Annotated in this window: 200 protein-coding genes, 1 tRNA gene and 1 riboswitch (1 of these 202 running past the window's edge); of the genes, 99 read left to right on the top strand and 102 right to left on the bottom strand. The window is 65.1% G+C overall.

Features of this window, described 5'->3' with window-relative positions; all coding sequences use genetic code 11:
* Positions 1–2 precede the first annotated feature (2 nt).
* Together pdxA and rsmA are read left to right on the top strand one after the other, a co-directional pair.
* A complete protein-coding gene (gene pdxA, locus WOC76_RS19755; RefSeq protein ID WP_341431545.1) occupies positions 3–944 on the top strand; it encodes a 4-hydroxythreonine-4-phosphate dehydrogenase PdxA in 942 nt (313 codons plus the stop codon).
* Positions 941–1,789, top strand: coding sequence for a 16S rRNA (adenine(1518)-N(6)/adenine(1519)-N(6))-dimethyltransferase RsmA (gene rsmA, locus WOC76_RS19750; RefSeq protein WP_341104299.1), 849 nt, complete (start codon positions 941–943; stop codon positions 1,787–1,789). The genes pdxA and rsmA overlap by 4 nt, the downstream gene beginning before the upstream one ends.
* On the opposite strand, the gene WOC76_RS19745 is transcribed toward rsmA, so the two are convergent.
* The 7 genes from WOC76_RS19745 to fabG all read right to left on the bottom strand — a co-directional run bounded on the left by WOC76_RS19745 (position 1,783) and on the right by fabG (position 8,922).
* On the bottom strand, positions 1,783–2,142 hold the full coding sequence (locus tag WOC76_RS19745) for a DUF488 domain-containing protein (RefSeq protein ID WP_341104301.1): 360 nt from the start codon (positions 2,140–2,142) through the stop codon (positions 1,783–1,785). The two genes, rsmA and WOC76_RS19745, sit on opposite strands and share 7 nt — an antisense overlap.
* 32 nt (positions 2,143–2,174) lie before the next feature.
* A complete protein-coding gene (gene gmk / locus WOC76_RS19740; RefSeq protein ID WP_341104304.1) occupies positions 2,175–2,816 on the bottom strand; it encodes a guanylate kinase in 642 nt (213 codons plus the stop codon).
* Between the two features lie 73 nt (positions 2,817–2,889).
* Entirely contained in the window at positions 2,890–3,777 is an 888-nt protein-coding gene (locus WOC76_RS19735; protein ID WP_341104306.1) for a YicC/YloC family endoribonuclease, read from the bottom strand.
* 25 nt (positions 3,778–3,802) lie between these two features.
* Positions 3,803–6,091: an endolytic transglycosylase MltG gene (gene mltG / locus WOC76_RS19730; protein WP_445928478.1), complete on the bottom strand. Its 2,289-nt coding sequence runs from the start codon at positions 6,089–6,091 to the stop codon at positions 3,803–3,805.
* Positions 6,092–6,284: 193 nt separating this feature from the next.
* The gene (gene fabF / locus WOC76_RS19725; protein WP_341104315.1) at positions 6,285–7,547 is read right to left on the bottom strand and encodes a beta-ketoacyl-ACP synthase II; all 1,263 of its coding nucleotides are present in this window, start codon (positions 7,545–7,547) and stop codon (positions 6,285–6,287) included.
* A gap of 114 nt (positions 7,548–7,661) precedes the next feature.
* Entirely contained in the window at positions 7,662–7,901 is a 240-nt protein-coding gene (locus WOC76_RS19720; RefSeq protein WP_281799750.1) for an acyl carrier protein, read from the bottom strand.
* A gap of 283 nt (positions 7,902–8,184) precedes the next feature.
* On the bottom strand, positions 8,185–8,922 hold the full coding sequence (gene fabG, locus WOC76_RS19715) for a 3-oxoacyl-[acyl-carrier-protein] reductase (RefSeq protein WP_341104322.1): 738 nt from the start codon (positions 8,920–8,922) through the stop codon (positions 8,185–8,187).
* A gap of 167 nt (positions 8,923–9,089) precedes the next feature.
* Between fabG and WOC76_RS19710 the strand changes: the two genes are divergently transcribed.
* Together WOC76_RS19710 and WOC76_RS19705 are read left to right on the top strand one after the other, a co-directional pair.
* Entirely contained in the window at positions 9,090–9,719 is a 630-nt protein-coding gene (locus WOC76_RS19710; RefSeq protein ID WP_341104324.1) for a UdgX family uracil-DNA binding protein, read from the top strand.
* A complete protein-coding gene (locus tag WOC76_RS19705; protein WP_341104325.1) occupies positions 9,703–10,818 on the top strand; it encodes an alpha/beta hydrolase domain-containing protein in 1,116 nt (371 codons plus the stop codon). The genes WOC76_RS19710 and WOC76_RS19705 overlap by 17 nt, the downstream gene beginning before the upstream one ends.
* Before the next feature lie 14 nt (positions 10,819–10,832).
* Here WOC76_RS19705 and WOC76_RS19700 read toward each other — a convergent pair whose 3' ends face one another.
* From WOC76_RS19700 to WOC76_RS19680, 5 genes are all read right to left on the bottom strand, one after another.
* Positions 10,833–11,330: a TspO/MBR family protein gene (locus WOC76_RS19700; RefSeq protein ID WP_341104327.1), complete on the bottom strand. Its 498-nt coding sequence runs from the start codon at positions 11,328–11,330 to the stop codon at positions 10,833–10,835.
* Positions 11,327–12,544: an alpha/beta hydrolase gene (locus WOC76_RS19695; RefSeq protein ID WP_341104329.1), complete on the bottom strand. Its 1,218-nt coding sequence runs from the start codon at positions 12,542–12,544 to the stop codon at positions 11,327–11,329. The genes WOC76_RS19700 and WOC76_RS19695 overlap by 4 nt, the downstream gene beginning before the upstream one ends.
* Positions 12,545–12,768: 224 nt before the next feature.
* Positions 12,769–14,166 carry a class II fumarate hydratase gene (gene fumC / locus WOC76_RS19690; protein ID WP_341104331.1) on the bottom strand — a complete coding sequence of 466 codons (1,398 nt, stop codon included), beginning with the start codon at positions 14,164–14,166 and terminating at the stop codon, positions 12,769–12,771.
* Positions 14,167–14,271: 105 nt separating this feature from the next.
* Positions 14,272–14,847, bottom strand: coding sequence for a sigma-70 family RNA polymerase sigma factor (locus tag WOC76_RS19685; protein WP_341104333.1), 576 nt, complete (start codon positions 14,845–14,847; stop codon positions 14,272–14,274).
* On the bottom strand, positions 14,844–15,251 hold the full coding sequence (locus WOC76_RS19680; RefSeq protein ID WP_341104335.1) for a NepR family anti-sigma factor: 408 nt from the start codon (positions 15,249–15,251) through the stop codon (positions 14,844–14,846). Before WOC76_RS19680 ends, WOC76_RS19685 begins: the two co-directional genes overlap by 4 nt.
* 165 nt (positions 15,252–15,416) lie before the next feature.
* On the opposite strand from WOC76_RS19680, the gene WOC76_RS19675 reads away from it, so the two are divergent.
* Positions 15,417–16,211, top strand: coding sequence for a response regulator (locus tag WOC76_RS19675; protein ID WP_341104336.1), 795 nt, complete (start codon positions 15,417–15,419; stop codon positions 16,209–16,211).
* Positions 16,212–16,352: 141 nt separating this feature from the next.
* On the top strand, positions 16,353–16,628 hold the full coding sequence (locus tag WOC76_RS19670; RefSeq protein WP_341104338.1) for a KGG domain-containing protein: 276 nt from the start codon (positions 16,353–16,355) through the stop codon (positions 16,626–16,628).
* A 20-nt stretch (positions 16,629–16,648) separates the two neighbouring features.
* Here WOC76_RS19670 and ptsN read toward each other — a convergent pair whose 3' ends face one another.
* The 5 genes from ptsN to leuD form a co-directional block, all read right to left on the bottom strand.
* Positions 16,649–17,113, bottom strand: a complete 465-nt coding sequence (gene ptsN, locus WOC76_RS19665; RefSeq protein WP_341104340.1) for a PTS IIA-like nitrogen regulatory protein PtsN — start codon at positions 17,111–17,113, stop codon at positions 16,649–16,651.
* A 150-nt stretch (positions 17,114–17,263) separates the two neighbouring features.
* Positions 17,264–17,833 carry a ribosome hibernation-promoting factor, HPF/YfiA family gene (gene hpf, locus WOC76_RS19660; RefSeq protein WP_341104341.1) on the bottom strand — a complete coding sequence of 190 codons (570 nt, stop codon included), beginning with the start codon at positions 17,831–17,833 and terminating at the stop codon, positions 17,264–17,266.
* 249 nt (positions 17,834–18,082) lie between these two features.
* Entirely contained in the window at positions 18,083–19,681 is a 1,599-nt protein-coding gene (gene rpoN / locus WOC76_RS19655) for an RNA polymerase factor sigma-54 (protein WP_341389442.1), read from the bottom strand.
* 176 nt (positions 19,682–19,857) lie between these two features.
* Positions 19,858–20,874: an LPS export ABC transporter ATP-binding protein gene (gene lptB / locus WOC76_RS19650; RefSeq protein ID WP_341104342.1), complete on the bottom strand. Its 1,017-nt coding sequence runs from the start codon at positions 20,872–20,874 to the stop codon at positions 19,858–19,860.
* Between the two features lie 135 nt (positions 20,875–21,009).
* The gene (gene leuD / locus WOC76_RS19645; protein WP_341104343.1) at positions 21,010–21,615 is read right to left on the bottom strand and encodes a 3-isopropylmalate dehydratase small subunit; all 606 of its coding nucleotides are present in this window, start codon (positions 21,613–21,615) and stop codon (positions 21,010–21,012) included.
* Between the two features lie 204 nt (positions 21,616–21,819).
* Between leuD and WOC76_RS19640 the strand changes: the two genes are divergently transcribed.
* From WOC76_RS19640 to WOC76_RS19630, 3 genes are all read left to right on the top strand, one after another.
* Positions 21,820–22,506 carry a Crp/Fnr family transcriptional regulator gene (locus WOC76_RS19640; RefSeq protein WP_341104344.1) on the top strand — a complete coding sequence of 229 codons (687 nt, stop codon included), beginning with the start codon at positions 21,820–21,822 and terminating at the stop codon, positions 22,504–22,506.
* Positions 22,507–22,563: 57 nt separating this feature from the next.
* Positions 22,564–24,501: an acetate--CoA ligase gene (acs, locus tag WOC76_RS19635; RefSeq protein WP_341104345.1), complete on the top strand. Its 1,938-nt coding sequence runs from the start codon at positions 22,564–22,566 to the stop codon at positions 24,499–24,501.
* 120 nt (positions 24,502–24,621) lie between these two features.
* Positions 24,622–25,242, top strand: coding sequence for an SOUL family heme-binding protein (locus tag WOC76_RS19630; RefSeq protein ID WP_341104347.1), 621 nt, complete (start codon positions 24,622–24,624; stop codon positions 25,240–25,242).
* Between the two features lie 75 nt (positions 25,243–25,317).
* Here WOC76_RS19630 and WOC76_RS19625 read toward each other — a convergent pair whose 3' ends face one another.
* The gene (locus WOC76_RS19625) at positions 25,318–25,887 is read right to left on the bottom strand and encodes a nucleoside deaminase (protein ID WP_341104349.1); all 570 of its coding nucleotides are present in this window, start codon (positions 25,885–25,887) and stop codon (positions 25,318–25,320) included.
* A gap of 208 nt (positions 25,888–26,095) precedes the next feature.
* Here WOC76_RS19625 and fabD point away from each other — a divergent pair, with 208 nt between their 5' ends.
* Positions 26,096–27,040 carry an ACP S-malonyltransferase gene (gene fabD / locus WOC76_RS19620; RefSeq protein WP_341104351.1) on the top strand — a complete coding sequence of 315 codons (945 nt, stop codon included), beginning with the start codon at positions 26,096–26,098 and terminating at the stop codon, positions 27,038–27,040.
* 12 nt (positions 27,041–27,052) lie between these two features.
* On the opposite strand, the gene WOC76_RS19615 is transcribed toward fabD, so the two are convergent.
* The 5 genes from WOC76_RS19615 to moaA all read right to left on the bottom strand — a co-directional run bounded on the left by WOC76_RS19615 (position 27,053) and on the right by moaA (position 31,999).
* A complete protein-coding gene (locus WOC76_RS19615; protein ID WP_341104352.1) occupies positions 27,053–27,601 on the bottom strand; it encodes an RBBP9/YdeN family alpha/beta hydrolase in 549 nt (182 codons plus the stop codon).
* Positions 27,601–29,286 carry a lysine--tRNA ligase gene (locus WOC76_RS19610; RefSeq protein ID WP_341104353.1) on the bottom strand — a complete coding sequence of 562 codons (1,686 nt, stop codon included), beginning with the start codon at positions 29,284–29,286 and terminating at the stop codon, positions 27,601–27,603. Before WOC76_RS19610 ends, WOC76_RS19615 begins: the two co-directional genes overlap by 1 nt.
* 187 nt (positions 29,287–29,473) lie before the next feature.
* Positions 29,474–29,788 (bottom strand): hypothetical protein, encoded by a 315-nt coding sequence (locus WOC76_RS19605; protein ID WP_341104355.1) that lies wholly within the window; start codon positions 29,786–29,788, stop codon positions 29,474–29,476.
* Positions 29,789–30,076: 288 nt separating this feature from the next.
* Positions 30,077–30,958: an NAD(P)-dependent oxidoreductase gene (locus WOC76_RS19600; RefSeq protein WP_341104357.1), complete on the bottom strand. Its 882-nt coding sequence runs from the start codon at positions 30,956–30,958 to the stop codon at positions 30,077–30,079.
* A gap of 3 nt (positions 30,959–30,961) precedes the next feature.
* A complete protein-coding gene (gene moaA, locus WOC76_RS19595) occupies positions 30,962–31,999 on the bottom strand; it encodes a GTP 3',8-cyclase MoaA (RefSeq protein WP_341104359.1) in 1,038 nt (345 codons plus the stop codon).
* 209 nt (positions 32,000–32,208) lie between these two features.
* On the opposite strand from moaA, the gene WOC76_RS19590 reads away from it, so the two are divergent.
* On the top strand, positions 32,209–32,583 hold the full coding sequence (locus WOC76_RS19590; protein ID WP_341104361.1) for a DUF971 domain-containing protein: 375 nt from the start codon (positions 32,209–32,211) through the stop codon (positions 32,581–32,583).
* A gap of 104 nt (positions 32,584–32,687) precedes the next feature.
* On the opposite strand, the gene WOC76_RS19585 is transcribed toward WOC76_RS19590, so the two are convergent.
* From WOC76_RS19585 to WOC76_RS19535, 11 genes are all read right to left on the bottom strand, one after another.
* Positions 32,688–33,569 (bottom strand): 3-hydroxybutyryl-CoA dehydrogenase, encoded by an 882-nt coding sequence (locus tag WOC76_RS19585; protein ID WP_341104363.1) that lies wholly within the window; start codon positions 33,567–33,569, stop codon positions 32,688–32,690.
* A gap of 181 nt (positions 33,570–33,750) precedes the next feature.
* Positions 33,751–34,695 (bottom strand): electron transfer flavoprotein subunit alpha/FixB family protein, encoded by a 945-nt coding sequence (locus WOC76_RS19580; protein ID WP_341104365.1) that lies wholly within the window; start codon positions 34,693–34,695, stop codon positions 33,751–33,753.
* Position 34,696: 1 nt separating this feature from the next.
* Complete coding sequence (locus WOC76_RS19575; RefSeq protein ID WP_341104367.1) at positions 34,697–35,443, bottom strand: electron transfer flavoprotein subunit beta/FixA family protein; 747 nt, start codon at positions 35,441–35,443, stop codon at positions 34,697–34,699.
* 126 nt (positions 35,444–35,569) lie between these two features.
* The gene (locus WOC76_RS19570) at positions 35,570–36,415 is read right to left on the bottom strand and encodes a rhomboid family intramembrane serine protease (protein WP_341431543.1); all 846 of its coding nucleotides are present in this window, start codon (positions 36,413–36,415) and stop codon (positions 35,570–35,572) included.
* 74 nt (positions 36,416–36,489) lie between these two features.
* Positions 36,490–37,917 (bottom strand): lipopolysaccharide biosynthesis protein, encoded by a 1,428-nt coding sequence (locus WOC76_RS19565; RefSeq protein WP_341104371.1) that lies wholly within the window; start codon positions 37,915–37,917, stop codon positions 36,490–36,492.
* 161 nt (positions 37,918–38,078) lie between these two features.
* Positions 38,079–41,072, bottom strand: a complete 2,994-nt coding sequence (gene ileS, locus WOC76_RS19560) for an isoleucine--tRNA ligase (RefSeq protein WP_341104373.1) — start codon at positions 41,070–41,072, stop codon at positions 38,079–38,081.
* A 228-nt stretch (positions 41,073–41,300) separates the two neighbouring features.
* On the bottom strand, positions 41,301–41,594 hold the full coding sequence (locus WOC76_RS19555; RefSeq protein ID WP_341104375.1) for a hypothetical protein: 294 nt from the start codon (positions 41,592–41,594) through the stop codon (positions 41,301–41,303).
* Between the two features lie 77 nt (positions 41,595–41,671).
* Positions 41,672–42,625: a bifunctional riboflavin kinase/FAD synthetase gene (locus WOC76_RS19550; RefSeq protein WP_341104377.1), complete on the bottom strand. Its 954-nt coding sequence runs from the start codon at positions 42,623–42,625 to the stop codon at positions 41,672–41,674.
* Between the two features lie 155 nt (positions 42,626–42,780).
* Positions 42,781–43,257 (bottom strand): MaoC family dehydratase, encoded by a 477-nt coding sequence (locus WOC76_RS19545; RefSeq protein ID WP_341104379.1) that lies wholly within the window; start codon positions 43,255–43,257, stop codon positions 42,781–42,783.
* A 57-nt stretch (positions 43,258–43,314) separates the two neighbouring features.
* Entirely contained in the window at positions 43,315–44,226 is a 912-nt protein-coding gene (locus WOC76_RS19540; RefSeq protein ID WP_341104381.1) for a TIGR01459 family HAD-type hydrolase, read from the bottom strand.
* Positions 44,223–44,939, bottom strand: a complete 717-nt coding sequence (locus WOC76_RS19535) for a carbonic anhydrase (protein WP_341104382.1) — start codon at positions 44,937–44,939, stop codon at positions 44,223–44,225. The genes WOC76_RS19540 and WOC76_RS19535 overlap by 4 nt, the downstream gene beginning before the upstream one ends.
* Positions 44,940–45,077: 138 nt before the next feature.
* On the opposite strand from WOC76_RS19535, the gene WOC76_RS19530 reads away from it, so the two are divergent.
* From WOC76_RS19530 to WOC76_RS19490, 9 genes are all read left to right on the top strand, one after another.
* Complete coding sequence (locus WOC76_RS19530) at positions 45,078–45,947, top strand: HpcH/HpaI aldolase/citrate lyase family protein (RefSeq protein WP_341108719.1); 870 nt, start codon at positions 45,078–45,080, stop codon at positions 45,945–45,947.
* An 87-nt stretch (positions 45,948–46,034) separates the two neighbouring features.
* On the top strand, positions 46,035–47,465 hold the full coding sequence (locus WOC76_RS19525) for a hypothetical protein (RefSeq protein WP_341104384.1): 1,431 nt from the start codon (positions 46,035–46,037) through the stop codon (positions 47,463–47,465).
* A 12-nt stretch (positions 47,466–47,477) separates the two neighbouring features.
* Positions 47,478–48,866: a heme biosynthesis protein HemY gene (locus WOC76_RS19520; protein WP_341104386.1), complete on the top strand. Its 1,389-nt coding sequence runs from the start codon at positions 47,478–47,480 to the stop codon at positions 48,864–48,866.
* A 22-nt stretch (positions 48,867–48,888) separates the two neighbouring features.
* Entirely contained in the window at positions 48,889–49,608 is a 720-nt protein-coding gene (locus tag WOC76_RS19515) for an ABC transporter ATP-binding protein (RefSeq protein ID WP_341104388.1), read from the top strand.
* Entirely contained in the window at positions 49,605–51,083 is a 1,479-nt protein-coding gene (locus WOC76_RS19510; RefSeq protein ID WP_341104390.1) for a DUF3526 domain-containing protein, read from the top strand. The genes WOC76_RS19515 and WOC76_RS19510 overlap by 4 nt, the downstream gene beginning before the upstream one ends.
* A complete protein-coding gene (locus WOC76_RS19505; RefSeq protein WP_341104392.1) occupies positions 51,080–52,531 on the top strand; it encodes a DUF3526 domain-containing protein in 1,452 nt (483 codons plus the stop codon). The genes WOC76_RS19510 and WOC76_RS19505 overlap by 4 nt, the downstream gene beginning before the upstream one ends.
* A 106-nt stretch (positions 52,532–52,637) precedes the next feature.
* Positions 52,638–54,311, top strand: coding sequence for an acyl-CoA dehydrogenase family protein (locus tag WOC76_RS19500; protein WP_341104394.1), 1,674 nt, complete (start codon positions 52,638–52,640; stop codon positions 54,309–54,311).
* A gap of 310 nt (positions 54,312–54,621) precedes the next feature.
* Positions 54,622–54,903, top strand: a complete 282-nt coding sequence (locus tag WOC76_RS19495; RefSeq protein WP_341104395.1) for a hypothetical protein — start codon at positions 54,622–54,624, stop codon at positions 54,901–54,903.
* A 110-nt stretch (positions 54,904–55,013) separates the two neighbouring features.
* Complete coding sequence (locus WOC76_RS19490; RefSeq protein ID WP_341104396.1) at positions 55,014–55,475, top strand: host attachment family protein; 462 nt, start codon at positions 55,014–55,016, stop codon at positions 55,473–55,475.
* Between the two features lie 73 nt (positions 55,476–55,548).
* Here the strand turns inward: WOC76_RS19490 and trmD are convergent, their stop codons facing one another.
* The 6 genes from trmD to WOC76_RS19460 all read right to left on the bottom strand — a co-directional run bounded on the left by trmD (position 55,549) and on the right by WOC76_RS19460 (position 60,603).
* Positions 55,549–56,238 (bottom strand): tRNA (guanosine(37)-N1)-methyltransferase TrmD, encoded by a 690-nt coding sequence (gene trmD, locus WOC76_RS19485; protein ID WP_341104398.1) that lies wholly within the window; start codon positions 56,236–56,238, stop codon positions 55,549–55,551.
* A gap of 40 nt (positions 56,239–56,278) precedes the next feature.
* Positions 56,279–56,824, bottom strand: coding sequence for a ribosome maturation factor RimM (gene rimM / locus WOC76_RS19480; RefSeq protein ID WP_341104400.1), 546 nt, complete (start codon positions 56,822–56,824; stop codon positions 56,279–56,281).
* Between the two features lie 201 nt (positions 56,825–57,025).
* Positions 57,026–57,373 carry a 30S ribosomal protein S16 gene (gene rpsP, locus WOC76_RS19475; RefSeq protein WP_341104402.1) on the bottom strand — a complete coding sequence of 116 codons (348 nt, stop codon included), beginning with the start codon at positions 57,371–57,373 and terminating at the stop codon, positions 57,026–57,028.
* Between the two features lie 25 nt (positions 57,374–57,398).
* On the bottom strand, positions 57,399–58,925 hold the full coding sequence (gene ffh, locus WOC76_RS19470; protein ID WP_341104404.1) for a signal recognition particle protein: 1,527 nt from the start codon (positions 58,923–58,925) through the stop codon (positions 57,399–57,401).
* 225 nt (positions 58,926–59,150) lie between these two features.
* Positions 59,151–60,191: an HpcH/HpaI aldolase/citrate lyase family protein gene (locus WOC76_RS19465; RefSeq protein WP_341104406.1), complete on the bottom strand. Its 1,041-nt coding sequence runs from the start codon at positions 60,189–60,191 to the stop codon at positions 59,151–59,153.
* 133 nt (positions 60,192–60,324) lie between these two features.
* Positions 60,325–60,603, bottom strand: coding sequence for a hypothetical protein (locus WOC76_RS19460; protein WP_341104407.1), 279 nt, complete (start codon positions 60,601–60,603; stop codon positions 60,325–60,327).
* A 185-nt stretch (positions 60,604–60,788) separates the two neighbouring features.
* On the opposite strand from WOC76_RS19460, the gene WOC76_RS19455 reads away from it, so the two are divergent.
* Positions 60,789–61,169 (top strand): DUF983 domain-containing protein, encoded by a 381-nt coding sequence (locus WOC76_RS19455; RefSeq protein WP_341104408.1) that lies wholly within the window; start codon positions 60,789–60,791, stop codon positions 61,167–61,169.
* 11 nt (positions 61,170–61,180) lie between these two features.
* On the opposite strand, the gene WOC76_RS19450 is transcribed toward WOC76_RS19455, so the two are convergent.
* Positions 61,181–61,660 carry an RT0821/Lpp0805 family surface protein gene (locus WOC76_RS19450; protein WP_341104409.1) on the bottom strand — a complete coding sequence of 160 codons (480 nt, stop codon included), beginning with the start codon at positions 61,658–61,660 and terminating at the stop codon, positions 61,181–61,183.
* 65 nt (positions 61,661–61,725) lie between these two features.
* On the opposite strand from WOC76_RS19450, the gene pdxH reads away from it, so the two are divergent.
* The 8 genes from pdxH (at position 61,726) to ispG (ending at position 68,649) form a co-directional block, all read left to right on the top strand.
* Positions 61,726–62,340, top strand: a complete 615-nt coding sequence (pdxH, locus tag WOC76_RS19445; protein ID WP_341104411.1) for a pyridoxamine 5'-phosphate oxidase — start codon at positions 61,726–61,728, stop codon at positions 62,338–62,340.
* Positions 62,337–62,924: a TIGR02301 family protein gene (locus tag WOC76_RS19440; RefSeq protein WP_341104413.1), complete on the top strand. Its 588-nt coding sequence runs from the start codon at positions 62,337–62,339 to the stop codon at positions 62,922–62,924. The genes pdxH and WOC76_RS19440 overlap by 4 nt, the downstream gene beginning before the upstream one ends.
* A gap of 78 nt (positions 62,925–63,002) precedes the next feature.
* A complete protein-coding gene (locus tag WOC76_RS19435; RefSeq protein ID WP_341104415.1) occupies positions 63,003–63,257 on the top strand; it encodes a hypothetical protein in 255 nt (84 codons plus the stop codon).
* 113 nt (positions 63,258–63,370) lie between these two features.
* Positions 63,371–64,468, top strand: coding sequence for a histidine phosphatase family protein (locus WOC76_RS19430; RefSeq protein WP_341104417.1), 1,098 nt, complete (start codon positions 63,371–63,373; stop codon positions 64,466–64,468).
* 58 nt (positions 64,469–64,526) lie between these two features.
* Positions 64,527–65,837: an Nramp family divalent metal transporter gene (locus WOC76_RS19425; protein WP_341104419.1), complete on the top strand. Its 1,311-nt coding sequence runs from the start codon at positions 64,527–64,529 to the stop codon at positions 65,835–65,837.
* 62 nt (positions 65,838–65,899) lie between these two features.
* Positions 65,900–66,190: a hypothetical protein gene (locus tag WOC76_RS19420; RefSeq protein WP_341104420.1), complete on the top strand. Its 291-nt coding sequence runs from the start codon at positions 65,900–65,902 to the stop codon at positions 66,188–66,190.
* Between the two features lie 112 nt (positions 66,191–66,302).
* Complete coding sequence (locus tag WOC76_RS19415) at positions 66,303–67,256, top strand: J domain-containing protein (protein WP_341104421.1); 954 nt, start codon at positions 66,303–66,305, stop codon at positions 67,254–67,256.
* Between the two features lie 97 nt (positions 67,257–67,353).
* Positions 67,354–68,649, top strand: a complete 1,296-nt coding sequence (gene ispG, locus WOC76_RS19410) for a flavodoxin-dependent (E)-4-hydroxy-3-methylbut-2-enyl-diphosphate synthase (protein ID WP_341104423.1) — start codon at positions 67,354–67,356, stop codon at positions 68,647–68,649.
* Positions 68,650–68,663: 14 nt separating this feature from the next.
* On the opposite strand, the gene WOC76_RS19405 is transcribed toward ispG, so the two are convergent.
* Both WOC76_RS19405 and ccrA read right to left on the bottom strand, forming a co-directional pair.
* Entirely contained in the window at positions 68,664–69,494 is an 831-nt protein-coding gene (locus tag WOC76_RS19405) for a uracil-DNA glycosylase (protein WP_341104425.1), read from the bottom strand.
* 96 nt (positions 69,495–69,590) lie between these two features.
* Positions 69,591–70,847, bottom strand: a complete 1,257-nt coding sequence (gene ccrA, locus WOC76_RS19400; protein ID WP_341104426.1) for a crotonyl-CoA carboxylase/reductase — start codon at positions 70,845–70,847, stop codon at positions 69,591–69,593.
* A 251-nt stretch (positions 70,848–71,098) separates the two neighbouring features.
* Here ccrA and WOC76_RS19395 point away from each other — a divergent pair, with 251 nt between their 5' ends.
* The 4 genes from WOC76_RS19395 to uppP all read left to right on the top strand — a co-directional run bounded on the left by WOC76_RS19395 (position 71,099) and on the right by uppP (position 76,643).
* Complete coding sequence (locus tag WOC76_RS19395) at positions 71,099–71,563, top strand: DUF2267 domain-containing protein (RefSeq protein WP_341104428.1); 465 nt, start codon at positions 71,099–71,101, stop codon at positions 71,561–71,563.
* Positions 71,564–71,681: 118 nt separating this feature from the next.
* Complete coding sequence (locus WOC76_RS19390) at positions 71,682–73,655, top strand: protein meaA (RefSeq protein WP_341104430.1); 1,974 nt, start codon at positions 71,682–71,684, stop codon at positions 73,653–73,655.
* A 248-nt stretch (positions 73,656–73,903) separates the two neighbouring features.
* Positions 73,904–75,613: an OFA family MFS transporter gene (locus WOC76_RS19385; protein WP_341104431.1), complete on the top strand. Its 1,710-nt coding sequence runs from the start codon at positions 73,904–73,906 to the stop codon at positions 75,611–75,613.
* 157 nt (positions 75,614–75,770) lie between these two features.
* Positions 75,771–76,643: an undecaprenyl-diphosphatase UppP gene (gene uppP, locus WOC76_RS19380; RefSeq protein ID WP_341104434.1), complete on the top strand. Its 873-nt coding sequence runs from the start codon at positions 75,771–75,773 to the stop codon at positions 76,641–76,643.
* Between the two features lie 116 nt (positions 76,644–76,759).
* Here the strand turns inward: uppP and WOC76_RS19375 are convergent, their stop codons facing one another.
* The 4 genes from WOC76_RS19375 to WOC76_RS19360 form a co-directional block, all read right to left on the bottom strand.
* Positions 76,760–77,932 carry a site-specific DNA-methyltransferase gene (locus WOC76_RS19375; protein WP_341104436.1) on the bottom strand — a complete coding sequence of 391 codons (1,173 nt, stop codon included), beginning with the start codon at positions 77,930–77,932 and terminating at the stop codon, positions 76,760–76,762.
* Positions 77,933–78,078: 146 nt separating this feature from the next.
* Positions 78,079–78,687 (bottom strand): ribonuclease HII, encoded by a 609-nt coding sequence (locus tag WOC76_RS19370; RefSeq protein WP_341104438.1) that lies wholly within the window; start codon positions 78,685–78,687, stop codon positions 78,079–78,081.
* Between the two features lie 117 nt (positions 78,688–78,804).
* Positions 78,805–79,929: a PA0069 family radical SAM protein gene (locus WOC76_RS19365; RefSeq protein WP_341104440.1), complete on the bottom strand. Its 1,125-nt coding sequence runs from the start codon at positions 79,927–79,929 to the stop codon at positions 78,805–78,807.
* Between the two features lie 334 nt (positions 79,930–80,263).
* Complete coding sequence (locus WOC76_RS19360) at positions 80,264–81,697, bottom strand: homospermidine synthase (protein WP_341104443.1); 1,434 nt, start codon at positions 81,695–81,697, stop codon at positions 80,264–80,266.
* Between the two features lie 165 nt (positions 81,698–81,862).
* Here WOC76_RS19360 and WOC76_RS19355 point away from each other — a divergent pair, with 165 nt between their 5' ends.
* A complete protein-coding gene (locus WOC76_RS19355) occupies positions 81,863–82,843 on the top strand; it encodes a CHAD domain-containing protein (protein WP_341104445.1) in 981 nt (326 codons plus the stop codon).
* A 13-nt stretch (positions 82,844–82,856) separates the two neighbouring features.
* Here WOC76_RS19355 and WOC76_RS19350 read toward each other — a convergent pair whose 3' ends face one another.
* Entirely contained in the window at positions 82,857–86,348 is a 3,492-nt protein-coding gene (locus tag WOC76_RS19350) for an acyl-[ACP]--phospholipid O-acyltransferase (protein ID WP_341389418.1), read from the bottom strand.
* Between the two features lie 300 nt (positions 86,349–86,648).
* Here WOC76_RS19350 and WOC76_RS19345 point away from each other — a divergent pair, with 300 nt between their 5' ends.
* The 3 genes from WOC76_RS19345 (at position 86,649) to WOC76_RS19335 (ending at position 88,483) form a co-directional block, all read left to right on the top strand.
* Complete coding sequence (locus WOC76_RS19345) at positions 86,649–87,269, top strand: TetR/AcrR family transcriptional regulator (RefSeq protein WP_341104446.1); 621 nt, start codon at positions 86,649–86,651, stop codon at positions 87,267–87,269.
* A 46-nt stretch (positions 87,270–87,315) separates the two neighbouring features.
* On the top strand, positions 87,316–88,056 hold the full coding sequence (locus tag WOC76_RS19340; RefSeq protein ID WP_341104448.1) for a sulfite exporter TauE/SafE family protein: 741 nt from the start codon (positions 87,316–87,318) through the stop codon (positions 88,054–88,056).
* Between the two features lie 94 nt (positions 88,057–88,150).
* Positions 88,151–88,483, top strand: a complete 333-nt coding sequence (locus tag WOC76_RS19335; protein ID WP_341104450.1) for a hypothetical protein — start codon at positions 88,151–88,153, stop codon at positions 88,481–88,483.
* On the opposite strand, the gene WOC76_RS19330 is transcribed toward WOC76_RS19335, so the two are convergent.
* From WOC76_RS19330 to glgB, 9 genes are all read right to left on the bottom strand, one after another.
* Positions 88,480–89,064, bottom strand: coding sequence for a DsbE family thiol:disulfide interchange protein (locus WOC76_RS19330; RefSeq protein ID WP_341104452.1), 585 nt, complete (start codon positions 89,062–89,064; stop codon positions 88,480–88,482). The two genes, WOC76_RS19335 and WOC76_RS19330, sit on opposite strands and share 4 nt — an antisense overlap.
* Entirely contained in the window at positions 89,061–89,228 is a 168-nt protein-coding gene (gene ccmD, locus WOC76_RS19325; RefSeq protein WP_341104453.1) for a heme exporter protein CcmD, read from the bottom strand. Before ccmD ends, WOC76_RS19330 begins: the two co-directional genes overlap by 4 nt.
* Complete coding sequence (locus WOC76_RS19320; RefSeq protein ID WP_341104454.1) at positions 89,225–89,995, bottom strand: heme ABC transporter permease; 771 nt, start codon at positions 89,993–89,995, stop codon at positions 89,225–89,227. Before WOC76_RS19320 ends, ccmD begins: the two co-directional genes overlap by 4 nt.
* A gap of 65 nt (positions 89,996–90,060) precedes the next feature.
* Positions 90,061–91,419: a S41 family peptidase gene (locus tag WOC76_RS19315; RefSeq protein ID WP_341104455.1), complete on the bottom strand. Its 1,359-nt coding sequence runs from the start codon at positions 91,417–91,419 to the stop codon at positions 90,061–90,063.
* A complete protein-coding gene (locus tag WOC76_RS19310; RefSeq protein WP_341389416.1) occupies positions 91,416–92,795 on the bottom strand; it encodes a murein hydrolase activator EnvC family protein in 1,380 nt (459 codons plus the stop codon). The genes WOC76_RS19315 and WOC76_RS19310 overlap by 4 nt, the downstream gene beginning before the upstream one ends.
* A gap of 33 nt (positions 92,796–92,828) precedes the next feature.
* The gene (gene glgX / locus WOC76_RS19305) at positions 92,829–96,956 is read right to left on the bottom strand and encodes a glycogen debranching protein GlgX (RefSeq protein ID WP_341104461.1); all 4,128 of its coding nucleotides are present in this window, start codon (positions 96,954–96,956) and stop codon (positions 92,829–92,831) included.
* 10 nt (positions 96,957–96,966) lie between these two features.
* Entirely contained in the window at positions 96,967–98,421 is a 1,455-nt protein-coding gene (glgA, locus tag WOC76_RS19300; RefSeq protein ID WP_341104462.1) for a glycogen synthase GlgA, read from the bottom strand.
* Positions 98,418–99,680, bottom strand: coding sequence for a glucose-1-phosphate adenylyltransferase (glgC, locus tag WOC76_RS19295; protein WP_341104463.1), 1,263 nt, complete (start codon positions 99,678–99,680; stop codon positions 98,418–98,420). Before glgC ends, glgA begins: the two co-directional genes overlap by 4 nt.
* 27 nt (positions 99,681–99,707) lie before the next feature.
* Positions 99,708–101,912, bottom strand: a complete 2,205-nt coding sequence (gene glgB / locus WOC76_RS19290; RefSeq protein ID WP_341104464.1) for a 1,4-alpha-glucan branching protein GlgB — start codon at positions 101,910–101,912, stop codon at positions 99,708–99,710.
* Between the two features lie 170 nt (positions 101,913–102,082).
* Positions 102,083–102,145, top strand: a riboswitch (Fluoride riboswitch).
* A gap of 82 nt (positions 102,146–102,227) precedes the next feature.
* Between glgB and WOC76_RS19285 the strand changes: the two genes are divergently transcribed.
* Complete coding sequence (locus WOC76_RS19285) at positions 102,228–103,817, top strand: MFS transporter (protein WP_341104467.1); 1,590 nt, start codon at positions 102,228–102,230, stop codon at positions 103,815–103,817.
* A gap of 12 nt (positions 103,818–103,829) precedes the next feature.
* Here the strand turns inward: WOC76_RS19285 and WOC76_RS19280 are convergent, their stop codons facing one another.
* The 10 genes from WOC76_RS19280 to WOC76_RS19235 all read right to left on the bottom strand — a co-directional run bounded on the left by WOC76_RS19280 (position 103,830) and on the right by WOC76_RS19235 (position 113,517).
* Positions 103,830–105,047: a cation:proton antiporter gene (locus tag WOC76_RS19280; RefSeq protein ID WP_341104468.1), complete on the bottom strand. Its 1,218-nt coding sequence runs from the start codon at positions 105,045–105,047 to the stop codon at positions 103,830–103,832.
* A gap of 103 nt (positions 105,048–105,150) precedes the next feature.
* Entirely contained in the window at positions 105,151–105,591 is a 441-nt protein-coding gene (locus WOC76_RS19275; RefSeq protein ID WP_341104469.1) for an FKBP-type peptidyl-prolyl cis-trans isomerase, read from the bottom strand.
* A gap of 19 nt (positions 105,592–105,610) precedes the next feature.
* A complete protein-coding gene (locus WOC76_RS19270; RefSeq protein WP_341104471.1) occupies positions 105,611–106,612 on the bottom strand; it encodes an adenosine kinase in 1,002 nt (333 codons plus the stop codon).
* A gap of 118 nt (positions 106,613–106,730) precedes the next feature.
* A complete protein-coding gene (locus tag WOC76_RS19265; protein WP_341104473.1) occupies positions 106,731–107,648 on the bottom strand; it encodes an outer membrane protein in 918 nt (305 codons plus the stop codon).
* Positions 107,649–107,817: 169 nt separating this feature from the next.
* On the bottom strand, positions 107,818–108,348 hold the full coding sequence (locus tag WOC76_RS19260) for a hypothetical protein (protein ID WP_341104475.1): 531 nt from the start codon (positions 108,346–108,348) through the stop codon (positions 107,818–107,820).
* A gap of 162 nt (positions 108,349–108,510) precedes the next feature.
* Complete coding sequence (locus WOC76_RS19255; protein ID WP_341104477.1) at positions 108,511–109,938, bottom strand: glycosyltransferase family 4 protein; 1,428 nt, start codon at positions 109,936–109,938, stop codon at positions 108,511–108,513.
* Entirely contained in the window at positions 109,935–110,918 is a 984-nt protein-coding gene (locus WOC76_RS19250; RefSeq protein ID WP_341431542.1) for an NAD-dependent epimerase/dehydratase family protein, read from the bottom strand. The genes WOC76_RS19255 and WOC76_RS19250 overlap by 4 nt, the downstream gene beginning before the upstream one ends.
* 20 nt (positions 110,919–110,938) lie before the next feature.
* Positions 110,939–111,919: a GDP-mannose 4,6-dehydratase gene (gmd, locus tag WOC76_RS19245; RefSeq protein WP_341389408.1), complete on the bottom strand. Its 981-nt coding sequence runs from the start codon at positions 111,917–111,919 to the stop codon at positions 110,939–110,941.
* A gap of 174 nt (positions 111,920–112,093) precedes the next feature.
* Entirely contained in the window at positions 112,094–112,453 is a 360-nt protein-coding gene (locus WOC76_RS19240) for a YidB family protein (RefSeq protein ID WP_341104480.1), read from the bottom strand.
* A gap of 110 nt (positions 112,454–112,563) precedes the next feature.
* Positions 112,564–113,517: an LOG family protein gene (locus WOC76_RS19235; protein ID WP_341431541.1), complete on the bottom strand. Its 954-nt coding sequence runs from the start codon at positions 113,515–113,517 to the stop codon at positions 112,564–112,566.
* Between the two features lie 93 nt (positions 113,518–113,610).
* Here WOC76_RS19235 and WOC76_RS19230 point away from each other — a divergent pair, with 93 nt between their 5' ends.
* From WOC76_RS19230 to WOC76_RS19175, 12 genes are all read left to right on the top strand, one after another.
* Positions 113,611–114,357: a YebC/PmpR family DNA-binding transcriptional regulator gene (locus WOC76_RS19230; RefSeq protein ID WP_341389403.1), complete on the top strand. Its 747-nt coding sequence runs from the start codon at positions 113,611–113,613 to the stop codon at positions 114,355–114,357.
* A 20-nt stretch (positions 114,358–114,377) separates the two neighbouring features.
* Positions 114,378–114,989, top strand: a complete 612-nt coding sequence (locus tag WOC76_RS19225) for a TetR/AcrR family transcriptional regulator (RefSeq protein ID WP_341104482.1) — start codon at positions 114,378–114,380, stop codon at positions 114,987–114,989.
* A 66-nt stretch (positions 114,990–115,055) separates the two neighbouring features.
* Entirely contained in the window at positions 115,056–115,673 is a 618-nt protein-coding gene (locus tag WOC76_RS19220; RefSeq protein WP_341104483.1) for a glutathione S-transferase family protein, read from the top strand.
* Between the two features lie 302 nt (positions 115,674–115,975).
* Positions 115,976–117,748, top strand: coding sequence for an acetolactate synthase 3 large subunit (locus tag WOC76_RS19215; protein ID WP_341104485.1), 1,773 nt, complete (start codon positions 115,976–115,978; stop codon positions 117,746–117,748).
* Between the two features lie 70 nt (positions 117,749–117,818).
* Positions 117,819–118,370 carry an acetolactate synthase small subunit gene (gene ilvN / locus WOC76_RS19210; protein ID WP_341104488.1) on the top strand — a complete coding sequence of 184 codons (552 nt, stop codon included), beginning with the start codon at positions 117,819–117,821 and terminating at the stop codon, positions 118,368–118,370.
* Positions 118,371–118,484: 114 nt separating this feature from the next.
* A complete protein-coding gene (gene ilvC, locus WOC76_RS19205) occupies positions 118,485–119,504 on the top strand; it encodes a ketol-acid reductoisomerase (RefSeq protein ID WP_341104490.1) in 1,020 nt (339 codons plus the stop codon).
* Between the two features lie 91 nt (positions 119,505–119,595).
* The gene (locus WOC76_RS19200; RefSeq protein WP_341389399.1) at positions 119,596–120,477 is read left to right on the top strand and encodes a nuclear transport factor 2 family protein; all 882 of its coding nucleotides are present in this window, start codon (positions 119,596–119,598) and stop codon (positions 120,475–120,477) included.
* A gap of 135 nt (positions 120,478–120,612) precedes the next feature.
* On the top strand, positions 120,613–121,494 hold the full coding sequence (locus tag WOC76_RS19195) for a nuclear transport factor 2 family protein (RefSeq protein WP_341104494.1): 882 nt from the start codon (positions 120,613–120,615) through the stop codon (positions 121,492–121,494).
* 9 nt (positions 121,495–121,503) lie between these two features.
* Positions 121,504–122,412: a PhzF family phenazine biosynthesis protein gene (locus tag WOC76_RS19190; RefSeq protein WP_341104497.1), complete on the top strand. Its 909-nt coding sequence runs from the start codon at positions 121,504–121,506 to the stop codon at positions 122,410–122,412.
* Positions 122,409–123,131, top strand: coding sequence for an NUDIX hydrolase (locus WOC76_RS19185; RefSeq protein ID WP_341104499.1), 723 nt, complete (start codon positions 122,409–122,411; stop codon positions 123,129–123,131). Before WOC76_RS19190 ends, WOC76_RS19185 begins: the two co-directional genes overlap by 4 nt.
* 32 nt (positions 123,132–123,163) lie before the next feature.
* The gene (aroB, locus tag WOC76_RS19180) at positions 123,164–124,978 is read left to right on the top strand and encodes a 3-dehydroquinate synthase (RefSeq protein WP_341104501.1); all 1,815 of its coding nucleotides are present in this window, start codon (positions 123,164–123,166) and stop codon (positions 124,976–124,978) included.
* A 6-nt stretch (positions 124,979–124,984) separates the two neighbouring features.
* Positions 124,985–126,283 (top strand): HlyC/CorC family transporter, encoded by a 1,299-nt coding sequence (locus WOC76_RS19175; protein ID WP_341389391.1) that lies wholly within the window; start codon positions 124,985–124,987, stop codon positions 126,281–126,283.
* Positions 126,284–126,287: 4 nt separating this feature from the next.
* Here the strand turns inward: WOC76_RS19175 and WOC76_RS19170 are convergent, their stop codons facing one another.
* The 3 genes from WOC76_RS19170 to WOC76_RS19160 form a co-directional block, all read right to left on the bottom strand.
* A complete protein-coding gene (locus WOC76_RS19170) occupies positions 126,288–127,655 on the bottom strand; it encodes an HWE histidine kinase domain-containing protein (RefSeq protein ID WP_341104502.1) in 1,368 nt (455 codons plus the stop codon).
* 158 nt (positions 127,656–127,813) lie between these two features.
* Positions 127,814–128,368, bottom strand: coding sequence for a sigma-70 family RNA polymerase sigma factor (locus WOC76_RS19165; RefSeq protein ID WP_341104503.1), 555 nt, complete (start codon positions 128,366–128,368; stop codon positions 127,814–127,816).
* Positions 128,365–128,604: a NepR family anti-sigma factor gene (locus tag WOC76_RS19160; RefSeq protein WP_341104504.1), complete on the bottom strand. Its 240-nt coding sequence runs from the start codon at positions 128,602–128,604 to the stop codon at positions 128,365–128,367. Before WOC76_RS19160 ends, WOC76_RS19165 begins: the two co-directional genes overlap by 4 nt.
* Before the next feature lie 184 nt (positions 128,605–128,788).
* Here WOC76_RS19160 and WOC76_RS19155 point away from each other — a divergent pair, with 184 nt between their 5' ends.
* The 3 genes from WOC76_RS19155 (at position 128,789) to WOC76_RS19145 (ending at position 131,100) form a co-directional block, all read left to right on the top strand.
* Entirely contained in the window at positions 128,789–129,577 is a 789-nt protein-coding gene (locus WOC76_RS19155) for a response regulator (RefSeq protein WP_341104506.1), read from the top strand.
* 99 nt (positions 129,578–129,676) lie between these two features.
* Positions 129,677–130,213, top strand: a complete 537-nt coding sequence (locus tag WOC76_RS19150; protein ID WP_341104507.1) for a Dps family protein — start codon at positions 129,677–129,679, stop codon at positions 130,211–130,213.
* Positions 130,214–130,314: 101 nt separating this feature from the next.
* Positions 130,315–131,100: a hypothetical protein gene (locus tag WOC76_RS19145; protein WP_341104509.1), complete on the top strand. Its 786-nt coding sequence runs from the start codon at positions 130,315–130,317 to the stop codon at positions 131,098–131,100.
* Between the two features lie 399 nt (positions 131,101–131,499).
* On the opposite strand, the gene WOC76_RS19140 is transcribed toward WOC76_RS19145, so the two are convergent.
* Positions 131,500–131,655: a DUF3309 family protein gene (locus tag WOC76_RS19140; protein ID WP_341104510.1), complete on the bottom strand. Its 156-nt coding sequence runs from the start codon at positions 131,653–131,655 to the stop codon at positions 131,500–131,502.
* An 82-nt stretch (positions 131,656–131,737) separates the two neighbouring features.
* Here WOC76_RS19140 and WOC76_RS19135 point away from each other — a divergent pair, with 82 nt between their 5' ends.
* The 4 genes from WOC76_RS19135 (at position 131,738) to WOC76_RS19120 (ending at position 134,333) form a co-directional block, all read left to right on the top strand.
* Positions 131,738–132,412 (top strand): hypothetical protein, encoded by a 675-nt coding sequence (locus WOC76_RS19135; protein WP_341431540.1) that lies wholly within the window; start codon positions 131,738–131,740, stop codon positions 132,410–132,412.
* 182 nt (positions 132,413–132,594) lie between these two features.
* Positions 132,595–132,726, top strand: a complete 132-nt coding sequence (locus WOC76_RS19130) for a hypothetical protein (protein ID WP_341104515.1) — start codon at positions 132,595–132,597, stop codon at positions 132,724–132,726.
* A gap of 45 nt (positions 132,727–132,771) precedes the next feature.
* A complete protein-coding gene (locus WOC76_RS19125; RefSeq protein ID WP_341104516.1) occupies positions 132,772–133,467 on the top strand; it encodes a hypothetical protein in 696 nt (231 codons plus the stop codon).
* A gap of 89 nt (positions 133,468–133,556) precedes the next feature.
* Entirely contained in the window at positions 133,557–134,333 is a 777-nt protein-coding gene (locus WOC76_RS19120) for a DUF4339 domain-containing protein (RefSeq protein WP_341104518.1), read from the top strand.
* 26 nt (positions 134,334–134,359) lie between these two features.
* Here WOC76_RS19120 and WOC76_RS19115 read toward each other — a convergent pair whose 3' ends face one another.
* A complete protein-coding gene (locus WOC76_RS19115; protein WP_341104520.1) occupies positions 134,360–134,902 on the bottom strand; it encodes an ester cyclase in 543 nt (180 codons plus the stop codon).
* Between the two features lie 199 nt (positions 134,903–135,101).
* Here WOC76_RS19115 and WOC76_RS19110 point away from each other — a divergent pair, with 199 nt between their 5' ends.
* Positions 135,102–136,349 carry a hypothetical protein gene (locus WOC76_RS19110; protein ID WP_341104521.1) on the top strand — a complete coding sequence of 416 codons (1,248 nt, stop codon included), beginning with the start codon at positions 135,102–135,104 and terminating at the stop codon, positions 136,347–136,349.
* A gap of 55 nt (positions 136,350–136,404) precedes the next feature.
* Here the strand turns inward: WOC76_RS19110 and WOC76_RS19105 are convergent, their stop codons facing one another.
* Both WOC76_RS19105 and WOC76_RS19100 read right to left on the bottom strand, forming a co-directional pair.
* A complete protein-coding gene (locus tag WOC76_RS19105; protein ID WP_341104523.1) occupies positions 136,405–137,079 on the bottom strand; it encodes a hypothetical protein in 675 nt (224 codons plus the stop codon).
* Between the two features lie 117 nt (positions 137,080–137,196).
* On the bottom strand, positions 137,197–137,499 hold the full coding sequence (locus WOC76_RS19100) for a hypothetical protein (protein ID WP_341104525.1): 303 nt from the start codon (positions 137,497–137,499) through the stop codon (positions 137,197–137,199).
* 186 nt (positions 137,500–137,685) lie between these two features.
* Here WOC76_RS19100 and WOC76_RS19095 point away from each other — a divergent pair, with 186 nt between their 5' ends.
* Positions 137,686–137,955 (top strand): hypothetical protein, encoded by a 270-nt coding sequence (locus WOC76_RS19095; RefSeq protein ID WP_341104527.1) that lies wholly within the window; start codon positions 137,686–137,688, stop codon positions 137,953–137,955.
* A gap of 8 nt (positions 137,956–137,963) precedes the next feature.
* Here WOC76_RS19095 and WOC76_RS19090 read toward each other — a convergent pair whose 3' ends face one another.
* The 3 genes from WOC76_RS19090 to WOC76_RS19080 all read right to left on the bottom strand — a co-directional run bounded on the left by WOC76_RS19090 (position 137,964) and on the right by WOC76_RS19080 (position 141,299).
* Positions 137,964–139,022 (bottom strand): alkene reductase, encoded by a 1,059-nt coding sequence (locus WOC76_RS19090; RefSeq protein ID WP_341104528.1) that lies wholly within the window; start codon positions 139,020–139,022, stop codon positions 137,964–137,966.
* A gap of 37 nt (positions 139,023–139,059) precedes the next feature.
* Positions 139,060–139,947, bottom strand: a complete 888-nt coding sequence (locus WOC76_RS19085; protein ID WP_341104530.1) for a radical SAM protein — start codon at positions 139,945–139,947, stop codon at positions 139,060–139,062.
* An 89-nt stretch (positions 139,948–140,036) separates the two neighbouring features.
* Positions 140,037–141,299 carry a DUF763 domain-containing protein gene (locus WOC76_RS19080; protein ID WP_341104532.1) on the bottom strand — a complete coding sequence of 421 codons (1,263 nt, stop codon included), beginning with the start codon at positions 141,297–141,299 and terminating at the stop codon, positions 140,037–140,039.
* 182 nt (positions 141,300–141,481) lie between these two features.
* On the opposite strand from WOC76_RS19080, the gene WOC76_RS19075 reads away from it, so the two are divergent.
* Together WOC76_RS19075 and WOC76_RS19070 are read left to right on the top strand one after the other, a co-directional pair.
* Positions 141,482–142,159 carry a methyltransferase family protein gene (locus WOC76_RS19075; RefSeq protein ID WP_341104534.1) on the top strand — a complete coding sequence of 226 codons (678 nt, stop codon included), beginning with the start codon at positions 141,482–141,484 and terminating at the stop codon, positions 142,157–142,159.
* Positions 142,160–142,306: 147 nt separating this feature from the next.
* A complete protein-coding gene (locus WOC76_RS19070) occupies positions 142,307–143,527 on the top strand; it encodes a 3-oxoacyl-[acyl-carrier-protein] synthase III C-terminal domain-containing protein (RefSeq protein WP_341104535.1) in 1,221 nt (406 codons plus the stop codon).
* Between the two features lie 19 nt (positions 143,528–143,546).
* On the opposite strand, the gene hglS is transcribed toward WOC76_RS19070, so the two are convergent.
* Together hglS and amaB are read right to left on the bottom strand one after the other, a co-directional pair.
* Entirely contained in the window at positions 143,547–144,923 is a 1,377-nt protein-coding gene (gene hglS / locus WOC76_RS19065) for a 2-oxoadipate dioxygenase/decarboxylase HglS (RefSeq protein WP_341104536.1), read from the bottom strand.
* Positions 144,920–146,470, bottom strand: a complete 1,551-nt coding sequence (gene amaB, locus WOC76_RS19060) for an L-piperidine-6-carboxylate dehydrogenase (protein WP_341104537.1) — start codon at positions 146,468–146,470, stop codon at positions 144,920–144,922. Before amaB ends, hglS begins: the two co-directional genes overlap by 4 nt.
* Positions 146,471–146,567: 97 nt before the next feature.
* Here amaB and rocD point away from each other — a divergent pair, with 97 nt between their 5' ends.
* Together rocD and WOC76_RS19050 are read left to right on the top strand one after the other, a co-directional pair.
* A complete protein-coding gene (gene rocD, locus WOC76_RS19055) occupies positions 146,568–147,809 on the top strand; it encodes an ornithine--oxo-acid transaminase (RefSeq protein WP_445928470.1) in 1,242 nt (413 codons plus the stop codon).
* Between the two features lie 316 nt (positions 147,810–148,125).
* Positions 148,126–149,628, top strand: coding sequence for a L,D-transpeptidase family protein (locus WOC76_RS19050; protein WP_341104540.1), 1,503 nt, complete (start codon positions 148,126–148,128; stop codon positions 149,626–149,628).
* Here WOC76_RS19050 and WOC76_RS19045 read toward each other — a convergent pair.
* Positions 149,625–150,266: an SGNH/GDSL hydrolase family protein gene (locus tag WOC76_RS19045; RefSeq protein ID WP_341104541.1), complete on the bottom strand. Its 642-nt coding sequence runs from the start codon at positions 150,264–150,266 to the stop codon at positions 149,625–149,627. The two genes, WOC76_RS19050 and WOC76_RS19045, sit on opposite strands and share 4 nt — an antisense overlap.
* Positions 150,267–150,374: 108 nt before the next feature.
* Between WOC76_RS19045 and WOC76_RS19040 the strand changes: the two genes are divergently transcribed.
* Positions 150,375–151,352 (top strand): hypothetical protein, encoded by a 978-nt coding sequence (locus WOC76_RS19040; RefSeq protein ID WP_341104542.1) that lies wholly within the window; start codon positions 150,375–150,377, stop codon positions 151,350–151,352.
* Positions 151,353–151,388: 36 nt separating this feature from the next.
* On the opposite strand, the gene WOC76_RS19035 is transcribed toward WOC76_RS19040, so the two are convergent.
* Positions 151,389–151,814 (bottom strand): hypothetical protein, encoded by a 426-nt coding sequence (locus WOC76_RS19035; RefSeq protein WP_341104543.1) that lies wholly within the window; start codon positions 151,812–151,814, stop codon positions 151,389–151,391.
* Positions 151,815–152,030: 216 nt separating this feature from the next.
* On the opposite strand from WOC76_RS19035, the gene WOC76_RS19030 reads away from it, so the two are divergent.
* Positions 152,031–152,357 carry a hypothetical protein gene (locus WOC76_RS19030; protein ID WP_341104544.1) on the top strand — a complete coding sequence of 109 codons (327 nt, stop codon included), beginning with the start codon at positions 152,031–152,033 and terminating at the stop codon, positions 152,355–152,357.
* Between the two features lie 43 nt (positions 152,358–152,400).
* Positions 152,401–152,772, top strand: a complete 372-nt coding sequence (locus tag WOC76_RS19025) for a hypothetical protein (RefSeq protein ID WP_341104546.1) — start codon at positions 152,401–152,403, stop codon at positions 152,770–152,772.
* 24 nt (positions 152,773–152,796) lie between these two features.
* Here WOC76_RS19025 and WOC76_RS19020 read toward each other — a convergent pair whose 3' ends face one another.
* The 6 genes from WOC76_RS19020 to WOC76_RS18995 all read right to left on the bottom strand — a co-directional run bounded on the left by WOC76_RS19020 (position 152,797) and on the right by WOC76_RS18995 (position 158,556).
* Entirely contained in the window at positions 152,797–153,831 is a 1,035-nt protein-coding gene (locus WOC76_RS19020) for a 2Fe-2S iron-sulfur cluster binding domain-containing protein (protein ID WP_341104548.1), read from the bottom strand.
* 61 nt (positions 153,832–153,892) lie between these two features.
* Positions 153,893–155,557, bottom strand: coding sequence for a hydroxylamine reductase (hcp, locus tag WOC76_RS19015; RefSeq protein WP_341104550.1), 1,665 nt, complete (start codon positions 155,555–155,557; stop codon positions 153,893–153,895).
* Positions 155,558–155,684: 127 nt separating this feature from the next.
* Positions 155,685–156,116 carry an Rrf2 family transcriptional regulator gene (locus WOC76_RS19010; RefSeq protein ID WP_341104552.1) on the bottom strand — a complete coding sequence of 144 codons (432 nt, stop codon included), beginning with the start codon at positions 156,114–156,116 and terminating at the stop codon, positions 155,685–155,687.
* A 114-nt stretch (positions 156,117–156,230) separates the two neighbouring features.
* A complete protein-coding gene (smbP, locus tag WOC76_RS19005; RefSeq protein WP_341104554.1) occupies positions 156,231–156,569 on the bottom strand; it encodes a small metal-binding protein SmbP in 339 nt (112 codons plus the stop codon).
* A gap of 203 nt (positions 156,570–156,772) precedes the next feature.
* Positions 156,773–158,341: a 2-isopropylmalate synthase gene (locus WOC76_RS19000; RefSeq protein WP_341104555.1), complete on the bottom strand. Its 1,569-nt coding sequence runs from the start codon at positions 158,339–158,341 to the stop codon at positions 156,773–156,775.
* Between the two features lie 92 nt (positions 158,342–158,433).
* Positions 158,434–158,556, bottom strand: coding sequence for a hypothetical protein (locus WOC76_RS18995; RefSeq protein ID WP_341104556.1), 123 nt, complete (start codon positions 158,554–158,556; stop codon positions 158,434–158,436).
* A 213-nt stretch (positions 158,557–158,769) separates the two neighbouring features.
* Here WOC76_RS18995 and WOC76_RS18990 point away from each other — a divergent pair, with 213 nt between their 5' ends.
* Entirely contained in the window at positions 158,770–159,291 is a 522-nt protein-coding gene (locus tag WOC76_RS18990; protein WP_341104557.1) for a GNAT family N-acetyltransferase, read from the top strand.
* An 11-nt stretch (positions 159,292–159,302) separates the two neighbouring features.
* Here WOC76_RS18990 and WOC76_RS18985 read toward each other — a convergent pair whose 3' ends face one another.
* Positions 159,303–160,508, bottom strand: coding sequence for a lytic murein transglycosylase (locus tag WOC76_RS18985; protein ID WP_341104558.1), 1,206 nt, complete (start codon positions 160,506–160,508; stop codon positions 159,303–159,305).
* A 123-nt stretch (positions 160,509–160,631) separates the two neighbouring features.
* Here WOC76_RS18985 and irrA point away from each other — a divergent pair, with 123 nt between their 5' ends.
* Both irrA and WOC76_RS18975 read left to right on the top strand, forming a co-directional pair.
* Entirely contained in the window at positions 160,632–161,105 is a 474-nt protein-coding gene (gene irrA, locus WOC76_RS18980; RefSeq protein ID WP_341104559.1) for an iron response transcriptional regulator IrrA, read from the top strand.
* Entirely contained in the window at positions 161,102–161,476 is a 375-nt protein-coding gene (locus WOC76_RS18975; RefSeq protein WP_341104561.1) for a hypothetical protein, read from the top strand. Before irrA ends, WOC76_RS18975 begins: the two co-directional genes overlap by 4 nt.
* 207 nt (positions 161,477–161,683) lie before the next feature.
* On the opposite strand, the gene galU is transcribed toward WOC76_RS18975, so the two are convergent.
* Positions 161,684–162,568: a UTP--glucose-1-phosphate uridylyltransferase GalU gene (gene galU / locus WOC76_RS18970; RefSeq protein WP_341104563.1), complete on the bottom strand. Its 885-nt coding sequence runs from the start codon at positions 162,566–162,568 to the stop codon at positions 161,684–161,686.
* A gap of 124 nt (positions 162,569–162,692) precedes the next feature.
* Here galU and galE point away from each other — a divergent pair, with 124 nt between their 5' ends.
* The gene (gene galE / locus WOC76_RS18965) at positions 162,693–163,679 is read left to right on the top strand and encodes a UDP-glucose 4-epimerase GalE (protein ID WP_341104565.1); all 987 of its coding nucleotides are present in this window, start codon (positions 162,693–162,695) and stop codon (positions 163,677–163,679) included.
* A 3-nt stretch (positions 163,680–163,682) separates the two neighbouring features.
* On the opposite strand, the gene WOC76_RS18960 is transcribed toward galE, so the two are convergent.
* Positions 163,683–163,967, bottom strand: a complete 285-nt coding sequence (locus WOC76_RS18960; protein ID WP_341104566.1) for a hypothetical protein — start codon at positions 163,965–163,967, stop codon at positions 163,683–163,685.
* Positions 163,968–164,062: 95 nt separating this feature from the next.
* Positions 164,063–165,556 carry a polyphosphate:AMP phosphotransferase gene (gene pap / locus WOC76_RS18955; protein WP_341431539.1) on the bottom strand — a complete coding sequence of 498 codons (1,494 nt, stop codon included), beginning with the start codon at positions 165,554–165,556 and terminating at the stop codon, positions 164,063–164,065.
* Positions 165,557–165,621: 65 nt separating this feature from the next.
* On the opposite strand from pap, the gene WOC76_RS18950 reads away from it, so the two are divergent.
* Positions 165,622–165,698: transfer RNA gene (locus tag WOC76_RS18950), tRNA-Arg, on the top strand.
* 342 nt (positions 165,699–166,040) lie between these two features.
* Here the strand turns inward: WOC76_RS18950 and WOC76_RS18945 are convergent.
* Positions 166,041–166,376 carry a hypothetical protein gene (locus WOC76_RS18945; RefSeq protein ID WP_341104571.1) on the bottom strand — a complete coding sequence of 112 codons (336 nt, stop codon included), beginning with the start codon at positions 166,374–166,376 and terminating at the stop codon, positions 166,041–166,043.
* Positions 166,377–166,928: 552 nt separating this feature from the next.
* Between WOC76_RS18945 and tviB the strand changes: the two genes are divergently transcribed.
* The 10 genes from tviB to WOC76_RS18895 all read left to right on the top strand — a co-directional run bounded on the left by tviB (position 166,929) and on the right by WOC76_RS18895 (position 179,358).
* The gene (tviB, locus tag WOC76_RS18940; protein WP_341104573.1) at positions 166,929–168,212 is read left to right on the top strand and encodes a Vi polysaccharide biosynthesis UDP-N-acetylglucosamine C-6 dehydrogenase TviB; all 1,284 of its coding nucleotides are present in this window, start codon (positions 166,929–166,931) and stop codon (positions 168,210–168,212) included.
* A 10-nt stretch (positions 168,213–168,222) separates the two neighbouring features.
* Positions 168,223–169,296, top strand: coding sequence for an NAD-dependent epimerase/dehydratase family protein (locus WOC76_RS18935; protein ID WP_341389373.1), 1,074 nt, complete (start codon positions 168,223–168,225; stop codon positions 169,294–169,296).
* Entirely contained in the window at positions 169,293–170,402 is a 1,110-nt protein-coding gene (locus WOC76_RS18930; RefSeq protein WP_341389371.1) for a DegT/DnrJ/EryC1/StrS family aminotransferase, read from the top strand. The genes WOC76_RS18935 and WOC76_RS18930 overlap by 4 nt, the downstream gene beginning before the upstream one ends.
* A 3-nt stretch (positions 170,403–170,405) precedes the next feature.
* A complete protein-coding gene (locus WOC76_RS18925) occupies positions 170,406–170,987 on the top strand; it encodes an acyltransferase (RefSeq protein WP_341104578.1) in 582 nt (193 codons plus the stop codon).
* Between the two features lie 203 nt (positions 170,988–171,190).
* Positions 171,191–172,087: a glycosyltransferase family 2 protein gene (locus WOC76_RS18920; RefSeq protein WP_341104579.1), complete on the top strand. Its 897-nt coding sequence runs from the start codon at positions 171,191–171,193 to the stop codon at positions 172,085–172,087.
* Positions 172,088–172,186: 99 nt separating this feature from the next.
* Positions 172,187–173,074 (top strand): FkbM family methyltransferase, encoded by an 888-nt coding sequence (locus tag WOC76_RS18915; protein ID WP_341104580.1) that lies wholly within the window; start codon positions 172,187–172,189, stop codon positions 173,072–173,074.
* Positions 173,075–173,238: 164 nt separating this feature from the next.
* Positions 173,239–174,477, top strand: coding sequence for a glycosyltransferase (locus WOC76_RS18910; protein WP_341431538.1), 1,239 nt, complete (start codon positions 173,239–173,241; stop codon positions 174,475–174,477).
* A 798-nt stretch (positions 174,478–175,275) separates the two neighbouring features.
* Complete coding sequence (gene asnB, locus WOC76_RS18905; RefSeq protein ID WP_341389369.1) at positions 175,276–177,213, top strand: asparagine synthase (glutamine-hydrolyzing); 1,938 nt, start codon at positions 175,276–175,278, stop codon at positions 177,211–177,213.
* A complete protein-coding gene (locus tag WOC76_RS18900) occupies positions 177,210–178,484 on the top strand; it encodes a glycosyltransferase (protein WP_341389367.1) in 1,275 nt (424 codons plus the stop codon). Before asnB (WOC76_RS18905) ends, WOC76_RS18900 begins: the two co-directional genes overlap by 4 nt.
* Positions 178,485–178,611: 127 nt before the next feature.
* The gene (locus WOC76_RS18895; protein ID WP_341104590.1) at positions 178,612–179,358 is read left to right on the top strand and encodes a class I SAM-dependent methyltransferase; all 747 of its coding nucleotides are present in this window, start codon (positions 178,612–178,614) and stop codon (positions 179,356–179,358) included.
* A 261-nt stretch (positions 179,359–179,619) separates the two neighbouring features.
* Here the strand turns inward: WOC76_RS18895 and WOC76_RS18890 are convergent, their stop codons facing one another.
* Positions 179,620–179,871, bottom strand: a complete 252-nt coding sequence (locus WOC76_RS18890) for a hypothetical protein (RefSeq protein WP_341431537.1) — start codon at positions 179,869–179,871, stop codon at positions 179,620–179,622.
* An 887-nt stretch (positions 179,872–180,758) separates the two neighbouring features.
* Between WOC76_RS18890 and WOC76_RS18885 the strand changes: the two genes are divergently transcribed.
* From WOC76_RS18885 to WOC76_RS18825, 13 genes are all read left to right on the top strand, one after another.
* A complete protein-coding gene (locus WOC76_RS18885; protein WP_341104592.1) occupies positions 180,759–181,874 on the top strand; it encodes a glycosyltransferase family 4 protein in 1,116 nt (371 codons plus the stop codon).
* Positions 181,875–181,889: 15 nt separating this feature from the next.
* Entirely contained in the window at positions 181,890–182,702 is an 813-nt protein-coding gene (locus WOC76_RS18880) for a hypothetical protein (protein ID WP_341104594.1), read from the top strand.
* 202 nt (positions 182,703–182,904) lie between these two features.
* On the top strand, positions 182,905–183,771 hold the full coding sequence (locus WOC76_RS18875; RefSeq protein ID WP_341104595.1) for a 2OG-Fe(II) oxygenase: 867 nt from the start codon (positions 182,905–182,907) through the stop codon (positions 183,769–183,771).
* A gap of 787 nt (positions 183,772–184,558) precedes the next feature.
* The gene (locus WOC76_RS18870) at positions 184,559–185,569 is read left to right on the top strand and encodes a GNAT family N-acetyltransferase (RefSeq protein ID WP_341104596.1); all 1,011 of its coding nucleotides are present in this window, start codon (positions 184,559–184,561) and stop codon (positions 185,567–185,569) included.
* Between the two features lie 32 nt (positions 185,570–185,601).
* Positions 185,602–187,323, top strand: a complete 1,722-nt coding sequence (locus tag WOC76_RS18865; protein ID WP_341431536.1) for a glucosamine inositolphosphorylceramide transferase family protein — start codon at positions 185,602–185,604, stop codon at positions 187,321–187,323.
* A 520-nt stretch (positions 187,324–187,843) separates the two neighbouring features.
* On the top strand, positions 187,844–188,707 hold the full coding sequence (locus tag WOC76_RS18860; RefSeq protein WP_341431535.1) for a class I SAM-dependent methyltransferase: 864 nt from the start codon (positions 187,844–187,846) through the stop codon (positions 188,705–188,707).
* Between the two features lies 1 nt (position 188,708).
* Entirely contained in the window at positions 188,709–189,815 is a 1,107-nt protein-coding gene (locus WOC76_RS18855; protein WP_341389357.1) for a glycosyltransferase family 4 protein, read from the top strand.
* 74 nt (positions 189,816–189,889) lie between these two features.
* Positions 189,890–191,851, top strand: coding sequence for an asparagine synthase (glutamine-hydrolyzing) (gene asnB, locus WOC76_RS18850; protein ID WP_341431534.1), 1,962 nt, complete (start codon positions 189,890–189,892; stop codon positions 191,849–191,851).
* A 63-nt stretch (positions 191,852–191,914) separates the two neighbouring features.
* Positions 191,915–192,928: an EpsG family protein gene (locus WOC76_RS18845; protein WP_341431533.1), complete on the top strand. Its 1,014-nt coding sequence runs from the start codon at positions 191,915–191,917 to the stop codon at positions 192,926–192,928.
* A 31-nt stretch (positions 192,929–192,959) separates the two neighbouring features.
* Positions 192,960–193,991, top strand: a complete 1,032-nt coding sequence (locus WOC76_RS18840; RefSeq protein WP_341104608.1) for a GNAT family N-acetyltransferase — start codon at positions 192,960–192,962, stop codon at positions 193,989–193,991.
* A gap of 38 nt (positions 193,992–194,029) precedes the next feature.
* Positions 194,030–194,980: a polysaccharide deacetylase family protein gene (locus WOC76_RS18835; protein ID WP_341104610.1), complete on the top strand. Its 951-nt coding sequence runs from the start codon at positions 194,030–194,032 to the stop codon at positions 194,978–194,980.
* A 256-nt stretch (positions 194,981–195,236) separates the two neighbouring features.
* Positions 195,237–196,370, top strand: coding sequence for a glycosyltransferase family 4 protein (locus tag WOC76_RS18830; RefSeq protein WP_341104611.1), 1,134 nt, complete (start codon positions 195,237–195,239; stop codon positions 196,368–196,370).
* Between the two features lie 122 nt (positions 196,371–196,492).
* Entirely contained in the window at positions 196,493–196,975 is a 483-nt protein-coding gene (locus WOC76_RS18825) for an NUDIX domain-containing protein (protein ID WP_445730666.1), read from the top strand.
* 256 nt (positions 196,976–197,231) lie between these two features.
* Here WOC76_RS18825 and WOC76_RS18820 read toward each other — a convergent pair whose 3' ends face one another.
* From WOC76_RS18820 to WOC76_RS18805, 4 genes are all read right to left on the bottom strand, one after another.
* Entirely contained in the window at positions 197,232–197,396 is a 165-nt protein-coding gene (locus tag WOC76_RS18820) for a hypothetical protein (protein WP_341104615.1), read from the bottom strand.
* 263 nt (positions 197,397–197,659) lie between these two features.
* The gene (locus WOC76_RS18815) at positions 197,660–198,973 is read right to left on the bottom strand and encodes a leucine-rich repeat-containing protein kinase family protein (protein ID WP_341104616.1); all 1,314 of its coding nucleotides are present in this window, start codon (positions 198,971–198,973) and stop codon (positions 197,660–197,662) included.
* Between the two features lie 116 nt (positions 198,974–199,089).
* Complete coding sequence (locus tag WOC76_RS18810) at positions 199,090–199,395, bottom strand: hypothetical protein (RefSeq protein ID WP_341104617.1); 306 nt, start codon at positions 199,393–199,395, stop codon at positions 199,090–199,092.
* 121 nt (positions 199,396–199,516) lie between these two features.
* A complete protein-coding gene (locus tag WOC76_RS18805) occupies positions 199,517–199,717 on the bottom strand; it encodes a DUF2905 domain-containing protein (protein WP_341104618.1) in 201 nt (66 codons plus the stop codon).
* Positions 199,718–200,289: 572 nt separating this feature from the next.
* Here WOC76_RS18805 and WOC76_RS18800 point away from each other — a divergent pair.
* Complete coding sequence (locus tag WOC76_RS18800; RefSeq protein WP_341108721.1) at positions 200,290–200,973, top strand: alpha/beta hydrolase; 684 nt, start codon at positions 200,290–200,292, stop codon at positions 200,971–200,973.
* Positions 200,974–200,982: 9 nt separating this feature from the next.
* Here the strand turns inward: WOC76_RS18800 and WOC76_RS18795 are convergent, their stop codons facing one another.
* On the bottom strand, positions 200,983–201,729 hold the full coding sequence (locus tag WOC76_RS18795) for a class I SAM-dependent methyltransferase (protein WP_341108722.1): 747 nt from the start codon (positions 201,727–201,729) through the stop codon (positions 200,983–200,985).
* 101 nt (positions 201,730–201,830) lie between these two features.
* On the opposite strand from WOC76_RS18795, the gene gloB reads away from it, so the two are divergent.
* The 3 genes from gloB to WOC76_RS18780 all read left to right on the top strand — a co-directional run bounded on the left by gloB (position 201,831) and on the right by WOC76_RS18780 (position 203,961).
* Positions 201,831–202,607, top strand: a complete 777-nt coding sequence (gloB, locus tag WOC76_RS18790) for a hydroxyacylglutathione hydrolase (protein ID WP_341104620.1) — start codon at positions 201,831–201,833, stop codon at positions 202,605–202,607.
* Positions 202,604–203,038, top strand: a complete 435-nt coding sequence (locus WOC76_RS18785) for a cupin domain-containing protein (RefSeq protein WP_341389345.1) — start codon at positions 202,604–202,606, stop codon at positions 203,036–203,038. The genes gloB and WOC76_RS18785 overlap by 4 nt, the downstream gene beginning before the upstream one ends.
* Before the next feature lie 104 nt (positions 203,039–203,142).
* Positions 203,143–203,961 carry a DUF5765 domain-containing protein gene (locus tag WOC76_RS18780; RefSeq protein WP_341104621.1) on the top strand — a complete coding sequence of 273 codons (819 nt, stop codon included), beginning with the start codon at positions 203,143–203,145 and terminating at the stop codon, positions 203,959–203,961.
* A gap of 21 nt (positions 203,962–203,982) precedes the next feature.
* Here the strand turns inward: WOC76_RS18780 and WOC76_RS18775 are convergent, their stop codons facing one another.
* Genes WOC76_RS18775 through WOC76_RS18765 form a run of 3 tightly spaced genes read right to left on the bottom strand, consistent with a single transcriptional unit; the run spans position 203,983 to position 206,487 of the window.
* Positions 203,983–204,981 carry a 5-oxoprolinase subunit C family protein gene (locus WOC76_RS18775; protein ID WP_341104623.1) on the bottom strand — a complete coding sequence of 333 codons (999 nt, stop codon included), beginning with the start codon at positions 204,979–204,981 and terminating at the stop codon, positions 203,983–203,985.
* The gene (locus WOC76_RS18770) at positions 204,978–205,709 is read right to left on the bottom strand and encodes a 5-oxoprolinase subunit B family protein (RefSeq protein ID WP_341104624.1); all 732 of its coding nucleotides are present in this window, start codon (positions 205,707–205,709) and stop codon (positions 204,978–204,980) included. The genes WOC76_RS18775 and WOC76_RS18770 overlap by 4 nt, the downstream gene beginning before the upstream one ends.
* A 1-nt stretch (position 205,710) precedes the next feature.
* Positions 205,711–206,487 carry a LamB/YcsF family protein gene (locus tag WOC76_RS18765; protein WP_341104625.1) on the bottom strand — a complete coding sequence of 259 codons (777 nt, stop codon included), beginning with the start codon at positions 206,485–206,487 and terminating at the stop codon, positions 205,711–205,713.
* 127 nt (positions 206,488–206,614) lie between these two features.
* Between WOC76_RS18765 and WOC76_RS18760 the strand changes: the two genes are divergently transcribed.
* Positions 206,615–207,022 carry a hypothetical protein gene (locus WOC76_RS18760; protein ID WP_341104626.1) on the top strand — a complete coding sequence of 136 codons (408 nt, stop codon included), beginning with the start codon at positions 206,615–206,617 and terminating at the stop codon, positions 207,020–207,022.
* A gap of 39 nt (positions 207,023–207,061) precedes the next feature.
* On the opposite strand, the gene leuB is transcribed toward WOC76_RS18760, so the two are convergent.
* Positions 207,062–208,131, bottom strand: the 3' portion of a protein-coding gene (gene leuB, locus WOC76_RS18755; protein ID WP_341104627.1) for a 3-isopropylmalate dehydrogenase. 40 nt of this gene lie beyond the right edge of the window; 1,070 of the gene's 1,110 nt are visible here — the last part of the coding sequence; the start codon falls outside the window, past its right edge — the gene reads right to left on this strand; the stop codon is at positions 207,062–207,064.

Genomic DNA, 208,131 nt, shown 5'->3' with positions numbered 1-208,131 from the left:
AGTTGACGCTCAAGGCTTTCGCCGAGCGGGAGGCTGAGCATCTGCCGCCCTTTTTCGTGATCGCGGATCCGGCGCATCTCGCCCGCGTCGCGCGGGCGCTCGGGATCGACGCGCCCATCGAGGAGACGCGCGCGGAAGAGGCGCCGGCCGTATTCGCCCGCGCGCTGCCGGTCGTCCCGGTCGGGCGCATGGTCCAGGGCGATTTCGGCGCGCCCCGGCCGCAGGATGCGGCGGCGACGGTCGCGTCGATCGAGCGCGCGGTCGAGAGCGTCGTGCGTGGCGCGGCGCGCGCGGTCGTGACCAATCCGATCGCCAAGGCGGTTCTCTATAAGGCGGGCTTTTCGCATCCGGGCCACACGGAATTTCTGGGCGAGCTGGCGGCCCGTCATTATGGCGTCGCCGCGCGCCCGGTGATGATGCTCTGGTCCGAGGAACTCGCCGTCGTCCCCATCACCATTCACATTCCGCTGGCCGAGGCGCCGCGACGCCTCACCCGCGCGCTGATCGTCGAGACGGGCGAAATCGTGGCGCATGATCTGCGCGCGCGCTTCGGCCTCGCGCATCCGCGTCTCGCCTTCTCCGGGCTCAATCCCCATGCGGGCGAGGAGGGCGCGCTCGGGCGCGAGGAGATCGAGACGATCGCGCCCGCGATCGACGACCTCCGCATGAAGGGAATCGACGCGGCCGGCCCCTATCCGGCCGACACCATGTTCCACAAGGCGGCGCGCGCGACATATGACGTGGCCCTCTGTCCGACCCATGATCAGGCCCTCATCCCGATCAAGACGCTCGCCTTCGATCGCGGCGTGAATGTCACGCTGGGCCTGCCTTTCGTGCGCACCTCGCCCGATCACGGCACGGCCTTCGACATCGCCGGCAAGGGCGTCGCCGACCCGAGAAGCCTCATCGAGGCGATCAAGCTCGCCGGACGGATGACCGCGTGACCGAAAGCCTGCCGCCCCTGCGCGAGGTCGTCGCGCGCCATGGACTCGACGCGAAGAAGACGCTCGGCCAGAATTTCCTTTTCGACCTCAACCTCACGGGCCGGATCGCCCGGGCGGCCGGGTCGTTCGACGAGACGGTCGTCGTCGAGATCGGCCCCGGCCCCGGCGGCCTCACCCGCGCGCTTCTGGCGCAGGGGGCGCGCGTCGTCGCCATCGAGCGCGACGCGCGCTGCCTGCCGGCGCTCGCCGACATCGCCGCCCATTACCCGGGGCGTCTCACCGTGATCGAGGGCGACGCGCTCGACATCGACCTCGCGGCGCTCGTGCGTGCGCAGGGAGCGGCGCGTAACGCCCGCATCTGCGCCAATCTTCCCTATAATGTCGCGACCGCCCTGCTCGCGCGCTGGATCGAGGCGGAGCCCTGGCCGTCGGTCTTCGACCGCTATGTGCTGATGTTTCAAAAAGAGGTGGCGCTGCGGATCGTCGCCACGCCGCAGAACCGCGCCGACTACGGCCGTCTCGCGGTGCTGTGCGGCTGGCGCACGAAGGCCCGCATTCTCTTCGACGTGTCGCCGGCGGCCTTCACGCCGCCGCCGAAAGTCACCTCCTCGGTCGTTGAGCTCATCCCGAACCCCGCGCCCCTGCCCTGCGACGCGAGGGCGCTGGCGCGGGTGACGCAGGCCGCCTTCGGCCAGCGCCGCAAGATGCTGCGGCAAAGCCTGAAGTCGCTTGGAGTCGACGCCGGGGCGCTGCTCGCGCGGGCCGGAATCGAGGAGACCAAGCGCGCCGAGGAAATCGACGTTTCGGGCTTCGTCGCGCTCGCCAACGCCTTTACGGCTCAGTGAGGCTTGCGCAGCGCCTCACGCAGCACGACGGCGTTGTTTTGCGCTTCGTCATGGGCGGCGTAAAGGAGCGTGACCCTGCCCTGCCGCAGGAGGCGGCGAATCGCCGCGATCTCCGCCTGCGCCGGCGGAGCCTCGAGCTCCTCGCGGTAGCGCGCGGCAAATTCCTCCCAGCGGTCGGGGCGATGGCCGAACCAGCGGCGTAACTCGTTGCTGGGGGCGACCTCTTTCGCCCAATGGTCGAGAGCGGCCTTTTCCTTGGTCAGCCCGCGCGGCCACAGCCGGTCGACGAGCACGCGCGCGCCGTCGTCTTTCTCGGGGGGCTCATAGACGCGTTTGAGGAGGAGTGCGTGCATGGCCTCCAGAATAGCGCGGATGGCGCCGCTTTCTACTCGCTCAGGAGCCTGTCGACGAAAGCCTCTATGCCGTGCGCCTGCCGCGGCCGGCGCTGGCGTTCGGCGCGCAATATGGCGATCAGATCGTCGAAGGAACGCTGGAGATCGTCGTTGACGATCACATAGTCGTAGTCCTTCCAGCGCTGGATTTCCTTGCGCGCATTCTCCAGCCGGCGCTCGATCACCTCGGTTGCGTCCTCGGCGCGGCGCTCCAGGCGGGCGCGCAGCTCCTTCATCGACGGCGGTAGGATGAAGACGGTGACGGCGTCGGCGCCCATCTTCTCGCGCACCTGCCGCGTGCCCTGATAATCGATGTCGAAGAGGCAGTCCCGGCCCTGGGCGAGCGTCGCCTCGACCGGCGCGCGCGGCGTTCCGTAGAAATTGCCGTGCACCTCCGCCCATTCCAGAAGTTCGCCGGCGTCGCGCATGACGACGAACTGGCGCTCGTTGATGAAGCGGTAATGAATGCCGTCCACCTCGCTCGACCGGCGGGCCCGCGTCGTCACGGAAATCGATAAGGTGAGGTCGAGGTCCCGATCCTGAAGCAGCATCCGCGTCAGCGTGGTCTTGCCGGCGCCGGAGGGCGAGGAAAGGATGAGAACGACGCCGCGGCGCAGCGGAGGTGTGTGATCCATGTCGGCGGGGGTCTCGGGATGCGGGTTACCGCCAATAAGAAATTAGGGCGTTTCTTTCAACCGTCGCACGGGTTCATTCGATGTTTTGCACCTGTTCACGCAGTTGCTCGACGTCGATCTTGAGATCCAGCCCGATGGCCGTCAGCGCCGGATCGTTGGATTTGGCGCAGAGCGTGTTGGTTTCCCGGGAAAGCTCCTGGGCGAGGAAATCGAGCCGGCGCCCGACGGGGCCACCGTCGCGCAGCAGTTTTTCCCCCGCCGCGACATGGGCGACGAGCCGGTCGAGCTCCTCGCGGATATCCGATTTCACGGCGAGCAGCACGGCCTCCTGATGGAGGCGGTTCGGGTCGAGCCCCTCGGCGCTTTCGAGCAGACGCGCCACCTGCTGCGCCAGACGATGGCGCACGGCCTCGGGATGGCGGCCCGGCAGGGCGTCCGCCTCGGCGGCGAGCGCGCCGATGCGCGTCAGCCGCGACCGGAGCACGGCGGCGAGCGCCTGCCCCTCGGCCTCGCGAGCGGCGAGCAGGGAGTCGAGCGCGGTCCCGAGCGCGGCGAGAACGCTGCTTTCGAGCGCCGCGCGCTCGGCCTCGTTGTCCTCGGGCTCCGAGATTTCGACGACGCCCCGGACGGCGAGCAGGCCGTCGAGTGACGCCGGCCCAAGGCTCGCATGCAGAGGCACGTCGTCGAGCGCCGCGAGCAGCTTGTCGAGGGCCGCGCGATTGATCCGCGCGACGCCCTGCGCCTCGAGCCGTTGGGCGGACAGGCTCGCGAAGACGGAGCCGCGCGTCAGGCGAGCCGAAAGCGCGGCGCGCGCCTTGATCTCCACGGCGTCGAAACCGGGCGGAACCCGGACCCGGAGATCGAGGCCCTTGGCGTTGACGCTTTTGAGCTCCCAGGCGTAGCTCCAGGCGCCGAGGCTGCCGCGCGCGCGGGCGAATCCAGTCATGCTTGCGACGGTCATCGGCGCGCTCCGGTTTGCTGCGGCGTCAGCGAATGCTGGCCGCCGAGGGAACAGTCTTGGCCGAGGTGAGGTCCCAGCTCTTGTCGCGCAGCGGATCGAGCGGGGTGCCCTCGGAGGCGTCGAAGGCGCGCGGGCGGGCGCGCTGCGGCGCGGGCGCGAGCGCCAGCGGGGCGGCCCCGTCGGCGACGCGCGCGGGGGCGGGGACGGGCGTCTCTTCCGGCGCCGTCCGATCGACCAGCGCGTCGGTCGGCGCGTCGTCCGAGCCGGTCGCGAGGCCGAGCCGGGCGGCGCGGGCCTTGAGTTCGGCGCGCCGCGCGGGCGAAACGGGATAAAGCGCAATGTCTCCCGGGCCGTCGGGCAGCGCCTTGCCGTCGGCGCTCTCGCGGGCCAGCATGTCCGGGCCAAGCGCGCCTTCTTCCTCGCCCTCGCCCTCGGGCGCCGCGCGCGCCGCGAGCAGGGTGGGATCGAAGCCGTTCGCAGGCCCCTTGGGCTGGGCCACGGGCTCGGTGAAATAGGGCCTTGCGACCCGCAGCCGCGCGGGCCGCGGCGTGGCGTCGGCGGTCGGATCCTCGTATCCGCCGAGGAAAAAGGCCGCGCCGGCGGGAGAGAATTTGCCGATCCGGTGGGTTGGCCCGTCATCCGCCGCCATCTCGCGCGAGGCGGGATAATCCTCGTGCCGGGCGCCGAGCGCGATCATCCGGCCGATCGGCGCCTGGGTGCGCTTGTCGGGCTTGTCGCTTTTGGGGGGGGCGGGCGGCGGGACGGCGGCCGGCGCGCTCTGGTCGATCCCCTCGCCGGCCTTCGCCTTCTGCTCCTGCTCGATGCGGCGCCAGTTCTGGACGTTGCGCGAATGCTGGTCGAGCGACTCGGCGAAGACATGGCCTCCCGTGCCGTCCGCGACGAAATAGAGGTCACGGGTGTTTGCCGGGTTGGCGACCGCCTCCAGCGCCGCCTTGCCCGGATTGGCGATCGGACCCGACGGCAGGCCGTCAATGGCGTAGGTGTTGTAGGGCGTCCATTTCTCGATTTCCGAGCGCATGATGCCGCGCCCGAGCGTCGCCTTGCCGCCGACGAGGCCGTAAACGATCGTCGGATCGGATTGCAGTCGCATGCCCTTGCGCAGGCGGTTCGTGAAGACGGCGGCGACGCGCGGCCGCTCCTCGGCCTTGCCGGTCTCCTTCTCGACGATGGAGGCGAGAATCACGAGCTCGTAGGGCGACCGCAGCGGGAGGTCCTTGGCGCGCTTCGCCCAGATCTGATCGACGAGCTTGCGCTGGTCCTCCTGCATCTTGACGATGAGCTTGCTGCGCGGGAAGCCGCGCGGAAACTTGTAGGTTTCGGGCAGCAGCGCGCCTTCCTTTGGCGCTTCGAGAATATCGCCGGCGAGGAGGTCGGAGTCGCGCAGCCGTTCGAGGATCTGCTCGCTCGTCAATCCTTCCGGAATGGTCAGCGTGTGCATGAGCTGGCGCCCGGCGACGAGGGCGTCGATCACGTCGCGCAGGCTCGCCTGCTTCTTGAAGACATATTCGCCGGGCTTCAGCTTGCCGCGCGCGCCCTCGACGAGCACGGCGAAATTCATCAGCGACGGACTGTCGATGACGCCCTCGCGCTGGAGCTGCGCCAGCATTTCCGGCACGTCGCTGCGCGGGGGCAGATAAACGATCTTGTCGGCGGCGAGCGGACCCGGCTCCTTGAGCTTGTGCAGCACGGCGATGACGCCGAAGACGCCGGCGACCAGCGCCACGAGCATGAAGCTCAGAAAGCCGCTCATCACCGAGAGCGTGCCGTCGCGGCGCTTCTTCTTTTTCCTGGGCGGGGCCGGGGGCGCTTCCGGCTGGAGGGTCTGCCGGGCGGCCTGAAGGGTGGCGCGGCGGCTGAAGATGGACCCGCCAGTTTTCTCGCCTTCCCGCTCCGAGGGCGCGGCCGGCTTTGAAAGGGCGGGCTGCGCCGGGGCGGGCTCGGCGCTTTTAGGCTCGAGCGGCTCGGGTGAGGCCGGGATGGGCTCGGCTGGACCGGTTTCGGCGGCGGAGTCGGCTGGCCCCGTTTCGGGCTTCGGCGCCTCCGCGGCCGCTTGCGACGCGGCCTTTTCGGAAGCAGCCGCTTCGACCGGCTTCGCCTCTGGGGTTTCCTCCGGCCCCGCTATTGGCGCGGGAGAGGCAGGCGGCGCTGCGCTTGGCGTTTCGGGGGCGCCCGCGCCGCCTGCGCCAGGTTCGGCCGGCGGGGCCGACCCGCTACTCGCTTCGCGGCCCTTGGCCTGGGCGGTGTCGTCCTCAGGGGTCGGCTTGTCGCCGGTCTCGTCGCTCATCATCGTCATCACGCCAACTGAAGCCGGACACGGAGCCGGGAACCCGCGGGACTCGATCCCGCGGGGGCAAAACCGCAGCCGTACACACTAGGGGTCATTGTGGCGAATTCAGGAGCGCAAGCCTTGCCCGCTCCGGACAAAGCGCCTCCGCCCGAATTATCCCCAGGAACCCAGGGATGGAGTCCGCAGAACGCGGAAAGTCCTAGCCGAGCTTGCGGAACAGCAGCGAGGCGTTGGTGCCGCCGAAGCCGAAGGAATTCGACAGCGCCACATTGATCTCGCGCTCCCGCGCCTTTTTGGGAACGAGGTCGATCGCGGTCTCGACGGAAGGATTGTCGAGATTGCGCGTCGGCGGGGCGGCGTTGTTGGTCATGGCGAGGATGGTGAACACCGCCTCCACCGCGCCCGCGCCCCCGAGAAGATGCCCCACCGCCGATTTGGTGGAGGACATGGAGAGTCTCGGTTCGACATTGCCGATCAGCCGCTCGACGGCCTTGAGTTCGATCTCGTCGCCGAGCGGCGTCGAGGTGCCGTGGGCGTTCACATAGTCGATGTCGGCGACGGAAATCTCCGAACGCTTCAGCGCCATCTTCATGCAGCGATAGGCGCCGTCGCCCTCGGGCGAGGGCGCCGTGATGTGGTGGGCGTCGCCCGACATGCCATAGCCGATGAGCTCGCAATAGATGCGCGCGCCGCGCGCCTTGGCGTGCTCATAGTCCTCGAGGACGACGCAGCCCGCGCCCTCGCCGAGCACGAAGCCGTCGCGGTCCTTGTCATAGGGGCGAGAGGCGTCGGCCGGCCGGTCGTTGAAGCCGGTCGAGAGAGCGCGGCAGGCGGCGAAGCCCGCGACGCCGATGCGGTTGACCGGCGATTCGGCGCCGCCCGCGACCATCACGTCGGCGTCGCCCATGGCGATGATGCGCGCGGCGTCGCCGATGGCGTGGGTGCCGGTGGCGCAGGCCGTCACCACCGCGTGGTTCGGGCCTTTCAGATTGTGCATGATCGAGACGTAGCCGGCCACGAGATTGATGATGCGGCCCGAGACGAAGAAGGGCGACACGCGGCGCGGGCCCTTCTCCTTCAGGGTGAGCGAGGTCTCGTAAATGCCGCCGAGGCCGCCGATGCCGGAGCCGATCAGGACGCCGGTTGCCTCCTGCTTCTCGGGCGTGTCGGCCGTCCAGCCCGCGTCGGCGAGCGCCTGCGTCGCGGCGGCCGCGCCATAGACGATGAAATCGTCGACCTTGCGCTGCTCCTTGGGGTCGAACCACTGGTCCGCGTTGAAGGAGCCGTTGGAGCCGTCGCCGCGCGGGATCATCGCCGCGATCTGGCAGGGAAGGTCGTCGACCTCGAATGTGTCGATGCGGCGGAATCCGTGCTCGCCGGCAACCAACCGCCGCCAATTCGTTTCGACGCCGCAGCCCAGAGGCGACACGACGCCAAGCCCGGTGACGACCACCCTGCGCATGGCTTGCTCTCTAATTCAGATGGGAAGGATAAAGGCCCGCCCGTGCGCCGGGCGGGGCGGAAGCAAAAAGCGCGCGGCGGTCGGCCGGCGCGCTTTCGCGTCGATGTTCCGAAATCAGGCGGCCTTGGCCTTCTCGAGGAACTTCACGGCGTCGCCGACCGTCACGATGGTCTCGGCCGCATCGTCCGGGATCTCGACGCCGAATTCTTCCTCGAAGGCCATGACCAGCTCGACCGTGTCGAGCGAGTCCGCGCCCAGATCGTCGATGAAATTCGCCTTGTCGACGACCTTCTCAGGCTCGACGCCGAGGTGTTCCACAACGATCTTCTTCACGCGCTCGGCGACATCGCTCATTGATTTCGTCCCTATTGCTATGGTGCTCGCACCGATGACGGCGCCGCAGGATTCGCCCGCTCGCCGTTTTCTCCCTAAGATTCATATGCGCCAGCCCATTCCCCAAGCGGCGCGGCCAGAATGGCGCTCGGGCCTGATGTCGGGGATGAGGGCGGCGCCGCCCCTCTCGCGGCGTCGGTCTGGTAACATACTTCAATCAGGTTGGCGAGAGGGCCGGAAGGGGCGCGCGCTGCGAAAAGACGCCGCGCGCCGCGCTTTATCCCAGGGCAAAAACGCCGCCGCGTCAGATCATCGCCATCCCGCCGTTCACATGCAGCGTCTGGCCCGTCACATAGCCCGCCTCGGCGCTCGCGAGATAGACCACGGCGGCGGCGACGTCGGCGCCCGTCCCCAGCCGGCCGGCGGGAACGGCGGCGAGAATGCGCTCCTTCTGCGCGTCGTTCAGCGCGTCGGTCATGGGGCTTTCGATGAAGCCGGGCGCCACGCAATTGACCGTGACGCCGCGCGAGGCGACCTCGGCGGCAAGCGATTTCGACATGCCGATCATGCCCGCCTTGGCGGCCGCGTAATTCCCCTGCCCCGGATTGCCGGTGACGCCGACGACGGACGTGATGCCGATGATGCGGCCGAATCGCTTCTTCATCATGCCGCGCAGCACGGCGCGCGACAGGCGGAAGGCGGAGGTGAGATTGACGTTGAGGACCGTCTCCCAATCCTCGTCCTTCAGGCGCATGAAGAGCCCGTCGCGGGTGATGCCGGCGTTGTTGACGAGAATATCGACGCCGCCCATCGCCGCCTCGGCCGCGGGCGCGAGCTTTTCCGTCTCCTCGCGGTCGGCGAGGTTGCAGGGCAGGACATGCGTCGTTCCGCCGATCTCGGCGGCGAGCGCCTCCAGCGCCTCGCGGCGCGTGCCGGAGAGCGCCACGGTCGCGCCCGCCGCGACGAGGGCGCGGGCGATGTCCTTGCCGATGCCGCCGCTCGCGCCGGTTACGAGCGCCGTTTTTCCTGTCAGATCGAACATGACTATTTCTCCCCTCGTCGCATGAGGCGGATGCGGCCGCCCCTTCCGGCCGCTCCCCCTTAGCGCGAAATTCGAAAAATGCGAGGCCGAAGTGCGGTGCAGGCTTTTGGGGCCGGGGCTGGTTTTTTCCAGACGAACGAAGCGGCCCCGGCCAACGTTTACTCCCCATGTCCGAGTTCATGACCCTTGCCGCGCTCGCCGGCGAGGAAGAGGTCTGCACCCGCTGCCCGCTCTACAGGAACGCCACCCAGGCCGTGCCGGGCGAAGGGCCGCGCGGCGCGCGGGTGATGGTTGTCGGCGAGCAGCCCGGCGATCTCGAGGATCGTTCGGGCCGGCCCTTCGTCGGTCCCGCCGGCCGGTTGCTCGACAAGGCGCTAACCAAGGTCCATCTCCCGCGCGAACAGTGCTTCGTCACCAATGCGGTCAAGCATTTCAAATTCGAGCCGCGCGGCAAGCGGCGCCTGCACAAGCGGCCCGACGCCGGCGAAATCGACGCCTGCCGCTGGTGGCTCGAACAGGAGCGCGCCCTGGTCGCGCCGGGGCTCGTCGTCGCCATGGGCGCCACGGCGATTCGCGGCGTTCTGGGCCGCGCCGAGCCGGTCTCGGAGCTGCGGGGCCGACTGCTCGACCTCGACCAGGGCGCGAAATTCATCGCCACCATCCACCCGTCATTCCTGCTGCGCCTGAAGGGGGAAGAGGATAAGCAAAGGGAATGGGCGCGCTTTCTGAGCGATCTCGAAATCGCGGCGGAATGGGCGCGGGCGGGGGACATGCCGGCGGATGCTCCAGGGTCTTAAGTTTTTTTGCGCCGCGATGCTCTTCGCCGTCCCGGCGCGGGCCGAGCTCGTCTCTCTTGCCGAGACGAGCGCCGCCGTGCGGGCGGCCGTCCGGATCGGCGGGCAGACCCACGAGTTCGACATCGCGCTCATGCGCCCGGCGCGGCCGGCTTCGCCCTCGGATCACAGCGGCGCGGCGCTCTTCCTCGAGACGGCGCCGGGCGACGATCTCGCCCCGCTGGCCCTCTCGCGCGGCATGGCGGTCGCCCGGCTCGATCTGTCGAGCCTGCCCCCGGCGGCGCGGGCGGCGGCCTTGCGCGATCTCGCGCCTCGGCTTCGGGGCCTCGTGGGCGCGCGGCGCCTCCTGGCCCATGGCCGGGGCGGCGCAGGGGCGGCGCTCGCGGAGGCGGGGGCGCTGTTCGACGGCCTGCTGCTGCAGGACGCGCCGGCGCCGGCGGCGACAGGGCCGCGCGTCATCGACACGTGGGGAAGCGACGCCTATTGGGGCGCGGGCGGGCGGCCCCTGCCCGGCCCGGCCGCGGAGACTCGCCGCAGCTTCTTCCTTGCGGGAATGGCGCAGACCCTCGCCGGTGAAAATTGCGCCGCGCCCCTCAACCAGCGATCGCCGGCGCCGGCGCTGCGGGCGCTGTTGGCGGCGCTCGACGACTGGACGAAAGGCGCGAAGCCCCCGCCGTCACGCGCGCCGACCGAAGCCGATCTCGTCGAGGCGGCCGCGCTCGTCTGGCCGAAAATACCGGGGACGCCGGCCCCGCCGGCCGTGGCCGGCCGCGTTCCCCGCATCGACCCCGACGGCAACGAGCTTTCGGGCCTGCGCCTGCCCGATCACGCGCTGCCCGTCGCGACCTTCGTCGGCTTCAATGCGCAAAAGGAAAAGACCGGCCCGGCCTGCGCGGCGGGCGCGTCGGCGTCCTTTCCGGCGACGAAGGCGGAGCGGGAGAAAAGCGGCGACCCCCGGCCCTCTCTCATCGAACGCTATGGCTCGCGCGCCTATTTCGTGGCGACCATGCGGGTCGTCGCCGACAGGCTCGTCAAGGAGCGGCTCCTCCTGAAGGAGGACGCCGACGCCTATGTCGCCGCCGCCAGACAGGCGCCTTTCTGAGGGCCGGCGTCCCCTCAGGGAATGAGCACGAAAATCCCGAGGTTGAGATAGGTCGCGAAGGCGACCCACAGCGCATAAGGGACGAGGCAGAGGGCGGCGGCGCGGTCGAGGCGCCAGAAGGCGGCGATCGTGGCGAGAATCAGCACTTCGAGCGGCAGGATCACGGCGAGGCCCAGAGCCGGACTATGCGCCGCGAAAAAGGCGAAGGACCAGGCGGCGTTGAGGGCGAGCTGCGCCGTAAAGAGCAGGATCGCCCGGCCCCGCCCCGCCGCCGCCGGATCGCTCCGCAGGATACGGTAGAAGGCCACGCCCATCAGAATGTAAAGCGTCGTCCAGGCCGGACCGAAAACCCAGTTCGGCGGGGTGAGCGGCGGCTTGGCGAGGCTCTGGTACCAGGGCGCGATATTGGGGAGGGTCGCCGCATTGCCGAGCAGGGCCGCGGCGAGAATGGGCCCGGCCGAGAGGGCCGCCGCGGCGAAAGGCCCGACGCCGGACTTGTCCGGGGCGTTCATCGCGCTGCGTGTCCGAGTCGTTCGCCGATCGATTCCAGCCGTTCATCCAAACTGTCCCGGCTGCTCGGGTCGGCAATGACGAGAGGCGCCGTGACCGCAGCGCCGACGGCTGATCCGGCGCCCGTCGCGACCTGGCCCAGTTTTTCGCCGACCCCGCCCCCGCCGTCGTTCAGGGCCTGACCCGCGGCGAGCCGCGCCCCGATCGACCGGACGACCTGAGGCGCCTCGGCGAATTTGGTATGTCCCAGACTGTCGCCGCCGCCCGAAGCGACGTCGGTCAGATCGATCACCTGCACCCGGTTGCTCCTGAACGTCTCGTCATAGGGCGCCGCCGTCGGATCGACGGCGCCGACGCGCGGCTTGTCGCCCCAGACCTGGCGGGAGGTCGCGAGCGCCTCGTCGTCGCGGGAGACGAAGATCGTGAAGATCGACGGCCGGGCGTCGATCGTGGCGATCTGGCGGCGGAAAACGTCGAAATCGACGTCCGGCGCGGCGAGCATGACGTTCTGGATCTTCGGCGAGAGCCCGCGGTCGCGAATCGCCATCTGGCGCAGGGCTTCGAGCGTCACCCAATTGCCCATGGAATGGGCGAGAATGGAAATCTCCCCGACATTGGGATTGTGCGAAAGGGTCTGCAACAGGGTCTCGAGCGCGTCGCGCGAATAGTTCGCGCTTTCATGGTCGTAGCCATAGTGCAGGAGCTTGCCGCGCGACGGCCAGGTGAAGAGCACCGGCGTCACATAGGCGGCGGAATCATGCGCGATCTGCGCGAAGCGATAGACCGCCTCGCCAAAGCGCGTGTTGTAGCCATGGACGAAAACCAGAACCTGGCGGCGCGGCGTCTGTTTGATATGCCTGTTGAATTCGGCGACCGCCTGCTCCTTGGTCATCACGGAGGCCTCGACGGTCGTGAATTCGCGCATGGGATCCGGCGGCTGGGTCGTGGGCCACTGCACCTCGCCGACCTTGCGGTTCCCCTCCGGCGGGATGGAGACGGTGATGTCGGCGAAGGAGAAGCCGGCGCCGCGCTCGCCCGAGAACATCTCGCCGGGCTCGGCCTCATTGGGCGCGCGCGTCGTCGCCACGAGCATCTGCACGAGGCTCGTCCCGGGCGGGGCCTGGCGCGAGGGGATCAGAAAGCCATGCGGCCGCTGAGCGCAGGCCGCGACCCCGAAGATAAGCGTGGCGAGGATAACGCCTCGGGTGACATGCATCGAATCGGGGCCTTGTCTTTGGAAAAAAGAGCCAGCGTCGACTCTGGCGCAAAAAATCTTCTAACCTATAACCGAAGTGTTTTCGAGCGATGCGGCGGCGCACATCCTGTCCGTTCGCATTCCCGCAGTATCGTGTCGCCGTGGGCAGACGGCGTTGGGAGCCCCACGAGCTTCCGACGAGGGTGGGAGAGGGGCCCCTCCCACCCTCTATTCTTTTTTGAAAGTCAGTCGTTCGGCGCGAGCATCTTCTCCGGGCGCACGATCGCGTCGAATTCGGCCTCCGTGACCTTGCCGGAGGCGAGCGCCTCCTCCTTGAGGCTCGTGCCGTTCTTGTGGGCGGCGCGGGCGATCTTGGACGCGGCGTCATAGCCGATCTTCGGCGCGAGCGCCGTCACGAGCATCAGCGACCGCTCGAGGAATCGCGTGATGTTGGCCTCGTCCGCCTCGATGCCGTCGATGCAGCGGACGATGAAGCTGTCTATTCCGGTCGTCATCAGGTCGATGGATTCGAGCAGGGCGAAGGCGATCACCGGCTTCATCACATTGAGTTCGAGATGGCCCTGCGAGGCGGCGAAGGTGATCGTCTGATGATTGCCGAAGACGCGCGCGCAGACCATGGTGATGGCCTCGACCTGCGTCGGATTCACCTTGCCGGGCATGATCGACGAGCCGGGCTCGTTTTCCGGCAGCCGTAGTTCGGCGAGGCCGGCGCGCGGGCCCGAGCCGAGCAGGCGAATGTCGCAGGCGATCTTGTAGAGGCCGGCGGCCAGCGCATTGATCGCGCCATGGGCGAAGACGATGGCGTCATGCGCGGCGAGCGCCTCGAACTTGTTGGGCGCCGTGACGAAAGGCAGGCCGGTCTGCCGGGCGATATTGGCCGCGACCTCCTCGGCGAAGCCCTTCGCGGTGTTGACGCCCGTGCCGACGGCGGTGCCGCCCTGCGCCAGAGCGAACAGGTCGGGCAGCGTCGTGCGAATGCGCGCCGCGCCATATTTCGCCTGCGCGGCGTAGCCGGAGAATTCCTGGCCGAGCGTCACGGGCGTCGCGTCCTGCAAATGGGTGCGGCCGATCTTGACGAGATTTGAAAACTGCGACGACTTGCGCTCCAGCGCCGCCTCGAGCCGCTCGATCGCCGGCAAAAGCTTTCCGGAGATCGCCAGCGCCCCGGCGACGTGAATGGCTGTCGGGAAACTGTCGTTGGAGGACTGGCCACAATTGACGTGGTCGTTGGGATGAACGGGCGATTTCGCACCGCGGCCCGCGCCGAGCTGCTCATTGGCGCGATTGGCGATCACCTCGTTGACGTTCATGTTGGACTGTGTGCCGGAGCCCGTCTGCCAGACGACGAGCGGAAAATGATCGTCGAACTTGCCGTCGATCACCTCCTGCGCCGCCGAAACGATGGCCTTTTCGACGTCCGGCGGGATCAGGCCCTTGGCGGCGTTCACCTTGGCGGCGGCGAGTTTCACCCGGGCGAGGGCGTGCACCACCTCGATCGGCATGCGCTGGCCGCCGATGGGGAAATTCTCGCGCGAACGCTGGGTCTGCGCGCCCCAATAGGCCCAGGACGGGACGGCGATGTCGCCAAAGGAATCGCGTTCGATGCGGCTTTCTTCTGTCATGGTCTCGCTCGAAAAAGGGGCGGACGCGCTTTTTGGCACGCGTTCGCGTGAGGACAAACAAGGGAGCGGATGGCGCGCTCCCTATGCTGCATTTCTCCGGTCCGTTCAATCTCGGCCGGCCGGCGTGAGTTCCCCGGCGCCGCGCGCCTGGCCGCTCTCTCGCGGGGCCCTCGGCAGGGCCATGATCTCGTTGAGCCGGTTTCGCGCGCGATTGACCCGGCTCTTCATCGTGCCGGGCGCGCAGCCGCAGATTTCCGCCGCCTCTTCATAGGACATGCCGGAGGCCGCGACGAGGATCAAGGCCTCGCGCTGATCGAGCGGAAGCTTTTGCAGCGCCTCGCGGAAATCGAGGAAATCCATATGGGCGTTCTGCGACTCGGGCGCGATCAGCCGCGCAGAGGCGATCGCCCCGTCCGGATCGGGCGCCTCGCGCCGCCGCTTGCGAAATTCGCTGTAATAGATGTTGCGAAGGATCGTGAAGAGCCAGGCGGTCAGATTGGTGCCCACGGCGAATGATCCGAGGCTCCCCCACGCCTTGACCAGCGTCTCCTGGACGAGGTCGTCGGCGCGGTCGGGATTGCCGCAGATGGAGACGGCGAAAGCACGCAGATTGGGGATCGCCGCAATGAGATCCCGTTTTAGGCTCTGACCGTCGCTGGGACCGGGCTCCTCTTCGTTCACTCTCTCTCCCCAGGCGCGCCACCGGACCGGCCTGAGGATACCATAGTTTGTTCGAGCTGGTTCAACAGATTCAGGAAGCGGTCGGGGACCGGCTGCGCCACGACGTCGTCGTAGAGATTCTGCAACTCCTTCCCGATCGCGTCGCCAAAATCGGGGCCGCGCATCTTGTGGTCGTTCCTTTCCGTCTTGCAAAGTTTCAGCGGCCCGACGCCGGCTGTCTTCTCCGCATTGGCGGGGCGCGGCGCGCCGACGCCGAGCCCCGCGGCCACCGCCGCCAGGCTCCGCGGGAGCGTTCCCGGAAAATGACGCGCGTCGGAGCGCAGCTGATCCCCATCGGGTTGCGCGCGCACAACGGCATTCTCCGGACTGTTTTTCACCATGGAGCCCCCAATCTGCAAAGTCATGATTTTCTGTGGCGGATCTGTTTCGCTGCGCGATATAGTGCGCCGCACGGAAGGGAAAACGCCGCGCTCATGGATTGGTTCCTTCATTCGTGCAGGTCGTTTTGACGCAGACGTCATGGTTTCGCTTCCTTTTCGTATGAATTTGAACGCCTTCGGAGGCGTGAGATGTCGGTTTCAAAAGAGATCTATGGCCATCTTCCCTATCTGAGGCGCTTCGCGCGCGCGCTGGTCGGGACCCGCGAGGGCGGCGACGCCCATGTCCTGGCGACGCTCGAAACAATTGTCGCAGACCCAAGAAAACTCGATCAAAATGACGATCTGAGAATTTCCCTCTATCGCCTGTTCCTGGCGACCTGGGCCGCCGGCGCCATCGCCCAGCCCGATCCGGCCGCCGGTTTGGCCGACGACGGCGCCCGCGGCCGTCTCGACGCCATTTCATTGAAGCCGCGCGTCGCCTTTCTCCTGCACGCCCTCGAAGGCTTCGATCTCGAACAGATCGGAGACACGCTCGGCGTCTCCGAAGGGGCGGCCGCAGACCTCATCGACGCCGCCAATGCCGAAATCGCCGATCAGATCGCGACGGACGTGCTCATCATAGAGGACGAGCCGCTGATCGCGCATGATCTGCGCAGCATTGTGGAGGAACTTGGGCACAGCGTGGCCGGCATGGCCCGCACCCATCGCGAGGCGGTGGTTGCAATTGAAAAAACAAAGCCGGGTCTGATTCTCGCCGACATCCAGCTCGCCGACGGCAGTTCGGGCCTCGACGCGGTGAATGATATTCTCGACGCCTTCTCGACTCCTGTCATCTTCGTCACCGCCTATCCGGAACGCTTCCTCACCGGCGCGCCGCCCGAACCCGCCTTTCTCGTCACCAAGCCCTTCAGCGTCGAAAGTCTCAAGGCTGTCATCAGCCAGGCGCTGTTTTTCAATCGCAGGTCGCAAAGAAAAATCGCCTGAAAGGGACGGTCAAGCTGTTGATAAGTCTAACTCCACATGGGATTTTCGTCCTTCACAAGCTTGGCTAAGTATATTCCACGATTGCGGAAACCTTGGCCGATTCGGCAAGTTATACGCGTGGCGCGGGGGCAGGAGGCGACCATGCAGGAAGTAGTGAAGAAGTCCAATCGAGGCTTTGCGTCGATGGATCCGGAGAAACAGCGCGCGATCGCGCGCAAGGGCGGTCAGAGCGTCCCGGACGAGAAGCGCAGTTTCTCGCAAAATCCCGAACTTGCGGCGCGCGCCGGACGCAAGGGCGGTCAGAGCGTCAATCCGGCGAAACGCAGCTTCTCGCGCGATCACACCCTCGCGTCGGAAGCGGGCCGTAAGGGCGGACACGCCTCCCACGGCGGCGGGCAGAAGCGGGCGACGGTTTAGGAAGACGCCCCCTTCGACGGTTACGCGGCGTGGGGCTTGGAACGCTGCGAAATGAGTGAGTAAAGCGCGTCATGGTCTCGCGTGGCGCGGATGGTTGCGACAAGGCCAGGGTCGCGAAGCATCCGCGCCGCGCAGGCGAGCGCTTTCAGATGATCCGCCCCGGAGGTCTCCGGGGCGATCAGCAAAAAGACCAGATCGACCGGGGCGCCATCCAGCGCCTCGAAATCCACCGGCCGCTCGAGCCGGGCGAAAATCCCGAAAATCGACTTGACCCTGGCGAGCTTGCCGTGCGGAATGGCAATGCCCTCGCCAATGCCTGTCGAGCCCAGGCGCTCGCGGTGCAGCAGGGCGTCGAAAATTTCCCGCGACGGCAGGCCCGAGAGCCTGGCCGCGCGGTCGCTCAGCTCCTGAAGCAGCTGCTTTTTCGAGCTCGCCTTCAAATTGGCGATCACCGCTTCCGGCGTGACAAGATCCGTGAGCCGCATGCGACGCCCTATCTTTCAAGCGTTGGAAAAACCTTCAAGCTGCGCGGCTGCGCCCATGAAGGAAATCGCAAGATACATGCCGGGCCGGTCCCGCAAGGCGACGTCCGGCGGAACTCCCCTTCCCGCGGGCGCCGCCCTGGGGAAAGGCGGCTACTCGCTGGCGGGCGTATCGATCCAACCGATATTGTTGTCGTTTCGCCGATAGACAATATTGAGTCGCCCCGTATTTGCGTGACGAAACACCAAAACTGGGGCGCCAGTGAGATCGAGGTGAAGCACGGCCGACGGCACCGAGAGACGGCGCAGCTTCGTGGTCGATTCCACGATAACGGCCGGGCTGAATTCGGCCGGCGCCTCGCTTTCCTCGTCAGGCGCCTCGAATACCTGATAGGGCACCACCTCGGGCTCCACCGGTCCGTGCCCGTCGTGGTGGCCCTTCAATCGCTCCTTGTAGCGCCGCAGGCGCTTCTCCAGCCGATCCGCCGCCTGGTCGAAGGTCGCATAGGGCTCCTGCGCCCGGCCGTCCGCCTGAAGCACGATGCCCGAGGTGAGATGCAGGCTGCAATCGGCGCGGTAGCCCGAACCTTCGGGCGTGATCGTGACATGGCCGCTGACGCCGCCGTCGAAATATTTCGACGCCGCCTGCTCCAGACGCTCCGTGATATGGGCGCGCAGCGCCTCGCCGATGTTGATGTTCTTGCCCGAAACTCTCAGGGACATATCGCTCCGCCTTTTTCGGAAAGCGGCCGGTCGTCGCGGCCGAGACAGACTATGCCTCTTTTGCGCTTACCCGCCGATTACGGATTTTCTTCAACCGGGGTCCGCCCCGCTTCACTTTTTCGTGAGCCTGCGTCTACGGTCTCCCCACAGAACCGCGCCGCGAATTTTCGCGCAGCGTTAGAAGGCTGCGCGAATGAAGTCAATGGGCGTTCGCCGCTTGTGGAAAGGCGGCGCGCGGCCGGGCTCTCGTCAGAAGGCTAGCCGCGCCTGCTCCCGCGCGAGCGCGAGCTTCGCCCGACGGCGATCGACCGAAGACGGAATCTTCAGGCTGTCTCTGTATTTGGCCACAGTCCGCCTCGCAATGTCGATGTCGGCCGCCTTGAGCCTCGCGACGATGGCGTCGTCGGAGAGCACGTCGTCGGCGGTCTCGCGGTCGATCATCTGCTTGATGCGGAAGCGCACCGATTCGGCCGAATGGGCCCCGGCCCCGCTGGCCGTGGCGATGGAGGCCGAGAAGAAATACTTGAGTTCGAAGACGCCGCGCGGCGTCATCATGTATTTGTTGGAGGTGACGCGGGAGACCGTCGATTCGTGCATGCCGATGGCGTCGGCGATGGTGCGCAGGTTGAGCGGGCGCAAATGCTCGACGCCGCTGGTCAGGAAGGCGTCCTGAAGCCTCACGATCTCCGACGCGACCTTCAGAATCGTCCGGCTGCGCTGCTCGAGGCTCTTGGCGAGCCAGTTGGCGTTTTGCAGGCAGGTGGAGATGAAGGTCCGGTCGCCCTCGCGCGTGGCGGCGCTCACCCTGGCGGCGTAGCTGTGGTTGACCAGAACTCGCGGCAGCGCGTCGGAATTGAGCTCCACACGCCAGGCGCCGTCGGCCGCGGAGTGGACGATGACGTCGGGAACGAGCGGCTGGACCGGCGCGTCGCCGAAGGCGCGGCCCGGCCTCGGATCGAGCCGGCGCAGCTCGGCCGCCATCTCCGCGACGTCTTCGGCGTCGACCCCGCACAGCCGCGCGAGTTGGGCGGCGTCGCGCCGCGCGACCAGCGGCAGATTGGCGACGAATATCTGCATCGCCGGATCGTAGCGGTCGCGCTCCTTGAGCTGGATCGCCAGACATTCGGCGAGATCGCGGGCGCCGACGCCCGAGGGCTCGAAGGTCTGAATCAGGGCCAGGACGGCTTCGGTCTCCGCCGGATCGGCGTCGAGGCGGGCCGCGATGTCGGAGAGGCTTTCGCGCAGATAGCCCGTCTCGTCGATGCCGTCGATGATCGCCTGGCCGATGAGCCGCCTGCGCGAATCGGCGCAACACAGAGAGAGTTGCGACGCGAGATGTTCGTGCAGGCTCGGCCGCGCGGCGACATAGGCTTCGAGATTGGGCGCTTCGCCGTCCTCGCCGCCGCCGGCCGCGCCGCTCCAGGAGGTCGCCGAGAGGCCCGCGCCCTCGGGCGCCTCGCGCGGCGCGAGCGGAGTCACGGCCGGCCCATCGGGCGAAAAGGCGTTGCTCATGTCTGCGCCGAGGTCCGCCGCCAGCGCGCCCGCATCCACGGCGAGCGTGTCCCGCGCCCAGTCGCCCTCACGAGGCTCGCCGGAAAAAACCTCGCCCGCCTCACCCTCGAAAGCGGCGGCATCCGCGCGGAAGTCCTCGCTCGCGCCCGGCTCGCTTGCGGCGCCGCCCGCGTCGTCGTCGCGCGCCTCGAGCAGCGGATTGCGCTCCATCTCGTCGTTCAGATAGGCGGAAAGCTCCAGATTGGAGAACTGAAGCAGCTTGATCGCCTGCAAGAGCTGCGGAGTCATGACCAGGGACTGACCCTGGCGCATCATCAGCTTGGTCGAAATCGTCATTTGCGCACGCTCGCACGCTTGCCGCCCAGCCTCTCGGCCTGTTTCTTGCTTATAGCATGCGGCGCTGGCGCGGGCAGGACCAAATAGGCGGCGCCCCAGGCGCAAATCGCCCAAGGGTTAAGCAACGCTCGCGAAAATGACGCCAAGACGCGCCAATGCGGCGGAACGTCTGGGTCCTACATGCGGAAATCTTCGCCGAGATAGATACGGCGCACGTCCGGATTGGCGACGATGGCCTCGGGCGGCCCCTCGGTCAGCACATGGCCGTTGTAGATGATATAGGCGCGGTCGGTGAGGCCCAGCGTCTCGCGCACGCTGTGGTCGGTGATCAGCACGCCGATGCCGCGCGCCTTCAGATGCCGCACGAGATCCTGAATGCCGCCGACGGCGATGGGGTCGATGCCCGCAAAGGGCTCGTCGAGCAGCATGAAGGAGGGATGCCCCGCGAGCGCGCGGGCGATTTCGCAGCGCCGCCGTTCGCCGCCCGAGAGCGCCACGGCCGGCGTATGGCGCATGCGGGTGAGGCGGAATTCCTCGAGCAGGCCCTCGAGCTCCTCGGCGCGCTTCTTCTCGTCCGGCTGGGTGATCTCCAGAACGGCCCTGATATTGTCCTCGACCGAAAGCCCCCTGAAAACCGAGGCTTCCTGCGGCAGATAGCCGATGCCGAGCCGCGCCCGGCGATACATGGGGAGCGGCGTCACGTCATAGCCGTCGAGCGAGATCACGCCCTTGTCCGGCTTGACGAGCCCGGTGATCATATAAAAGACGGTCGTCTTGCCGGCGCCATTGGGGCCGAGAAGGCCCACCGCTTCGCCGCGCCGCACATGCAGGCTCACATCCTCGACGACGCGCCGCGTCTTGTAGGATTTGGCCAGATTGTGCACGGACAGCATACCCTGCCCGTCGACGCCCGTTTCGTCGAGATAGGCGCCGGCCGAGAAGCCCGCTGCGTCGCCTTCCTGCCCGTGCCGCGGGGCCGCCTTTCTGGCCTGCGCCCAGACCGGCGCATCCTCGGGAGCGGCGCCTAAATTTTCAGCGCTGTCATCGCCGCGCCAGTCGGCCTCCGCGAGATCGTCCGCCTTGTGGGAGGGCGCCCCGGTCAGGAGCCGCGCCCGAACAGCGCCAAAAGCCCCGCCGAGAGACCGGGCGGCGGCGGCGCGCAGGCGCTTCGAAAGGGCTGCGAAACTGCTCAAGAGGGCGTCCGTCGCGAGTAGGAGAAAGTCGAGACCCTTATAAAAGCCCCCGCCGCCCGCTTTTCCGCCGGGCGGCGTCTAAACGGTTCCTAACGCACCGATGGTTCTCCGGCCAGAGCCCGCGCCGCCACACGCTCACGCCCAGGGGCGAGACTGCGCGGCGACCTTTTCGAAAGCCGCGATCTTGTCGGCCTTCTGCAGAGTCAGGCCGATGTCGTCGAGACCATTGAGCAGGCAGTGCTTGCGGAAGGGGTCGATGTCGAATTTGACGACGCCGCCGTCCGGACCGCGGATTTCCTGGGCCGCGAGATCGACCGTCAGCGTGGCGTTGGCGCCCCGGGCGGCGTCGTCCATGAGCTTGTCGAGCTCCGCCTGCGTCACCTTGATCGGCAGAATGCCGTTCTTGAAGCAATTGTTGTAAAAAATATCCGCGAAACTCGTGGAGACGATGCAGCGCAGGCCGAAATCGAGCAGCGCCCAGGGCGCGTGCTCGCGCGACGAGCCGCAGCCGAAATTGTCGCCGGCGATGAGAATGCTCGCTTTGCGATAGGCGGGCTGATTCAGCACGAAATCGGGATTCTCGGTTCCGTCCTCACGGTAGCGCATCTCCGAGAAGAGGCCCTTGCCGAGGCCCGTGCGCTGGATGGTCTTCAGATATTGCTTGGGGATGATCATGTCCGTGTCGACGTTCATGATCGGCAGCGGCGCGGCGACCCCCGTGAGCGTTGTGAATTTGTCCATTTCGTAAGGCCCTGGCGCGTTCGAGGATTTGACGCGCCCTTTAGCAAACTGCCCGGCAAAGGGCAAAGGGCAAAGGGGCGCAGACGCCGGCGACGGAGGCGGGAGCGTTCCCGCGTCGCGCCCGGCTTTCTTTCGGCGGGCGCATTCCATGCGTCGTGAAAGCACGCTAAGAAGGTGTTGTAACGGGCGAATTCCAGGCCATCCATGATTCCCCAGAACTTGCTCATCGAGGCGATCGGCTATATGGCCGCGGCGGCGAATGTCTTCGTCTTCGTCTCGAATACGATGATCCCGCTGCGCATCGCGGCCATCGCCGCGAACGCGCTCTTCGCCGCTTACTTCTATCTCAAGGGCTATCTGCCGCTTTTCGCGCTCAACGCCTGCATGGCGCCGATCAACGTGTTCCGCCTGCGGCAGATGCGCCGGCTCATTTCCGACGTGCGGCAGGCGACGAAGGCGGCGAGCGAGGGCGAATTCGATTACGAATGGCTTCGCCCCTATATGAAGCAGGTCAAGCTCTCCGAGGGCTTCACCCTTTATCACCTGGGCGATCTGTCCGAGGACGCCTTCATTCTGGTGCGGGGCGAGATTTTTCTGCTGGAGCCCGGCGTGACCCTCCAGGCCGGCGCCTTTTTTGGCGAGATGGGCCTCTTTACGGAAGAAAACCGCCGCACGGCCACGGCCGTCGCCGCAACCGACGTCGATCTGCTCTGTGTGCGCTATGACGAGCTTCTGGAGCTCTCGGCCCAGAATCCGCAATTCGGATTCTATCTGATGAAGCTGATGATGCGGCGAATGCAGCACAATGTGGAGATCGCGCGCTCGGGGGCCATGCAGGCGACGCAGGCGAGCAGGCCGTCGCCTGTCGCCGATGGCGCGCCCAACGCCTGAGAGCCGCGTCGGAACCGCAAGTCGGAAACTCAAGTCGGAAACGCCTGGAGCCAGCCAATGTCCGAAAAAATCCATCCCGTTCCCGACGCCTGGAAGAAGAGCGCGCGCATCGACGAGGTCGCCTATCGCGCGCTCTATGAGCGCTCGCTTTCCGACCCCGAAGGGTTCTGGGCGGAGCAGGCGCAGCGCATCGACTGGATCACGCCCTTCACGAAGGTGAAGCATACGAGCTTCGATCTCCATAATGTCGCGATCCGCTGGTTCGAGGACGGCACGACAAATGTCGCCATGAACTGCATCGACCGGCATTTGCCCCACCGCGCCCATCAGACGGCGATCATCTGGGAAGGCGACGATCCCGCGCTGTCGCGCCACATCACTTATTGCGAATTGCACGAAGAGGTCTGCCGCTTCGCCAATGTGCTCAGGAAGCACGGGGTCAAGAAGGGCGACCGCGTCACCATCTATCTGCCGATGATTCCGGAAGCGGCCTTCGCCATGCTCGCCTGCGCGCGCATCGGCGCCGTGCATTCCGTGGTCTTCGGCGGCTTCTCGCCCGAGGCGCTCGCCGGGCGCATCGCCGACGCCGAGTCGGAAGTCGTCGTCACCGCGGACGAGGGGATGCGCGGCGGGCGGCGGGTCCCGCTCAAGAGCAATGTCGACGCGGCGCTGGAAAAGGTCGAGGGCGTCAAATCGGTGATCGTCGTCAGCCGCACCGGCGCGGAGGTCGAGATGGTCGAGGGCCGCGATTTCCGCTACGAGCAGGAGGCGGCGACGGTTCACGCCGATTGCCCCTATGCCGAGATGGGTGCGGAAGACCCGCTGTTCATTCTCTACACCTCGGGCTCCACCGGAAAGCCCAAGGGCGTGGTGCATACGACGGGCGGCTATCTCGTCCATGTCGCGCTCACCCATGAGGCGGTCTTCGACTATCGCGAGGGCGAGGTCTATTGGTGCACGGCCGACGTCGGCTGGGTGACCGGCCACAGCTACATTCTCTATGGTCCGCTCGCCAATGGCGCGACCACGCTGATGTTCGAGGGCGTGCCCAATCATCCCGGCGTCTCCCGCTTCTGGGAGATCGTCGACAAGCACAGGGTCTCGATCTTCTACACCGCGCCCACGGCGATCCGCGCGCTGATGGCGCATGGCGAGGAGCCGGTGAAGAAGACGAGCCGGCAATCGCTGCGGCTGCTCGGTTCGGTCGGCGAGCCGATCAATCCCGAAGCCTGGGAATGGTATCACCGGGTCGTGGGCGAGGGGCGCTGCCCGATCGTCGACACCTGGTGGCAGACGGAGACGGGCGGCATTCTCATCGCCCCGCTGCCCGGCGCGACGGATCTGAAGCCCGGCTCGGCGACGCGGCCGCTCTTTGGCGTCTTTCCGGAGATCGTCGACGCTTCCGGCAAGGTTCTCGACGGCGCCTGCGAGGGCAATCTCGTCATCGCCGATTCCTGGCCCGGACAGGCGCGCACGATTCACGGCGATCACGAACGCTTTGCGCAGACTTATTTCTCCGCCTATCCCGGCAAATATTTCACCGGCGACGGCGCGCGGCGCGACCGTGACGGCTATTACTGGATCACGGGCCGCGTCGACGATGTGATCAACGTCTCGGGCCACCGTCTCGGAACGGCCGAGATCGAAAGCGCCCTCGTCGCCCATGAGAGGGTCTCGGAAGCCGCGGTCGTCGGCTATCCGCATGATCTCAAGGGTCAGGGCATCTACGCCTATGTGACGCTGATGGAGGGCGCGCACCCGACCGAGCATCTGCGCAAGGAACTCGTCAAATGGGTGCGCGCCGAAATCGGCCCGATTGCGGCGCCCGACGTGATCCAGTTCGCCTCGGGCCTGCCCAAGACGCGCTCCGGCAAGATCATGCGGCGCATCCTGCGCAAGATCGCGGAAGGGGAGTTCGGGGCGCTGGGCGACACCTCGACGCTGGCCGATCCGGGTGTGGTGGAGGAACTGGTCAGAAACAAGCCGCAAGGCTAGCCGCCGGAAATCCCCAGCAGCGAGCTGGCCGAAATCCGCCTCTCTTTGGCGCCCGCGCGCCTGTTCCGACGACGGGCGCCGCCTCACCTTTTCTTATCAGAGAGAGAGAGGAGTGAGTGAATGCGGCGCTTGTCCATGGTTCTCGTCGGGCTTCTCGCGACCGCCCCCGCAAGCGCGGATTCCGACGTGGAACATGCGCGTTACTCCGTGGTCGCCTCCGCCGGCGATTTCGAGATACGCGACTACGCGCCGCAGATCGTCGCGGAGACGACGGTCGCCGGCGAGCGCGACGCGGCCATCAAGGAAGGCTTCCGTCGCCTCGCCGGCTATATTTTCGGCGACAATGCCGGGGCCGGAAAAATCGCGATGACGGCGCCCGTGGAGCAGCAGCCCCAGGGCCAGAAGATCGCGATGACGGCCCCCGTCGCCCAGGCGCGCGCGGGCGACGCCTGGGTCGTGCGCTTCACCATGCCGGCCGAGCTGACGATGGCGAGCCTGCCGAAGCCCAACAACGCCGCCGTCAGGCTCGCGCAGGCGCCCGGCAAGCGCATCGCCGCCCTCCGTTTTTCAGGTCTCGCGGGGGACGACGATCTGGCCGCAAACGAGGCGAAGCTTGTCGAGGAGTTGAACATTCGCGGTCTCGGCGCGAAAGGGCCCGCCGTTTACGCCTTCTACGATCCGCCCTGGACCCTTCCCTGGAACCGGCGCAACGAGATCCTGGTCGAGGTCGACCACAAGTGACCCCCGACCATGGCGCGCCCGTCCTCGCGAAAAGCCGCAAAGAGCAGAAGCGGGGACGGGCGATGAGGCTCCTGATCAGCGAAAGAGCGCCAGCGCCTCTTTGGCGAGAACGCCGCCCGTGATTTCGATATGGGCGAAGGGCGCCGCGCCCGCGATCGCCCGGCTCGTCAGCATGATCTGGCCGATGCGCGTCTCCAGCTCCGCGATGGAGGCGGCGTAAACCAGCCGGGCGAAGCCGCACCAGAGAATCGCGCCCATGCACATCGGGCAGGGCTCGCCGGTCGTGTAGAGCGTCGCGCCCTGAAGATCGGCGGCCGGGCGATCGGCGATGAAACGGCGGATGGCCGTCATCTCGCCATGGGCGGTGGGGTCGTTTGTCTTGTCGCCGATGTTGCGGCCCCGGGCGACGACCTTTCCGCCAAGCACGATCACCGCGCCGAAGGGCAGATCGCCGTTCGCCGCCTCGTCGAGCGCAAGGCGCATGAAGGCGTCGTCCTGCGTCCGGACCGGCTGGAGGATCGCCTCGGCGTGTGCGGGCGCCGCCGCCGCCACCGCGCTTCCGACGCCGACGCAGGCGAAGCCGGCGAGCATCTCGCGCCTGTCCCAGACGCGGCCGCAGCCGCAGTCGCAGGGTTTCGATTCCATCTTCAGCCCCCAAAAGCACAAAGCCGGATGTCAGCGCATTCCGCCCCGTTACGGGAAGGCGCCCGCAAGGGGGGCAAGGGCGTCGCCGCGCCAGTTCGCGCTTCGCCCCTTCGCTCGTCCCCTGGCCGTCCGCCTGCGAGCTTGACACGGGACGCCGGCCAATGCCACTCGCGGGCGCAGCATAGGCATCATGAAAGGGCGGTCGCGCATGGCGAAGGCGTTCATTTTCCCCGGACAGGGCTCGCAGGCGGTGGGCATGGGCAAGGCGCTGGCCGAGGCCTTCGCCCCGGCGCGCGTGGTCTTTGAGGAGGTCGATGCGGCGCTGTCGCAGCCGCTTTCGAAACTGATGTTCGAGGGGCCGGAGGCCGAGCTCACCCTGACCGCCAATGCGCAGCCGGCGCTGATGGCGGTCTCGCTCGCCGCGATCCGCGTGCTCGAAGCCGAATGCGGGCTCGACCTGTCGAAAGACGCCGCCTTCGTCGCCGGCCACTCGCTGGGCGAATATTCGGCGCTCGCCGCCGCCGGCGCGCTCTCCATCTCCGAGACGGCGAAGCTGCTGCGCATTCGCGGCGACGCCATGCAAAAGGCCGTGCCGGTCGGCGAGGGCGCCATGGCGGCGCTGCTCGGCGCCGAGCTCGATCAGGCTCGCGAGATCGCCGGAGAGGCGGCCGCGGCGCTCTCCTCGGTCTGCCAGGTCGCCAATGACAATGGCGGCGGGCAGGTGGTGATTTCAGGGGCCAGAGCCCCCGTCGAAAAGGCCATGGAGATCGCAAAGGAAAAGGGCGTCAAGCGCGCCGTGCTGCTCCCCGTCTCCGCGCCCTTCCATTGCGCGCTGATGCAGCCCGCCGCCGACGCCATGACGCAGGCGCTTGCCGGGGCCACGATCTCGCCGCCCTGCGTGCCGGTCGTCGCCAATGTCACGGCGGCGCCGGTCTCGGACCCCGAGACGATCCGCAGGCTCCTCGTCGAACAGGTCACGGGCGCGGTGCGCTGGCGCGAATGCGTCGCCTATATCGCCGATCAGGGCGTGACGAAATTCGTCGAATGCGGCTCGGGCAAGGTGCTCGCGGGGCTTCTCAAGCGCATCGCGCCGGGCGCGACGGCGATCTCGGTTGGCGGTCCCGCCGATCTCGACGCCTATCGCGCCTTCTGACGCGGCCGCCGGTCAGAGACCGGCCATGAAATGAGCGAAGGCGAGCGAGCCTTCCGGCCAGGGGCCGTGGCCGCTCGCCTCATTGATATGCCCGGCCGGGCCGGCGTCGATGAAGCGCGCGCCGACGTCCGCGGCGAGCTTTCGCGCGAAGGACGCCTCGGCGTAAGGGTCGTTGCTGCTGCCCACCATCACGGACGGGAAAGGGAGCCGCGCGCGCGGCAGGGGAAGAAAGCCCGCATCCACCGCCGGCATCTCGCGGATCACCTCCTCCGAGGGCGGCGCCACGAGAAAGGCGCCCGCGATCTTGCTGCGCAATTGCTGCGCAGCATGAAGCGCGGCGACCACGCCCAGCGAGTGCGCGACGAGCACGGCGGGCTGCTCCGAGGCGAGAATGTCGCGGCGGATGGCCTCGACCCATTCGGCGCGGTCAGGATGCGCGAAGTCGCGCTGGACCACGCGGCGCGCCGTCGAGAGCTTCTTCTCCCAGCGGCTCTGCCAGTGATCCGGGCCGGAATCGAGATAGCCCGGAATGATGAGAATATTGGCCTCGGCGGCGCGCATCAGGCCGGAGCGCCCAGAAAGGCGCCCGCGAGCGCGTCGGCGATCAGCTTGCGCGTCTCGGCGACGCCATAGAGCGCGATGAAGGAGCCGAAGCGCGGACCCTTCTTCTCGCCGAGCAGCACCTCATAGAGCATGTTGAAGAAGTCGTTGGAGACGCCCGGACGCTCGGGCGTCGCGCCCTTGGCCGCGAAGTCCTGATAGCGGGGAACGGCGCGGGCGACGTCGTAAAGCCCCGCCTGTATCTCCTCGGCCGTGGCGCCTCGGGGGAGAGCGGCGAGCGTCGCGTCGATCTTTTCGAGCACCTCGCGCTCCACCTCGTCGGCGGCGCGATAGGACTTCGCCGGCTTCACGAAGTCGCGGAAGTAGGCGACCGCATAGCCCACGAGCCGGTCGAGATGCGGATGATTCTCGGGGGATGCGGAGGGGGCATAACGCTTGAGGAAGCCCCACAGCACGGACGGGTCCTCGGCGTTGGCGACCGCGGCGAGATTGAGCAGCATGGAGAAGGAGACGCTCGTCCCCTTGGCTTCGCCTGCATGTTCCAGCGTCTCGGGTGGCGGCGGATCGCCAGCGTGGATGTGCCAGACGGGATTGCCGAGGCGCTGGCGCCAGTCCTGGCGCGGATAGGCGTCGAGGAAATTCAGATAGTCGTCGACCGCCCGCGGGATCACGTCGAAGGAGAGACGCTTCGCGGCCGTGGGCTTTTGATACATGAACTGGGCGAGGCTCTCGGGACTGGCGTAGGTCAGCCATTCCTCGATCGTCAGGCCATTGCCCTTCGACTTCGAAATCTTCTGCCCCTTCTCGTCGAGAAAGAGTTCGTAATTGAACCCTTCCGGCGGCTTGCCGCCGAGCGCGCGCACGATCGCGCCCGAGAGCTTGACCGAGTCGATGAGGTCCTTGCCGGCCATTTCGTAATCGACGCCGAGCGCATACCAGCGCATCGCCCAGTCGGGCTTCCATTGCAGCTTGCAATGGCCGCCGGTGACGGGCGTCGTGAATTTTTCGCCCGTTTCTGGATCGGCCCAGTCGATCGTGCCGGCCTCCGCGTCCATGCCGGTGAGCGGCACCTGCATCACGATTCCCGTGCGCGGGTGAATGGGCAGGAAGGGCGAATAGGTCGCCGCGCGCTCCTCGCGAAAGCTCGGCAGCATGATCTTCATCACCGCGTCGTAGCGGGCGAGCATGTGCTTGAGCGCGGCGTCGAAGCGGCCGCCCTTGTAATAGTCGGTCGAGGAGGCGAAGTCGTATTCGAATCCGAAGGCGTCGAGAAAGGCGCGCAGCCGCGCATTGTTGTGCGCGCCGAAACTGTCATGCGTGCCGAAGGGGTCCGGCACCTGCGTGAGCGGCTTGCCGAGATGGGCGGCGACGAGCGCCTTGTTGGGAATGTTGTCGGGAACCTTGCGCAGCCCGTCCATATCGTCCGAGAAGGCGATGAGCTTCGTGGCGATCTTGCCTTCCGTCAGGACCTCGAAGGCGCGGCGCACCATGCTGGTGCGGGCGACCTCGCCGAAAGTGCCGATATGGGGCAGGCCCGATGGGCCATATCCGGTTTCGAACAGCACGGATGTCTGGCCCGTCGCCTCGATTCTCTTGACGAGCTTCTTCGCCTCTTCGAAGGGCCAGGCGGGAGAGACGCGGGCGGCGTCGAGAAGGTCGGGCGACAAAACGAGGGGAGCGGACATCTGCGCGGCGTCAACCATCTTGAAGAGTGGGGGAGCGCGGCACAGTAGGTAGCGGCGCGAGGGAGGTCAACGGCGACGGGAGCGAACCGCCCCGCGTGAGCGCGCCATAAAAAGAAGGCGGAGGGGCTCTTTCGAGCCGCCTTCGCCTTCAGTCGGCCTTCGACCTGGCTGTCGGGGGACGCAAGCGTCAGTTGGCGCAGGTCACGCTGCGCATGTAGCGGACTCGACCGCGCTCGTCTGTGCTTGGTTTCAGAACGAGCGTGCAATCTTCATCCTCTGCGCCATAGGCGCGTCCCACCCGGATCGCCGGTCCGCGCGCGAGCGGACGCAAGCCGTCGTCGTTGAGGCTGACCGCCGCCCTGACGGCGGCGGAAGATTGACTCTTGGCGGTCGGAACGGACGGCGCCGCCGCCACAGCGGCGCACAGACCAGCGGCGACCGTGAAGCCAAGGACAATCCGCGACAGGCGACTTGCAAACGGGCTTTCGCGCGTAACGGCCATAAGGGCCCCTCCCACTAGGGTAACAGAAGGTCTTGTCCCTCGAACGCGAACTCGAACGCTTTACGCGGCCTTGGGTGTTCCTCTTCTTGTTGGGAGGAAAACGCTCAGCTCATGAAATGGTTGCACGGGCGCCACAAAAAATTTTTATTTTTTCGGCCGCCGCCACATTTTGGCCTTTTCGCGCGGGTCGCAAAAAGGCGAATCTCTTGGTAAAACAATCGTAAACACGGAGGGCCGCACGCCCCGCGTCCTCTCCCGCGAAGCGGGGGAGGGTCAAAAGAGCGCGCTCTATTTGCGTTCCAGCCGCGCGATGAGGCTGGACGTGTCCCAGCGTTTGCCGCCCATGGCCTCGACCTCGGCGTAAAATTGATCGACGAGCGCGGCGACGGGGAGTTTTGCGCCCGTGCGGCGCGCCTCGGCGAGGCAGATGGCGAGATCCTTGCGCATCCATTCGACCGCGAAGCCATGGTCGAATTCGCCCGCGAGCATGGTCCTAGTGCGGTTCTCCATCTGCCAGGACTGCGCCGCGCCGTTTCGGATGAGATCGATCACGGCCAGCGCGTCGAGCCCCGCGCTCCTGGCGAAATGCAACGCCTCGGAGAGACTCTGGATGAGCCCGGCGATGGCGATCTGATTGACCATTTTGGTGAGCTGGCCGGCTCCGGGCGGCCCCATCAGCCGGCAGGCGCGGGCGTAAGCCCCCATCACCGGCTCCGCCCTCTCATAAACCTCGGGGTCGGCGCCGCACATGATGGTCAGCGCGCCGTTGACGGCGCCGGCCTGCCCGCCGGAGATCGGCGCGTCGATCGTGCCGAGATCCATCCGTTTTGCCTCAGTGTGAAGCTCGCGGGCGATTTCCGCGGAAGCGGTCGTATGGTCGATGAAGACCGCGCCGGGCGCCATGGCGGCGAAGGCGCCGTCGGGGCCGAGCGTGACGGCGCGCAGGTCGTCGTCATTGCCGACGCAGGAAAAGACGAAGTCGGCGCCCTCGGCGGCGGCCCCCGGCGTCGGGGCCCATTTGGCGCCCGCGTGGGACGCGGCGAATTTTTCGGCCTTGGCGGTGGTGCGGTTATAGACCGTGACCCTGTGGCCGGCGCGGGCGAGATGCCCCGCCATGGGATAGCCCATGACGCCGAGTCCAATGAAGGCGACGTTTCGTGAGGTGGTCATGGCTCAGCCGCCCGTCGTGCTCATGTGGCGCGAAACCGCCGGGGTCTGCGTCGCGCGGTCGATGATGAAGTCGTGGCCCTTCGGTTTGCGCCGGATCGCCGCCTCGATCGCCGCGTGAAGCAGCGCGTCGTCGTCGCTTTCGCGCAAGGGCGCGCGGAGATCGGCGGCGTCCTCCTGACCGAGACACATGAAGAGCGTGCCGGTGCAGGTGACCCGCACGCGGTTGCAGCTTTCGCAGAAATTATGGGTGAGCGGCGTGATGAAGCCGACGCGCCCGCCGGTCTCCTCCGCCCGCATGTAGCGGGCCGGGCCGCCGGTGCGATAGTCGATCTCGGTCAAGGTGAAGGCCTCCGAGAGCGTCGCGCGCACGGCCGTCATGGGGAGATATTGATCGACCCGCGCCGGCCCGTCGAGTTCGCCGAGCGGCATGACCTCGATGAAGGTCATGTCCATCCCCCGCTCATGGGCGAAGCGCACGAGCGGGACGAATTCATCCTCGTTGACGCCCTTGAGCGCCACGGCGTTGAGCTTGACCTTCAATCCGGCCGCTAGCGCCGCGTCGATCCCGGCCATCACGCGGGCGTGGTCGCCCGTGCGGGTCAGCGCGCGGAAGCGGTCGGGGTCGAGCGTGTCGAGCGAAACATTGATCCGCTTCACGCCGCAGTCGGCGAGTTCGGCGGCGAAGCGGGCGAGCTGCGAGCCATTGGTCGTCAGGGTGAGCTCCTCGAGCGCGCCGGAGTCGAGGTGCCGCGAGAGGGCCCGAAAGAGCTTCATCACATCGTGACGCACCAGCGGCTCCCCGCCGGTGATGCGCAGTTTCCTGGTCCCGCGCGTGACGAAGGCGGCGCAGAGCCGCTCGAGCTCCTCGAGCGTGAGCAGGTCCTTACGCGGCAGGAAGGTCATGTGCTCGGACATGCAATAAACGCAGCGAAAGTCGCAGCGGTCGGTGACCGAGACCCGCACATAGGAAACCGCCCGGCCAAAGGGGTCGACGAGCGGCGCGGGCGCCAAGGCGGCGGGCGTTTGCGAATAGGCGTTCATGAGTGGCGCTTCCAACGGGCGGGCTCTCTCGCGGAGCCTTTTCCCATATATTGCCACGACCCGCGATCGGGAAGCCCGAGCGTTTCCGTGCGGCGATCGGGAAACCCGATCGATAGAGGCGGCTGATGACGCCCGGAGAAAGCCGAAAACCGCTGGCGGCCTTCGCCATGTCCGACCTATAGACAAAACGAAACGATAAAGGAGCCCATGTGACCGCAGACCCCTGGCCCACCGAAATTCGCCTTCTCGACAACGGCCGCGCCCTGCGCACGGCCTTCGACGACGGCGCGAGCTTCACGATGAGCGCGGAGCTGCTGAGGGTGAGAAGCCCCAGCGCCGAGGTGCAGGGCCATTCGCCGAGGGATCAGAAGACGGTCGGCGGCAAGCGCAATGTGGCGATCATCGCCGTGGCCCCCGTCGGCAATTACGCGATCCGACTCGACTTCGACGACATGCATCGAACGGGCATCTACACCTGGCGCTATCTGCGCGAGCTCGGCGAGACCGCCGAGGCGAGCTTCGCCGCCTACATGGAGGAGCTTGCGGCCAAGGGACTCGACCGCGACCGGCCGGGTGAGGCGTAGTCCCCCGGCGGGCGCGCCAAGGCGGCGTCCGGCCCTCGCGCGAGCGTCTTTCTTGCAGACGCCCGATTGCGGGGGGAGAGGCAGGTAGGGGGCCGTCGCGTGCCCTACCGCGTCGGCGTCGGCGTGCCGCTGCGATAATCGTAGAAGCCGCGCTGCGTCTTTTTCCCGAGCCAGCCGGCCTCGACATATTTCACGAGCAGCGGGCAGGGGCGGTATTTCGTGTCGGCGAGCCCCTCGTGCAGCACCTGCATGACCGAGAGGCAGGTGTCGAGGCCGATGAAATCAGCGAGCTGCAACGGTCCCATCGGGTGATTGGCGCCGAGCCGCATCGCGGTGTCGATCGCCTCGACCGAGCCGACGCCCTCGTAAAGCGTATAGATCGCCTCATTGATCATCGGCAGCAGGATGCGGTTGACGATGAAGGCCGGGAAATCCTCGGAGACCGTCACCGTCTTGCCGAGCTTGGCGCAGAATGCCTTGGCTTCCTCGAAGGTCGCGTCGTCCGTGGCGATGCCTCGGATGAGCTCCACGAGCTGCATGCGCGGTACCGGATTCATGAAGTGAATGCCGATGAAGCGCTCGGGACGCCCCGTGATGGAGGCGAGCCGCGTGATCGAGATCGAGGAGGTGTTGGAGGCGATGATGCCGTCCGGCTTCACGACCAGCGCGACGTCGGAGAGGATCTTGCGCTTGACCTCTTCATTCTCGGTCGCCGCCTCGATCACGATGTCGCAGTCGCGGAAATCCTGAATGGCGGGCGCGGCCGAAATATGCGGCAAGGCGGCGTCGACGGCCTCGGGGGCGAGAAAGCCCCGCTCCACCGACTTCTTCATCTGGACGCCGATGTCCTTGATTCCAGTCTCGATCCGTTCGGGCGTCACGTCGTTCATGGCGACGTCCAGGCCTGCAAGCGCGCAGACATGCGCGATGCCCTTGCCCATCTGGCCCGCGCCGATGACGCCGACCTTGCGAATTTCGAAGCTCATAGTTCGAACACCCACGCGAGAGGACCGCCTGAAAGGGCGGGACGGCTGCGATGCAATGCGGCCAAGTTGCAGTGCAATATAACGCGGCGCGAGGCGGAATGAAAACTGGCAAGCTTGAAAAAGTCGGAACCTGCGCGTTCCGCCGCCCGGAAAAAGACCCGGACGGCGGAATCGAGCCATTCTACTTGCCGAGCTTGGCGAGCTCCGCGTCGAGCTCCGGCACGGCCTGGAAGAGATCGGCCACGAGGCCGTAGTCGGCGACCTGGAAGATCGGCGCCTCTTCGTCCTTGTTGATGGCGACGATGATCTTGGAGTCCTTCATGCCGGCGAGATGCTGGATCGCGCCGGAGATGCCGACCGCGACATAGAGCTCGGGGGCGACGGCCTTGCCGGTCTGGCCGACCTGGAGGTCGTTGGGCGCATAGCCGGCGTCGACGGCGGCGCGCGAGGCGCCGATGGCGGCGTTCAGGCGGTTCGCGACCGGATCGAGTACCTTGTGGAAATTCTCGGCGGAGCCGAGCGCGCGGCCGCCAGAGATGATGATGCGCGCCGAGGTGAGCTCCGGCCGCTCGGACTTGGCGAGCTCCTCGCTCTTGAAGGAGGAGACGCCCGGATTGGCGCCGCCGCCGATCGTCTCGACCGGCGCCGAGCCGCCTTCGGGCGCGGCGGCGAAGGCCGTGGTGCGCACGGTGATCACCTTCTTGGCGTCCTTGGCGCGCACCGTCTGAATGGCGTTGCCGGCGTAGATCGGGCGCTCGAACGTGTCGGGCGCGACGACCTTGACGATGTCGGAGACCTGCGCCACGTCGAGCAGCGCCGCGACGCGCGGCAGCACGTTCTTGGTCGCGCTGGTGGATGGCGCCAGGATCACGTCATAGGACGGCGCAAGGCCGAGGATCAGCGCCGCGACCGGCTCGGCGAGCACATGGTCGAGGGCGGCGTCGTCGGCGTAGAGCACTTTCTCGACGCCCGCGAGCTTCGCGGCCTGATCGGCGGCGGCCTTCAGGCCGGGGCCGACGACGAGAATGTGGATCGGGCCGCCGATCTGCTGGGCGGCGATCAGCGCCTTGGCGGTCGAGGGCGCGAGCGCGCCATTGGCGGTTTCGGCGAGAAGCAGAATGGCCATGTCAGAGAACTCCCGCTTCCTTGAGCTTCGAGACGAGTTCGGCGACCGAGCCGACCTTGACGCCCGCCGAGCGGGTCGCGGGCTCCGCGGTCTTCAGGACTTCGAGGCGCGGCGCGATGTCGACGCCGTAATCGGAGGGCGCCTTGACGGCGACCTCTTTCTTCTTCGCCTTGATGATGTTGGGCAGGCTCGCATAGCGCGGCTCGTTGAGGCGGAGATCCGTCGTCACGACGGCCGGGAGCTTCAGGCTCACCGTCTGCAGGCCGCCGTCGATCTCGCGCGTCACATCGACTGAGCCGTCCGAAAGATCGACCTTGGAGGCGAAGGTGCCCTGGCCCCAGCCGAGCAGGGCGGCGAGCATCTGGCCGGTCTGGTTCGAGTCGTCGTCGATCGCCTGCTTGCCGAGAATGATCAGGCCGGGCTGCTCCTCGGCCGCGATCTTGGCGAGAATCTTGGCGACGGCGAGCGGTTCGACCGTGTCGTCGGTCTTCACCAGAATGCCGCGGTCGGCGCCCATGGCGAGCGCGGTGCGCAGCGTCTCGTCCGCCTTGGCCGGGCCGATGGAGACGACGACGACTTCCGCCGCCTTGCCGGCCTCCTTGAGGCGCAGAGCCTCTTCGACGGCGATCTCGTCGAAGGGGTTCATCGACATCTTCACATTGGCGAGATCGACGCCCGAGCCGTCGGGCTTGACCCTGATTTTCACATTGTAGTCGACGACCCGTTTGACGGGCACGAGAATCTTCATCGCGCGACCTCTGAAGGTGACGGCGGACGTTTCAACGCGTCCGAGCCTTGAAAAACTGTGGCGGTCTGGTAACGGGCGTGCGCGCGCAAGTCAAACGGAGAGGCCGAGACCTTCCGCGCGTTGTTTTCAGCCGTCGAGACCCGTCTCCTCGGGCGGAGCCGTTTCCTGGCGCGGGGGCGCGGGCGGAAGACGATCCGGCCTGCGATCGAACAGCGGGTGGCTGCGACGCTTGAAGATCGGCGTCAGCACGAGCCCCGCGACGATGCCGCCGACATGGGCCATCCAGGCGACATGCGTTTCGCCGCCGCCCCAGCTGGCGTTGACGAGCTGGAGCACGGCCCAGGCGCCGATGAAGAGAAAGCCCGAGGCGTGGAAGGCGAAAAGCGGCGGCCTGAGGCCGAAGAGCGGCCGCGTGGCGGGGCGCGCGCGGTCGGCGAGGGTGATGAGCCAATAGGGGAACATCACGAATGTGAGGGGCGGGAAGAAGCCCGTGACCGTCGCGCGCGGATAGAGCAGCAGGAAGGCGGCGCAGACCCCGGAGATGGCGCTCGACGCGCCGACGAGCGGCGTGATCGATTGGGGCGTGGCGTAGATGTAGAAGACGCCCGCCACGACCCCGCAGGAGAGATAGAAGAGCAGGTAATGCAGCGAGCCCATGGCGTCTTCGACATTGTCGCCGAAGACGTAGAGGAACAGCATATTGCTCGCCAGGTGCAGGATCGACGAGTGGAAGAAGAGCGAGGTGACGAGCGTCGCCGCCGGCGGCGGCCCGACCACCCATTCGGCGAGATCGGCTTCGCCGAAGAGCACGCGCGGGATGATGGCGAAGCCGCGCATGATCGTCAGCGGATCGCCCAGCGCCTCGCTCTGGACGACGAGAAAGATCAGCACATTGACGGCGATCAGAACATGATTGACCACCGGCCGCTTCAGATGGCGCAGCGGCGCGTCGTCGTAAAGCGGCATGACCATCGCGTGAGACCTCTTTCGATTCGAACCCCGGCTCCTAACATAAGCGCGCCCGCGCTCATGTCACGGGGAGCCTGTCACGCTCTCGCGCGACGCGCGCGCAGCCAGGCGAGGGCGTGGCCCCGCAGCCCGGCGATGTCGAAGGTCAGAACCATCGCGCCATAGATGGCGCCCCCGGCGGCGATCTGGACGACCAGGGTGAGAAAGCCGGGCGCCATGCCGCGCAGGGGCGTCAGCGCGACGAGCATCACGCCCGTCCCGACGACGGCGGCGTAAAGGTCCCAGAAGGAGGGCCAGACCGGCTGCGCCCTGAGCGCGAAATAGATCGTCGCGGCCAGCGCCGCGACATAGCCCGCCGCCTGGGCGATGGCGAGATTGGAGGCGTCGCGGCCCCAGGGCAGGGCGAAGATCAGCAGACCCGACACGAGCGCCGCCGCGACCGCCGCGACGACCAGCGGCGCCGTCCGCTTGCTGATCTGGAAGACGGGGTTCACGCCGAAATTGATCATGCCCATGGCGAAGAGGCCCGGCAGCAGCAGGCCGAGATAATGGCCGAAGGGGCCGCGAAACTGCCCCGGCACGATGAGCGCCTCGACCGAGGGCATGACCAGCCACAGGCCCACGCAGGCCGGCAGCAGAAAGGCGAAGACGACGCCCATATTCTGCGCCACCTGCTCCTGCGCGCGGCGCTCCCCATGGGCCTCGTGGGCCGCCACGGCGATCTGGAACAGGAGAACGTCGAGCGCCGAGCCGAAGGCCATGACGGCGCGCATGCCGAGGTCATAGGCGAGGGCGAATTGCCCCGTCTCGGCGAAATCATAGACGCTCGCGACGATGGCGCGGGAGGCGAGCGGCATCACCTGATAGAGGAGATGCGCCGCGACGATGGGCGCGCTGTAGGCCATGAGCAGCTTGACCGTTTCGATCTGCGCGTCGCGGCAGCGCACGCCCGGATCGCGCAACGCCTCCCGCCCGAAGAACACCGTGCCGACGAGGCTCGCGACGCCGCCCGCAAGCGCCACGCCCGCCGAATGGAAGAGCCAGGCGCCGCCGCCGATGAGGAGAAAGGCCAGCACGTTCTTCACGAGAACCAGCCGGCCATAGGCGGCGTCCTCGAAGCGCGCGCGGGCGAGCGCGGTCGAATAGTCGAAGAGTCCGTTGGCCGTCGCGGTGAGAAGCGCGAGCAAAATGAGCTCGCTGTCGAAATCGAGCGTGGGGCCGACGAGCGAATAGAGGACCGTCGTCACGAAGAGAAGCAGAGTGACGGCGAGAAAGGACGTGCCGAGCGTCGAGCGGATGATCGGATCGCTCTCGCGCGTGCGCTGGGAGTAGAAACGCGTCGCGGAGAGCCGCAGCCAGTCGTAGAGCGCCGTTTGCACCACCACGGCGATGGAGAAGGCGAGGGCGAAGCGGCCATATTCCTCGGGGCCGAGAAATTTCGCGACCAGCAGGCCGATGATGAAATTGGTGATGGTGTTGGCGAGAAAGGCGAGGAGGACTCTCACGGGCGGCCGCGCCCCCTCGACAGCCCTCCCCCGCTTTGCGGGAGAGGGCGCAGGGCGTGGCCTTCATCGAGGACGCCGATCGCGCGCGTCCCCTCTCCCGCGCAGCGGGGGCGGGTCAGGGAGGGGGCCGCGGTGCTGTCGGCGCGCTTCATACGGGCCGCTCAGGCGCTCCAGCGCCCGAGCGCCTTCAGCTCCCGCAGCGCCTGCGCGTCGCGAGGCGTCACGTCGGGATAGTCCGGCTCCGCCGCGGCGGGATCGAAATATTTCCAGGAGCGGGCGCATTTGACCCCCGCGGCCCGTCTCGGAACCACGGCGACGCCCGCGACCTCGGGGAGGCGGAACGCGTCGGCCGGCCCGTCGCCCGTGACGATCTCCAGATCGGAGACGATGCAGATCTCGGCGAAATCGACGCCATCGAGATCCATGCGCAGCTTGCCGTCGGCGATGTAGACGACCGGCGCGGCCTCGAGCGAGGAGCCGATGCGCTTTTGCGCGCGTTCGATCTCAAGCGCCCCGGTCACGACCGAGCGAATGGCGCGCACGCCCTCCCATTTCTTCGCGAGCGCCTCGTCGCGCCAGTGGGAGGGAATGTCGGGGAAGCTCTCGACATGCACGGAGAGGGCGTCCGGATAGCGCGAGAGCCAGGCCTCCTCCGCGGTGAAGACGAGAATGGGCGCGAGCCATGTCGTCACGCAGCGGAAGATGTGTTCGATCGTCGCGAGCGCGGCCTTGCGCTTCACGCTCGACGGCGGCTCGCAATAGAGCGTGTCCTTGCGGATGTCGAAATAGAAGGCGGAGAGATCGCTCGTCATGAAGGGCGTGAGCAGCGCCACGACCCGCTTGTAGTCATGGGCCGCATAGGCCGAGCGGATCGAGGCGTCCATCTCGACGAGGCGATGCAGCATGAGACGTTCGAGTTCGCCCGCGTGCTCGAGCGCCGCTTCGTCGTCTGCCCCGTAATGGGCGAGCGCGCCGATCATCCAGCGCAGCGTATTGCGCAATTTGCGATAGAGATCGACAAAGGTCTTCAGGATTTCGGGACCGACGCGCAGATCGTCGGCGTAATCCGAGGCCGCGACCCACAGGCGCAGAATGTCGGCCCCCGAATCTGCGATCACTTTCTGCGGCGCGACGACATTGCCGAGCGACTTCGACATCTTGCGGCCCTTCTCGTCGAGCACGAAGCCATGGGTCAGCACGGCGTCATAGGGCGCGCGGCCGCGCGTGCCGCAGCTTTCGAGAAGGGAGGAGTGGAACCAGCCGCGATGCTGGTCCGAGCCTTCGAGATACATGACCTCGTCCTCGCCGCCGTCGCGCTTTCTGTGAATGCCGGCGAGCGCGGGGAAGTTTTTCGGATCGTCCAGCACGAAGGCGTGAGTCGAGCCTGAGTCGAACCAAACGTCGAGAACGTCGGCGACCTTTTCGTAATCCTCCGGATCGTGGTCGGGCGCGAGAAAACGCTCGGCGGCGCGGGCCTCGTACCAGGCGTCGGCGCCCTCGGCCTCGAACGCCGCGACGATGCGTTCGTTCACGCGCGGATCGACGAGGATCTCATGCGTGCCTTTCTTGACGAAAACGGCGATCGGCACGCCCCAGGCGCGCTGACGGGAGACGACCCAGTCGGGCCGGTTGGCGATCATGCCGCGAATGCGGTTCTCGCCGGCGGCCGGCGTCCATTGCGTGCGCGCAATCTCTTCGAGCGCGATGGCGCGCAGGGTGGGCGCATTCCCCTTCTCGCCGTCGGAGAGCGGGGCGCCGTCGAAGGGCTTGTCCATCGCGATGAACCATTGCGGCGTATTGCGGAAGATCACCGGCTTCTTGGAGCGCCACGAATGCGGATACTGATGCTTCAGCCGGCCGCGCGCGACGAGGTTTCCGGCCGTGACGAGCTCCGCCATCACAGCCTCGTTGGCGTCGCCCTTCTCGCCCTTTTCGGTGAGCACGCGCTTGCCGGAGAAGCCGGGCGCCTCCGGCGTATAGAAGCCGTCCTCGTCGACCGTATAAGGGATGCGCGTCTCGATTCCGCTCTCGGCGAGGCGACGGCCGTTCGCCATCCAGATGTCGAAATCCTCGCGGCCGTGTCCGGGCGCCGTATGCACGAAGCCCGTGCCCGTGTCGTCGGTCACGTGATCGCCGTCGAAGAGCGGCACGTCGAAGGCGTAGCCGAGATGCGCGAGCGGATGGGCGCAGACGAGGTCCGAAAGCTCCGCCGCCGCAACGTCGCGCAGGCGCTCGAAGCCCGCGACCTTCGCGGCCTTGAAAACGTCGCCCGCGAGCTTGTCGGCCAGGATGAATTTCGCGCCCGGAAAGGCCCAGTTAGCGTCGGGCGCGTCGGTCACGCGATAGAGGCCATAGGCGATCTTCGAGGAAAACGAGATCGCGCGATTGCCCGGCAACGTCCAGGGCGTCGTCGTCCAGATGACGACGCGCGCGTCGGACAGATCGGGGCGCGCGCCGCGCGGAATGGGGAAGGCGACCCAGACCGTGTCGCTGGTGTGGTCCTCATATTCGACTTCGGCCTCGGCGAGCGCGGTCTTTTCGACGACGCTCCACATGACGGGCTTGGAGCCGCGATAGAGCAGGCCGTTCTCGGCGAATTTCAAAATTTCGCGCGCGATGATCGCCTCGGCCGGAAAGGCCATGGTGGCGTAAGGACGGTCCCACTCGCCTGCGACGCCGAGGCGCTTGAACTCCTCGCGCTGGATCGAGAGCCAATGTTCGGCGTAGGCGCGGCACTCGCGGCGAAAGGCGATCATCTCCTCGGGGCGGGAGAAGTCGGGCTTCTTCTTGCCCTTGGCCCGGTAGTTCTCTTCCTCGATCTTCCATTCGATCGGCAGGCCGTGGCAGTCCCAGCCCGGCACATAGACGCAGTCCTTGCCGGTCATGCGCTGGCTGCGCGTGACGATGTCCTTGAGGATCTTGTTGAGCGCGTGGCCGATGTGGATGTTGCCGTTGGCGTAGGGCGGCCCGTCGTGCAGGGTGAATTTCGGCCGGCCCTGCGCCGCCTCCCGCATCTTCGCGTCGAGGCCGATCTCCGCCCAGCGTTTCAGAAGGTCGGGCTCGCGCTGGGGCAGGCCCGCGCGCATCGGGAACGCCGTCTCGGGCAGATAGAGGCTCTTGGAATAATCGGGCCCTTTGGGCGTTTCGTCGTTCATGGGTCGTAGAAGCCAGGGTCGGGCGGCGCCGGATGGGGCGGCAGGGTCCGCGTCACATAAAGGATTTGCTGAAGGAGCGCCAATCGCGCCCAAGACCCCGACCCCCCGCGAGACATGACGGTCTCAAGCGTGGGCCGGGCGGGTAATTCGTTTTTGCGGGGGCGGCATGGCTCTCTTTAGCAAGCGCCGTCCCGGCGGAAAAGCCTCGGAAGCCCGATGAATTCTTATCTACCTCAGCCGCCGGAAGGGACCGACGCCAAGCTTGTGCGCGACCCACGCCCCCGCGCCGAGCAGGACGACGGCGGGCGCAAGGATGAGAAAGAGGCCGGAGAGGAAGAACAGGCCGAGACCGATCAGAACCAGCAGGCCGAAACCGAGCAACAGGCTCTGGAACGGACCGAGGCGCACGAATTTCACCTCGCCGGAACCCGAAGAGATCCAGATGCGCGACGTCGCGAACTCGTCCTCCCGCTCTGCGCCGGGCGGGATGATCTCGATCTCGCCTTTGGGCTTCTCGCTCATGACGCGGACTCCTTTTCTGTCGCGAAAATAGGCGTTGGGAGGCCTTGCCGCAACGCCGCCCGCCGCCCTTGCGGGATCTAGCGGCTTGCGAGGATGGCGCGGGCGCGGGCGCTGTCGTCATCCATCTTCGCGATCAGCGTCTCGACGCTGTCGAATTTCTCCTCGCCTCTCAAAAAGGCGTGAAACGCCACCTCGACGTCCTTGCCGTAGAGGTCGCCCGAAAAATCGAATACGAAGACCTCGAGAAGCGGCGCGCCATTGTCGAAGGTGGGGCGGCGGCCGAAACTCGCCACGGCGTCGCGCCAGACGCCATCGATCTCGATCGTGACGGCGTAAACGCCGTGGCGCAGGCGGTTCGAGGGGTCGAGCGCGAGATTGGCGGTCGGGAAGCCCAGATGGCGCCCGCGCTTGTCGCCGTGCCGCACGACGCCGCGCACGAAATAGGGATGGCCCAGAAGCCGGCGCGCCGCCTCGACGTCGCCCTTCTCCAGCGCCTCGCGCGTCGCTGTCGAGGACACCGCCTCGAGGCTTCCGTCTTCGTCCTGCGTGATCCGGTCGACGATCTCGACCGCGAAGCCCAGCCGCTCGCCCTCGGCCCGCAGGAAGGCGGCGTCTCCCGCCCGGCCGGCGCCGAAGCGGAAGTCGTAGCCCGCGACCACGGCCGAAACGCCGAGCTTTTTCTTCAGGATTTCCTCGGTGAATTCGCGGGCGGGCCGCGCGGCGAATTTCGGATCGAAAGTCAGCACGATCATGCCGTCGAGCCCGAGCCGGCTCGCCTGCGCCGCCTTGGCGGCGGGCGGGGTCAGCCGAAAGATCACCGGCCGGCCGGCGAAGACATCGGCCGGATGCGGCTCGAAGGTCAGCAGCGCGCAGGGCCTGCCGAGCTTTTTCGCCAGCGCCTGGGCGCGCGCCGCGACGCCGCGATGGCCGCGATGCAGCCCGTCGAAATTCCCGATGGCGACGACGGCGCCCTCGAGCCCCTCGGGCGGGCTTTCGGGGTCGCGGGCGACAATGAAGGGCGATTTCGTCACGGGCTGATCCGATCGGGCGCGGGGCGTCAAACTGCCGCGCGGCGGCCCGAAGCGCAAGGGGAGCGAAAAATCGATGCGCCGCGCCGGCAAGCGTCGCTTTGTGCAGTGAGCCTTCGCCCGTCAGGCCGCTTCGGGACCTCCAACAAGGCCAAATTTCACGCCGTCGCCGGCTTCTCCGCCGGAGGCGCCGCGCGGGCGGCCTGTTCGCGCGAGGGGACCATCACCGTCGCCTCGCCGTCGAGGACGACCTTGCCGTCGACCAGGCATTCGCATTTGAGCTTGGCGCGGCGGCCCTTCTCGACGAGTTCGACCACCTCGACGACGACGGTGATCACGTCGCCGATCTTCACCGGCGCCCGGAAATTCAGCGTCTGCGACAGATAGACCGCGCCCGGCCCCGGCAGATACATGCCGATGACGGTCGAGATCAGCGAGGCGGTGTAGAGGCCGTGGACGATGCGCTCGCCAAAGCGCGTCTTGGAGGCGAAATGGTCCGAGAGATGGATCGGATTGCGGTCGCCCGAGAGATCGGCGAAGGCGATGACGTCATCGTCCATCACGGCCTTCATCAGCGTTTCGCGCATGCCGACGCTCAGATCTTCGAAATAATAGATTTTGAAGGGCGTCGACATTTTCTTTTCACCGGATCGTTTTGGAGTTGGAGGGGCGGGGGCGCCCGACGCCCCCTTTTACCAGAAAACCGCGCGGGCCAAAGCGACGGGGCGCGCGCCCGCGATTTCGACCAGCCGCTCGAGCGCGGCCGGGTCGATGTCGCCTCCCGCCGGGCGCAGCTCCTCGCCATGCACGCCGTCGGTGACGAAGACGCAATCGAGGCCGGCCCGGCCCGCCCCGGCGAGATCGGTCAGGGCGCCGTCGCCGATGGCGACGATGCGCCGGTCCGGAACCGGCCGGCCGGCGAGGCGCGCGAGCCTCTCGCGGGCGGCGGCGTAGATCGGCGGGTGCGGCTTGCCGAACATCAGCACCTTGCCGCCCATGGCGGCGTAGCGTTCGGCGATCGCCCCCGCGCAATAGACGATATCGTCGCCGATGGCGACCACAATGTCCGGGTTCGCGCAGATCATGACGAGATCGCGCGCCTTCAGCGCGGCGAGTCTTTCGTCGTAATCCTGCGGAATTTCGGCGCGCTCGTCGAAGAGCCCGGTGCAGACGACGTAATCCGCTTCCTCGGGCGAGGCCTTGCGCAGCGGCGCGCCGAGCCGGCGGCCCGCCTCATCGAAAAGCCCGTTGTCGCGCGGCGGCCCGAGGTGATAGCAGGCCTGCCCCTTGCGCGCGACCATTTCATTGAGCGTCAGTTCGCCCGCCGAGACGAGATCGTCGAAGGCGGCCTCGGGCAGGCCGAGCCCCAGAAGCTGCCGGCGCACTTCGGCGTCGGGCCGCGAGGCGTTGGTGACCAGCACGACCTTGCCGCCCTGGCCGCGAAAGCGGATGAGCGCGTCGGCGGCCTGCGGAAAATGTTTCTTGCCGTCGATGAGCACGCCCCAGACGTCGCAGAGGATCGCCTCATAGCGTCCGGCGAGTTCGTGGATCCCGGAAATTTCGGGAATCGTCGCCGCCCGCGCAGCGGCCGTCGTCTGCGTCAAGATCGCGTCTCCTCGAGGGCCGCGGCATGGGCCTCCTCCGCGACCGGGCGGAAGGCGCCCGAAGCCTCGTCGAGCGCCAGCAGGCGGCCGTCCATCACGCTGAAATAAGCGGCGTGGAGATGCAGATAGCCCCGCCGCTCGAGGATCTGCACCATGGGAAAGCTGCGCAGATTGAGGAGCGTCTGCTTGATCGACTCGAATTCGAGCGCCTGGAGATAGGCGGGATCCTGCGGGTCAGGCGGGCAGCCGAGCCGCTCGACGGCGGGCCCGAGCATCTTGATCCAGTCGCCGATGAAATCGCTATGGCTGAGGCGCGGCGCTTCGGGGTTGACGCTGATCTCGGCGAAGGCGCGCACGCCGCCGCACTGGCCGTGGCCGAGCACCACGATATGGTGCACCTCGAGCGCCATGATGGCGTATTCGAGCGCCGCGGAGGCGCCGTGGAAATGGTCGTCCGGCTCATAGGGCGGGACGAGCGCCGCCACATTGCGCAACACGAACAATTCGCCCGGCCCGGCGTCGAAGATCGCCTCGGGCGCCACGCGCGAATCGCAGCAGCCGATCACCATGGTCGTCGGCTTCTGGCCCTTGATGCCGAGAGTCCGGAACCGCGCCTGCTCGGCGCGGAAGCGGCCGGACAGAAACACCTCGTAGCCGTCCACGAGGTGGGGTGGGAGGCCCCCGCCGGGCGCGGGGCTGTCGTCGGGTTGCATCTTGGACGGTTCCGGAAAGGATGGCGGCGAACCCCCGCAAGCGCCACAAAGGCGGATGGCGGAGACGCTTCTTATTGTGTAGGAGGGCCGGCGCGGCAAGAGAAAGATGACCCCTTACACCTTCGAAGCGAGCAAATGATGATTTCGAAACTGAAGCGTAGCGTGCTGGCCATGCCGGGCTCCAACGCCCGCGCGCTGGAAAAGGGCAAGACCCTCAAGGCCGACGTTCTGATGTTCGAGCTCGAGGACGGTGTCGCCGAGGCCGCCAAGGAGACGGCGCGCGCGCAGGTCGCGCAGGCGGTGAAGGGCGGCGGCTATGGCGACCGTCAGATCGTCGTGCGCGTCAATGCGCGCGGCTCGGAGTGGTACAAGCCCGACATTGCGGCGATCGCGCCCGCCGGGCCGGACGCCATCGTGATCCCGAAAGTGAATTCGCGAGATGAAATTCTCAAGGCCGCCGCCGACATCGTCGCCGCGGGCGCGCCCTTCCACACCAGGCTCTGGGCGATGATCGAGACGCCGCGCGCGATCTTCGACATCGAAAAGATCGCGAGCGCCGCCGACGATCCGGCCTCGCGCCTCGAGGTGCTGGTGCTCGGCCCCAACGACATCGCCAAATCGACGCGCGCCCGCCTCACCCCCGGCCGCCCGGCGCTCCTGTCCTGGCTCTCGGCCGGCGTGCTGGCGGCGCGCGTGCACGACATCGAGATCATCGACGGCATCTACAACGATTTCAACGATGAAGCCGGCCTGCGCCGCGAGGCCGAGCAGGGCCGCGACATGGGCTTCGACGGCAAGATGCTGATCCACCCGAGCCAGATCGCGCCAGTGAACGAGATCTTCGCGCCCACCGCCGAGGAGGTCGACTTCGCCCGCCGGATCATCGCGGTCTTCGACGAACCCGAGAATGCGGAGAAAGGCGTGGTGCAGCTCGACGGCAAGATGGTCGAGCGCCTCCATCTCGACATTGCGCGCCGCACGCTGGCGCTGATGGAGGCCGCAGGCTAAAGCCAAAAGGTCCAAAGCCTGTTTCGCGGGCAGGCCGCCTCCTTTATACCTGCCCGGTCAGCGGAGAAGAGAGCGAGGACGGCGAGCATGGCGGCCCCTGGAACCGAGAAGACCGATCAAGCGTCCAAGGCGGAAAGCCCGAAGGCCGAGAGTCCGAAGGGCCCGGGCGCGCCGGCCGCCAAAGCCGGCGCCGCTCCCGAGGCTCCCGGCGCCAAGCCCGCGCCGCAAGGAAAGCCCGCGCCCCGCAAGGGGCGGCCTGTCCTGAAGCTCTCCGTCTCCGCGCTGGTCCTGGCGGCGCTCGCGGCTGGCGCCGGCTATGCGGCGCTGACCTTCCGGAACGTCGATCCGCGCATCGACGTCGCCGCCAGCTATGTGGACGAAGGGCTGCGCGAAGCGCACGGCCTCCTCGACAAGGGGCGCTCGCTCGTCGGCGGGCTAACCGGCGGGGCCGCGAAGCCGGACGCCGCTCCCAACGGCGCGCAGGCGCTTCTTGAAAAAGCGCCGCTCGAAGAGCAGCCATCGCCCGCCGCACCCGCGGAGCCGGAAAAATCCGCCGAGCTCCCGCCCCCTGCGCCGGAACCCCGCCAGCAACAGCCTGCGGCAGCGACGCCCGATGAGGCCAGGACGGCGGAGACAAAGCCCGTCGAGACGCCTTCCGCTGAGGTCAAGCCCGTCGAGACGCCGGCCCCGGCCGCCTCCACGGAGGCCAGGCCCCAGGAGCCCAAAGCTCTCGAGCCGGCCGAGCCGCCCGAGGCCAAATCGATCGACGCCAAATCGATCGACGCCAAGCCTGCGGCTGCGGCCGCGCCCGCCGCGAAGGAGGCCGACCTCGAGGGTTTTTCGGATCGTGACCTGATCTTTGCGCTCGTCGGCCAGATCGACGCCCTGAGCGACGAGGTGAAGGCTCTGAGGGAGCGGCTGGACGCGCCGAAAAACGAGACGCGCGCCGCCCCCGAGGCCGAGGCGCCCAAGCCCGCCTCCGTCTCCGCCGCCGCGCCCGACGCTTCCGGGGCGGCCGTGGTTCTGGCCTTCGCCGTGCAGCGCGAGCTCGAGGCCGGCCGGCCTTTCGCCGAGGAGATCGCCGCCTACGCCCGACTCGGAGCGGAGCCGTCGCCCGCGCCTGCGCTGACCGAATTCGCCGAGAAGGGCGCCCCGACGGGCGCTCAGCTCGGCCAAGCCTTCCAGCCCGTGGCCAAGAGCATCCGGGCGCATGAGAATCACGCCGGCCAGGAGAGCGGCGCGCTGACCGAGCATCTTCTGCAGGGCGCGAGCAAGCTCGTGAAAGTGCGCCCGACCGGCGAAGCGGAGCCCGAGAGCCTCGAAGGCAAGCTCCACCGGATCGAAATGGCCTTGACGCACAATGATTTCGCGGCGGCCCTGAGCCTCTATGACAGCCTCCCCGAACCGGCGCGGGAGGATTCGAAGGATTTTGGCGCCACGCTGCGTCAGCGGGTCGAGGCCGCGCGCGCCGCGGACGATCTGCTGCACGGCGCCATCGCCGCGCTCGGCAAGAAATAAGCGGGAGTCTCCATGCTTTTTCTGTTCTTTTTCCTGATCGCGCTCGCTGTCGCCGCCTATGGGGTCCATTGGCTGATCGAGCAGCCGGGCTCGCTGACGCTGGAGTTCGCGGGGCGCCACATCGAGACGACGATTCCCGTCGCCGTGGGCGGACTGCTGCTGCTTCTCGCCGCGACGGTCCTCGTCTGGGCGATCGTCGTCGCCCTCGTGCGGCTTCCCGGCCGCATCACCGGCGGCTCGCGCGAGCGGCGCAAGGCCAGGGGCCTCGACGTGCTCTCCCAGGGCCTCGTCGCGGTCGGGGCCGGCGATCTCGCCCGCGCCCGCAAGGCGGCGCAGCTCGCCGAGAAGCTCCTGCCCGACGAGCCGCTGACGCAGCTTCTCGTGGCGCAGGCGGCGCAGCTTTCGGGCGACAGAAACGCCTCGGCCAAGGCTTTCCACAGGATGACCCTGAAGCCCGAGACCAAGCTTCTCGGCCTGCGCGGCCTGCATGTGGAGGCGAAGCGGCGCGAGGACGCGGAGGCCGCGCATCATTTCGCGGCGGCCGCGCAGGCGATCGCGCCGCTGCCCTGGGCCGGCGCCGCCGTTCTGGAGCATCTCGCCGCGGCCGGCGACTGGGAGAAGGCGCGCGAGGCGCTCGAAAACAGCGTCGCCGCCAAGGCGATCGACGCTCCCACGGCGCAGCGTTACCGCGCCGTCATCGAGACGGCCATGGCCATGGCCCGCGAGGGCGAGCAACCGCACGACGCGCTCCACCTTGCGCGGCAGGCGCTCAAGCGCCGGCCCGGATTCGTGCCCGCCGCCGTCACGGCGGCGCGGGTTCTGATCCGCCACGGCGACCAGAAGCAGGCGCTGAAGCTGATCGAAAGCGTCTTCGCGACCGCGCCGCACCCCGATCTGGCCGAGGTCTATGTCGAGGCCCTGCCGGGCGAGTCGAACAGCCAGCGCGAGGCGCGGGTGGAGAAGCTCGTCAAGCTCGCCCCGCAGGCCCCCGAGGGCCGGCATGCGCTCGCCCAGGCGGCGCTGGCGGCGCGCGACTTCCCCAAGGCGCGGGAGGCGCTGGCGCCGCTCGTCGCCGAGGGCCAGCATCCGACCGCGCATACCTGCCTGCTGATGGCCGAGATCGAGGACGCCGAGAACGGCCCGAGCGGGCCGGTGCGCGAATGGCTCGCCCGCGGCTCGCGCGCCCCGCGCGATCCGGCCTGGGTGGCCGACGGCGTCGTTTCGCGCCGCTGGCTGCCGATTTCGCCCGCGACCGGGCGCCTCGACGCCTTCGAATGGAAGACGCCGCCCCAATCCGCGCCGCAATCGACGGAAGAAGGACGGCCGAACATCCCGTCCGCCTTCCTCGCGCGACCCGAGCGCGCGGCCGAACTCGCCGCCCCCGCGACGCCTGCGGCCTGACGGCTTTCAGAGAAACATCGCCATGCTGGAGGCGCGCGGTCTCACCAAGCGATACGACGGCGCCGCCGCGCCGGCGCTCGATCGTCTCGATCTGACCGTTCCGCCGGGCGAGGTCTTCTGCCTGCTCGGCCCCAATGGGGCCGGCAAGACGACGACCGTCAACCTCTTCCTCGGCTTTCTCGCCCCCACGGCGGGCCAGGCGCTGGTCTGCGGGGTCGACGCGGCGGCAGACCCGCTCGGCGCGCGCGCCCGGCTCGCCTATATCCCCGAAACGGTGACGCTCTACGGCGCGCTGACGGGGCTCGAGAATCTCGCCTATTTCGTCGAGGTCTCGGGCGCGGCGACGCCGGCTTCCGAATTTCTCCCGCTGCTCGTCGCCGCCGGCCTCCCCGAAGACGCCGCGACCCGGCCGGTGCGGTCCTATTCCAAGGGGATGCGCCAGAAGGTCGGCGTCGCCATCGCGCTGGCGCGGCGCGCGGAGGCGCTGGTGCTCGACGAACCGACCTCGGGGCTCGATCCGCTCGCGGCGAATGAATTTGCGAGGCTCGTCGAACGGCTGCGGCGCGACGGGCTTTCGGTGCTGATGGTCACGCATGACCTCTTTCTCGCCAAGCAATGCGGCGCGCGGATCGGCGTGATGGCGCAGGGGCGGCTCGCCCGCGTTTTCGGGGCCGAGGACGTCGATCATCTCGGACTCGAGCGCGCCTATCTCGACATCGTCGCCTCCGGGGGCGCGGCGTGAGCGATCTGGCGCTCGCCCCCGCCGCCGCGCCCGCCGGGGCGCCCGGGCGCTGGCGGATCATCCGCGCGGTGGCCGCGAGGGAATGGCTGGAGATGCGGCGCGATCGCAGGCTCGTCGCGCTCTTCGCCTTCGCCGCGCTTTTGATGCTCGCCGCGCTCGGCTTCGGCGCGGCGGAGAACGCCCGCATCGGTCGCGAGCGCGAGGCCGCGGCGCAGGCCGACCGTCTGCTCTGGACCGGGCAGGGCGCCAAGAATCCGCACGCCGCCGCGCATTTCGGCCAATACGCCTTCAAGCCGGCGAGCCCGCTCGCCCTCGCCGATCCGGGCGTCGATCCTTACGTGGGGACGGCGGTGTGGCTTGAGGCGCACAAGCAGAACGAGGCGCAGTTCCGCCCGGCGCGGGACGGCGGGACGGCGGCCCGGCTCGGCGGCCTGTCGCTCGCCTTCATCCTCCAGGTCGTCGCGCCGCTCGTCGTGCTGCTGACGGGTTTCGCGAGCTTTTCGGGCGAGCGCGAAAGCGGCGCGCTCAGGCAGGTCTTGAGCCTCGGCGTGCGCCCGCAGGACCTTCTCGCCGGCAAGGCGCTGGCGCTGCTCGGCGCGGCGGCCGCGCTGCTCGCGCCGGCCTTTCTCGCCGCCGCCGCCGCCGTGGCGCTTTTCGCCGATCCGGCGAAGCTCTCTCTCGCCGATCAGTACCTGCGCCTTCTGGGGCTCGCGCTCGGCTATGGCGTCTATCTGACGGGCTTCGCCTTTCTCGCGCTCGGCGTGTCGGCGCTGGCGCGCGACAGCCGCGCCGCGCTCGTCGCGCTGCTGGCCTTCTGGCTCGCCAACGCCTTCGTCGCGCCGCGCCTCTCCGCCGATGTTGCGCGCGCGCTCGCGCCAACCCCGACCGCCCAGGAATTCCGCGCAGCGGTCGCCAAGGACAAGGCCAAGACATTCGGCCACGACGAGACACATCCGGCCTTCATCGCCTTCCGCGAGGAGACCCTCAAAAAATATGGGGTAAGCCGCGTCGAGGATTTGCCGGTGAGCTTCCGGGGCCTGACGCTGCGCCGCGACGACGAAGCGGGCTATGCGATCTACGACAGCCATTTCGGCGCCTTGCAGGGCGCCTTCGAAAAGCAGGACGCGTTGCGGGCGGCAGGAGGATTTCTGTTCCCGCTTCTCGCCTTGCAGCCCCTCTCCATGGCGCTTGCGGGCACGGACAGCCGCGCGCAATTCGATTTCGCCAGCGCCGCCGAGGCGCATCGCCGCCTGATCCAGAACGAGGTGAGCGACAACATCATCCACTTCCAGCGCGACGAGCGTTACGTCGCCGGGCCGGAACTGTGGAAGCGGATCGCGGCCTTCTCCTATGCCGCGCCCGGCGCCGGCGTCGCGCTCGCCGGCGCGCGCGAAGCGATCGCAGGCCTTCTCGGCTGGCTGGCGCTCACGCTGCTCTTCGCCGTCGTCGCGGTCCGCCGCCTGAGGCCGATATGAAGAGCTTCCTCGCCGGCTTTTTCGCCGAGGCGCGGATTCTCGCCCGCGCGCGCGCCGTCGGGCTGGCGCTCGTCGCGCTCGCCGCCGCGGCGCTCTTTGCGCTCCACGCCGGCGCGGGGCGAGTCGCGTCGCAGCAGGCGGTCGTCGCCGCCGCGCGGGCCGAGGAGGCGCAGCGTCTCGATGGCCTCAAGACGTCGCTCGCAAGGCTCGAGAGCGGCGCGACGCAGGAGGAGCCGCCCCCGTATCGCGACCCTCGCAACGCCGTCTTCATGGGCGCGGGGCCGGCGGCGCGCGTCGCGGCGCTGGCGCCGCAGCCGCTCGCGCTCGTCGCCGTCGGCCAGAGCGATCTTCTCTCCGCGGTCATCAGGGTGACGAGCGGCTCCAAGGACGCTTTTCTCTTCGCAGACGAGATCGAGAACCCGGCGCTGCTGTCGAGCGGCGCGACCGATCTCGCCTTCATCGTGGTCCATGTCTATCCGCTCGTCATTCTGGCGCTCGCCTTCAATCTGCTCGCGGGCGAGCGCGAACAGGGCACGCTCGTCATGACGCTCGCCGCGGCGCGCCGCCCCGGCGCGGCGCTGGCCGGCAAGCTCGCCGCCCGCCTCGTCGCGCCCATCGCCATCATGCTGCTCGCGACCGCCCTCGGCATCGGGCTTTTCGCGGGCTGGGACGCGCTCGCCTCTGCGAGCTTCCTGCGGCTCGTCGCGGTCATTCTGGTCTATGGCCTCTTCTGGGCGGCGCTGGCGGCGGCCGTCGACGGGCTCGGACAAAGCTCCGCCTTCAATGCGCTGACCCTCATCGGCGCCTGGGTGGCCCTCGCCCTTCTGGCGCCCGCCGGGATCAACAGCCTCGCCGCCTTCGTCTATCCCGCGCCCTCGCGCATCGACATGACGCTCGCCGCCCGCGCCGCGGCGACTGACGCCGACAAGAGCCGCGACGCCATGCTCGCCCGTTATGTCGAGGAGCATGCGGGTCAGAAACCCGCCGGCGCGCGGGAAGGAACGCTGCGCCGGCTTGCGACGCAGGAGGCGGCCTTCGAGCGCGTCGAGGGCGTCATCGCGGCGCATGACGCGGCGCTCTCCCGCCAGCGCGCCCTGGTCGATCGCCTGAGCTTTCTTTCGCCCACCCTGCTCGCCTATGGCGCGCTCGCCGACGTCGCAGGAGCGGGAGAGGCGCGCTATCGCGACTTCCTCGACCGGCTGAGCGCCTTCCATCTCGACTGGCGGGCCTTTTTCCTCACGCGCGCCAAAGCGGGGCAGGCGATGACCGCCGCCGATTACGACGCCTTGCCGCGCTTCGCGGAGACTCCGGCGCCCGAGAGCGCCGTCGGCTCGGCGCTGCTCGGGATGGCGCTACCGACGCTGCTGCTCGCCTTCCTCGCCTGGCGGGGGTTCCGGCGCGTCGCGCGCCCCGAGCCCCGAGGCGCGAAGCGGCCCCGCCCGCGATGATGCGGCGCAGGGCGGCGCTGTTGCGTCGCAGCCAAAATGACGGCATGTAAGGCGCAAAATCACTTATCCGCCCCGCAACGGGCCTCAATTACGGGTAGGAAGCTCCATGACCGCAGCCGTCGCGTTGAAAATCGAACCCGCCACCTGGCTCGCCGACGCCAAAGAGGCGCTCGCCGCCGTCGAGGCGCTCTACAATGAGGGGCTCGCCAGCGTGCGCGCCCGCGTCTCGCGCGACGGCCGGATCGACAACGCCCTCTTCGAGGCCGATCAGCACGCCGCCCACGGCCTCGCCTGGTTCGCGACCTATGTGCAGGGCTTGAAGGAGCTGATCCATTACGCCGAGCGCCTCCAGGCCGAAGGCGCCTATGGCGAGACCGAGGAGCTCCTGAACCAGATCGGCTTCGCCGAATTGCTGGCGCAGGTCTATGGCGGCATTCCGATGAGCCAGGGCGAATTCGTCCGCCTCTCCGACTTCGGCCTCTCCGCGCAGCAGATCGCCGCCCGGCGCCCGGCTTCGGTCGACCGGCTGATCCTTTCCGGCAATACGCCGGCGAACCGCGCGCGCCTCGCCGAGCTCATCGATCACCATGCCGCCGCCGAGACCATCGGCGCCTCGGGCCTCGACGAGACGCTGGAGGCCATCCGCAGCGAAATGCGCAAATTCGCGGCCGACCATGTCGTGCCTTATGCGCAGGAGTGGCACGCGAAGAACGCCTATATTCCGCTCGAGGTGATCGCGGGCCTCGCCGAACTTGGCGTCTTCGGCCTCACCATCCCTGAGCAGTACGGCGGTTCGGGCATGGGCAAGATCGCCATGTGCGTCGTCTCCGAGGAGCTGTCGCGCGCCTATATCGGCGTCGGCTCGCTCGGCACCCGCTCCGAGATCGCGGGCGAGCTCATTCTCGTCGGCGGCACCGAGGCGCAGAAGAACAAATATCTGCCGAAGATCTCTTCCGGCGAAATCCTCCCCACCGCCGTCTTCACCGAGCCCAACAACGGCTCGGATCTTGCCGGCCTGCGCACCCGCGCCGTGCGCGAGGGCGACGTCTACAAGGTCACGGGCAACAAGACCTGGATCACCCATCCGGTCCGCGCCGACATCATGACGCTGCTGACCCGCACCAATCCGAACGAGAAGGGCTACAAGGGCCTTTCCATGTTCATCGCCGAGAAGCCGCGCGGCACGGATGAGACACCGTTCCCGGCCAAGGGCATGACGGGCGGCGAGATCGAGGTGCTCGGCTATCGCGGCATGAAGGAGTTCGAGATCGGCTTCGACAATTTCGAGGTGCCGGCCGAAAATCTCCTCGGCGGCGAGGAGGGCAAGGGCTTCAAACAGCTCATGGAGACCTTCGAGTCGGCCCGCATCCAGACCGCGGCGCGCGCGCTCGGCGTCGCCCAATGCGCTCTCGATCTCGGCCTGAAATACGCCAAGGAGCGCATCCAGTTCGGCAAGCCGCTGTTCGCCTTCCCGCGCGTCTACAACAAGATCGTCTCCATGGCGGTCGAGATTCACGTCGCGCGCCAGATCACCTATTTCGCCGCGCGCGAGAAGGACGAGGGCAAGCGTTGCGATCTCGAGGCCGGCATGGCGAAGCTTCTCGGCGCCCGCGTCGCCTGGGCGGCGGCCGACAACGCCCTGCAGATCCACGGCGGCAATGGCTTCGCGCTCGAATATCCGGTCTCCCGCGTGCTCTGCGACGCGCGCATCCTGAATATTTTCGAGGGCGCCGCGGAGATTCAGGCCCAGGTCATCGCCCGCCGCCTGCTCGAAGGCTAAAACGACGGCATATCAGCCGCTTCGGCGTGTTCGAGGGGTCCCCGCGGGGGCCCCTCTTTTTTTGTCCCCCTCATTCACTGGTCGTTTTCCATGCTGTCTGCACAATCCTTTTGCAGTGCGGCGATATAACGCAGAGGGTTGTAATCTTTAGGTTAGTTTCAACCGCTACGATTGAATTTACACTGGCGCAAGCTTCGGGGCGCAGTATATATGTTGCAACGCACAACCGGCGCGGCGGACATGCGCTAGATAGCTTGCCCGGGGGCCGGCGGCTTTTTCGGCTCCGTGCGGGGCAGGCAAGGAGGTCACCATGTTGGAACACGTCAGACAGTATTTCCAGGATTGGTCGGACGCCTGCGAATACGCCAATGAATGCGCCCCCGACCTCTCCGTCCTCGGCAATGGCGAGCCCTTCACGGCGCTGCTGTTCATCGCCGGCGTCTGCTATCTGGCCTATGCCGTCAACGAGGCGCGCATCGCCCGCCGGCTCCACGCCGGGGCGCCGGCTTCGGGCCAGGCCGAGCGCGATCTGATGGCCGTTGTCGAGAAGATGAAGCAGGAGCAGGCGCCGCGGGCAAAGCTCGCGGCCTGATCCCCTGTCGCTCCCTGGCGGCGCGTCGATCCGACGCGCCCGGCCAAGCTTGCTCTCCCCTCACTGAGCCGCCACATCCAGAGGCGTCAGTTTTAATCACGAGGGACGGTATGAGCGCGATTGCGGTGCACAACGGGGCGTGGGTGCTCGTCGGCGACGGACGGCGGGCGCTGTTCTTCCAAAATCATGGCGACGCCCAGATACTCGATCTTCGCGTCATCGAAACGCGGATCGACGACAACCCTGCGACGCGCGCGCAAGGGTCCGACGCGCCGGGCCGCGCCTTCGCTTCGGCGGGCTCCCACGCCCGAAGCGCCATGGGCAATGTCGACTGGCACGAGCTCGAGGAAGAGCGTTTCGCCCGCTCCATGGCCGACCGCATCAACGCCGCCGCCGAAAGCGGCGAGCTGAAGGAAATCGTCATTGTCGCGCCGCCCAGGACCCTCGGCGAAATCCGCAAGGATCTGTCGGTCAAGGCGCAGGGCAAGGTCGCCGGCGAGCTGGACAAGGATCTGACCAAGCATCCGCTGCCCGAGATCGAAAAGGCGCTCGCCCTGAAGCCCGTGGGCTGAGGGCTTTTAACTCCGCGTCTTGGCCGCGCGCGTCGCGGCCATGACGCCAAAGGCGCACGCCAAAGGCGCGCCGTCAGTCTTTTCCCCGCGCGAGAAGGTCCGGTCGCCGCGCCCGCGTCAGCGCCAGCGCCTGTTCATGGCGCCATTTGGCGATTTTCGCATGATCGCCCGAGAGCAAAATATCCGGGATCGGGCGCCCTTCGAAGTCGCGCGGCCGCGTGTAATGCGGATATTCGAGAAGCCCGGCTTCGAAGCTTTCCTCCTCGCCCGAGAGCTCCTCGCCCATGACGCCGGGAAGCAGCCGCACGCAGGCGTCCATGAGGGCAAGCGCGGCGATTTCCCCGCCCGACAGAATGTAATCGCCGATGGAGACTTCTTCGAGGTTGCGCGCGGCGATGATGCGCTCGTCCACGCCCTCGAAGCGCGCGCAGAGAATGATCGCGCCGGGCCCCCGCGCCAGATCTCGCACGCGGGCCTGGGTCAGCGGGCGGCCCCGCGGGCTCATCAACAGGCGCGGCCTCGGATCATTTTCCGCCTGCGCCGCGTCGATCGCCGCCGCCAGCACATCGGCGCGCATCACCATGCCCGGCCCGCCGCCGGCCGGCGTATCGTCTACGGCGCGGTGGCGGCCGATCCCGTGCTCGCGAATCTGGCGCGTCTCCAGCGCCCAGACACCGCGGGCGAGCGCGTCGCCGGCGAGCGAGAGGCCGAGCGGGCCGGGAAACATCTCGGGAAAAAGGGTGAGGATCGTCGCGCGCCACATGGGGGGCTTATGGCATGGGGGCGCCGCGGGCCGCTAGCCCTCACGCCTTTTCGGCGTCTTGCCCTTCGCCCGCGATCTCCTCCGGCGGTTCGATCACGACGCGGCCCTCCGCGACGCTCACCACCGGCACGACCGCCCTGGTGAAGGGAAAGAGCAGCGTCTCGCCGCCGCCCTTCGGCGCGACTTCAATGATGTCGCCGGCCCCGAAGTTGCGCAGGGCCACGACGACGCCGATCTCTTCTCCCGCGCGGGTCTCGGCGCGCAGGCCGATGAGATCGGCGAGGTAGAACTCGTCGTCGTCTTCCGGCGCGGGAAGCCTGTCGCGGGCGATATAGAGCTCGACGCCGGTGAGCCTCTCGGCGGCCGTGCGGTCGGCGACGCCCTCGACGCGGGCGACGAGCATGTCCTTGCCCTGCGGCCGGACGGAGAGAAGGGTGAAGGTCCGGGCGCCGCTTTTGTCGCGCATCGGCCCGTAATCGGCGATCGCCAGCGGGTCGCCGGTGAAGCTTTGCAGGCGGATTTCGCCACGCACGCCATGCGGGGCGCCGAAGCGGCCGAGAAGGACGAGGTTGTTTCTGGCGTTCATGAGCGTGTCGCCGCTGGAGCCCCAATCGGGGGGACCCGATCCCTCCCCCTTGCGGGGAGGGTGGCGCGCAACGCGCGCCGTGTGGGGGCCGCCCGGACGGCGGGACCTCGAAGGCCTTTATGCCAGCAGCCCCCCACCCGACCCCGCTTCGCGGGGCCACCCTCCCCGCAAGGGGGAGGGTGGAGAGCGTGCTTGCGGAACTTACTCCGCAGCGGCGGCCGCTTCGGCGGCGGCGGCGGCGCGCTCCTGCGCCTTCTTCTTTGGCTTGGCCTTTTCCGGATTGTTGCGCGTCTCGCGCTTCATCAGGCCGGCGGCGTCGAGCAGGCGGGCGACGCGGTCGGTCGGCTGGGCGCCCTTGGCGAGCCAGTCCTTGGCCTTTTCGGCGTCGAGCACCACGCGGTCGGCGGCGTCCTTGGCCTTCAGCGGGTCGAAGGTGCCGAGCTTCTCGATGTAGCGGCCGTCGCGGGGCGAGCGCGAGTCGGCGACGACGACGCGATAGAAGGGGCGCTTCTTGGCGCCGCCGCGGGCGAGGCGAATCTTGAGAGACATGTCAGTTCCTTTGAGCTTTTCGTGGTTACTTTTTCTTTCCGAACGGGTTCAGCCCGCTCAGCAGTCCGCCGCCGAGCCCCGGAAGGTTCGGCTTCGCAAGGAGGTCGGCCGGGGGAGCGGCCGGAAGGCCGGGGGCGCCGGGCCCGCCGAGCTTCTCCTGCAACTTCTGCAACTCTTCCTGAGACGGCATCTCCATGCCCTTGGGGCCGAGCCCCATCATCTGGGCGGCCTTGCCCATGAGCCCGCCGCGCTTGCCGGCGCCGAAGGACTTCATGAGATCGGCCATCTGGCGATGCTGCTTGAGAAGCTTGTTGATCTCCTCGACCTTGGCGCCGGAGCCCGCCGCGACGCGCTTCTTGCGCGAGGCCTTGAGAAGGTCCGGGTTGCGGCGCTCCTGCGGGGTCATGGAGAGGATGATCGCCCGCTGGCGCTTGATCAGCCCCTCGTCGAGATTGGCCTTGGCGATCTGGTCCTTCATCTTGGCGACGCCGGGCAGGAGCCCCATGATGCCGCCGAACCCGCCGAGCTTCTCGACCTGGGCGAGCTGGTCGCAGAGGTCCTGAAGGTCGAACTTGCCCTTGGCGATGCGCGCGGCGGCCTTGCGGGCCTCCTCCGCGTCGATCGCCGCCGCCGCCTTCTCGACGAGCGCGACGATGTCGCCCATGCCGAGAATGCGGTTGGCGATGCGCTGCGGCGAGAATTCGTCGAGCGCGTCCATCTTTTCGCCGGAGCCGATGAGCTTGATCGGCTTGCCCGTGACGAAGCGCATGGAGAGCGCCGCGCCGCCGCGGCCGTCGCCGTCCATACGCGTCAATACGATGCCGGTGAGGCCGACGCGCTCGTCGAAGTTCTTGGCGAGATTGACCGCGTCCTGACCGGTCAGCGCGTCGGCGACGAGCAGGATTTCATGCGGGCTGGCGTAGGACTTGATGTCCGCCATCTCCTGCATGAGCGGCTCGTCGATATGGGTGCGGCCGGCGGTGTCGAGCAGCACCACGTCATAGCCCTGCAGGCGCGCGGCCTCCATGGCGCGGCGCGCGATCTGGATCGGCGTCTGGCCGGCGACGATGGGCAGCGTATCGACCTCGACCTGCCGGCCGAGGACGGCGAGCTGCTCCTGCGCGGCCGGGCGCTTCACGTCGAGCGAGGCCATCAGCGCGCGCTTGCCGTGGCGCTCCTTGAGGCGCTTGGCGATCTTGGCGGTGGTCGTCGTCTTGCCCGCGCCCTGCAGGCCGACCATCATGATGGCGACCGGCGGCTTGGAGGCGAGGTCGATGCTCTCCGTCGTCTCGCCGAGCGTCTCGATCAGCACGTCGTTGACGATCTTGACGACCATCTGGCCGGGCGAGACCGATTTGATGACGCCCGCGCCGACCGCGCGGTCGCGCACCTTGTCGGCGAAGGAGCGCACCACGTCGAGCGCCACGTCGGCCTCGAGCAGCGCCCGCCGGATTTCCTTCAGGGCCTCGTTGACGTCCGCCTCGGTCAGCGACCCGCGCTTCGTCAGCCTGTCGAATACGGCGGAGAGCTTGTCGGAAAGGCTCTCGAACATGTCTTCTCTCCCGCGACGGGGGCTCGCGCCGGCCGCCGCTCCAAAGCAAAACGCGCCCGGGGGCGCATCGCGCTGCCGGGCGTTGACCTGCCGTCTCTTGGGACGGCTCGGCGGGTTGAACGGTTTTCTCGAACCGAGATTGACGGGCTTTTTAGGAGCGGCGCGGGGCGGCTGTCAATGGCGCGGTTGCGCCCCTCCCGCGGCGAGGCGGGAGGGGCGGGGGACTCACAGCCCGTAAATCTTCGCGAAATCGGCGTCCTTCGCCGCGACCTGCTTCGCCAGATCGACCACCACCTTGCACTGTTTCCAGGTGGCGTCGTCCTGCATCTTGCCGTCGATCATCACCGCGCCGGTGCCGTCCGGCATGGCGTCCAGCACCTTTTTGGCGAAGGCGACTTCGGCCGGATCGGGTGAGAAGACGCGCTTGGCGATCTCGATCTGGGTCGGGTGCAGCGACCAGGCGCCGGCGCAGCCGAGCAGGAAGGCGTTGCGGAACTGGACCTCGCAGGCGGCGGCGTCGGAGAAATCGCCGAAGGGACCGTAAAAGGCCTTGATGCCGGCGGCGGCGCAGGCGTCGACCATTTTTGCGATGGTGTAGTGCCACAAATCCTGCTGGAAGACGGCGCGCGGCGCGTCGCCGGCGGCGTCGGCGATGACCTTGTATTCCGGATGGCCGCCGCCGACGCGGGTCGTCTTCATGGCGCGCGAGGCCGCGAGATCCGCCGGGCCGAGGCTGATGCCGTGCATGCGCGGCGAGGCGGACGCGATGGCGTCGACGTTTTTCACGCCCTCGGCCGTCTCGAGAATGGCGTGGATGAGAATGGGCTTCCTGACGCCGTTCCTGGCTTCGAGCTGGGCGAGCAGCTGGTCGAGATAGGCGATGTCCCAGGGGCCTTCGACCTTGGGCAGCATGACGACGTCGAGCTTGTTTCCGACCGCGCCGACGATGTCGATCATGTCGTCGAGCGCCCAGGGACTGTTCAGGGCGTTCATGCGGGTCCACAGGCCCGTCGAGCCGAAATCCGTGTTCTTCGCCATCTCGATGAAGCCGGCGCGGGCGGCTTCCTTGGCGTCGGCGGGAATCGCGTCCTCGAGATTGCCGAGCACCACGTCGACCTGTTTGGCGATGTCCTGAACCTTCGCCCGCATCTTCTCGACATGCGGCGGCACGAAATGAATCATGCGCTCGACCTTGACCGGGAGCTCCCGATAGGGCTCGGGGGCGCCGATGGCGAGCGGGCGATAGAACTGGTTGGGAAGTTTCATGGGGGCAAGGCTCCGGTCGCGCGTCCGCCGGCACTTTGGCCGCGCGGGAAAAGACGCGTCGAGCTAGCGCAGACCGGCCGGAATGGCAATGGCGCGGGGCGCCGCCCGCCGGGCGCTGGCTAGCGGGGGCAGGCTAGCGGGGACAGGCGGTCTTCACCACGATCCCGTCCCGATGAAGGAAATATTCGACGCAGCTCCGGTCGCCGACCAGCGCCGGCCGCCGGCCGATCTCGGCCGATTTGAGGAAATCGAGGACGGTCGTATGACCCTTGCCGTCCCAATCCATCTCGTTCCACTCGTAGCCGGCCCGCCACGCGGCAAAGACCCGCATGGACAGAAAGAAGGCCGGGACGACGAGCAGCGCGAGGAGGCTCGTTGCGATCAGGCGGCGCTTGCCGAAGGGTTTGGACATGGGGAGGCTCCGGGGTCGGGCGACGAGCTTACCTTTGCGCCGGAAGAATTCAAAAACCTTGCCGGGGCCTGAACGCAAGGGGCTCCGGTGCGTCCCGTTCCGGGAAGGCCGGGACGAAAACCGGCACAAAGCCGGTCCGAATCGGGGGCGCTTGATTCGGGACGGTGAAAGGTGAAAAAAGCCTTATGACTGAAAAGCATGTTCCGGCGCGCGACGCCGCCTCGACGCCCTTGGCCCTGTGGCGCGGCGCGTCGATGAAATGCCCGCGCTGCGGCGCCGGGCGCATTTTCGAAGGCTATCTGACACGCCGCGACGCCTGTCCGCACTGTGGCGAAAGCTTCGAGGGGCTCGACGCCGACGACGGGCCGGCCTGGCTCACCATCGGCCTCGTCGCGCATATCGTCGTGCCGCTGCTGATCTTTCTGGAGCGCGGCGAACTCCTGCCCTACTGGCAGGAGGCGGCGATCCTCGTCCTCGTCACGATCGTCGCCGCGCTGGTCTTTCTGCCGGTTTCGAAGGGTTTCTTCGTCGCGGCCCTGTGGCTCGTCGACCGCAAGCCGGGTTAGTCGCGAAAAATCTAGCTTTTGACGGGCTTCGCCTCGGTCAGCGCCCAGTCCGCCGATTTCTCGCGGCAGGCGGCGCCTTTGAGCTTCTCGCCGGTTTCGCCGGCTTCGATGTCCGCGACAAAGCCGCGGCAGATCTTGCCGTCGAGCGGATAGGCCTGTCCGACGGGCGTGAAGGAGCCCCTGGCCCCCGATTGCGGATTGTCCCAATGGACGCTCGCGCCGCTCCCCTGGGGATCGAGCGCCGTGCCCATCGCCGCCATGGCGCGGCGCATATCCTCGGCGTCGAGATGGCGGGAGAGCTTCGGCGCGGGACGGGCGATGGAGCCGGTCGCATCTTCCGGCGCGCCCCGCCACAGGGCGGAATTGTTGGAAGAGGCAACGGGAATGGCGATGGAGCAACCCGAAAGGGCGCCGGCGACGGCGAGCGCGCCGATGATGCGCAGGCGCGGGAATTGAGCAAACGGGCCATCGGTTATATGTCTGATACGCAAGAACTGCAAAGGGCTGCCTTCCAAACGCGGCGCGCCACGCCGGGCGCTCGAGAGAGGATTTTCGCGTGAACGCGTTAACGTCGGGTGACTTTGTCGAAGCAGTAGAACCCTTTGAGCTCTTCGGACGGTGGTTCGAGGACGCGCGGCATAAGGAGATCAACGATCCGGAAGCCATGGTCGTGGCGACCGTCGACGCCGACGGCCTTCCGGACGCGCGCATGGTGCTGATGAAGGAATGGAGCCCCGAGGGCTTCGTCTTCTACACCAACGCCGAAAGCGCCAAGGGCCGCCAGCTCTCCACCAATATGAAGGCGGCGGCGCTCTTCCACTGGAAATCGCTGCGCCGCCAGGTGCGTCTGCGCGGCCCCGTGGAGGCGGTGAGCGAGGCGGAGTCCGACGCCTATTATGCGAGTCGCCCGCGCGACTCGCGCATCGGCGCCTGGGCGAGCCAGCAGTCGCGTCCGCTGGAGAGCCGATTCGCGCTGGAGAAGTCGGTCGCGGCCTATGCGGCCAAATATGCGATCGGCGACATACCGCGTCCGCCCTATTGGCGCGGCTTCCGGATCCAGCCGGTCGCCATGGAGTTCTGGCAGGACCGTCCCTTCCGTCTGCACGACCGGCTGCGCTTCTTCCGCGAGGCGCCGGATCATGACTGGCGCAAGGAGCGCCTTTATCCATGAAGCGCAGCCTCGCCATGAGACGCAGCCTCGCCTTCCTTGCGCTCGCTTGCGTTTCGCTCCCGAGCTTCGAAGCCGGGGCCCAGGGGATTTTCGACAATCTCTTTGGCCCCGACCGTCCCGAGCGCGCGCCGCCACGGCCCGCTCGCGACGTCCCGCGCGCGGACAAGGAGAAGAAGCGCCCCGACGCGGCGGCCGCCAAGGCCAAGAAGAAGGGGGAGGCGGCCAAGGGGCAGCCGGAGACCGCCGCCAAACCGGGTGCGCCCGGCGGGGAGGCGCCGCCGCCGCCCTATGAGGGGCAGCTCGTGCGGCTTTCGGAAGTGCTCGGCGCGCTCGCCTTTCTGCGCGACCTCTGCCAGGAGCAGGACGGCGCCGAGTGGCGCGACAAAATGTCCGCCCTGATCGAGGCGGAGGCCCCGAGCGGCCCGCGGCGGGACAAATATGTCGCGGCCTTCAACCGCGGCTTTCATGGCTATGAGCTGACCTATCGGGCCTGCACCCAGAACGCCAGGGACGCGACGGCGCGCTATCTCGACGAGGCGGCCAAAATCTCCCGTGAGGTCAGCTACCGCTTCGGCGTTCCGTGAGGTTTCCCGCAAGCGGCAATTAACCTTTTGGAAAGAGGCCGGTCGCGCCGCGGGGGCGCGTTGTCTAAAGTGCCTCCCATGATGCAGCTGAACCTAGCGACTTTCGACGAGGCCGGCGGCGAGCAGCAGCGCGCCGCCCTGGCCTATGTGACCGAAGCCTTCGCCGAGGCGATCCTGGCGGGAATCGAGAGCGATTCATTCGCCCAGGCGGCGTTGTCGGCGGCGCTGCGCGAACTTGTCGCAACCTATGGCGAGGAGGCCGTCGCGCGCTTCGCAGAAGCCTTGCCAGAGCATATTCGCGCCGGCGAATTCACCTACGCCGCGCGGCATTGAGGCGCGGGAGCCGGCGGCTCCGGGCCAAAAGGCGACTGACTTTTGCGCGAAGATAGGGCAGAACAGCCCGGCGCGCGCCAAGCGCCGCGTCACGAGCAGCGCCCAGACGAGCGATGACCCGCACCATCATCTGTCTCGCCCGCCACGGCGAGACCAACTGGAACATCGAGCGCCGTTTTCAGGGCCAGTTCGACATCGCCCTGAATGCGCGCGGGCGCGCGCAGGCGCAGGCCCTCGCCCGCGAGCTCGACGGCGCGCATTTCGATCGTGTCTATTCCAGCGATCTGCGCCGCGCCCTCGCCACCGCCGCGCCCATCGCCGGCGCGCTCGGCCTCGAGGTGCGGGCGACGCAGCGGCTGCGCGAGAAGGACGACGGCGCCTGGCAGGGCCATACGCACGCCGAGGTGCAGGTCAAATACGCCGACGACTATCCGCATTATCTTTCCCGCAGGCCGGATTTCGCCGCGCCCGAAGGGGAGACGCTCGAGGAGTTTTCGCGCCGCATCCGCTCCGTCCTCGCCGACATCGCGCGGGAAAGCGCCGGGCTCACCGTGCTCGTCGTCGCCCATGCGGGCGTCCTCGACATCGCCTGGCGCATGGCCACCGGCCGGGCGCTCTCCGAGAAGCGCGAGCATCCGATCCTCAATGCGACGCCGAACTGGGTCGCCTATGAGGGCGGCAAATGGTCGCTCGTCGACTGGGCGCGGCCGGAGGGGCGCTCGGAGATCGCCGCGCCCTGGGACGGCGCGCCGCTGCCCCGCCGCGAGGCCGCCCGCGCGCTCGTCGTCGCGCCTTCGGGCCGGGCGCTGCTGATGCAATATGCGGGCGGGCTGTCGCCGCATTTTCTGGCGCTCGGGCATCATCACTTCTGGGCGACGCCGGGCGGCGCGCTCAAGGAGGGCGAAAGCTTCGAGACGGCGCTGCGGCGGGAGGTTCACGAAGAAACGGGCCTGCTGATCGGCCAGGACCTGGGCCCCGTCGTGGCGACGCGCGAATTCCCCATGGAGCTCGGCGACGATTGGCGCCAGGCGATCGAGCGCTATTTCCTCATCAGAACGGAAGAGTTTGCGCCTGCCCCGCAAAGCCTCACGCCAGAGGAGAAGACGCATCTTCTCGGATGGCGGTGGTGGTCTGCCGACGAGATCGCTGCGTCTTGTGAGCTGATCTTCCCGGAAGGCCTCGAAGCGTTGCTGCGCAAGGTCGTTTCCTGAAATCCGCCGCCTCCGCGAACGGGCGCCCGCGGACGGGCGACGTTCGGGAGGGGTTCACGTGGCCACATCCGCGCCGTGGGGGTCGACGAGCGGAGAGCTGAGGCGCTCCGTGGCGGTTCCCGCCGGCGGCAAGCTCGTCAATCGCATCTTCGTCTTTCTCGGCCCCGGCTATCTCGTCGCCACGGGCTACATGGACCCCGGCAATTGGGCGACGGCGCTCGCCGGCGGCTCCAAGTTTGGAACGGCGCTGCTTTTCGTCGCCGTGCTCTCGAGCCTCATGGCCATCGTCCTGCAGTCCCTCTCGGCGCGGCTCGGCGTCGGCGCCGGGCTCGATCTCGCCCAGGCCTGCCGCGCCCATATGCCCTTTCCGGTGGCGGTCTTCCTCTGGCTCCTCGCCGAGGCCGGCATTTTCGCGACCGATCTCGCGGAAGTGATCGGCACGGCGATCGGACTCGAGCTGCTTTTCGGCCTGCCGCTCGCCCTCGGCATCGTCGCGACGGCGCTCGACGCCTTTCTCGTGCTCGCCTTCGAACGGCTGGGCTTTCGCAAGATCGAGCTTTTCGTCGTGTCGATGCTCGGTCTGATCGGCTTCTGTTTCGCCGCCGAGCTCGTGATGGCGCGGCCGGACATGGCGGCGGTGGCGCGGGGCCTCGTTCCCACGTCGCGCTTCCTCGCCGATCCCGAGATGCTTTATCTCGGGCTCGGCATTCTCGGCGCGACGGTGATGCCGCACAATCTCTTCCTGCATTCCTTCGTCGTCCAGACCCGCGCCGTGGGCGTCTCGGCGCGGCAGAAGCGCGAAGCCATCCGCTTCGCCGTGCTCGACAGCTCCCTCGCGCTCTTTTTCGCGCTGCTCGTCAATGGCGCAATCCTGGTGCTGGCGGCGGCCGTGTTTCATACCCGGGGGCTCGATCAGGTGGCCGAGCTCGGCGAGGCGCATCGGCTGATCGCGCCGCTGCTCGGCGAGCCCCTGGCCGCGAAGCTCTTCGCCGTGGCGCTCATCGCCTGCGGGCTCAATTCGACCGTCACCGCCACGCTCGCCGGGCAGATCGTGATGGAGGGCTTCGTCCATTTGCGTCTCGCCCCCGCGGCGCGGCGCCTCGTGACTCGGGCGATCGCCATCGCGCCCGCCATCGCCGTCACGCTCTACGCCGGCGAGAGCGCGACGGCGCGGCTTCTGGTGCTGAGCCAGGTGGTTCTCAGCGTGACCCTGCCCTTCGCGGTGGTCCCTCTCGTGCTCTTCACCGCGCGTCGCGACGTGATGGGCGCGCTCGTCGCGCCCCGCCGCACGACCCTTGTCGCGGCCGTGATCGCGGCGGGCGTCATCGCGCTGAACGTGAAGCTGATCATCGACGCGGCCGCGGGCTGACGGCCGCGGGAACACAGGCGCCGCTTGCGCGTTCGAGACATTCACTCCAACCGGATGCAAAGATGAAAGTCGCTTCCCTGGGCGCCGCCGAAATCGAGCAGGCCCTCGTCTCCCCGTCTTCTGTTTTCGACGCGCCGAGCGAGATCGTTGAAACGCCGTCGCTGGCCAAGCTCATGAAAATCGAAATCCTCAAACGCTGGGAGCTCGACGCCCGCGCCCTGATGCGGGCGACCGAGGAAAATATGGCGGGCGGGGAGCCGAGCCAGATCGAGGCGGTCAACGACGCCCTCGCCCGCCTCGATCCCGAAGGCAAGGCGCTCGAGGATTTCGCGAAAGCGCCGACGAAGCTTTAAAATCCGCCCGGCTCGCGCTTGCGTTGGGGCGGCGTTTCTCCCACATAGACTTTTCATGACATTTGCGCCCGCGCCGCTTCGGGCGGGCGCTCCCATGGGCTGATTGGACACAATGCGCGATCCTTACGACGTACTCGGCGTTTCCAAATCGGCGAGCGCGGCCGACATCAAGAAGGCCTATCGCCAGCTCGCCAAGAAATACCATCCCGACCGCAACAAGGACGACGTCAAGGCCAAGGAGCGGTTCGCGGAAATCAATACGGCCTACGAAATCGTCGGCGACGAGAAGAAGAAAGCCCAATACGACCGGGGCGAGATCGGAGCCGACGGCAAGCCCAGGGGCTTTGAGGGCTTCGGCGCCGGCGCGGGGCAGGGCGGCTTCTCGCGCGCCTGGCGCTCGGCGGGCGCGGGGCCGGGGGCGAACCAGCATTTCGAATTCAATGTCGGCGGCCAGGGGGGCGGCGGCTTCGACCCGAGCGACCTCTTCGCCGATCTCTTCGGCGGGCGCCGGCGCGCCCAGCCGACGCCCGAGCGTGGCGAGGACGTCGCCGCGACGGCGACCGTGCCGCTCGAAACCGCCGCCAAGGGCGGCTCGGCCCGCGTCATTCTGCCCTCCGGCCGCACGCTCGAAGTCAAGGTTCCCGCCGGGGTGGAGGACGGCCAGCAGATCCGCCTGCGCGGACAGGGCCAGCCGGGCGGGCGCGGCGGCGAGCCCGGCGACGCGCTGGTGACGGTGAAGATCGCCCCCCACCCCTACTTCAAACCCGAAGGACGGGATCTGCGGCTCGATCTGCCGGTGACGATTTACGAGGCGGCGCTGGGCGCGAAGGTGCAGACGCCGACGCTCGACGGCAAGGTCGAGCTCGCCGTGCCGGCGGGCTCCAACGGCGGCCGCGTGCTGCGCCTGCGCGGCAAGGGCCTGCCCCAGACCGAGAGCAAGCCGGCCGGCGATCTCTATGTGACGCTGAAACTCATGTTGCCCGAGGAGCCGGACGCCGAATTCGAGGCGCGGCTGCGGGACTTGCGCGAGCGGCATCACTACGATCCGCGCCGGAAGATGGGTTAATCGAGCGCCCTCCCACATAGCCTCCTGGCCGCGCGCTTGACCCGCGCCTCATTCCGCGCGACCTAGGGCGAAAGCCATTCAACGGAGCCGTGACGAGATGACCGACGCTACCGAGTCCCGCCTGCCCGATCCCGTTTCCGCCGAGCCCGCGCCTCGCAAAAAGACCTGCGCCGTGCGGATCGGCTCGGGCGCCGGCGCCGTGACGGTCGGCGGCGGCGCGCCGATCGTCGTGCAGTCGATGACCAACACCGACACGGCGGACGTCGAGGCGACCGTCGCGCAGGTGACGGCGCTGGCGCAGGCGGGCTCCGAGATCGTCCGCATCACCGTCGATCGCAACGAGGCGGCGGCGGCCGTGCCGCATATCCGCGAGAAGCTCGACCGCAAGGGGATCAACGTCCCCCTCGTCGGCGATTTCCATTACATCGGCCACAAGCTCCTCGCCGATCATCCGGCCTGCGCCGAGGCGCTGGCCAAATATCGCATCAATCCGGGCAATGTCGGCTTCAAGGACAAGAAGGACCGCCAGTTCGCGGCGATCGTCGAACTCGCGGCGAAGCACGACAAGGCGGTGCGCATCGGCGCCAATTGGGGCTCGCTCGATCAGGAGCTGCTCACTTATCTGATGGACATCAACGCCGCCTCGGACCGGCCGATCGACGCGCGCGCGGTGACGCGCGAGGCGCTGGCGCGCTCGGCGCTGATGTCGGCCGCCCGCGCCGAGGAGATCGGCCTGGCGAAGAACCGCATCGTCATTTCGGCGAAGGTCTCCGCGGTGCAGGACCTCATCGCCGTCTATCGCATGCTCGCGCAGCGCAGCGACTATGCGCTTCATCTCGGCCTCACCGAGGCCGGCATGGGCTCGAAGGGGATCGTCGCCTCGGCCTCGGCGCTGGGCGTCCTGCTGCAGGACGGCATCGGCGACACGATCCGCGTCTCGCTCACTCCCGAGCCCGGCGGCGACCGCACGCTCGAAGTGCGCGTCGCGCAGGAAATCCTGCAAACCATGGGGTTCCGCACCTTCGTGCCGCTCGTCGCGGCCTGCCCCGGCTGCGGCCGCACCACCTCGACCGTCTTTCAGGAGCTCGCCCGCGACATTCAGGAGCATATCCGCGAGCGCATGCCGATCTGGCGCGCGCAATATCCGGGGGTCGAGACGCTCAATGTCGCGGTGATGGGCTGCATCGTGAACGGCCCCGGCGAGTCGAAACACGCCGACATCGGCATCTCGCTTCCCGGCACGGGCGAGACGCCGGCCGCGCCCGTCTTCATCGACGGCAAAAAGGCCATGACGCTGCGCGGCGAGGGCATCGCCGAGGAGTTCACCCGCATCGTCGAGGATTACGTCGCCCGCCGCTATGGGGGCGAGAAGGAAGGCGCGGCCGCCGAATAGCGCCCGCCGCGGCCCTACCCTTGCAGCAGCGCCGCCGCCGCGCGCAGATCGCGCCAGGCGGCCGGCTTCAGCGCCGGGCTTTTGAGCAGAGTGTCGAGCCCGCTGAACACGAACGCCCGTGTCCCGCCGGCGAGGTCGAAGGGCTTGCCGCGCAACCGGCTGACCGGCTCGCCCGTCTCCAGCGCCACGCGCGCCGGCGCCTCGCCGAAGAGCAGCACGACGCGCGGCCGCGCGAGCTCCAGGTGGCGGCGCGCAAAGGGCGCGAAAACCGCGATCTCCTGCGCCGTGAGCGCCCGGTCCCCCGCAGGACGCCAGGGCGCGACATAGGCGAGATAGGCGCTCTCGCGGCTCTGGCCGATCGCCGCGAGCATATTGTCGAGCAGCCGCGCCTTGTCGCCGCTGAAGGCCTCGCCGCTCGATTCCTCCGTCGCGCCCGGCGCGGCGTCGAGCGCCATGAGCGGCGCGCCGGGCGTGCCGGCGGCGAAGAGGAAATGCTCGGCCATCTCGCGGAAGGGCGCATAGGGGAAAGCGGCGAGCCGCGCGGCGAGCGCGCCGAGATCCTGCGCCGCGGCGGCTTCCGCCTCGGCGGCCCGCGCGGCCTCGTCCGGCGCGGCGATGACGGGCGCCGGGCGGCGCGGCGCGGCGGGCTCGGAGACGGGTTCTGCGGGCGCGGGGCCGGGCGCGAGGGCCGGCGCGGGGAGGCCCGCCGCCTGCGGCCCGCGGGCGCTGTCGGCGTAGCGGTCATGCGGCGCCGCATCGAGCGCGAGATCGACCCCGCTCTCGACATGCCAGTCGATGAGGGCGATGAGCGCGTCGCGCAGGTCGGGCGTCGGGGCGAGGGCCATGCGGCAGACTACCTCGCAGCAAGCGCGGGGAGCGAGAAAAAACGGCGCGCCAGTCGCCCGGCGCGCCGTCAAAATGATCGTCGGGGCGTCGCGCCCTTACTTCTTCCTGTTATAGGCCTCGGTCACGTCCTCGACCGTGTGCAGGCCGGGCTCGGGGGCGTTCACGAGCACCGCCATATTGCCGGGCGCATGTTCGTTCTTCCACATCTTCATATGCGCCAGCGGGATCTTGTCCCAGGCGAAGACCTCCGACATGCAGGGGTCGATGCGACGGTCGATGACGAACTGGTTCGCCGCCGCCGCCTGCTTGAGATGCGCGAAATGCGAGCCCTGAATGCGCTTCTGGCGCATCCAGACATAGCGGGCGTCGAAGGTGATGTTGAAGCCGCTCGTGCCGGCGCAGAACACCACCATGCCGCCGCGCTTGGCGACGAGGCAGGAGACGGGGAAGGTCGCTTCGCCCGGATGTTCGAAGACGATGTCGACGTCCTTCTTGCCGGTGATGTCCCAGATCGCCTTGCCGAACTTGCGCGCCTCCTTGGTCCATTCGACATATTCCGGCGAATTGACCTTGGGGAGCTGGCCCCAGCACTTGAAGTCCTTGCGGTTGATCACGCCCTTGGCGCCGAGCGACATGACGTAGTCGCGCTTCGACTCGTCCGAGATCACGCCGATGGCGTTGGCGCCCGAGGCGGCGCAGAGCTGCACGGCGAAGACGCCGAGGCCGCCCGAGGCGCCCCAGACCAGCACATTGTGGCCGGGCTTCAGCTCATGCGGCTCATGGCCGAAGAGCATGCGATAGGCGGTGGCGAGCGTCAGCGTATAGCAGGCCGACTCTTCCCAGCTGAGGTGCTTGGGGCGCGGCATGAGCTGGCGGTCCTGCGCGCGGCAGAACTGGGCGAAGGAGCCGTCCGGCGTCTCATAGCCCCAGATGCGCTGCGAGGGCGAGAACATCGGGTCGCCGCCGTTGCATTCCTCGTCGTCGCCATCGTCCTGGTTACAGTGGATGATGACTTCGTCGCCGACCTTCCAGCGCTTCACCTTGGAGCCGACCGCCCAGACGATGCCCGACGCGTCGGAGCCGGCGATATGATAGGGATTCTTGTGGCCGTCGAGCGGGGAGATGGGTTCGCCGAGCGAGGCCCAGACGCCGTTGTAGTTGACGCCGGCGGCCATTACGAGGACGAGCACGTCATGGCTGTCGAGCTCCCAGGTCGGGAGAACCTCGAGCTGCATCGCCGTCTCCGGCGGCCCATGGCGCTCTTTCCGGATCGCCCAGGCGTACATGTTCTTGGGAACATGGCCGAGCGGCGGGATTTCGCCCAACTCGTAAAGGTCTTTCTTCTCGCTCAAGGTAAAGCTCCCTCCACTCCATGAGGCATTGCGGCGTCGCAGCAATAACCGGCGAGCTTATAATCGTCCGGCGACGCGCGGGATAGGGTGAAAATTCCGATGGATCGGGCAGGTTTGGCCTATGGGCGCCCGATCGGGTCGTCGAGGCGCGCCGCCTGGCCGATGCGCGATAGATAATCCCTTACGCCTCCTCCCCGAAACGGGACGTAGAGGCGTCGGCGCCGGCGCGGCTCCCAGGGAGATGGAAAGCCATGAGCGAAACACAAGTGGCGGCCCTCGATCACACGGTTCAGCAGACAAATGCCTGGCTCAAGGCGCTCGCGGAAGACCATCGCCTCGGCGACCGGCCGCACGCCTACAGCGCGCTGCGCGCCGTGCTCCACGCGCTGCGCGACCGGCTGACGATCGAGCAGGCGGCGCATCTCGGCGCACAACTCCCCCTGCTCGTGCGCGGCATCTATTTCGCCGGCTGGCGGCCCGCCGGCCAGCCCGACCTCTGGCGCCGCCTCGACGAATTCGAGGCCCGCATCGCGAGAGAGCTGCCGCGTGGCTTTCCGGTCGACGCGGGAACGGCGGCGCGGGCGGTGTTCGCGGTGATCTGGCGGGAGATCGACTTCAACGAAACCGCCAAGGTGGTCTCCGATCTGCCGGCGCCGCTGCGGGAGCTGTGGCCGCCGGAGGCGCGTGATCTCGCGGAGGCGCGGGCGGCGGAGTGAGCCGCGGCGACGGTCTCGCCTGTCTCTTTGTGGCCTTCTCTCATGCGGCGAACAGCGGCGTCTCGCCCGCTTCCGCCTGCGTCGCGGCCATGCTATCGCAGCGGCGAGGAGGACCAAAATGAACGATACGTCTGCCCCGCGCCGCGACAAGCCCTGGATGTTCCGCACCTACGCCGGTCACTCGACCGCCGAGGCGTCGAACCGGCTGTATCGCTCCAATCTCGCCAAGGGTCAGACGGGTCTCTCCATCGCCTTCGACCTGCCGACGCAGACGGGCTACGACAGCGACCACATTCTGTCGCGCGGCGAGGTCGGCAAGGTCGGCGTGCCTGTGTCGCATCTGGGCGACATGCGCACCCTCTTCGACGGCATTCCGCTCGCCGAGATGAACACGTCCATGACCATCAACGCCACCGCCGTGTGGCTGATGGCGCTCTACATCGCCGCCGCCGAGGAGCAGGGCGCGCCGCGCGTCAAGCTGCAGGGCACGACGCAAAACGACATCATCAAGGAATATCTCTCGCGCGGCTCCTATGTCTTCCCGCCCGCGCAGTCGCTGCGCCTGACGCAGGACCTCATTCTCTTCACCACGAAGGAATGCCCCAAGTTCAATCCGATGAACGTCTGCTCCTATCATCTGCAGGAGGCGGGCGCGACGCCGGCGCAGGAGCTCGCCTATGCGCTCGCCACCGCGGTGGCGATCCTCGACGGCGTGAAGGCCGCCGGCCTGTCGCAGGAAGATTTCGATCAGGTCGTCGGCCGCATCTCCTTCTTCGTCAACGCCGGCATGCGCTTCGTCACGGAACTCTCCAAGATGCGCGCCTTCACCGAGCTCTGGGAGGAGATCACCCGCGAGCGCTACGGCGTGAAGGACGAGAAGCTGCGCCGCTTCCGCTATGGCGTGCAGGTCAATTCGCTGGGCCTCACCGAGCAGCAGCCGGAAAACAACGTCTATCGCATCCTCATCGAAATGCTGGCGGTGGTGCTCTCCAAGAACGCCCGCGCCCGCGCCGTGCAGCTTCCGGCCTGGAACGAGGCGCTCGGCCTGCCGCGCCCGTGGGATCAGCAATGGTCGCTGCGCATGCAGCAGATCATGGCCTATGAGACCGACCTGCTCGAATATGGCGACATCTTCGACGGCAATCCGGAGATCGCCCGCAAGGTCGCGGCGCTGAAGGAGGAGGCCAAGGCCGAATTGAAGAAGATCGACGAGCTCGGCGGCGCGGCGGCCGCGGTCGAGATCGGCTACATGAAGTCCAAGCTCGTCGAGTCGAACACGGCGCGCCTCGAAGCGATCGAGGCCGGCGAGCAGACCGTCGTCGGCGTCAACAAATTCACCTCCACGGAGCCCTCGCCGCTCGCCTCGGGCAGCGACGCCATCATGGTCGTGCCCGAGGGCGTCGAGGCCGATCAGATCGCGCGGTTGAAGGCCTGGCGCGAGAGCCGCGACAACACGGCCGCGAAGGCCGCGATCGAAGAGCTGGCGCGGGCGGCGAAAGAGGGCCGCAACATGGTCGAGCCCTCCATCGCCGCCGCCAAGGCCGGCGTCACGACCGGCGAATGGGGCGCGGTGCTGCGCGGCGTCTTCGGCGAATATCGCGCGCCGACGGGCGTCTCCTCGACGGCGCGCCAGGTCGGCGGCCAGCTCGACAAGGTGCGCGGCGAAGTGGAGCGCGTCGCCCACAAGGTGGGGCGCCGTCCGAAGTTCCTCGTCGGCAAGCCGGGCCTCGACGGGCATTCCAACGGCGCCGAGCAGATCGCCGTCCGGGCGCGCGACGTGGGCTTCGACGTGATCTACGCCGGCATCCGCTCGACGCCGGCGGAGCTTGTGGAAGCGGCGAAGAAGGAGGGCGTGCATTGCATCGGCCTCTCCATCCTCTCGGGCTCCCATGTGACCCTCGCGCATGAGGTGATGCGGCTGATGAAGGAAGAGGGCGTTTCGGCGCCGCTCGTCGTCGGCGGCATCATTCCGCCGGAGGATGAGAAGCTCCTGCTCGAGTCGGGCGTCGCGGCGGTTTATACGCCCAAGAACTACGATCTGAACGTCATCATGACGGACCTCGCGCAGATCATCGATCGCAGCGTCAACTGAGGACGTCCCGGCCGGGATTGCCTGAGCGGGCGCGCCCCGCTCCTGCCGGCGGCGTCGCGAGGGCGATTCTGGCCGTCTGCGAGACGGCCAGGGTCACGATTGATCGATCTTTTGCGGCGCGATATGCACAGGCTATCAAGGCGTTGCTGTCTTTGAAGAACGCGTTTTCTGCGGCCTGCTGTTTGCATGACGAAAACGCATCTCTCGTCAGTGGATTGGGCGCTCGGGCGCCGGGAAGGGTTTTGAAGATGGACGTTGCTGTCGCGCCGCAACCGAATTTCCTCTCCCGCGAGCGCACCATCGCCTCCCCGACGTTCAACCGCTGGCTTGCGCCCCCGGCGGCGCTCGCGATCCATCTGTGCATCGGCATGGCTTATGGCTTTTCGGTCTTCTGGCTGCCGCTGTCGCGCGTCGTGGGCGGCGCGGCGCCCAGGGAATGCGCGGCGGACATGAGCTTCCTCGCGACCATCGTGGCGACGGACTGCGACTGGAAGATCAGCTGGCTCGGCTGGACCTTCACGCTGTTTTTCGTGCTGCTCGGCTCCTCCGCCGCCATTTTCGGCCACTGGCTCGAGACGGCGGGACCGCGCAAGGCGGGCCTCGCCGCGGCCTTCTGCTGGTGCGGCGGCCTGCTGGTTTCGGCGCTGGGCGTCTATCTCCATCAGATCTGGATGCTGTGGCTCGGCTCCGGCGTCATCGGCGGCGTCGGCCTCGGGCTCGGCTATATCTCGCCCGTCTCGACGCTGATCAAATGGTTCCCCGACCGCCGCGGCCTCGCCACCGGCCTCGCCATCATGGGCTTTGGCGGCGGCGCCATGATCGGCGCGCCGCTCGCCGATCGGCTGATGAGCTATTTCGCGACGCCGACGTCGCCGGGCGTCTGGCAGACCTTCGCGGCGCTCGCTTGCATCTATTTCGTCTTCATGGTCTGCGGGGCGCTCGGCTATCGGGTGCCGCCGGAGGGCTGGGCCCCGCAGGGCTTCACGCCCCCGGCGCCGGCCGCCAACGCCCTCGTCACCCATCGCCACGTCCATCTCGACGTCGCCTGGAAGACCCGGCAGTTCTGGCTGCTGTGGGGCGTGCTGTGCCTCAATGTGTCGGCGGGCATCGGCGTGCTCGGCATGGCCTCGCCCATGCTGCAGGAGGTCTTTGGCGGCCGTCTGATCGGCCTCGACATCGGCTATGACGCGCTCGCCGACGAGCAAAGAAAGCAGATCGCCGCCATTGCGGCCGGCTTTACCGGCGTCTTGAGCCTGTGCAACATCGGCGGGCGCATAGGCTGGGCGTCGGCCTCGGATTTTCTGGGCCGCAAGGGCGCCTACGGCATCTTCTTCGTGCTGGGCCTCTTCCTCTATGCCGCCGTACCCTTTGCGGCCAAAGGCGGCGTCGTTTTCCTGTTCGTCCTGCTCTTCGCCGTCATCATCACAATGTACGGTGGCGGCTTCTCCACCATCCCCGCCTATCTCGCGGACATTTTCGGCACGCATTACGTCGGGGCGATCCACGGGCGCCTGCTCACCGCCTGGTCGACGGCCGGCGTGCTCGGCCCGGTGCTGGTGAACTACATCCGCGAATATCAGCTCGCCCACGGCGTGGCGCGCGAGGCCGCCTATAACCAGACCATGTATGTGCTCGCGGGCCTGCTGCTTCTGGGGCTCGTCTGCAACCTCCTCGTCCGGCCGGTGGACGAAAAATATTACATGACGGATGAAGAGGTCGCGGCCGCCAAAAAGACGAGCGTCGCGGCGATCCGCGAGGAAGAGAAGGAGCCGCACGCCGATTTCGAGGACTTCGTCGAGGAAGCGATGGAGCCTGCGACGGAACCAGCCGCGGCCGTTCGAGTTCGCGGCGACGGCCAATTCTCGCCCGTGCTTCTCCTGGCCTGGGCGGCGGTCGGGGTCCCGCTGATCTGGGGCGTGTCGATCACTCTCCTGAAGGCGATGGCGCTCTTTCGCTAGGCGCCGGCGCGGCGGGCGTCGCTTTTTCGCGCAAATGAGGCGCGCGCGCGTCGCCCCGCCTTCTTTTCTCTCCATTAACCAAATACCGGCACAGTGAAAATTCCGTAGTGCCCCGGCGCGCGTCGTCAAAACCGCGCCGCTTCCGGCGGGAGAAAAAATGGCGACGGCTTGCACCAATGGTCTCGACACGGGTTTCGTGGACCTCGGCTATATGAAAGTCGCGGCGCTGGGCGTCGTGCAGGGAATCACCGAGCTTCTGCCGATTTCCTCAACCGCCCATATGCGCATCGTGCCGGCGCTGCTCGGCTGGAAGGACCCCGGCTCCGCCTTTTCGGCGGCGATGCAGCTCGCGGCGCTCGCGGCCGTGATCAGCTATTTCTGGGACGATATCCGCACGCTGGCGGTCGGCTCGATCGCCGCGCTCAAGCGCCGCGACTTCAACGACTGGACCTTCCGCTTCGTGCTGTGGATCGGCTTCGCGACGATCCCCATCGGGCTCGCCGGCATTCTTCTGTCGCATACGCTCAACGCTTGCGGCTCGCCGTTGCGCACCCTGCCCGTGATCGGCATTTCCTGCATCGTCATGGCGGCGCTGCTCGCGATCGCGGAGCTTTATTGCAACCACAAGCGCACGCTCGATCACGTCAGCCTGAAGGATGCGATGATCGTCGGCCTCGCGCAGGTCGGCGCGCTGATCCCCGGCGTGTCGCGCTCGGGCTCGACGCTGACGGCGGCGCTGTTCCTGGACCTCAAGCGCGAGGAGGCGGCGCGCTTCTCCTTCCTTCTCGGCCTGCCGGCCATCGCGCTTGCCGGGCTGAAGGAGCTTTGGGAGCTGCACAAGGCGCATCTCGATCTGCACGGCTGGTCCGTGCTGACGCTCGGCCTCATCATCGCCTCGATCTCCGCCTTCGCGGCCATCTGGGGCCTGCTGCGGATTCTCGAGCGCTTCTCGGCCTGGCCCTTCGTCGTTTATCGCGGCTTCATCGGCGTCGTGCTGCTGGTGGGCTTCTACGTGGGCTGGCTCGCCTGACATCGGACGGCGGCGTCATTCTCCAGACGCCGCCTCGCTCTTTTGTGTCCGTGTAGAGCGCGGCGCGGAAGCGCTTGCGCAGCATCGTCTCGACGCGAAGGGCGGCGGCGAAAAGTCTAATCCGCCGCTCGCAGGCTCTGGCGGATTCGGGCGCGCAGCTCGTCGATCGGCGCGAGGCGGTCCTCGGACTCGTAATGCCAGAAGGTCCAACCGTTGCAGGCGGGGAGTCCCTGCGCCATCGCGCCGGTCTTGTGGATCGAGCCGACGACGCCCGAAAGCGACAGCGTCCCATCCGCGCGGACCACGGCAGAATGGCGCTGCTTCGCGTCGGTGAGACGGGCGCCCGGCGCGATGAGCCCCGACTCGACGAGGCTTGCGAAGGCGATGCGCGGTTCGCTGCGTTTCGACGGCGCCGTCGCGACGGCCTCCTCCGACAGAGGTTCAATGGCGGCGATGCGCGCCGCGGCCGCCTCGGCGTAAACGGGGTCGCGCTCGACGCCGATGTAATGGCGGCGCAGGCGCTTGGCGACGGCGCCGGTCGTGCCCGAGCCGAAGAAGGGATCGAGCACGAGGTCGCCGGCGTTGGAGGCGGAGAGGATGACGCGCGCGAGCAATGTCTCGGGCTTTTGCGTCGGATGGGTCTTGCGGCCGTTTGCGTCTTTCAGCCTCTCGGCGCCGGTGCAGATCGGCAGAAGCCAGTCCGAGCGCATCTGACAATCTTCGTTGCCGGCCTTCAGCCCCTCGTAATTGAAAGTGTAATTTTTGGCGCTCGCATCGCGCGCGGCCCAGATCATCGTCTCATGCGCATTAGTGAAACGGCGGCCGCGGAAATTCGGCATGGGATTGTTCTTGCGCCAGACGATGTCGTTCAGGATCCAGAAGCCCAGATCCTGCATGATCGCGCCGACGCGAAAGATATTGTGATAGGAGCCGATGACGAAGATCGTCGCGGTGGGCTTCATCGCGCGGCGCGCGGCGGCGAGCCATTCGCGGGTGAAGGCGTCGTAAGCGGCGAAATCGGCGAATTTGTCCCAATCGTCGTCGACGGCGTCGACGAGGCTCTGATCCGGCCGGGTGAGCTTGCTCGCAAGCTGCAAATTATAGGGCGGATCGGCGAAGACGAGATCGACGCTTTCGGCGTCGAGGCCCAGCATCATCGACACGCAATCCCCTTGCAGGATCATATTGCGCGCCGGCGGCGCGCGGTGCGGCCCCTCCTGAGAAATCCCGGTACGCGTGACCTTTATCCGGGTAGTGAGGCGGGCCGCCCCGACGCGCGCGCTACTCATTTACGCAACACCACATACGCTTTGAACACGAGCGATGATGCCCAAACGAGGTAAAGGCCGCGTATAGGAGGGGCGCGCGGGGGCGTCTCTTTTTCGAACGTTTTTGTTAATGAAACGACAAGCTTAGCAATAAGCTAACGGGCGCTTCAGGCGTCGCGCAGCGGCGAAAAACTCATCCGGTGAATGGGGGTTGGGCCGATCTCGCGCAGCGCGTCGAGATGTCGCTTGGCGGCGTAGCCGACATTCGTCTCGAAGCCATAGGCCGGAAAATGTCCGCCGAGCCGGCGCATCATGGCGTCGCGGGCGACCTTGGCGACGATGGAGGCGGCGGCGATGGAGAGGGCGGCGGCGTCGCCCTTGACGATGGCGCGGCAGGGGCAGGCGAGGCGGGGCGGATCGGAGCCATCCACGAGGACATAGGCCGGCGCGCGGGAGAGGCCGGCGACGGCCCGCGCCATGGCCGCGAGCGTCGCCTGGCGGATGTTCATGGCGTCGATTTCGGCGGGCGTGACGAAGGCGACGCTCACCGCCAGCGCCTTTTTCATGATGCGCTCGAAGGCGTCCTCGCGCGCCTTTTGCGCCAGCGCCTTGGAATCGTCGAGACCGCGCGGCAGGCGCTTCGGATCGAGAATGACGGCGGCCGCCGTCACGGGGCCTGCCAGTGGCCCGCGCCCGACTTCGTCGACGCCCGCGACGGGCCAGACGCCTTGCCGGTAGAGGCGTCCTTCGATGCGGAAATCGGGCCCCGCGCTCATGGCGTCGCCGCTCCGGAGCGGGAAGGAGAGGACGCGGGACTTTTCCCTTTTGTTGTCATTGGCGCAGCAAAACGCCTGCGAGGCCGACGCGCAAGAGCAAGCCGGCGCTTTCCCCGCTTAAAACAGGGCGAGTTGCTGGGGCCCCTGTCGCGGCGGCTCGAAAAGATCGGTTCGCAGCCGCGTGGCCGTTTGCGGGAAGCCGAGCCGTTTAGCCGCGACCTCGAACCTCCGGCCGATCATCCAGGCATAGGGCCCCTCGCCCGTCATGCGCTTGCCGAAGCTCGGGTCATAACTCTTGCCGCCGCGCGTCGAGCGCACGAGCGAGAGGGCGCGGCGCGCCTTGTCGGGAAAATTGGCGACGAGCCACTCGCTGAAGAGATCGCGCAATTCCAGCGGCAGGCGCAGCATCACATAGCCCGCCTCGCGCGCGCCGGCGGCATGGGCGCGGGCGAGGATGGCTTCGATTTCGTCGTCGTTGATGGCGGGAATGATCGGCGCCGTCATCACTGCGACGGGGACGCCGGCGGCCGCGAATGCCTCCATCGCTTCGAGCCGCCGCGCGGGCGTCGCGGCGCGGGGCTCCATAATGCGGGCGAGGCGCGGATCGAGCGTCGTGACCGAAAAGGCGATCTTGACGAGCCCGTCGCGGGCCATGGGCGCGATGAGATCGAGATCGCGCAGCGCGAGCGCCGATTTGGTGACGATCGCCACCGGATGTCTGGCCCGCGCCAGCGTTTCGAGCACGCTGCGCATCACCCTGTGGCGCTTTTCGGCGGGCTGATAGGGGTCGGTATTCGTGCCGATGGCGATGACCTTTGGCGTATAATTCGGAGCGGACAATTCACGTTCGAGTAGCTGCGCCGCGCCTTCCTTGACGAAAATCTCGGTCTCGAAATCGAGCCCCGGCGAGAAACCCATATAGGCGTGGGTGGGCCGCGCGAAACAATAGACGCAGCCATGCTCGCAGCCGCGATAGGGATTGATCGAGCGGTCGAAAGGAATGTCGGGCGAATCATTCTTCGTGATCATCGAGCGCGGCTTCTCGACGTGGAAATGCGTCTCGAGCGCCGCGAGGCTCGCGATCGAACCCCAGCCGTCGTCGACCTCCTCGCGGCTTTCCTTTTCAAAACGTCCGCTGCGCTTCGAAAGCGCCCCGCGCCCGCGCCGCCGCCCGGCCTCGACCAGCGCCCCGGCGCCGGCGACCGCCTCCGCGTCAGGCGAGATGTCCGCGAGCCGACCCATGACTGACCTTGCCCTCTTTCTGGAGACGGGAGGCCGGTCGCCCGGCCCCCCGTGGTCGCGGCTGGAGACTTTTGCGCCGGCCGGCTCGACCTGCCGGATCGGAACAAACCACGAATAAACGAACAGATAAAGAACAATTGAGGCCGGCGCAAGAGAGGCGAGCGAGGGCCGATAGGGGTCATCCTCGACGGGGAACGATTTCGCTTTTCGGAAAGCCCCTTAAAAAACAACCCCTCCGCCAGGGGAGCGCCACGGCGGGCGCTCGCTCGGCGGAGGGGTTCTCGTTTTCGTCCCTGTTTACAATCCCGCGTTTACATTGCGCGGGGACGGGCGCTCAGCGCACCAAAATATTCTTGAACTGCCAGGGGTCGCTCTCGTCGATGTCCTCGGGGAAGAGGCCGGGGCGTCCCTCGAGCGGCGTCCAGTCGGTGTAATAGCCTTTCACCGGGCCGAGATAGGGAAGCTGCACCTCGAGGCAACGCTTGTAGTCGACCTCGTCGGCCTCGACGATGCCGGCCTCGGGATTTTCCAGCGCCCAGACCATGCCGGCGAGCGCGGCGGAAGAAACCTGCAGCCCGGTGGCGTTCTGATAGGGCGCGAGGTCGCGCGTCTCCTCGATCGAGAGCTGCGAGCCATACCAATAAGCGTTCCTGGCGTGGCCATAGAGCAGCACGCCGAGTTCGTCTATGCCGTCGACGATTTCATGTTCGTCGAGGATCTTCCACTCCGGCTGCATCTTGCCGGCGGCGCCGAACATTTCATGCAGCGACAGCACCGCGTCATTGGCGGGGTGATAGGCGTAATGGCAGGTGGGGCGATAGACAGCCTTGCCGCTGTCGTCGCGCACGGTGAAATAGTCCGCGATCGAGATCGATTCGTTGTGCGTGACGAGGAAGCCATATTGCGCGCCGGGCGTCGGGCACCAGCTGCGCACGCGCGTATTGGCGCCCGGCGAGAGGAGATAGATCGCCGCGCCGCAGCCCGTCTGATGGGCGCGGCCGATGTCGGGCAGCGCCTTTTCATGCGTGCCCCAGCCCAGTTCGGCCGGCTGCATGCCCTCGGAGACGAAGCCCTCGACCGACCAGGTGTTGACGAAGACGTCGAGCGGCTTGGGGTTGCGGGCGCGCTGCGTGTCGCGCTCGGCGATATGGACGCCCTTCACGCCGAGCTTCTGCGCCAGCGCGCCCCATTCTGCGCGTGTCGTGGGCTCCGTGTCGAAGACGCCCGTATCCTTGGCGATATTGACGAGGGCCTGCTTGACGAACCAGGACACCATGCCGGGATTGGCGCCGACGCAGGAGACGGCGGTCGTTCCGCCGGGGCTCCGGCGGCGCTCCTCGAGGATCGTCTCGCGCAGGGCGTAATTGGTGCGCGACTCATTGCCCATGGACTTGTCGAAATAGAAGCCCGGCCAGGGCTCGATGACCGTATCGACGTAAAGCGCCTTCAATTCCCGCGCGAGCTTCATGATGGCGAGCGAGGAGACGTCGACCGAAAGATTGACGATGAAGCCCTGTCCGCCGCCCTTGGTCAGGAGCGGCGTCAGCACCTCGCGGTAATTCTCGGGCGTGAGCTTCTCCTTGAGGAAGGCGATCCCGCGCTCGTCGAGAAGCCGGCGATGCGTATCCACCGGGTCGATCACCGTGAAACGCGCCTTGTCTAAGTCGAAGTGGCGTTCGATCAGGGGCAGGATGCCGCGCCCGATGGAGCCGAAGCCGATCAGGACGATCGGGCCGGTGATTTTGCCATAGACGGGCCAGACTGACATATGCGCGGTCTCCTGCGGTTCGTTCGAAATTGTTGCGCCGCGATAAAGCAAGAGCCGGCGTCTTAATCAAGTGCGCGGATTTTACGCTCCCGCCCGCTCTTGACCCCGGCCCGCCGCAAGCCAGAATCGAAATCGAACGCAAGGGAGCGGCCCGAGGGAGCGACCATGGGACCGGCGAGGGGAAGCGATCTCGAAACGCCGGCTCCCCGCGCGGCCGAACTGCGCCTCGTCACGGTCACGCCGGACCAGCCGCAAAAGGCCAAGCCTGTCAAACTCCTCGCAAGCGATTCGGTCGAGGACGCGGCGGTGTGCGTCTTTTCGGCCGCGCTCGACCATTTCGAGGCCAATATCCCCGCTTTCGAGGCCCGACCGTCGGCGGAAGCCGTTCACCAGATGCGCGTCGCCCTGCGGCGGCTGCGCGCGGCGCTGGGGCTTTTCAAAAAAGCGCTCTCCGGTCCGACGCTGGAGGAGGCGCGGATGCAAGCCAAGCGCATCGGGGCCGTGCTCGGCGCGGCGCGCAACCTCGACGTTTTTTGCGACATGCTGGCGGAGGGGCCGGGTCGGGCGATGGGCGACGATCCGGGCTTTTCCGCCCTGCGCGACGCTCTCGAACGGCGCCGCGCCGGCGCCTATCGCGCCGCGCGGGCGGAGATCGGCGGACCGCAACTGGACGCCTTTCTCTCGGCGTTTCGCAAAGCCATCGCCTCGCGCGACTGGGAGGCGGCGGCGGGCGCAATCGACGAAGGATCGGCGACCGACTTCGCGCGCGAGACGCTGTCGAGGCTGCGAAAGCGCGTCTTGAAGAAAACCAAAGGACTCGCCGACCGCACGCCGGAAGAACGCCACGCCGCCCGCATCGCGCTCAAGAAGGCCCGCTATGGGGCGGAGTTTTTCGAAAGCCTGTTCGACCGGGACGCGGCGGCCGATTTCGCCGCGACGCTTGCGAAGATTCAGGACGGGCTTGGCGCCTTCAACGACATGGCGATGGCCGAGCGCCTGCTCGACGAGATCGAGACCGGGAGCGGCGAGGGCCTGAGCGCCGCGGGCTTCGTGCGCGGCTGGTTCGCCCATGCGGCGCAGGAGGGGGCGGCCCATGCGCGAAAGACCGAGAAAAAGCTCAAAAAGCTCGAGCCTTTCTGGGAGTGAGGGTCCGCCTCGCTCATGCAACCGATGACGCCCCGCCGCCGTCGATGCGGCCCAGCACGCCATTGGGCTGACGCGGACCGCCGCCCAGATAGCGGTTGCGGTCGCGCACGAGCTTTGTCACGGCGGAAAAGTCGATCTTGCCGGAGCCGAGCAGCGGGACGCGCTCGACGCAGACGATCTCGGCGGGGATCGAGACATCGGATGCGCCTTTCGATTTGGCGTAGGCCAGGAAGCCGGCGCGGGTGGCGTCCTTCTGCTGGGTGACGAGGACGATGCGCTCGCCCTTGCGCGGGTCGACCTCGGTCGCGGCGGCGGAGAGCGCGGCCGGCCAGAGTTCGGCGGCGAGCTCTTCGACGGCGGCGAGCGACACCATTTCGCCGCCGACCTTGGCGAAACGCTTCGCGCGGCCCTTGATCGTGACGAAGCCCTCCGCGTCGATCGTGACGATGTCGCCCGTGTCGTACCATCCGCCCGGCGGCGGCTGCAATTCGCCCGGCCGGTCGGCCTTGAGATAGCCCATCATCACATTGGGGCCGCGCACCAGCAGCCGGCCGCCCTCCTCGACGCCGGGCACGCGTTCGAGCCGATGCTCGACGCCCGGCATGAGGCGGCCCACCGTGCCGAATTTGTTGAACATGGGCGTGTTGAGCGCCAGCACCGGCGCGGTCTCGGTGACGCCATAGCCTTCGAGAATGCGGATGCCGAATTTCTCGCACCAGACCTCGCGCGTCGATTGTTTCACGGGCTCGGCGCCCGCGACGACGTAGCGGATCGAGCGGAAGTCGTAAGGGTGCGCCGAACGCGCATAGCCGGCGAGAAACGTGTCGGTGCCGAAGAAGATCGTGGCGTTGGTGCCGTAGATCATCTCCGGCACGATGCGATAATGCAGCGGCGAGGGGTAGAAATAGACCGGCACGCCGGAGATGAGCGGCAGCATGAAGCCGATCGTCAGGCCGAAGGAGTGAAAGACCGGCAGCACGTTGAAGACCTTGTCCTTGCGGCCGAAGTCGATGCGCGCCGCCGCCTGTGCGGCGTTCGCCAGCATGTTCCGGTGCGAGAGCGCGACGCCCTTGGGCGCCCCTTCCGAGCCCGAGGTGAAGAGCACGGCGGCCATGTCGTCGGCCTTGCGGGGAACGACGGGCTTTCTGAAGCGCAGCCCGGCCGAAAGCTTGTCGAAGAGCCCGATGCGCGCGCCCATGTCTTCGAGATAGACGAGCGCCACTTTTTCAGAGAGCGCCGCGGCGAGCCGGTCGAGCTTGCCCTTCTCGATGAAGGCCTGCGAGGTGACGATGGTCGTCACGCGCGCGGCCTCGCAGCCCGAGAGGATATTCGCGGCGCCGGCGGTGAAATTGATCATGGCCGGAACGCGTCCCGCCGAGATCGTCGCGAGGAAGGCGACGCCCGCGGCGTTGGCGTTGGGCAGCATGACGCCGACGGCGTCCCCCGGCGCGCCGATCTGCGCGATCCTTACGGCGAGCGCGCGGGTCGTGACGAGGATCTTGCGATAGGTCAGCTTGCCCGTGAGCGGGTCTTCGAGCGCGACGCGTGAGAGGCCGTGCTTCTCGGCCGCGTGCACGACCGCCTCGAAGATGGTCTCGTCGGTCTTCGTCGTGCGAAAGACGAGATCCGACATGATCTGATAGAGCGCCGCGCCCGCCGCCATGCGCCGCGCCTTGCCCTTGAGCGCCTCGTCCACGCTGAGGCGCACCGGCTCCAGAATGGTGAGGGTGAATTTCGGAAAGAAGCGCCGCCGCGCCTGTTCGCGGGTCAGGCGCGAAAACATGGTTTGCTCCGGCCCGTCGATCTTCACCGGCACGACGAGGGCGCCGGATTTCTCGGCGATGAGCCCGGCGCCGTCATAGACCTTCATCAGGCTGCCGGTGACGGTGAGGCGCCCTTCGGGAAAGATCACCAGCGGATCGCCGGCCTTGACGGCGTTGACGAGCGTGCGCGTGCCCATCGGCTTTGCCGGATCGAGCGGAATGGCGCGGGTGAAATGCAGGAAGGGCTTCACCCACCAGCGTTTGGAAATGCCGGAGTCGATGGCGAAGACCGGCTCTTTCGGCATGAGGGAAAGGATCGCCGCCGCGTCGAGGAAGCTCACATGATTGAGCGCGACGATCGGGTTTTCTCCGGCCTTGTCGAGGTTCTCGAGGCCCTTCACCTCGAGCCGGTAGAAGGCCCGAAAAAAAATGGACAGGAGGTCGAGCAGCGGATTGGTCACGACGGTCTTTCTGATCCAGACCGCCGAGAGAAAGGCGACGGCGCCCATGCCGAGGAACAACTCGGCGAGCGTGACGCCCTTGCTTTGCAGCCAGGCGACGCCGGCTCCGCCGAGCGCCATGAAGGCGGCGTTGTGGACATTGACCGCCGCGACGGTGCGGGCGCGCTGATCCGCCGGGCTTTGCGCCTGAATGGCGGCGAAGGAGGGAACGATCATCAGCCCGCCGGCGAGCGCGACGAACGCAAGATCGATCGCGGCGCGCAGGGCGCCGGGCTCGGCGAAATAGGGGCCGATGTCGAGGTCGGCGAGGCCGGGGCTGGAAACGCCCGCGTCGGCCGCGCGCCGCAGCTCCGCAAGGCCGAGATCGAGCGAGGCGGCGGCGATGACGAGGGCGCCGACGACGGCTGGGAGCAGCACGATACGGCCCTTGAGCAGAAAGGCGGCGAGCCCCGAGCCCAGGCCGATGGCCACGGCGAAAATGGCGAGGTGCAGCGTCACGACGCTCTCGCCGCCATGGAGCGACTGCGTCACGAGCGGCGGCATCAGCGACATGCCGATCGAGCCGAAGAGCCAGAACAGGCTCGTCACCGTGGTGAGGCGCGCAAGCGGCGGCGCGGCGCGCAGGGCCTTGAGCAGCCGGAAGGTCGAGCGGACGATATTGGGGTCGATCGCAAGGCCGGCGGCGCCCGGCGCCGTTGAAGGGATGAACCAGGCGGCCACATAGCTCGCGAGCGCCACGGCCATGACGCCGCAGACGAAGGCGAGGGCGCCGAACGGCTGGCCATGGCTCTGCATGGCGAGGCCGCCGGCGATCGTGCCGGAGAGAATGGCGAAGAAGGTGGCGGTTTCGACGAGCGCATTGCCGGCGGGAAGCTCCTCGCGCGTCAATTGATCGGGCAGGATGCCGTATTTGACCGGCCCGAACAGCGCGCCTGTCACGCCAAAGAGCAGCAGCGCGGCAAAGAGCGTGGGCACATGCTCGAAATAAAATCCTGCGGCGGAGAGGCCGGCGACGCCGATCTCCGCGAGGCTCAGGACACGGGCGATGCGCGCCTTGTCGAATTTGTCGGCCATCTCGCCGGCAATGCCCGAGAGCAAAAAGAAGGGCGCGATGAAGATCGCGCCCGCGAGTGTCACGAGTGAGGCGCCCTTTGCGCCCCCGACTTGCGCCAGAATGAGCAGAACGAGCGCGTTCTTGAGGAAATTGTCGTTGAAGGCCGCAAAGAACTGGCGCCAAAAAAGCGGCGCGAAGCGGCGCGTGGCCAAAAGCGAGTGCGACATGGGCTCATTCCAGCAGGCGGGCCGGCGACATTGACCAACGCCGATTAATGATGGGTCAAGAGGCCGGTCCCTTTCAAGAACGTCGACAGGCGGCGCGCCGAACATAGGCGCCAAAAGTTGTGAACTATGTTCATGAAGTGTATAGGAGCGTTTTGAACCAAGTGCAACTCTTTTCTTGAACGACGTTCGATCCCAGTCCAGGGTGGCGGGCTTTTTGGAACCAGGCGCCTGCTTTGGCGGTTTGAACAAGCGTCCGCGTCGGGCGCCGCGCGGCGCGTTACGATCCGAAAGGATACCGGGGTGAGCGAGACCAGGACGGAGGCCGGCGCGCAGCGCCGCTCGAAATTGCGGGAGCGCCTGCTCGAGGTCGCCCGCCAGTCGATCGCCGGCCGGGGACTGGCGGGGCTCAAGGCCCGCGATCTCGCCGCCGAGGCGGGCTGCGCGCTCGGCGCGATCTACACGGCCTTCGACGACCTCGACGAGCTGATCCTCAGGGTCAATCTTCTGACCCTGCAACGTCTTGGCGAGGCGCTTGACGGAGCCTTGCGGGAGGCCGAGCCCGAGGAGGCCTTGCGGGCCCTGGCCCGCGCCTATCTCGACTTCGCCCGGGCCGAGGAGCCGAGCTGGCGCGCGCTGTTCGAGCATCGTCTTTCGGGCGGCGCGCCGGTGCCGGGCTGGTATGTCGATGCGCGCAACCAGCTGTTCTCGCGCCTCGAAACGCCCTTGGGCCAATTGCTGCCGGGGCAGGACGGCGAGGCCCGAGCGCGGCTCGCCCGCACGCTTTTCTCAGCCGTTCACGGCGTCGTCGCGCTCGGTCTCGAGCAGAAGATCGCGGCGACGCCGCCGCAGATGCTCGACGTCCAGCTCGACGCGCTGGTGCGGCTCATCGCCGCTGGCCTCGAAACGGATGGGGGTGGCTGAAAACCCGGCGGCTTGCCAGGCGCGCGGCAAACTGACATAGGCGCGCATGCCTTTCTTTCTGCTCTTCGCCGTCGCGCTCTGGGCCGGCGCGCAAAATGCGCTGGCCGGCGGCGGCTCCTTCCTCCTCCTGCCGACGCTCATGTTCACGGGGATGGATGCGCTCGCGGCGAACATCACCTCCTGCGTCGCGCTCTTCCCGGCGCAGATCGCCACCGGCTGGACCGGGCGCAGCCATGCGAAAGGCGTGGGCGCAATGTCGCTTCGCTGGCTTTTCGCCATCAGCATCGTCGGCGGCGCCATCGGCGCGGTCATTCTGCTTGCGACGCCGCGCGGCCTTTTCGCGCACCTCGTGCCCTGGCTGGTGCTTTTCGCCACGGGGCTCTTCGCCTGGGGCAGTTTCCTGCGCAAGCCCGGCGAAGCGCATGGCCATCTCGGCCCGGCGGGCGCGGGGCTCATCCAGTTCCTGATCGCGACCTATGGCGGCTATTTCGGCGGCGGCGCGGGCTTTCTCATGGTCGCCGCCCTGACCATGGCAGGTCAGGCCGTCCGCATCGCCAGCGCCACCAAGAATGTGCTGGCGGGCGTGATGAACGCCTCCGCCGTCGCGATCTTCCTGTTCTCGCCGGATCTGCACTGGCCGCAGGCGCTGACGGCGGCGGCGGGCGCGACCATCGGTGGCGTCGCGGGCGCGCGGCTCATTCACATCATCGACGAGAAAATCCTGCGCCTCTTCATCATCGCTGTGGGTTCGGCGCTCACCGTCGGCCTGTTCCTGAAGGCGCCCTGAAGGCGCTCGCTCGAACGCGAGCGTAACCGTTCACCGATCCTCAAATGTCATCGGCTAGGGTTCTATCGGTCGAAACCGCAGCCCCCGAACAGCCATGCTCCCATCCGTCGCCGAAAAACCGAGACAGAAAGCCGGCCCCCAGCAGGAGCGGCGCGCCGCCGCGCGTCTCAAATTCCTCCTCGACGCCTGGGCCGACCCCGGCGGCGTGGCGCCCGCGATCCCCTGTGAAGTGATCGACCGCTCGACGACAGGCGCGAAGATCGACTGCGGCGCTGCGGACTTGCCGGATGTCTTCATTCTCGCCGTCGGTCAGGAGCGGCATGTCGCCGAGGTCGTCTGGCGACGTCAGACGCTCGTCGGCGTCGCGTTCCGGAAGGGCGTCCGCCCGCCGCGCGCCGGGGCCCGGCTCCCGGCGCGGGAAAGCTAGTTTCCCGCCGCCTTTTCGATTTCGGGAAGCAGGACCGTCGCCGCGGCGGAAGGCGTCAGCGGTCCGACGAATTTATAGGCGATCGTCCCGTCGCCCTTGACCACGAAGGTCTCCGGCACGCCATAGACGCCGAAGTCGATGGCCGTGCGGCCGGCGGGGTCGACGCCGACGCGCTGGAAGGGATTGCCCTGGCCCTGGAGAAAGCCGAGGGCGTTGGCCGGCTCGTCCTTGTAGGACAGGCCGTAAAGCTCGACGCCCTTCGCCTTCAGCTTTTCGTCCGCCGCGAGCGTCATGAGCGTGGCGTGCTCCTGACGGCAGGGCGCGCACCAGCTGGCGAAGACATTGACGACGCTGACATGGCCCTTGCGCAGATCGGCGGTCGCGAGGCCCGGCGCGCCGAGGCCCGAGAGCGCCGGCAGATCGAATTGCGGCGCGGGCTTGCCGATCAGCGCGGACGGCAGCCGCGAGGCGTCGCCGGAGAAGAGCCGCACGAAGAAGAGCGTCGCGAGCAGCGCGAAGAGGACGAGCGGCAGGAAACGCAGCGGCGAGCGCGGCGCGGAGGCGGTCGCAGGCTCGCTCACGCGCGGCCTCCGTCCTGGTCCCTGCCATCCTCGTCCCGGCCGCCCAGGCGCGCAAGCTCCGCCTTCAGGCGCCGGTAGTCGAGAAGGATGCGCGCCGCCATGCCGCCGATCGTGAGAAAGGCGATCGCATAGGCGGCCGCGACATAGGTTGCGTGATCGCTCATTGCGCAGCCTCCAGAGAGGGAGATTCGCCCTCGTCCCGCGCGCCGGCCTGTAGAGCCTGCAGCGACAGGCGCGCCAGCCGACGGCGCAGGATTTCGTTGCGGATCGCCATGAAATGCAGGGTCAGGAACAGGAGCGTCGCGGCCAGCGCCATCACCAGCAGCGGCCAGAGCATGGCGCCCGAGATCGTCGGCCCGCCCACGCGGAAGACCGAGGCCGGCTGATGCAGCGTATTCCACCAGTCGACGGAATATTTGATGATCGGAATGTCGATCGCGCCGACGAGCGTCATGATCGAGGCGACGCGCGCGCCGCGCGGCGTGTCGTCCATGGTCTGGCGCACGGCGATCAGGCCGAGATAGAGCAGGAACAGGACGAGCATCGAGGTGAGGCGCGCGTCCCACACCCAATAGGTTCCCCACATCGGCTTGCCCCACAGCGAGCCCGTGACGAGGCAGACGAAGGTGAAGGCGGCGCCGAGCGAGGCGGCGGTCTTCTGCGCGGCGTCGGCGAGCGGATGTTTCCACACGAGAACGCCGAGCGAGGCGGAGGTCATCACGACATAGGCGAAGAGGGCGAGCCAGGCCGCGGGCACGTGGATATACATGATCCGCACGGTCTCGCCCTGCTGATAGTCGGGCGGCGCGGCGAAGGCGCCGTAAAGGCCGACCGCGAGCAGGATCAGCGTGAGGCCGGTGAGCCACGGCAGGACGATGCGCGCGAAAGCGAGGAAGCGCGTCGGATTGGCGTAGTCGAGGATATTGGGCATCTTCCGACCTGATAAACGAAACGGACGCCGCAAACGGCGCCCGCTTTCTGGAGCTTTCAATTCGCTCAATTGGCCTTGGTCGTGGCCTTTGTCGAGTCCTTGGCGACTTCCTTGGACTGCTCGGCCATGATCTGGGCTCTCGGCTTGCCGTGGAGAAGGTCGATGGCGGCGGTGAGCTGCTTGTCCTTCTTCTCGTCCGGCGGCACATAGGCCTGCGAGCCGGTCTTCTCGTCCTCGCCGTTCTTCAGATGGCCCTTGAGCGAGGCTTCGCCCTTGGTGTCGTCCTTGCCCTTGAGCTCGTCCGGCACGTCCTGCAGGATCACCATGTCGGGATCGATGCCCTTGGCCTGGATCGAGCGGCCGGACGGCGTGTAATAGCGCGCTGTGGTGAGCCGCAGCGCGCCGCTCGAGCCGCCGAGCGGGATGATGGTCTGGACCGAGCCCTTGCCGAAGGAGCGCGTGCCGATCAGCGTCGCGCGCTTGTGGTCCTGCAACGCGCCGGCGACGATCTCGGAGGCCGAGGCCGAGCCGCCGTTGATCAGCACCACGACCGGCTTGCCCTTGGACAGATCGCCGGGACGGGCGTTGTAGCGCTGCGTCTCGTCGGCGTTGCGGCCGCGCGTCGAGACGATCTCGCCCTTGTCGATGAAGGCGTTGACCACCTGGATCGACTGGTCGAGCAGACCGCCGGGATTGTTGCGCAGGTCGATGATGTAGCCCTTGAACTTGTCGGCCGGAATCTCCTGCGAGAACTTCGCCATGGCGTTGCGCAGGCCGTCCGCCGTCTCCTCGTTGAATTGCGAGATGCGGATGTAGCCGATGTCGTCGTCCTGCTTGCGCGAGCGCACCGACTTGATGTGAATTTCGGCGCGGGTCAGCTTGACCTCGATCTTGTCCTTGTCCTTGCCGCGGTAGATCGTCAGCTTGACCGGCGTGTTGATGGCGCCGCGCATCTTGTCGACGGCCTGATTGAGGGTCATGCCCTGCACGTTTTCATCGTCGATGGCGCCGATGAGGTCGCCGGACATGATGCCCGCGCGCGAGGCCGGCGTGTCGTCGATCGGCGTCACGACCTTCACGAGGCCGTCTTCCTGCGTCACCTCGATGCCGAGCCCGCCGAACTTGCCTTCGGTCTGGGTCCGCATGTCCTTGAAGCCTTTGGCGTCGAGGTAGCTCGAATGCGGATCGAGCGAGGTGAGCATGCCGTTGATGGCGTTTTCCACGAGCTTCTGTTCGTCGGGCTTCTCGACGTAATCGGCGCGCACCTTGTCGAAGACGTCGCCGAACAGGCTCAGGAACTTGTAAGTGTCGGCGGTGGCCGCCGCCGCCGGCGTGCCGATCAGCGCGCGCGCCTGCTGGCCGAGCGTCGCGCATCCGGCTCCGATGGCGATACCGGTAGCGAGTAGAGCAGTTTTGCGAATCATCCGCCGACCTTCCGACTGTCTGACCTGGCCCACCATGGGCTCGAGTCGATCGAGGCTCCGTCCTTGCGGAACTCGACATACAAAATGGGTTGTTTCGCGCCGATCGCGATGGTCGCCGCCGTCTGCGCGGCTCCGTCTCCCATGCTGGCCACCGGCTCTCCCGCCAGGACGAACTGTCCGACGTTCACATTCGAGCGACTCATGCCGGCCAGAACCACATAATAGCCGTCGCCCGCGTTAATGATCAAGAGTTGTCCATAGGTTCTGTAAGGTCCTGAAAAGGCGACCCATCCGTCGCAGGGCGCGACCACCACGCCATTCTCGCGGGCGCCGATGAAATAGGCCTTTTCCTTGCCGCCGAACCCGTCCGGCGCGCCATAGCGCCTGAGCACCGGACCCGCGACCGGAAAGTTCAATTTGCCCTTCAGATCGGCGAAGGAGACGGCGGGCGCAAGGCGCGCGGGGTCCCGGAAGGGGGCGGCGAGCGCCTTTCTGCGCTGCTCCGCGTCTAGCTTCGCCTGGGCGGCGGCGCGCTCGGCGTCGGCCTTGCGCGCGGCCTCGGCGGCCTTGCGCGCGGCTTCGCTTTCGGCCTCCATGCGCGTGATGAGCTCCTTGAGGCTCGTCGCCTGGCGCGCGAGCTTCTCGGCGCGTTCGCTTTCGCTCAGCAGCGCCGATTGCGCCGCCGAGAGCGCCTCCTGCCGCATCTCGATCAATTCGCCGAGCCGCTGGCGCTGTTCGGCGAGCGCGGTCCTTTCCTTGTCGAGGCGCGCCTGTTCCTGCCGCACGCCGTCGCGCAGGCGCAGGAGTTCGGAAAGATCCGTCTGCAACGCCTGCGCCTCGGCGCGCATTTGCGGCAGCAAATCTCCGAGCGCCAGCGCGGCGCGCAGCGCGTCGAGAATGTCCTGCGGCCGTGCGAGCAGCGCAGGCGGCGGGCGCCGGCCCATGCGTTGCAGCACCATCAGCACCTCGACGATCGTGGCGCGGCGGCTTTCGAGCGAGCCGACGATCGCCTTTTCCTGAAGGCCGAGCGTTTCGAGACGGGCCTCGATCTCGGCCGCGCGCGCCTCGGCCTCCTGAAGCTTCTCCGTCGCCTCGATCAGCGTCCTGTTGAGATTCTCGCGGATCGCCGCATGCCCGGCGACTTCCTCCTCGAGCTTGCGCGCCTGCGCCCGGCTTTCGCCCATCACGTCCTCGACGCCGCGCAATTCGAGCCGGCGCAGCGTCAGATCGTCCGCGCCGACCGCCGGCTTGTCTTCAGCGGAAAGGGGCGCGGCGGCGAGGAGGGAGGCGCCGGCGAGAACAGAGGCGAGTGCGAAGCCGCCGACCGGGCGCAGACGCGCCTCGCCCGCCCGAAAACGCTCCGCCGATGCCGTCATAAGCGCCCGAGGCCCCTTGAAGAGAACGCGCGACTATGGCCCCGCAATCTCGTCCAGATTGCGGCGGAGCGCCGAAACGATCGCGCACGCCCGCGGCAGGGAAAATAGCGTCTCGACCGTGGGATGGAGCTTGCGCCGCCAGTTCGGCCGCTCCTGATCCGTGCCGGGCAGATTGACGGCGACGCACTCTCCGGCGAGATCGTCGAGCTGCGCCATGGCGAGAACCGACGGCGTGCGCGCCGCGAAAGCGTGCAGGGCCTGAGCCAGCCCATCGTCGAAGGCGGCGTCGTCGAAAATCGCGCCCTCGGCCGGCGCGCCGATCAAGCCCTCTGCGCGCAAGGCGTCGAGGAGCGCGCGCCTGTCGCGCCTGCGGCTCTCGCGCTCCCTTGCGGCGTCCGCGGCGGAAAGAAGCCCCAGAGCTTCCCTCTCGGCGACGTCGGCCTCTTCCCACCAGCCGGCAAGCGTCGGCAGATCATGCGTCGAGACGCAGGCCATGGCCTTTGCGGGATAATCGCGCGGCGCCGCGAAGCCCGCGCCGGCGCGCTCGAACCAGAGGACCCGATAGCTCAGCACATTCGCCGCCGCGAGCCTGTCCCTGAAGCCGAAGGGGAGCGTGCCGAGGTCTTCGCCGACGACGAGGCAATTGGCGCGGACGCTCTCGAGGGAGAGCTGCGCGAGCAATGCGTCGAGCGGATAGGAGACATAGGCGCCTTCGGTCGCCTTCGCGCCCTCCGGCACGAGGAAGAGCCGCGAGAGCCCCATCACATGGTCGATGCGCAGCGCGCCGGCATGGCGCATGTTGGCGGCGAGAAGCTCGGCGAAGTCGGCGCCGCCGTCGGCTTCGATCGCGAGCGGATCGGGCGCCGGCAGGCCCCAGCTCTGGCCGTCGCGGCTGAAGGGATCGGGCGGCGCGCCGATCGAAAATCCCGCGATGCGGCGCTTCGCCTTGCGCCAGCTTTCGGCGCCGTCCGGCGCGGCGCCGATGGCGAGGTCCCGGCAAAAGCCGAACGCCAGCCCCGCGTCGCGCGCCGCCGACGCCGCCTTCGCCAGCTGGCTGTCGGCGACCCATTGCAGAAATTTGTGGAAGCGCAGGCGCTCCGCATGTCGATCCGCGACGGCGGCGAGCGCGGCGCCATCGCCGTCGCGCAACGCCTGCGGCCAGCGGCGCCAATCCTCGCCGCCGCGCATCTCCGCGATCGTCTCGAAAAGCGCGAAGCGATGGAGCGCGTCGCCGCCCTCGGCGCAAAAACGCGAGAAGCTCCGAACGCTGTCCGCCTCGGGGCGGCGCCGCGCCAGAGCGTCGAACTGCGAGAAAGCCTTTTCGAACGCCGGCCGCTTGAGCGCCTCGACGCCCTCGTAATCCACCCTCTCCCGAAGCGACAAGGCGCGCGCCGCCTCGGGATCGAAGGCGGCTTCGGGCAGTTCGGCGAGGTCGATGGCGAGCGGATCGAGAAAGCGCCTGTCGGAAGGATAATAGGGGCTCGCCCGCGTGCGATCCTGCGAAAAGAGCGCATGCAGCGGATTGATGGCGACGAGCGCCGCGCCGGCCTGCGCGCTGATTTCGGCCAGACGGCGCAGCGTCGTGAAATCGCCGACGCCCTGATCGCCCTCGCGGCGCAGGGCGTAGAGTTGCGCCGAAAATCCGAAGACGCGGCGGTCGGGGAGAGCGCAGTGGGCGGGCGCGACGACGAGGCGGCAGGTTTCGCCATGCTCGGCGCGAAGGTCGTAGCGTCCCGAGGGCAGCGGCGGCAATTGCGCCTGCCGGCCATGATGCAGGAGGCCGTCGGCGCCGCGCCAGGCGCAGGGCGTCGCATGGGAGAGCGCGAGCGGCGTTTCGCGCCCCGCTTCGTCGACGAGCGTCAGGCGGGTCGTCTGGGTCGCGCCGAGGCGCAGCGACGCGGCGGCGTTTTCGCGCGCGACGAAATGCGGCGGCAGCGCGCGGCGGTCACGCAACTGCGCGAGACGAAGGAGGCTGTCGCGCGCGTCGCTGCGGCTCCCCGCGGGCAGGCCGAGACGCGAAAGCAAAGCGAGCAGCGTGTCGCGCGGGACGTGATGCTCGGCGCCCTCGACGTCGCGCCACTGAGTCGCGACGCCGGCCGCCTGCGAAAGACGCGCGAGCAGCGCGTCGTCCACGGCGGGCGCGACGAGGGACGCGGGGCTTTTCTCTTCGACGAGCAGCAGCACGCTGCGGCCCGGAACGGCGACGCGCGCGCCATCGAGTTGCGCCTCGCCATTGGACGCGTCGAAGGCGAGGCGCCATCCATGGCCGTCGCGGGCGGGCGGCGCTGCGGCGGCGCAGGGCGCGGCGCCCCGATGCAGAATGACGAGCGCGCGGTCGTCTTGCCGATAAAGCGAGACGATCAGCGTTTGCGCCTCGCCCCGGCGCCAGTCCGCTTCGCGCATCGCTTCGCCGTCGGGCCTAAGCCATTCGACATCGGGAAGGAGCGCATCGTCCTGCGCCGCGCCGTCGAGAAAGTGGTCGTCACGGAGCGCGGGATGGGATTTGCGCAGCGCGATCAATTTCGCGGCGGCGTCGATGAGAGAAGATTCCGCCTGCGCCCAGTCGAGCCAGCTCGTGGCGTTGTCCTGCGCATAGGCGTTGTTGTTGCCCTTCTGCGTATGGCCGAGCTCGGCGCCCATGGCGAGCATGGGCGTTCCTCGAGAGAAAAGCAGCGTCGCGAGCAGATTGCGCGCGTCTCGCGCGCGCGCTGCGTGAATCGCGGGATCGTCGCTCTCCCCTTCCGCGCCATTGTTCCAGGAGAGATTGTCGTCCGCGCCGTCGCGGTTGCTCTCGCCGTTCGCGTCATTGTGCTTGCATGCGTAGGAGACGAGGTCGCGCAGCGTGAAGCCATCGTGAGCCGTGATGAAATTCACGCTGCTGGAAGGTCGGCGGCGCGCGAAGACATCCTGCGAGCCGGCAAGCCTTGTCGCGAGTTCTCCCACGCCCACGGCGTCGCCGCGCCAGAAGCGCCGCACGGCGTCGCGATAGCGGTCGTTCCATTCGGCGAAGGGGGCGGGAAATTGCCCGAGGCGATAGCCGCCGGGGCCGAGGTCCCAGGGCTCGGCGATGAGCTTCAGGTCGCGCAGCAAAGGGTCCTGCCGCAGCGCGGTCAGAAAGGGCGAGTCGGGGTCGAAACCCGCCCGGCCGCGCGCCACTGTCGTCGCGAGATCGAAGCGGAAGCCGTCGACGCCGCCATACATCGCCCAGGCGCGCAGCGCGTCCATGGCGAGGCGCACGACAGGCGCGCGCTCGAAAGCAAGGATATTGCCGCAGCCGGCGTCGTTCACATAATGCGACCTGTCGTCGGCCAGCCGGTAATAAGCCGCATTGTCGAGGCCGCGAAGGGAAAGCGTCGGTCCATATGCGTCGCTTTCGCCCGTGTGGTTGAAGACCACGTCGAGAATGACCTCGAGGCCCGCGTCGTGGAGCGCCGCGACGGCGGCGCGGACGTCCTCCCATCCGCCGGGCGCAAGGCGCGGATCGGGCGCCATGAAGGCGATGGGGTTGTAGCCCCAGTAGTTCGTCAGCCCCAGCGGCGGCAGATGATGCTCGTCGATCCAGGCCGCGCAAGGGAGAAGCTCGATCGTCGTGACGCCGAGCTGCTGGAGATGCGCGATCGACGCCTCGTGCGCAAGGCCCGCGAATGTTCCCCGCAGATGCGTTGGCACGTCGGGATGGGCGGCGGTGAAGCCCTTGACGTGCATTTCGTAGAGAATCGTCTCGCGCCAGGCGCGGCGCGGGCGCTTTTGCGCGGCGAGCGGCGGCCGCGTCATTACCCCCTTGGCGACGAAGGGCGCGCTGTCGTCCGCCGCCGTCTCGCCGAAAGCGAGTTGGCTTTGATGAAGGGCGAGCGCGCGATCGAGGGCGAGCGCGTAAGGGTCGACGAGCAGCTTCGCGCCATTGAAGCGATGGCCCTCCTGCGGCGCATCGGGCCCGTAAGCGCGAAAGCCGTACCGCTGCCCCTCTCTCAGGCCCGCGACATGTCCGTGAAAGACGTCGCCCGTGCGCGCAGGGAGCCGGAGGCGGGCGCTTTCCTTGTCCTGCGCATCGAAGAGGCAGAGTTCAATCGTCTCCGCGTGAGAGGAGAAGACGGCGATATTGGCGCCCGTGTCGTCGAGCGTTGCGCCGAGCGGTTCGGGGGCGCCGTCGGTGATGCGCATCGGAGAACCGTCACCTCCTTGCAGCCGCCGCCTCGCGATAAAGCGCGGCGTAACGCCGTGCGGGATGGCGCCAGGACACATCCGTCTTCATGCCGGCGATCTGCATGGCGCGCCATGTCTCCCTGTCGTTGAAAACGGCCTCCGCCCGACGCAGCGCGCCGCCCAGCGCCTCGGCCGACGGCGGCGAGAACTGGAAGCCCGTTGCGACGCCGGCCTGAAGCGCCATTTCATTGGCGTCGATGATCGTATCCTTGAGGCCGCCGACCCGCGCCACAATTGGGACGGCGCCGTAGCGCAGCGCATAGAGCTGCGTGAGACCGCAGGGCTCGAAGCGCGAGGGAACGAGAAAAGCGTCGCAGCCCGCCTGAACGAGATGGGCCATGTCCTCGTCATAGCCGATGACGACGCCGACGCGGCCGCGATAGGCCTCCTGCGCGGTGAGAAAGCCGTCCTCCAGATGTCTGTCGCCGGCGCCGAGAAGCGCGATCTGCACGCGGCGCGCCATCAGCCCGGGGAGATCGGCGAGCAGCATGTCCAGGCCCTTTTGCCAGGAAAGGCGGCTCACGACGCCGAGGAGAAACGCTTGCCGGTCGGCGTCGAGACGCAGGCGGCGGCAAAGGGCCGCTCTGTTTTTCGCGCGCGCGTCGAGGCGCGCGGCGTCGTAAGTGGCGGCGATGCGCGTATCCGTGGCCGGATTCCATGTCTCTTCGTCGACGCCGTTGAGAATGCCGCCGACCACATCGGCGCGCGCGCGCAAGAGGCCGTCGAGCCCCATGCCGAATTCGCTCGTCTCGATCTCGAGCGCATAACTCGGCGAGACCGTCGTGATGCGGTCGCAAAGCTGGAGACCCGCCTTGAGAAAGCCGATGGCGCCGTAATATTCGACGCCGTCGATCTGGAAGGCGTGCGGCGGGAGGCGCAGCGGCTCGAGCAGCTCTTTCGAAAACTGCCCCTGAAACGCGATGTTGTGAATGGTGACGATGGTCGCCGGCCGCGGCCGGCCGCTGTAATGCAGATAGGCCGGCGCGAGCGCCGCCTGCCAGTCGTGGGCGTGCAGGACATCGGGGACGAAATCGGCGAGCGCGCCCTGCGCGATGTCGGCGCCGACCCAGGCGAGCGCCGCGAAGCGGAAGGCGTTGTCGGGGTAATCGACGCCATGGGCGTCGGTGTAGAGCCCGCCCTCGCGCGCGTAGAGATGCGGCGCGACGAGCGCATAGACGATCTCCTCGCCGAGACGCCCTTCGTGCAGCCAGGCCGGACCGCCGAAGAGATCGTCGAAGGCGAGGCGGGTTTCTCCGGGACCGAGCGCGGCGAGCGCCTGCGGATAGCCGGGAATGAGCGTGCGGGTCTCGACGTTTTGGACGCGCAGCGCGGCCGGCAGGGCGCCGACGACATCGGCGAGGCCGCCCGTCTTGACGAGCGGGCTCATTTCCGAGGCGACGGCGAGAACGCGCAGCGCCGTCATGTCGCGAGCCTGTCGATCATCGGCTGGGTGATGAGACAGACGCCCTGTTCGGTGCGACGGAACCGCTTCGCGTCGAAGTCGGGGTCTTCGCCGACGACCAGTCCTTGCGGAATGCGCACGCCGCGATCCACGACGACATTGGCGAGCCGCGACGAGCGGCCGATGTCGACATAAGGAAGGATCACGGCGTTCTCGACCGTGGCGTAGGAATTGACCCTGACGCCCGTAAAGAGAAGCGAGCGGCGCAGCGTGGAGCCCGAGACGATGCAGCCCCCCGAGACGAGCGAAGACAAAGCCTGTCCGCGCCGGCCCACCTGATCGTGCACGAATTTCGCGGGCGGCGTGATTTCCGCATAGGTCCAGATCGGCCAATTGCGGTCATAGAGATCGAGCTGCGGCGTGAAATCGGTCAGATCGATATTCGCCGCCCAATAGGCGTCGACGGTGCCGACGTCGCGCCAATAGGCGTGCTGCTCGCTCGCCGCGCGCACGCAGGAGCGCGAGAAGTGATGCGCGACCGCTTTGCCGTGCTTCACGATATAGGGGATGATGTCCTTGCCGAAGTCATGCGTCGAACTGGCGTCCTCCGCGTCGCGGCGCAATTGGTCGTAGAGAAATTTCGCCTCGAAGACATAGATGCCCATGCTCACGAGCGAGCGGTCGGGATGGCCGGGCATGGCCGGCGGATCGACCGGTTTTTCGTGAAACTCGACGATGCGGTCGCCGTGATCGACACGCATGACCCCGAAGCCCGACGCTTCGCTGCGCGGCACTTCGAGGCAGCCGACCGTCACATCGGCGCCCTGCTCCACATGCTGTTGCAGCATGTGTTCGTAATCCATCTTGTAGATGTGATCGCCGGCGAGCAGCACGATGTATCTCGGGTCGTAGCTCTCGACGATGTCGAGATTTTGGAAAACCGCGTCGGCCGTGCCGAGATACCAGTGATCCTCGGAGACGCGCTGGCTCGCGGGGAGAATGTCGAAGCTTTCGTTGCGCTCGGTGCGAAAGAAGCTCCAGCCGCGCTGCAAATGGCGAATGAGGCTGTGCGCCTTGTATTGCGTCGCGACGCAAATGCGGCGGATGCCGGAATTGAGCGCGTTCGAGAGCGCGAAGTCGATGATGCGGGACTTGCCGCCAAAATAGACGGCGGGCTTGGCGCGCCGGTCCGTCAGTTCCATCAGCCGCGAGCCGCGGCCGCCCGCGAGCACATAGGCCATGGCGTAGCGCGCGAGCGGCGCATTGTCATAGGCGGCCATGAGATCCGTCCTGTTCGATCAAGAGCGTCATGAGAGACCATCGTCGGGTTCGAAGAACAATGTGGCGAGGGGCGGAATCGTCAGATCGGCGCAGGCCGGAAAGCCCGCGAAGCCCTCGGCGCGCGCCTCGATCCCGCCGAGATTGCCGACGCCCGAGCCGCCGTAGACCACAGCATCGGAGTTGAGGATTTCCCGCCACCGCCCGGCGCCAGGCAGGCCGAGCCGATAGGCGGGGCGCGGCACGGGCGTGAAGTTGGAGACGACGAGGATCGGCCGCGCGCGATCCTCGCCAAAGCGCAGAAAGGCGAAAACCGAATTGTCGGCGTCGTCCACCACGACCCACTGGAAGCCCTCGCTCTCGCAATCGCGCGCATGGAGCGCGGCGCGGCTGCGATAGAGGCGATTGAGGTCGCGCACATAAGCCTGCAAGCCCCTGTGCGGCGCATGTTCGAGCAGGCCCCAGTCCAGTTGCGCGGCGTAATCCCATTCCCGCGTCTGGCCGAACTCCTGGCCCATGAACAGAAGCTTCTTGCCGGGATGCCCCCACATGAAGCCGTAATAGGCGCGCGCGCCCGCGAAACGCCGCCAGTCGTCGCCGGGCATCTTGCTCACGATCGAGCCCTTGCCGTGCACGACTTCGTCATGGGAGAGCGGCAGCACGAAATTCTCCGCGAAGGCGTAGAGCAGGCCGAAGGTCAGCTCATTGTGGCGCCATTTGCGATAGACGGGATCGGACGACATGTAGCGCAGCGTGTCGTTCATCCAGCCCATGTTCCATTTGAAGCCGAAGCCGAGGCCGCCCGAGGAGGTCGGCAGCGTGACCCCGGCCCAGGCCGTGGATTCTTCCGCAATCGTCACGACACCGGGGTGAAGACCATAAACGAGCTCGTTGAACCTTCGAAGAAAGCCCATGGCGTCGCGATTGTCGTTGGAGCCGTCGGGGTTGGGCGCCCATTCGCCCGCTTTCCGCGAATAATCGAGATAGAGCATGGAGGCGACGGCGTCGACGCGCAGCCCGTCGATGTGGAAGCGGTCGAGCCAGTAAAGCGCATTGGCGATCAGGAAGTTCGCGACCTCGCGGCGCCCGTAGTCGTAGATCGCCGTGCTCCAGTCGGGATGAAAGCCGCGGCGCGGATCGGGGTGTTCGTAGAGCGGGCCGCCATCGAAGCGCGCGAGACCATGTTCGTCGGTCGGGAAATGCGCCGGCACCCAGTCGAGAATAACCGATAGCCCGGCCCGGTGGGCGCGGTCGACGAAGCGCCGGAAGCCTGCCGCGTCGCCGTGGCGGCGCGTCGGCGCATAAAGCCCGATCGGCTGATAGCCCCAGGAAGCGTCGAGCGGATGCTCGCTCACGGGCAAAAGCTCGATATGAGTGAAGCCCATGTCGGCCACATAAGGCACGAGCTGATCGGCGAGCTCGTCATAGGTGAGGAAGCGCCAGCCCTCGGCCTTGCGCCAGGACGCGAGATGAACTTCGTAGATCGACATGGGCGCGCGGCGCGGATCGCGCTCAGCGCGCGCGCGCATATGGTCCGCGTCGCCCCACTCGTAAGGCGCATTCGAGGCCACGACCGAGGCGGTGGAGGGCCGCAGCTCCGCCTCGAAGCCGAGCGGATCGGCCTTGAGCGGCAGCAGCGCCCCGTCTCGCCCGAGGATTTCATATTTATACGCCGCGCCGGGTCCGACGCCGGGGAGGAAGATTTCCCACACGCCGCTGTCGACGCGCTTGCGCATCTGCGCGCGGCGCCCGTCCCACTGGTTGAAGTCACCGACGACCGAGACGCGCCGGGCGTTGGGCGCCCAGACGGCGAAATGGGTCCCCTCGACGCCCTCGTGCACAAGGACCTGCGCGCCGAGCCGCTCATAGAGCTTCCGATGCTCGCCGGCGACCAGAAGATGGTCGTCCATGGGCCCGAGAACGGGCGGGAAGGCGTAAGGATCGAGAAAGCGCCAGGCGCCCGCCTCATTCTCTGCGGCGAGCATATAAGGCGCGCGCGCCTCGAGCGGCGTCAGCCCCTCGAAGACGCCCGCCTCATGAATGCGCGCGAGCGTGGCGATCTCGCGCCCGTCCGGCGTCTCTGCGACGAGGCTTTGCGCGCCGGGAACGAAGGCGCGGATGACGAAGCCAGCGGGCGTCTCGTGAAGGCCGAGCACGGCGAAGGGATCGCCATGGCGGGCCGCGACGATCGCGTCGATGTCGCTCGTTTCCGCCCGCCCGTTCTTTGCCGTCATGAGGAACCGTCGACCCTGCGCTTTTTGCGGCGCCGCGACGCGCCCTTGCAGAGAGGATGATGGCCTGCGCGACGCCTTCGGGAAAGCCCCTTCCACGGCGCCAGTCAGGTAAAAAGCCTCTTCGAAGGTAAAAGGCCGCGGTTGACAGCCCCCGGGATTCGCGCGCTAAACTCGCCGCAGGCGATGGGGTTCGCCTTGTAACCGCCCGCGGGGCCGATGACTCCTGTTTGACGAGCAACGTCCGGAGTCTGTCGTGACGAACCTGAGTGAATCAACACGCCATTTGGTCGCGGCCCGGCCCGGGAGGCGCCGCTGATGCCCGAACTCGACGACCGGCTGACGGGCTGGCGCTTCCTTCTGTTCAACATCGCCCTCGCCGTCGGCAATGTCATCGCCCTCTCCAATGTGCCGGGCTACACCGTGCTCGTGCCCTATGCGGCCGGGAGCCTTCAGGGCGTGAACCCGAGCTTCGGCACCTGGGGAACGACCGACCACATGATGGGCATCGTTCTCGGCCTGCCGCTGTCGCGCTGGTTCGCCGGGCGCTTCGGCGACTATCGGGTCTATTGCTGGGCCTTTGTCGCCTATGCGGTCTTCTCCTTCGCCTGCGCCACGAGCGACACCATCTGGGTCTTCGTGCCCATGCGTTTTCTGCTCGGACTGGCCGGCGGCGTCATCCTGCCCCTCGGCCAGGCGCTCATGCTCACCGAGCTTCCCGACAAACATCGCGTCTATGGCGTCGCCTGGTGGGCCGTGCTCAGCATGGCGCCCTTCACGCTCGGCGTCTTCATGGGCGGCTTCTGGGCGGAATATCTCGACTGGCGGATGCTGTTCTACTCGAACATCATTCTCGGTCTGCCCATCGCCGGAGTCGTCGTCGCGCTGCTTTACGGGCGCCCCTTCCGGCGCAAGATCGTGCGCTTCGATACGGTGGGCTTCCTGCTCATCGCGGTCACGCTCGTCGGCGTGCAGACCATCCTCAATCAGGGCAATGATTTCGACTGGTTCGGCTCGCCGATTCTGGGCGGCCTCCTCGTCGTCGTGATCGTCGCCTTCCCGGCCTTCATCCTGTGGGAGCTCGGCGAGCGCAATCCCGCGCTCGACGTCAGGCTCTTCCGTCACCGCAATTACGCGATCGCGACCTTCTGCTCGGTCGCGGGCTTTCTCGTCATTCAGGGCACGCTGTCGGTCTTCATCGGCCAATTGCAGACGCTGCTCGGCTACACCTCCTCGCTCGCGGGGCTCGTCTATCTCGTCATGGCGGTCTTCGCGGCGCCGCTCGTCTCGGTCGTGCATGTGCTCACCAGGCACATCGAGCTGCGCTATCTCGCAAGCCTCAATTTCATCGGCTTCGCCGTGACGCTGACCTGGCTCGGCGAATATGACAAGGTCGCCTCCTTCGACCAGATCACGCCGCCAATGCTCTTTTTCGGCTTCTTCCTCGCGACCTTCTTCGCGCCCCCGGCCGCGATCGCCGTGCAGGGCCTTGCGGGAGGCAAGCTCATTCGCGCGGCGGAGGAGCTTGCCATGCTGCGCACGGCCTTCGGCGCCTATGGCATCACCTCGCAGGCGGTGGTGCAGTTCCGCCGCGCGCCCTTTCATCAGCTCGGCATGGCGGACCAGTTGGGCGGGCGCCGCTTCCCCTCGCTCGACGTGCTCGGCGCGCTGATGGACAAGCTGCAAGGTCTCGGCATGAGCGAGGCCGTCTCGAGGCTCCAGGTCTCACGTCTGATGCGCCAGCAGTCGCTGCTGCTCGCCCTCGACGACGCCTTTTATTTCGGGGCCCTCGTCTTCGTCTTCCTTGCGGGGATCATCTGGCTCGCCCGTCCGGCGCGGCTCGCCAAGCCGGAAGCGGAATCGACGCTCGTCGAGCTCGAGGCCGAGGAGCTGATGGAGCAGCCGTGAGGACGCGCGGCCTCAAGACCGCACGTCGGAGGTTTCGAGCGCCTTCTCCACCTGCTCTTCCCGCGTCGGACCGCTTTCGTCCGGCGGCAGCAGATGGCGCGGCAGGAAATAGCGGTTGGCGATGAGCGTCGGGATCACCGCCGTGCCGATGATGGCGGCGACGAGCGTCGAATATTGCCCCTGGTCGATGATCCCGTTGGAGAGGCCGAAGAGCGCGGAAATGGTGCCGAAGGTCAGGCCCGAGGCCATCAGTAGCGTCGTATACATGGCGTCCCTGTGCGGGGCGTCGAAGCGGCGCGCCACGGGGTAGACGCTCGCGATCTTGGCGGCCATCTCGACGGCGAGAAGGACCAGCACGCCGAGCGGCGCCGCGAGCACCGCCGGCGCCGAGACGAAATAGCCCGCGCGGATGAAATAGAAGGGCGTCAGCAGGCCGATCGTGATGCTGCGCAGGCGCCGGATGAGGGCGCTGTCCCGGCCGACGCTCCCCGCCAGCGCCATGCCGATGAGATAGGCGGGCAGCACCGCCTCGCTCCCCGCCCAAGTCGCGAGCGCCCCCAGGCCCATCAACGTGAAGAGCAGGAATTTCGCCTCGAATTCGGAAGGTCTTCCGCCGAAGCGGGCGAAGGCGACAGGCGCGAGTTTCGGCAGAGTAACGAAGGCCCCCGCGAGGGCGGCGGCGAAGAGCAGCGTCTTCCAGGTGAAAGGCGCGAAGACGAGGCCGAGCGTCACCACCGTGCCGAGATCGGTGATGAAGCAGGCGGCGAGGATCGTCTTGCCATAATCCGTGCGGTTGAAGCCATATTCCATCATCACCGTATAGACGACGGCGACGGAGGTGGCGGCGAGCGCGATGCCGGCGAGGAGCGCGGGCGGCGACTCCCAGCCGAGCAGATAATGCGCCGCCGCCCAGCAGGCGACGGAAGGGACGAGGAAGCTCGCGGCGCCGATGGCGGCCGCCTCCTTCCACTGGCGCCGGAAGACGACGGGATCGAGTTCCGCCCCGGCCAGGAAGGTCAGGAGAATGGCGCCGATTCCGGCCAGGGTCTTCACCCAGGGCTCCTGAACGGCGAAGACGCCCTCATAGCCGACGAGGCCCAGAACGGCGCGCGCCGAGAGGCCGACGACGATCTCGACCAGCGCGGTCGAGAGGCGGAACCGATGCGCCGCGAGGCCCGCGAGGAGCGCGAGCCCGAACACCAGCGCGGCCTGCGCCCAGATCGGAGTCATGGCGGGTCTCCCTTGCCTTCGGCGCCGCCGATGCAGCCTTCCCCCACCCCGGCCCTCCCCGCACGGGGGAGGGAGCGCTCGCGATCGGCGTTTGTGCGGTTGTTTACTTCACGCCGAGCAGTTCGACGTCGAAGATCAGCCAGCTGTTGGCGGGGATGGCGTTGCCCATGGCGCGCGCGCCATAGCCGAGTTCGGGGGGAATGATGAGCGTGCGCTTGCCGCCCACTTTCATCGTCTCGACGCCCTCGTCCCAGCCCTTGATCACCTGGCCCATGCCGAGCGGGAAGTCGAAGGGCTCGCCGCGATCGCGCGAGCTGTCGAATTTCTTGCCCTTGGCGCCGTTCACATAGAGCCAGCCGGTATAGTGCACGACGACGGTCTGGCCGACCTTCGGCGAAGCGCCCGTTCCGGGCTTCACGTCGATATATTTCAGGCCGTCGGCGGTGAGCGTCGTCTCCGGCTCGGCGCGCAGGCTGGCCGGCGCGAGGGCGAGGCCCGCGGCGGCGATGAGAGCGGCGGCGAACGTCTTCGTGACCATGCGCATTTTCTTCCTCCCGGTAAAATCAGGCGAGAACGCCGTTGTCGCGGGCGAGCTGGAGCAGATTTTTCTGCGGCCGCGCGCCGACGTGAGAGATGATTTCGGCGGCGGCGAGGGCGCCGAGCGCCGCGCTCTTCTCATGCGGCAGGCCCCTGGCGTAGCCGGTGAGGAAGCCCGCCGCGAAGAGATCGCCCGCGCCGGTCGTGTCGACGACCTCGTCGACCGGGAAGGCCGGCGCCGCGATCAGGCTGTCGCCCGTGGCGACCACGCAGCCCTTTTCCGAGCGCGTGACGACGCCGATGAGGCCGGTCTCGGCGCGCAGCGCCGCGATCGCCGTGTCGAAATCGGCCGTCTCATAGAGCGCGTGCAATTCGCTCTCGTTGGCGAAGAGAATATCCACCACGCGGTCGCGAATGAGCGAGAGGAATTCTCCACGATAGCGGCCGACGCAGAAGCTGTCGGAGAGGGTCAACGCCACCTTGCGGCCGTTGGCGCGCGAGACCTTGGCGGCGCGCAGAAAGGCCTCCTTGGCGCCCGGCGGATCCCAGAGATAGCCCTCCATGTAGAGAACGCTCGCCGAGGCGACCGCCTTCTCGTCGATGTCCGCCGGCCCCAGCGCCTGACAGGCGCCGAGGAAAGTGTTCATGGTGCGCTGGCCATCCGGCGTGACGAAGATCAGGCAGCGGGCCGTGGCCGCGCCGTCCGTCGCGGGCGGCGTGTCGAAGGCGACGCCCGCCTTGCGAATGTCATGGGTGAATTCGCGGCCCGCCGCGTCTTCCTTGACCTTGCCGACGAAGCCCACGCGGCCGCCGAGGCTCGCGACGCCGGCCATCGTATTGGCGGCCGAGCCGCCCGAAATCACGGTGGTCGGTCCCATCAGCTCATAGAGCTGGTCGGCGCGCGCCTCGTCCACGAGCGCCATGGAGCCCTTGACGAGGCCGGCCGAGACGAGAACGTCGTCCTCGGCGCGAGAAATCGTGTCGACGATCGCGTTGCCGATGCCCAGAACGTCGAGGGAAGCTGACATGAGAAAAAACCCGCGCTGGAAGCCGCGCCGTGAAGGGCCGGGCGGCCGAAAAGGGAAAGCGCGGGCTTCCTAACACCCCCTTGGACAAATAAACAGGGGCGCGCGAGGCCCTTTGGCCTCAGTTCGTCGTTATGCGAAAGCCGACGCGCAGCTCGTGGGACGTGATGTCCCTGGTTTGCGGCGCGATATAGACGCCATTGGCGGCATAGGCCGGAAGACCCGTATATTTCCCCGCGTTCAGATAGCGATAGCCGACGTCGACCTTGAAATTCCGGGAAAGGTCATAGCTGACGCCCGCCATGAGATTCCAGGCGAACTGCCAGGAGCTTTTGGTCTGCGTGAAGTTCCAGTTGGTCTGGGCGAAGGGGAGCTGGATCGGGAAGGGCGCGCCGTCGGCGTAAATCCACAGAGGAACCTGTCCTTCGGGCAGCGTCAGATTGGGCGCCCATAGCCCGCTGTCGCTATTGCGCAGATAGGCCACGCTCGACGAGCCGGAATTATAGGTCATGCCCACGCCCGCGCCGATGTAGGGCGTGAAGCCCCAGACATGGGCGATGTCGAAATAGGCGTTGGCGAGCACGCTTGTGCGGTTCAGGGATGCGGAGCTGTATTGCGAACAAATACTGTTCGGGTCGGCATAAATGCCAACATTGAAACCTGTGGCCTGGTCGACGAGGCCGCGCAACTCGGTGGGGCACCAGAACTGGCCCGTCATGCGCGTCTTGCGGAAAACGCTGCGGTCGATGGTGACGTCGGCGCGCAGCCAGTCATTGAACTGATAGCCGCCGCCGAGGCCACCCGAAATGATGTCCTGACGGCCGAGGGCCTGGAACGCGCCCGAGAGGGCCGGAAGGCGCACCTCCTGAAAACCCACATCGCCGCGCAGATACCAGTTCGACCCCCATTCGACAGGGCCTTCCGGCAGCTCCGGCGCCTCGGGGAGGTCGAAGAGATCGGCGGCTCGGGCCGTCTGCGCGGAGACGCTGAGGAGGGCGGCGAGGAACGCCGCGCGGGCGCGCGGGAACTGGGGGAACATGGTCTCTTCCTTGCTGACGCCGACCCGCGCGGCGGCGGGGGCGACGATGAAGGAAGAGTGAGCGATTATACTTAATGTGGACTTAATGCTCTGAAAAGGTTGAAGGTTCCATCGCCGGCGCCCATGCGTGAGCGCCGGCTAAGCTCAAGTCCAGACAGTCGATTTTGTTTCAGAACTTTATCGCTGCAAGCACGACCTCGATCGCGATCACATAGAGCGCCGCCGTCACGAAGGCGGGAATGGGCCGCAGCGACACATGGCGCAGCAGGAAGGCGTACATGAACGCGACCCAGACGATGATCGGGAACAGCAGGAAACGGGCCAGACGCTCGGTCGGCAACGGCGGCGGCAAGGCGACGCCCACGATCAGGTGCAGGATGATATAGGCGAGGGCGGCGATGGCGCCCATGATCGCCATGGCCGTGAGGGTTTTGACGAATTTCTGCTCCTGCCCGAGATAGCGCAGCAGATAGAAGGTCGCGCCATAGAGCACGGCGGCGCTGGCCACGCCGTAGAAGATGCTCACGACGATCGAATGCGAGAAAAATTGCGCCCCGGCCTGGAGCACGACATAGGCGGCGAGCCCGCCCTTCAGCAGTTGCTGCGACTCGGGCAGCGACAGCTGCGACGCCTCGAGATTGAGCATTTTGAGGACGGTCCGCGACGTCTGGTCGTTTACGAGCGGAATATTGAGCGCCATTTTCGATCTGTCCTCTGATGGCGGCGCGCGTTGGGCTGCCGCAAAACAAGCGAAAAGCCGCCGCCCCGGGGACAATCCTCGAAAGCGCGACCGATTGTCGCCTGTCTAACACGCTTTGGCGCGGGGCGGAAACCGCCAGGTCGAACATGCGGCGCGGCGGCCTCAGGGGAGCCGGGTCAGCCAATCGTCGCGGGCGATGGTCTCGACGATGCGGCGCGCCGCCTCGGCCCATGAAACCCGCAGCGCCCGCGCCGGATCGGGCTGGCGCAAGCCGGTGAGAAAATCCTCGATCTCCGCCGCGAGAGCGGCCGGGTCGTTGACGCGGAAGTAGAGCGCGCCCTCGCGCCCGACCTCGCGAAACACCGGAATGTCGCTGCAAATGACGGCGCGGCCGCGCAGCGCCGCCTCCACGATGGGCAGGCCGAAGCCTTCGGCGTAGGAGGGCAGGATCAGCGCGCGGCTGTGGTCATAAAGATAGGAAAGCTCCCCGTCGTCGGCGTCGTCGAACCAGAACAGACGTCGGCCACGCTCGGCGTGGTCCGTGATCTCGGCGACGATCGCCTCCTCCAGCCAGCCGCGCCGTCCGACGATGACGAGGCGCGCTTCGACGCCCTTCGCCCAGAGCGCCTCGAACGCCTGAAGCGCGATGCGGTGGCCCTTGCGTGGCTCGATGGTGCCGACCATCAGAAATGTGGGCGTCTCTCCCGCGACGGCCGCCGCGATCTTTTGGCGGGGATTTTCGGCAGGCGGCGCGGCGAGATCGGCGCCGCACTGGAACCAGCCAATCTTCAGGCCCGGCCGGTGCGACAGACGGTTTTCCGCCACGAAAGCCGCGAGCTCCTCCGCGACCGTTCGCGAAATCGCCAGAAAGGCGTCGCTTTCGAGGAGCGCCCGGCGCAGCCAGGCGCGATAGCGCGGCGGCGTCGCCTCGTGGCAGGCGTAAGGATGCAATTCGGGGATGAGATCGAAGATGCAGGTGACGATCTCGCCGCCCCCCGTCCGGATGCGGCCGAAGAGCGGGGCGAGCTCGTCGAAGGCGTTCCAGCTGTCGGCGAGGGTGAGGAAGCGGTCGCCGGGCTCGATGTCGATTTCCTCGTCCGGCCCCGTTTCCGCGCCGCCGAGGCGGGCCGTGAAGGCGTTCGCCGTATAGAGCCGGCCACCCTCGCAGCGCACGGCGCGCGCGGGAATGTCGAAGCGGGCGCCCGAATGGCAGGCGCGGGCGATTTCCTTCACGACGCGCTGAATGCCGGTGCCGCCGTCGAATTTCGCCGTGGTCGTCACGTCGAGGAGCAGCCGCCGGGCCGGGATCGCCGCCGCCGCGGCGACCGGCTGCGCGGGAGGGGGCGGGGAAGCGGCGGGCGCGGCGGCTTCAGGCTTTCTCTTTCGGAACGGCGCGGCGAAGCGGGCGCCCGCCTCCGCGATCCGGCGCTCGAGGGGGCGCAGGACGTCGTAGATGCGGCCGGCGATGGAATAGGTCAGCCGGTGCCGCTCATGGGTGAGATGCAGGGCCTCGCGGCGCAAATGCTCGAGCTGGAATTCGAGCAGGCGGATGCGCGCGCGCCGATCCTCGGGAGGGTTTGCGCCGGTCACGACGGCGTCCGGGCAATTTCGGCGCGCCATTCGTTGAGCAGTGCGCACAGCGTGTCCTCGATGGAATGGCGCGGCCGCCAGCCCGTGGCGGCGGCCAGCCGCGACGCGTCGCAGGCGACGCAGGCGATGTCGGTCGCGGACGGGCGCAGCAGCGCCGGATCGACTTCGACATCGAAGGGCCGCCGGGACATGCCGCGCAGCGTCTCGAGAAGCGAGGCGATGGTCAGCGCCTCGCCGGAGCCGATGTTGAAGATCGAGACTCGCTCGGGGAGATCGCGCGCCCGCGCCACGAGCCGCATATAGGCGTCGACCACGTCACGCACGTCGAGAAAGTCGCGGGCCTTGGAGAGATCGCCGACCTTCATACGCGGCCCGGCCTTTCCGGCTTCGATCGCGGCGATCTGCGCTGCGAAGGAGGCGAGCACGAAACTGCGGTTGCGCTGGCCGGGTCCCGAATGGTTGACGGGCCGCGCGATCACGAGCCGCGCTTCGGGCCCCAAAACGTCCGCCATGGCGCTTTCGGCGGCCGCCTTGGAGCGGCTGTAGACGTCCATCGGGCGCAGGGGCGCGTCTTCGGTCAGCACGCCGTCGCGAAAGCTCGCGCCATAGGCCGCCGCCGTGGACGAAAACAGCACCACCGCCCGCGGCGCGTGGCGGGCGACCGCCGCCGCGAGGCCGAAGGCGCCGTGGAAATTGACCCGCCAGGTCTGCTCCGGCGCGCCGGCCGACTGACCGATCGAGGCCTGCCCGGCAAGATGCAGGACGAGATCGGGCGCAAGATCGGCGATGAGCCGGTCAATCGCGTCCTCGTCGAGAAGGTCGGCGACGGCGCAGGAAAAAGCTGGATGCGCGCCGCTTTCGCCCGGCCGCACCAACACGACGCGGCGCGCGTCGGGATAGGCGTCGGCGAGCCGTGCGGCGAGATGCGCGCCGACGAAGCCGGCGCCGCCCGTCAGCAAGATGCGCTCATAGGCCGCCATGCCGCGCCCTCCCGCAGATTTCAGGCTTCGCGCCGCAGCCGCTCGAGGTCGGCGTCCACCATCTCGCGAATCATCTCGTCGAGCATGATCTCGGGCGTCCAGCCCAGGGCATTGCGCGCCTTGGTGGAATCGCCGAGCAGCACGTCGACCTCCGCCGGCCGGTAGAAGGCCGGGTCGATGACGAGATGTTTCCCCATGTCGAGGCCGGCGTGGTCGAAGGCGATCCGGCACATGTCGCGCACCGTCGTCGTCACGCCCGTCGCCACCACATAATCGTCGGGCGTCTCCTGCTGGAGCATCAGCCACATGGCCCGGACGTAATCCTTGGCGTGGCCCCAGTCGCGCTTGGCGTCGATATTGCCGAGCCGCAATTCATTCGCCTTGCCCAGTTTGATCTGGGCCACGCCATGCGTGACCTTGCGGGTGACGAATTCGACGCCGCGCAGCGGGCTTTCGTGATTGAAGAGAATGCCGGAAGAAGCGTGCAGGCCGAAGCTCTCCCGGTAATTGACCGTGATCCAGTGGCCGTAGAGCTTGGCGACGGCGTAAGGCGAGCGCGGATAGAAGGGCGTCTTCTCGCTCTGCATCGGCTCCTGGATGAGGCCGTACATTTCCGAGGACGACGCCTGATAGAAGCGCGCGCCGGGCGCGCCGAGCCGCATGGCCTCGAGCACATTGGTCACGCCCACGGCCGTGACATTGGCGGTCAGGATCGGCTGGCGCCAGGAGGAGGCGACATAGGACTGGGCGGCGAGATTGTAGATTTCGTCCGGCCGCACGTCCTGCACGGTGCGCAGCAGGCTCGAGAGGTCCGTCAGATCCGCGTCGTGCAGATGGACCCTGCCGCTGATCCCGAGCCAGCGCAGCCGGTGGTCCTCGACCCCGCGATGCGACGAGCGGCGGACGACGCCATGCACCTCGTAACCCTTGTCGAGCAGAAATTGCGAGAGATAGGCGCCATCCTGCCCCGTAACGCCAGTCACAAGCGCGCGCTTGGTCATCAATCTTCCTTGGTCCGACGGTTCGGTCGAAGGCTCTACTGAAAAGGCCCCGGAGAGGCAAGCCGGGGCGGCGGCATGGGCGGCAGCCTGGCCTGCGGCCCGGCCAGAGCCAGCCGGAAAAGAAAAAGCCGCCGGAAGCCCCGGCGGCCGCGCGTCTTCAAGCGGAAGGCGAGGTCAGTAAAGAGATTTCTTCTGTTCCTTCTCGGGGGCCGGGAGCTTGCCTTCCGGCGTCGCCTTGTCGATGGCGACGGGCAGATACTCGGCGAGAAGGTCGCGCGCCTTGTTGAGGTCGATCCCGGCCGATTCCGCGAGCTTCTTGAGCTTATCGACGCCGACCGCCTGGCCGACTTCGATCGAGCTGATGGCCTCGTTCTTGCCGGTCGAGACCCAGGACTCGATCTGTCTCTTGTAGCCGCCCTCCTTGAATTTCTTGACGACGGCGTCGAGGCCGCCTTCCTTCTCGACGTAATCCTTGATGAGGCTCAGAGCCTCTGCGCCAATGGCGCCGCCCACGATTCCCTTGAACCAGCTCATTTGAGAATCCTCCAATCAATGAAGCGGCGCTCCGCCGCAGCCTGTCAGATAGGCGGCGGGACCGACCCCTGCAATAAGCCACATCTGCGCTTTTTTGCGCCGCCGCTTTTTCACAAAAGCGGATCGCCGGCCTTTTGTCGCCAGCGCAAGATGCCTTCCCAGATTTCGCGCGCGGTCTCCGCATACCAGAAGAGATCGCGGTCTTCCGGCGCGATGACCCCTTCCTCGACGAGGAAATCCGGGTCGAAGACGCGTCGCCAATAGGCTTCGCCGACGAGGATGATCGGCAAGGGCTTCATGACGCGGGTCTGGGCGAGGGTGAGCGTCTCGAAGAGTTCATCGAGCGTGCCAAACCCGCCCGGAAAGGCGACGAGCGCCCGCGCCCGCAAGACGAAATGCAGCTTGCGCATGGCGAAGTAATGAAAGCGAAAACAAAGCTCGGGCGTCAGATAGGGGTTCGGGAACTGTTCGTGCGGCAGGGTGATGTTGAAGCCCGCGGTCTCGGCGCCGACGTCATAGGCGCCGCGGTTCGCCGCCTCCATGATGCCGGGGCCGCCGCCGGTGACGACCGCGAGCCGACGCCCGTCCGGCAATTGGCCCGAGGCGCCCACGATTCGCCCGAACTCCCGGGCGATGTCGTAAAAGCGCGCCTTGTCGGCGATGCGCTCGGCGACCGCCACGCGCCGGGCCGCCTGCGCGTCATCGGGCGCGGCCGCCGCCGCCGCCCGCGCCGCGTCGAGACGCGCCTGCGCCGCTTTCGGCTCGACGATGCGGGTGGAGCCGAAGACGACGATGGCGTCGGTGACGCCATGGGCGCGCAGCAAAAGCTCGGCCTTGAGATAGTCGAGCTCGAGCCTCGGGCCCCGCGCATCGTCGCTCGCCAGAAAGTCGAAATCCGAATCGGCCTCGCGATAGGCCGGACTCGCGAGCAGGGCCGCCACGCGCGCCGCCGCCTGGGGGTCCTCCTGGACCGGCTTGGGCCGCTGCTCCGGCAAGGGCTCGTGGCGGCGCAGCGGATGAGCGGGATGCCCGGGGGGAGTGTTTTCGTCGCCCTTCGGGCTCATGAAAGCGCCTTTCTTTATTTCCGGCCCCGCGGGGGTTATAGACGCCCGGGCGCCAGTTGCGGCGAGGAGAGAAGGACCAAAGGGCAAGACACGATGGCCGGGCATAGTCAGTTCAAGAACATTATGCACAAGAAGGGCAAGCAGGATGCGATCCGCTCCAAGCTCTTCTCCAAGCTTGCCCGCGAAATCACCGTCGCCGCCAAGATGGGCCTGCCCGATCCCAACATGAACGCGAGGCTTCGCGCCGCCGTTCTCGCCGCCAAGGCCGAGAACATGCCGAAAGACAATATCGAGCGCGCAATCAAGAAAGCCTCCGGCGCCGACGCCGAGAATTATGACGAAGTGCGTTACGAGGGCTATGCGCCGGGCGGCGTCGCCGTCATCATCGAGGCCCTGACCGACAATCGCAATCGCACGGCGGGCGAAGTGCGGTCCTATTTCACCAAGGCGGGCGGCGCGCTCGCCGAAACGGGCGCGGTCTCCTTCATGTTCGACCGCGTCGGCCTCGTCGAGTTCGACAAGAAGGTCGCGACCGAAGACCAGATGATGGAAGCGGCGATCGAGGGGGGCGCCGACGACGTCTCCACCACCGACGAGTCCCACGAGGTCATCACCTCGGTCGAGAGCCTGCGCGACGTCGCCAAGGCGCTGGAGGAGAAATTCGGCGAGCCGAAGAAGGCGGCCCTCGTCTGGCGCCCGCAGAACTCCATCAAGGTCGACGACGAGGCGGGCGAGAAGATCCTGAAGCTCGTCGGCGCGCTCGAGGACAATGACGACGTGCAGAACGTCTACGCCAATTTCGAGATCTCCGACGCGCTGATGGCGAAGCTCGCCGGCTGATCCACCTGCCGGGCGAACCGATGCATGTGAAGCGCGGCTATCATCACGGTTCGCTCAGACAGGCGCTGGTCGACGCGGGCGTCGAGCTTCTGGCCGAGGGCGGTCCCTCGGCCCTGACGCTCACCGAGGCCGCCCGCCGCGCCGGCGTCACGTCCGCCGCGCCCTATCGGCATTTTTCCGGCCGGGACGCGCTGCTTTCCGAAATCGCCCGGCAGGGGTTCGAGACCTTCGGCGAGAAGATCGAGGCCGCCTGGGACGACGGCCGCCCCGACGCGCAGGCGGCGATGCGCGCCATGTGCAGGGCCTATCTCGCCTTCGCCCGCGAGGAGACGGGGCTTTACGCGGCGATGTTCGGGCAGGCGGCGACGCTCGCCGATCCGCAGGCCGGCGGCGCGGCCGATCATGCGCTCGAAATCTTGTGGCGGGCGGTCGTCGCCTGGCTCCAGCAGGCGGGCGCCGCGGCGCAGGGCGCGCGCCATGTGGCGCTGCAAATCTGGGCCGTCGCCCATGGCGTCGCCATGCTGACCATTTCCGGCCATTTCGATCCGGCGCGCACCGCCGATCCGGCGACGGTGCTGGAGGGCGCGGTCGAGGGCGTGATGGCTGCGGCGGTGGCGAAGGCGAAGCGTTAGGGCGAAGCGCGGCCGCCTCGGCGCGCTATGTGGGGTCGGGCGCAACTTTGAAAGGGAGCCCCCGCCATGCTCACGCTCTACTACCATCCCGGCGCCTGCTCGCTCGCGGCGCATATCGCGCTCGAATGGATCGGCGCGCCTTACGCCACGAAAGAAGTGGAGTTCGGCGACAAGGACTATCTGAAGATCAATCCGGCCGGGGCCGTGCCGGCGCTCGATACGGGCGAGGGCTGGATTCTCACCCAGGACGCGGCGATCCTGCGCTATCTCGCCCGGCGCCATCCGCAGGCGGGGCTCGGGATCGAGGGCGGGGAGAGGGAGCAGGCGGAAGCCGACCGCTGGAGCTTCTTCATCACCGGCGACCTGCATCCGGCCTTCTTCCCGCTCTTCGTCCCCAATCGCTATACGCGGGCGCGGGAGAAGGAGGCCTTCGACGACATCCGCGAGGCCGCCAAGGCGCTGGCGCACAAGAAATTCCGGCTCGTCGATGCGCATCTGACGGGCAGGCGCTTTTTCCTCGGCGACAGGCGCAGCTATCTCGACGCCTATGTTTTCCCGATGGAGCGCTGGGCGCAGACGCTCCTCGACGACGGTCTTTCGGCCTTTCCCGCCGTGCGGGCGCATCACGACATGATGGCCGCGGACCCGGCGGTCGAGAAGGCGCTGGCGGCCGAAGGGGCGTGAGCCGGCCGCTTCGTCCCGGCCCGCCTCGCCCTGGCGGGTCGTGAATCGGCCTCATTTTTGAGGGGCGGGCCGCTTGATTCTCGCCCCCGCCTCCCGTAACGTCTGCGCATCAAGGATAAGCGGGGCGCAATGCGCGGTCTTCTCGTAGTAGAAACGGCGCCGGAGACGGAGCGGGGATAGCCCCAGCTTCCGCCGATGGCGCTTGACCCAAGGCCCCGAGAGGGCCTTTTTTGTTGCCCGAGGCGCGGCCGCTTCTCCAGTGAATTCGCCCGCCGCAGGAAGTGAAGATCGGAACGAAGACCATGTCGAAGGAAATGACCGGCGCAGAAATGGTGGTCGAAGCCCTGAAGGATCAGGGCGTCGAGATTATTTTCGGCTATCCGGGCGGCGCCGTCCTTCCGATCTATGACGTGCTCTTCCACCAGGAGAAGGTGAAGCACATTCTCGTGCGTCACGAGCAGGGCGCGGCCCATGCGGCCGAGGGCTATGCGCGCTCGTCGGGCAAGGTCGGCGTGCTGCTCGTCACCTCCGGCCCCGGCGCCACCAATACGGTGACGGGCCTGACCGACGCGCTGATGGACTCGATCCCCGTGGTCTGCATCACCGGCCAGGTGCCGACGCATCTCATCGGCTCCGACGCCTTTCAGGAATGCGACACGGTCGGCATCACCCGCCACTGCACGAAGCACAATTATCTCGTGAAGAACATCGCGGACCTGCCGCGCATTCTGCACGAAGCCTTTTATGTCGCGACCTCGGGGCGTCCCGGCCCGGTCGTCATCGACATTCCGAAGGACGTGCAATTCGCGCGCGGCGTCTATTCGGCCCCGCGCGGGGCGCAGCACAAGACCTATCAGCCCAAGCTCGACGCCGATATGGAGCAGATTCGCGAGGCGGTGCGGATGATGGCCGCCGCCAGGCGCCCGATCTTCTACACGGGCGGCGGCGTCATCAATTCCGGCCCCTCGGCCTCGGCGCTGCTGCGCGAACTCGTGAGCCTCACGGGCTTTCCCATCACCTCGACGCTGATGGGGCTCGGCGCCTATCCGGGCTCGGGCCAGAACTGGCTCGGCATGCTCGGCATGCATGGCACCTATGAGGCGAACAACGCCATGCACGACTGCGATCTCATGATCGCCGTCGGCGCGCGTTTCGACGACCGCATCACCGGGCGCCTCGACGCCTTCTCGCCCGGCTCGAAGAAAATCCACATCGACATCGACCGCTCGTCGATCAACAAGAACGTCAAGGTCGATCTCGCCATCGTCGGCGACTGCGGGCATGTGCTCGAGGCGTTGGTGCGCACCTGGCGCGCCGAGGCGATGCATGCGGACAAGCAGCCGCTCGATCACTGGTGGGCGCAGATCGACGAATGGCGCGAGAAGAAGTCTCTCGCCTTCCGCAACTCCGACACGACGATCAAGCCGCAATACGCCGTGCAGCGCCTCTATGCGCTGACGAAGGATCGCGACGCCTATATCACCACCGAAGTCGGCCAGCATCAGATGTGGGCCGCGCAGCATTATCATTTCGAGGAGCCCAACCGCTGGATGACCTCGGGCGGCCTCGGCACCATGGGCTATGGCCTGCCGGCGGCGATCGGCGCGCAGCTCGCGCATCCGAACGCGCTCGTGATCGACATTGCCGGCGAAGCCTCGATCCTGATGAACATTCAGGAGATGTCGACGGCGATCCAGTATCGGCTGCCGGTGAAGGTCTTCATCCTGAACAACGAATATATGGGCATGGTGCGCCAGTGGCAGGAGCTTCTGCACGGCGGGCGCTATTCGCACAGCTATTCGGAGGCGCTGCCGGATTTCGTGAAGCTCGCCGAAGCCTTCGGCGGAAAGGGCATCCGCTGCTCGGACCCGAAGCTGCTCGACGCCGCCATTCAGGACATGCTCGATTACGACGGGCCGGTGATCTTCGACTGCGTCGTCGACAAGGTCGAGAACTGCTTCCCGATGATCCCCTCGGGCAAGGCGCATAATGACATGCTGCTCGCCGATCTCTCCGACGACGCCGGCGTCGACATTGGCGCAATCATCGACGAAAAGGGCAAGATGCTGGTGTGACGCCTCGCGCCGCTCAGATTATTCGGCCGTCATCGCCAGAGCGCGATGACGGCGACAAGACAGGTCGATCATGAACGCTCCCGCCTCTCCGCCTTCTCCCTATTCCGCCTCCACGAGCAGCTCCAAGATCGAGTCGCATACGCTCTCCGTGCTCGTGGACAATGAGCCCGGCGTGCTCGCGCGCGTCGTCGGCCTGTTTTCGGGGCGTGGCTACAATATCGAGAGCCTCACCGTCGCCGAAGTGGCGCATGCCGAGCATCGCTCGCGCATCACCATCGTGACGTCGGGCGCGCCCGAGACGATCGAGCAGATTCACCACCAGCTCGAGCGCATCGTGCCGGTGCGGCAGGTCACGGATCTCACAGTCTCCAAGCGGTCGCTCGAGCGCGAGCTCGCCATGGTGAAGGTGCGCGGCCGCGGCGAGGACCGCAACGACGCGCTTCAACTCGCCGAGGCCTTCCGCGCCCGCGTCGTCGACGCGACGACCGAAAGCTTCATCTTCGAACTGACCGGCCGTCCGGACAAGATCGACGAATTCGTGGACCTCATGCGCCCCATTGGCCTCGTCGAGGTGTCGCGCACGGGCGTGGCCGCCATTTCGCGCGGGCCGGAGCCGATCTGAGGGCCTTTGACCTTCGGGGCGCCGCCGCGTAAAAGGGCGCGCGAAATTCATGACGTCACGCACGGGCGGCCCCGTCATCCGCCATCCGCCAGACACTTGAGGGAACGACAGGAAATGCGCGTTTATTACGATCGGGACGCCGACATCAATCTGATCAAGGGCAAGAAGGTCGCCATCATCGGCTACGGCAGCCAGGGCTTCGCCCATGCCCTCAATCTGAAGGAAAGCGGCGTTCCGGAAGTCGCGGTCGGCCTGCGCCCCGGCTCCGCCTCCGCCGCCAAGGCGGAAGCCGCCGGCCTCAAGGTGATGACGGTTCCGGAGGCCGCCAAATGGGCCGACGTCGTCATGATGCTGACGCCCGACGAGCTGCAGGGCGAGATCTACGCCAATGAGCTGGCCCCGAATCTGAAGCAGGGCGCGGCGCTCTTCTTCGCGCATGGCCTCAACATCCACTTCAACCTCATCGAGCCCCGCAAGGATCTCGACGTGCTGATGGTCGCCCCCAAGGGCCCCGGCCACACCGTGCGCGGCGAATATCTCAAGGGCGGCGGCGTTCCCTGCCTGGTCGCGGTCCATCAGGACGCCTCCGGCAACGCCAAGGACATTGCGCTTTCCTACGCCTCGGCCATTGGCGGCGGCAAGGCCGGCATCATCGAGACCACCTTCCGCGAGGAATGCGAGACCGATCTCTTCGGCGAGCAGGTCGTGCTCTGCGGCGGCCTCGTCGAGCTGATCCGCAACGGCTTCGAGACGCTGGTCGAGGCCGGCTATGCGCCGGAGATGGCTTATTTCGAGTGCCTTCACGAAGTGAAGCTGATCGTCGACCTCATCTACGAGGGCGGCATCGCCAATATGAATTATTCGGTGTCGAACACCGCCGAATATGGCGAATATGTCACCGGCCCGCGCATCGTCACCCCTGCGACCAAGGCGGAGATGAAGCGCGTTCTCGAGGACATTCAGTCCGGCAAGTTCACCCGCGACTGGATGCTCGAGAACAAGGTCAGCCAGACCTCGTTCAAGGCGACCCGCGCCCGCAACGCCGCCCATCCGATCGAGGAAGTCGGCGCCCGTCTTCGCGCCATGATGCCCTGGATCGGCAAGAACAAGCTTGTCGACAAAGAGCGCAACTGATCCCATCATACCGACTCCATCGGACGCGCGCGCCGGGGCGGAGGCGCGCGCGGTCCCGACAGATGGCGCGCGGAGGCCGGGGGATGGGGATATGCCGGTTGGGGGGAGCCGTGACCTCGCGCTGAGCGCGACGGATAAACGCTTCGTCATTGCCGAAATGCTCGACTGCCGGATGCGCCGGCACTACGACCGGTTCGCGAGCTTCGTCGATCCGGGGGTCGTGCTGTCCTGCCACAGCTGGCGGGAGGGGATGGTCGGACCGGCCGTCTGGCGCGGCGCCGACGGGCTGCGCGAACTGTTCCGGCGCACGGACGAGAACTACCTCCCCGGCGACCACGAAATCATCGACGTGCTCGTGGACGGCGATGAGGCCGTGGTGCGCTGGCGCGCCGACTGGCGACGCCACGACAACGGGCGAATCTACACCAATGACGCGGCGCATTTCCTGCGCTGGGACCAGGGCCGCGTCGTGGAGATGCATGAGTTCTTCGACGCCCATTGCCGCTCGACGCCCGCATGCGCCTGCCTGCCCTCCTTCGAGACCCTGCTCACCCCCCGGCCACCCGGACTGCCGCGCGGCGAGATGGAGCGGCGCGCGCGCCGGCTGCTCGAGTTCGAGTCGGGGAGCCCGGAGCCCGCGCTCGTTCTGAAATGGTGCGCCCCCGACATCATCTGCGATTTTGCGGGCGATCGCGCCCGTCTGCCCTATGCCGGGCGCCACACGGGCGTCGATGCGCTGCTCGGAATCATCCGGGCGGTCCATGTGGATTTCGAGCAGCGGCCGCTGGGCCTTTCGAGGATCCTGATCGAGGACGCGCGCGCCGCCTGCTGGCGGCAGGTCGAGTGGCGCCACCGCGGCACGGGCCGGACGGGGGTCTGCGAACTCGCGGATTTCGTTCGGTTCGACAATGGCTTGATCGTCGAGTGCATCGAGTTCCGGGACACCGTCTCGCTGCTGCGGATGCAAGACTGACAGACAGGCGGCCCCGCGGGACGCGCGCTGGTTGGGAAACAAATTGTCGACAACCTCTGCTCCAGAGGCTCTAATGCTCCCAAAAACAATCCTCAAGCGTTGCTTGAGCGGCGCAAGAGGACGGGCGGAGAGAACATGTATGGATTGGGCGGGCCATCTGGCCGAGCTGCCGAGAAAGAGACGCTCCGGCGCGTGCATGAGGTGATCGCGGCCCGCATGTCGGGCGACGCCGAGGCGTTCCTGAAGTTTTTCGTCGAGGACGTGGAGCTGCGCGGGAATTGCCAGAAGCTCGCGTTCTTTCCCGCGGGCCGGTGGTCCGGACACGACGCCCTCAGGGAGACTCTGCGGCGCGCCGACATCGCCTTCGAGCCGCTCGACGCCGAGGTTCTGGATGTGCTGGTCGAGGGCGACCGCGCGGCGGTGCGCTGGAGAGGGAGCTGGCGGCGGCGCGCCAATAACGCCGTTCTTTGCAGGGATCTCGCGCATTTCCTGCGCTGGCGAAACGGGCGCGTCGCGGAAATGGACGAATTCATAGACCATCGTGACGATTCCCGCTTTTCGGGCGTTCGGCTGAGGAGCTTTGCCGAGATGCTCGATCCGCCGCCACCTTGCCTCAGCCGCGAGGAAATGGCGCGGCGGCTGATGGCGCTCGGCAATTTCTCCAGCGAGGGACCGGACATCGACCTGTTCCGGATCTATTGCGCGGCGGATGTCGTGAGCGAGTTTGTCGGCGATCCGGCGACAATTTTCTACGCCGGCCGCCATTGCGGCGTCGATGCGCTCACCAGCATCATCCGCGCCATCAATATCGACTTCGAACAGGTCGGCGCGACGCCGTCGCAGATGATCGTCGATGGCGGGGCCGTCGCGGCGCGCCGCACGGTCGAATGGCGCCACCGTGGCACCGGACGGCGCGGCGTCGTGGAGCTCGCCGATTTTATCCGCTTCGAGAACGGGCGCATCGTCGAACTGGTCGAATTCCGCGACACCGTCGCGCTGATGCAGATGCAGGGCTGATCGCAGCGCGTGCGCAGTCTCGCCTACCATCTCCTCGACGTGTTCGCCGACCGCCGGTTCAGCGGCAATCCGCTCGCCGTCGTCGAGGATGCGGAGGCGCTCTCCGCGCAGGAGATGCAGGCGATCGCGCGTGAATTCAATCTGAGCGAGACGGTTTTCCTGGTCGCGCCGCGCGACCCCGTCCACAGCGCCGCGTTGCGCATCTTCACGCCCGGCCGGGAGCTCCCTTTCGCCGGCCATCCGACGATCGGCGCCGCGGCGCTGCTCGCCGAGACGCGCGCCGCCGACGCGCTCGCTCGGACCGGCGTCGTCGTGGTTCTGGAGGCGGCGGTCGGACCGCTGCGCTGCGAGACGTTCCGCGGCCGGAACGGCGCGACCTATGCCGAATGCGCCTTGCCCATGACGCCCTGCGAGGCGGGTCCCGCGCCCTCGCCGCAGGCGCTCGCCGCCGCCCTGTCGCTCCCCGTGGAAGACATCGGCTTCGACGCCCATGCGCCGAGCGCCTTCGCGGCGGGACCGGCTTTCGTCTTCGCGCCGCTGCGCTCGCGCGCCGCGCTCGATCGCGCCCGACGCGCCCCGGAGGCCTTTGCGGCCGCGCTCGGAGACGCCGCCGGGGTCTTTCTCTATACGCGCGAGACCATCGATCCCGCTGCGGCCGTCCATGCCCGCATGCTGGCGCACGGGCTGGGCTTCGAGGAGGACCCGGCGACCGGCTCGGCGGCGGCGGCTTTCGCCGCCGTGGCGCTCGCCTTCGAGCGGCCCGAGGACGGCGAGCATGAATTGTTCATCGAACAGGGCTACGCCATGGGCCGGCCCTCCCGCATGACCCTGCGCATGTGGGTCGAGAACGGCGCGCTCGCGCGCGTCTCGATCGGGGGCCAGGTCGTGCGGGTCGGCGAGGGAAGGCTGCGTCTTTGAGCGAAACGCCGGTGTTCGACAGCGTCGATCGGCTCGACTGCCGCCTTGTGCAGCACGATTGGGCCTTCGCGCAGAGAGAGGCGCAGCGGATCGAGCGCCACTGGGCGGCGCGACGCGCCGTCAGCCCGGCGCTCTACGACGGCCCGGTGCTGCTCGCGAGCCGCGTGGCCATCGAGACGGAGAACGGGCGGCGTGTGCTGAAGATCGAGGCCTTCGAGACCCGTTTCTCGCTGTTTCTGGCCTGGCGCGATTTCGGCTGGCCCGACAGGAGCGTCTTCAACTGCTTCTCTGCCCCGGCGGTGCGCTCGAGCGACGGCGCCTATCTGCTCGGTGAAATGGCCCCCGGCCACTCCGCCGAGGGCCAACGCTATTTTCCCGCCGGCACGCCCGATCCCGACGATGTGGCGGCCGACGGCTCGGTGGATTTGCTCGGCAATCTCTGGCGCGAGCTGCGCGAAGAGACAGGCCTCGACGCCGCCGAGGGCGTCGCGGCCGACGGCTTTACGGTAATTTACGACCGGCAGCGCATCGCCTGCGTCAAGCGCATCGACTGGCCCGCCCCGGCGCAGGAGATCGTCGCCCGCGTCCGCGCCTTTCTCGCCGCCGAGGCCGAGCCGGAGCTGTGCGACGTTCATTTTCTGGCGCCCGGCCGCTACGACGATCCGCGCCTGCCGTCCTTCGTGTCGGCGTTTCTCGCGCAGGCCGCCGAGACGGGCTGAATTTCCCGCGCGCTTTAGTATAGATTGCCGCCATGACTCGACCGCTCCCTCTTGGCCCGACGCCGGCGCCGACGCCCGGCGTCGCGGATGAGCGCGCCGCCGCCATCAAGACGGCGCTCGCCGGCCGCGCCCTCGTATTTGTCGGCATGATGGGCTCCGGAAAGAGCGCTATCGGCCAGCGCCTCGCCGCACGCCTCGGCCTACCCTTCGTCGACGCCGACGCCGAGATCGTCGCGGCGGCCGCCGGCATGACCATTCCTGAAATCTTCGCCAAATATGGCGAGCGTTATTTTCGCGACGGCGAGCGTCGCGTCATCATGCGCCTGCTCAACAGCGGGCAGATCGTGCTCGCGACCGGCGGCGGCGCCTTCATGGACCCGCGCACCCGCGAGCGAATCGGCGAGCGCGGCGTCTCCATCTGGCTCGACGCCGATCTCAAGACGCTGATGAAGCGCGTCCGCCGCAAGAACGACCGGCCATTGCTACATACCGACGACCCCGAGGAGACGCTGCGCCGCCTGCTCGAAACGCGCCGGCCGATCTATGAACAGGCCGACATCCGGGTCGAATCGCGAGACGAACCGCAGGAGGTCATGGTGGAGGCGACGCTCGACGCCCTCACCGACGAACTGCCCCGCCTCGACGCCACGCGCCGCGCCGCCCAGAAGAAGGATTTCGCCAAGGCCATGACACATCTTCATCTCGAGCGCATCCAGGCGGACCAGGGGGCGACCCATCGCGAGACCGTGCATGTCGCGCTCGGCGGGCGCTCCTACGACATTCTCATCGGCGCGGGCCTTGTGGAGGAAGCTGGCGCCCATATCGCGAAGGTCGCGCCCGGCGCGGCCTGCGCGATCGTCACGGACGAGAATGTCGCGCGGCTGCATCTGCCCGCCTTGCAGGAGAGCCTCTCGAAGGCGGGCATTCGCCACAAGACGATCGTCGTGACGCCCGGCGAGGGCTCGAAATCGCTTTCGACCTTCGGGCGCGTCTGCGACGAGGTTCTGGCCGCCAAGATCGAACGGCGCGACCTCATCGTCGCCTTCGGCGGCGGCGTCGTCGGCGATCTCGCCGGCTATGTCGCGGCGAGCGTGCGGCGCGGCTCGCGCTTCGTGCAAATCCCGACGACCCTGCTCTCGCAGGTCGACTCCTCGGTCGGCGGCAAGACGGGGATCAACTCCGCCCATGGCAAGAACCTCATCGGCGCCTTCCACCAGCCCTCTCTCGTTCTGGCCGACGTCGACGTGCTGCGCACCCTGCCGCTGCGCGAATATCGCGCCGGCTACGCCGAGGTGGTGAAATACGGCCTCATCGGCGACAAGCGGTTCTTCGAATGGCTCGAGGCCGACGCCGAGGCGGTGTTCCACAGCCGCGCCGAGCAGATTTGCGCCGTCGCGGTGAGCTGCGAGACCAAGGCCGCGATCGTCGGCCGCGACGAGACGGAACAGGGCGACCGCGCCCTGCTCAATCTCGGCCACACCTTCGGCCACGCCTTCGAACTTCTCACGGGTTACGACAGCGCCCGGCTCGTGCATGGCGAAGGCGTCGCCATCGGCATGGCCTGCGCCGCGCGCTTTTCTGCGCGGCTCGGGCTCTGCGCGCCGCAGGACGCCGAGCGCGTCGCGCGCCATCTCGCGAGCGTCGGCCTGCCGACGGAGATCCGCCAGATCCCCGGCTGGCGGAGCGACGCCCAGGCCGTTCTGGACGCGATGTATCAGGACAAGAAAGTCGAGGGCGGCGCGCTGACCTTCATCCTCATGCGCGGCGTGGGCGAAGCCTTCATCGCCAAATCGGTCGAGCCGGCCGAAGTGCTGGGTTTCCTGAACGACGAACTCGCGCGAGCGTAAGCGACCATGCATGGCCTTGGAACCGGCGGCGCGCAATTCGAATGGTCGGATGTGCTGATCGTCTTTCTCTGTGTTCTGCTCTCCGCCTTTTTTTCGGGTTCCGAAACGGCGCTGACGGCCGCGTCCCATGCGCGGATGCATACGCTGGAGAAGGAGGGCGACCGGCGCGCCGGCGCCGTCAATCGCCTGCTGCGCCAGCGCAACCGCATGATCGCCGCGCTGCTGCTCGGCAGCACGCTGGTCAATATCGGCGGCTCCGCCTTCACGACGAGCGTGCTGACCGCCATCGCCGGCGAAAATGGCGCGGTCTACGCCACCATCCTGATGACCGTGCTGCTTCTCGTCTTCGCGGAAGTGCTGCCGAAGACGCTCGCGATCAATTACCCGGACGCGATGTCGCTGCGCGTCGTGCGCTTCATCACGCCCTTCGTCTCGATCTTCGGCCCCGTTCTCGCGGCCGTCGAATGGATCGTGCGCATGGTGCTCGGCCTCGTCGGCGTCGAACTCGGCCACGGCCGCACCATGCTCTCGCCCTATGAGGAGCTCAAGGGCGCGGTCGATATCCTGCACGAGGAAGGCAATGTCGAGCGCGCGGCTCGCGACATGTTCGGCGGCGTGCTCGATCTGCAGGTGCTGCATGTCGCGGATGTGATGATCCATCGCACCAAGATGCGCACCATCGACGCCGACCTGCCGCCCGTACAGATCGTGCGCGAGGTGTTGTCCTCTCCCTTCACCCGAATGCCCCTGTGGCGCGACCGGCCGGATAATTTCGTCGGCGTGCTGCATTCGAAGGATCTGTTGCGCGCGCTCGACGCCGCCGGCGGCGACGCCTCGAAGATCAGCATCGACGAAGTGATGTTCGCCCCCTGGTTCGTGCCGGAAGCGACGACGCTCGAAGATCAACTCGAGGCCTTCCTCAAGCGCAAGACGCATTTCGCGCTGGTCGTCGACGAATATGGCGAGGTCATGGGCCTCGTCACGCTCGAGGACATTCTCGAGGAGATCGTCGGCGACATTCGCGACGAGCACGATCTCGCCGTGCAGGGGGTGCGGCCGCAGCCGGACGGCTCCGTGCTCGTCGATGGCGCCGTGCCGGTCCGCGATCTCAATCGCGTCATGGCCTGGAGCCTGCCGGACGAGGAGGCGACCACCATCGCGGGCCTCGTCATCCACGAAGCCGGCGCCATTCCCGACGCCGGGCAGGTGTTCACCTTTCACGGCTTCCGCTTCGAGGTTCTGCGCAAGATCAGGAACCGCGTCACCGCGCTGCGGGTGACGCCGCAAAAGCCCGGAGAGGGATGAGGCCTCATATCTCGGCGGTGAGCGTCGCGCGCAGGCCGTCGGGCTCGTAGAAGAAGTCGATGTCGCCGCCGAACTGGCGGGACAGCACCGACTTCATGAGATATTGCCCGACGCCCGTGCGGCCCGGCTCGGCGACGGGCGGTCCGCCATGCTCTTTCCACTCGACCATGAGGCGGCGCCCTTCGCTGTCGGCGACGCGCCAGTCGACGGAAATCCATCCCTTGTCGGCCGAGAGCGCGCCGTGACGCTCGGCGTTGGAGAGAAGCTCGTGCAGCGCCATGCCGAGCGCGAGCGCCACTTCAGAGCGCAACTCCACATCTTCTCCCGACAGGGCGACGCGGTCGCGCAGAGCGGCGCTGTCGGAGGCGAGCGCCGTCGCCACCAGTTCGCGCACGGGCGTCTCCGTCCAGGACTTCTTCACGAGCAGGGTGGAAATGCGGCTCAGGCACTGGATGCGATCCGAGAAACTGCTTCGAAAGCAGGAAAAGTCCGTCGCGGTGCGGGCGGTGATGTTGGCGATGCCCTGGATCATCGCGAGCGAATTGTTCACCCGGTGGTGCAGCTCCATGTTCATGCTGCGCCGGTGATCCTCGGCGCTCTTGATCTCGTCGATGTCGGTGACGGCGATGATCGCGGCGATGATCCCGCCCTGCTCGTTGCGGATCGGCGAGCCGACGATGTTGACCCAGCCCCAGGACCCATCGCCGCGCTGATGCCGGCATTCGAGAACCGGCCGCTCCTCGCCGGCGAGGGCGCGGGCCAGAGGATATTCGTCCGGCGTGACCGGCTCGCCGTTTTCATGCACGGCGACCCAATTCCGGTAATGCCTGACGCCGTCCGAATAGATGACGGGGCCGCGCCGGATCGACTCGAGGGCCTGGTTGCCCTCGAGGATGCGGCCACTCGGCGCCTCGGCGAGCAGAACGCCCACCGGAAGCGCGTCAATGATGGCGCGAAGCTGATTGTTGAAGCCATTGGACCCGCCGCCGCGCAGCACCTCCGAGTTCAGCTGCGTCAGCAGTCCGCGCTTGCGCCGAAGCCGCTGCTCGAACGCTTCGAGCGTGCGGGCGATGTCGTCGATGTCGGCGACGCCCGTCGTCGTCCATTCCGGCTGATCGCCAGCCTTCATCCGTTGCGCCATCTCCGCCAGCCTGTGGGCGGCGGCGGCTGCCCGGCGGCGGTTCTGGTCGAGGCGGAAAATCACATAAAGGGCGATGGCGAGGGCGATCCCCAGCAGGACGCCCGCCGCCCCCGCGAGGGCAGGGTCGGCTCTTGGAATCAGGAAAAGCTGCGCCGCTAGCGCCCGGCGCGCATCACACAATCCCAGCGAGACAGCGAAGCTGAGAATCCGCCACCGGCTCCGTCCGATCACCAAATTGCTCCGCGCGCGCAAACCCGACGCTCCGGGCGCTCGCCGCCTGTTGCTCTGCTCGCCGCATCTCTTGTGGGACCACCCCATTTCGGGTCGAACCAGCGAGGCCTTCGCCGGGTTCCAACTCGATCGGAGGCGGCGGAAAATATTTAAAGGGTCTAGAGCGCCTTTGTGCTTTTGCGGGCGGCAAGCCCGGTCATGGTTGGGTCGTAGTCGATCTCATGAACGCCGTGGAGGCCGAGATGTTCGGCGAGCTTGGCGCGGGCGCGGTTCAGACGGCTCTTCACCGTCCCCACGGCGATGTTGCAGACCTGAGCCGCCTCCTCGTAGGAGAGCTCGGTGATGCCGATCATCAGCAGGATTTCGCGGTGCTCCGGGGCAAGCTTGTTCAGCGCCTTCTGCACGTCCTGCATGGTGACGTTCGATTCCTGTCCTCCCTTCACGGGGATTTGCTCGGCGAGGACGTTGTCGCTGTCCTGCACCTCGCGGGAGCGTTTGCGATATTGTGAGAAATAGGTGTTCCGCAGGATCGTGACCAGCCAGGCGCGGAAGTTCGTGCCCGGCTCGAAGCTGTCGGCGTGCGACCACGCCTTCACCAGCGTATCTTGGACGAGGTCGTCGGCAACGCTATATGACCCCGAGAGAGAAATGGCGAAGGCGCGCAGGTAGGGAATCTGCGCCACCATCTGCTCTCCGAACGCAGCGTCAGTCATTTTTTCTCGCGCTGTTTGGCTTCGAGCTGGGCGAGCAGCATGACGAATTTGTCGGGAATCGGCTGTTGAATGAGGTCGTCGCAGAATGAGCGCAGCACCCGGCCCAATTGCTCCTGAATATGTGGCTCCAGAAAGGCCGTATCGACTCCGTCGACCTGATCGTCGCCATTTCGGGCGTCGCCGCCCTCCCGCGCCGCAAGAGCCTTGCCTTCCTCGCGCTCGTTTTCCTGCATCATCGACAGCCCCGCGAACGCCGCTTCTTCAGAGTGGCGCCCTGCTAGAGCGCCCTCGCTCCAGGCGCCCAAATAGGCAACACCGGGAAGGCTCGTTCGTTCCAGTCGGAAAAAGTGGATTTCTAACCCGGCGCGGCGTATTGCTCAACCGCGCAAGCAGACTCTCCAAAGACCGCAGGGTGCCGTCATGAACATCTCACGAGAGATCGCTCCGCATCTCCCCTACCTTCGCCGTTTCGCGCGCGCGCTCTGCGGTTCGCAAAAGAGCGGCGACGCCTATGTCGTGGCGACGCTCGAGGCGTTGATCGCCGATATCGACGCCTTTCCGCCGAACATGTCCGCGAAGGTTGGCCTCTACCATCTGTTCATGCTTTCCTGGTCGTCGATTACGCTCAATGTGGAGGATCGGCCGGAGGACGAGGTTTCGCCCGCAGAGCGCAATGTCAGCCTGCTGACGCCGCGCTCGCGCCAGGCCTTTCTGTTGCGCACGGTGGAAGGCTTCTCGATCGAGGATGTGGCCGCCATTCTCGCGGTCACGCCGCAGGAAGTCGAGCAGCTGATCGCTCAGGCCGGCCGCGAGATCGCCGAGCGGGTGGCGACCGACGTGCTGATCATCGAGGACGAGGCGCTCATCGCGCAGGACATCGAATTCATCGCGCGCGATCTCGGGCACAATGTCATCGGCGTCGCCCGGACGCACAGGGAGGCGATCGAACTCGCCAGAGGCCATCGGCCCGGCCTGATCCTGGCCGATATCCAGCTCGCCGACGGCAGTTCCGGCCTCAATGCGGTCAACGAGCTTCTCGAGAATTTCGATTGCCCGGTCATTTTCATCACCGCCTTCCCCGAGCGGCTGCTGACGGGCGAGCGTCCCGAGCCCGCCTTCCTCATCAGCAAGCCCTACAAGGTCGACACCGTGAAGGCGACGATCAGCCAGGCGTTGTTCTTCGAGCGCAAGGCGACGCGCGTCGCCTGACCCAAGCGCGAGCGGCCTTCGCGTCTTCCACGCTGGAACAACGACGCGCGAGCGCGCGTTGTCGCGTAACGCTGGAGGCCTGCGCGCAGGAGGCTCGAAATGCCCTTGAATATTTTTGAGAGCAGCGACACGGAACGCGTCGCTCTCAACACGCCGAGCGATCTGTCCGAGGAGGCGACGGCGCTCGTCGCGGAGCGGATCAATCGGCTCGTCGCCGACGCCTATGTGCTTTACCTGAAGACCAAGAATTTTCACTGGCACGTCAGCGGGCCGAATTTCCGCGACTTCCACGAAATGCTAGACGAGCAGAGCGAGCAGATTCTCGAGTCTATCGATCCGCTCGCTGAACGGGTTCGCAAGCTCGGCCAGCCGACCCTGCGCTCGCTTGCGCAGATTCTGGCGCTCGCCTCGCTGACCGAGAACGAGAAGGACTTCGTTTCGCCCTATGGCATGCTCGTGGAGCTCATGAACGACAATATCGCCGTCGCCAGATCGATGCGCGAGGCGCATGGGATCTGCGACGACTGGGACGATGTCGCGACAGCGAGCCTGATCGAACAATATCTCGACGAGACCGAAAAACGCACCTGGTTCCTCTTCGAGGCGGCCCGCGCCGCCGACGCCGGGGGACACTGAGCGCGCTCTCTTGCGAAGGCCCAGCAAAGCCGCATAAGTTTCCGGCGAGTCGCTTCGCCGCGCCCTTCGGGGCGCGCGAAAGCGGCGCCGGAAAGGTCAAAATGGCGGAACCCGAAAAGCTTCTCGGCACGGTCACGTCGCATTACGCGGCGGCGCGCGGCTTCATCGCGCGCCTCTCCGCCTTCACGGCGCGCGTCACCTTCAAGATCCCCAAGGGCGCGACGCCCAGCGAGACGATCGACGAATTGGGCCGCCGCTGGGCGCTCGACGAAGAGGAGCGGCTGACACTTCATATTCTCGTGCGCGACAAGCCTGGCGTCGCCTTCTTCGACGAGAAGATCCAGAGCATCAACCGCGCGGCTTTCCATCGTTCGGCCTTTGCGCTCAATGCGGCGACGCAGCTTCTGTTCGTCGACATGGCTGCGCAGCTCTACGTCTCGCTGCCGGAGCTCAAGCTTGGCCTCGTGGCGGCCAATCTGCTTCTCGCCGTGGTCGCCCATTTCGAGATGAAGCAGCTCTTGCGGGCGCTGATCGCCGGACCCAACGCCCTGCCGCCCAAGCGCCGCTTCTTCGGCCTGCTCCCCAATCCTGATTACAACAGGGCGGTGAAGCGGCATTCGCGTCATTATGCGCGCAGCGCCTGGACGGAAAAATCCCTCTATCGGCCGGCCTATTTCATAAACGCCGCGTCGATCTTCATCGGCGCGCAGTTCATCGTGCCGCCGGAGCGCATCGTTTTTCCCTTCGGCTTCCTGACGGCCAAGCTGACGGGCCTCTTCACGACGCTGGTGATGCTCTTCGATGTCTGGCGCGGCGTGCGCGCGGGCGAGGACGCGCGTCTGGCGCGCGAAAGGGAAGTCGCCGTCTATCGCGATCTGGATATCTGAAGCGCAGCAACCGGGCGGCGCCTTCGTTGCAAATCGGCTTGCTCAATCTGGCGGCGCCGCCGCGCCAGTCGGGATCAGGCGTCGAAGCGCGCAAAACATGCGCGTCGCTCGAGATTGATGGGGCGCGTGGCCCGTCGGAATCCGGCCCCTTCGGCCCGTCTGCCGGGACCAAAGCCGCCAACAGGCGAGAATTTCAGGCTCTTCGTCGGCCCAGGCTTGCCGCCGGCCCCTCCGGTTGGCGCGCGCGTGACGGGGTTGTCCATCCTGGGCTTGTCGAGCATCGGGCGTCCTCCCTTGGCGCAGCTTTACGCCACGCGACCAGCCTTGCTTTTCTCGTGCCAGATCTGGCGCGGCGTTCCCTGAGCGACGCTGCGCGAGGAACAGAGCCGCTGGAACAGGTCACAGCCGCCCGAGCAGGGCGAGGATGATGACGATGGCGAGGATGGCGCCGACGGCGCCGCCCGGCCCATAGCCCCATCCGGCGCTATAGGGCCAGTTGGGCAGCGAGGCGATCAGCAGGAGGAGCAGCAGGACGATCAGGACTGTCGAAAGCATTGCCGCGCTCCTTGGTGAAAGCCGCCCTTTTCGCGCAACGTCTGGCGATCTATCTGGAAGAGTCGCACAGCGGAGCAAGGCCATGGCGAGCAAGTCCGATTTCACGCCAGTCGAATGGAAGCGGCTGGTTCAGTCGCCCCTGCTGGCGGGCTATGCGGTCAGCGCCGCCGATCCGAGCGGCTTCATCGGTCTGCTGCAGGAGGGCTTTGCAGCGGCGCGCATGGTTTCAGAGGCGCGCGCGCAGCCGGGCGACGCGCTCGTCAAGAGCGTCGCCGAGGAACTTTCCTCTTCGGGGGGGCGCGCCGATGCGCGCGAGGGCGTCCGCACGATCGTTCAGGGCGCCGGTCTCGACGAGATCAAGCATCGCGCGCTCGCGTCTCTCGGACAGGTCGCCGCCCTCCTCGACGCGCGCGCCGGGGAGCATGCCGCGCCGTTCAAATCCTGGCTTCTCGACATTGCGCGCACGGTCGCGCAAGCCGGGCTCGAAGATACGTTCCTCGGCTTCGGCGGTATTCGGATGAGCGAGAAGGAAAAAGCGACGCTCGCTGAAATCTCCCACATTCTGGGCCTCGAAGCGCCCGCCGGGGAGCATGCCGCGCCGTTCAAATCCTGGCTTCTCGACATTGCGCGCACGGTCGCGCAAGCCGGGCTCGAAGATACGTTCCTCGGCTTCGGCGGTATTCGGATGAGCGAGAAGGAAAAAGCGACGCTCGCTGAAATCTCCCACATTCTGGGCCTCGAAGCGCCCGCCGCCTGAAACGGGCTCGGGCCGGCGCTCCCGTCAGGGCGTCGCGCGCCGGCCTCCGCGATCAACCGCAGTGATCCGCTGCGCGCATGGCCGTCTGGCGCGCGCCTCCCGACCGGGCCGAGACGTGCGCCAGCGCACGTTGGCTCCCCCGCGGACTCGTTAATGAATCGTTAACGAGAAGGAGTGAGCAGATGAAAGCGATCTTCGCCACGGGCGTCTTCGGAGCCATCGCCATCGCGTTCATGACCGAGGTCATGGATGTTGTCGTGACCTTCAGCGCCATGCAGCACGCGGCTTCCTACAATTCCTGGATGTCGCTGTGACGCTTTGAGGTTAAAGTCCGGCTCCGAAGCGGGGCAGGATGAAAGATGAATTGCAGGACAGTCATTTCGATCGTGACGGCCGCCGCGCTGGCGCCCATGGGGGCGGTTTCCGCAAGGGCGCAGGCCTGGCCGGACAATTTTCTGGCGCGCGTCGAGGTTCTCGCGCTGATGCAGACGCTGAACGCGTCGCTTCTCGCGAGCCGCAGTGCGACGGCGACGCTCGAGAAATGGTGCGCCGACCACAGGATGGCCGCAGAGCCGAAACTCGTCGCAAAGCGTATCCCCGGCCCTGACAGACCGGCCAGCGAGGAGACCCGCCAGCGGCTGCGGGTTTCGGACGGCGAGGCCGTCAAATACAGGCGCGTGGCCCTCAGCTGTGGGGACCACGTATTTTCCGAAGCCGACAATTGGTACGTCCCCGGCCGTCTAACCGACGACATGAACCGGGCGCTGGAGACCACAGAAACGCCTTTCGGAAAGGCGGTCGCGCCCCTTCAGCCCTATCGGCGCACGATCGAGGCGACCGCGCGCTGGTCGCCCCTGCCGCAAGGCTGGGAGCTTTCACCCGCGCCGCCGCCCGCCGACGTGGCCGCAGGCGCGCTCGCCATTCCGCGCGAAATCTTCGAGCACACGGCGGTCCTCTACACCCCAGATCAGAAGCCTTTTTCCGAGGTGCATGAGCACTACACCAAGGAAGTTCTCGACTTCGTTCCCAAGCCGGTGGATGAGCGACGAAACTAGGCGCTCGCGCGCCCGCAAGACGGCGCAAAGAGCCAAAGCTGTGCTAGCATTGCATTTCAGAAGGCTGGCGGGGAACGGCGGGAAGACGCATGTCGGATGAGTGGTTTTACGCCGAGGACGGCGAAACGGTGGGGCCGGTTTCGGCCGAGACGCTGGCGCGCCGCATCGACATGGCGCCGGACGAAGCGCATTTTGTCTGGGCGCCGGGCATGCCGGACTGGGTCGACGGCCGCGGGCTGCCGCAGTTTTCGCCGAGAACCCGACCGGCGGTCGCCCCGCGCGCGGAGGCCGCCCATCCGGCGCGGCGCGAGAGAGAAACCGCCCGCGCCGATGGCGAACCCGCGCCGGCCCCCATGCCGAAGAAGCTGCTTCAGCGCGCCCGGCGCGAGCTCGTCTCCTATCTCGCCGTTTCGACCTATCTCATGGTCTGGCTCATCGCCGTGCTCTATTACAAATCGACCATCCTGCGCTCCGTGGGCGTCGAATTCGCGCCGCTGGGCGTCGCCGTCGTCAAGGCGCTCATTCTCGGCAAATTCATCCTGGGGCTCGAAGCCGTGCGGCTCGGGGAGCGGCGGGGCAAGCAGGCCATCCTCATCGTTCAGATTGCGATTCGGGCGCTGATCTTCACCGTGGCGCTGGTGATCATGAACATCATCGAGGAGCTGGTCGTCGGCCGCTTCCACGGGCGCAGCCTGGCCGAGACTCTGGGCGAGCTCGCCGATGGCTCGCGCCCGCAGCTTTTCGCCAGCGCCCTGCTGCTGTATCTGGTGCTGCTGCCCTATCTCGCCTTCCGGCGCATCGCGCAGGACATCGGCGAGCTTCCCGAGCTCCTCTTCACCCGCCGCAGCGTCGAGAGGCAGTCATGAGGGCGCGACGCCGCGCGGCGCGGCGGTCATAGCGGCTTGTCGGCGCTCTTGGCCCAGTTCGGCATCATTTCGTTGCTGGGCAGGGTCTTGTCCATGAGCTTGCGCGCCTGCGCAACGCCGGCGACAGGGAGGCCGCCGGGATCGAGCAGGCCGATCTGCACGAGCACGGACGCCTGATCCCAGTAGATATGTTCATGGGCCAGCTTGCCGTCGCGAAACTGCGCAATGGCCACGAGGGGGATCTCGACCCTTCGGCCGGTCGGCGCCACGCCGGGCAGCATCCAGTCTATTTCATGCGTGTGGGTGAAGCTGAACAGCATCTCGTCGACCACGCTGTCGGCGCCGACGGTGCGGCTGACGGTGGCGAGCGTCGTATCGGGCGGATTGGCGCCGATGAAATGATATTTGTAGAAGCGCTTCAGTTCGTCATGGCCGACGCCGCCCGCCATTGTGGGGATATGATTGACGTAAGGAGCTTCGACCATGGTCGCCATCGTGGCGTCCACGTCGCGGGTCTCGAACTCGTATCGGCAGTGCTCATCCCACAGAGCCTCGAGATCATGCGGCATAAAGTCCTCTCTGCGTTGAAGAAATAGCTAGGGCAAAGCATAGGGCGAAAGAGGCGGAGCCGGCAAGGCTTCAGGCAGGGCTCCCGGCGCCAGTCCCGCCTTGCTTGCAATCGCGGGAGGCATGGGTAAATTCCGGCAAGGCTCTCGCCGTCGGCTTGACGGCCGGGAGTCCTCCTCTCAAAGATTTGAAGAAAAACCGATGAAAAACGGGATCATGGCGGTTCTTGCCGTCCTATTGTCGACGGTTGTCGGCCTCGCGCTCGCAGAGGCGATATTTCGTTTCGTCATGCCGCCGGTTCCGGGCAGCGAGGGCAGCGTCGCCGAATATATTGCGACGACCCAGCGCAGTCCCGGCGCGCCCCGGCTGTTTCCGGCGGGCTATACGGCCGTCTTCGACATCAGAGGCTTGTACGAGGGCGCGAGCAAGGTCGATTTCCGCATCGGGCCGAGCCGTTTCATTCCCCCGGATCCGCCAGAGGGCGCAAAGTACAAGGTTCTTTTCCTCGGCGGCAGCGTCACGGAAGGGATTTTCCTTTCTCCCGAACAGAGATGGCCTGCGCGGCTGAACGAGGCCGGAAAAATCGCGACTTACAACGCCTCCATGTCGCAGGCCGGCGTGCTCTCCCACATCGCGACGGTAAAATATCTCGCGGAGCGCGGCGACCGGTTCGATCTCGTGGTTCTCGCGACAAATCACAATGACGCGAGCTGGTCGCGGCGATTGTCGGAAATCGGCTTTCATTACGATCCGGCCCAGTTTCCGCCGGGCTCAGTCGAAATCTTCAAGCGGGAATTCGAGCAGGCGATCAGGCCGGAGACGACGTCTCTGCGGACCGTGGCCTGGGTGCGTCATCTCATGCGCGTCGCAAAACTCTCCCAGGCGGCGACGCCGGGCGCGGATGGGACGAAACCGCACTCGATCGTCGTCGACGGCCTTCGCCTCAGTCAGAAGGGCACGCAGCTTCTGCCGCGCGCGCCCATCGGAAACTGCAACGGCGACGACGCGCCCGACCGTGTCTCCGCTGACATATACGGCGAGTGGAAGGAGATATTTCCGAAGTTTCGCCAGGACGTGAAGCAGCTTTTGGGCGCCGATCTGCTGGTTGTCAGCGAGCCCGCCGCCTTCGCCGCCCCGAGCGAGAGTTTCTACGGGAGCGACCTGCGCGTCTTTCTCACCTGCAAGACGGGGGAGGGTGTTCGCGCCATCAATCTCGACGACGCCGCCGCCTCGCAACGCGAGCGCGCCCGGCTTTACCTAGACGCCGCGCGTCTTGCCGGCGCGGAGACCTTCGATCTTGCCGCCGCCATGGAGCCCGTCGCCGACGGACCGGAAGGCGGCTCCTATTTCTTCGACTCCATCCATCCCACGCCAAAAGGCGCGGAGAAATTCGCCGATCTGCTCAGGCCGGTTCTGAACGCTACGCTGGACCGCCTGCATCGCAACTGAAAAACAAAGCGGGCCGCCCTTCCGGGCGGCCCCGAGAAACTGCGGCGCGCGGGGCTCACCGGCGCATGAAGCCGATGACCGTCGCGCTGAGCGTGCTTCCGGTCAGGATGAGAGTCGCGCCGAGGACCAGCAAAGCCACGAGATTGATCGTGAGATCGTTCGTCGAGCCCGCAAGGGCGATGATGCCCAGCACGATCGCGGTGAGACCCGCCACTGCCTGAAGTCCGGCGGACCCCGACGCCATTTCGCTTGCAATGATCTCGCCGCCGCCCTGGGTGGCGGACAGCGGTTGCAGGCGCGATGCGCGGCGAAGCACATAAAGCCGCCACACTGCGTTGCTGCTCAGGAGCAGCGCCGTTCCGAACGCGATCACCGAGATCGGCATCAGCGTTGCGGCCTGCACGCCGAGGAGCGAAAGCACCCCGAGGACGATTCCCGCGGCGCCGACCAGGAAAACCGCGACGAGGCTATTGCCGCCGAAGGAGTCGATGGCGGCGCCGTCCACATCCGCGGGGAAACTGACCTGAGCATATTCGGAAACCATCGCGCCTCCCTGAATCAAAAGCGCGACGCCAAACACGATGGTGGCGACCGCGCTCAGGATGGGCGGCGACAGATTGACGAGCCCGCAAATGGCGAGAACAACAGTCGCGACGCCCCCGATCGCATCGATAAGCCCACCGTACGCCGCTGCATTTTCTGCCGTTATGGCCTCTCTCGTGACAGACATCGTTGACACTCCGCCTCGCGCCCCGCGCTCTTAGCTAGCGAGGCGCCGTTGTTGGACAAGCCCAGCTGAAAGGCGAGGAGTCGACGGTCCGTTCTGGTTCAAGGTCGTTCCCCGCCGTCAGGCCGACCGGGGAGCGTCGACGGATGCGCGCGACGAAACCGCGGACGCCCAGCGTCTCAGTCCGACGACCCATTCTTCGGCGGCGCACTCCGGTCCGGCCTCGCACGCCTCTTCCTCGGCGGCGCGTTTGAGAACTTCGGCCAAGGCCAGCCTCAGCAGCAGCAATCCCATCTCTTCCGGCAGCGACTCCCGCGTCGCCGCCTCGAAGGAAAGGCGAAGCGAGCTGCCGAGCTCCTGGAGAACAGACAACGTGGCCCGCGCTTCTTCGAGCGCCATGGGCTCTGGTCGGGTCATCGGCATTCGCCCCTCCCCTGCAAAAGCTCATCCTTTTAACTGATCAGATTCTAAGTAGTTCCCTGTAGAAAATCTTTCCCGCCCGCGTCATCCGCTTCCCCGCATGGGAGAGCGATCGGGGCGTATCCATATGAAAGCAGGCGCGCTTCACATTCGCGCCCGTTTGGCCGCCGCCTCCGAGGAGCTCCGACGATGGACAGAACGATCTCTTTTGCAGGACATTTTCCCGTCGAGTCCAAGCAGGCCCTGAGGCCGGGCGGCTGGTACATCGGGTTTCGCTGCGGCGCATGCGGCGAGCATTTCGCCATCATGGACGAGCCGACGGGCGACGGCGAGGTCGCTCTGTCCGGAACTGCGGCCTTCGAGGCCGTCTGCCCCAATTGCGCGACGCCGCGGACCTATTCCGCGGCCGAGCTCGTCGTCTTCGAGGCGGCGCAGGGCGGGCCCGCCTCTACGGCGTAGACTGAAGCTCAGGCGCCGCCGAGCGCCGGATAGTCGACATAGCCTTCCGGCCCATGCGCGTAGAAGGTTTCGGGCCGGGGCGCGTTCAACGGCGCGTGACGGCGGAAACGTTCGGGCAGGTCCGGATTGGCGATGAACAATTTGCCGAACGCCACCGCGTCGGCCTCGCCCGACGCGATCGCCGCTTCGGCGCTCTCGCGCGTGAAGCCCTCATTGGCGATGAAGGGACCGCCGAATTCCTTTCTGAGATAAGGCGCGAGCGCATCCGGCCCCTGATGCTCCCTGGCGCAGATGAAGGCGATGCCGCGTCTCCCGAGCTCGCGGGCGACATAACCGAACGTCGCCTTCGGGTCGCTGTCGCCCATCGACTGGGCGTCGCCGCGCGGGGCGAGATGCATGCCGACGCGGCCGCGCCCCCACACCTCCACGACGGCGTCCGTCACCTCCAGCATGAGTCGCGCCCGGTTCTCGATCGAACCGCCATAACGGTCGGTTCGCTTGTTGGCGCCGTCCTGCAAGAACTGGTCGAGCAGATAGCCGTTCGCCCCATGGATCTCCACGCCGTCGAAACCGGCCGCTCTCGCGTTTTCCGCGCCCCTGCGATAGGCCTCGATGACGCCGGGGATTTCGTCGATGGCGAGTTCGCGCGGCTCCGGATAGGGCTCGAGCGGCCGCAACAGGCTGACATGCCCCTGCGCGGCGATCGCGCTCGGCGCGACGGGTTTGGCCCCGTCGAGATAGACCGGGTGCGAGATACGCCCGACATGCCACAATTGCAGCATGATCAGCCCGCCTGCCTCGTGGACGGCGCGCGTGATCTCCCGCCAGCCGTCGATCTGCGCCTGCGACCAGACGCCGGGCGTACCCGGATAGCCCACGCCCATCGGCGTCACCGAAGTCGCTTCGGAGAGAATGAGGCCGGCGGAGGCGCGCTGCACGTAATAATCCCGCATCAACGCATTTGGCGCGCGGCCGTCGACGGCGCGGCACCGCGTCAGCGGCGCCATGACGATGCGATTGGGCAATTCGAGATCGCCGAGCCTGAGAGGGTCGAAGAGCGTGGGCATGGAGGGGTTCCGGGGAGGGACAGAGATGAGTCGGATATCAGAGCCCGCGCGCCCAGGCGGGGCGCAGCGGCGCGCGCTCCGGCGCGGCGATCGCGAAGCGCAGCTCATCCAGCAGACGCGCCTTGTCCGCGCCGAGGGTTCCTTTCAGGATGAGCCAGTTCGACGCGTGATCGCTGCGAAAGACCGTGCGTTTCAGCTCCAGCGCGGAGAGAAAAATTTCCATCTCCTGCATCAGCTCCGTGACGCTCAACGGCTCCCAGTCCGGAAAGTTCGCCCGGAAGCGCGCCTCGCCCAGCGGAAAGCTGATCACGAGAGTGGCGAGAAACTCCGGCTGCGTCGCATTCATCAGCGCCGCTGAGTTCAGCGCATGCTGCCGTGAGAGCGCCTTGCCGCCGAGCCCGTTGAGGATCATGACCGAGCGTTTGATCCCGGCCTCACGCAGCTTGTCGAGCGACTCGCGCGCCGTTTCGAACGTTTCGCCCTTTTCGACGCGCGCCAGAACTTCGTCGTCGCCGGACTCCGCCCCCACATAGACGAGCGAGAGGCCCAGCGCCTTGAGGTCTTCGAGCTCGGCGACGGATTTCTTTCTAAGATTGCGCGGCAGGCAATAGCTCGACACGCGCCGGACGCCCGGCAGCTCCCGGCGGATCGCTTCCAGCACGGTCGCGAGCCGGCGCGTCGAGAGCGACAAAGCGTCGCCGTCGGCCAGAAAGACGCGCTTCACGCCGTCGCCGAACCGTTCGCCGTAGCGGCGGAGGCTCTCCAGGGTCTCCTCTTCGCTGCGCGGGCGGAAGCGTTTCTGCGAATACATCTCGCAGAAAGTGCATTTGTTCCAGGAGCAGCCGTCCGTCACGGGCAGGATCAGCGAGTCTGCTTCGCTGGGCGGCCGATAAACGGGCTCGACATAACGGATCGGAAAATTCATGCGCTTGCGACAGCTTCTCTCGAAGAAGGGGAGGGGCGCAATTTAACGCAGAGCGACCGTCGCCGGAAGATTGGAAACGGCGCCTCCCGTCATCGAGCGTTCCGGGCCGCAGGCTCTGGCTGCGGGGTCTCCCCCTCCCAGCCGAAGACGCTGCGGCCGGCGTAGTCGGGGGAGCGCGCGATTTCGCCGTCGATGAAAGCCGGCAGCGAGGGTCCTGTCGCGCTTTGCTCCAGCAGCCGCGCCTGCCGGTCGAGCCGGCGCAGGGCGGCGAGCCTGTCGTCGTTACCGAGCTTCGCCCGCGCGACGGCGCTTTTCATCACCTCGATGGTCTTGTCATAGACGGCGAGCGGCACGGGGAAGGGGCGCCGGTCCTTGCCGCCATGCGCGAGCGAGAATCGCGCCGGATCGGCGAAGCGGCAGGGAGCGCCGTGCACGACCTCGGCCACCATCGCCAGGGAGAGGACGGTGCGGGGGCCGACGCCGGGCGAGAGCAGCAGATCGGCGAAATCCTCCGGTCCCCGGTCCGCCGCCGCGGCCAGCGCGCCGTGCAGCCGGCGCAGCATCACGTCCCTGGGGCGCACGTCGTGATGCGCGGGCATGATCAGATGGGGAAGGAGCGGCTGCGCCGGCGCCGGCGGCGCCTTCCCCATGAGCGCGGCGGCCTCGCGGGCGACGCCGTCGGGCCCGAGGTCGCGCAGGAGATCGAGCTGGCGGCGCCGCGACGCCTCCGCCCGCCTGTCGGTCAGATTGACGATCTCCCCCCGATTTTCGCCCTCGATGGCGGCATGGGGCGCTTCGACGAAATCTTTGAGCCCTTCCGACAGCCAGTGGTAGCGGCGGGCGAGCCCTGCGTCGCCGTTCATCCCCTGTTGCACGACGACCCACCGCCCGTCGTCCGTCACGATGAAGCCGTGAAGGTAAAGGTCGAAACCATCCTGCACGGCGGCGCTGTCGACCTTGGCGACGAGGCGGCTCGCCTGCGCCAGCGCCGCGCCGTCGAATCCGACGCGTGCGCCGATGGCGGCGAGCTCCTGCGGCGTCTGGCGCGAATGGCGCCCGCGCCCGCCGCAGACATGCACGCCGAGTTCGCGGGAGAGCGGCTCGAGGCCGCGCTTGAGCGCGCCGATGACGCTCGTGGTGATCCCGGAAGAATGCCAGTCCATCCCCATGACGGCGCCGAAAGACTGGAACCAGAAGGGATGCGCGAGACGGCGCAGGAATTCGTCACGCCCGTAATGATGGATGATCGCCTCGGCGACGACTGCGCCGAGGCTGGCCATCCGGCGCGCGAGCCAGGCGGGAACGCGGCCGTTGTGCAGAGGCAGATCGGCGCTGCCGGACCGTCGAGTCAAGGAGCCTCCAGAGAGCGGGAGTCTTGCGCCAAGATGAGCCCCGGCCGGCTCTTGCGCAAGGCCGGCCGCGCATTCGCCCCGACGCGGGGCTGCGCCTGGCGGTGGGTTTCAAACAAGCCTCAAATCGGATAGCTTCGATCAGGATAGTTCAAGGTCCCTTCGGGAAATCCAAGGCCTTCGACATGAGCAATTTGATCTTTCGCGCCTGGCGCGCGCATTTCCTCATGCTGGGGATCATGGCCGCCCTTTTGTTCGGCCCCGCCTCGTCCTTCGATTACTGGGAGGGATGGGTCTTTCTGGCGCTCTTCGTGAGCTCGTCGCTCTTCGTGTCGCTTTACCTCGCCGAGAAAGATCCGAGACTGTTGGAAAGACGCCTGAGCATCGGTCCGCTCGCCGAGCAACACACGGGTCAGAAGATCATCATGCTCTGCATTCTCGCCGGGTCGATCGGCCTCGTCCTGGTTGGTTCGCTGGATCACCGGATGGCATGGTCGTCCTTGCCGGCCTCGCTCGTACTGGCCGGCGACGCGCTGGTCGCGCTGGGGTGGATGATCTTCCTGAAGGTCTTCTCCGAGAACTCCTTCGCCTCCGCGACCGTCGAACTCGCCCCCGACCAGAAGGTCGTCGCAACGGGACCCTATGCGCATGTCAGACATCCGATGTATGCGGGAGCCTTCATCATGCTCATAGGAGTGCCCCTGGCGCTCGGCTCCTGGTGGGCGTTGCTGATTTCCGCCGCGATGATGTCGACGCTCGTCTGGAGGCTGCTGGCCGAGGAGCGCTTCCTCAGCGCACATCTGCCTGGCTATTGCGATTATCAGGCGAAGGTGCCCGATCGGCTCATCCCGAAGATCTGGTGACGCGCCGGATGACACTGCGCTAAACGAGAGGCGAAAGAGTTTCTCTCGCGCTTCCACTCTCGAAACGACGCCCCTTGCGAGAACGCCGCAGCGTCAAAACGCGGCGGGATCGCGCCCATCCGAAACGGTGCGGGGCAGGAGCCCTTCATGACGAACCGGCGCTACGCCGCACTTGGTAATTTCAGTTTTGTCGAGATGGCGAAGCCAACTCCGCAGCGCTTGTCCATCGAGATCTCCGCCTATGCGGGCGCGAGAGTTCAGGCGTTCACGGGCGGCGTCGGCGACAAAGAGGGCTTTCGCCAGATTTACAAGACAATGCGGGAGAGATTTGAAAAATTCTCCGTCCCGCCATCGCACGTCAAGCGCCGCCAGCTCGTCTTTTTCCCGCGCATGGAGGACATTCGCTTCGAGAACGGCGAATTCGACATCGCCGAGCCTGCGCAAGCTTATTTGCAGCTCTTCAAGGACAGGACCGAGCCGAGAGGCGCGGACATCGCTCTGCGGCACGAGAACTTCGGCATCGTGGTCGAAGAGGTTTTCGATCGCTTCTATCGCGACGCCGATCAGCCGCCCGACGATCTCATTCACGTGACCTGTTCCGGCTATCTCGCGCCCAGTCCGGCGCAGAAGCTCGTCGTGAAGAAAGGCTGGTTCGAGACGCGGGTGACGCACAGCTACCATATGGGCTGCTACGGCGCGTTCCCCGCCATCCGGATGGCGCAGGGATTCATCTCGTCGGCGCGGGACGAGGTCGGCGCGCGCCTGCGGCAGGTCGACGTCGTTCACAGCGAGGTTCCGTCCTTGCACCGGCACTTCGTCGATCTCTCGCCGCAGGACATATTGGTGATGAGCCTCTTCGCGGATGGCTTCGTCAAATATGGCGTCTATCCCGAGGAGCTTTTGCGCCGGCGCGATCTTCCGGGCCTGCGGATTCTCGCCCTCGACGAGAGACTTCTGCCGGACTCGCTCGATGGCGAAAGCTGGGTTCCGGGGCCGCATCATTTCGAGATGAGCATGGCGATCACCGTGCCCGTCGTCATCAAGCAGAATGTCGCGTCTTTCGTCGACCGGCTCTTCACTGCCGCCGGTCTCGATTTCGAGGCGCAGAAAGATCGTCTGGTCTTCGCCATCCATCCCGGCGGCCCGCAAATGATCGAGCACATCCGGGCCGAGCTCGGCCTGCGGCCCGAGCAGGTCGCGCTCGGCGCGAAAGTCTTCTTCGAAAAGGGCAACATGTCCTCGGCGACTGTTCCACTCGTTCTCAAGGAAATCCTCGACTCCCCGGACGTCGCGGCGGGGACGAAGATCGTCGCGATCGGTTTCGGGCCGGGACTGACCATCGCCGGTCTTCTGCTCGAAAAGATCTGACGCGCCGGTTCGCCAGCGATCATGTGGGGAGATCAGAGTGAGCGCCGTCCGCTTCATTTAGGCCGAGCGCCGCCAACGCCCGCTCGAGTGAAGCTTCCTCGGCCGCCTGATAAAGCGCCTGCGCGTCGATGATCGGCGTCCCCAAGGCTGTCTCGAAGCCGTCGCGGTCGTCGTTTTGCGCTGCAAGGCCGCTCTGCGATCCCGCGAGGTTGGAGCGGAAAATGCCCGCCGCGCTGACGGGGAGAAAATCATCATAGACGATCGGCGCCGCCTTCAGAACGCCAGCCGCGAGCAGCTCCTCGATCGACCGGCCGTCGGCGCGGGCGCCCTCCACGGCGGAGAATTCGAAGAAGGCGAGCTTCTCCCGTCTCAGCGCGTCGCTGTCGTCCGGGAAGGCCGCGAAGACGCGCGCGAGGGTTTGCTCGAAGACGGCCGCAGCTTCCGGGCCGGATGGCGCAGGCGCCTGAGCATGGACTTGCGAGAGCAGGCGATCGTACAAGGCGCGGCCCGGCTCGGTGAGCGCGGCCCCACGCTGTTCGATCTCTCCAAAGCGCGCCATGTGCAAAACAGTCGCGCCATCGCCGCCTTCGAACGCAACGGGCTCGGCCTGAGCCCGGAAGCTCGTCTGGCGCAGAAGAATGGGGCAGCGTCTTCCCGGCGGACCTTCGACGGTGGGCTTCGGGTCCAGTCCTGCTTGAGACATGGCGCGCTGTGCGGCGTCGATGTCGAGCGTGCGCAGGGTGAGATGGTTGAGATGCGGCCCCTTGAAACAGACGATGTCCGCGAGCAGCGGATGCGCCGCGCGCAGTCGCTCGTAGAAACGCGCCGTCGTCGTCGCGGCGCCGCGCCAGCGGAACGTCTCGAGCGCCTGTGAAACGAAGTCGTCCGCATGCGCATCGTCGAGGCCGCCGTCGCGCTCGCACGCCTCCAGCAGGACGCGGCAGCGGGGCGTGAGAATGTCGCGGCGGTGCATGACGGCCGCGGCCGCGTCTCGAAGCTCCGCGTCGTGGATCAGATCGAGGCGCAGGAGAGAGGTGAAAACGCGAAACGGATTGCGCCGCAGGGCGTCGCGGTCGATCGGCCGGAAAGCCGTCGAATGCACGGGAATGCCGGAAGGCACCAGATTGTAATAGCCGACCGGAAACATGCCCATGACGGCGAAGAGGCGGCGCATGTCATCGAGCTCTCGCGCGGTTCCGACGCGGATTGCGCCATGCTGTACGATATCGAGTTCGGCGGGTGCGGTTACAGTATCGGCGCCGAGCGCGGTCTTATTGACGAGACGCACGAGATCGCCCATCTCGCGGTACCTCGGCATTTCCGTCTCGTACATGTCGGAGAGCGCCCGCGCTAATTTTGCGCGCAGCGCGTCGGTTGAAGGCTCGGACCTCTTCATCGGCGCGTCGCTCCTGTCGAGGTCGGCACATCGAAGGCGACGCCCTGCGCCAGCGGCAGCGCGCCGGAATAGTTGATGGTGTTGGTGGCGCGTCGCATATAGGCCTTCCAGCAATCCGAGCCGGCCTCGCGGCCGCCGCCGCTCGCCTTCTCGCCGCCGAAGGCTCCGCCGATCTCGGCGCCCGACGGCCCGATATTGACATTGGCGATGCCGCAGTCGGAGCCTTCCGCCGAAAGGAACAGTTCGGCCTCGCGGATGTCGTTGGTGAAGATCGACGAGGAAAGCCCCTGCGCGACGTCGTTTTGCAGGCGGATGGCGTCGTCGAGATCATCATACTTCATCACGTATAAAATCGGCGCGAAGGTTTCCCGCTTCATCACCGCCGTCTGCTGAGGGATTTCGACGAGAGCCGGCCTCGCATAGAACGCGCCGGGAAAGCGTTCGGAGAGCGCCCGTTCGCCGCCCATGACGATCCCGCCCGCCGCGCGCGACTCGTCGAGCGCAAGGCTCATGGCGCGATAGGCGCCGGCGTCGATGAGCGGCCCGACGAGCGTTCCCTCCTCCCTCGGGTCTCCGACCGGAACCGACGCAAAAGCCGCGCGCAGTCGGCTGATCAGCGCATCGTAAACGGCTTCATGCACGAAGAGGCGTCGCAGCGTCGTGCAGCGTTGGCCTGCCGTCCCCATGGCGGCGAAGGCGATGGCGCGCAGCGCGAGATCGAGCGAGGCCGAGGGGCAGACGATGGCGGCGTTGTTCCCGCCGAGCTCCAGAATCATTCGCGCGAAGCGTCGCGCCAGACGCGGCGCCATCGCCTCGCCCATGGCGGTCGATCCCGTGGCGGAGACGAGCCGCACGCGCGTATCGTCGGCAAGGACGCCGCCAATGTCGCGGCCGCCGAGAACGACGGCGGAGAGGCCCTCGGGCGCCGATCCGAAACGCGCCGCCGCGCGCTCGAACAACGCCTGCGTCGCAAGCGCCGTAAGCGGCGTCTTCTCCGATGGTTTCCAAACGAGCGAATTGCCGCAGACGAGCGCAATTGCGGCGTTCCAGGCCCATACGGCGACCGGAAAGTTGAAGCTCGTCACGATCCCCGCGACCCCGAGCGGGTGCCAGGTCTCCATCATGCGGTGGCCGGGGCGCTCCGTCGCCATGGTCAGGCCGTGAAGCTGGCGAGAAAGGCCGACGGCGAAGTCGCAGATGTCGATCATCTCCTGAACTTCGCCGAGGCTCTCGGATACGATCTTTCCCGCTTCGATCGTGATGAGAGCGGCGAGCGCGCGCTTGGCGCGGCGCAATTCCTCTGAAAAGAGACGAACAAGCTCGCCACGCCGGGGCGCAGGCGTTTTCCGCCAGTCGAGAAAGGCTGCGTCCGCGCGTCCGATCGCGGCCCGCGTCGTTGTTTCGTCATCGGCCCTTGTCCATCCGATGGCGCCGCCGGTGATCGGCGAATGGGCGTCGAGCGCGCCTCCGAGAAAGCGTTCGCGATCGACTCCCAGTCCGCAGAGAAGTTCGCGCGTCTCCTGCGCGATGTCGCCGGTAGCCGCCATCAGACCTCTCCATTCCCGTCAACCGCTGGCGCCGCCACGCGCCTGGACTAGTTATTTATGGCGCGTCTGCGCGCGTTGCAGATGGCGCCTCGAACGCATGACGGCCATGAACGCAAGCTTCGACACTCCCCCAAGCTTCGATACTCCGCATTGTGCGCGCAACTACGATCCTCTGCCCGTCGTCCTGACGCGAGGACAGGGCGCCTATCTGTGGGATATGGAAGGGCGGCGCTACATCGACATGATGAGCGCCTATTCGGCGGTCAGCGTCGGCCATGCGCATCCGCGCATCATTGCGCGACTGACGGAGCAGGCCAGCCGCCTCGCCGTGCCGTCGCGCGCCTATTACAACGACCGTCTCGCGCCTCTTCTCGACGCGCTCTGCGCGCTCACCGGATTGGATGTCGCGCTGCCGATGAACAGCGGCGCCGAAGCCGTCGAGACGGCCATCAAGGCCGCGCGGCGCTGGGGGCGTCGCGTCAAGGGCGTGGCCAATCCCGAGATCGTCGTCGCCGAGGGGAATTTTCACGGCCGCACGACGACGATCATCAGCTTCTCATCCGAGCCCGACTATCGCGACGGCTTCGGTCCCTTCACGCCGGGCTTCCGCGCGGCGCGCTTCGGAGATCTCGCCGCGATGGAGGCGGCGCTGACCAAAGATACGGTCGCGGTTCTCGTCGAACCGATCCAGGGCGAAGCGGGCATCATCGTGCCGCCCGCGGGCTGGCTCGCAGGGCTGCGCAGGCTCTGCGACGCGCGTGGACTTCTGCTGCTCGTCGATGAAATCCAGTCGGGCCTTGGACGCACGGGCGCCTGGTTCGCCTTCCAGCATGAGAATATCCGCCCCGACGGCGTCATGCTCGGCAAGGCGCTGGGCGGCGGGGTTTTGCCCGTCTCGGCCTTCGTCGCGCGGCGCGAGGTGATGGATGTTTTGACGCCGGGCTCGCACGGCTCGACCTTCGGCGGCAATCCACTCGCGGCCGCCGTTGCGCTCGAGGCGCTTCACGTGCTGCGCGACGAAGGACTGATCGAGAGGAGCCGCGTGCTCGGCGCGCATATGCTCGAGCGGCTGCGCGCCATGCGCGCGCCGGCGCTGCGCGCGGTGCGCGGGTGCGGCCTTTGGGCCGGCGCCGAAATCGATCCGCGTTTTGCGAGCGCGCGCGAGGCCTGCCTGCGCCTCCTCGAAAAAGGCGTGCTCTCGACGGCGACGCATGGGACGGTTGTCCGGCTGGCCCCGCCCCTCACCATCTCGCGCGAGGATCTCGATCTGGCGCTGGATCGCGTCGAGGATGTCGTGACGCAGCTTGTCGAGACGACTCCCCCGCCGAGCGCCGCCTGAGTCGTCGCGCCTGACGCCCGGTCAACTTCAGGACAAAGATTTCTGAGAGGGTCGACGGCGCGGCGCCTCTGAAGCTGCGCCTTCGTCGGGCTGCGAACGTCGTTAACGAGCCGGAAAGGTTGATCGTTGACGGTCAGCTCTGCCCTGTTTTCAACTTCGGGGGCGTCAGATGAATTTACGCGGATGGCGGCGCAACCGCCATATTTTTGCCTTCGCAAGCCTTGCCGCAAGCGTTTTCATTAGCGATCTGAGCGCCGGGCCGGCCTCTGCTCAGGGAGCATTTCCGTTTTTCGACGGCGAAGCTGCGGCGCCGCGAATGGCGCGGCATCGGCGTCACAGGAGCAATAAGGATCGCATTCACCGAAAGGCGAAAGCCGCCGACGCCCCGCTGCCGAACCCAGGCAACGCTGCGGGGGCCGTCACTCCCGAACCACCCCTCTTTCTCATTGTCTCGATCGCGGATCAGCAGGTCTCGATTTACAACCACGCCGGCCTGGTGGCGCGTTCGATGGTTTCGACGGGAATCGCCGGCCATCCCACGCCAAGGGGCGTCTTCACCATCATCGGCCGCGAACGCTACCATCGCTCGAACATATACTCCGGCGCGCCAATGCCCTTGATGCAAAGGGTCACATGGTCGGGCATCGCCATGCATGTCGGCGTGGTGCCGGGACATCCCGCCTCGCATGGCTGCATCAGGCTTCCGGCGCAATTTGCGGCCAGGCTTTGGGGCATGACCAAAATCGGCGAGCGCGTCATCATCTCGCCGCGCGAGACGGGCCCGGTGGATTTTGTCCATCCCGCGCTGCCGACGCCGAAGATGGTCGCGCCGGGGCCTGCCGAGACCACGGACGCCACGAAAACCTCCGGGCCGCTTGCGGCGGAGCCGCGCCTCAATCCGGCTCAATATGCAGAGCAACTCCGAGCGAAGGCCGTGACGGAGGCCGCGGCGGCCGCGAAACGCACCAAGGAGGCCGCGGCGGACGTCGTTTCTTCCAAGGCGGAAGCCGCGCAGGCCGCCAAGGAACGTGACGCCGCCGAAGCAATGAATGCGTCAGCTCTGTCGAGAGCCGAAAAAGCGACGGCGTTCCTTGAGGCCGCGCGGGCAAGCAGGGACGCGTCGCTCCTCGTCACAGCGCGCTCCGGCGCGGTCGACGGCGTGCGGGTCGGCAAGGCGGAGGCCGCCGCCGCGACCTATGAGAAGGCCGAAGCCGCGAAGGACGCCGCCCAGGCCGCGCTGGCGGACGCCTCAGCGAGGCTCGAGGCGGCGAAAGGCGCATTCGCCGCCAGGGACGCTCAGTTGACCGACGCCCTCAAGCGGTTGAGCGACGCGACCGCCGCGTCGCAATCCGCGGCGATCGCGGAGACGCAAGCGCGTCGCCGCACGATGCCGGTGTCGGTCCTGATCAGTCGGAAAGACCGCCGGATTTACGTGCGCCAGGGGCTGGCGCCGCTTTTCGACGCGCCAGTGAGCCTGCGCGATCCGGAAGCGCCTCTTGGATCGCATGTCTATATCGCGACAGCCGCCACTGGCGACGGTACGGCGCTGCAATGGTCGGTCGTATCGCTGCCGCCGCAGGCGCCAGAGGCGCGAAGCGAGCGCAAAAGCCGGAGAGCCGTGGACATCGACTCCGGAACCTCGGCGCAGGGGCCAGCCTCGGGGCCGGCCGAGGCGCTCGAGCGGGTCGAGTTGCCACAGGATATTCGTGACCGTATCGCGGAACGTCTCTGGCTCGGAGCGTCGATCATCGTTTCCGATCTGCCATTGAGCGGCGAAACCGGAAACGTCGGCACCGACATCACCGTGAAACTGCGCTAGCGACGTTCGCTGATCGCGCTCTGGACGGCGCCGACCCATATTGCATCGGCGGCGCGCGTGAAATGCAGGCCGTCGGTCGTCATATCGGGACGGCGCACGCCATTGGCGGAAATCGACGGATTGAGATCCACAGTGAGATATCCGCGCTGGCGACAGAGGCAGGACAGCGCCGTGTTCGCCGCCTGGATGCGCTGCGCCTTCGCGACGTCGTCGACAAAGGGCATGAGCGTGACGGCGACAGTAACGCCATTGTCGATCCGCCGCGTCAGCGCGACGAAATCCTCCTCTAAACGGTCGGTCTGCGCGGCGTCGAACAGGAGATCGTTCAGACCGCCGTTGATGAGCAGAAAAGAAGCCTCGATCCCGCGCGCGCTGTAAATCTGGCCGGCGATTTCCTTGAGCGTCGCGCCGCCTGCCGCAAGGTTCAGAACGCCGAAGGGGCGGCCCGCAAGCCGCGTCCAGCGGCAGGAGGCTGCGAGGCTGTCGCCGACAACGATGATTTCTGGAGAAAAGACGCCGCCGATGCGGCGCGCCAGAGACAGGTGAACCGCTCTTCGCACCGACCCGTCTGTCAGAATCATCGCCCAAAGGCCACAGGAGAGCAGCGCGACCACGCTCCAGACCAAACAGGATTCCAAGGCGTTCGCTTCCTTTGTTCGCTTCCTTTGTCTCTATTGCGCGAAAATGCGAATCATTCGCAATGTGGAGCTTCGTCGCCTCGCCGCAAAATCACGGGACCGAAAACGATGCGTCACCCATTCTTCAACATGACGCGCCTTTCCCTCGAGGAAGGGAAGGCGGACTTCCATGTTCTGGAGGGTCGTCAGGGCGTAATCGTCACGATAGGGCCGGACGCCTCGATCTTCGATCGGCCGGGCCGTTCGGTCAGCAGGTGGGCAGGGACAGGGAACATTCTCCACAAGAGCCCCCATCCCATCCCGCGCCGTTCCGGGTTTGCCGCGGAACTGAATTTCATCAGTCGCGTTCTCTGGGGCGGCGGCGACGTCAAGTTCAATATCATCAGGACGATCGGCGGACAAAGGGAAGTGCTGCTGACGGCGGGCGATGGGAACGTCCTGGAAAAAATCAACCTGTCCGATCTCGCCAGAGAGGGCGCGCCGCCGCTGCTCTTCCTCCAGCCCGCTTATTTGTGTTCGTCGTCCGACGTGGAAATCAGGTCGCAATTTTGCGATCCCTCGATCATGAGCTGGGCGCGCGCGCCCTATGTCTATCGGGCGCGGCCGCAAGATCCGGACTCACATAATTCGATCCTCTGCGTCTCGGGCCGAACGATGGTCTGGAGCGAGAAACTCGAACCGGGCGAGAGACGCCATATCGCCCTTGGCAACGTCATCGCGGTGACCGAAAATGTATCATGCGCATTGCAGCCGACGGATCGCGCCGGCGAGGATGCGTTGGAGCGACAGCCGAATGAAGCAGCGGCCGACGAAGGGGAGAGATCCCGGCCGGGCGAAGCTCCAGCGCGCACGATCAAAGCTCAAAAAGCGCGAGATTTTGGCGCTTCCGCGAAAATCCTGTTCAACTCCATAAAGGCGCGCGAGGGATTTTTCCTCTGCGAACTCGTGAACGACTCGGACCGGCCGGCGTTCGTCTATACGCAACTCAACAAGACAAATCTCTATGGCGGCTCCGGGCTTCTCGGCGTCGTCATCCGGGTCATTTCGTCTTTTTTTCGTTGGGGCGACGTCGCGCTCGGAAGCTGAGGGCCTCCCGCCCGCCGGCGGCGGGAAGGCTCTTCGTCAACGATATTGCGCGGGCATTTGCGGATTGTTCGCGGGATTGGTGTCGTGCCGCGTGAGGCCGGCGATCAGGCCTTGTTCGACGAGCGGCCGCAATCCCGCCTCGATCGCGTCCGCGGTCGCCTTGTCGTAGATTTCCGAGCCGCCGACGATCACCGTGAAGGAGGCCAGGTGTTTTCTTTTCTTGGCGGGATCCTCGATCGTCGCCTTGGTCCATTTGTAAAGCGGATACTGCTCGACCCCGTTGCGTTCGGCTTCCGCGACATAGCCCGCGAAAGCGTCATATTGGCTTCTGATCGTCGCGTCGTGGGGGGCGAGGATCGCGGCGACGGTCTTGAAAGCCGGATCGTCGGGGTCGTTTCGGGCGGCTTCCGCCTGTTGCTCGGTGAGCCTGAAACGGATCTGATATTGCCAACTTTCGCTCATGCCTTTCCCCATAACTAGCCCGTGCTTCGCAGCCCCCGGCGGGACGACGGCAAATGTTCAAATAAGAACGGGCTTCGCCAAAAACCAGCTGCGGCCTGGTCGGGCGTTTTTCCCTCCGCGCCTCGAGGAAGCCCTGCGGTTCCGCCGGCCACCCTTGACGCCTGCGACGGCCAACCAATTTCACTCTCATGTGCTGGAAAAAGCCGAGGCCGGAAAATGCAACCCTACCGCGTCAAGGAAATCAAGATCGTCGACGCCGGCGGCATGGCTGGCCCGGAGACGACGCTGCGAGAATATGAGCGGCCTTCGGCCGATCGCGGCGAGGTCGTCGAGCAGGTCAGGCGTTTCTTCGAAATCGAGATGAGCAGTCCGAGAGCGCTCCAAACTGTGGACTTCGACGCCATCGTCGTCATCGATCCGGAGGGGGCGGAGATCGCGCGTTTCAGCGTCGCCGATTTCTGGATTCGCGAGTGGCGCGACGTCGCCTTCGGCGTCGCGGAGCGGGGTTCGGGACACGGCGGGAGGACTCCCGTTTCAACTTGAGAGGAAGCCGACGCCTGCGCGGCGTGGGAAGGCGAGCAAATCCATGTCGAATCCGATCAACACTGTAGAGCAGGAGATCACGCAACCAGTCGAGGCAAGGGCCGGGATGGCGGGCGTGGCGTCGCCGGAGGCGGCCGCGCCGGCCGCCGCCCCCGCGCGGCTCAATCAGGCCTTGTCCCAGGCTTTTGGCGATGTCGTGCAGTCGGGCCCGAGCGATCAGCTGCGCGGCTACGCCAATGAGGCGATGGGCCGCACGAAGCTTGCTGTCGGGCTCGCGCTCCGGTCGCCCGAGCTTGCGCTCGCCGGGATCGCGCAAGGCGCGCTCGGCGCAATGCAGCGCTATGTGGGGGAGGCGAAGATGGCGGCCGCCGATCCGCAGGCGCGCGCCGGCGAGGAAGACGACGCCGCGCCCTGAGAGGCTCGCGCGAGGAGCCGCGCTCTACGCGGCCGAAAATCGCTCGGCGTAAGTCGCGCCGGCGCCGCCAGCGAGAGCGACTGTCTCCACGGCCGTGATCAGCGCGGGCGGACCGCAGACATAGATGTCGGGCCGCTCGGAGGCGTTCGCCAATGATTGCGCCAGCGCCTCTGCGGGCGTGCCGGCGAAGCCGCGCCATCGGGTTTCCGGCGGGGTTTCCGGCGCCCAGACGCAAATCGTGACGGCCAGCTGAGGCAGGGCTGCGCGGATCTCCTCCAGGGCGTCGAGGGCGAAGAGTTCGTCCACGCGATTGACCCCGAAGAAAAGCCGGGCGGGGCAAGGGTCGGCGAGTTCCGCCATATGGCGCAGCATCGACAAGGCGGGCGCAAGGCCGGTGCCGCCGGCCACGAACCAGCGCGGCGCGAGGCTCGCTTCATCGAGCGTGAATTGCCCCTTGGGTCCATGCACGATCAGCGCGTCGCCGATACTGGCGCGCTCCCTCAGATAGGTTGAAAAGGCGCCGCCGGGCTGCAAGCGGATGAGGAACTCGAGCTTTCCGTCCCAGTTGGGGGCGTTGGCCAGCGAGTAGGATCGCCTGATTCCGCTTTCGGGAATTTCAAGTTCCCCGAATTGCCCGGCGACGAACTGGGCGGCCCTGCCGAACTCGGGGTCTTCCTCATATTGCAGGACAATCCTCATCGCCCTGGCCCCGGCGGGGCCGATGTCGACGATCGTCGCGCGCCGCTGCGGCGTCGGCGCAAAGCCGATCGACGCCGCGTCGAAGGGCGCATGCAGCGCCACATCGCCATGCGCATGGGCGCGGCACAGGAGAATGCCGCCGGCCGCCCGCTCGGCGTCGCTGAGCGCGGCGCTGCTATAGGCGTCGAGTTCGATGTCGCCCGACGCATGCGTGACGCGGCAGGCGCCGCAGGCGCCCTCGCGGCACGAAGAGGGGAGATAGATGTTCGCCCGCTCGGCGGCGGCGAGCAGATTTTCCGACGGTTCGGCGTCGAAGGCGATGGCGGCGCCGTCGCGGGTGAGAAGTTCGACCTTGAACATGTGCGGCGTTTCCGGATGGGACGACGGGCGCCCCTCGTAAGGGCGCCCGCGGGACAAGGCGTCAGGCGGCGCGGCTGAGCGCGGCGTCGATGTCGGCCCTGGCGTCGCCGATGGGCAAAACGCCGAACTTCTCCACGAGAACGTCGACCAGCGCCGGGGTCAGAAAGGCCGGAAGCGTCGGGCCGAGGCGCACGTTGCGCACGCCGAGGGCGAGCAGCGTGAGCAGCACCGCCGCGGCCTTCTGTTCGAACCAGGAGACGATCAGCGACAAGGGCAGTTCATTGACGCCGACGCCAAAGGCCTCGGCGAGCTTCGTCGCGACGACGAGCGCCGAATAGGCGTCGTTGCACTGGCCCATGTCGAGCAGGCGCGGGAGCCCGCCGACCGTGCCGAAGTCGTGCTTGTTGAAGCGGTATTTGCCGCAGCCGAGCGTGAGGATCACCGTGTCGTCCGGCGTCGCATGTGCGAAATCGGCGTAATAATTGCGCCCCGGCGCGGCGCCGTCGCAGCCGCCGATCATGAAGAAATGACGGATGGCGCCGCTCTTGACCGCGTCGATGACCTTGTCGGCGACGCCGAGCACGGCCGCGCGGCCGAATCCGACCGTGATGCGCTGCTCCTCTGCGTCTTCGGCGAAACCCGGCAGTGCGAGCGCCGCCTGGACGACCTGCGTGAAGTCCTCATTCGCAATGTGGCGCACGCCCGGCCAGCCCACGGGACCGGCGGTGAAGATGCGGGCGCGATAGCGCGGCTGCGGCTCGATCAGGCAGTTCGACGTCATCACGATCGGACCGGGGAACTCCGCGAATTCCTTCTGCTGGTCCTGCCAGGCGCCGCCGTAATTGCCGGCGAGATGCGGATAGGACCTGAGCGCGGGATAGGAATGCGCCGGCAGCAGCTCGCCATGGGTATAGACGTTGATCCCCTTGTCCTTCGTGGCTTCGAGAATGGCGTGCAGATCCTTCAGGTCGTGCCCGGAGACGAGGATGGCCTTGCCCTTGATGGGCGTCACGCGCACGCTCGTCGGCTCCGGCGTTCCGAAGTTTCCGGTATTGGCGGCGTCGAGCGCCTCCATGGCGAGGAAATTGGCCCGTCCGAGCGCCAGCGCCTCGTCGAGCAGCGGCCCGATGTCTTCAGGCTCGCTCGCGAGAAGGTCGAGCGCATGTTCGACCGCCGCATAAATCGCGTCGCGCTCCTCGCCGAGCACGCAGGCGTGATGCGCATAGGCGCAGACGCCCTTGAGGCCGTAAAGCACCAGGGCGCGCAGGCCCACCACGTCTTCGCCGAGGCGCGCAACGTCCTTCCGGATCGCCGCTTCGCCGGCTTGTGCGAGGAGCCCGGCCATATCCTTCGCGGGGACGAAGGCGGCGGCGCCGCTTAAGGTTTCCGGCGTCTCGCCGGCCTCGCGCGCGGCCTTTTCATAGAGGGCTTTCGCGCCGTCGCGAAGCTGCGCGGCCCGCTGGATGAACTCGACGAATTTGGCGGCGCTGAAATTGACGTTGGTCAGCGTGGTGAAGAAAGCAAAGAGAAGGAAACGGTCGGCTTCCGCGTCGGTCGCCCCGAGCCGGCGCGCGCGATGGAGATACTGGCCGATTCCCTCGCAGACATGGAGCAGCACGTCCTGCAGATCGGCGGTCGCGGCGTCCTTGCCGCACATTCCCTTGGCGCCCGCGCAACCTGCCTTGTTGTCGGATCTAAAGGTCTGCTCGCATTGATAACAGAACATCGGGACTCCCTCTCTGCTTTCGGCCTTCTCGCGATGCGCCGGCGCTGCGGCCCGCGCCGAAAGCGGTATTTAGAATGCGTAATTAAAAGCGGGCGAGTCAAGGTGGCGTCGGGCGCGGGCGAGACCGTCAGAGGGAGAGGTCGAGGCCGGGGGAAGAGCCTGATTTTTGCAGGCAATCGCTGAGGGTGAAGCGATCCAGCTCCCGCATGAAGCCCTGCTGGGCGCGCGCCAGCATGCCCTTCAGACGGCACCGCGGCAAAAGCGCGCAGTCGCTGCCCTCCAGGCTGAAACATTCCACGAGCGGCTGATCGTCGAGCCGGCGGACGACGTCGCCGATGCGGATGTCGCGGGGATCGCGGGCGAGCCTCACGCCCCCCTGAGCGCCGCGAATTCCCTCGACAAAACCGGCGGCGGCGAGCTCCTGGAGGACTTTCGCCATATGGTGGCGGGAAACCTTGAAATGATCGGCGATCGTCGCCGCGCTGAGAATTTCCGGATTGCGGTCGGCGAGGAGAATGAGGGCGCGAAGGCCGAAATCGGTAAAATTGGTCAATCGCATTTTGACAGGCTAACACGGTATTTCAGATTCTGAAATAAGTCGGCGGGATCCAGCCCGATCCTTGGCTCGGCCGAACGCGCCCCGACCGCGTCGCGACGACGGGGCGCCCCGGACTTACTTCGTCGCCGCCTCGAGATGCGTCAGAGCCTCCTCGGCGTGGCTCGTCGCGCCTTCGGCGTTTTTCTTCTTGCCCTCGGAAATCGACGCCTTGAGGTGCGTTATGCCTTCCTTGGTATGCGGATTGGCTTTCGCCTTTTCCGCGGCTTCCGCGTGTTTGAGCGCGGCTTCCGCATGGGTCACGAGAACGTCGGCATGGCCTTGCTTGCCATGATCGATGGCTTCCTTCGTGTGGCTGATCGCTTCCGCAAGATGATCCTCGGCGAGCGCGAGACGCGGGGCAAAGGCGACTGCGGCGCCGACGGCGAGAAAAAGAGCGAGATTTCTACGGTTCATTCAAATGCCCTCCTATTATACGCGACCTCCCGTGTCGCCACGGAACGATACCGCAGGTCCAAAGAAAGTCTATCCAAAGTAAAGACTGCTCAGCCCAAGAGAGACTTTGCCTCGCGCAAAGGCCGAGGCAAGCACAAACTCGACTTCGTGAGAATATGTCTGATCAAAGCCTCCTCTGTTGGAGGCTTTGATCGATGCGATCGTCAAACCGCCTGCATCGCTTCCGGCCTGGCGCGGCCGCGCTTCACCATCAGCTTGTTGAGCGCCGAGACATAGGCGCGCGCCGAAGCGACAAGCGTGTCCGGATCGGCGCCGCGGCCCGTGACGGACTTCCCGTCCTCCGACAGGCGCACGGACACTTCAGCCTGTGCGTCCGTGCCTTGGGTGACGGCGTGGACCTGATAGAGCTCCAGCGTCGCCTCATGCGGCGCGAGCGCCTTGATGGCGTTGAAGATGGCGTCGACGGGGCCGTTGCCGGTCGCCTGATGGGTCACCTTGTCGCCGTCGATGTCGAGCGTCAGCGCCGCCGACTGCGGCCCATGCGTGCCGGCCATCACCATCAAGGCGAGCACCTTGATGTGGTCGTGGGCCGTGACGATCTCGTCGTCGACGAGCGCGACGAGGTCCTCGTCGTAGACGAACTTCTTGCGGTCGGCGAGATCCTTGAACCGGTTGAAGGCGTCGTTGAGCTGGTTTTCGCCCAGATCATAACCCAGTTCCTTGAGCTTCTCGCGGAAGGCGTGGCGGCCCGAATGCTTGCCCATGACGAGCGAGGTCTTGGAGACGCCGACGCTCTCGGGGGTCATGATCTCATAGGTGTGGGCATTCTTGAGCATCCCGTCCTGATGGATGCCGCTCTCATGCGCGAAGGCGTTCCGCCCGACGATCGCCTTGTTGTATTGCACCGGGATGGACGTCACCGCCGAGACGAGCTTCGAGGCGCGGGTCAGGAGCTTCGCGTCGATATTTGTGTGATAGGGCAAAATGTCGTGGCGCGTCCTCAGCGCCATCACCACTTCCTCCATCGCGGCGTTGCCGGCGCGCTCGCCGAGCCCGTTGATGGTGCATTCCACCTGCCGCGCGCCGCCGCGCACGCCCGCCAGAGAATTGGCGACGGCGAGGCCCAGATCGTCGTGGCAATGCACCGAGAAGATCGCCTTGTCGGCGTTGGGCACGCGCTCGCGCACGGTGCGGAACAGCTGCTCATATTCCTGCGGCGTCGTATAGCCGACGGTGTCGGGAATATTGATCGTCGTGGCGCCCGCCTTGATCGCGGTCTCGACGCAGCGGCACAGGAAATCGATTTCCGTGCGCGTGCCGTCCTCCGCCGACCATTCCACATCCGCGACATGGTTGCGGGCGCGCGAGACGGAAGCGGCGACGAGCTCCAGCACCCGCTCGGGCTCCATCTGGAGCTTGTATTTCATATGCACCGGCGAGGTGGAGATGAAGGTGTGGATGCGCGGCCGCTTCGCTTCGCGCAGCGCCTCGGCGCAGCGGTCGATGTCCTTTTCGGAGGCGCGGGCGAGGCCGGCGACCGAGCCGTTCTTTACCCGTCGCGCGACTTCCGTAACGCTCTCGAAATCGCCGGGGCTCGCGATGGGAAAGCCCGCCTCGATGATGTCGACGCCCATCTGGTCCAGGAGATCGGCGACCTCCAGTTTTTCCTCGAGCGTCATGGAGGCGCCGGGCGACTGTTCGCCGTCGCGCAGGGTCGTGTCGAAAATGACGACGCGCGCGCTGTCCGTGGAGCCGTTTGCGGGATTGGTCATGTCGGAAACTTCCTGAAAGCTGCTCGCCCTATCCGGGCGCTGAACGGTTGCGTCTCGATCCCCTGACGGCCTGGGCTGAACCCTGCGGGCGGTCAGGGGCGACGAAGAAGCAGCAGGCCGGGGAGCAGGCGCAGATCGGGCGTCGCGCAGGCTGCGACGGCGCCAGTCGACAGATGCGCCTCGACGGCGCGATATGTGGCGTTGGAGACAGCCACGTCCCGAAATCCTCGCTCGAGCGGCCGAAGGCCGAAAAACGCCCAAGGATAGGCAAATGCGCCGCCGCAGGCAAGCCGGGGCCGCGCGCAATGGCGCGGTTCCGAAGGCGTCGCAACGTTAACAAAAGTTAAGCCGAACCGCATTCGTTTTTTTGCGTTTTCCTTCGTTTGAGGCTCTTGCCCAAAGCGTCGAATGAGCCCTAACATCTTCCTATGGTTAAAACCGCTTTCTCCATTCGTCACGCTCGACCCGGCGACGCCGAGGAAATCGCGCGCGTTCATGACGCCTCCTGGCGCGACGCCTATCGGGGCGTCATTCCGGGCGTGGAGCTCGAGCGCATGGTCGCGCGGCGGGGGCCGAAATGGTGGCATTCGGCGATCTTGCGGGGCACGGGGCTGCTCGTCGTCGATTTTGACAGGCGGATCGCCGGTTATTCGACCTATGGCCGCAACCGCGTGCCGTCCATGCCCTATTCGGGCGAGATTTTCGAGCTCTACCTTGCGCCCGAACATCAGGGCCTGGGGCTGGGCCGCCGGCTCTTCGGCGCCGCCCGGCGCGAACTCGCCGAGCACGGCTATCTGTCGACGATCGTCTGGGCGCTCGCCGACAATGAGAAGGCGCTCGCCTTTTACCGCAGCCTCGGCGGCCAGACAGTCCGGCGCGCGGAGGAGCGCTTCGGCGCCGACATGCTGACCCGCGTCGCCTTCGGTTTCGTCTCGGCGCCGGTGCGCTGATCGGGGCCCGCTCAGCGGCCGCGCAGCCTCGCCAATATGTCCTTGGTCGCGAAGCCGTCCGCCGGCTGAACGCCTTCCGCGAGCTGGAAGGCGTGAATGGCGTTGCGGCTCGTGCGCCCGAGCTTTCCGTCGAGGGTTCCGCGATAATAGCCCTTCTCGGTCAGCAAGTGCTGCATCGCCTTGACGTCGGCGGTCGAGAGCGGCGCGACCCGGGGCCAGGGGGCGAGCGGAATCTCGCGCCCGGCAATGCGCTCGGCCAGAACCGCGACCGACATGGCGTAGGCGTCCGAGGTGTTGTACTGGCGGATGACTTCGAAGTTATCCGAGATCAGAAAGGCCGGACCGCGCGCCCCGGCCGGCAGATAGAGGCTCGCGGCGCCGCTGGCGGGGAGCGCCTCGCCATCCGCGCGGGTAACGCCCAGCGCCCGCCAGCGCGGGAAGTCGAGATCGAAAGCGGCGTAGTCGAACGTCTCCGGCAGCCTGACTTCGACCACGGCCGGGAGCCCGGCGACCCAGCCCGACTTTTGCAGGAAATTGGCGATGCTCGCGACCGAATCGGCGTGCGAACGCCAAATGTCCGGGGCGGCGGCGCCGGCGTCGCTCTCGGCGAATTTGAGATAGGCCGAGGGCATGAATTGCGGCTGGCCCATGGCGCCCGCCCAAGAGCCGCGCAACTGGGCGCGCGTCGCATAGCCCTTTTCGAGCATGACGAGGGCGTCGATGAATTCCTCGATGAAGGTCTCGGCGCGGTGGCCCTTCCAGGCGAGCGTCGACAGGACTTTCAGCACGTCGGCGCCGCCGGTCCCCGAGCCGAAATTGCTTTCGACGCCGAGAATGGCGACGACGATCTCGCCCGGAACGCCATGCCGCTCGGTCGCCCGGCGCAACGGCCCCGCGAGCTCGGCGGCGACCGACTGCCCGCGCGCCACGCGGCTATTTGTCACTGTCCCGGCCAGATAGGCGGGAATGGAGATCGTGAATTCCGCTTGCGCCTTTGGTTTGGCGAGCACGCCGGGCTCCGGCGCGAGGCCTGAAACCGCGGCCTCGAAGGTCTCCCGCGAGACGCCAGCCGCCTGCGCCGATGGCCACAGTCCTTCGACGAATGCAGTGAAATCGCCGCCCCGCGCCGGCCAGGGCGCGGCGACGAGGGCGGCGCAGAGGCCCTGCAGCGCGGCGCGCCGGTCGAGGATCGGGCGGGCGGAATCCTTTTGCGTCATCGTCTTACCGGCGGCTCTTGTTTGGAAATCTTTCATGTTGCGCCATTTGACAGGGCGGCTGCGCTGCCGTCTACTGTTTCCGAAGAGTTTCAAGGGGCGAGACGTCCCGCATCGGGTCTTTCCATGACGCATCAGCCGGTCGGCAGAAGCTTCGACAATTCCCGCCGCTTGCGCGAGCAGCCCGCTGGCGTGCCGGTGGACCCGAAGGCGCGGCTGCGCAACGCCGGCCTGCGTCCCACGGTCCAGCGGCTGTCGCTGAGCAAGCTGCTCTTCGGCAAGGGCGACCGCCATGTCAGCGCCGAGGCGCTGCACGCCGAGGCGCGCGAAGCCGGCCTCACCATGTCGCTCTCGACGGTTTACAACACGCTCAACCAGTTCGCCCAGGCAGGGCTCCTGCGAGAGATCGCGGTTCAGGGACCGCGCACCTATTTCCATACCCGCACCTCGCCGCATCATCACTTCATGGATGAGGCGACCGGCCGCATGTTCGACGCCGCCGACGGCTCGGTCGAATTCGCCCGGCTCCCGGCGCCGCCCGAGGGCATGGAGATCGTCGGCTGCGACGTGATCATCCGCATCCGCCCCAAGAAGGGGTGAACGGCGACGCTGGCGACAGCGGGGCGGGCAAGAGGGGCGCGCTGGCCCGCAAGCTCTGGCTCTTCTACGCCCTCGCCACCGTGACGGCCGCGCTCGTCCTGCTGGCGGCCTATGTCAACATCTATGACGATTACGACGTGGGACCGCGCCTTCGCGGCCTCGGGCTTTTCACGCGCCGCGCCATGGCGGCGCTGGGTTTTCCGTCGAGCCTGCCTGCGACCCTCCTGACCGGCCCCCTCGTGGCCGCCTTCGGCTGTGGCGACGAGAACGACCCCTGCGCCATTTTTGTCATGTGGCAGACGCTGTTCGTGGCGTTGGTCGCGCAGATCGCGTTGCTGCGATGGGCAATCGGGCGGGCGTTGCGGCGCTAGGAGGCGGATTGGCAGGCTCAGGCGCTTGCCGACAGATCCGTCTTTCCAACCAGCGCTGCAAACTCCGCGCCAGAGCCTTTTCCGATCCGATGGAATCGGGTCGAGGCTCCAGCTTATCGTTCCGTCGCGCCTTCTACCGCCGAACCGGTTCCCACTTCGGCGCTAGAGCGATCGGGCGAGGCTCTCGCCCCGCCCGTGCATCCTCCATCACCCCAAAAGCTTCTTCAGCTCCTCTTTCAGCCCATCGGCCACATCCGGCCGCGCCAGACCGAAGGCGACATTCGCCGCCAGAAACCCGAGCTTGGAGCCCGTGTCATAGGTGCGGCCGTCGAAGCGGACGGCGTGGAAGGGGCGCTCCCTGGCGAGATGAATCATGGCGTCGGTGAGCTGGATTTCGCCGCCCGCGCCCTTCTCGCCCTTTTCGAGCAAGGCGAAGATTCCGGGCTCGAGAATGTAGCGTCCGGAAATGATGAAGTTGCTCGGCGCCGTGCCCTGCGGCGGCTTCTCGACCATGCCGGTGATCTCGAAGGTCTGTCCGAAGTCCTTGCCCTTGGCGACGATCCCATATTGATGCGTCTCCTCGGGCTTGACCTCCTCGACGGCGATGACGTTGCCGCCGTGCTTCTCATAGGCCTCGACGGCCTGGGCGAGGCAGCGCGCCGTCTTTCCGGGGGCGGGCAAGGTGATCATGTCGGGGAGCAGCACGGCGAAAGGCTCGTCGCCGATGATCTCGCGCGCGCACCAGACGGCGTGGCCGAGGCCGAGCGGCGCCTGCTGGCGCGTGAAGCTCGTGGCGCCGGCCTTGGGGAGGTCCGCCATCAGGGCTTCATATTCCTTCGTCTTGTTGCGGCGCTTGAGCGTGTCCTCGAGTTCGTAGGACATGTCGAAATGATCCTCGATCGCCCCCTTGCCGCGTCCGGTGACAAAGACAAAATGCTCGATGCCGGCCTCTCGCGCTTCGTCCACGACATGCTGTACGACAGGGCGGTCCACGACCGTCAGCATTTCCTTGGGCACGGCCTTGGTCGCCGGAAGGAATCGGGTGCCGAGTCCGGCGACAGGAAAGACAGCCTTGCGAATGCGCTTGGTCATGAGAATCCGTTTCAAGTGACGTTTACGACGAACCGTCTCCGGCAGGGCCGGGCGGCGCGACTTTAGACCTAAATTTGGCGATGCGGCGTTAATTTGGCGCGGCGGACGGCAGGAAAGGACGACAATGGCGATATTGGTCACAGGCGGCGCCGGCTACATCGGCAGCCACACGGTTCTCGAACTGCTCGACGCCGGCGAGAAGCCCGTCGTTCTCGACGATCTCTCGACGGGCTTCCGCTGGGCCGTGCCGGAAGGGGTCCCGCTCTTCATCGGCGACGACGGCGACGAGGCGCTCATCGCCGACATCATCGCCCGCCACGACATTCACGCGATCATCCATTTTGCCGCCCGGATCGTGGTGCCCGATTCGGTGGCCGATCCGCTGGGCTATTATCTCAACAACACCGCCAAGGCGCGCAATCTCATCGCCGCCGCCGTGGCCGCCGGGGTCAAGCATTTCATCTTCTCGTCGACGGCCGCCGTTTACGGCGATCCCGATGAGTTGCCCGTCACGGAAGACGCCACGCTCAGGCCAGTCTCGCCCTATGGCCGCTCGAAGCTCATGGTCGAGTGGATGCTGGAGGACGTGGCCCACGCCCATGACTTCGACTATGTCGTGCTGCGCTATTTCAACGTCGCGGGCGCGGATCCCAGGGGCCGCTCGGGCCAGTCGACGCCCAACGCCACCCATCTCATCAAGGTCGCGGCGCAGACCGCGCTCGGCATGCGCGACTGCTTGCAGGTCTTCGGCACGGATTATCCGACGCCCGACGGGACCTGCATTCGCGATTACATCCAGGTGACGGACCTTGCCCGCGCCCATCTCGATGCACTGGCGCATCTGCGCAAGGGAGGCGGGAGTCTTACGGCGAATTGCGGCTACGCCCACGGCTTCTCCGTGCTCGAGGTGATCGAGGCGGTGAAGCGCGTGTCGGGGGTGGATTTCCGGGTCGATTACGCGCCGCGCCGGCCGGGCGATCCGGCGGCGATCGTCGCCTCCAACGCCCGCGCCCGCGAGATTCTCGGCTGGACGCCGAAATATGACAATCTGGACGAGATCGTCCGGCAGGCCCTCGATTGGGAGAAAAGGCTGGCGGAGGGGCGCGCCTGAGCCTCAGGCGCGTCTGAGCTGGAGAACGACTGGCGGCGGCTCCTCGGCGGGGCGGGCGTCGACCTGCCGCTTCGCCGCCTGATCGATGAGAGACACGGAGGGGCGTTCGAGAATGAGCCGCCTCAGCTCCTCGGCGGCCTGACGCGCGGCCTCCCGCATCTCCCCCGAAAGTCTCCGGTTTTCCGCAAGATAGGTGGCTTCCAGCAGCTTGAGCCGCAGCACCGCCGGCCCGGCGGCCTCGAGAAAATCGCGATCAGCTAACTGGGCCAGAATGTCCGTTGCCCGCATGACAATCCTCGCACTGCGTCTCTCCTCCCCGAATGGGAGGGCCATCATGAACATGACGCTGATCTGAAGCTTAGGGTCGGGTTCTGGCGCGAGGCTTATGCCCGGCCTGCCTCCTCCAGCCTGTCGACGATGGTTTGCAGCACTTTCAGCCGGGCGAATTTCTTGTCGTTCGCTTCGACGATCGTCCAGGGCGCGTGGCGTGAGCTGGTGCGATCGATCATATCGGTCATTGCCGCTTCGTAGAGCTGCCATTTCTCGCGATTGCGCCAGTCGTCGGGCGTCAGCTTGTAGCGTTTGAAGGGCTTGGCCTCGCGATCCTGGAACCGGCGCAGCTGTTCGTCCGGGGAGATCGCAAGCCAGAACTTCACGACGGTATATCGATTTTCGTCGAGCTCCCGCTCGAAGTCATTGATTTCCTGATAGGCGCGCATCCAATCCTGCGGCGCCGCGAAGCCCTCGACCCGCTCGACCAGCACGCGCCCGTACCAGCTCCGGTCGAAAATCGCCACGTCGCCGCGCCGAGGGACATTGCGCCAAAAGCGCCACAAATAGGGGCGCGCCCGCTCTTCGTCGGTGGGCGCGGCGACGCCGTGCACGCGGAAGCGGCGCGGATCGAGCGCCTCGCGCACGCGCAGGATCGCGCCGCCCTTTCCGGCGGCGTCATTGCCCTCGAAGGCGATGACGAGGCCCCTGTCGCGGAAGCTTCTGGCCGTCGTCGCCTCGGTGAGCCGCTGCTGCAGCGCGCGCAGCTCCTGCGCATAGGTCGCCCGGTCGGCGCCTTGCGCCAGATCGAGAAAGGAAACGAGGCTCGGCTTGGGCAAATCATTGGCCGGCGCGGCGATCGCAAGCGTGCGGGGAGAGGGCCGGCCGTCGCCGGCGGCGCGGGTCAGGGTTTGCAGCAGGAGATCGCCGACGGCGGCGTCCCGGTAGCGGGGATCGGCGGCGGGCACGACGGCCCAGGGCGCGTCGCCGGTCGAGGTGCGCTCGATCATCTCGAGCGCCGCGTCCGCGAGCCTCGCGCGGTCCTTCTCGCTCTCGAATTCGTCCCACTCCACGACGGCCGGGCGCCGCAACGCCCCATCGGACTGCCGAAGCTTTTTGAGCCGCCGGCGCGCCTCGGCGAAATCCATGTGCAGCCAGATCTTCAGGAGATACACGCCTTCATGGCGCAGCATCTCCTCGGCGCGGATCATCTCTTCGAGCGCCCGGTCATAGGCGTTCCTTCCCAGCCGTCCGAGCGCGCGGTTGCGCAGCAGACGATGATGCCAGGAGCCGAGAACGAGGCCGATCCGCCCCTTGGCCGGTATGTCGCGCCAATAACGCCAGGCTCCCGGCCGCGCCCGCTCCTCGTCGGTCGGCCGGCCATAGGAGAGGGTCTCGACGAAATGGTCGTCGAGCCAGTCGTAGAGCCTGTTGACGATCTCGCCCTTGCCGACGCCGTCCGAACCATTGATGAGCACCATGACAGCGGCGTTTTTCCTGTCGGCCACCTCGAATTGCGCGTCGAGCAGCCTCTCCCGCAGCTGCGTCTCGGCCGCCTCGAAGGCGGCTTTGGTCATGACATGCGGCAGGGACGCGGATTCGAACATCAGGCCTCTCCCCGGGAATTCCAACTTTTCAAACAGGCGCGCTGTGGTAGATGTTGATTCGCGCGGGTCCCGTAGCTCAGCAGGATAGAGCAGCGGTTTCCTAAACCGAAGGTCACAGGTTCGAATCCTGTCGGGACCGCCAGAAATTTCATCGACTTGGCGTTTTTGACCGGCGTTTTCGACCCGGTGTTTTTTGGCCTGGCGTTTCTGACTTGGCGTTCAGCAGATGGAAACAGGCGCCTGTTGCATTTTCCGCCCATTTTGAGGGAGCTGCTTTCAAGACGCCGAAGGCGGGAACAGATGCGTCTTCCACGCAAGCGCGGGGCGGTGCTGTTCCGATTCAAGGCGCCGACGGCGTCTTTCCAATAAGTAAAGCGCCCGGTTCGCTGAGTGGAAATTGCTGAAGACGTATATGCGAGGCGCACGTGAACGAACCACATGGATCAAGGTTTTGCTTTAGCTTCGCGATTCAAGGCGACACATTTTAGTCGGATTTGTTGAGTGATGTCGGCGCCGGCGCCGAAAGAGCCCGGACGCGTTTCTTCTTGAGCGCCTCCATATAATTACGTTTGCCAGTGCCGATCCGTTGGAAGTGCAAATCGTCCGCTGGGAGAGTATGATGATCGCCTCGAATCGAAGGCTCAATCGTCTTTCTGGGCAAGCATGGCCAATGAGGCTTGGAGGGATCAGGATTGATTGAACCGAAGCCTGGATCGATTTCGGCGACGACGCGCGCGGCGAGGCCGATCCCGGTCTCCCGGGGTAAGGTTTCGCGCCTTTCCTCTCTGTGGCGTCCGGCCTGAGCCCAGATCGCGTGCATCTCGTTATCTCTCCAACCTACCCGATGGCCTTGGCCGCACACCGACCGACGCGAACAGCCACGTTCAGGGCCTGTTAAATGTCATGGACGATGTATAGTGGTCCATGCCTCCAGGCCGGGCGCCGCTAAAGTCGGCGCGAAGCTCCTTGGCGCGTTCGGCGACGCGCCTGTTGAACCGCGGCGACGGGTGAAGCGTTTGGCTTCACCCGGATGGCGGTAGCATGGGACGATCGTTGCGACCGGGAAGCGGCCTGCCGGCGCCCCTCACAGCAAGTTTTTGACTTCCTGATTATTTACAATAGAGGTTAGCATCAGTCATCTTGTTGTTGTAAGTGGATTTTTCTGGACGATCGCGCGAAAAGGGGAGTGGTCAAATCCAATGCGCGCGCGCTAGAAAGACGACAGGTGTGCGCGCCAGTCGCAGACCGTCTGGACGATTTTTCAGTTGTATCCCCGATCGTCTTTTTTTGAGATGCCGCCTGAACAAAGTCGAGAAGGCGCACAGCAAGCAACCACGCGGTTTTCCACGCATTCCAAGGGCTATTGATCAAAATGGAAAATGTCACTTCTCTCGCCGACGTCAAGCTCGCAATTATCGGTCTTGGTTACGTGGGTCTTCCCCTGGCGGCGGAATTCGGCAAGCGTCGAAGCGTCGTGGGTTTCGACATAAACCCCGCGCGGATCGCTGCGTTGAAGGGCGGCCACGATACGACCCTCGAGGTCGCTGATGATGAATTGCGCGCTGCAAGCGGGCTGAATTACACCACCGATCTCGCGGATCTCGCCAGTTGCAATGTCTACATCGTCACTGTGCCTACGCCGATCGACGAGTACAAGCGGCCCGACCTCTCGCCGCTGATCAAGGCCTCGGAAACGATTGGGAAGGTTTTGAAGAAGGGCGACATCGTTATTTACGAATCGACAGTGTATCCCGGCGCAACCGAGGAAGATTGCGCACCCGTGCTCGAGGCGTGCTCGGGGCTCAGATTCAATGTGGATTTCTTTGCCGGCTATAGCCCGGAGCGCATCAATCCGGGCGACAAGTTGCATCGCGTATCGACGATCAAGAAAGTGACTTCCGGTTCAACGCCGGAGGTCGCCGAATTGGTCGATCAGCTTTACAGCGAGATAATAGTGGCTGGGACACATAAGGCTCCGACCATCAGGGTCGCGGAGGCGGCCAAGGTCATCGAAAACACCCAGCGCGATCTCAATATCGCCCTCATCAACGAGTTGGCGATCATCTTCAACAAAATGGGCATCGATACCGAAGACGTGCTGCGGGCCGCGGGGACGAAGTGGAATTTCCTTCCGTTTCGTCCAGGTCTCGTCGGCGGCCACTGCATTGGCGTTGATCCTTACTATCTCACGCATAAGGCGATGGCCATCGGCTACCACCCAGAGATCATACTTGCCGGCCGCCGCCTCAACGACAGCATGGGCGCATATGTCAGTTCACAACTTGTGAAGGCGCTGATCAAGCGGCGTATTCACGTCGAGGGCGCGCGCATTCTGGTCATGGGACTGACGTTCAAGGAAAATTGCCCAGATTTGCGCAACACAAGGGTAGTCGATATCGTCAGGGAACTCGCGGACTATAACGCCGTCGTCGATATTTATGATCCGTGGGCTTGCGCCGAAGAAGCACAGCATGAGTATGGTCTGTCTCCGATAACGCAGCCGGAGCAGAAAGCCTATGACGCCATCATTTTGGCGGTTGCACACGACGAGTTTCGTGGCCTGGGCCCGCGCATCAGAGACTTCGGGAAACCACAGCATATCCTCTACGATCTCAAATATGTCCTCGAAGCCGACCAGTCAGATCTCCGCCTGTAGGATTATTTGAATGACTGTTTATGATGAGATTTGCTGCGATCTCCGGCGAGAGCAGAAGACCTGGCTGATCACCGGAGTGGCCGGTTTCATCGGGTCTAACCTGCTGGAATCGCTACTCAGGCTCGATCAGAAAGTTGTGGGACTCGACAATCTTGCGACTGGCTATGAGCGAAACCTCGAGGAAGTCGAGGCTGCGGTTCAGCCCTCGCAATTCGCTCGGTTCACTTTCATCCGCGGCGACATCTGCGACCTCAACGATTGCGAAAGAGCTTGTGCAGGCGTCGATTACGTTCTGCATCAGGCTGCGCTCGGCTCCGTCCCGAGGAGCCTTTCCGACCCCATTGCCACAAACGCCGCAAATGTTACGGGTTTTCTCAACATGCTCGTGGCGTCGCGCGACGCCAAGGTAAGGCGATTTGTTTACGCGGCGAGCAGTTCAACTTACGGAGATCATCCGGGCCTTCCGAAGGTGGAAACGATCATTGGCCGACAACTGAGCCCATACGCCGTTACGAAATACGTCAATGAACTATACGCCGATGTGTTCGCGCGCTGCTATGGGCTCGAGTCAATCGGCCTGCGTTACTTCAACGTCTTTGGTCCAAGACAAGATCCGGAAGGCGCTTACGCCGCTGTGATTCCAAAGTGGATCGCAGCGATGATCGCCGGGGATCCTGTCTTCATCAATGGCGATGGAAATACGAGCCGTGACTTCTGCTACGTTGATAATGCGATTCAGGCGAATCTGCTCGCCGCGACAACGGAGAAGGCCGACGCTGTCAACGGTGTATTCAATGTTGCGGCCGGCGATAGGACTACGCTTAACGATCTCTACTATGAACTCCGCCGCCTCCTCACTCCCGGCTTTCTGCATCTCTCGGCTGCGGAGCCGCAATACCGTGACTTTCGCGCAGGAGACGTCCGGCATAGCCAGGCAGACATAAGCAAGGGAAAACAGCTGCTCGGCTATTCGCCGCAGTACAAAGTAGCCCAAGGGCTGGAAAAGGCGCTGCCTTGGTATGTGGCGCGCAAAACTACGGCATCCGACCTCTCGACGCTCTCGAAATCTGTTCCGTCAATATGAAAAAGCCAATCTACGTCACGCAGCCTTACCTCCCTCCCCTCGAGGAATTCATCCCTTATTTGCGGGAGATCTGGGAAAATAAGGTCCTTACTAACGGCGGTCCCTACCACCAGAAGCTCGAAAGCGCCTTGTGCGAATATCTCGGCGTCAGATATATCTCTTTGTTTTCTAACGGCACGCTTGCACTGGTTTCTGCGCTTCAATCGTTGCGTATCAGCGGCGAGGTGATTACAACCCCCTATTCATTTGTCGCAACCGCTCATTCGCTTCTGTGGAACGGCATCAAGCCCGTTTTTGTGGATGTTGATCCCGAAACACTCAATATCGATCCGCGTCGTATAGAAGCGGCTATAACGCCACATACGACCGCTATATTGCCGGTTCATTGTTACGGCCATCCGTGCGATGTGACAGCAATTCAGAAGATTGCAGATAATTATAATCTAAGGGTCATCTACGATGGCGCTCATGCCTTCGGCGTCCAAGACGAACGTGGGAGTATATTAGACCACGGCGATCTCTCCGTGCTGTCATTCCATGCCACCAAGGTATTCAACACCTTCGAAGGCGGCGCTATCATTTGCCCCGACGCGAAGACGAAGCAACGGATAGATTATCTGAAAAACTTCGGGTTCGCAGACGAAGTTACCGTGGTTGCGCCTGGAATTAATGCAAAAATGAGTGAGTTCAACGCTGCCTTGGGTTTGTTACAGCTCCAGCACATTGACGAAGCCTTGGCTCGTCGACAAGAAATAGCGAATCAATATCGCACACAATTGGCAGATGTAAGCGGGATACGGTGTCTCAATGACTCGGGTGAAAAAATCGCCAATTATGCTTATTTTCCAGTTCTAGTCGAACCCGACCGCTACCCGTTGCAACGTGATGCTTTATACGACAAGCTAAAAGAAAATGGTATTTATGCGCGTCGCTATTTTTACCCCCTCATTTCGGATTTTCCAATGTATCGCGGACTGCCATCTGCGCAGCGAGGGAATCTATCAGTTGCGGCCGAGGCCTCAGATAAGGTCCTTTGTCTCCCAATATACCCGGCCTTGCGTGCCGATGAGCAGCAGCGCGTGATTGAAATCATCCGAGAAGCTTGAAAAATGGCTATGCTCAGCAGGGACGCGTTGGAGCAGATAGGCTTTGCGTCTCTCGGTGAGAACCTGCAGATTTCAGAAAAGGCTTCCTTTTATAACGCTGGGAAAATTTCCCTAGGCGATGATATTCGGATTGACGACTATTGTGTCCTCTCCGCCGGGAGAGGAGGCATCCTCATAGGACAGCATGTTCACATTGCAGTTTTTTCTTCATTGATAGGCGCCGGAAAAATCGCCTTGGGCGATTTCTGCAATATATCGTCGCGTGTCGCTATCTATTCGAGCAATGACGATTATTCAGGAGCCGCAATGACCAACCCGACAGTGCCGAGCGCATATACGCGAGTCACAAACGCAGACGTCCTCCTTGGCAGACACGTCATCGTCGGTAGCGGTAGCGTCATTCTGCCGGGGGTTACATTGGAAGAGGGCGTAGCCGTGGGCGCATTGACTTTGATAAAGAGAGATTGCGAGGCGTTCGGCATCTATGCCGGGAATCCGGCCCGACGGATCAAGGAGCGCTCCCGTGATCTGCTGGATATTGAACGACAATTTTTGGCGGCTAAAGCAGGCCGTAGAGGTCCTTAAAGATCGGAGCCTGGGCACGATCATAGCTTCTTCGGCAGATCAGGCGCGCTCCGCACACCAAGAGTTATGGATGGAAGCCATACGACCCCGTTGCCGTTCGTCCGACCCCGAACTTTCCAACTTGCGCAGATATGATGCGACCTGAATGCGATGAAATCATCTTTGAGACATCTGACGCCACGAGGCTCGTGCGGCATCCCTTGGTGAGCGTCATTGTTCTTGCGTATAACCACGAAGCATATCTGCAGCAGGCTATCAAAAGTATAGTAAACCAGATTGCGCCGTTCACAATCGAAATTATACTAGCAGAGGATCATTCAACGGACGATACGTTTGAAGTCGCACTGGCAGCGCATCGCGAGAATCCTGCGATAATCCGGGTCATACATGGCCCAACGAATATCGGGATGATACCCAATGTTTTGCGTGCAATTGAAAAATGTCGAGGCAAATATATAGCGATTTGTGAAGGGGATGATTTTTGGACTGATCCGCATAAGCTAGTTCATCAAATCGCAGAAATGGAGAAGTATCAGGAAGTTGGCGTCTGCTTTACACAAGGAACAATACTATCGCCAGACGGTTCGCTACGACCAAGCTGGGATTATGGCGTAACAGTTCGTGTTGTTCCCCTTAGTGAGATTCTGAAGCGAGAGGGCATCTTGGTCCCTACAGCTTCCTTGATCTGGCGCGCAGAGAGATTGCACGAAATGCCGCTATGGTTCAGAACTGCTCCGGTAGGCGATCTATTCATGTTTTTGCGCGGGGCTACGCCAAACGGGGCGCTCTACCTACCCATTGATACAATCGTCTACCGCTTGGGCTTCGATGGCAGTTGGACTACTCGTCTAGCGACGCAAACGAGTGCTCTCAAGGTCAATTATTTACGTCGGATGATCGACGCCTATGGTTCCGCCGTCGAAAGTTTCGGCCTCAACCCGCGCATTTTCTCGAGTTTCGCAAGTCCAGCTCGATACTTGTTGTTTCGTCACGAGCTTGCCGCAGGAAATTACCGCGAGGCGGCGCGACTCTTGGCGAAAATTCACCCAAGATTTTTCATAGATTTGTTGCGTCGGCGTATAGCCAAAAAGCGTTTTTAAGACACGATTGCCCAATTCCGAAAGAATAAATCACCAATCGCATCTTCCCAGCAAAAGCAGCATCATAGCGTTTTCGGCGAGGATTCGGGGAGAAGTTGTATGGCTATAAAGAACGAGTTGAAAGCAGGCTACGAACGCCTGCAATGCAGGCAGACTGTATTCGAGTTTCTCCGAAAACTCCCACTGCCGGAGGCCATTTTTCAGCATCTCTATTTCAAGGGACCGTTTGAAATTAAACTAGACTGCGGAAATTCATTTCAGTTCAATCACTACGAAACAGCCTATGAAAACCGACTCTTCTGGCTTGGGTTGTCCTCCTATGAGCAGACCAGCATAGAGATCTGGCGCAATTTTGCAGCGGAGGCTACAGTTATAGTAGACGGAGGTGCGAATACGGGTTTGTATAGCATGATTGCCGGAGCCGCCAACCCAAAAGCCATGATTTTCGCATTTGAGCCTGTGGGAGCCATCTATAATCGGTTGCTCTACAATGCCAGCCTCAACCCTTACAATATAAGAGCGGAACAGGCTGCCCTTTCTGACTTCAACGGTACCGCGACCTTTTACGTTGGAGCCGGGGAACATCCCGTGAATTCAACGTTCTCTGATGAGGTCCTTGTCGATCCCTCTGCTATTAGCAGGGCCACCATCGTGAAGACCGTGCGACTAGATGATTATCTCGCTGAGCACGGAGTATCTGAAGTCCAACTCGTCAAGCTAGACGTAGAGGGTCACGAACCCGAAGTCCTAACGGGGCTCGGAGATATCCTGAGGAAAAGCCGCCCAGTAGTAATAGCAGAAATCAACAATGAGGAAATCGGTCAGCGCGTTTTGGAAATCATGCGCCCCTTCAATTACAAGTTCTTTATAATAAATGAGGGAGGCAAGTGTATCGAAGTAGCCGCTTTATCGCCGCCAATCGGAAAATGGGGTCAAAATTTCCTGTTGTGTCCGGAGGAAAAATCCCAGGCCAGTTGCCTTAAGTGAGTGACAAGCAGCGGCACTCTCTTTCCCTCTGTCAGGAATTGTCGGAAAAATCACTAACCGAAGTGTGGGTCGCACAGATCTGGGATAATTCTGGATGGACTTATAAAACGCTCGGATTTATATCCGTGACTCAGCGCCAAAGAACGGCTCAGCGGAGTGTGCGGATGCGAATTGTTTTTGTAACAGAGACCCTTGTAACGGGTGGTGCAGAAACATTCGTGCTTCGAGTGGCTTCCGCACTGCAAGTCCGCGGTGTGCAAGTAAGCATATGCGTGCTACGCCCAGACAAGATCGACCCTGCATTAGTCACAGCTCTCGCTCCAAATGTCACACTTATTCAACTCGGCATGCCCACAATATACATGTTATGCTCAAGATTTGACGGTCTCCTCTATCTGCTTGGATCGAGTTTTTCGATAGTAAGGAGCTTGCAAGCACATTGCCTTAAGCAATATCTCGCCGCCCGCGGAGCTACTGTTGTTCATTCAAACCTTCTAGCTTCCGACCTCGTCGTAGCGGATGTAGCAGAGACATTGTCGATTCCATGGATCACAACGATTCACGGGGATTACCTTGCGATTGAAGATACGGGCAACAGCCGCGCAATGCGGTTGCAAGATTTTACCCGGGCTGTGCACAAAATAGAGAATTCTGTCAGTCACGTCGTCTGTATCACTGACCGGCAAATTTCCATGGTTCAGCGAGTATTTCCTCGGATAGCATCGGAAAATCGCTTTTCCAAAATTTATAATGGCTACCCCAATCGAGAGCAGCAATGGCGCCGAAGCATGCCGGAAGTAATTGCACGTGTTCCTGATGATGCGTTTGTGATAGGCATGGTGGGTCGAGGAAGACGTGAGAAAGGTTGGGACGCATTAATATCCGCATTCCGAAAACTCGATCTCCCGAATGCTTGGCTAATATTAGTTGGGGATGGCGATTACCTTACTGAAGTTCGTCAGATTGTTGATGATGACCGAATTATATTCGCGGGAAATGTCGCAGATCCGCTTCGCTATATTGCCCGGTTTGACGTGGGGTGTATGATCAGCCGGATCCCGAGTGAGAGTCTGCCCACAGTAGTCATTGAGTACCTATTGCTCAATAAGCCTGTTGTGGCGACGGATGTCGGCGAAGTGCGTAACATGATCGATGGGAGTGGTGACGATCCGGCCGGTCTTTTAGTCAAGCTTGGCGAATGCGACGAAATGAGCGCCGAAGTATCTATCGCGCTGAAACGCCTCTCCTCAGACAAAGCGCTGTTCGAAACATTAAGGGCCAATACAGCTAAGGCTTTACAAAAATTCGACATGGATAAGTGTTTGGATTCCTATTTAACGCTATATAGGGCCCCTCGATCGGCAAGTGTGAGAGACGATGAAGTGGATCGTTCAATTTGCTAACGCGAGAGCGTGGATGCGAACCACGCAAACAGTCCAACAACGCGGATAGAGCAGACCCCTCGTCTACGGCGCGATACTCCATCATGGCGCCAAAAGCGGCCGCCCTTTTCAGTATTGTTTGAACGCCTTGTTTGCAGGAGGTAATCCCCTCTCTTCAGCATCTCGGCTCTGCTTTCGATCGCGACGCCGGTTCGGGATGACAAAACCGAGAGACTGAGCGTAACGCGCTTTTCATCCCATCTTCGAATCGCTCCAAGTGATGTATGTGGGAGATCAAGGCGCCCGTGTTTTCATGGACGCGGCCAGCCCAATCGACTCGCGTTACACGGGCGCAAAAAAAACGCCGAAAACAATCGAACGCTAAATGTGACTGCGTAAGGCGCGGTATGCTCATTTACCCTTGGGGCGATTGAGATGCTGAAGAGGCAGAACAGGCTCGGTAGCGGCAGGGGATCCAGCAGAAATTGAAAGCACGCCGCTCTTTGCATGCCGCAATCGTCGATGAGAAGCCTGTTAAGCGCCTGGCTCGCCGGCATGCTGCGAGAAACCTGAACCGAAGCTACACCTGTCATTTGTAGATCTATTCTCGCCAGATTCCCACAATCGATTACCCCTCCAAGGCAGCGTCGATAAAGCGACTAGAAGGCTCTGCCTTGTAGGCGCGATTAGGCACATCGAACGCCGAAAGCACTCGAAACCGGCTAGCTGAGTGAAAGAACAGGCGCAAAAATTAAGAGCAACGCAAGGCTCTCGGTCAATGCTTTTGAGAAATGCGGTTGCTAAGGAGATATCGGCGTAATGTGTGGTATTGTTGGTTTTTCAGCGAATCTCGAAACGAGCGCTTTGCAGTCGCGAGTCCGGAGGATGCTTCAACCCGTGCGCGACCGAGGTCCCGACGCCGTTGGCCTTTGGGCCGACGATGGAATCGCAATAGGCCACACACGACTGGCTGTCGTTGATCTGACAGCGGCAGGACGCCAGCCCATGATCTCACAGTGTGGTCGGTATGTGCTCTCGTTCAACGGTGAGATTTACAACGCAGGCGAACTCCGATCCCACCTCGATCAGGCAACAAACATTCAATGGCGTGGACATTCAGACACTGAAACGCTTCTCGAATACATCGCATTCTATGGCCTTGCTGAGACGCTGCCTAAGCTGAACGGAATGTTTGCGTTAGGATTGTGGGATCGTAGCGCGAGATCGCTTTCGATCGCTCGGGACAGATTCGGGGAAAAGCCTCTGTATTACATCCAGAGCGACACAAGTTTCGGCTTTGCTTCGGAACTTTCCTGCTTTAAGGCGGCTGGCGACATCGACCTTGATCTAAACCGTTCGGCGCTAAGCGAGTATTTTCTGTACGGGTATGTACCTGAGGACTGCTCGATATATTGCAATGTTTCCAAATTGGCGCCTGGTTCCAGCCTAACATGGAAAAGCGGCGCTCCAGGGGTTCCTCGTCCTTACTGGTCTGCGGTTGAGGTCTTTCAGCGGGGGCTTGAAAACCGGATAAGCGACGCGGGAACGGCAATTGAAGCAATTAACGCCGCATTAGACAGGGCATGCCGATTGCGGTTGGCTTCAGACGTGCCGCTAGGGCTTTTCCTATCAGGCGGGATCGATTCCTCGATCCTCGCCGCTCTGACACAACGCGCTTCGGGGCAACGTCTGAAAACATTCAGTATTGGCGTAGACGATATCGCATTCGACGAGGCTCCTCATGCGGCTGCAGTAGCACATTATCTCGGAACGGACCATCACAGCGAATACGTGACATCGGAGGAATTACTCAAGGTGATCCCCACTCTCGGAGAGTTCACCGATGAACCATTTGCGGACGCCTCGCTAATCCCGACCTATCTCGTCAGCAAAATAACGAGCGAGCATGTTACGGTTGTAATTACTGGCGATGGTGGAGACGAGTTATTTGGAGGTTATCCTCGTTATGCGTCCGTTCAGAAACAATGGAATTGGATACGCCTCCTGCCAGCACGTCGTGCATTGGCGAGAACCCTATCCAATGTTTCGGAGTGGGGCGATGATTTCCAGAAGCATGTCGAATGCCCAAAAATCGCTAGTTCGATCCAGTTCAAGCTGGAGCGTATCTCGCAGAAGCTCCGTGCAGATTCATTGATGGATCTCCATGAAAATTCTATTCGCTCAACGGCGCCTCCAGATCTTGTCCTCATGGATGGCGACAGGCGAGCCGGTTCGACAATCCCTACGAATCTCGGATGGCTGGACCCATTAGGTCAGCTTCGTTACCTGGATATTGTTAACTATCTACCATCGGACTTGTTGGTGAAAGTTGACCGAGCTTCCATGCGAAACAGCTTGGAGGGGCGCATGCCTTTTCTCGACCCAGAGGTCTTCGAACTGAGCTGCCGGCTGGATAGCAGCTTGATGATGCGCGGCGACGTCAATAAATGGGTTTTGCGTGAAGCGCTCTACAAAATCATTCCCCGACGTTTAGTGGACCGGCCGAAACAAGGTTTCAGCCTGCCCATTGACAGATGGCTGCGTGGTCCGTTGCGCTCATGGGCTTTAGATTTGTTGGATCGTCAGTCGATATCGGACCAGGGAGTTCTGAATGTTCAAGCCGTAGAGGATGCAAAACACGATTATTTCGTTCGTGGCAAATCAAGCCAGTTGATGATATGGTCCCTTTTAGCTTTCCAAATGTGGCTCAAGGCGGATAAGTGGGAAATGAAAGAACCTGGAGATTTGGCGGCATGATTTTGGGAGAGTTACCTGAAAGCGGACCTCCAGTACGTCGCCGGATCATATTGCTTGGGCCACAAATAGGATATGGCGGCTCTGAAAAATCCTTTATTCGGCTGGCCAATTTCCTTTCACGCTATCACGATACGACAGTTACGTTATTCACCAGCGGTTACGGAGGCGCGGACTATTCCCACGCCCCTGAACCAACGCATTGTCCGGTAGTTATTCTAGACGATGGCAAGCGCGGATGGATCGCACGGTGGCTCCAACGTTTGCGTAATTTCCGCGCGCTGAAGCGTCAAAGCGACATTGCGATCAGTTTTCATTCCGGACCGAATTTATTAAATGCGCTGTTATCTAGCGTCGGAACGCCGTCAATTGTCTCCGAGCGGGGGTCCAAGCGCTACAATCTTAACATCTCCTTCCTAAATCGCGTGGTGTGGCAAGGTGTCTTCGACCCCCTGATCTATCGTGCTGCAACTTGCATTGTTCCGGCTTCGTCCGGCGTTGGCGACGAGATTGCCGAAGGCCGGCCGAAATCGATTGAGAGACGAATTGTCCCAATCGAAGGCTACATCGACGCCGAGGAACTCGTAAGCAGCGCCGATCAGATAATAGAGCCCGAATATGAGGAGTTCTCTCACTTCCCGACGATTGTCTCCTGTAGCCGTTTGGATAACGGCAAGGGCCTCCGCTTCTTGATCGACCTATTTTCAAGGGTCAAGGCCGATGTTCCAAGGAGTAGGCTGCTTATCGTAGGTGACGGACCAATTCGAGAGGAACTCCAGGGGCGCGCCATGGCCCTTGGGCTCCGGACATCGCATTCCCCAAACGCTTCCGCGGATGTCATCTTTGCTGGGTTCAAACCGAATCCGGTTCGTTACATGCGTGTTGGCTCGGTGTTCGCGTTCACATCCCGAAACGAGGGTTTGCCTAACGTGTTGATCGAAGCGCTGGCCTCAGGGATAGATGTCATTTCTGCTGACTGTCCTTGGGGCCCGCGTTCGATACTTGCGGGTGCTCGAGACAATATGGTCTCTATGAAGAATACCCCCGCCCCGGTCGAATTGGAGCATGGTCTGTTGCTGCCGCCCGTCGGCGACCCTGGAGCAATGGGAATCTGGCTTAGTTCGCTCTTGCCGCGGCTGGCGAATCCACGCCCAAGGCGTACACCCGAGGAGCGAATGGCAGCCGTAATTAGGTTCGACATAAACAATACGGGGAAGTCCTGGCTTGCTCTAATCGAGAGCCTTTCCAGATCTCAGGATCTAGGTAATTCCTAATTCGGGTCGAGTCCGGCAGGATGCTGGCGGGGAGGCGGATTTGACGTGTAATGTCGCCCTTGCATCGTATCTGCATCCGCAGAATAACATCCCGGCAAACGTGCTATCAGGGTCAGGATCATCTCCCATGCGTGAGGAACAAAATGGTATCGGGTTAATGACGCGCCGACTGATCAACAAGATCGGTCGGCCATTTGGAATTAACCCTTTCGCCCGAGCCTTCCCCAATCCGCTTTCGCAGGGGCCGGTTTCGCGCCAAGCCGTATTCGACCGCATTTTCGCCACCAATTACTGGGGCTCTCAACAGAGCCATAGCGGTCTTGGAAGTGAAAGAGCCTTTACGGAAAATTACTGCCGCGAATTGCAAGAGTTAATTAGATCTCGAGACTTCAAAAGCATGTTCGATGCGCCGTGTGGCGACTTGAACTGGATGCCAGATGTCATAATGACCACGGGAATAAGTTATGTTGGGGGAGACATTTCAGCGAGTGTTGTGGAGAGAGCGCGTCATCGCCACCCGGGACTCGAAGTAAAAATCTTCGATATATGTGACGATCCTTTTCCACCTGTCGACGTCTGGCATTGCCGCGATTGCCTTTTTCATCTTTCGTTCGACGATATCCGGAAAGCACTTCTGAATTACCTTTCTTCGCAGATACCCTATGTCCTGCTAACCACGCACAGAGCGCGATGGCATCGTAACCTTGATGTCGCTACCGGTGGGTTTCGCTACCTCGATCTCGAACGACCTCCGATTAACCTGCCGCCTGCGACAAGTTACTTGAAGGATTACAAATTTGGTGTGGACTTCCCGCGTTATGTCGGTCTCTGGCCAAGAGAAGCGGTTGAAAAGGCATTGTCCGCTTGGATCTGAAATTTGAGAGTCCATGGCCTCAAAGTTATGGAGAAGGAGTGTTATACACATCCCATCGGTCACCGATGTAATGTCATTTACCAGGTTGGGAGGGGTGGCGCGTGTGAGTCTGGCGCATGCGAACCGGCATTTCCATCACGCTGGAGCCGCCTGACCGCGAGCGGTTGCAAGCTATCGTAAAAAACCGCAACGCCGCCCAGATGCACGTCTCGCGCGCCGAAATCGTCTTACCCAGGGCCGATGGGATCGCCACGAATGAGATCATTGCGGCGCACCGGCAGCTCCAAGACCGACGTCTGGCGTTGGCAGGAGTGGTTGATGCAGGAAGGCTACGACGGCCTCCTGCGCGAGAAGACCCACACGCCCCCCCCCGCGCATCCCGCCGCTCGGCGCCGAAGTCGCCGAAAGGGTCGTCGCCGTCAGGCTGCAGGACCCGCCCGGCGAAGCGACGCAATAGACAGGCGCGATGATGACCAGGCCCGCGGGCGTCTCGATGAGTTCGGTGCAGTGCATCCCGCGCGCGCACGGCCTTGAGCCGAACCGGATCCGCCAGTTCAAGCTCTCCAAAGATTCGGGCTTTGTTCTCAAGATGCGCGACGTGGGTCGGGCTCTACGTTAACCCGCCCGGGCACGCCATCGCGCCGTCGATCGACGAGACGAGTCGATCCAGGCGCTCGACGGCGCCCAGCCGGGCCTGCCGCTACAGAGAGACCGCTTCGGGACCGTGATCCACGATTACACGAAGGCATGAAAAGACTACGCTGTTGGCTGTTGATAATGTCCTTTACGGCGCGGTGATCGGCCGCGATATGCAGCGCCATACATCAGCAGCTCATTCCCTTCCTCAAAGCCGTGGAGGCGAAGGCCCAGCCAGCAAGGTCATCCACGCCGGCGCGGAAAATTGCGCTGCGCGTGAGCGTCTGCACGTACATCAATGGCGCGCACGTCACCCCCATTGGAAATTCCATTTCACGCCTCCGGGGGGGGGCCGGCGATGACTCATTCGACCTTGGTTCCTGGACCGCAAGGACCGACGTCAAGGCGGTCGAAAAACTCGATTGGGTCCATCAAAACAAGTGGAGTTCTCGAACGTTTTATTCCTATTTCGAGCGTGTCCTGGCATAGCAAACAGGCGGCCACGCGCGCTTCCGGATACCAAGAGGCGCGCCATGCGGTTCCCTGAGCAGACAATTACGAACCCCAAATGCTCGGCATCGAACTACTTCAAGACACGCATAGGTACCTGGAACTCCGCAGCATCCAAGCTCGTGCGCTTGTTCCGGTGTGGAAAAGCGGCCGAGATCGAGCACTGTTGATATGGGCTAGGGTCTGTATGCAAAGGGGAAAGGCAAGTCAGATGCGCTCTTCAGTTGAATCGAACAGAAAACAGAAGAATTGGAATGAATAAACTCCCTGTAATCCTTATCCTGGTAAACGCGAAGTCTCCGACAGGCGCCTTTGTAGCCGTTAAAAACATCGCGCTCGTCATGAAGGAGCAGGCAAATATAGCCATTGTCATCCCAGAAGATTCGAGCCTGAGGGATGAAGACTTGGCTGCATTTTCGAAAGTAATTAGAGTTCCGTTATTTGATTTGAATAGGAATATTAAAGAGGTCCCCTTCTATTTCATCCAGTTGATCAGATCGGCGCTCGCTATTAGAAAATGGGCCGCAGAATTGAACGCAAAGGCTGTGCAGATCAATGACTTCTATTTAATGCATGGGGCGGTTCTGAGATTATTAGGTTATAGGGGGCGGATAGTAACATGGGTTCGAATACATCCGAGAAATTATGCAGGGTTTGCTGCACCGATTCTCATGCATATCGCGGCCCTAGCATCAGACGAAATGGTTGTGGTTTCCAGATTTATTCGAAAAGCCTCGGGCTTGGAGTCGAAATCGACTTTGATTTACGATGCATATCCGCGCGACGCGATTCCTCATTCTTCGAGTTTGTCGGTAGGAACTCCACCGCGAATAGTACAAGTTGCAAATTATATGGAGGGGAAAGGGCAGCGTTTAGCGTTATGTGCATTCCTCAAGATCGCCCACATCGCACCAACTGCTGAATTGCATTTTTACGGCAGCACCCTCGGAATCCCAAGGAATGAAATTTTTCTTGAATCGTTGAAAACAATGTGCATATCGACGGGATTGCAAGACAGAATATTTTTCCACTCTTTTTGCCGAGACTTTTCGGAGATGCTCTCGGGTGCAATTGTCGCCCTGACCCTGTCAGAATCAGAGTCCTTTTCTATGACCACTCTAGAAGCGGGATTGGCCGGTGTCGCTGTGATCGCAACGAAATGTGGTGGCCCGGAGGAAATCATTTCTCCCGGTGAAACCGGGCTGCTGATTCAAGTTGGCGACGTCGAATCGCTGGCTGAAAAAATCCTCCATCTATTGGAGCATCCAGAATACGCGCAATCTCTCGGAGAAAAGGCGAAATGTATCTATCCGATGAGGTTTTCAGTCGAACGTTTCCGAGAACAACTAGCGAGCAGTTACCAGCTATAAGCGGAGAACAAGAGAATGAATTTCTCTAGGATTGTTACGCATCCGAATATCAAAATCGCTCTGCTAGGCGCCGTTGCAAGGCGATTAGGATGGCCTAAATATGAAACCCGCGTTGATTGCTACTTGGAAGATCGGCCTCATTACGCATATGGGACATTGAATGCGGCGCGGCTCGCTAAACAGCTTGGCCTCGACTCTATATCTGTCATCGAATTCGGCGTAGCGGGCGGCAATGGGTTACTTAACCTCCAGTATCATGCTAAAAAAGCCTCGGCGGCAACCGGTGTGAAAATCGAAGTGTACGGTTTCGACACAGGCGAGGGGCTACCTGAGCCGCAAGGTTTCAGAGATCTTCCGCACCATTGGCAGCGAGGGTTTTTTGCCATGAACCAGGAGGCGTTGAAGCCCAAATTGCAGATAGCAAAGCTTGTGCTTGGAAACATAAAGGATGTGAGAAAGGAGTTCGCCGAAACATATAAGCCGGCGCCGATAGGATTCATAGCCCATGACATGGATTTCTACTCGTCCACAAAAGAGTGCCTCGAGATATTTTCAATTGATGCCTCTATGCGTCTCCCAAGAATAATAAACTATTTCGACGACACCATAGGAGGCGAAACTGAGATGTATTCCAAATCAGTCGGTCAACTGGCGGCGATAGAAGAGTATAATGCCAGTCACGAAAGTCAGAAGATAGCCGAGTGCAGAAATTTCCTTAAAGACGCGCCGCTACCATGGCACTATGCGATGTACATACATCACGATTTTGAGCATCCTTTGTACAACCAATTTATCGGAGAAGCGCGGCAACAACTCCCTTTGAAATAAGGGCTGGTGTCGAGGGGTCGTATCAAGCCCATAGGGTCGCTTGCCAGATCCGCTTTGAAAACTGCGACGCAACCGCCTCTTCGAATAAAGACGCAACACCGGTCTTTGTGAAAGTTCCGGAGAACTGTAGCCAACAAGCGCCTTGCGGGTAGTTGGATATAGTCCGACTCGAAAGCCCCGTTAATTACAGAGGAAAACGTAAATGGCTTTACACCCTCCATCCGCAACCCTGCCTATCGATCTATCCGATGGGCTCAATTTGAACGAAAGGGACGCACAAGAATTCGGCGGCAGATTTTCCTCGCAGTATCGCTCGGCAAAACCTTTTCCACACATCGTGCTAGATGACTTTTTACCGGCTCCCCTGATCGGGGAGATCCTGCAAAACTTTCCGACACAAGAGCTTGAAAGAGATATGCTGTTCGAGAAGGGATATGCGGGTCACCACAAACGCGCAGTTCACCCAAATGACTGTAATCGCTTCGTTAGAGATTTGTTTGCATTTCTGAACTCTGCGCCAGTGCTCCAATTCCTGGAAAATCTCACGGGAATTAAAGGTTTGATACCCGATCCTTATTTCAGCGGAGGCGGGTTTCACGAGACGTCGACCGGCGGACTTCTTGGAGTTCATGCGGATTTCCGGGTCAACGAGCCCCTGCGATTGCAGCGCCGAATCAATTTGTTGATCTATCTAAATCCTGGGTGGGACCCAAAATGGGGCGGCCAGCTGGGCTTATGGGACCGTTCCATCAAAAATGAGATAGTGACGATAGATCCCATACTGAATCGTTGTGCGATTTTCAACACGGACGCCTATTCTTTCCACGGCCACCCGGATCCCCTGAATAGCCCACATGGAATCAACAGAAGGTCGATCGCATTATACTATTATACAGCATCGCCGAAAATTATCGAAGATATCCCATCCAATAGTACGATATACGTACCAAGAGATGGTGAATCCTTTGCAGATCGTTATCAGGCCTGGCGTGTAAGCATGTACAGCCACCTTAAGGATTGGTTGCCGCCCGTTTTTTTTCGGGCCATCACTTCTCTTCGGAACAAGTAACGTTGATCTTTCCGCGAATATGACGCCTCGCGCTCTGCAAGAGTGCGAGGGCTTGCGCCGTATTTATCAGATGAACTGTTTAGCGTCGCTGCGGGGGTCGCATAATCCGCCCGATGCGTGTCGCTCACATAGCTGGGCGACGTAAAAGCATCGGGCTTGGACGGCTTGCTACCAGAGTTGGTCATATGGCCGACGCTGTGGAGATACCGTCCAGGGCCACGGCGGGTGGCAAGCGCCGCCATCGGAGATCGAATGACCAGAGGGCGGGGGCGGAGGAGAGGCATCGCTGTTCCTGATCGACCCGATCGCCTCCGTCCGGCGCCGGTGACGAGGAATTCGGTTGATTTTCGCAGAGCCGTCCGAGGCTGTGCGCCTCTCAAGAGATGTCCGGCAGTCCAGACTTCAAATTTACGACAAAGGCCGCGCCCCGCCGTAAAGGCTCCCGCAGGGAATCAGGAGAATGCTTCTCGACGCCTCTTGATAACGTTTCAGCACAGGACCGCATGCTTGGTGGCGCGTCGAAGCAAATATGCGTGCAGGGCCCGTGGGGACACACGAGCGTCCTGAGAATCGATCTGTGATCATACCTCGTCGATACTGAGAGAATTATCAGGGAAACGAATCCGGACTTGAGCCAATTAGGCAGTACAATGCAAAATACAGTCCGATATGTTGATCAATAGGAGCGCCGCGCCCAACTTGGGACAACAAACTATGCCTTTTTGCTGCCTGTGCTCTCTCCCAGTGCAGGATGTAATCACATTCGACTGAAAATCGTGAGAATAAAATGAGCAAACCTAAATGGGTCGTCCGAGAGGCGGCGCGGGATGATGCGGCGGGCATTCAATCGCTTTTCAGAAAGGTTTTTCATTTCGACCGGGACGACTCGGCCTATATTTGGAAATTCTGGGGCAACGATGCGCGGTCAATAATCACGGTCGCAGAGGCAGAGGGGAGAATTATCGGTCACTGTGCGTTATGGGGTGCTCCGTTACGCATTGGCGGAGAGCGAGTTCTCGGCGCTCAGGCGGTAGACATCATGACGGACCCCGATTATCAGCGCCAGGGAATGTTCGTGGCGCTGGCCGAAGCGGCGATGGAATTGGCGGCAGAGCAGGGGATCGAATTACTCTATGGGTTCCCGAACAGCAATGCTTATCCTGGCTGGATAAATCGATTGGGCTGGACGCACTCCGGCAATGTGGGCATGTGGGTGCGGCCCCTCAAGCCTTCGAAACATAGGAGGATTCCTCCGGTTCTCGGTACGATGGCGGATTCTTTGTCGAACCTGATACCAAAGGGCAGCTCGCAGGGTTACGAGATCGCTAACGAGGCGCCAAGTGATTGTGAATTGGATCGATTTCTTGACGAGTGGGGGGAGACTAGCCGCGTCTGTCAGGTGGATCGAACCCGCTCTAGGCTTAGGTGGCGCTTCTCCCCCGAAGCAGGATTGAATCATCAGTGGATCTCAGTGAACGGATGCGGGGGCAAACCCCACGCATTTGCAACTTGGGGCGTCGATCCTCAAACCGGCAATGCTGTCTTATCCGAAGTAATGGGATTAAGTCTGGCCGCGCGGATCGGCGCCGTTAGTGCGGCAGTCGCCAATGCGGGGCGCGCCGGTCATCCAATTATGCTGTCTATCACGAATGACGAAGATTTGATTCCTGCGATGCGCAGATGCGGTTTTTTCCGATTCAAAGACGCGCCGTTTATTACCCGCCAACTCTCCCAGCGGACGTTCGGCGTAAACGCGCGCAAGTGGCGAATCCAAGCCTCTGATCTTGACGCCTACTGACAGCGTGTAAACCTACACTTGAGGACGCTTGAATGCACAAGCTCAGAGTTGGTTTGATTACAGATAGCGTAGACGTTCCAAAATACGTGCAGCAATTTGTAATTTGGGCCTCCAAACAAGAGTCTATAGATGTATCCCACTTGATTGTCGTAAACAAAGTTGACGAAGACCATAGGGAAAATGCTCCCAAGCGGGATCATAAATGGAAATCTTTCCCGCGGCGGTTAGTAGAATTCGTCGAGCGGAGTTTGCTTGAGCGATACAATAATGGCATTCATGCAGACCATTTCGAACAGTGCGACATTTCTGCTTTGATTCCACATAAGATCGACGTCTCGCTCGGTACACATGCGGAATGTATCGGTCGTCCAGGTGAGATTGTATCGGCCGAATTAAGGGATCAAAACATTGATCTTTTTATTGCGTTGGACGGCTGCGATCTTCTACCCGGAATTGAAGATTCTTCGCGACTTGGGACGATCCGTCTACGGCTCAGCGACACGCATGCCACGCGGGAATGCCCAATTGGTTTCTGGGAATGCTTTCACGGATGCGCGAAAACAGGATTCGTGATCGAGCGCCTGAACGCCTCAGCCGAACTGTTGGTGATCGGCTATGTCACGACACAGTTCTTTTACTCTCTCAATCAAGCATTTTTGGCGAGGAGGGCGAGCGAACGTTTAAAATATCTTCTGCAAGACATCGGTGAGCTTGGGCGCCTGCCGCCAGCGGAGCCCAAATTACCGTACAGCGGTCCGCTCAACGAAGCGCCGAGCATCTTCGTCTGGCTCGTTTATGGCATTAAGCTGGCTTCACGATTGCTGGGTTGGGCATTATCCAAGCTTCTCGGAATGCAGATGCGATGGAGTGTCCTGGTCATCCCGGAGGATTGGCGAGACGCCACTCTATATGAAGGAATGGTCATTCGCGTCGAACCAGGTCGATTTCTGGCTGATCCGTTCCTTGTCAGTGAGGCTGGAAAAACATACTGCTTTGTTGAGGATTTCTCATCAAAGGAGAATAAAGCAAAAATAAGTGTGTTCGAGGTTGGTCCAGGCTATTACAGAGAACACGGTCCGTGCTTGGTCGAGCCGTTTCATTTATCGTTTCCATTCGTTTTTCGCTTTGAAGAAGACGTTTATATGATCCCAGAAAGTTGCGCCGCGCGGCAGATCAGGCTTTACCGATGCAAGAAATTTCCATGTGAATGGGAGTTAGATACGATATTAATCGACGATCTTTCCGCCGCTGACTCGATGTTGTTTCATCATAACTCGAGATGGTGGCTTTTAACGAATATCGACCGCTCCGGTCTGAATGACTGCGGGGGAGAATTGCATCTCTACTATTCGGATTCGCCCAAAGCCACCCGTTGGAACTCCCATCCGAAGAACCCGATCGTGTTCGATCCCGGGCACGCCCGTAATGGGGGATGCGTGCATGATCAGAACGGCCGGTTGTACCGAGTCGCGCAGGCTCAGGGTTTTGATTTATATGGTCACCATACGTCTGTTTTTGAGATCACTGAACTGACGGAGGAATCGTACAAGGAAGAACTTGTTACCGAGATCAGGCCGGGATTTAAGAAGAGCGCGCTCGGCACGCATCACATGTCCGCACTTCATGGGCTGACCGTGGTCGATTTCGTTGAAAAGGTTCCATTTGCATCTCATCAATCGAGATTTGCGCTCCCTCGCCTTTGGCAAAGGCCCGACCGCGCGGTGCGAGCCGAACGGCCAGATTGCTTGTATTAATTTGGCGAAGCCGGGCGCCGGCGCGTGGCCGGAGTGTCCGGACCTCGGCGAAACCTGGTTGCTCGTGATAGTCTCGAAGGCGTCAGCCGCGCCGAAACTCGTGAATTGACGCCGCGTATATCAATCCCGTCGTGCTACATGACGCATTGTCGCCGAAGAGGTCAGACTGCGGCGGATCCGCGAGGAACTGGGAAAGGCGGAGGTCCGCCGAGCAAAGTTGAAAGCACGCGACGCTGGCACAATACCGAGAAATAAAAGAGGGTCGACCTGATCGATCGGGCACATACTCAAGACGCGATGATAAGTCGCCATGGTAGGATCCGGGTGCCGTTGTGTTTTCTTTTCAAACCCAGTGCTTGTCCAACCTCGGTCCCTCCAAAGAACTATCGATCACGTCGCTCTGCTTCGACCTGCAAACTTGAAAAGGCATGATTTGCGACATAACCTCTGGGTCGAAGAGGCGAACACGTAGCTGTTGCTCGGACTGAACTTTTGGGCGGTCATATAAGCTGGAGACAATATGACGGACGGAGAAAATAGGCCTACTATGCGCGAGTCCGCCAACGTTGACGCCGAGACGGTGGCTTCATTCGGGGATGAATGGACGCGCTTCGATCAGTCTGCACTCTCGGAAAATGAACTCATCCGAGCCTTTTCGCTTTATTTTAAGATATTCCCATGGAGCTCCCTGCCACAAAACCCTGAAGGTTTTGATATGGGCTGCGGGTCAGGCCGTTGGGCTCGTTTAGTAGCTCCTCGGGTAGGCAGGCTGAACTGTATTGATGCGTCTGAGGGGGCGTTGTCGATTGCGCGACGCACCCTGGCGAGTCACGAGAACGTCCACTTCTACCACGCGCTCGCCGACGCCGTCCCTTTGCGCTGCGCGAGCCAAGATTTTGGCTACTCGCTTGGCGTGTTGCATCATATCCCTGATACTGAAGCTGCTTTGCGCGCCTGCGTGGACCTCCTAAAGCCAGGGGCGCCGTTACTGATCTACCTTTACTATCGTTTCGATAACCGGCCGCTCTGGTTCAGTCTGCTCTGGCGCGCAAGCGAGGTAGTGCGTGCAATCATTAGCCGGCTCCCCGGACCATTCAAGTCGTTAGCGACTGACGTCATTGCATTATTAATATACTTTCCGCTCGCACGATTGGCGCTGCTTGGTGAACGTCTCGGCTTGCGGGTGAGAAACGCCCCGTTGTATTTCTATCGAGACAAGTCGTTTTACGCGATGCGTACCGATAGCCGGGACCGCTTTGGGACGCCATTGGAGCAGCGATTTACCCGCTCCGAAATCGATATGATGATGCAACGCGCGGGTCTGACTGACATCCATTTTCTCGAGGAAGAGCCATATTGGTGCGCCGTAGGACGAAAGAGTTGATTTGTCGCGTCTTGAATGGGGCCGTTTCTCGATGAAGATATTAGCCTTGATGAAATATGGAGACAAAGCAGCTAGCACACGGCAACGCTTGCTCCAATATAGAGAGCATTTTGCTAGCCAAGGGATCGAGGTCACCTTCTCTCCTCTCCTGACCAACGAGTATCTCGAGCGGGCTTACGGGGGAAACACTCTCCCCTTTCTATCGATCCTGAACGCCTATCTGACTCGGGCTTTGGTGCTGTGCAACGCTAGCGCATTTGACCTTATTTGGGTTCACTGCGAGACGTTTCCATATATGCCCGGTTCACTAGAGCGCCTAAGCAAGCTAAGCGGCAAGCCGGTAGTATATGACTTTGATGACGCGATTTTCCATCAGTATGACATGCACCCGAACCCAGTCGTTCGTCACGTTTTGGGCTCGAAGTTGCAGCCGTTGATGAGTGGATCTTCGCTTTGCGTCTGCGGCAACGCCTATCTGAAGGCCTATGCTGACAACTTTGCCCGTCGCACTGTGATTGTTCCGACGGTCCTCGATACAGCGGTGTACAAGCCAGCGCCAAAGTGCCGAAATATCAGAGGGCCGTTGACCGTGGGATGGATTGGCTCGCCGTCAACGTGGAGTTTCGTGCTTCCCTTCGTACCCCTTCTCCAACGCCTCGCTGAAGAACTCGATCTCGTCATTCGCATCGTCGGCGCAGGGCGGCCCAGTGCGATGCCCTCACGGTTCGAGTTCCTGGAATGGGCGGAGGACCGTGAAGTAGCGCTAATCCAGGGAATGGATATCGGCATCATGCCCCTCCCGGATGAGCCGTGGGCAAAAGGCAAATGCGGCTATAAGCTGATTCAGTACATGGCGTGCGGCATTCCAGTAGTCGCATCGCCGGTCGGCGTGAACGCCCATATCGTGGACGAGGGGATAAATGGTCACCTAGCGCGTGATGATCGAGAATGGGAGGCCGCCATTCGCCGGCTGGTGACAAGTGCAGAGCTCCGCAGTGCAATGGGGGAACGTGGTAGAAATAAGATTGTTGCTGATTACTCGTTGCGCACGCACGGGCCCCGTCTCGCGGCCATGTTGCGCGAGCTTGTTGGCGCTTCCTCGTCCTGATTGCCGTGCTTGTTTCCGTTCAATATGCTTGCGACACAGTATCCGGGATGTATCAAGCTTGATGGGCTGGTGAAATGTGTGGCATAGCGGGGATTTGGCTGGCTCGAAAGCAAAATGACGTAGACGCTCGCCGCCTTGCTCGGCGGATGGCCACGGCGATCCGCCACAGAGGACCCGATTCTTCAGGTGAATGGGGGGATCGCGAATCCGGAATCGCACTCGCACACCGCCGCCTATCCATTATCGATCTGTCTCCGGCGGGCGCTCAGCCGATGGAAGATCTGTCGGGGCGGTATGTTATTGTGTTCAATGGGGAAATTTACAATCACCTCGATCTGCGAATAAAGCTTGAAGATGAAGGGGCTGTCGCTCACTGGCGTGGGCATTCCGACACCGAGACGCTCCTTGCGGCCATTGCCTATTGGGGCCTGGAGCGGGCGCTCGATCTTACTTGCGGTATGTTCGCGTTCGGTCTCTGGGATAGGGCGACGCGCAATCTGACATTGGCTCGCGACAGACTCGGCGAGAAGCCGCTTTATTATGGCTGGTCGGATGGCGCGCTGCTCTTTGCTTCCGAGCTTGACGCCCTGTTGACGTATCCCGGGTTCGATAATGAAATAGACCGTTCTGCAGTCGCTGCTTTTCTACGGTTTTCGTACATTCCCGAACCGGCAACGATCTTCCAAAATATCCGGAAGCTGCAGCCTGGCCATTTTCTGCGTTTGACGTCGCCGTTCGACGCGTCTCCGTCGAGACCTTACTGGTCGCTCGAGGCCGTCGCGCTGGCTGGCGTGCGCCGAGTCAGCCGAGGCGATTACGAGGCGCTGTGTGGTGAGGTGGAGACCTGTCTTGAGGAAGTTGTCGCCTCGCAGATGCTCAGCGACGTTCCGCTGGGTTGCTTTCTCTCCGGCGGCATAGACTCTTCTCTCATCGCGGCGCTCATGCAACGTTCTTCGAGAGGCGCAACACGCACGTTTTCGATCGGTTTCGAGAATCAACGTTTCAATGAAGCGGGGCACGCTCGATTAGTCGCGCAGCACCTGGGGACCACGCACACGGAATTCATCCTCACCGAGGCCGACGCACTCTCAGTCGTTCCAGAGCTCCCTAAAGTCTATAGCGAGCCATTTGCTGATCCATCCCAGATTCCAACCTTATTATTATCTCGTATGACACGCCAGCATGTAGCGGTAGCGCTGTCCGGGGACGGTGGAGATGAGATGTTTGGCGGCTACAACCGTTACATCTTTGCTCCCGGCCTTTGGCGAATTTCCAGTGCAGTCCCAAAAATAGGGCGCATTGCAGGGGGGCGCCTGATCGCAGCCCTGCAGTCCTTCGGGGCAAATGATCGGTCGGTATTGCGCTCTGCCGCCGATATTATCGGTCTTCCACTCACCACAATCGACAAGCTGTCAAAGTTCGGCGGCGTCATCGCGCGTGCCCATGATTCACAGAGTCTCTATCGAGAGATCGTCAGCACGTTTTCCGACCCGGCTGAGGTATTGCTGCAACCAGAGTCAGAAACGCCGGGTTTAGGCCTGAGCGAGGGGCTGGACAAAATTCTTTGCCTCGAGGAGTGGATGATGGCGATGGACGCCGTGACTTATCTGCCAGGCGATATCCTTGTGAAAGTCGATCGTGCTGCGATGAGCGCCTCACTGGAAACGCGCGCGCCTTTTCTGGATCGGCGCGTCGTGGAGCTCGCTTGGCGACTGCCTTTAAACGCCAAGATTGACGGACGTATCGGCAAGCGCATCCTGCGGGACATTCTCTACAGGCACGTCCCACGCGATTTAATGGAACGACCAAAACAAGGTTTTGCGATTCCGCTCGACCAATGGCTACGGGGCGATCTTCGTGAATGGGCCGAAAGTCTTATAAGTGAAGCGCAACTCGCCTCTACTGGAGTATTCGACCCGTCCAGGGTCAGGCTACTTTGGAGAAATCACCAGTCAAAGGCGGAGAACGCCGGATGGCGCATTTGGGCTATCTTGATGATGCAGTCCTGGCTATTGCATCACGCAAGTCGCACTTAAATTGCAGCGACTTCTCTCCTCAGTAATCTAACGACACGGTTCCGATCTGTGATATATATCCTGGTGTATGTCAGCCTTTTGCTGAGTGGGTTCGTCTCGAGAGGAAACGGTCCGCTAAGAAACCAATTTTACTACCTATGGCTTTTTGTCCTTTTCCTGTTTGTCGGATTTCGGTATCGCGTAGGCTGTGATTGGGGCGGCTATCTGGTCATCTTCGAAAATTCTCGTATTTACGAGACCAGCAGCACCACCGAGCAGGCTTTCTGGTTGTTAAACAGTCTGCTGCACTACTTGCAACTCGATTATCCTTACATTAACGTCGTTTCCTCGGGAATTTTTTTTCTTGGTCTGCACCAAATAGCCAAGCGGCAGCCTGATCGACTTTCTATTCTCATTCTATCCTTTCCAATTCTGATTATCAATCTTGCGATGTCTGGGATACGTCAGGCGATCGCTCTGGGGATTCTTTGTTTCGCATTCAACGCCTTCATCGACATGAGCCTCCTGCGTTGCGTTCTTTTCACTTTGATCGCGTCTATGTTCCACACAAGTGCTGGCGCTTTCCTGATGTTGACGCCATTCGTGCGAGGACGTTTTTCCCGACAGCGCATCATTTTGGGGGGGCTCATCGCGATGCCGGGCATTTATTATCTATTGACGAGCGAGGCCTTCGAATTCTATTCGAGGCGGTATGTTGGGACGGCGACTGAAGCATTCGGCGCCCCTTTCCGGACAGGACTGATTGCTCTCACCGGCGCGGCGTTTTTGTGGTATCTCGATCGAAAATGGAAACTTCTTTATGTAAAAGACTATAAATTCATCAAGTTGACGTCTTATTTAATGGTGGCGGTTTTTCCGTTTTCTTTCTTTTCATCCGTTGGCGGAGATCGGTTCGGATTCTACCTCGCGCCTATTCAGTACATGGTGCTCGCCCGCATTCCCTTTCTCATAAAAGGTCCGAATGCGGCCATGTTCGCAGTTGCGCCTTATGCCGTTGGAGGGGTGACTCTCTTGACCTGGGTGATGGTTTCGTCCCTTTTCGAGGCGTGCTATCTTCCTTATCAAACTTGGTTTTAATTCGTGTGATTTCGATGTTTTGAGGCCGTCAATGGAAAAAGGATCGTCGCCTCAATTGCGAGACGTGAGGTATGCAAGATACGAGGCATCTGACTTCATGCGACTCCGAGAACTGTTTGAAACAGTTTGGGGCGAAAATCGAAGCATAGAATATGACCTGAAGCATTGGAATGAGACGCTTACGGGTGTGTGTCCCGCGATCCTGGGACTCTATGGGGAACGGATTGTCGGTTTTTACATGGTTTGGCCCCTGTTGCTGTCGGATGGGCAGTCGCAGGTTCTTGGGGGGCAACCTATCGACAGCATGGTGCATCCGGACTTCCAGGGAAAAGGCATGCTGCGAGAACTGGCATGCCGTTGTTATGAAATCTGCGATGGTGAGAAGATAAGCGTGATGTTCGGCGCGCCCAATCGCGCGGCCTACGCGGGCAACATAGGGCCGTTGAACTGGTGCCACGTGGGTAATATTATCGAAGCACTGCGGCCACTCGCGCCGGCGCCCTACCGAAATATGCGGTGGATCGAGCAAGACGGCGGGTGGATTTGCGAAAGCAAGGACCCCAGCCTATCAGGGTGCTCTGTTCGACGTGACTGCCCACCCGATCTTGCTGCCCACTTTGAAGCGCTTCCTCTTCTCAGGCGAAGATGGCAGATGAGCCGCTCCGCGCAGTGGACCGCCTACCGTTATCGCAGTGTGCCGGACTCGGAGTATTATTCGATTCACGTGCGTGGAGCTTTCGGACACAGTGGCGCGGCCCTGTGCGGTTTTCGCAGATCCCGGCAGGGGTTGAAGGCCACTCTCGTCGAGATGGCCGGGTCTGACGAGGGCAGCCGGAAGGTTGTTTTGAATGCTGTGGCCGCGTGGGCGCGTCATAAAGGCGCTCGCTTCCTGATTGCCAAATCGACCGATAGAACGCTCAATGAACAGTTGCTGTGGCGCAGCTTTGTCCCCTTTCGCCGGACAGCGCTGATCAGTCGCACGCTTAGCTGGCCCTGCTATTCGGCAAGCCCTTTTTCAAGGCATGCATGGGCGCTGTTTGGCGGCGCTTTTGATACGATGTAGGCCTCGGCTCGAGCGTCCTTTGTGTGGAGAGTGAAGCAATGCCGGGAACTTTTATCATTTCGCTGGATTGCGAAGGAAAATGGGGAATCGCGGATCGCGACGGCAGGATCGAAAGCGGGTTCATCACCAGGAAGGCGTTAGTAAGAGCCTATGAGTCCCTGTTGAGAACGCTGTCGGCTTATGAAGCGCCGGCGACATTTGCGTTTGTGATGGCCCTTCTCTTGGCAGATGACGAAGTAAGCCAGTGGATGCCGCGGCTGTCGGATGTTCAGGTCGATGGCTCGAACTGGATGAGAAACTTTCGTCGCGCGGAAGCCGCAGGAAACTTCGACGGGTGGTTTTGCCCCGAGGCATTCGACCTGGTTCGGGGCAACGGAAGGCATGAGATCGCCTGTCACGGGTTCAGACATGTTCCGCTGGGATTTGGCGCGGTAACAACGGAGGAGGCGGCTTACGAGTTGCGGAGTGCGACGGAGTTGGCCAAGAAAAAAGGGGTCGATCTGAAGACATTCGTCTTTCCAAGAAATCAGGTCGGGAACATCCCTCTTCTGGCGGACCAGGGATATGTTGGATTCAGGAACGCCCATCCCGACGTCGGGCGACATGGCAGGATTGGCAATCTTGTCCAGGAACTCAACATTTTGGAGCCTTCACAAGACGCCGAGCCTTCGTCTTTCGGCCTTGTTAGTATCCCCGGCGGATATTTTCTGAACTGGCGACACGGCTTGAGACGAGCGATACCAGAGGCGGTTACGCTCATGCGATGGCGCTCGATACTCAACGACGCTGTCGCCAATAACCGCGTAGCGTTGCTGTATCTGCATCCCCACAATCTTATCGATGGTCCGGGCACCCTGGAACTGTTTGACGGGGTCTTGCGGATCGCCGCTGATCTTCGAGATTCCGGCGGACTCTCGATCGTAACGCAAGCCGAATACTGCGGAACCGGGGTTCATCGAGGCAATGACGTCCGTAAAGCCGCGGTTTAGCAGCAGATCGACCTGGAGCATGTCGGCGCAGGGCTCTGGGATCGTCGCCAGGCCGCCACGAGCGCGGCTCTATCGGCGCTGAAATGGAAAGCTGATCGTCTCCATCGCTTTCGCGCTGATCCCGAAACAAGAACCGAATCGTCGGGTCAGCCCCGGCCATGCGCGGTATGATCGCAAGATTCCCGATGCCCATTCCCGATGACGCGCAAGGCTGTCCGGGATGCCGAGGGCGCCCCCGTCAACAGGAGCGTGACGCTTGAAATGCCTCCTCTTCGCCAACACGGATTGGTATCTCTATAATTTCCGGCGTTCGCTCGCCGCCGCGTTGCGCGCCGAAGGACACGAGGTATTGCTCGTGTCGCCGCCTGGTCCCTACGGCATAAAACTCAGGGAGTTGGGATTTACCTGGATTCCCGCGCCAATGGAGCGCGCGAGCCTCAATCCGTTGCGAGAGCTCGCGCTTATCGGCTGGTTATTTATGCTCATGCGTGAAGAGCGACCCGATGTCGTGCATGGCTTCACCATCAAGTGCGCTGTTTACGGCGCGCTGGTCGGGCGCCTCGCCAAGGTGGGTCGCATCAATGCGGTCGCGGGGATGGGCTATGTGTTCACCAGCGACTCGCTGAAAGCGAGGCTGCTTCGCACCCCTGTGCGGGTGCTCATGCGCATTGCGCTTGGCGGCGAGCGCGCCCGCCTGATCTTGCAGAACCCCGACGACGTTCAATTGTTTCACAAAGCCCGCATCGTGCCATCGGAACGGATTCGCTTGTTGCGCGGTTCGGGGGTCGACTGTTCCCGCTTCCTGCCGGGGAGCGCCACCGCCTCGGCGGATGCGCCATTACGTGTGGTGCTCGCCGCGCGTATGTTGTGGGACAAGGGAGTGGGAGAGTTCATCGAAGCGGCGCGCATTCTCAAATCACAAGGCAGACGACTAAGCTTTATTCTCGCCGGCGCGCCCGATCCCGGCAATCCGGCGTCCATTGCGGACGAGCAATTGCGCGCCTGGCGGGAAGAGGGCCTTGTGGAGTGGCTCGGCCATGTGGCCGACATGCCCGGCCTGATGGCCGGGGCCGATATTGTGGTCCTGCCGAGCTATCGCGAGGGGCTGCCCAAAAGCCTCATCGAAGCGGCCGCCTGCGCGCGGCCATTGATCACGACGGATGCGCCGGGCTGTCGGGAAGTCGTGACGCACGGCCTCAATGGGCTGTTGGTCCCCGTCCGTGACGCCGTATCGCTTGCCGAAGCAATTGCGAGACTGCAGGATGATCCAGTCTTCGCTCGGCGATTGGGAGAGGCCGCGCGCGAAAAGGCCCTGGCCGAATTCGACGAGCGCGTGGTGATCGAGCAAACTCTGGCCGTCTATCACGAAATCGCGCTTCGGCCCGTTTAGGGAGCCTCAAGCGCGCCGGCTTCGGACGCCGCCGGCTTTCAGTCATTCACATCGAAAATCGCTCAATGACCGATGGCGGTCCCTCGCCAAGCGGCGGCATTTATTTCAAGAACCGATCCGGCATGACCGAGACAAAACGATTTCCCGCTCGTCCCCTTGCGACCAGGGTGATTACGCTCGCCGCACTTATCACGCGGCCCATGATCATGGGCGTGCGCGGCCTCGTCATCGACGCGCAAAAGCGCGTGCTTCTCGTCCGCCACAGCTATGTCGCCGGATACTGGCTGCCGGGGGGCGGCGTCGAACATGGCGAAACATTGCTCGACGCGCTGGCGCGAGAACTCAGGGAGGAAGGGAATATCGTCCTTTCGGGAGAAGCGCCGGTTCTGCACGGCGTCTATCTCAACCGCGACGCCTGCCGCTACAATCACGAAACCTTGTTCGTCGTGCGCGGCTTCCGCCAGACCGGTCCGTTCGCGCCGACGAGGGAGATCGTCGAAGCGGGATTTTTCCCCGCGGATGCGCTTCCGGAGGATGCGATCGAGTCGGTGCGAAAGCGGATCGACGAAGTCATGGGAGGCGTTCCGACCTCGCCCTACTGGTAGAACGGCCCGCCTTTGGGCCTGGTTTCGTCCGTCCGCCGTCCTCTGGAAACGATCCGGAAAAACCCGAGGCGGAACCCTGCCTGTTCTTGCGCATTGTCCTCAATTGCCGCCCGCACAAGAGGCGGAAGCAAGGGAGGATGTCATGGAAATCGATGGATTCCTGCTCGCGCTCGCCGGCTTCTTGAGCATCGGCGCCCTCGCGACGCTGATCGCACTTTAGTCGCGTCACTCGCGCTTCGAAAATGCGGCCTGTAAGTCATCCGGCCGCAAGCGGCGCCATCAGCACGACCCAGCAGAGGCCCGCCATCAGCAGCGCCAGCGCAGAAGCAACCGTCGCTTCACTGTTGAAATCATCAGACATCGTCTCCTCCCTGATCCTGTCCCGATCATGGACGAGCAGGATCGGGCGCGATGTGTCCATACGCACGCGCCTGTCGTGTCGACAGGCTCATGAAACTGCGCGCGCGCCTGAAGCGGCGTTCGGCCGAACTGGGCTGACGGCGCGCCCCTCACGCGAAGTCCGCGGCCGCCAGCCCACGTCTGCCCACCCGCAGACCGCGCAGGCAGGCTCTTGCTGGCCATTCATCTGCGCAAGCGCACCTTACGCGCCGGTCAGAGCGGCGCCAGTTGTGGAATCTACGTGAGGTAAAGCCAGGGCGCGACGCAGATGAATCGCGCAAGATCTCAGGCCGACCCGTGGCCCACTGCCTGGATTTCTCTTGCCGCCTCCGTCAAGAGAGGGCGTTCGCGCGCCTCCTTGCCAAGGCAGGCGCGCGCGAGGTCGCGCAGTTTCTGGATCGCGGCGGATTCGGGCGGGCAACGGGCCAGCACTTCCTCGAGCAGCACCCCGAACGCGCGCGACTCGATGCGGCGCCAGGCGTCGCCTTCCGGCCCCGAGGGAAGCGAACAGGCCGCGCCGAAGTCGCCAAGCGCCGCCTCTCCCGCGACGCCGTCCCATAGAATGTTGTGGGCGTAGAGATCGCCGTGCATCAGACCGCGCGCGTGCAAATGAGCGACGGCCGTCGCGACGCCGTGCAGAAGCGAGAGCCCCGCCTCGGTTGAGAGGCGGAGCGCCGGATCATAAACGTCGCGGCTGCAGCTTTCGAAATCCGGCGGGCCTGCAAGTCTTCGCCAGTGTGGCGGCAGCAGCGGCATGAGCATCGCTTGCGCGCCGTCGGGATGATCCGACAGGCGGCCGAGGGCGGCAGTCAGATTGGGATGGTCGCCCGCCGTGAGACTCGCGGCCATTTCGCGCGCCGGCAGGCCGTCGCTCGTTATCGCGCCTTTGAAAATCTTCACGGCGACCGACCGCGCCGCTTCGCCCTCCCGGCGCCATGTGGCCCGGTGCACCCGCCCCGATGCGCCTTCGCCGAGTAGCGCGCCAATGTCGAGTTGCGAGAACGAGGCGGGAGCGGGCGCCGGCGCCGCAATCTCGCGCTCGCAGGCGTTGGCGCCCCAGGAAATCCACGCGAGAGCGGGCAGGGCCGAAAGCCAGGACGGCAGAGAGTCGAAACGGTTCGAACTCAAACGAATGAGTTCGAGCTTCTCCGCGTTGCGGAGAGTCGAGGGCAAGGACGCGAGCCGGTTGCCGGCGAGCATCAGCTTCTGCAGTTGCGGCCTTTCGCCCAGCTCCGCCGGCAGGCCTTCGATTTCATTGTCGGTGAGCGTGAGCCAGCGCAATTGCGGCGGCAGTGACTCGCCGGGAACCTCGCGCAGGCCAACGCGCCGGAAGCCGATCATGCGCAGCGCGCCACAATCGCCGAGCGCAGGCGGCAGGCGTCTGAAGCGATTCCCCGAGCAAAACAGCACGCGCAGCTTGCGCAGGCGGCTCATGTCCTCGGGCAGCGACTCGAGGCGGCCGTCGCTGAGATCGAGAATCTCCAGCGTCTCGGCCAATCCGAAGATCTCGCGCGGGAATTCGTCGAGTCCCGGAAGGCGCAACTCTCGCGCCCCGGCCAGACCGCCGCGGCGGAGGGCCTCCAGCGTTTTTTGCGTCATGCGGCGCTGATAGCAGAGCCGCCGCCACCAAGCCAGCTTCCCCCGGCCAGTTTCCCCCGGCCAGTTTTCCGGACCAAGTTTTCCGGGCGAGAACGCGGCGCGCCTCGCCCGATGACCTATTTTTCTCCGGTCCGCCAGAGGGCGCCGATGGCGAGGCCTGCGACGGCCGCGAGCGCGAGCGCCGTGATCGGCTGCGCGCGCACGGCGGATTCGAGTGTCGAGCGCCACTCCTGCATGGCTTCACCGGCGTTTTCCGCAACCTGTGCGCCCTGCTCCCGCGCGGTCGCGAGCGCGCGATTGGCCTGGTCCACGCCCTCTTCCATCATGCGCTGAGCCTGACCGGCCGCCGTCGACGCCTGTTGGGCGACGACGCCGCGGATGTCGCCCATGTCACGTTCACGATTGCGTCTGAAGATCTGCATGTCGACTCCCTCGGCCTTTGCCGCCCCTGTCATTTCGCGTAATCGATCAACCAGAGGCGTCGAGGGTTGTTCCTGGCCTGCGCGTCAAAAGACGCCAAGCGTTGCGCCGCCCGAACCAGCGTCAGCGATTGAGCAGCCAGAAGATCGCGCTCAAAGCGAGGCTGACGAGAAGCGACGTCGCAAGCGGAATATAGACGCGTAAATTGCCGCGCTCGAAAACAATGTCTCCGGGCAAACGTCCAAGTCCGGCGCGTTCCGCAAGCGGCCATAAAAGGCCGAGCGCGACAAGCGCCAGACCAATGACGATCAGCAGTTTGGGCATGTAGGAAAAGCCTCCTTCGGCGTTCGCGACGCGCCCGCGTCGCGAAGTGACATATTGTCGCGAAAGGCCCGAATCCGAAGGCTCTCGCTTGCAAAAGAAACTTACCGAAGCTACCTCGACGCCAGGTTTCGAGATGGAGCGCGGTCGCCGAATGGTGCGACGAAATCGCTCAGTCGAACGAAGGCGGTATGGCGCGCCTTTCGCAAGGGTCTGACCGAGACGCAGGCGCCCTGAACCTGAAAAAATGTCTCTACCCCCCAACGCGACGATGCGACGCGCCGCGACGATTTCGCGCGACCTTTCGAAAGGTTACCAAGATGATGAGGCCGGACCACATTTTTATCGCGATGACCATGGTGAAACACGGCACTCTGGCCGGCGCTTTCATCTTCGCCTTCAAGATTCTCCGTTTCGCGCTCCAGACCTCGTTCTGACGCATCCGAAAGATGGTCCCGGCCGGCTCTGCGCCGGCGTCGCCCTCTTGACCTCTGCGCGCCAACCCCCGAGAGCTAGGGCGTCACGAACGCTTCGGTCCGCGGCCTTTCCAGGACTGGCGGAAGGGGAACATGCGCATGGTTGAAATCGACGGGCCAAGGGCGGCGGCGAAATCCGGAAAGGCGTCGCAGCTTGTGGTGTTTCTCCACGGCTTCGGCGCCGACGGCGACGACCTCATCGAGATCGGCAGGCAGTGGCGGGACTTTCTGCCCGACGCCGATTTCGTCGCGCCGCACGCGCCCGAGAGATGCGCCATGTCGCCCATGGGGCGACAGTGGTTCCCGCTCTTCACGCGCAACCCCGACGAGCGTTGGCAGGGCGTCAACGCCGCCCGCCCCACGCTCGACGCCTTCCTCGACAGGGAACTGGCGAGACGTGGTCTCGACGAGCGGTCGCTCGCCCTCGTCGGCTTCAGCCAGGGGACGATGATGGCCCTCCACACGGGCCTGCGCCGGCCCACGCCGCCGCGCGCCATTCTCGGCTACTCCGGCATCCACGTCACCGGCGAGGACGCGCCGGGCTCGACGCGGCTGGCGCAAAATCCCCCGCCCGCCGTGCTGCTGGTCCATGGCGACGCCGACGATCTCATCCCCGCCGAGGCGCTGCTGCTTTCCGCCAATTCGCTCGCCGACATGGGCGTGCCGACGCAGTGGCATCTGTCGGCCGGGCTCGGCCATGGCATCGACAACGTCGGGCTGCTTCATGGCGCGCTGTTTCTGGCGCAATCCTTCGGCGTCAAGGTGGATGACGGGCGGCGGTAGGCGCGCGCCTCACGCCGGCTCGGCGCCCTCGGGCTCCAGCACGGGCTCCAGCGCCGGCTCGGCCACGACGGGCGCGCGCCGCACGGCCCGGCGCAGCACCGGCCGGTAGAGCTGCTTCATCGCCTCGACCACATGGACCCCGCCGCCGGGGAGCGAGAAGCGCCCGGCGATGCGCTCGAAGGCGGGCGCCGAGCGCAGCAGCGTCACCCGCTGGAAGGGCGGCACATAGAGCGCCTCGCCCCAGAAGACGGGCAGGAACTGCGCCTCCTGAAGAAGCGTCTGCAACTGTCCGCGCGAATAGGGGTGGCCGTGGCCGAAAGGCGTGGTGTCGAGGCGCGCCCACAATCCGGTGCGGCTCGGCGCGACGATCACCACGCGCCCGCCCGGGGCGAGGATGCGCCAGACCTCCTCGAGGAGATCCTGTGGATGCTCCTCCACCTCCAGCGCGTGCACCAGCAGCAGCCGGTCGATGCAGGCGTCGGGCAGAGGCATCATGGAGGCCTCGACCAGCGCCGTGGCGGATCGTCCGTCAAGCGGCCAGTGCACGACGCCCTGGGTCGCCGGCATGAAGGCCAGAACGCGCTGCGCCTTCTCGCGAAATCCGTCCAGATAGGGCGTCGGATAGCCCAGTCCCAACACGCGCAGCCCGGCATGGTCCTCCCAGCGGGCGCGCAGCAGCCGGCCCACGACGCGACGCGCCACCTCACCGAGCGCGGTCTCGTAAAAAGCTCTCAGTTCAACGACGTCGGGGGCCATGCGGCGGATCATCTTCTTATTCGCTTCCCGTGGCAAGGCTCAACCTGGTCGCATTTTCGCGCGCCTTCGCTATGATGCGGGCCGATCATGTGGAGACAGGAATGTCCATAGAGGTGGCGCAGTTCATTTGCCTGAACGATAATTTCGGGCTCCTTGTTCATGATTCCAGGACCGGCGCGACCGCGAGCGTCGACGCCCCCGACGGCGACGCCATTGCGGCGGAGGCGGAGCGGCGCGGCTGGCCGCTCACCCATCTCCTGATCACCCACCATCACGCCGACCACATCCAGGGCGCGGAAACGCTGAAGAAGCGGTTCCCCCAGATGGAAATCATCGGGGCGGCCGCGGACGCCGGCCGCCTGCCGTCGCTCGACCGCGCAGTGTCCGACGGCGACGAGATTTCGGTGGGCGCCGCCCGCGCCAGGGTCATCGCGACGCCAGGCCATACGACCGGCCATGTCGCCTACTACTTTCCGGAGGGCGAAGCGGTCTTCGTCGGCGACACGCTCTTCTCGCTCGGCTGCGGGCGCGTCTTCGAGGGCACGACCGACGAGATGCGTCTCTCGCTCGAGACGCTCGCCAATCTGCCGCGCGAGACGCTGATCTATTGCGGGCACGAATATACGCAGGCCAACGGGCGCTTCGCGCTCACCGTCGATCCCGAGAATCCGGTGCTGCGCGATCGGGTCGAGCGGGTGGCGGAACTGCGCGCCGAGGGGAAATTCACCCTTCCGACCACCATCGCGCTCGAAAACGCCACCAACCCCTTCCTGCGCGTCGAGGACCCCAAGGTGAAGGAGGCGATGGGCATGGAGGACGCCAATCCCTTCGCCGTCTTCGCCGAGATGCGCGCGCGCAAGAACAGCTTCGCCGGATGAGCGCGGCCCTCCTTACGGCGCAGGAGGTCGCGCGCCTTCTCGATCTCGCCCCGCATCCCGAGGGGGGCTTTTACCGCGAGACCTTCCGCGACCCCAAGGGAACAGGCGGACGCGCCGCCTCGACCGCCATCTATTACCTCCTGCCCGCCGGGCAGGTCTCCGCCTGGCACCGGGTGGACGCGGCGGAAGTCTGGCATTGGCACGCTGGCGCGCCGCTGGAACTCTCGCTATACGACGAGGGCCGCCGCACGGTCCTGCGGCTCGGCGCCGATCTTTTCGCCGGCGAGCGCCCTCAGGGGATCGTTCCGGCGGGCGTCTGGCAGGCGGCGAGAAGCCTCGGCGACTGGACGCTCGTGGGCTGCACGGTCGCGCCGGGCTTCGAATTCGCGCATTTCGAACTCGCCGCGCCGGGTGAGATTCCCGAACCGTGACAGCGCCTCGCGCGGCGTCGCTTTCCCGTTCGCGAGCGGGGCTTTTTGCCCGTCGCCGGATGGTGTATCGGGGCGCATAACGAACAAGAGGGGAAACGAGAGAGATGTGCTGGAGCGGGGAAGCTTCGACTGTTTTGGCGGCCACGGGCATTGCCGGCGCGGCCTACTCCGCTCTCAAGAAGAACCCGGAGCCGATGGCGCTCTGGGTCTGCCTTCTCTATTTTGCGAGCATGGAGTCGCTCCAGGCGGTCGCCTATTCGGTGCTCAACCAATGCGACTCGCCGCTCAATCAGCTGATGACCATATTCGGTTATCTGCACATCGCCTTTCAGCCCTTCTTCATCAATGCGGTCGCGCTCTATTTCATGCCCAAGGACAGCGCGCGCATCATCGCGCCCTGGGCCTTCTTCGGCTGTTTCGTGGCCGCGATCGTCATGCTTCTCCAGCTCTATCCCTTCAACTGGGCGGGCCATTGCGCGCTCGGCCGACCGCTCTGCGGCGACGTGCTCTGCACGGTGAAGGGCGAATGGCACATCGCCTGGCTGGTGCCGTCGAACGGCATCGGCAACAGCATGGCGGGCGATTCCTGGCTGGGCCGCGGTTTCATCAGCTATCCGCTGATGGCCTTCTACATTCCGACGCTCTACGGCAGCTGGCGCTTCATCCTCTTCTCCTGGGTCGCCGGGCCGCTGCTCGCCGGGCTCACGACGAACAACATCAATGAATGGCCGGCGGTCTGGTGCCTGTTCTCGATCGGCCTGGTGCTCGCGATCATCAAGACGCCGCTGCGCTATCATCTCCATGTCGGCGATCCCTGGTGGATGATGCTGTGGAAGTGGTGGAAGCGCCGAAACGACCCTCATGCTCCCGCGCCCGTCGAGGAGGCGCCCGTGCTGGCAAAAATCGAGGAGCCGGCGGAGTAAGGGAGGCGCCCCCGAGGGGGCCTAATCCCGCGCGCTCACCACGCCGCCGATGAGATTTTCGGCCAGAAGCATCTCGGCGGAGAGTTCGGCGGCGAGGGGCGTCACAAGCGCCCCCGCCGCCATTTCCTTTTTCAGCGCGGCCCGCGCCGCGACCGCCGCCGCCCAGTCGACCGCGCGAAACCGCAGCGTCTCGCCCGGCCGACGCTGCGCCATGCGGCCGAGATCCGCCCCGATGACGGTCGCGATCTTGGGATAGCCGCCGGTCGGCTGGCGGTCGGCCATCAGCACGAAGGGCGCGCCGGAGCCCGGAACCTGTATGGCCCCCATGGCGGCGCCGTCCGAGACGATGTCGTGGCCGCGCGCATGGGCCAGTCGAGGCCCCTCCAGCGCATAGGCCATGCGGTCGCTGCGGGCGCCGACCCGCCACTCGGCCCCGAGCAGGGCCTCTATCGAGGCTTGGGGGAAATAATCGTCCTGCGGCCCGAGCATCACGCGGATCGGCGCGTCGCCGCCCGTCAGCCAGGGCGCAACGAGCCGCTGCGGAGCAGCCGGGGCGGGCGCGATATCGGAGAACGGCAGCGCGTCGCCGGCCGAAAGGGGCTTGGGTCCGATCCCCGAACGCGCATGCGTCGCGCGCGAGCCGAGCGCGAGGGGAAGGTCGATGCGCGCGCCGACGGCGACATAGCACCACGCGCCGCCGGTCCCGGCGCGGATCGACAGCCGCGCGCCGGGGGCGAGCGGGAACAGCGTCGCGGCGGGGAGCCTCATGCCGTCGAGCCTGACATCGAAGCCGCCGCCCGCGACCGCGACGGCGAGCGTCGCGCCCTCCGCCTCGAACTCGACGCCGCCGAGAGAGACTTCGAGCGCCGTCGCCGCCGCCACGGCGCGCGTCGCGGTCAGAAAGGCCGGCGGATCCATCGGCCCCGCCGGCGTCACGCCGAAGCGCGAATAGCCGAAGCGGCCGGCGTCCTGCACCGTGACGCTCGGGCCCGCGGCATGGACGAGGAGCCGCGCCTTCATGGAGAGGCCTCGCGCCGGGCGATCGTCTCGCCAGCTGCCGCGCGCGCGTCGAGCGCGGCGAAGGTCGCCGCGTCAACGGGCTCGAAGCGGATCGCGTCGCCTGGCGCGGCCAGAAAGGGCGGGTCTCGCCGCAAGGAAAACAGCCGTTCCGGCGTGCGGCCGACGACATACCAGCCGGTCAGCATGGGATCGGCGCCGATGAGAGACAGGCCGCCGCCGATCAGCACGGCGCCCGGCGGCGTCGCCCCGCGCGGCGCCAGGCGGCGCGGCAAGGCGAGCGCGTCGGGCAGGCCGCCGAGATAGCACCAGCCTGGCGCGAAGCCATACATATAGGCGCGGTAGCGGGCGCCGGCATGGGCGGCGGCCAGCGCCGGCGCCGAGAGGCCGAGCAGCGCCGCCGCCTCGCAAATGTCCTCGGCGAGCGCGGGGTCGTAGCAGCAGGGAACGATCCAGCCCAGGCCCTCGCCTTTCGGGCGTCGCGCCGTCCCGATGGCGGAGAGGCGCGCGTCGATCCAGCCGATCAGCGCGGCGCGCGAAATCTCGAGCGGCTCATAATGGACGAGCAGCGAGCGATAGGTCGGCGTCGTCTCCCGCACGCCGGGGGGCGGCGCGTCGCGAAAAGCCTCCTCGAGGGCGAGCACGCGGGCGTTGACCTCGGGATCGACGGCGTCGCCGAATTCGACCGTGAGCGCCGTTTCGCCCTGATCGAGATAGCGGGGCCGATCCATCTCACGGCCCCGCGAAGGCCGCGAGCGCATAACCATCCGCTTCCAGCCCCGCGCGCAGGCGCCGCGCCATCTCGACCGCATGGGCCGTATCGCCATGCACACAGATCGAGTCGATCGGCGTCGGCAGGCGCTTTCCGGAAATGGTGACGAGGGCTCCCTCGGCCAGCATGACGCGGACCCGCGCCAGCGCCGCGTCGGGGTCCGTCAGCACGGCCCCCGGCTCGCGGCGCGGCTGAAGCCCGCCGTCGTCCACATAGGCGCGGTCGGCGAAAATCTCGTGGGCGACCCTCAACCCCGCGCGCTCGCCGGCGGGCGCCTGTTCGGACAGCGCGATGGCGAGCAGGATGAGGGAGCGATCGACGGCGCGCGTCGCCCGCGCCAGCGCGTCGGCGACCTCGACGCTTTTCTCCGCAATATTCGCGAGCGCGCCATGCGCCTTCACATAGGCGATGCGGACGCCCGCGAGCGCCGCGAGCCCCATGGCCGCGCCGATCTGATAGGCGACGGCGCGTTCGATTTCCGCCGCCGTCATGGGCAGGGGCCGGCGCCCGAAGCCGACGAGGTCGGGGAAGGCCACATGGGCGCCGACCGCGACGCCTTTCTCGCATGCGAGCGCAAAGGTCTTCGCCATGATGTCGGGGTCGCCCGCGTGAAAGCCGCAGGCGACATTGGCGCTCGTGACGATGCTAAGCATGGCCGCGTCGTCGCCCATGCGCCAGGGGCCGAAGCCCTCTCCCAGATCGGCGTTGAGATCGATGGTTCTGGCGGCGCGAGTCATGACCTCATCCTAGAGCGATCGCGCCCCGCTGACACCCTTACGGGAGCATGCCGGCGGGGCGACACAGTGGCAGGCGCCAGCGGGCGCGCTAGGTTTCGCCGGGAGGCCTGATCCGAAGGAGGCGGCCATGGCCGGCGTCGCGCTCGTTCTGCTCTATTTCGCCCTTGCGGCGCTCGCCGCCGCGCTCATCATGCAGCCGGACCGCTACGCCGTCCGGCGCAGGGTTTCCGTCGCCGCTGATGCGCGCCGGGTCTTCGCGCGCGCCGCCGATCCCGCCGCCTGGACGCCGCTCGGCGCCGCCGCGCTCGTCGAGGCCGAGCCGGGCGCGCGGGTCGTCCTGAAGCTCATGAACGGCGGCGCCGAGAGCCTCGCGACCGTCTCGCTCGTCTCCGAGGGCGCGCAAACGCGCGTCGATTGCGTGGTCGCCGGACGCAACGGCCTCCTCGACAAGGCGCGCAATCTTCTGGGCTTCCGCGAGAAGACGCTCGGGCCGAAGATAGAACAGGCGCTCGCCGGCCTCGCGGCGAACGCCTGAAGATGGCTGGCCGGGACGCGCCCGGCCTCGCCGCGCCGACTATCCCAGAATGGTCTTCAGCTCCGCGACGATGGCGTCGCCCATCTCTCGCGTCGAGATGAAAGAGGGCGCGTCGCCCTTGATGTCGGCGGTGCGCAGGCCCTTCTCCAGCACGCCGGAGATGGCGGCGTCGATGGCGTCGGCGGCCTTGGCGTTGTCGAAGGAATAGCGCATCGCCATGCCGAGCGAGCCGATCATGGCGATCGGATTGGCGACCCCCTTGCCGGCGATGTCCGGCGCCGAGCCGTGGCAGGGCTCGTACATTGCCTTGCGCTTGCCATTCGCGTCGGCCGCGCCGAGCGAGGCGGAGGGCAACATGCCGAGCGAGCCGGTGAGCATGGCGGCTTCGTCCGACAGCATGTCGCCGAAGAGATTGTCGGTCACCACCACGTCGAACTGCTTGGGCCAGCGCACGAGCTGCATGGCGAGCGCGTCGGCGAGCATGTGCTCGAGCTGAACGTCGGCGTATTCGCGCTTGTGCAGGGCGGTGATCACCTCGCGCCACAGATAGCCCGAACGCATGACATTCGCCTTCTCGGACGAGGTGACCTTGTTGCGGCGCTTGCGCGCGAGCTCGAAGGCGACGCGGCCGATGCGCTCGATCTCATGGGTCGTATAGACCTGCGTGTCGACGGCGCGCTTCTCGCCGTTTTCGAGCGTGACGATTTCCTTCGGCTCGCCGAAATAGACGCCGCCCGTCAGTTCGCGCACGATCATGATGTCGAGGCCATCGACGAGGTCGCGCTTGAGCGACGACGCGTCGGCGAGCGCCGGATAGCAGATCGCCGGACGCAGATTGGCGAAGAGGGCGAGGTCCTTGCGCAGACGCAGGAGTCCGGCCTCCGGACGCTTGTCATAGGGCACGCCGTCCCATTTCGGCCCGCCGACGGCGGCGAGCAGCACGGCGTCCGCCGCCTGCGCGAGCTTCATGTCGCCTTCGCTGATCGCGACGCCATGCGCGTCATAGGCGGCGCCGCCGACCAGGCCGCGCTCGATTTCGAATTTGGCGACGCCCGCCCGACCCAGGAAGTCGATCACCTTCTCGGCTTCGGCGGAGATTTCCGGACCGA

This window comes from Methylocystis sp. IM3 (assembly GCF_038070105.1).
Classification (GTDB): Bacteria; Pseudomonadota; Alphaproteobacteria; order Rhizobiales; family Beijerinckiaceae; genus Methylocystis.
The sequence above is the reverse complement of the archived record's forward strand: the minus strand, read 5'-3'. Positions and strand labels throughout refer to the sequence as shown.

Coding starts and splice junctions, on each gene's coding strand:
- WOC76_RS19745 (WP_341104301.1), bottom strand. CDS start 2,142: ATGCACGCACTCCTCCTCAAACGCGTCTATGAGCCCCCCGAGAAAGAC.
- gmk (WP_341104304.1), bottom strand. CDS start 2,816: ATGGATCACACACCTCCGCTGCGCCGCGGCGTCGTTCTCATCCTTTCC.
- WOC76_RS19735 (WP_341104306.1), bottom strand. CDS start 3,777: ATGACCGTCGCAAGCATGACTGGATTCGCCCGCGCGCGCGGCAGCCTC.
- mltG (WP_445928478.1), bottom strand. CDS start 6,091: ATGACGATGATGAGCGACGAGACCGGCGACAAGCCGACCCCTGAGGAC.
- fabF (WP_341104315.1), bottom strand. CDS start 7,547: ATGCGCAGGGTGGTCGTCACCGGGCTTGGCGTCGTGTCGCCTCTGGGC.
- WOC76_RS19720 (WP_281799750.1), bottom strand. CDS start 7,901: ATGAGCGATGTCGCCGAGCGCGTGAAGAAGATCGTTGTGGAACACCTC.
- fabG (WP_341104322.1), bottom strand. CDS start 8,922: ATGTTCGATCTGACAGGAAAAACGGCGCTCGTAACCGGCGCGAGCGGC.
- WOC76_RS19710 (WP_341104324.1), top strand. CDS start 9,090: ATGTCCGAGTTCATGACCCTTGCCGCGCTCGCCGGCGAGGAAGAGGTC.
- WOC76_RS19705 (WP_341104325.1), top strand. CDS start 9,703: ATGCTCCAGGGTCTTAAGTTTTTTTGCGCCGCGATGCTCTTCGCCGTC.
- WOC76_RS19700 (WP_341104327.1), bottom strand. CDS start 11,330: ATGAACGCCCCGGACAAGTCCGGCGTCGGGCCTTTCGCCGCGGCGGCC.
- WOC76_RS19695 (WP_341104329.1), bottom strand. CDS start 12,544: ATGCATGTCACCCGAGGCGTTATCCTCGCCACGCTTATCTTCGGGGTC.
- fumC (WP_341104331.1), bottom strand. CDS start 14,166: ATGACAGAAGAAAGCCGCATCGAACGCGATTCCTTTGGCGACATCGCC.
- WOC76_RS19680 (WP_341104335.1), bottom strand. CDS start 15,251: ATGACTTTGCAGATTGGGGGCTCCATGGTGAAAAACAGTCCGGAGAAT.
- WOC76_RS19675 (WP_341104336.1), top strand. CDS start 15,417: ATGTCGGTTTCAAAAGAGATCTATGGCCATCTTCCCTATCTGAGGCGC.
- WOC76_RS19670 (WP_341104338.1), top strand. CDS start 16,353: ATGCAGGAAGTAGTGAAGAAGTCCAATCGAGGCTTTGCGTCGATGGAT.
- ptsN (WP_341104340.1), bottom strand. CDS start 17,113: ATGCGGCTCACGGATCTTGTCACGCCGGAAGCGGTGATCGCCAATTTG.
- hpf (WP_341104341.1), bottom strand. CDS start 17,833: ATGTCCCTGAGAGTTTCGGGCAAGAACATCAACATCGGCGAGGCGCTG.
- rpoN (WP_341389442.1), bottom strand. CDS start 19,681: ATGACGATTTCGACCAAGCTGATGATGCGCCAGGGTCAGTCCCTGGTC.
- leuD (WP_341104343.1), bottom strand. CDS start 21,615: ATGGACAAATTCACAACGCTCACGGGGGTCGCCGCGCCGCTGCCGATC.
- WOC76_RS19640 (WP_341104344.1), top strand. CDS start 21,820: ATGATTCCCCAGAACTTGCTCATCGAGGCGATCGGCTATATGGCCGCG.
- acs (WP_341104345.1), top strand. CDS start 22,564: ATGTCCGAAAAAATCCATCCCGTTCCCGACGCCTGGAAGAAGAGCGCG.
- WOC76_RS19630 (WP_341104347.1), top strand. CDS start 24,622: ATGCGGCGCTTGTCCATGGTTCTCGTCGGGCTTCTCGCGACCGCCCCC.
- WOC76_RS19625 (WP_341104349.1), bottom strand. CDS start 25,887: ATGGAATCGAAACCCTGCGACTGCGGCTGCGGCCGCGTCTGGGACAGG.
- fabD (WP_341104351.1), top strand. CDS start 26,096: ATGGCGAAGGCGTTCATTTTCCCCGGACAGGGCTCGCAGGCGGTGGGC.
- WOC76_RS19615 (WP_341104352.1), bottom strand. CDS start 27,601: ATGCGCGCCGCCGAGGCCAATATTCTCATCATTCCGGGCTATCTCGAT.
- WOC76_RS19610 (WP_341104353.1), bottom strand. CDS start 29,286: ATGTCCGCTCCCCTCGTTTTGTCGCCCGACCTTCTCGACGCCGCCCGC.
- WOC76_RS19605 (WP_341104355.1), bottom strand. CDS start 29,788: ATGGCCGTTACGCGCGAAAGCCCGTTTGCAAGTCGCCTGTCGCGGATT.
- WOC76_RS19600 (WP_341104357.1), bottom strand. CDS start 30,958: ATGACCACCTCACGAAACGTCGCCTTCATTGGACTCGGCGTCATGGGC.
- moaA (WP_341104359.1), bottom strand. CDS start 31,999: ATGAACGCCTATTCGCAAACGCCCGCCGCCTTGGCGCCCGCGCCGCTC.
- WOC76_RS19585 (WP_341104363.1), bottom strand. CDS start 33,569: ATGAGCTTCGAAATTCGCAAGGTCGGCGTCATCGGCGCGGGCCAGATG.
- WOC76_RS19580 (WP_341104365.1), bottom strand. CDS start 34,695: ATGGCCATTCTGCTTCTCGCCGAAACCGCCAATGGCGCGCTCGCGCCC.
- WOC76_RS19575 (WP_341104367.1), bottom strand. CDS start 35,443: ATGAAGATTCTCGTGCCCGTCAAACGGGTCGTCGACTACAATGTGAAA.
- WOC76_RS19570 (WP_341431543.1), bottom strand. CDS start 36,415: ATGGTCATGCCGCTTTACGACGACGCGCCGCTGCGCCATCTGAAGCGG.
- ileS (WP_341104373.1), bottom strand. CDS start 41,072: ATGAACGACGAAACGCCCAAAGGGCCCGATTATTCCAAGAGCCTCTAT.
- WOC76_RS19555 (WP_341104375.1), bottom strand. CDS start 41,594: ATGAGCGAGAAGCCCAAAGGCGAGATCGAGATCATCCCGCCCGGCGCA.
- WOC76_RS19545 (WP_341104379.1), bottom strand. CDS start 43,257: ATGTCGACGCCCTTCAAAATCTATTATTTCGAAGATCTGAGCGTCGGC.
- WOC76_RS19535 (WP_341104382.1), bottom strand. CDS start 44,939: ATGCAACCCGACGACAGCCCCGCGCCCGGCGGGGGCCTCCCACCCCAC.
- WOC76_RS19530 (WP_341108719.1), top strand. CDS start 45,078: ATGATTTCGAAACTGAAGCGTAGCGTGCTGGCCATGCCGGGCTCCAAC.
- WOC76_RS19525 (WP_341104384.1), top strand. CDS start 46,035: ATGGCGGCCCCTGGAACCGAGAAGACCGATCAAGCGTCCAAGGCGGAA.
- WOC76_RS19520 (WP_341104386.1), top strand. CDS start 47,478: ATGCTTTTTCTGTTCTTTTTCCTGATCGCGCTCGCTGTCGCCGCCTAT.
- WOC76_RS19515 (WP_341104388.1), top strand. CDS start 48,889: ATGCTGGAGGCGCGCGGTCTCACCAAGCGATACGACGGCGCCGCCGCG.
- WOC76_RS19505 (WP_341104392.1), top strand. CDS start 51,080: ATGAAGAGCTTCCTCGCCGGCTTTTTCGCCGAGGCGCGGATTCTCGCC.
- WOC76_RS19500 (WP_341104394.1), top strand. CDS start 52,638: ATGACCGCAGCCGTCGCGTTGAAAATCGAACCCGCCACCTGGCTCGCC.
- WOC76_RS19495 (WP_341104395.1), top strand. CDS start 54,622: ATGTTGGAACACGTCAGACAGTATTTCCAGGATTGGTCGGACGCCTGC.
- WOC76_RS19490 (WP_341104396.1), top strand. CDS start 55,014: ATGAGCGCGATTGCGGTGCACAACGGGGCGTGGGTGCTCGTCGGCGAC.
- trmD (WP_341104398.1), bottom strand. CDS start 56,238: ATGTGGCGCGCGACGATCCTCACCCTTTTTCCCGAGATGTTTCCCGGC.
- rimM (WP_341104400.1), bottom strand. CDS start 56,824: ATGAACGCCAGAAACAACCTCGTCCTTCTCGGCCGCTTCGGCGCCCCG.
- rpsP (WP_341104402.1), bottom strand. CDS start 57,373: ATGTCTCTCAAGATTCGCCTCGCCCGCGGCGGCGCCAAGAAGCGCCCC.
- ffh (WP_341104404.1), bottom strand. CDS start 58,925: ATGTTCGAGAGCCTTTCCGACAAGCTCTCCGCCGTATTCGACAGGCTG.
- WOC76_RS19465 (WP_341104406.1), bottom strand. CDS start 60,191: ATGAAACTTCCCAACCAGTTCTATCGCCCGCTCGCCATCGGCGCCCCC.
- WOC76_RS19460 (WP_341104407.1), bottom strand. CDS start 60,603: ATGTCCAAACCCTTCGGCAAGCGCCGCCTGATCGCAACGAGCCTCCTC.
- WOC76_RS19455 (WP_341104408.1), top strand. CDS start 60,789: ATGACTGAAAAGCATGTTCCGGCGCGCGACGCCGCCTCGACGCCCTTG.
- WOC76_RS19440 (WP_341104413.1), top strand. CDS start 62,337: ATGAAGCGCAGCCTCGCCATGAGACGCAGCCTCGCCTTCCTTGCGCTC.
- WOC76_RS19435 (WP_341104415.1), top strand. CDS start 63,003: ATGATGCAGCTGAACCTAGCGACTTTCGACGAGGCCGGCGGCGAGCAG.
- WOC76_RS19430 (WP_341104417.1), top strand. CDS start 63,371: ATGACCCGCACCATCATCTGTCTCGCCCGCCACGGCGAGACCAACTGG.
- WOC76_RS19420 (WP_341104420.1), top strand. CDS start 65,900: ATGAAAGTCGCTTCCCTGGGCGCCGCCGAAATCGAGCAGGCCCTCGTC.
- WOC76_RS19415 (WP_341104421.1), top strand. CDS start 66,303: ATGCGCGATCCTTACGACGTACTCGGCGTTTCCAAATCGGCGAGCGCG.
- ispG (WP_341104423.1), top strand. CDS start 67,354: ATGACCGACGCTACCGAGTCCCGCCTGCCCGATCCCGTTTCCGCCGAG.
- WOC76_RS19405 (WP_341104425.1), bottom strand. CDS start 69,494: ATGGCCCTCGCCCCGACGCCCGACCTGCGCGACGCGCTCATCGCCCTC.
- WOC76_RS19395 (WP_341104428.1), top strand. CDS start 71,099: ATGAGCGAAACACAAGTGGCGGCCCTCGATCACACGGTTCAGCAGACA.
- WOC76_RS19390 (WP_341104430.1), top strand. CDS start 71,682: ATGAACGATACGTCTGCCCCGCGCCGCGACAAGCCCTGGATGTTCCGC.
- WOC76_RS19385 (WP_341104431.1), top strand. CDS start 73,904: ATGGACGTTGCTGTCGCGCCGCAACCGAATTTCCTCTCCCGCGAGCGC.
- uppP (WP_341104434.1), top strand. CDS start 75,771: ATGGCGACGGCTTGCACCAATGGTCTCGACACGGGTTTCGTGGACCTC.
- WOC76_RS19375 (WP_341104436.1), bottom strand. CDS start 77,932: ATGAGTAGCGCGCGCGTCGGGGCGGCCCGCCTCACTACCCGGATAAAG.
- WOC76_RS19370 (WP_341104438.1), bottom strand. CDS start 78,687: ATGAGCGCGGGGCCCGATTTCCGCATCGAAGGACGCCTCTACCGGCAA.
- WOC76_RS19365 (WP_341104440.1), bottom strand. CDS start 79,929: ATGGGTCGGCTCGCGGACATCTCGCCTGACGCGGAGGCGGTCGCCGGC.
- WOC76_RS19360 (WP_341104443.1), bottom strand. CDS start 81,697: ATGTCAGTCTGGCCCGTCTATGGCAAAATCACCGGCCCGATCGTCCTG.
- WOC76_RS19355 (WP_341104445.1), top strand. CDS start 81,863: ATGGGACCGGCGAGGGGAAGCGATCTCGAAACGCCGGCTCCCCGCGCG.
- WOC76_RS19350 (WP_341389418.1), bottom strand. CDS start 86,348: ATGTCGCACTCGCTTTTGGCCACGCGCCGCTTCGCGCCGCTTTTTTGG.
- WOC76_RS19340 (WP_341104448.1), top strand. CDS start 87,316: ATGCCTTTCTTTCTGCTCTTCGCCGTCGCGCTCTGGGCCGGCGCGCAA.
- WOC76_RS19335 (WP_341104450.1), top strand. CDS start 88,151: ATGCTCCCATCCGTCGCCGAAAAACCGAGACAGAAAGCCGGCCCCCAG.
- ccmD (WP_341104453.1), bottom strand. CDS start 89,228: ATGAGCGATCACGCAACCTATGTCGCGGCCGCCTATGCGATCGCCTTT.
- WOC76_RS19320 (WP_341104454.1), bottom strand. CDS start 89,995: ATGCCCAATATCCTCGACTACGCCAATCCGACGCGCTTCCTCGCTTTC.
- WOC76_RS19315 (WP_341104455.1), bottom strand. CDS start 91,419: ATGATTCGCAAAACTGCTCTACTCGCTACCGGTATCGCCATCGGAGCC.
- WOC76_RS19310 (WP_341389416.1), bottom strand. CDS start 92,795: ATGACGGCATCGGCGGAGCGTTTTCGGGCGGGCGAGGCGCGTCTGCGC.
- glgX (WP_341104461.1), bottom strand. CDS start 96,956: ATGCGCATCACCGACGGCGCCCCCGAACCGCTCGGCGCAACGCTCGAC.
- glgA (WP_341104462.1), bottom strand. CDS start 98,421: ATGACGGCGCTGCGCGTTCTCGCCGTCGCCTCGGAAATGAGCCCGCTC.
- glgC (WP_341104463.1), bottom strand. CDS start 99,680: ATGGCCGCCTATGACAATGCGCCGCTCGCGCGCTACGCCATGGCCTAT.
- glgB (WP_341104464.1), bottom strand. CDS start 101,912: ATGACGGCAAAGAACGGGCGGGCGGAAACGAGCGACATCGACGCGATC.
- WOC76_RS19285 (WP_341104467.1), top strand. CDS start 102,228: ATGCCCGAACTCGACGACCGGCTGACGGGCTGGCGCTTCCTTCTGTTC.
- WOC76_RS19280 (WP_341104468.1), bottom strand. CDS start 105,047: ATGACTCCGATCTGGGCGCAGGCCGCGCTGGTGTTCGGGCTCGCGCTC.
- WOC76_RS19275 (WP_341104469.1), bottom strand. CDS start 105,591: ATGCGCATGGTCACGAAGACGTTCGCCGCCGCTCTCATCGCCGCCGCG.
- WOC76_RS19270 (WP_341104471.1), bottom strand. CDS start 106,612: ATGTCAGCTTCCCTCGACGTTCTGGGCATCGGCAACGCGATCGTCGAC.
- WOC76_RS19265 (WP_341104473.1), bottom strand. CDS start 107,648: ATGTTCCCCCAGTTCCCGCGCGCCCGCGCGGCGTTCCTCGCCGCCCTC.
- WOC76_RS19260 (WP_341104475.1), bottom strand. CDS start 108,348: ATGGCGCTCAATATTCCGCTCGTAAACGACCAGACGTCGCGGACCGTC.
- WOC76_RS19250 (WP_341431542.1), bottom strand. CDS start 110,918: ATGGCGGCCTATGAGCGCATCTTGCTGACGGGCGGCGCCGGCTTCGTC.
- gmd (WP_341389408.1), bottom strand. CDS start 111,919: ATGACCAAGCGCGCGCTTGTGACTGGCGTTACGGGGCAGGATGGCGCC.
- WOC76_RS19240 (WP_341104480.1), bottom strand. CDS start 112,453: ATGAGCTGGTTCAAGGGAATCGTGGGCGGCGCCATTGGCGCAGAGGCT.
- WOC76_RS19235 (WP_341431541.1), bottom strand. CDS start 113,517: ATGAGCCCGAAGGGCGACGAAAACACTCCCCCCGGGCATCCCGCTCAT.
- WOC76_RS19230 (WP_341389403.1), top strand. CDS start 113,611: ATGGCCGGGCATAGTCAGTTCAAGAACATTATGCACAAGAAGGGCAAG.
- WOC76_RS19225 (WP_341104482.1), top strand. CDS start 114,378: ATGCATGTGAAGCGCGGCTATCATCACGGTTCGCTCAGACAGGCGCTG.
- WOC76_RS19220 (WP_341104483.1), top strand. CDS start 115,056: ATGCTCACGCTCTACTACCATCCCGGCGCCTGCTCGCTCGCGGCGCAT.
- WOC76_RS19215 (WP_341104485.1), top strand. CDS start 115,976: ATGTCGAAGGAAATGACCGGCGCAGAAATGGTGGTCGAAGCCCTGAAG.
- ilvN (WP_341104488.1), top strand. CDS start 117,819: ATGAACGCTCCCGCCTCTCCGCCTTCTCCCTATTCCGCCTCCACGAGC.
- ilvC (WP_341104490.1), top strand. CDS start 118,485: ATGCGCGTTTATTACGATCGGGACGCCGACATCAATCTGATCAAGGGC.
- WOC76_RS19200 (WP_341389399.1), top strand. CDS start 119,596: ATGCCGGTTGGGGGGAGCCGTGACCTCGCGCTGAGCGCGACGGATAAA.
- WOC76_RS19195 (WP_341104494.1), top strand. CDS start 120,613: ATGTATGGATTGGGCGGGCCATCTGGCCGAGCTGCCGAGAAAGAGACG.
- aroB (WP_341104501.1), top strand. CDS start 123,164: ATGACTCGACCGCTCCCTCTTGGCCCGACGCCGGCGCCGACGCCCGGC.
- WOC76_RS19175 (WP_341389391.1), top strand. CDS start 124,985: ATGCATGGCCTTGGAACCGGCGGCGCGCAATTCGAATGGTCGGATGTG.
- WOC76_RS19165 (WP_341104503.1), bottom strand. CDS start 128,368: ATGACTGACGCTGCGTTCGGAGAGCAGATGGTGGCGCAGATTCCCTAC.
- WOC76_RS19160 (WP_341104504.1), bottom strand. CDS start 128,604: ATGATGCAGGAAAACGAGCGCGAGGAAGGCAAGGCTCTTGCGGCGCGG.
- WOC76_RS19155 (WP_341104506.1), top strand. CDS start 128,789: ATGAACATCTCACGAGAGATCGCTCCGCATCTCCCCTACCTTCGCCGT.
- WOC76_RS19150 (WP_341104507.1), top strand. CDS start 129,677: ATGCCCTTGAATATTTTTGAGAGCAGCGACACGGAACGCGTCGCTCTC.
- WOC76_RS19145 (WP_341104509.1), top strand. CDS start 130,315: ATGGCGGAACCCGAAAAGCTTCTCGGCACGGTCACGTCGCATTACGCG.
- WOC76_RS19140 (WP_341104510.1), bottom strand. CDS start 131,655: ATGCTTTCGACAGTCCTGATCGTCCTGCTGCTCCTCCTGCTGATCGCC.
- WOC76_RS19135 (WP_341431540.1), top strand. CDS start 131,738: ATGGCGAGCAAGTCCGATTTCACGCCAGTCGAATGGAAGCGGCTGGTT.
- WOC76_RS19130 (WP_341104515.1), top strand. CDS start 132,595: ATGAAAGCGATCTTCGCCACGGGCGTCTTCGGAGCCATCGCCATCGCG.
- WOC76_RS19125 (WP_341104516.1), top strand. CDS start 132,772: ATGAATTGCAGGACAGTCATTTCGATCGTGACGGCCGCCGCGCTGGCG.
- WOC76_RS19120 (WP_341104518.1), top strand. CDS start 133,557: ATGTCGGATGAGTGGTTTTACGCCGAGGACGGCGAAACGGTGGGGCCG.
- WOC76_RS19115 (WP_341104520.1), bottom strand. CDS start 134,902: ATGCCGCATGATCTCGAGGCTCTGTGGGATGAGCACTGCCGATACGAG.
- WOC76_RS19110 (WP_341104521.1), top strand. CDS start 135,102: ATGAAAAACGGGATCATGGCGGTTCTTGCCGTCCTATTGTCGACGGTT.
- WOC76_RS19105 (WP_341104523.1), bottom strand. CDS start 137,079: ATGTCTGTCACGAGAGAGGCCATAACGGCAGAAAATGCAGCGGCGTAC.
- WOC76_RS19100 (WP_341104525.1), bottom strand. CDS start 137,499: ATGCCGATGACCCGACCAGAGCCCATGGCGCTCGAAGAAGCGCGGGCC.
- WOC76_RS19095 (WP_341104527.1), top strand. CDS start 137,686: ATGGACAGAACGATCTCTTTTGCAGGACATTTTCCCGTCGAGTCCAAG.
- WOC76_RS19090 (WP_341104528.1), bottom strand. CDS start 139,022: ATGCCCACGCTCTTCGACCCTCTCAGGCTCGGCGATCTCGAATTGCCC.
- WOC76_RS19085 (WP_341104530.1), bottom strand. CDS start 139,947: ATGAATTTTCCGATCCGTTATGTCGAGCCCGTTTATCGGCCGCCCAGC.
- WOC76_RS19075 (WP_341104534.1), top strand. CDS start 141,482: ATGAGCAATTTGATCTTTCGCGCCTGGCGCGCGCATTTCCTCATGCTG.
- WOC76_RS19070 (WP_341104535.1), top strand. CDS start 142,307: ATGACGAACCGGCGCTACGCCGCACTTGGTAATTTCAGTTTTGTCGAG.
- hglS (WP_341104536.1), bottom strand. CDS start 144,923: ATGAAGAGGTCCGAGCCTTCAACCGACGCGCTGCGCGCAAAATTAGCG.
- amaB (WP_341104537.1), bottom strand. CDS start 146,470: ATGGCGGCTACCGGCGACATCGCGCAGGAGACGCGCGAACTTCTCTGC.
- rocD (WP_445928470.1), top strand. CDS start 146,568: ATGACGGCCATGAACGCAAGCTTCGACACTCCCCCAAGCTTCGATACT.
- WOC76_RS19050 (WP_341104540.1), top strand. CDS start 148,126: ATGGCGCGGCATCGGCGTCACAGGAGCAATAAGGATCGCATTCACCGA.
- WOC76_RS19040 (WP_341104542.1), top strand. CDS start 150,375: ATGCGTCACCCATTCTTCAACATGACGCGCCTTTCCCTCGAGGAAGGG.
- WOC76_RS19035 (WP_341104543.1), bottom strand. CDS start 151,814: ATGAGCGAAAGTTGGCAATATCAGATCCGTTTCAGGCTCACCGAGCAA.
- WOC76_RS19030 (WP_341104544.1), top strand. CDS start 152,031: ATGCAACCCTACCGCGTCAAGGAAATCAAGATCGTCGACGCCGGCGGC.
- WOC76_RS19025 (WP_341104546.1), top strand. CDS start 152,401: ATGTCGAATCCGATCAACACTGTAGAGCAGGAGATCACGCAACCAGTC.
- WOC76_RS19020 (WP_341104548.1), bottom strand. CDS start 153,831: ATGTTCAAGGTCGAACTTCTCACCCGCGACGGCGCCGCCATCGCCTTC.
- hcp (WP_341104550.1), bottom strand. CDS start 155,557: ATGTTCTGTTATCAATGCGAGCAGACCTTTAGATCCGACAACAAGGCA.
- WOC76_RS19010 (WP_341104552.1), bottom strand. CDS start 156,116: ATGCGATTGACCAATTTTACCGATTTCGGCCTTCGCGCCCTCATTCTC.
- smbP (WP_341104554.1), bottom strand. CDS start 156,569: ATGAACCGTAGAAATCTCGCTCTTTTTCTCGCCGTCGGCGCCGCAGTC.
- WOC76_RS19000 (WP_341104555.1), bottom strand. CDS start 158,341: ATGACCAATCCCGCAAACGGCTCCACGGACAGCGCGCGCGTCGTCATT.
- WOC76_RS18990 (WP_341104557.1), top strand. CDS start 158,770: ATGGTTAAAACCGCTTTCTCCATTCGTCACGCTCGACCCGGCGACGCC.
- WOC76_RS18985 (WP_341104558.1), bottom strand. CDS start 160,508: ATGACGCAAAAGGATTCCGCCCGCCCGATCCTCGACCGGCGCGCCGCG.
- irrA (WP_341104559.1), top strand. CDS start 160,632: ATGACGCATCAGCCGGTCGGCAGAAGCTTCGACAATTCCCGCCGCTTG.
- galU (WP_341104563.1), bottom strand. CDS start 162,568: ATGACCAAGCGCATTCGCAAGGCTGTCTTTCCTGTCGCCGGACTCGGC.
- galE (WP_341104565.1), top strand. CDS start 162,693: ATGGCGATATTGGTCACAGGCGGCGCCGGCTACATCGGCAGCCACACG.
- WOC76_RS18960 (WP_341104566.1), bottom strand. CDS start 163,967: ATGCGGGCAACGGACATTCTGGCCCAGTTAGCTGATCGCGATTTTCTC.
- pap (WP_341431539.1), bottom strand. CDS start 165,556: ATGTTCGAATCCGCGTCCCTGCCGCATGTCATGACCAAAGCCGCCTTC.
- WOC76_RS18945 (WP_341104571.1), bottom strand. CDS start 166,376: ATGCACGCGATCTGGGCTCAGGCCGGACGCCACAGAGAGGAAAGGCGC.
- tviB (WP_341104573.1), top strand. CDS start 166,929: ATGGAAAATGTCACTTCTCTCGCCGACGTCAAGCTCGCAATTATCGGT.
- WOC76_RS18935 (WP_341389373.1), top strand. CDS start 168,223: ATGACTGTTTATGATGAGATTTGCTGCGATCTCCGGCGAGAGCAGAAG.
- WOC76_RS18930 (WP_341389371.1), top strand. CDS start 169,293: ATGAAAAAGCCAATCTACGTCACGCAGCCTTACCTCCCTCCCCTCGAG.
- WOC76_RS18925 (WP_341104578.1), top strand. CDS start 170,406: ATGGCTATGCTCAGCAGGGACGCGTTGGAGCAGATAGGCTTTGCGTCT.
- WOC76_RS18915 (WP_341104580.1), top strand. CDS start 172,187: ATGGCTATAAAGAACGAGTTGAAAGCAGGCTACGAACGCCTGCAATGC.
- WOC76_RS18910 (WP_341431538.1), top strand. CDS start 173,239: ATGCGAATTGTTTTTGTAACAGAGACCCTTGTAACGGGTGGTGCAGAA.
- asnB (WP_341389369.1), top strand. CDS start 175,276: ATGTGTGGTATTGTTGGTTTTTCAGCGAATCTCGAAACGAGCGCTTTG.
- WOC76_RS18900 (WP_341389367.1), top strand. CDS start 177,210: ATGATTTTGGGAGAGTTACCTGAAAGCGGACCTCCAGTACGTCGCCGG.
- WOC76_RS18895 (WP_341104590.1), top strand. CDS start 178,612: ATGCGTGAGGAACAAAATGGTATCGGGTTAATGACGCGCCGACTGATC.
- WOC76_RS18890 (WP_341431537.1), bottom strand. CDS start 179,871: ATGCACTGCACCGAACTCATCGAGACGCCCGCGGGCCTGGTCATCATC.
- WOC76_RS18885 (WP_341104592.1), top strand. CDS start 180,759: ATGAATAAACTCCCTGTAATCCTTATCCTGGTAAACGCGAAGTCTCCG.
- WOC76_RS18880 (WP_341104594.1), top strand. CDS start 181,890: ATGAATTTCTCTAGGATTGTTACGCATCCGAATATCAAAATCGCTCTG.
- WOC76_RS18875 (WP_341104595.1), top strand. CDS start 182,905: ATGGCTTTACACCCTCCATCCGCAACCCTGCCTATCGATCTATCCGAT.
- WOC76_RS18870 (WP_341104596.1), top strand. CDS start 184,559: ATGAGCAAACCTAAATGGGTCGTCCGAGAGGCGGCGCGGGATGATGCG.
- WOC76_RS18865 (WP_341431536.1), top strand. CDS start 185,602: ATGCACAAGCTCAGAGTTGGTTTGATTACAGATAGCGTAGACGTTCCA.
- WOC76_RS18860 (WP_341431535.1), top strand. CDS start 187,844: ATGACGGACGGAGAAAATAGGCCTACTATGCGCGAGTCCGCCAACGTT.
- asnB (WP_341431534.1), top strand. CDS start 189,890: ATGTGTGGCATAGCGGGGATTTGGCTGGCTCGAAAGCAAAATGACGTA.
- WOC76_RS18840 (WP_341104608.1), top strand. CDS start 192,960: ATGGAAAAAGGATCGTCGCCTCAATTGCGAGACGTGAGGTATGCAAGA.
- WOC76_RS18835 (WP_341104610.1), top strand. CDS start 194,030: ATGCCGGGAACTTTTATCATTTCGCTGGATTGCGAAGGAAAATGGGGA.
- WOC76_RS18825 (WP_445730666.1), top strand. CDS start 196,493: ATGACCGAGACAAAACGATTTCCCGCTCGTCCCCTTGCGACCAGGGTG.
- WOC76_RS18820 (WP_341104615.1), bottom strand. CDS start 197,396: ATGGACACATCGCGCCCGATCCTGCTCGTCCATGATCGGGACAGGATC.
- WOC76_RS18815 (WP_341104616.1), bottom strand. CDS start 198,973: ATGACGCAAAAAACGCTGGAGGCCCTCCGCCGCGGCGGTCTGGCCGGG.
- WOC76_RS18810 (WP_341104617.1), bottom strand. CDS start 199,395: ATGCAGATCTTCAGACGCAATCGTGAACGTGACATGGGCGACATCCGC.
- WOC76_RS18805 (WP_341104618.1), bottom strand. CDS start 199,717: ATGCCCAAACTGCTGATCGTCATTGGTCTGGCGCTTGTCGCGCTCGGC.
- WOC76_RS18800 (WP_341108721.1), top strand. CDS start 200,290: ATGGTTGAAATCGACGGGCCAAGGGCGGCGGCGAAATCCGGAAAGGCG.
- WOC76_RS18795 (WP_341108722.1), bottom strand. CDS start 201,729: ATGGCCCCCGACGTCGTTGAACTGAGAGCTTTTTACGAGACCGCGCTC.
- gloB (WP_341104620.1), top strand. CDS start 201,831: ATGTCCATAGAGGTGGCGCAGTTCATTTGCCTGAACGATAATTTCGGG.
- WOC76_RS18785 (WP_341389345.1), top strand. CDS start 202,604: ATGAGCGCGGCCCTCCTTACGGCGCAGGAGGTCGCGCGCCTTCTCGAT.
- WOC76_RS18780 (WP_341104621.1), top strand. CDS start 203,143: ATGTGCTGGAGCGGGGAAGCTTCGACTGTTTTGGCGGCCACGGGCATT.
- WOC76_RS18775 (WP_341104623.1), bottom strand. CDS start 204,981: ATGAAGGCGCGGCTCCTCGTCCATGCCGCGGGCCCGAGCGTCACGGTG.
- WOC76_RS18770 (WP_341104624.1), bottom strand. CDS start 205,709: ATGGATCGGCCCCGCTATCTCGATCAGGGCGAAACGGCGCTCACGGTC.
- WOC76_RS18765 (WP_341104625.1), bottom strand. CDS start 206,487: ATGACTCGCGCCGCCAGAACCATCGATCTCAACGCCGATCTGGGAGAG.
- WOC76_RS18760 (WP_341104626.1), top strand. CDS start 206,615: ATGGCCGGCGTCGCGCTCGTTCTGCTCTATTTCGCCCTTGCGGCGCTC.